Annotated in this window: 225 protein-coding genes, 1 tRNA gene, 1 other RNA gene, 4 pseudogenes and 3 riboswitches (2 of these 234 running past the window's edge); of the genes and pseudogenes, 188 read left to right on the top strand and 43 right to left on the bottom strand. The window is 35.1% G+C overall.

Annotated features, from left to right (window positions below):
* The 6 genes and pseudogenes from MKY37_RS02320 to MKY37_RS02295 all read left to right on the top strand — a co-directional run.
* A pseudogene (locus MKY37_RS02320) lies at positions 1 to 176 on the top strand (holin) (its annotated part extends 64 nt beyond the left edge of the window); the annotation flags it as partial.
* Positions 176 to 907, top strand: coding sequence for an N-acetylmuramoyl-L-alanine amidase (locus tag MKY37_RS02315; RefSeq protein WP_340773369.1), 732 nt, complete (start codon positions 176 to 178; stop codon positions 905 to 907). The pseudogene MKY37_RS02320 and the gene MKY37_RS02315, both read left to right, overlap by 1 nt.
* Before the next feature lie 243 nt (positions 908 to 1,150).
* Positions 1,151 to 1,357: a spore coat protein gene (locus tag MKY37_RS02310; RefSeq protein WP_090570990.1), complete on the top strand. Its 207-nt coding sequence runs from the start codon at positions 1,151 to 1,153 to the stop codon at positions 1,355 to 1,357.
* A 16-nt stretch (positions 1,358 to 1,373) separates the two neighbouring features.
* Complete coding sequence (locus MKY37_RS02305; protein WP_211894093.1) at positions 1,374 to 1,736, top strand: spore coat protein; 363 nt, start codon at positions 1,374 to 1,376, stop codon at positions 1,734 to 1,736.
* Between the two features lie 24 nt (positions 1,737 to 1,760).
* On the top strand, positions 1,761 to 2,897 hold the full coding sequence (locus tag MKY37_RS02300) for a zinc-dependent alcohol dehydrogenase (protein WP_340773368.1): 1,137 nt from the start codon (positions 1,761 to 1,763) through the stop codon (positions 2,895 to 2,897).
* 251 nt (positions 2,898 to 3,148) lie between these two features.
* A complete protein-coding gene (locus MKY37_RS02295; protein ID WP_340773367.1) occupies positions 3,149 to 4,246 on the top strand; it encodes an L-dopachrome tautomerase-related protein in 1,098 nt (365 codons plus the stop codon).
* Positions 4,247 to 5,065: 819 nt separating this feature from the next.
* Here MKY37_RS02295 and MKY37_RS02290 read toward each other — a convergent pair.
* Positions 5,066 to 5,637: pseudogene (locus MKY37_RS02290) on the bottom strand (EAL domain-containing protein).
* 614 nt (positions 5,638 to 6,251) lie between these two features.
* Here MKY37_RS02290 and MKY37_RS02285 point away from each other — a divergent pair.
* The 6 genes and pseudogenes from MKY37_RS02285 (at position 6,252) to MKY37_RS02260 (ending at position 16,502) form a co-directional block, all read left to right on the top strand.
* Entirely contained in the window at positions 6,252 to 7,967 is a 1,716-nt protein-coding gene (locus tag MKY37_RS02285; RefSeq protein WP_340773366.1) for a methyl-accepting chemotaxis protein, read from the top strand.
* Positions 7,968 to 8,168: 201 nt separating this feature from the next.
* A pseudogene (locus MKY37_RS02280) lies at positions 8,169 to 8,297 on the top strand (TerC family protein); the annotation flags it as partial.
* A gap of 790 nt (positions 8,298 to 9,087) precedes the next feature.
* The gene (locus MKY37_RS02275) at positions 9,088 to 10,536 is read left to right on the top strand and encodes an AAA family ATPase (RefSeq protein ID WP_340773365.1); all 1,449 of its coding nucleotides are present in this window, start codon (positions 9,088 to 9,090) and stop codon (positions 10,534 to 10,536) included.
* Positions 10,536 to 11,516 (top strand): HNH endonuclease, encoded by a 981-nt coding sequence (locus MKY37_RS02270; RefSeq protein ID WP_340773364.1) that lies wholly within the window; start codon positions 10,536 to 10,538, stop codon positions 11,514 to 11,516. Before MKY37_RS02275 ends, MKY37_RS02270 begins: the two co-directional genes overlap by 1 nt.
* 837 nt (positions 11,517 to 12,353) lie before the next feature.
* Positions 12,354 to 15,422 carry a sacsin N-terminal ATP-binding-like domain-containing protein gene (locus tag MKY37_RS02265; RefSeq protein ID WP_340773363.1) on the top strand — a complete coding sequence of 1,023 codons (3,069 nt, stop codon included), beginning with the start codon at positions 12,354 to 12,356 and terminating at the stop codon, positions 15,420 to 15,422.
* Positions 15,423 to 15,431: 9 nt separating this feature from the next.
* Complete coding sequence (locus MKY37_RS02260) at positions 15,432 to 16,502, top strand: AlbA family DNA-binding domain-containing protein (protein WP_340773362.1); 1,071 nt, start codon at positions 15,432 to 15,434, stop codon at positions 16,500 to 16,502.
* 24 nt (positions 16,503 to 16,526) lie between these two features.
* Here MKY37_RS02260 and MKY37_RS22365 read toward each other — a convergent pair whose 3' ends face one another.
* Positions 16,527 to 16,751 carry a tyrosine-type recombinase/integrase gene (locus MKY37_RS22365; RefSeq protein ID WP_445323012.1) on the bottom strand — a complete coding sequence of 75 codons (225 nt, stop codon included), beginning with the start codon at positions 16,749 to 16,751 and terminating at the stop codon, positions 16,527 to 16,529.
* Between the two features lie 480 nt (positions 16,752 to 17,231).
* Here MKY37_RS22365 and MKY37_RS02255 point away from each other — a divergent pair, with 480 nt between their 5' ends.
* On the top strand, positions 17,232 to 17,789 hold the full coding sequence (locus MKY37_RS02255; protein ID WP_340773361.1) for a cytochrome c biogenesis CcdA family protein: 558 nt from the start codon (positions 17,232 to 17,234) through the stop codon (positions 17,787 to 17,789).
* Positions 17,790 to 17,829: 40 nt separating this feature from the next.
* Positions 17,830 to 18,366, top strand: coding sequence for a thiol-disulfide oxidoreductase ResA (gene resA, locus MKY37_RS02250; protein WP_340773360.1), 537 nt, complete (start codon positions 17,830 to 17,832; stop codon positions 18,364 to 18,366).
* Positions 18,367 to 18,599: 233 nt separating this feature from the next.
* Here the strand turns inward: resA (MKY37_RS02250) and MKY37_RS02245 are convergent, their stop codons facing one another.
* Together MKY37_RS02245 and MKY37_RS02240 are read right to left on the bottom strand one after the other, a co-directional pair.
* On the bottom strand, positions 18,600 to 18,800 hold the full coding sequence (locus MKY37_RS02245) for a hypothetical protein (RefSeq protein ID WP_340773359.1): 201 nt from the start codon (positions 18,798 to 18,800) through the stop codon (positions 18,600 to 18,602).
* Positions 18,801 to 18,916: 116 nt separating this feature from the next.
* On the bottom strand, positions 18,917 to 19,390 hold the full coding sequence (locus MKY37_RS02240) for a hypothetical protein (protein ID WP_340773358.1): 474 nt from the start codon (positions 19,388 to 19,390) through the stop codon (positions 18,917 to 18,919).
* A gap of 1,170 nt (positions 19,391 to 20,560) precedes the next feature.
* Between MKY37_RS02240 and MKY37_RS02235 the strand changes: the two genes are divergently transcribed.
* From MKY37_RS02235 to MKY37_RS02225, 3 genes are all read left to right on the top strand, one after another.
* A complete protein-coding gene (locus MKY37_RS02235; RefSeq protein WP_340773356.1) occupies positions 20,561 to 21,868 on the top strand; it encodes a GIY-YIG nuclease family protein in 1,308 nt (435 codons plus the stop codon).
* Between the two features lie 447 nt (positions 21,869 to 22,315).
* Positions 22,316 to 23,365: a hypothetical protein gene (locus tag MKY37_RS02230; protein WP_340773355.1), complete on the top strand. Its 1,050-nt coding sequence runs from the start codon at positions 22,316 to 22,318 to the stop codon at positions 23,363 to 23,365.
* Positions 23,366 to 23,430: 65 nt separating this feature from the next.
* On the top strand, positions 23,431 to 23,652 hold the full coding sequence (locus MKY37_RS02225; protein WP_340773354.1) for a helix-turn-helix domain-containing protein: 222 nt from the start codon (positions 23,431 to 23,433) through the stop codon (positions 23,650 to 23,652).
* Positions 23,653 to 24,042: 390 nt separating this feature from the next.
* On the opposite strand, the gene MKY37_RS02220 is transcribed toward MKY37_RS02225, so the two are convergent.
* Complete coding sequence (locus MKY37_RS02220; protein ID WP_340773353.1) at positions 24,043 to 24,294, bottom strand: helix-turn-helix domain-containing protein; 252 nt, start codon at positions 24,292 to 24,294, stop codon at positions 24,043 to 24,045.
* A 15-nt stretch (positions 24,295 to 24,309) separates the two neighbouring features.
* Positions 24,310 to 26,379 (bottom strand): hypothetical protein, encoded by a 2,070-nt coding sequence (locus MKY37_RS02215; RefSeq protein ID WP_340773352.1) that lies wholly within the window; start codon positions 26,377 to 26,379, stop codon positions 24,310 to 24,312.
* A 476-nt stretch (positions 26,380 to 26,855) separates the two neighbouring features.
* On the opposite strand from MKY37_RS02215, the gene MKY37_RS02210 reads away from it, so the two are divergent.
* The 3 genes from MKY37_RS02210 to MKY37_RS02200 are packed head-to-tail and all read left to right on the top strand — an operon-like array spanning position 26,856 to position 28,905.
* Positions 26,856 to 27,212: a hypothetical protein gene (locus MKY37_RS02210; RefSeq protein WP_340773350.1), complete on the top strand. Its 357-nt coding sequence runs from the start codon at positions 26,856 to 26,858 to the stop codon at positions 27,210 to 27,212.
* 60 nt (positions 27,213 to 27,272) lie between these two features.
* Positions 27,273 to 28,160, top strand: a complete 888-nt coding sequence (locus tag MKY37_RS02205) for a hypothetical protein (protein WP_340773349.1) — start codon at positions 27,273 to 27,275, stop codon at positions 28,158 to 28,160.
* Positions 28,045 to 28,905: an ATP-binding protein gene (locus MKY37_RS02200; RefSeq protein ID WP_340773348.1), complete on the top strand. Its 861-nt coding sequence runs from the start codon at positions 28,045 to 28,047 to the stop codon at positions 28,903 to 28,905. Before MKY37_RS02205 ends, MKY37_RS02200 begins: the two co-directional genes overlap by 116 nt.
* 409 nt (positions 28,906 to 29,314) lie before the next feature.
* Here MKY37_RS02200 and MKY37_RS02195 read toward each other — a convergent pair whose 3' ends face one another.
* Genes MKY37_RS02195 through MKY37_RS02185 form a run of 3 tightly spaced genes read right to left on the bottom strand, consistent with a single transcriptional unit; the run spans position 29,315 to position 34,229 of the window.
* On the bottom strand, positions 29,315 to 31,150 hold the full coding sequence (locus MKY37_RS02195) for a nuclease domain-containing protein (protein WP_340773347.1): 1,836 nt from the start codon (positions 31,148 to 31,150) through the stop codon (positions 29,315 to 29,317).
* Positions 31,134 to 33,164, bottom strand: coding sequence for an McrB family protein (locus MKY37_RS02190; protein ID WP_340773346.1), 2,031 nt, complete (start codon positions 33,162 to 33,164; stop codon positions 31,134 to 31,136). The genes MKY37_RS02195 and MKY37_RS02190 overlap by 17 nt, the downstream gene beginning before the upstream one ends.
* A 24-nt stretch (positions 33,165 to 33,188) precedes the next feature.
* Positions 33,189 to 34,229 (bottom strand): hypothetical protein, encoded by a 1,041-nt coding sequence (locus MKY37_RS02185; protein ID WP_340773344.1) that lies wholly within the window; start codon positions 34,227 to 34,229, stop codon positions 33,189 to 33,191.
* Between the two features lie 556 nt (positions 34,230 to 34,785).
* Between MKY37_RS02185 and MKY37_RS02180 the strand changes: the two genes are divergently transcribed.
* The 6 genes from MKY37_RS02180 to MKY37_RS02155 all read left to right on the top strand — a co-directional run bounded on the left by MKY37_RS02180 (position 34,786) and on the right by MKY37_RS02155 (position 41,478).
* Positions 34,786 to 35,568, top strand: coding sequence for a DUF6414 family protein (locus MKY37_RS02180; RefSeq protein ID WP_340773343.1), 783 nt, complete (start codon positions 34,786 to 34,788; stop codon positions 35,566 to 35,568).
* Positions 35,558 to 36,649 (top strand): AAA family ATPase, encoded by a 1,092-nt coding sequence (locus tag MKY37_RS02175; RefSeq protein ID WP_340773342.1) that lies wholly within the window; start codon positions 35,558 to 35,560, stop codon positions 36,647 to 36,649. Before MKY37_RS02180 ends, MKY37_RS02175 begins: the two co-directional genes overlap by 11 nt.
* Before the next feature lie 36 nt (positions 36,650 to 36,685).
* Positions 36,686 to 37,297, top strand: coding sequence for a DUF1643 domain-containing protein (locus MKY37_RS02170; protein WP_340773341.1), 612 nt, complete (start codon positions 36,686 to 36,688; stop codon positions 37,295 to 37,297).
* A gap of 121 nt (positions 37,298 to 37,418) precedes the next feature.
* A complete protein-coding gene (locus MKY37_RS02165; RefSeq protein WP_340773340.1) occupies positions 37,419 to 39,452 on the top strand; it encodes an AAA family ATPase in 2,034 nt (677 codons plus the stop codon).
* Positions 39,453 to 39,833: 381 nt separating this feature from the next.
* Complete coding sequence (locus MKY37_RS02160; protein WP_340773339.1) at positions 39,834 to 40,475, top strand: hypothetical protein; 642 nt, start codon at positions 39,834 to 39,836, stop codon at positions 40,473 to 40,475.
* Positions 40,468 to 41,478: a hypothetical protein gene (locus MKY37_RS02155; protein WP_340773338.1), complete on the top strand. Its 1,011-nt coding sequence runs from the start codon at positions 40,468 to 40,470 to the stop codon at positions 41,476 to 41,478. The genes MKY37_RS02160 and MKY37_RS02155 overlap by 8 nt, the downstream gene beginning before the upstream one ends.
* Before the next feature lie 378 nt (positions 41,479 to 41,856).
* On the opposite strand, the gene MKY37_RS02150 is transcribed toward MKY37_RS02155, so the two are convergent.
* A complete protein-coding gene (locus MKY37_RS02150) occupies positions 41,857 to 42,186 on the bottom strand; it encodes a hypothetical protein (RefSeq protein WP_340773337.1) in 330 nt (109 codons plus the stop codon).
* 482 nt (positions 42,187 to 42,668) lie between these two features.
* Between MKY37_RS02150 and MKY37_RS02145 the strand changes: the two genes are divergently transcribed.
* Together MKY37_RS02145 and MKY37_RS02140 are read left to right on the top strand one after the other, a co-directional pair.
* On the top strand, positions 42,669 to 42,866 hold the full coding sequence (locus tag MKY37_RS02145; protein ID WP_340773336.1) for a helix-turn-helix domain-containing protein: 198 nt from the start codon (positions 42,669 to 42,671) through the stop codon (positions 42,864 to 42,866).
* Positions 42,867 to 42,951: 85 nt separating this feature from the next.
* Positions 42,952 to 44,082 carry a site-specific integrase gene (locus MKY37_RS02140; protein ID WP_340773334.1) on the top strand — a complete coding sequence of 377 codons (1,131 nt, stop codon included), beginning with the start codon at positions 42,952 to 42,954 and terminating at the stop codon, positions 44,080 to 44,082.
* A 107-nt stretch (positions 44,083 to 44,189) separates the two neighbouring features.
* Here the strand turns inward: MKY37_RS02140 and MKY37_RS02135 are convergent.
* Both MKY37_RS02135 and MKY37_RS02130 read right to left on the bottom strand, forming a co-directional pair.
* Positions 44,190 to 44,262: transfer RNA gene (locus tag MKY37_RS02135), tRNA-Val, on the bottom strand.
* Between the two features lie 275 nt (positions 44,263 to 44,537).
* Entirely contained in the window at positions 44,538 to 44,801 is a 264-nt protein-coding gene (locus MKY37_RS02130) for an excalibur calcium-binding domain-containing protein (protein ID WP_340773333.1), read from the bottom strand.
* A 352-nt stretch (positions 44,802 to 45,153) separates the two neighbouring features.
* Here MKY37_RS02130 and MKY37_RS02125 point away from each other — a divergent pair, with 352 nt between their 5' ends.
* Positions 45,154 to 46,209, top strand: coding sequence for a nitric oxide synthase oxygenase (locus tag MKY37_RS02125; RefSeq protein WP_340773332.1), 1,056 nt, complete (start codon positions 45,154 to 45,156; stop codon positions 46,207 to 46,209).
* Between the two features lie 48 nt (positions 46,210 to 46,257).
* On the opposite strand, the gene MKY37_RS02120 is transcribed toward MKY37_RS02125, so the two are convergent.
* On the bottom strand, positions 46,258 to 47,457 hold the full coding sequence (locus MKY37_RS02120; RefSeq protein WP_340773330.1) for a CynX/NimT family MFS transporter: 1,200 nt from the start codon (positions 47,455 to 47,457) through the stop codon (positions 46,258 to 46,260).
* Positions 47,458 to 47,649: 192 nt separating this feature from the next.
* On the opposite strand from MKY37_RS02120, the gene MKY37_RS02115 reads away from it, so the two are divergent.
* From MKY37_RS02115 to MKY37_RS02010, 24 genes are all read left to right on the top strand, one after another.
* Positions 47,650 to 48,444 (top strand): ABC transporter ATP-binding protein, encoded by a 795-nt coding sequence (locus MKY37_RS02115; RefSeq protein ID WP_340773328.1) that lies wholly within the window; start codon positions 47,650 to 47,652, stop codon positions 48,442 to 48,444.
* Positions 48,437 to 50,059: a hypothetical protein gene (locus MKY37_RS02110; protein ID WP_340773326.1), complete on the top strand. Its 1,623-nt coding sequence runs from the start codon at positions 48,437 to 48,439 to the stop codon at positions 50,057 to 50,059. The genes MKY37_RS02115 and MKY37_RS02110 overlap by 8 nt, the downstream gene beginning before the upstream one ends.
* Positions 50,060 to 50,074: 15 nt before the next feature.
* Complete coding sequence (locus MKY37_RS02105; RefSeq protein ID WP_340773323.1) at positions 50,075 to 50,650, top strand: nucleotidyltransferase family protein; 576 nt, start codon at positions 50,075 to 50,077, stop codon at positions 50,648 to 50,650.
* A 118-nt stretch (positions 50,651 to 50,768) separates the two neighbouring features.
* Complete coding sequence (gene cotE / locus MKY37_RS02100) at positions 50,769 to 51,332, top strand: outer spore coat protein CotE (RefSeq protein WP_340773320.1); 564 nt, start codon at positions 50,769 to 50,771, stop codon at positions 51,330 to 51,332.
* A 115-nt stretch (positions 51,333 to 51,447) separates the two neighbouring features.
* A complete protein-coding gene (locus MKY37_RS02095) occupies positions 51,448 to 51,585 on the top strand; it encodes a YfhE family protein (RefSeq protein WP_340773319.1) in 138 nt (45 codons plus the stop codon).
* 159 nt (positions 51,586 to 51,744) lie between these two features.
* The gene (mutS, locus tag MKY37_RS02090) at positions 51,745 to 54,312 is read left to right on the top strand and encodes a DNA mismatch repair protein MutS (protein ID WP_340773317.1); all 2,568 of its coding nucleotides are present in this window, start codon (positions 51,745 to 51,747) and stop codon (positions 54,310 to 54,312) included.
* A gap of 22 nt (positions 54,313 to 54,334) precedes the next feature.
* Positions 54,335 to 56,143, top strand: a complete 1,809-nt coding sequence (gene mutL / locus MKY37_RS02085; RefSeq protein WP_340779822.1) for a DNA mismatch repair endonuclease MutL — start codon at positions 54,335 to 54,337, stop codon at positions 56,141 to 56,143.
* A 12-nt stretch (positions 56,144 to 56,155) separates the two neighbouring features.
* Positions 56,156 to 57,667, top strand: coding sequence for a glycerol kinase GlpK (gene glpK / locus MKY37_RS02080; RefSeq protein ID WP_340773314.1), 1,512 nt, complete (start codon positions 56,156 to 56,158; stop codon positions 57,665 to 57,667).
* Positions 57,668 to 59,314, top strand: a complete 1,647-nt coding sequence (locus tag MKY37_RS02075) for a glycerol-3-phosphate dehydrogenase/oxidase (RefSeq protein WP_340773313.1) — start codon at positions 57,668 to 57,670, stop codon at positions 59,312 to 59,314.
* 25 nt (positions 59,315 to 59,339) lie between these two features.
* Positions 59,340 to 60,236, top strand: a complete 897-nt coding sequence (locus MKY37_RS02070) for an alpha/beta fold hydrolase (protein ID WP_340773312.1) — start codon at positions 59,340 to 59,342, stop codon at positions 60,234 to 60,236.
* A complete protein-coding gene (gene miaA / locus MKY37_RS02065; RefSeq protein WP_340773310.1) occupies positions 60,229 to 61,149 on the top strand; it encodes a tRNA (adenosine(37)-N6)-dimethylallyltransferase MiaA in 921 nt (306 codons plus the stop codon). Before MKY37_RS02070 ends, miaA begins: the two co-directional genes overlap by 8 nt.
* 63 nt (positions 61,150 to 61,212) lie before the next feature.
* Positions 61,213 to 61,434 (top strand): RNA chaperone Hfq, encoded by a 222-nt coding sequence (gene hfq / locus MKY37_RS02060; RefSeq protein WP_090561914.1) that lies wholly within the window; start codon positions 61,213 to 61,215, stop codon positions 61,432 to 61,434.
* A gap of 74 nt (positions 61,435 to 61,508) precedes the next feature.
* On the top strand, positions 61,509 to 61,808 hold the full coding sequence (locus MKY37_RS02055) for a rhodanese-like domain-containing protein (RefSeq protein WP_340773308.1): 300 nt from the start codon (positions 61,509 to 61,511) through the stop codon (positions 61,806 to 61,808).
* 261 nt (positions 61,809 to 62,069) lie between these two features.
* Positions 62,070 to 63,320, top strand: coding sequence for a methionine gamma-lyase family protein (locus MKY37_RS02050; RefSeq protein ID WP_340773307.1), 1,251 nt, complete (start codon positions 62,070 to 62,072; stop codon positions 63,318 to 63,320).
* Between the two features lie 137 nt (positions 63,321 to 63,457).
* Positions 63,458 to 63,841, top strand: a complete 384-nt coding sequence (locus MKY37_RS02045; protein WP_090561907.1) for a MerR family transcriptional regulator — start codon at positions 63,458 to 63,460, stop codon at positions 63,839 to 63,841.
* Positions 63,842 to 63,881: 40 nt separating this feature from the next.
* On the top strand, positions 63,882 to 65,216 hold the full coding sequence (gene glnA / locus MKY37_RS02040; RefSeq protein ID WP_340773303.1) for a type I glutamate--ammonia ligase: 1,335 nt from the start codon (positions 63,882 to 63,884) through the stop codon (positions 65,214 to 65,216).
* Positions 65,217 to 65,446: 230 nt separating this feature from the next.
* Positions 65,447 to 65,608, top strand: coding sequence for a hypothetical protein (locus MKY37_RS02035; RefSeq protein WP_340773301.1), 162 nt, complete (start codon positions 65,447 to 65,449; stop codon positions 65,606 to 65,608).
* Positions 65,595 to 65,750: an N-acetylmuramoyl-L-alanine amidase gene (locus MKY37_RS22360; protein WP_445323011.1), complete on the top strand. Its 156-nt coding sequence runs from the start codon at positions 65,595 to 65,597 to the stop codon at positions 65,748 to 65,750. Before MKY37_RS02035 ends, MKY37_RS22360 begins: the two co-directional genes overlap by 14 nt.
* 64 nt (positions 65,751 to 65,814) lie before the next feature.
* Entirely contained in the window at positions 65,815 to 65,970 is a 156-nt protein-coding gene (locus MKY37_RS02030) for a hypothetical protein (RefSeq protein WP_340773298.1), read from the top strand.
* Between the two features lie 105 nt (positions 65,971 to 66,075).
* Positions 66,076 to 66,402 (top strand): hypothetical protein, encoded by a 327-nt coding sequence (locus MKY37_RS02025; protein WP_340773295.1) that lies wholly within the window; start codon positions 66,076 to 66,078, stop codon positions 66,400 to 66,402.
* Positions 66,403 to 66,535: 133 nt separating this feature from the next.
* The gene (locus MKY37_RS02020) at positions 66,536 to 66,757 is read left to right on the top strand and encodes a transcriptional regulator (protein ID WP_340773294.1); all 222 of its coding nucleotides are present in this window, start codon (positions 66,536 to 66,538) and stop codon (positions 66,755 to 66,757) included.
* On the top strand, positions 66,754 to 66,879 hold the full coding sequence (locus MKY37_RS22355; RefSeq protein WP_445323010.1) for a hypothetical protein: 126 nt from the start codon (positions 66,754 to 66,756) through the stop codon (positions 66,877 to 66,879). The genes MKY37_RS02020 and MKY37_RS22355 overlap by 4 nt, the downstream gene beginning before the upstream one ends.
* Positions 66,880 to 67,466: 587 nt before the next feature.
* The gene (locus tag MKY37_RS02015; protein ID WP_340773292.1) at positions 67,467 to 67,796 is read left to right on the top strand and encodes a YolD-like family protein; all 330 of its coding nucleotides are present in this window, start codon (positions 67,467 to 67,469) and stop codon (positions 67,794 to 67,796) included.
* Positions 67,797 to 67,808: 12 nt separating this feature from the next.
* On the top strand, positions 67,809 to 67,973 hold the full coding sequence (locus tag MKY37_RS02010) for a hypothetical protein (protein WP_340773290.1): 165 nt from the start codon (positions 67,809 to 67,811) through the stop codon (positions 67,971 to 67,973).
* Between the two features lie 48 nt (positions 67,974 to 68,021).
* Here the strand turns inward: MKY37_RS02010 and MKY37_RS22350 are convergent, their stop codons facing one another.
* From MKY37_RS22350 to MKY37_RS01990, 4 genes are all read right to left on the bottom strand, one after another.
* Positions 68,022 to 68,084 carry a hypothetical protein gene (locus MKY37_RS22350; RefSeq protein ID WP_445323058.1) on the bottom strand — a complete coding sequence of 21 codons (63 nt, stop codon included), beginning with the start codon at positions 68,082 to 68,084 and terminating at the stop codon, positions 68,022 to 68,024.
* A gap of 79 nt (positions 68,085 to 68,163) precedes the next feature.
* On the bottom strand, positions 68,164 to 68,454 hold the full coding sequence (locus tag MKY37_RS02000) for a hypothetical protein (protein ID WP_340773289.1): 291 nt from the start codon (positions 68,452 to 68,454) through the stop codon (positions 68,164 to 68,166).
* 51 nt (positions 68,455 to 68,505) lie between these two features.
* Complete coding sequence (locus MKY37_RS01995) at positions 68,506 to 69,045, bottom strand: GNAT family N-acetyltransferase (protein ID WP_340773287.1); 540 nt, start codon at positions 69,043 to 69,045, stop codon at positions 68,506 to 68,508.
* A 977-nt stretch (positions 69,046 to 70,022) separates the two neighbouring features.
* Positions 70,023 to 71,993, bottom strand: a complete 1,971-nt coding sequence (locus tag MKY37_RS01990) for an LTA synthase family protein (protein WP_340773285.1) — start codon at positions 71,991 to 71,993, stop codon at positions 70,023 to 70,025.
* Between the two features lie 751 nt (positions 71,994 to 72,744).
* Positions 72,745 to 72,831, top strand: a riboswitch (cyclic di-GMP riboswitch).
* Between the two features lie 93 nt (positions 72,832 to 72,924).
* Here MKY37_RS01990 and MKY37_RS01985 point away from each other — a divergent pair.
* From MKY37_RS01985 to MKY37_RS01970, 4 genes are all read left to right on the top strand, one after another.
* Entirely contained in the window at positions 72,925 to 73,293 is a 369-nt protein-coding gene (locus MKY37_RS01985) for a hypothetical protein (protein ID WP_340773283.1), read from the top strand.
* Positions 73,294 to 73,350: 57 nt separating this feature from the next.
* On the top strand, positions 73,351 to 74,061 hold the full coding sequence (locus MKY37_RS01980) for a hypothetical protein (RefSeq protein ID WP_340773280.1): 711 nt from the start codon (positions 73,351 to 73,353) through the stop codon (positions 74,059 to 74,061).
* A gap of 57 nt (positions 74,062 to 74,118) precedes the next feature.
* A complete protein-coding gene (locus MKY37_RS01975; protein WP_340773278.1) occupies positions 74,119 to 75,282 on the top strand; it encodes a methyl-accepting chemotaxis protein in 1,164 nt (387 codons plus the stop codon).
* A gap of 160 nt (positions 75,283 to 75,442) precedes the next feature.
* Positions 75,443 to 77,095, top strand: a complete 1,653-nt coding sequence (locus MKY37_RS01970; RefSeq protein WP_340773276.1) for a pyridoxal phosphate-dependent decarboxylase family protein — start codon at positions 75,443 to 75,445, stop codon at positions 77,093 to 77,095.
* A gap of 410 nt (positions 77,096 to 77,505) precedes the next feature.
* On the opposite strand, the gene MKY37_RS01965 is transcribed toward MKY37_RS01970, so the two are convergent.
* The 3 genes from MKY37_RS01965 to MKY37_RS01955 all read right to left on the bottom strand — a co-directional run bounded on the left by MKY37_RS01965 (position 77,506) and on the right by MKY37_RS01955 (position 78,981).
* On the bottom strand, positions 77,506 to 77,676 hold the full coding sequence (locus tag MKY37_RS01965) for a hypothetical protein (protein ID WP_340773274.1): 171 nt from the start codon (positions 77,674 to 77,676) through the stop codon (positions 77,506 to 77,508).
* A gap of 346 nt (positions 77,677 to 78,022) precedes the next feature.
* Positions 78,023 to 78,562: a hypothetical protein gene (locus tag MKY37_RS01960; protein ID WP_340773271.1), complete on the bottom strand. Its 540-nt coding sequence runs from the start codon at positions 78,560 to 78,562 to the stop codon at positions 78,023 to 78,025.
* Between the two features lie 248 nt (positions 78,563 to 78,810).
* The gene (locus tag MKY37_RS01955; protein ID WP_340773269.1) at positions 78,811 to 78,981 is read right to left on the bottom strand and encodes a hypothetical protein; all 171 of its coding nucleotides are present in this window, start codon (positions 78,979 to 78,981) and stop codon (positions 78,811 to 78,813) included.
* Between the two features lie 224 nt (positions 78,982 to 79,205).
* Here MKY37_RS01955 and MKY37_RS01950 point away from each other — a divergent pair, with 224 nt between their 5' ends.
* Positions 79,206 to 79,781 (top strand): peptidoglycan DD-metalloendopeptidase family protein, encoded by a 576-nt coding sequence (locus MKY37_RS01950; RefSeq protein ID WP_340773266.1) that lies wholly within the window; start codon positions 79,206 to 79,208, stop codon positions 79,779 to 79,781.
* Between the two features lie 183 nt (positions 79,782 to 79,964).
* Here MKY37_RS01950 and lexA read toward each other — a convergent pair whose 3' ends face one another.
* Positions 79,965 to 80,585 carry a transcriptional repressor LexA gene (gene lexA, locus MKY37_RS01945; protein ID WP_340773264.1) on the bottom strand — a complete coding sequence of 207 codons (621 nt, stop codon included), beginning with the start codon at positions 80,583 to 80,585 and terminating at the stop codon, positions 79,965 to 79,967.
* 174 nt (positions 80,586 to 80,759) lie between these two features.
* Between lexA and yneA the strand changes: the two genes are divergently transcribed.
* The 5 genes from yneA to MKY37_RS01920 all read left to right on the top strand — a co-directional run bounded on the left by yneA (position 80,760) and on the right by MKY37_RS01920 (position 84,475).
* A complete protein-coding gene (gene yneA / locus MKY37_RS01940; protein ID WP_340773261.1) occupies positions 80,760 to 81,077 on the top strand; it encodes a cell division suppressor protein YneA in 318 nt (105 codons plus the stop codon).
* Entirely contained in the window at positions 81,074 to 81,724 is a 651-nt protein-coding gene (locus tag MKY37_RS01935; protein ID WP_340773260.1) for a YneB family resolvase-like protein, read from the top strand. The genes yneA and MKY37_RS01935 overlap by 4 nt, the downstream gene beginning before the upstream one ends.
* Positions 81,725 to 81,787: 63 nt before the next feature.
* Entirely contained in the window at positions 81,788 to 82,021 is a 234-nt protein-coding gene (locus MKY37_RS01930; protein ID WP_340773258.1) for a DUF896 domain-containing protein, read from the top strand.
* Positions 82,022 to 82,107: 86 nt separating this feature from the next.
* Positions 82,108 to 84,108, top strand: a complete 2,001-nt coding sequence (tkt, locus tag MKY37_RS01925; protein WP_340773256.1) for a transketolase — start codon at positions 82,108 to 82,110, stop codon at positions 84,106 to 84,108.
* Between the two features lie 148 nt (positions 84,109 to 84,256).
* Positions 84,257 to 84,475 carry a YneF family protein gene (locus tag MKY37_RS01920; protein WP_093063024.1) on the top strand — a complete coding sequence of 73 codons (219 nt, stop codon included), beginning with the start codon at positions 84,257 to 84,259 and terminating at the stop codon, positions 84,473 to 84,475.
* Between the two features lie 111 nt (positions 84,476 to 84,586).
* On the opposite strand, the gene MKY37_RS01915 is transcribed toward MKY37_RS01920, so the two are convergent.
* Both MKY37_RS01915 and MKY37_RS01910 read right to left on the bottom strand, forming a co-directional pair.
* Positions 84,587 to 85,519: an alpha/beta hydrolase gene (locus tag MKY37_RS01915; RefSeq protein WP_340773251.1), complete on the bottom strand. Its 933-nt coding sequence runs from the start codon at positions 85,517 to 85,519 to the stop codon at positions 84,587 to 84,589.
* An 11-nt stretch (positions 85,520 to 85,530) separates the two neighbouring features.
* Positions 85,531 to 86,427, bottom strand: coding sequence for a hydroxymethylglutaryl-CoA lyase (locus MKY37_RS01910; RefSeq protein WP_340773249.1), 897 nt, complete (start codon positions 86,425 to 86,427; stop codon positions 85,531 to 85,533).
* A gap of 106 nt (positions 86,428 to 86,533) precedes the next feature.
* Between MKY37_RS01910 and MKY37_RS01905 the strand changes: the two genes are divergently transcribed.
* From MKY37_RS01905 to MKY37_RS01895, 3 genes are all read left to right on the top strand, one after another.
* Positions 86,534 to 87,718, top strand: coding sequence for an acetyl-CoA C-acetyltransferase (locus MKY37_RS01905; RefSeq protein ID WP_340773247.1), 1,185 nt, complete (start codon positions 86,534 to 86,536; stop codon positions 87,716 to 87,718).
* Positions 87,719 to 87,733: 15 nt separating this feature from the next.
* Entirely contained in the window at positions 87,734 to 87,988 is a 255-nt protein-coding gene (locus tag MKY37_RS01900) for a DUF3886 domain-containing protein (protein ID WP_340773245.1), read from the top strand.
* Positions 87,989 to 88,409: 421 nt separating this feature from the next.
* Positions 88,410 to 90,533, top strand: coding sequence for an ATP-dependent Clp protease ATP-binding subunit (locus MKY37_RS01895; protein ID WP_340773243.1), 2,124 nt, complete (start codon positions 88,410 to 88,412; stop codon positions 90,531 to 90,533).
* Between the two features lie 432 nt (positions 90,534 to 90,965).
* Here MKY37_RS01895 and MKY37_RS01890 read toward each other — a convergent pair whose 3' ends face one another.
* Positions 90,966 to 91,868 carry an aldo/keto reductase gene (locus MKY37_RS01890; RefSeq protein WP_340773240.1) on the bottom strand — a complete coding sequence of 301 codons (903 nt, stop codon included), beginning with the start codon at positions 91,866 to 91,868 and terminating at the stop codon, positions 90,966 to 90,968.
* Positions 91,869 to 92,156: 288 nt separating this feature from the next.
* Here MKY37_RS01890 and MKY37_RS01885 point away from each other — a divergent pair, with 288 nt between their 5' ends.
* The 13 genes from MKY37_RS01885 (at position 92,157) to MKY37_RS01825 (ending at position 103,369) form a co-directional block, all read left to right on the top strand.
* Positions 92,157 to 92,705: an NUDIX hydrolase gene (locus tag MKY37_RS01885; RefSeq protein WP_340773237.1), complete on the top strand. Its 549-nt coding sequence runs from the start codon at positions 92,157 to 92,159 to the stop codon at positions 92,703 to 92,705.
* 50 nt (positions 92,706 to 92,755) lie between these two features.
* Positions 92,756 to 93,223, top strand: coding sequence for a hypothetical protein (locus MKY37_RS01880; RefSeq protein WP_211893895.1), 468 nt, complete (start codon positions 92,756 to 92,758; stop codon positions 93,221 to 93,223).
* Positions 93,224 to 93,309: 86 nt separating this feature from the next.
* A complete protein-coding gene (gene fur / locus MKY37_RS01875) occupies positions 93,310 to 93,753 on the top strand; it encodes a ferric iron uptake transcriptional regulator (RefSeq protein WP_090561869.1) in 444 nt (147 codons plus the stop codon).
* Between the two features lie 64 nt (positions 93,754 to 93,817).
* Complete coding sequence (xerD, locus tag MKY37_RS01870) at positions 93,818 to 94,717, top strand: site-specific tyrosine recombinase XerD (RefSeq protein WP_340773229.1); 900 nt, start codon at positions 93,818 to 93,820, stop codon at positions 94,715 to 94,717.
* 73 nt (positions 94,718 to 94,790) lie between these two features.
* Positions 94,791 to 95,969, top strand: coding sequence for a phosphopentomutase (deoB, locus tag MKY37_RS01865; RefSeq protein ID WP_340773226.1), 1,179 nt, complete (start codon positions 94,791 to 94,793; stop codon positions 95,967 to 95,969).
* A 117-nt stretch (positions 95,970 to 96,086) separates the two neighbouring features.
* Positions 96,087 to 97,376 (top strand): thymidine phosphorylase, encoded by a 1,290-nt coding sequence (locus tag MKY37_RS01860; RefSeq protein WP_340773224.1) that lies wholly within the window; start codon positions 96,087 to 96,089, stop codon positions 97,374 to 97,376.
* A 238-nt stretch (positions 97,377 to 97,614) separates the two neighbouring features.
* Positions 97,615 to 98,067 (top strand): hypothetical protein, encoded by a 453-nt coding sequence (locus tag MKY37_RS01855; protein ID WP_340773222.1) that lies wholly within the window; start codon positions 97,615 to 97,617, stop codon positions 98,065 to 98,067.
* 247 nt (positions 98,068 to 98,314) lie between these two features.
* Positions 98,315 to 98,671 carry an STAS domain-containing protein gene (locus MKY37_RS01850; RefSeq protein WP_093534831.1) on the top strand — a complete coding sequence of 119 codons (357 nt, stop codon included), beginning with the start codon at positions 98,315 to 98,317 and terminating at the stop codon, positions 98,669 to 98,671.
* Positions 98,661 to 99,107 carry an anti-sigma F factor gene (gene spoIIAB, locus MKY37_RS01845; RefSeq protein ID WP_093060805.1) on the top strand — a complete coding sequence of 149 codons (447 nt, stop codon included), beginning with the start codon at positions 98,661 to 98,663 and terminating at the stop codon, positions 99,105 to 99,107. Before MKY37_RS01850 ends, spoIIAB begins: the two co-directional genes overlap by 11 nt.
* On the top strand, positions 99,107 to 99,889 hold the full coding sequence (locus tag MKY37_RS01840) for a SigF/SigG family RNA polymerase sporulation sigma factor (protein WP_340773220.1): 783 nt from the start codon (positions 99,107 to 99,109) through the stop codon (positions 99,887 to 99,889). The genes spoIIAB and MKY37_RS01840 overlap by 1 nt, the downstream gene beginning before the upstream one ends.
* Positions 99,890 to 99,915: 26 nt before the next feature.
* Complete coding sequence (locus tag MKY37_RS01835) at positions 99,916 to 101,334, top strand: spore germination protein (protein ID WP_340773218.1); 1,419 nt, start codon at positions 99,916 to 99,918, stop codon at positions 101,332 to 101,334.
* Between the two features lie 68 nt (positions 101,335 to 101,402).
* Positions 101,403 to 102,719, top strand: a complete 1,317-nt coding sequence (gene lysA, locus MKY37_RS01830; RefSeq protein ID WP_340773216.1) for a diaminopimelate decarboxylase — start codon at positions 101,403 to 101,405, stop codon at positions 102,717 to 102,719.
* Positions 102,720 to 103,009: 290 nt separating this feature from the next.
* A complete protein-coding gene (locus tag MKY37_RS01825; RefSeq protein WP_340773214.1) occupies positions 103,010 to 103,369 on the top strand; it encodes a GNAT family N-acetyltransferase in 360 nt (119 codons plus the stop codon).
* Between the two features lie 8 nt (positions 103,370 to 103,377).
* Here the strand turns inward: MKY37_RS01825 and MKY37_RS01820 are convergent, their stop codons facing one another.
* Positions 103,378 to 103,854, bottom strand: a complete 477-nt coding sequence (locus tag MKY37_RS01820; protein WP_340773212.1) for a DUF309 domain-containing protein — start codon at positions 103,852 to 103,854, stop codon at positions 103,378 to 103,380.
* A gap of 81 nt (positions 103,855 to 103,935) precedes the next feature.
* Here MKY37_RS01820 and MKY37_RS01815 point away from each other — a divergent pair, with 81 nt between their 5' ends.
* The 12 genes from MKY37_RS01815 to MKY37_RS01760 all read left to right on the top strand — a co-directional run bounded on the left by MKY37_RS01815 (position 103,936) and on the right by MKY37_RS01760 (position 116,576).
* Positions 103,936 to 104,715, top strand: coding sequence for a segregation/condensation protein A (locus tag MKY37_RS01815; RefSeq protein ID WP_340773209.1), 780 nt, complete (start codon positions 103,936 to 103,938; stop codon positions 104,713 to 104,715).
* The gene (scpB, locus tag MKY37_RS01810; protein WP_340773207.1) at positions 104,708 to 105,274 is read left to right on the top strand and encodes an SMC-Scp complex subunit ScpB; all 567 of its coding nucleotides are present in this window, start codon (positions 104,708 to 104,710) and stop codon (positions 105,272 to 105,274) included. Before MKY37_RS01815 ends, scpB begins: the two co-directional genes overlap by 8 nt.
* A 44-nt stretch (positions 105,275 to 105,318) precedes the next feature.
* Positions 105,319 to 106,287, top strand: coding sequence for a D-alanyl-D-alanine carboxypeptidase family protein (locus MKY37_RS01805; protein WP_340773204.1), 969 nt, complete (start codon positions 105,319 to 105,321; stop codon positions 106,285 to 106,287).
* Between the two features lie 107 nt (positions 106,288 to 106,394).
* On the top strand, positions 106,395 to 107,129 hold the full coding sequence (locus tag MKY37_RS01800) for a pseudouridine synthase (protein ID WP_269920885.1): 735 nt from the start codon (positions 106,395 to 106,397) through the stop codon (positions 107,127 to 107,129).
* A gap of 99 nt (positions 107,130 to 107,228) precedes the next feature.
* On the top strand, positions 107,229 to 107,765 hold the full coding sequence (gene resA, locus MKY37_RS01795; RefSeq protein WP_340773197.1) for a thiol-disulfide oxidoreductase ResA: 537 nt from the start codon (positions 107,229 to 107,231) through the stop codon (positions 107,763 to 107,765).
* A gap of 13 nt (positions 107,766 to 107,778) precedes the next feature.
* Positions 107,779 to 109,437: a cytochrome c biogenesis protein ResB gene (gene resB, locus MKY37_RS01790; protein ID WP_340773194.1), complete on the top strand. Its 1,659-nt coding sequence runs from the start codon at positions 107,779 to 107,781 to the stop codon at positions 109,435 to 109,437.
* A gap of 4 nt (positions 109,438 to 109,441) precedes the next feature.
* Positions 109,442 to 110,626, top strand: a complete 1,185-nt coding sequence (gene ccsB, locus MKY37_RS01785; RefSeq protein ID WP_340773192.1) for a c-type cytochrome biogenesis protein CcsB — start codon at positions 109,442 to 109,444, stop codon at positions 110,624 to 110,626.
* Between the two features lie 325 nt (positions 110,627 to 110,951).
* A complete protein-coding gene (locus MKY37_RS01780; protein WP_340779821.1) occupies positions 110,952 to 111,668 on the top strand; it encodes a response regulator transcription factor in 717 nt (238 codons plus the stop codon).
* Positions 111,661 to 113,439, top strand: a complete 1,779-nt coding sequence (locus tag MKY37_RS01775; protein WP_340773189.1) for an ATP-binding protein — start codon at positions 111,661 to 111,663, stop codon at positions 113,437 to 113,439. Before MKY37_RS01780 ends, MKY37_RS01775 begins: the two co-directional genes overlap by 8 nt.
* 269 nt (positions 113,440 to 113,708) lie before the next feature.
* Positions 113,709 to 114,245: an RNA polymerase sigma factor SigX gene (gene sigX, locus MKY37_RS01770; RefSeq protein WP_340773187.1), complete on the top strand. Its 537-nt coding sequence runs from the start codon at positions 113,709 to 113,711 to the stop codon at positions 114,243 to 114,245.
* On the top strand, positions 114,238 to 115,485 hold the full coding sequence (locus tag MKY37_RS01765; protein ID WP_340773185.1) for a hypothetical protein: 1,248 nt from the start codon (positions 114,238 to 114,240) through the stop codon (positions 115,483 to 115,485). Before sigX ends, MKY37_RS01765 begins: the two co-directional genes overlap by 8 nt.
* Before the next feature lie 211 nt (positions 115,486 to 115,696).
* Positions 115,697 to 115,829, top strand: a riboswitch (FMN riboswitch).
* Positions 115,830 to 115,982: 153 nt separating this feature from the next.
* Positions 115,983 to 116,576 (top strand): ECF transporter S component, encoded by a 594-nt coding sequence (locus tag MKY37_RS01760; protein WP_340773182.1) that lies wholly within the window; start codon positions 115,983 to 115,985, stop codon positions 116,574 to 116,576.
* A 659-nt stretch (positions 116,577 to 117,235) separates the two neighbouring features.
* Here the strand turns inward: MKY37_RS01760 and MKY37_RS01755 are convergent.
* Positions 117,236 to 117,484 carry a ferredoxin gene (locus MKY37_RS01755; protein ID WP_211893911.1) on the bottom strand — a complete coding sequence of 83 codons (249 nt, stop codon included), beginning with the start codon at positions 117,482 to 117,484 and terminating at the stop codon, positions 117,236 to 117,238.
* Positions 117,485 to 117,594: 110 nt separating this feature from the next.
* Between MKY37_RS01755 and MKY37_RS01750 the strand changes: the two genes are divergently transcribed.
* The 7 genes from MKY37_RS01750 to MKY37_RS01720 all read left to right on the top strand — a co-directional run bounded on the left by MKY37_RS01750 (position 117,595) and on the right by MKY37_RS01720 (position 123,667).
* Positions 117,595 to 118,629, top strand: coding sequence for a helix-turn-helix domain-containing protein (locus MKY37_RS01750; RefSeq protein ID WP_340773180.1), 1,035 nt, complete (start codon positions 117,595 to 117,597; stop codon positions 118,627 to 118,629).
* Positions 118,622 to 120,037: a RecQ family ATP-dependent DNA helicase gene (locus MKY37_RS01745; RefSeq protein ID WP_340773177.1), complete on the top strand. Its 1,416-nt coding sequence runs from the start codon at positions 118,622 to 118,624 to the stop codon at positions 120,035 to 120,037. The genes MKY37_RS01750 and MKY37_RS01745 overlap by 8 nt, the downstream gene beginning before the upstream one ends.
* Positions 120,038 to 120,117: 80 nt before the next feature.
* Positions 120,118 to 120,690: a LysM peptidoglycan-binding domain-containing protein gene (locus tag MKY37_RS01740; RefSeq protein WP_340773174.1), complete on the top strand. Its 573-nt coding sequence runs from the start codon at positions 120,118 to 120,120 to the stop codon at positions 120,688 to 120,690.
* Between the two features lie 74 nt (positions 120,691 to 120,764).
* Entirely contained in the window at positions 120,765 to 121,397 is a 633-nt protein-coding gene (locus MKY37_RS01735; protein ID WP_340773172.1) for a CBS domain-containing protein, read from the top strand.
* 76 nt (positions 121,398 to 121,473) lie between these two features.
* Positions 121,474 to 122,241: a metallophosphoesterase gene (locus MKY37_RS01730; RefSeq protein ID WP_340773169.1), complete on the top strand. Its 768-nt coding sequence runs from the start codon at positions 121,474 to 121,476 to the stop codon at positions 122,239 to 122,241.
* 26 nt (positions 122,242 to 122,267) lie between these two features.
* Positions 122,268 to 123,245 carry a YpdA family putative bacillithiol disulfide reductase gene (locus MKY37_RS01725; protein ID WP_340773168.1) on the top strand — a complete coding sequence of 326 codons (978 nt, stop codon included), beginning with the start codon at positions 122,268 to 122,270 and terminating at the stop codon, positions 123,243 to 123,245.
* A 284-nt stretch (positions 123,246 to 123,529) separates the two neighbouring features.
* On the top strand, positions 123,530 to 123,667 hold the full coding sequence (locus tag MKY37_RS01720) for a hypothetical protein (RefSeq protein ID WP_211893918.1): 138 nt from the start codon (positions 123,530 to 123,532) through the stop codon (positions 123,665 to 123,667).
* Positions 123,668 to 124,171: 504 nt separating this feature from the next.
* On the opposite strand, the gene MKY37_RS01715 is transcribed toward MKY37_RS01720, so the two are convergent.
* Positions 124,172 to 125,137, bottom strand: a complete 966-nt coding sequence (locus tag MKY37_RS01715; RefSeq protein ID WP_340773163.1) for an asparaginase — start codon at positions 125,135 to 125,137, stop codon at positions 124,172 to 124,174.
* Positions 125,138 to 125,205: 68 nt separating this feature from the next.
* On the opposite strand from MKY37_RS01715, the gene prsW reads away from it, so the two are divergent.
* The 34 genes from prsW to MKY37_RS01545 all read left to right on the top strand — a co-directional run bounded on the left by prsW (position 125,206) and on the right by MKY37_RS01545 (position 155,296).
* Positions 125,206 to 125,898 (top strand): glutamic-type intramembrane protease PrsW, encoded by a 693-nt coding sequence (gene prsW, locus MKY37_RS01710; RefSeq protein WP_340773161.1) that lies wholly within the window; start codon positions 125,206 to 125,208, stop codon positions 125,896 to 125,898.
* Positions 125,899 to 125,942: 44 nt separating this feature from the next.
* A complete protein-coding gene (sleB, locus tag MKY37_RS01705; RefSeq protein ID WP_445323009.1) occupies positions 125,943 to 126,758 on the top strand; it encodes a spore cortex-lytic enzyme in 816 nt (271 codons plus the stop codon).
* Positions 126,759 to 126,767: 9 nt separating this feature from the next.
* Positions 126,768 to 128,051 (top strand): PepSY1/2 domain-containing protein, encoded by a 1,284-nt coding sequence (locus MKY37_RS01700; RefSeq protein WP_340773160.1) that lies wholly within the window; start codon positions 126,768 to 126,770, stop codon positions 128,049 to 128,051.
* 75 nt (positions 128,052 to 128,126) lie between these two features.
* Positions 128,127 to 128,774 (top strand): flagellar brake protein, encoded by a 648-nt coding sequence (locus tag MKY37_RS01695; RefSeq protein WP_340773158.1) that lies wholly within the window; start codon positions 128,127 to 128,129, stop codon positions 128,772 to 128,774.
* Between the two features lie 168 nt (positions 128,775 to 128,942).
* A complete protein-coding gene (gene cmk / locus MKY37_RS01690) occupies positions 128,943 to 129,617 on the top strand; it encodes a (d)CMP kinase (protein WP_340773156.1) in 675 nt (224 codons plus the stop codon).
* 1 nt (position 129,618) lies between these two features.
* Positions 129,619 to 130,206 (top strand): lysophospholipid acyltransferase family protein, encoded by a 588-nt coding sequence (locus tag MKY37_RS01685; RefSeq protein WP_340773154.1) that lies wholly within the window; start codon positions 129,619 to 129,621, stop codon positions 130,204 to 130,206.
* 93 nt (positions 130,207 to 130,299) lie between these two features.
* Positions 130,300 to 131,448, top strand: a complete 1,149-nt coding sequence (rpsA, locus tag MKY37_RS01680; RefSeq protein WP_340773151.1) for a 30S ribosomal protein S1 — start codon at positions 130,300 to 130,302, stop codon at positions 131,446 to 131,448.
* A gap of 100 nt (positions 131,449 to 131,548) precedes the next feature.
* Positions 131,549 to 132,859 carry a ribosome biogenesis GTPase Der gene (gene der, locus MKY37_RS01675; RefSeq protein WP_340773148.1) on the top strand — a complete coding sequence of 437 codons (1,311 nt, stop codon included), beginning with the start codon at positions 131,549 to 131,551 and terminating at the stop codon, positions 132,857 to 132,859.
* Between the two features lie 30 nt (positions 132,860 to 132,889).
* Complete coding sequence (locus MKY37_RS01670) at positions 132,890 to 133,909, top strand: NAD(P)H-dependent glycerol-3-phosphate dehydrogenase (RefSeq protein WP_340773145.1); 1,020 nt, start codon at positions 132,890 to 132,892, stop codon at positions 133,907 to 133,909.
* Positions 133,910 to 134,085: 176 nt separating this feature from the next.
* Complete coding sequence (locus MKY37_RS01665) at positions 134,086 to 134,274, top strand: DUF2768 domain-containing protein (protein WP_340779819.1); 189 nt, start codon at positions 134,086 to 134,088, stop codon at positions 134,272 to 134,274.
* A gap of 13 nt (positions 134,275 to 134,287) precedes the next feature.
* Complete coding sequence (locus MKY37_RS01660) at positions 134,288 to 134,995, top strand: hypothetical protein (protein WP_340773142.1); 708 nt, start codon at positions 134,288 to 134,290, stop codon at positions 134,993 to 134,995.
* A 75-nt stretch (positions 134,996 to 135,070) separates the two neighbouring features.
* Positions 135,071 to 136,549 carry a stage IV sporulation protein A gene (gene spoIVA, locus MKY37_RS01655; RefSeq protein ID WP_211893931.1) on the top strand — a complete coding sequence of 493 codons (1,479 nt, stop codon included), beginning with the start codon at positions 135,071 to 135,073 and terminating at the stop codon, positions 136,547 to 136,549.
* A 171-nt stretch (positions 136,550 to 136,720) separates the two neighbouring features.
* Positions 136,721 to 136,993: an HU family DNA-binding protein gene (locus tag MKY37_RS01650; RefSeq protein ID WP_090561787.1), complete on the top strand. Its 273-nt coding sequence runs from the start codon at positions 136,721 to 136,723 to the stop codon at positions 136,991 to 136,993.
* Between the two features lie 370 nt (positions 136,994 to 137,363).
* Positions 137,364 to 137,933: a GTP cyclohydrolase I FolE gene (gene folE / locus MKY37_RS01645; protein ID WP_340773132.1), complete on the top strand. Its 570-nt coding sequence runs from the start codon at positions 137,364 to 137,366 to the stop codon at positions 137,931 to 137,933.
* A gap of 67 nt (positions 137,934 to 138,000) precedes the next feature.
* On the top strand, positions 138,001 to 138,222 hold the full coding sequence (gene mtrB, locus MKY37_RS01640; protein WP_090561783.1) for a trp RNA-binding attenuation protein MtrB: 222 nt from the start codon (positions 138,001 to 138,003) through the stop codon (positions 138,220 to 138,222).
* Between the two features lie 57 nt (positions 138,223 to 138,279).
* Complete coding sequence (locus MKY37_RS01635) at positions 138,280 to 139,041, top strand: heptaprenyl diphosphate synthase component 1 (protein ID WP_340773123.1); 762 nt, start codon at positions 138,280 to 138,282, stop codon at positions 139,039 to 139,041.
* A 3-nt stretch (positions 139,042 to 139,044) separates the two neighbouring features.
* Positions 139,045 to 139,749, top strand: coding sequence for a demethylmenaquinone methyltransferase (locus MKY37_RS01630; RefSeq protein WP_340773121.1), 705 nt, complete (start codon positions 139,045 to 139,047; stop codon positions 139,747 to 139,749).
* An 18-nt stretch (positions 139,750 to 139,767) separates the two neighbouring features.
* A complete protein-coding gene (gene hepT, locus MKY37_RS01625) occupies positions 139,768 to 140,742 on the top strand; it encodes a heptaprenyl diphosphate synthase component II (RefSeq protein ID WP_340773118.1) in 975 nt (324 codons plus the stop codon).
* Between the two features lie 145 nt (positions 140,743 to 140,887).
* On the top strand, positions 140,888 to 141,334 hold the full coding sequence (ndk, locus tag MKY37_RS01620) for a nucleoside-diphosphate kinase (RefSeq protein WP_090561775.1): 447 nt from the start codon (positions 140,888 to 140,890) through the stop codon (positions 141,332 to 141,334).
* Between the two features lie 687 nt (positions 141,335 to 142,021).
* Positions 142,022 to 142,792, top strand: coding sequence for a CheR family methyltransferase (locus tag MKY37_RS01615; RefSeq protein WP_340773113.1), 771 nt, complete (start codon positions 142,022 to 142,024; stop codon positions 142,790 to 142,792).
* Positions 142,793 to 143,074: 282 nt separating this feature from the next.
* The gene (aroC, locus tag MKY37_RS01610) at positions 143,075 to 144,256 is read left to right on the top strand and encodes a chorismate synthase (protein WP_340773110.1); all 1,182 of its coding nucleotides are present in this window, start codon (positions 143,075 to 143,077) and stop codon (positions 144,254 to 144,256) included.
* 2 nt (positions 144,257 to 144,258) lie between these two features.
* The gene (aroB, locus tag MKY37_RS01605; protein ID WP_340773108.1) at positions 144,259 to 145,350 is read left to right on the top strand and encodes a 3-dehydroquinate synthase; all 1,092 of its coding nucleotides are present in this window, start codon (positions 144,259 to 144,261) and stop codon (positions 145,348 to 145,350) included.
* Positions 145,347 to 145,709 (top strand): chorismate mutase, encoded by a 363-nt coding sequence (gene aroH, locus MKY37_RS01600; RefSeq protein ID WP_340773106.1) that lies wholly within the window; start codon positions 145,347 to 145,349, stop codon positions 145,707 to 145,709. Before aroB ends, aroH begins: the two co-directional genes overlap by 4 nt.
* Positions 145,710 to 145,731: 22 nt before the next feature.
* Positions 145,732 to 146,832, top strand: a complete 1,101-nt coding sequence (gene hisC / locus MKY37_RS01595) for a histidinol-phosphate transaminase (RefSeq protein WP_340773104.1) — start codon at positions 145,732 to 145,734, stop codon at positions 146,830 to 146,832.
* On the top strand, positions 146,832 to 147,932 hold the full coding sequence (locus MKY37_RS01590) for a prephenate dehydrogenase (RefSeq protein ID WP_340773103.1): 1,101 nt from the start codon (positions 146,832 to 146,834) through the stop codon (positions 147,930 to 147,932). Before hisC ends, MKY37_RS01590 begins: the two co-directional genes overlap by 1 nt.
* An 18-nt stretch (positions 147,933 to 147,950) precedes the next feature.
* The gene (gene aroA, locus MKY37_RS01585; RefSeq protein ID WP_340779817.1) at positions 147,951 to 149,237 is read left to right on the top strand and encodes a 3-phosphoshikimate 1-carboxyvinyltransferase; all 1,287 of its coding nucleotides are present in this window, start codon (positions 147,951 to 147,953) and stop codon (positions 149,235 to 149,237) included.
* Between the two features lie 202 nt (positions 149,238 to 149,439).
* Entirely contained in the window at positions 149,440 to 150,684 is a 1,245-nt protein-coding gene (locus MKY37_RS01580) for a tetratricopeptide repeat protein (RefSeq protein ID WP_340773100.1), read from the top strand.
* A gap of 20 nt (positions 150,685 to 150,704) precedes the next feature.
* On the top strand, positions 150,705 to 151,256 hold the full coding sequence (locus MKY37_RS01575) for a ReoY family proteolytic degradation factor (RefSeq protein WP_211893945.1): 552 nt from the start codon (positions 150,705 to 150,707) through the stop codon (positions 151,254 to 151,256).
* Positions 151,257 to 151,268: 12 nt separating this feature from the next.
* On the top strand, positions 151,269 to 151,715 hold the full coding sequence (locus tag MKY37_RS01570; RefSeq protein ID WP_340773095.1) for a YpiF family protein: 447 nt from the start codon (positions 151,269 to 151,271) through the stop codon (positions 151,713 to 151,715).
* A 157-nt stretch (positions 151,716 to 151,872) separates the two neighbouring features.
* Positions 151,873 to 152,376, top strand: coding sequence for a QcrA and Rieske domain-containing protein (locus MKY37_RS01565; RefSeq protein WP_340773093.1), 504 nt, complete (start codon positions 151,873 to 151,875; stop codon positions 152,374 to 152,376).
* Positions 152,377 to 152,397: 21 nt separating this feature from the next.
* Positions 152,398 to 153,072 carry a menaquinol-cytochrome c reductase cytochrome b subunit gene (gene qcrB / locus MKY37_RS01560; protein ID WP_093060857.1) on the top strand — a complete coding sequence of 225 codons (675 nt, stop codon included), beginning with the start codon at positions 152,398 to 152,400 and terminating at the stop codon, positions 153,070 to 153,072.
* A 41-nt stretch (positions 153,073 to 153,113) separates the two neighbouring features.
* Entirely contained in the window at positions 153,114 to 153,893 is a 780-nt protein-coding gene (locus MKY37_RS01555) for a menaquinol-cytochrome c reductase cytochrome b/c subunit (RefSeq protein ID WP_340773086.1), read from the top strand.
* A gap of 67 nt (positions 153,894 to 153,960) precedes the next feature.
* Complete coding sequence (locus tag MKY37_RS01550; RefSeq protein WP_340773083.1) at positions 153,961 to 154,557, top strand: DUF1405 domain-containing protein; 597 nt, start codon at positions 153,961 to 153,963, stop codon at positions 154,555 to 154,557.
* Between the two features lie 58 nt (positions 154,558 to 154,615).
* Positions 154,616 to 155,296, top strand: coding sequence for a zinc metallopeptidase (locus tag MKY37_RS01545; RefSeq protein ID WP_340773081.1), 681 nt, complete (start codon positions 154,616 to 154,618; stop codon positions 155,294 to 155,296).
* Positions 155,297 to 156,023: 727 nt separating this feature from the next.
* Here MKY37_RS01545 and MKY37_RS01540 read toward each other — a convergent pair.
* Complete coding sequence (locus MKY37_RS01540; protein WP_340773079.1) at positions 156,024 to 156,893, bottom strand: YitT family protein; 870 nt, start codon at positions 156,891 to 156,893, stop codon at positions 156,024 to 156,026.
* Positions 156,894 to 157,002: 109 nt separating this feature from the next.
* On the opposite strand from MKY37_RS01540, the gene MKY37_RS01535 reads away from it, so the two are divergent.
* The 10 genes from MKY37_RS01535 to MKY37_RS01490 all read left to right on the top strand — a co-directional run bounded on the left by MKY37_RS01535 (position 157,003) and on the right by MKY37_RS01490 (position 164,825).
* Complete coding sequence (locus tag MKY37_RS01535) at positions 157,003 to 157,335, top strand: nucleotide pyrophosphohydrolase (RefSeq protein WP_340773077.1); 333 nt, start codon at positions 157,003 to 157,005, stop codon at positions 157,333 to 157,335.
* A 4-nt stretch (positions 157,336 to 157,339) separates the two neighbouring features.
* Positions 157,340 to 158,113 carry a 4-hydroxy-tetrahydrodipicolinate reductase gene (dapB, locus tag MKY37_RS01530; RefSeq protein ID WP_340773075.1) on the top strand — a complete coding sequence of 258 codons (774 nt, stop codon included), beginning with the start codon at positions 157,340 to 157,342 and terminating at the stop codon, positions 158,111 to 158,113.
* Positions 158,114 to 158,123: 10 nt separating this feature from the next.
* The gene (mgsA, locus tag MKY37_RS01525) at positions 158,124 to 158,531 is read left to right on the top strand and encodes a methylglyoxal synthase (protein WP_340773072.1); all 408 of its coding nucleotides are present in this window, start codon (positions 158,124 to 158,126) and stop codon (positions 158,529 to 158,531) included.
* 12 nt (positions 158,532 to 158,543) lie between these two features.
* The gene (gene bshA, locus MKY37_RS01520; protein ID WP_340773070.1) at positions 158,544 to 159,674 is read left to right on the top strand and encodes an N-acetyl-alpha-D-glucosaminyl L-malate synthase BshA; all 1,131 of its coding nucleotides are present in this window, start codon (positions 158,544 to 158,546) and stop codon (positions 159,672 to 159,674) included.
* On the top strand, positions 159,652 to 160,860 hold the full coding sequence (locus MKY37_RS01515; protein WP_340773067.1) for a CCA tRNA nucleotidyltransferase: 1,209 nt from the start codon (positions 159,652 to 159,654) through the stop codon (positions 160,858 to 160,860). The genes bshA and MKY37_RS01515 overlap by 23 nt, the downstream gene beginning before the upstream one ends.
* A complete protein-coding gene (locus MKY37_RS01510) occupies positions 160,844 to 161,833 on the top strand; it encodes a biotin--[acetyl-CoA-carboxylase] ligase (RefSeq protein WP_340773064.1) in 990 nt (329 codons plus the stop codon). The genes MKY37_RS01515 and MKY37_RS01510 overlap by 17 nt, the downstream gene beginning before the upstream one ends.
* Before the next feature lie 220 nt (positions 161,834 to 162,053).
* Entirely contained in the window at positions 162,054 to 162,911 is an 858-nt protein-coding gene (gene panB, locus MKY37_RS01505; RefSeq protein WP_340773061.1) for a 3-methyl-2-oxobutanoate hydroxymethyltransferase, read from the top strand.
* Positions 162,886 to 163,716: a pantoate--beta-alanine ligase gene (panC, locus tag MKY37_RS01500; protein WP_340773058.1), complete on the top strand. Its 831-nt coding sequence runs from the start codon at positions 162,886 to 162,888 to the stop codon at positions 163,714 to 163,716. Before panB ends, panC begins: the two co-directional genes overlap by 26 nt.
* A gap of 110 nt (positions 163,717 to 163,826) precedes the next feature.
* Entirely contained in the window at positions 163,827 to 164,210 is a 384-nt protein-coding gene (panD, locus tag MKY37_RS01495; protein ID WP_340773056.1) for an aspartate 1-decarboxylase, read from the top strand.
* A gap of 210 nt (positions 164,211 to 164,420) precedes the next feature.
* Positions 164,421 to 164,825 (top strand): DUF4830 domain-containing protein, encoded by a 405-nt coding sequence (locus MKY37_RS01490; RefSeq protein WP_340773054.1) that lies wholly within the window; start codon positions 164,421 to 164,423, stop codon positions 164,823 to 164,825.
* Between the two features lie 342 nt (positions 164,826 to 165,167).
* On the opposite strand, the gene MKY37_RS01485 is transcribed toward MKY37_RS01490, so the two are convergent.
* Together MKY37_RS01485 and MKY37_RS01480 are read right to left on the bottom strand one after the other, a co-directional pair.
* Positions 165,168 to 166,172, bottom strand: coding sequence for a nucleoid-associated protein (locus tag MKY37_RS01485; RefSeq protein ID WP_340773052.1), 1,005 nt, complete (start codon positions 166,170 to 166,172; stop codon positions 165,168 to 165,170).
* Positions 166,173 to 166,453: 281 nt separating this feature from the next.
* The gene (locus tag MKY37_RS01480) at positions 166,454 to 167,392 is read right to left on the bottom strand and encodes an urea transporter (RefSeq protein WP_340773050.1); all 939 of its coding nucleotides are present in this window, start codon (positions 167,390 to 167,392) and stop codon (positions 166,454 to 166,456) included.
* 177 nt (positions 167,393 to 167,569) lie between these two features.
* Here MKY37_RS01480 and MKY37_RS01475 point away from each other — a divergent pair, with 177 nt between their 5' ends.
* From MKY37_RS01475 to MKY37_RS01410, 14 genes are all read left to right on the top strand, one after another.
* Positions 167,570 to 168,010: a hypothetical protein gene (locus MKY37_RS01475; RefSeq protein WP_340773048.1), complete on the top strand. Its 441-nt coding sequence runs from the start codon at positions 167,570 to 167,572 to the stop codon at positions 168,008 to 168,010.
* A 505-nt stretch (positions 168,011 to 168,515) separates the two neighbouring features.
* Positions 168,516 to 168,818 (top strand): urease subunit gamma, encoded by a 303-nt coding sequence (locus MKY37_RS01470; protein ID WP_340773046.1) that lies wholly within the window; start codon positions 168,516 to 168,518, stop codon positions 168,816 to 168,818.
* 16 nt (positions 168,819 to 168,834) lie between these two features.
* On the top strand, positions 168,835 to 169,149 hold the full coding sequence (locus MKY37_RS01465) for an urease subunit beta (protein ID WP_340773044.1): 315 nt from the start codon (positions 168,835 to 168,837) through the stop codon (positions 169,147 to 169,149).
* Between the two features lie 4 nt (positions 169,150 to 169,153).
* The gene (gene ureC, locus MKY37_RS01460; RefSeq protein WP_340773042.1) at positions 169,154 to 170,866 is read left to right on the top strand and encodes an urease subunit alpha; all 1,713 of its coding nucleotides are present in this window, start codon (positions 169,154 to 169,156) and stop codon (positions 170,864 to 170,866) included.
* 9 nt (positions 170,867 to 170,875) lie between these two features.
* Positions 170,876 to 171,331: an urease accessory protein UreE gene (ureE, locus tag MKY37_RS01455; protein WP_340773039.1), complete on the top strand. Its 456-nt coding sequence runs from the start codon at positions 170,876 to 170,878 to the stop codon at positions 171,329 to 171,331.
* Positions 171,324 to 172,010 carry an urease accessory protein UreF gene (locus MKY37_RS01450; RefSeq protein ID WP_340773036.1) on the top strand — a complete coding sequence of 229 codons (687 nt, stop codon included), beginning with the start codon at positions 171,324 to 171,326 and terminating at the stop codon, positions 172,008 to 172,010. Before ureE ends, MKY37_RS01450 begins: the two co-directional genes overlap by 8 nt.
* A gap of 21 nt (positions 172,011 to 172,031) precedes the next feature.
* Positions 172,032 to 172,643 carry an urease accessory protein UreG gene (gene ureG / locus MKY37_RS01445; protein ID WP_340773035.1) on the top strand — a complete coding sequence of 204 codons (612 nt, stop codon included), beginning with the start codon at positions 172,032 to 172,034 and terminating at the stop codon, positions 172,641 to 172,643.
* Position 172,644: 1 nt separating this feature from the next.
* On the top strand, positions 172,645 to 173,469 hold the full coding sequence (locus MKY37_RS01440; protein ID WP_340773033.1) for an urease accessory protein UreD: 825 nt from the start codon (positions 172,645 to 172,647) through the stop codon (positions 173,467 to 173,469).
* Positions 173,470 to 173,881: 412 nt separating this feature from the next.
* Positions 173,882 to 174,919, top strand: coding sequence for a serine hydrolase domain-containing protein (locus MKY37_RS01435; protein WP_340773031.1), 1,038 nt, complete (start codon positions 173,882 to 173,884; stop codon positions 174,917 to 174,919).
* A gap of 195 nt (positions 174,920 to 175,114) precedes the next feature.
* Complete coding sequence (locus tag MKY37_RS01430) at positions 175,115 to 175,711, top strand: AAA family ATPase (protein WP_340773029.1); 597 nt, start codon at positions 175,115 to 175,117, stop codon at positions 175,709 to 175,711.
* A gap of 84 nt (positions 175,712 to 175,795) precedes the next feature.
* Positions 175,796 to 176,206, top strand: coding sequence for a DUF4275 family protein (locus MKY37_RS01425; protein ID WP_340773027.1), 411 nt, complete (start codon positions 175,796 to 175,798; stop codon positions 176,204 to 176,206).
* Between the two features lie 197 nt (positions 176,207 to 176,403).
* Positions 176,404 to 176,892 (top strand): GNAT family N-acetyltransferase, encoded by a 489-nt coding sequence (locus MKY37_RS01420; RefSeq protein ID WP_340773025.1) that lies wholly within the window; start codon positions 176,404 to 176,406, stop codon positions 176,890 to 176,892.
* 280 nt (positions 176,893 to 177,172) lie between these two features.
* Positions 177,173 to 178,198 carry an ROK family protein gene (locus MKY37_RS01415; protein ID WP_445323008.1) on the top strand — a complete coding sequence of 342 codons (1,026 nt, stop codon included), beginning with the start codon at positions 177,173 to 177,175 and terminating at the stop codon, positions 178,196 to 178,198.
* Positions 178,199 to 178,226: 28 nt separating this feature from the next.
* Positions 178,227 to 179,453: an MFS transporter gene (locus tag MKY37_RS01410; protein WP_340773021.1), complete on the top strand. Its 1,227-nt coding sequence runs from the start codon at positions 178,227 to 178,229 to the stop codon at positions 179,451 to 179,453.
* 259 nt (positions 179,454 to 179,712) lie between these two features.
* On the opposite strand, the gene MKY37_RS01405 is transcribed toward MKY37_RS01410, so the two are convergent.
* Both MKY37_RS01405 and MKY37_RS01400 read right to left on the bottom strand, forming a co-directional pair.
* Entirely contained in the window at positions 179,713 to 180,027 is a 315-nt protein-coding gene (locus MKY37_RS01405; RefSeq protein WP_340773018.1) for a DMT family transporter, read from the bottom strand.
* The gene (locus tag MKY37_RS01400; protein WP_340773015.1) at positions 180,027 to 180,368 is read right to left on the bottom strand and encodes a DMT family transporter; all 342 of its coding nucleotides are present in this window, start codon (positions 180,366 to 180,368) and stop codon (positions 180,027 to 180,029) included. The genes MKY37_RS01405 and MKY37_RS01400 overlap by 1 nt, the downstream gene beginning before the upstream one ends.
* Positions 180,369 to 180,438: 70 nt before the next feature.
* Positions 180,439 to 180,537: riboswitch (guanidine-I (ykkC/yxkD leader) on the bottom strand.
* 207 nt (positions 180,538 to 180,744) lie between these two features.
* Here MKY37_RS01400 and MKY37_RS01395 point away from each other — a divergent pair.
* The 10 genes and pseudogenes from MKY37_RS01395 to MKY37_RS01350 form a co-directional block, all read left to right on the top strand.
* Positions 180,745 to 180,975 (top strand): annotated as a pseudogene (locus tag MKY37_RS01395) (helix-turn-helix domain-containing protein); the annotation flags it as partial.
* Between the two features lie 119 nt (positions 180,976 to 181,094).
* A complete protein-coding gene (locus MKY37_RS01390; RefSeq protein WP_340773012.1) occupies positions 181,095 to 182,072 on the top strand; it encodes an alpha/beta hydrolase in 978 nt (325 codons plus the stop codon).
* A gap of 188 nt (positions 182,073 to 182,260) precedes the next feature.
* Positions 182,261 to 183,745: a serine hydrolase domain-containing protein gene (locus MKY37_RS01385; protein WP_340773010.1), complete on the top strand. Its 1,485-nt coding sequence runs from the start codon at positions 182,261 to 182,263 to the stop codon at positions 183,743 to 183,745.
* 349 nt (positions 183,746 to 184,094) lie between these two features.
* A complete protein-coding gene (dinG, locus tag MKY37_RS01380; protein ID WP_340773009.1) occupies positions 184,095 to 186,854 on the top strand; it encodes an ATP-dependent DNA helicase DinG in 2,760 nt (919 codons plus the stop codon).
* Between the two features lie 21 nt (positions 186,855 to 186,875).
* Entirely contained in the window at positions 186,876 to 187,046 is a 171-nt protein-coding gene (locus MKY37_RS01375) for a YpmA family protein (protein WP_211893966.1), read from the top strand.
* Positions 187,047 to 187,049: 3 nt separating this feature from the next.
* Positions 187,050 to 187,538, top strand: a complete 489-nt coding sequence (locus MKY37_RS01370) for a cell wall elongation regulator TseB-like domain-containing protein (protein WP_340773005.1) — start codon at positions 187,050 to 187,052, stop codon at positions 187,536 to 187,538.
* Positions 187,539 to 187,559: 21 nt separating this feature from the next.
* Complete coding sequence (gene asnS / locus MKY37_RS01365; RefSeq protein WP_340773002.1) at positions 187,560 to 188,855, top strand: asparagine--tRNA ligase; 1,296 nt, start codon at positions 187,560 to 187,562, stop codon at positions 188,853 to 188,855.
* Between the two features lie 40 nt (positions 188,856 to 188,895).
* The gene (locus MKY37_RS01360; RefSeq protein ID WP_340772998.1) at positions 188,896 to 189,606 is read left to right on the top strand and encodes a DnaD domain-containing protein; all 711 of its coding nucleotides are present in this window, start codon (positions 188,896 to 188,898) and stop codon (positions 189,604 to 189,606) included.
* Between the two features lie 9 nt (positions 189,607 to 189,615).
* The gene (gene nth / locus MKY37_RS01355) at positions 189,616 to 190,272 is read left to right on the top strand and encodes an endonuclease III (protein WP_340772996.1); all 657 of its coding nucleotides are present in this window, start codon (positions 189,616 to 189,618) and stop codon (positions 190,270 to 190,272) included.
* Positions 190,259 to 190,552, top strand: a complete 294-nt coding sequence (locus MKY37_RS01350; protein WP_340772994.1) for a YpoC family protein — start codon at positions 190,259 to 190,261, stop codon at positions 190,550 to 190,552. The genes nth and MKY37_RS01350 overlap by 14 nt, the downstream gene beginning before the upstream one ends.
* Before the next feature lie 479 nt (positions 190,553 to 191,031).
* Here MKY37_RS01350 and MKY37_RS01345 read toward each other — a convergent pair whose 3' ends face one another.
* Together MKY37_RS01345 and recU are read right to left on the bottom strand one after the other, a co-directional pair.
* Entirely contained in the window at positions 191,032 to 193,671 is a 2,640-nt protein-coding gene (locus tag MKY37_RS01345) for a PBP1A family penicillin-binding protein (RefSeq protein WP_340772992.1), read from the bottom strand.
* 21 nt (positions 193,672 to 193,692) lie between these two features.
* Complete coding sequence (recU, locus tag MKY37_RS01340) at positions 193,693 to 194,292, bottom strand: Holliday junction resolvase RecU (protein ID WP_340772989.1); 600 nt, start codon at positions 194,290 to 194,292, stop codon at positions 193,693 to 193,695.
* A 183-nt stretch (positions 194,293 to 194,475) separates the two neighbouring features.
* On the opposite strand from recU, the gene MKY37_RS01335 reads away from it, so the two are divergent.
* The 14 genes from MKY37_RS01335 to MKY37_RS01270 all read left to right on the top strand — a co-directional run bounded on the left by MKY37_RS01335 (position 194,476) and on the right by MKY37_RS01270 (position 211,126).
* Complete coding sequence (locus MKY37_RS01335; protein WP_211893974.1) at positions 194,476 to 194,631, top strand: hypothetical protein; 156 nt, start codon at positions 194,476 to 194,478, stop codon at positions 194,629 to 194,631.
* 75 nt (positions 194,632 to 194,706) lie between these two features.
* Positions 194,707 to 195,075 carry a YppE family protein gene (locus MKY37_RS01330; protein ID WP_340772985.1) on the top strand — a complete coding sequence of 123 codons (369 nt, stop codon included), beginning with the start codon at positions 194,707 to 194,709 and terminating at the stop codon, positions 195,073 to 195,075.
* The gene (locus tag MKY37_RS01325; RefSeq protein WP_340779816.1) at positions 195,068 to 197,347 is read left to right on the top strand and encodes a DEAD/DEAH box helicase; all 2,280 of its coding nucleotides are present in this window, start codon (positions 195,068 to 195,070) and stop codon (positions 197,345 to 197,347) included. The genes MKY37_RS01330 and MKY37_RS01325 overlap by 8 nt, the downstream gene beginning before the upstream one ends.
* Entirely contained in the window at positions 197,337 to 198,611 is a 1,275-nt protein-coding gene (locus MKY37_RS01320) for a ribonuclease H-like domain-containing protein (RefSeq protein ID WP_340772984.1), read from the top strand. Before MKY37_RS01325 ends, MKY37_RS01320 begins: the two co-directional genes overlap by 11 nt.
* Positions 198,612 to 198,690: 79 nt before the next feature.
* The gene (gene gpsB, locus MKY37_RS01315) at positions 198,691 to 198,987 is read left to right on the top strand and encodes a cell division regulator GpsB (protein WP_340772981.1); all 297 of its coding nucleotides are present in this window, start codon (positions 198,691 to 198,693) and stop codon (positions 198,985 to 198,987) included.
* 266 nt (positions 198,988 to 199,253) lie between these two features.
* Positions 199,254 to 199,636: RNase P RNA component class B (gene rnpB, locus MKY37_RS01310), an RNA gene on the top strand.
* Between the two features lie 106 nt (positions 199,637 to 199,742).
* Entirely contained in the window at positions 199,743 to 201,464 is a 1,722-nt protein-coding gene (locus MKY37_RS01305; protein WP_340772977.1) for a putative bifunctional diguanylate cyclase/phosphodiesterase, read from the top strand.
* Entirely contained in the window at positions 201,464 to 202,591 is a 1,128-nt protein-coding gene (locus MKY37_RS01300; protein ID WP_340772976.1) for a THUMP domain-containing class I SAM-dependent RNA methyltransferase, read from the top strand. The genes MKY37_RS01305 and MKY37_RS01300 overlap by 1 nt, the downstream gene beginning before the upstream one ends.
* Before the next feature lie 58 nt (positions 202,592 to 202,649).
* Positions 202,650 to 204,551 (top strand): ATP-dependent DNA helicase, encoded by a 1,902-nt coding sequence (locus tag MKY37_RS01295; RefSeq protein WP_340772974.1) that lies wholly within the window; start codon positions 202,650 to 202,652, stop codon positions 204,549 to 204,551.
* A 17-nt stretch (positions 204,552 to 204,568) separates the two neighbouring features.
* Complete coding sequence (locus MKY37_RS01290) at positions 204,569 to 206,068, top strand: carboxypeptidase M32 (protein WP_340772971.1); 1,500 nt, start codon at positions 204,569 to 204,571, stop codon at positions 206,066 to 206,068.
* A gap of 305 nt (positions 206,069 to 206,373) precedes the next feature.
* A complete protein-coding gene (locus MKY37_RS01285; protein ID WP_340772969.1) occupies positions 206,374 to 207,021 on the top strand; it encodes a GntR family transcriptional regulator in 648 nt (215 codons plus the stop codon).
* Between the two features lie 230 nt (positions 207,022 to 207,251).
* Positions 207,252 to 208,367, top strand: coding sequence for a M20 metallopeptidase family protein (locus tag MKY37_RS01280; RefSeq protein ID WP_340772966.1), 1,116 nt, complete (start codon positions 207,252 to 207,254; stop codon positions 208,365 to 208,367).
* A gap of 31 nt (positions 208,368 to 208,398) precedes the next feature.
* Positions 208,399 to 209,811 (top strand): YfcC family protein, encoded by a 1,413-nt coding sequence (locus MKY37_RS01275; RefSeq protein ID WP_340772965.1) that lies wholly within the window; start codon positions 208,399 to 208,401, stop codon positions 209,809 to 209,811.
* A 91-nt stretch (positions 209,812 to 209,902) separates the two neighbouring features.
* Complete coding sequence (locus MKY37_RS01270) at positions 209,903 to 211,126, top strand: M20 metallopeptidase family protein (protein WP_340772962.1); 1,224 nt, start codon at positions 209,903 to 209,905, stop codon at positions 211,124 to 211,126.
* A gap of 378 nt (positions 211,127 to 211,504) precedes the next feature.
* Here the strand turns inward: MKY37_RS01270 and MKY37_RS01265 are convergent, their stop codons facing one another.
* From MKY37_RS01265 to MKY37_RS01250, 4 genes are all read right to left on the bottom strand, one after another.
* On the bottom strand, positions 211,505 to 213,172 hold the full coding sequence (locus MKY37_RS01265; RefSeq protein WP_340772961.1) for a b(o/a)3-type cytochrome-c oxidase subunit 1: 1,668 nt from the start codon (positions 213,170 to 213,172) through the stop codon (positions 211,505 to 211,507).
* 1 nt (position 213,173) lies between these two features.
* Positions 213,174 to 213,650: a cytochrome B5 gene (locus MKY37_RS01260; RefSeq protein WP_211893982.1), complete on the bottom strand. Its 477-nt coding sequence runs from the start codon at positions 213,648 to 213,650 to the stop codon at positions 213,174 to 213,176.
* Between the two features lie 22 nt (positions 213,651 to 213,672).
* Positions 213,673 to 213,795: a cytochrome c oxidase subunit 2A gene (locus MKY37_RS01255; protein WP_340772955.1), complete on the bottom strand. Its 123-nt coding sequence runs from the start codon at positions 213,793 to 213,795 to the stop codon at positions 213,673 to 213,675.
* 196 nt (positions 213,796 to 213,991) lie between these two features.
* A complete protein-coding gene (locus MKY37_RS01250; protein WP_340772952.1) occupies positions 213,992 to 214,444 on the bottom strand; it encodes a chemotaxis protein CheX in 453 nt (150 codons plus the stop codon).
* A gap of 1,030 nt (positions 214,445 to 215,474) precedes the next feature.
* Between MKY37_RS01250 and MKY37_RS01245 the strand changes: the two genes are divergently transcribed.
* The 3 genes from MKY37_RS01245 to rlmN all read left to right on the top strand — a co-directional run bounded on the left by MKY37_RS01245 (position 215,475) and on the right by rlmN (position 221,265).
* Complete coding sequence (locus tag MKY37_RS01245) at positions 215,475 to 219,065, top strand: dynamin family protein (RefSeq protein ID WP_340772950.1); 3,591 nt, start codon at positions 215,475 to 215,477, stop codon at positions 219,063 to 219,065.
* Positions 219,066 to 219,078: 13 nt separating this feature from the next.
* Positions 219,079 to 219,888 (top strand): sulfurtransferase, encoded by an 810-nt coding sequence (locus MKY37_RS01240; protein WP_340772948.1) that lies wholly within the window; start codon positions 219,079 to 219,081, stop codon positions 219,886 to 219,888.
* 303 nt (positions 219,889 to 220,191) lie between these two features.
* Positions 220,192 to 221,265 carry a 23S rRNA (adenine(2503)-C(2))-methyltransferase RlmN gene (rlmN, locus tag MKY37_RS01235; RefSeq protein ID WP_340772946.1) on the top strand — a complete coding sequence of 358 codons (1,074 nt, stop codon included), beginning with the start codon at positions 220,192 to 220,194 and terminating at the stop codon, positions 221,263 to 221,265.
* A 23-nt stretch (positions 221,266 to 221,288) separates the two neighbouring features.
* Here the strand turns inward: rlmN and ytzI are convergent, their stop codons facing one another.
* The gene (gene ytzI, locus MKY37_RS01230) at positions 221,289 to 221,438 is read right to left on the bottom strand and encodes a YtzI protein (protein ID WP_340772944.1); all 150 of its coding nucleotides are present in this window, start codon (positions 221,436 to 221,438) and stop codon (positions 221,289 to 221,291) included.
* Between the two features lie 106 nt (positions 221,439 to 221,544).
* Positions 221,545 to 223,293, bottom strand: a complete 1,749-nt coding sequence (locus tag MKY37_RS01225) for a GGDEF domain-containing protein (protein WP_340772941.1) — start codon at positions 223,291 to 223,293, stop codon at positions 221,545 to 221,547.
* 235 nt (positions 223,294 to 223,528) lie between these two features.
* Here MKY37_RS01225 and MKY37_RS01220 point away from each other — a divergent pair, with 235 nt between their 5' ends.
* The 5 genes from MKY37_RS01220 to MKY37_RS01200 all read left to right on the top strand — a co-directional run bounded on the left by MKY37_RS01220 (position 223,529) and on the right by MKY37_RS01200 (position 228,411).
* Positions 223,529 to 224,521, top strand: a complete 993-nt coding sequence (locus MKY37_RS01220) for an ABC transporter substrate-binding protein (protein WP_340772939.1) — start codon at positions 223,529 to 223,531, stop codon at positions 224,519 to 224,521.
* Positions 224,522 to 224,539: 18 nt separating this feature from the next.
* A complete protein-coding gene (locus tag MKY37_RS01215; protein WP_340772937.1) occupies positions 224,540 to 225,571 on the top strand; it encodes an ABC transporter permease in 1,032 nt (343 codons plus the stop codon).
* Positions 225,564 to 226,361 carry an ABC transporter ATP-binding protein gene (locus MKY37_RS01210; protein WP_340772934.1) on the top strand — a complete coding sequence of 266 codons (798 nt, stop codon included), beginning with the start codon at positions 225,564 to 225,566 and terminating at the stop codon, positions 226,359 to 226,361. The genes MKY37_RS01215 and MKY37_RS01210 overlap by 8 nt, the downstream gene beginning before the upstream one ends.
* Positions 226,362 to 226,709: 348 nt before the next feature.
* The gene (locus MKY37_RS01205; RefSeq protein ID WP_340772931.1) at positions 226,710 to 227,573 is read left to right on the top strand and encodes an N-acetylmuramoyl-L-alanine amidase family protein; all 864 of its coding nucleotides are present in this window, start codon (positions 226,710 to 226,712) and stop codon (positions 227,571 to 227,573) included.
* Positions 227,574 to 227,787: 214 nt separating this feature from the next.
* On the top strand, positions 227,788 to 228,411 hold the full coding sequence (locus MKY37_RS01200) for a hypothetical protein (RefSeq protein WP_340772929.1): 624 nt from the start codon (positions 227,788 to 227,790) through the stop codon (positions 228,409 to 228,411).
* A 94-nt stretch (positions 228,412 to 228,505) separates the two neighbouring features.
* On the opposite strand, the gene MKY37_RS01195 is transcribed toward MKY37_RS01200, so the two are convergent.
* From MKY37_RS01195 to ilvA, 3 genes are all read right to left on the bottom strand, one after another.
* On the bottom strand, positions 228,506 to 228,631 hold the full coding sequence (locus MKY37_RS01195; protein WP_340772928.1) for a hypothetical protein: 126 nt from the start codon (positions 228,629 to 228,631) through the stop codon (positions 228,506 to 228,508).
* A gap of 75 nt (positions 228,632 to 228,706) precedes the next feature.
* On the bottom strand, positions 228,707 to 230,185 hold the full coding sequence (locus tag MKY37_RS01190) for a catalase (RefSeq protein WP_340772926.1): 1,479 nt from the start codon (positions 230,183 to 230,185) through the stop codon (positions 228,707 to 228,709).
* Between the two features lie 163 nt (positions 230,186 to 230,348).
* Positions 230,349 to 230,686, bottom strand: partial view of a threonine ammonia-lyase IlvA gene (ilvA, locus tag MKY37_RS01185; RefSeq protein ID WP_340772924.1) — the 3' portion only. 925 nt of this gene lie beyond the right edge of the window; 338 of the gene's 1,263 nt are visible here — the last part of the coding sequence; its start codon lies beyond the right edge, outside the window — the gene reads right to left on this strand; its stop codon occupies positions 230,349 to 230,351.

The following is a 230,686-nucleotide window of genomic DNA, read 5'->3' as shown; positions in this document are numbered from 1 at the left end:
TCAATAAGAACTTCATCCCACTCATCGCATTAGCGGTGGGTATTTTTATTGGCTTTGGAGGACATCCTTTTACCGATTTAGACTTAACTCTAAGATTATGGTCTGGATTTTTAGCCGGACTTTCTTCCACAGGTCTATACGAACTCGGCAATAATAGAAGTGAAGGTGCTAAGTAATGGTTATAATCCAAGATATACGAAATAAAGTAGCTCCTTCTAAAACGAAACGAAAAATCTCGCAAATAACAAAAATAGCCCGTCACCATTCAGCAACAACGAGTGGTGACTATTTTACTTTCTGGAACCATTGGAAAAGCAAAGGATGGACAAAGGGAGGATATGCTGAAATCATTTTACTGGATGGTACAGTTCAACTTTGTTATGATCCTATTTATCCTACTAACGGCATCGGTAACCATAACACAAACACAGATCATATTTGCGTAGTTGGAAATGGGGCATTTACTGCAGCACAAGAAAGAGCATTTGAAGAACGATGCCTATTAGCAATGACGAACTTTGGTTTAGGTGTGGAGGATGTACTTGGACACAATGAATTTAAAGGGACTGCAACAACTTGTCCTGGTATTAATATGGATAGTGTCCGTAAACGTTTAAGTACATTGTTAGAGCCTAAAAAGGAGGTAAAACCAGTGACTGTAACGAAAGGTCTTTTCCGTATTAAAACAGGCACATTTCCGAATGCTCGAGCTTTTGCAGATGCCATTGAAAAGGTTAAACAGGATTTTGGTATGTTAATATATGAGGCAGCAGATACTACATCGTATAATCCTAACTATCGGATTTACACAGGCACATTCACCACAAAAGAAGATGCAGAGGAAGCTGAAGCGAAATTAAAGTATAAGTATGGATGGACCACATATCTAATCGATGAAACAAAGTAGTATTATCTAGCCCTGCTCATATTGAGTGGGGCTTTTTTTTATTTTCATATACAATGTTAATTATTTTTGTTCATGATAGACTTTTATACAAATTGGAAAAAAATTAGTCATGATTAAAAAGTCAAATGGGAGATTTATCATGAAGATTAAACCATATACCCGTTAAATGACCTCAATTATTCTGAATATAATCTTCATTTTTGGGGTAATCTTCAATGGATGAAAAGATTCGGAGGTGCAGCAATGTTTGAAAAAAAATTAGCACTTCATGAAACTTTGGAATTTCATGAAGTAATAAATTTTAAGACAGTATGTTTACTTAAATCTAAAATGATGCAAGGTATCGTTTTTGACCAAGATCTAAAAGCACTAATGGAGAAGGATGTAAAACAATCTATACCAGCTTTAACTGCAATGATAAAACTTTATTCAAATGCTGAGTTAAAATAATCGGAGGTCGGTTCGTATGAATGATTATTTAGATCCTATAAATTCTGTTGGAATGCCTGAACTTACTGATTCAGGTATTGCCCTTGAATTTTTGTTATCAACAAAAACTGGGGTTAGAAATCTTTCAATTGCATTGACAGAAACAGCAACACCTACAATTAGAAAGTTATTACAGGAACAACTTGATGTAACCATTGCCTTATATTTCGAAATAGCAGATCTCATGATGAAAAAACAATGGTTAAACCCATATGATTTGGAACTACAAAAACAATTGGATATTAAATCCGCTCAAAATGCAGTCGATATAGCTAATTTAAATCTCTTTCCGGGCGTTACAAATCGGAAAGGAATGTTTCCAAGCCCACCGAAGAAATAATGAATATAAAAGGAGATTTAATTAATGAAAGCTGTGACTTTTCAAGGTGTTAAGAATGTTCAAGTAAAAAACGTAAAAGACCCAAGCATTCAAAAAGCGGATGATATCATAGTTAAACTGACTACTACTGCTATTTGCGGATCAGACTTACACTTAATTCATGGGATGATCCCAAACCTTGGAGAGGATTATGTTATTGGACATGAACCTATGGGAATTGTAGAAGAAGTTGGTAAGGAAGTAACGAAAGTTAAAAAAGGGGACCGCGTTATCATCCCATTTAATATAGCATGTGGACAATGTTGGTACTGTAATCATGAATTAGAAAGTCAATGCGACAATGCGAATGAAAATGGAGAAATGGGCGCATATTTTGGCTACTCAGACACGACGGGAGGGTTCCCAGGTGGTCAGGCGGAATTTATGCGAGTTCCATATGCTAATTTTACACCTTTTAAGATTCCAGAAAACAGTGAAGTTGCGGATGAAAGTTTAGTGTTACTTGCAGATGCTGCATCTACAGCATTTTGGAGTGTAGACAATGCGGGAGTGAAAGCAGGGGATACGGTCGTAGTTTTAGGATGCGGTCCAGTTGGTCTGTTAGCACAAAAATTCGCATGGTTAAAAGGGGCAAAAAGAGTTATTGCAGTTGATTACGTTGGTTATCGTTTAAAACATGCAAAACGTACGAATAACGTGGAGATAGTTAACTTTGAAGATCATGAAAATTGTGGTGAATATTTAAAAGAAATAACAAAGGGTGGAGCAGATGTAGTCATTGACTGCGTAGGAATGAGTGGAAAAATGACTCCACTGGAATTTCTTGCATCTGGCCTGAAATTACAAGGAGGAGCAATGGGAGCTCTAGTAATTGCAAGTCAAGCTGTTCGCAAAGGTGGAACAATTCAAATTACAGGAGTTTACGGGGCACGTTATAATGCATTCCCATTAGGTGACATCTTTCAACGAAATGTGAATATTAGGACAGGTCAAGCTCCAGTTATTCACTACATGCCGCATATATATAATTTAATTGCCCAAGGTAAAGTTGATCCAAGTGATATTGTCACTCATGTTCTTCCTTTAGATCAGGCTAAGCATGGCTATGAAATATTTGACACTAAAATGGAAGACTGTATAAAAGTTGTACTAAAACCTTAAATACCGGGTTAGTTTTCGAGCATCTCTTATGAGGTGCTTTTTTAGATTTTGGAGAGACTAATAATTGTATTCCTTTATATAGAAAAATGCACATGATGAAATATTATTTAATCAGTGCAAGTGATTCATATGTTAATTATACATGGATTGTCCCATCCAATCACGATAAAAAAATTATCAAGAACCAGGCATTAAAAAATTTTTTCAACATATATAGGTGATATTCGTTCGAATTTGATGAGGAGGATATCATGCAACCTATATTACCTATGGAAAAATATTTCGGGCAGTTTGAACTAGTGCATGCTTTTTATGGGGCTATGCCTACAGGTGTCAGCGTTTCAGAAACTAGTCGAATTTTTGTTTGCTTTCCGAAATGGGGAGACAACGTTCAATTTACTGTGGCGGAAATTGTTGAGGGTGAATTACAGCCTTATCCCAGTTTAGAAGCTAATTTGGTTAATTCTGGAAATATTACGATGTCTTTCGTCAGTGTCCAAAGTATCGTTGCCGATGGAAGAGGAACACTTTGGGTACTAGACACAGGGGCACCAAATTTTTCTGAACCTATTCAAGGGGGAGCAAAATTAGTTGCTGTTGATTTAAGCACGAATACAATAAGGAGAGTATATACCTTTACAGAAGATGTTGTCTTGCCAACAACTTATTTGAATGATGTCCGTTTGGATTTTCGGGTTGGAAGAGCAGGCTATGCATATATAACGGATTCTTCTTCCAGAGGGCCAGGGGGCATTATCGTCGTAGATTTAGAAAATGGGAACGCGTTTAGACGGTTAAATGGGGCAATATCAACTTCACCTGATCCCTATTTTTTACCGAAAGTAGAAGGTGAAATTTTGATGAATCGAAACCCGGACGGCTCGACTTCCCCATTTAGATTGGCTTCCGATAGTTTAGCAATTTCTCCTGATGGAAACGTTTTATTTTATGCTCCGCTAACCAGCCGTCAGCTGTTCTCGATCTCAACAGAAGCCCTAAGAGACAGAAGGATACAGGACATTAATTTATCCCAATATGTGCAGTATTGGGGGGAAAAAGGCGCGTCTGATGGAATGATCACCGGCGCAAAAGGAACCATTTATGCGGGAGACTATGAAAACAACAGTATCCGGAAGATATTGCCGAATGGCGTAATGGAAACCATCGCACATGACCCGAGAATTTTATGGCCGGATACTTTTTCGATTGGCCCCGATCAATACTTATATGTCATAGTGAATCAATTACATCGGCAGTCGAGATTTCATTATGGAAGAGACCTGCGGGAAAAACCATACAGTTTACTTCGTATGAGAATTGATGAATTCCCTGCTCCTACCTTTTCATAATAATCTTAAACGAAGGTAGCTATCCCTCATGAGGGAGCTGCCTTTTTTGTCAGTTAAAATAAGAAACAGGTATCTTTGCAAGAGACGATACAGATAGTAAACTACAATAAAAGATCTACCATATTCCAAAAAAACCTCAGATGAAAAAGTAGCTAAATGGGGAAGTGGGTACGATTATAATCAACTGCTGAATTAAGTTTTACTGATGGAAATCTGATGTGGTTTGAATATTTTGAACGTAATTAATCCTAAATAAACGCATTAATCATAGGATTAATGTTCTTTAGTTATGGGATGGTGGTAATTTTGAGTTTCATAAAAAAAATTACTTGTTTTTTAGTTGTTTTTGTAAATTTTATTGGTCGTGAAACAATGGCTTCAGATGGTGAAATTTCGCTAAAAGAGGCGATTAACATTGGATTCTAGCGAGCAAAAGAATGGAATGAGAACGCAACACTTACAAGTGTAAACAGAAGTGGAAGTATAACCTGGATTGATCTAAAAAGAAGAACAATTTGAGACTAAATAGTATTTAATACATTTGGGTGAATGTGGATGTTTTTGTATGAAAATAGAGTCGAGGTGTTAAACATGGGATAATAAACAAAAAGAAGAAGTAAAACAATTGATAGAGGCAATGATGAAGAAAATACCTCGAGAAAAAGTATGGATAAATTAAGTCAACTACTACATATACCAAATGAATATTTGATGAGCTGGCAGAAAGTTGTCGTATGCTAGATGAAAGAGAAACCACCAACCGTTAATTTGGTAGGTGGCTGTTTTGAGATGTTTTTTTGTTGGCCATAAAAGTTTTTCTTATTTGACTGATTGGATTAGATAAGTTTCTTCAATTTCATCAGCAGTTAAAGGTGGGTTGAACAGATACCCTTGGCCGCTAGGACATCCAAACTTCTTAAGGAGATTTACATGCTTGTCCGTTTCAATTCCTTCAGCAACGACGTTTAGGTTTAAATTTATTCCTATATAAATTATCGATTTAACAAGAGCCAAATCCTTGGAGTCTTGCATTCCGCCACGAATAAACGACTGATCGATTTTCAACGTGTCTACGGGTAGTTTCGTTAATAGACTTAGAGAAGAGTAACCCGTCCCAAAGTCGTCTATCGAAATGCCAATACCCATTTTTTTAATTGTGAGAGGATAGGATGTACTATTTCAAAATCCTCAAAAACGCTTTCTGTCACTTCAACCTCAAAATATTTAGGTTCCACCTTTGTGGCCTTCATGCACATTTCTATATACTCAGTCAATTTGGTATATCGAAACTGATGAGGAGAAACGTTCACTGACACTTTAACGAGTGAATAGCCTTTTGCCTCCCATCTGGAGATCTGATTTAAAGCCTCTTTTATAACCCAATTCCCGATTTCATCTATTAAGCCTGTTTCTTCAGCAATTGGAATAAATTGTGATGGTGATTTATTGGACCGTCTAGGTTTAATTCCTAATCAAGTGGTTGGAAAAGCACTACACGAGTTTCTTCCTACTGAAAGTGCAATGGAAAAAACGAAATACTATTAGAGAGTTTAGGAGGGAGAAGAACTTGTTACGTACGAGAGCATGATTAATGGAATATTTTATCTTGCTGCTTTATGTCCAATTAAACAAAGGGGAGAAGTGGTAGGGTATGGTAACTTATTCAATTGAGTGTTACACAACACTAGATATCAACAAAAATATTAATCCAAATAACACAACATTAAAGTCAAAATTAGCATTGCTTTTAGCAGTGCTTTTTTATATTTCGCAAAACACTCTAATAATTAAAGGAAATTAATCATTAATGTTAGATAGTAATTCTGATAGGATAAATATTCATAAAACAGACACAATTTAGCTTGCTAATTCGTTAAAAAATATTAGTACTTATGATATAATTTTTTAAAGTGTTTATGATATTAAAGTACTTCAATTTATTTTATGTAATAGTGTCCTAAGTAACGAATAACAGGAAGTAAAAAAGAGGATAGAGGTAATCATCGTGAAACTATTGTCAAATTTAAAAACATCGGTAAAGTTAATCGCTGCATTTGTATTAATGAGTATTGTTTTAGGTTTTGTAGGATTTTACGGATTGACTAATTTGAATAAATCAAATGAACAACTTCAATTTATAGTTGAAGAACGGATGATACCGATAAGCGAATTAGGGAATGTAGAGACTTTATACCAGCAAATTCGTGTAAATATTCGAGATTTGGTATTTTTGGGAGAAACATCTTCAAAAAAGAAAGAGTTTGAAGATACTATTAACGCAATAAAAGTTGAAATTGATACCAAGGTAAAGAATTATGAATCCGGTACTATTATGCTTGCATCAGAACAAGAAATTATTGATGAATTGTATCCTGCCTTAGAAGAATATTATTCTATATTGGAACAGGCTAAAATATTTGCGTATTCAGATGATCAAGAGGGGTATTTACGTCTTGCCCCAGCATTCAATGAATCAGGAGATAAAGTAGAAATTATAATAAATGAACTTATTAAGCATAATCTTGAGCTTGCGCAAAAATCAAATGAAGTGTCAAATGCACAGTTTAAACAAGCACAAACTAACACAATAATAGTCATTTTAGTCGCAATGGTATTAAGTATCGCTGCCGGTTACCTCATTGCAAAATTGATATCAAGACCATTGAATAAGGTCGTTACTTTATTAGGGCAGGTTGCGAATGGTGATTTAAGCCAAACTACGAATATTGATAGAAAGGACGAAGTAGGAGAACTTGCAAAATCAACGAATGTGATGGTTGTAAGTTTACGCAAACTGATGCAAGACGTTATGAATACATCTCAACAGGTAGCAGCATCATCAGAAGAGCTAACTGCAAGTGCAGAACAAACCAGCCAAGCAACAGAAGAAATTACGAATGCCATTCAAGGCATAGCCGAGGGGGCAGAGACTTCTACAGCAAGCCTAGAAGAAAGTTCAACAGGTTTAGAAGAAGTAACGTTAGGTATACAAAACATTGCAGATAGTTCGAATACCATCGCTGAAGCTGGCTTACATGCAAGTGCTCAAGCGAAAATGGGAGGGGAATTTGTTGGAAAGACTGTTCAACAAATTCAAGCGATCAATCAATCGGTAAACGAGAGTAGCGAAGCAATTAAATCTTTAGATAAACGTTCACAGGAAATCGGGGAAATCACAAAAGTAATTACAGAAATCGCAAATCAAACCAACTTATTAGCATTAAATGCAGCAATCGAAGCTGCAAGAGCTGGAGAACATGGAAAAGGATTTGCTGTAGTTGCCGACGAAGTTCGAAAGTTAGCCGAGCAATCCCAACAATCTTCTATGCAAATTTCAGAGTTAATCAACGAAATCCAAGTGGATATGACTCGTTCGAACGATTCTATAAATCAAGTAAAATCAGATGTTAAAGAAGGACTTACTATTGTTGGGGAAACGGAAGAAAGCTTTAAGGTGATATTGGGTTCCCTGGATAAAGTGAGCATGCAAATTGATGATATGGCCGCGACAGCTGAACAAATGTCTGCTAGTGCACAAGAGGTTTCCGCCAATGTAACGAGTAGCGCTTCTATGTCAAGAGAGTCATCCATGAATTCTCAATCAGTAGCAGCGTCTACAGAAGAGCAATTAGCATCCATGGAAGAAATCTCTTCCGCATCTAACAACCTATCGGAAATGGCGATGAATCTACAAGAACTAGTAAGTAAGTTTAAACTATAAAATTAGAACCTCCTGAGTAATCGAAAAACGATTAATGTCGGGAGGTTTTATTCAAATTAGCAGGTAAATAGAGAGTTCATTCAACTGTAGATTCACAAAGACACAGAGCTTCAGTTAAAAATTGTATATCGCCTAAGTATTTATTCTTTTATTAGCAGATTTTCGCATTTTCAGGAGGAATGTAATTGGATATCTCAATAAATAGTATTAGATTATGGTTGGGTACTATTGTTGTTAATTGGCCTGGAAGGGTTGCTTGCAGCGGACAATGCCCTCGTGTTAGCAATTATGGTTAAGCATTTACAAGAAAAGGAAAGAAGGAGGGCTCTATTACAAATTGCGGACAAACCTTAAAATTTGCAGTATATGCTTAGAAAACTCAGAAAAAGAAAAAGCCTGTAAACATTGATGTATCAGCATTTACAGACTTATTCAAATGATGGTCCCGACTGGTCTCGAACCAGCGACCCCCACCTTGTCGAAATCATTTGGTCAAATTAAGCTAGTTCAGCTCAGTAAATTAAGTATGAGAAACGTTGATTTATCAAGGTTTTCATCAATCACAAAATCAACTGAGTTAAATAAAAATAACTGAAAAAAATAATTCTGTGAGCATTTTGGTGAGCAAGTGATCTGTGAATTCCACTAACGAGGGTATTGATCCAAGAAGGATTAATGTCCTTTTTTGTTGAAGTTATTTAACTTGCAAAGTAGCACGACAAGTTTTGTCATAAGCACTATGTGTGAAACCACGTATTTTAAAACTATCCCTTTAATACTACTGACTGCGTAATAATAGACAGATTATGGGGTGTGAAGCTTAGGTGAAGTTGGCATAGCAAATTTGAAGCCACTCCCTACTGGAGTAATACAAAGTGCGGGATTACCTGGAACTATGGTAGTTAAGTGAGGTATGTCTATGCACCAATATTAAATACACCTTTTTATGGAAAAAAGTAAGTTGTATATATAATTGAGTATATATTCTACATTGAATTTGTACTAAGATAATATTGATAAGGATCTATGGGGATAAATTGTATTAATTAAATACTGCAATATTCATTATATACAAAAGCCTTTTAACTTAAATTAAAAAATATTGAGGATGTGCATGGGGATGAAGAGTGGATTTAGAATTATAGAGTTTTCTATTGATGAATTTATGGGGAGCAATGATTTAAAAGTAAGTATTTTTGGAGAAAATAAAAAAATTGATAGTAATATTTTTAGTTGTGGCTTAATAATAGGAGAAAATGGTAGTGGTAAAACGGAGTTAGTTATCAAATTAATTAAGATATTTGCCGAATTAGATGAATTTCAAGAAAAAAAGAAAATTAGAAACTCTAAAGATAGTGAAAGATATAATTTAAAGTATTATTTAAATGGACATATCTATGAAATCGATAATAAATCAGATTATCTCTTTATTAAGGATAATAAAGTAGTATCCCTAGAAGAAATTGAATTACCAAGAAAATTAATAGCGCAATCATTTAGTTTTGCTGATAAATTTAATTTTAATTCAGCAGGAAGATACTCTTATCTAGGTACTAGAACTGCATCCAATGCTAGTTATATATCACACTTTGAAAATAGCATAGCTGAAATTTTGAGTACTAGTTTAACAAATCCAGGATTTATAGATTTTCTAAAAGAGTTATTTGGATTCTTATACTTCGATGAGCAATTTGATATTATTTTTGAAATAAAGTCTCAAAAAAAATTAGCTTTGCTAATTTCAAGTAATGAGGAATTTAAACAACTATATGAAAATATAACTTCTAACAGAAGAATTAAATCTCAATTACATTTTGATTTAGAGAACTTAGAGGGTATTCATTATAAGATACCAGATTACATCAATAAATATATTATCAATGATAAGTATTTAACTTATAAAATTGATCTAAATGATACATTCAATCACGAAGGAATTTCTGAATTTTATGTAATTATGAGGCTTTTAAGTTATATGAAAGTATTAACAAACCCCAATGTTAAATTTTATAAGTATAAAAATGGTTTGAGAATGGATGTTGCTAGTTCTGGTGAAAAGCAATTGTTATATTCGTTTTTAAGTATTTATTCGAAAATTGAACAAAATTCTCTGATTATTATTGATGAGCCTGAAATTAGCTTACATCCTAATTGGCAAATGAAATACTTAAAATTATTAGAAAAGTTATTTTCGAATTTTACAAGCAGTCAATTTCTTATAGCTACGCATTCGCATTTTATGGTATCAGATTTAAAAAAAGAAAATTCATCAATTATAGTTATGAATAGAGAAACAGAGAAATTCCGTGCATATACTTATGAATCTAATACATTTAGTTGGTCAGCAGAAGATATACTTTATAATGTTTTCGGTGTAGCAAGCAGTAGAAATTATTATATTGCTTCAGATGTTGAAGAAGTTATTAAAGCAATTTCTCTAAATAATATTAATGATGTAACTCTAAATAAAATTAAGAATCTAAAAAAAATCTATCCAGATTTAAATAACTCAGACCCTTTAAAGACAATAATTGATAATATATTGAAAGTTGTTGGAGGTAAGCGCTAATGGATATTATATTTAGAAATGCTGAGTTTGAAGATAATGAGATTGAACTTTTAATAAATGCAAACTATTCGTGGAATCAAAAGGATCCCCAATTAGAAAAATTTAAAAAAGAATTATATAGGAAACTCAGACAAAATATTTATTGTCCTTATTGCATGCGAAGACTAAATAGAAAAAAAAAGGATGAAATTGACCATATAATACATAAATCTGACTATGAACATTTTACGTTCCAACCTAAGAATTTAGTAATTGCTTGTAATAGATGTAATAACAATAAATTAGCTAAAAATGTGTTAGAAGATTTATATATTGAAGAATTTAAAAATAAAAGTTGGAAAGAGTATCCTGATAGTGGGGGGATTTTTAAAATAGTACACCCTTACTATGATATTTATAAACATCATATTAATCTAAATGAAATATTTTATTCCGTACATAATGATAGTGATAAAGGGAAAAATACAATAGAGATGATGAATTTATATGGATTTGACTTACTAGAGGAAAAAGTTAAGCATAGTGATTCATTTCAAAAAATAATTAGTTCAAGTATAGGCAACCCAGATAATGATCGGGAGTTGATAACTTGGGCTAAATTTCTATTAGAACCCCCAGTGATACAAGAAACTATATTTGACATTATAATTAACTTTCAAAAAAGTGGATCAAAGGGGGAAATTTTGAAAGAAGAGCAGTATCACAAGCTTAAAAAAAAGATACGAGAAAATGATGATACAAATACTGTTGAGGAATTTGAAATCGAGTTTCGGGCGTCTGCAAAATATATAAAAACCATTAATGAGATAAATGATGAAGAAATAATTGAAAAGACAATTATTCAATTAGAAAATTTATATGAATTAAGGGATTTACACAAAGATTTAAACTATGCATTATTAATAGCCCTCATTCTGATTGTGAGAAAGAAAGAAGGGAAATATACTAAGAGAAATCTAAGTAAATACCTCGCTTCTTAATATCAACATTTTATAATTGACTTTTAGCAGGGAATTTATTTTTGTGGTGAATCTACTACACCCTTGTATTTTGCACCAACATCAGCACTCACCCCATTGAGAAGCTGTTGCTTAGTTGGAGTTAGTTTAATAAATAATAAAGAACGAATCCTTAAAGAAGGGATTCGTTCTTTATTATTGAAATATCCCTATAGGATAGGATAATAAAAATAGAGGGGAATTAAGTATAAAGAAAAAATAGGCTAAAAAATTGACATATTTATTAGATTAGTCAGGAAAAGTTTTTTGGCGTATTTCTTTAACAGGATTTCCCTTAAATTGTAAAAATCCTGTATGATAACACTCAAATAAGGAAATTTCTTTATTTTAGTATTTCTGAAGGATCAAGCAGTATTTTATAATTCTCTTGATTAATTGTGTACATTAATAAAACTTTGTATAGTGTTTATATTAAGCAGGGTGCTGGTAAGGTTACTCTTTTCCACTGTACTTAAATCAAGGGTTAAGCACCTGTGATTTCTTTTGTTTCTTTAGAATCTACCAAAGAGATTATGTTCGACATATTATTACTCTTAGTGGTTCGACCCCGATTACCGATAACATCAAGTACATATACGTTACGTTTGAACGTAAACAAAATGCCCTTAGAGCCTTATAACATAGCTTTAGGGCATTTTGTTGCTTTAGAGAAGAGATAGTACACGGTACGATTTGATAGGGTTTTCCACATTTTTTTTCCATAATTCTAATGGAATTAAAAATATAATTCACAATTATTGTATTTTTTAGTGTTTAATTAAATAGAAACTTATACGAGTTTATTAGGAGGTATGTGTCTTGGTTAAAGAACAAGTTGCAGCTGCTAGAGAAAAGTCTCAAAAGAAACAGTTTGCTACAAAAATTATTGATGCCATTGAAAAGCTGAAGAATGATTCAACCCAATTGTCTTCTAAAAGATGGATTTGGGAGTTACTACAAAATACACATGATGTTGCTTATTCTGGTGAAAAATTAGATGTATATATAAAATTAAATACATTTGATTCTAGTCAAGCCACATTAGAATATATGCATAATGGTAAAGTTTTTAACATAGAAAATTTAGTGTTTTTAATGGAGCAGGTGTCATCTAAGGATCGAAATGAAAATAGAGAGAATATATCAGGAAAGTTTGGCACGGGATTTTTAACTACATATTTATTATCTTTAAGGATTAATATTGAAGGTGTAATAGATTTAAAGGATGATATATATAAATCTTTTAGCGTAGATTTAGATAGATCATCCTCTAATATTGACACTCTAATAGCTTCAATTAATGCTTCTACTGAACAATTAAACAGCATAGAGCATATTCCTTCTATTGATGACTTTGACAAAAAAAAATTTAATACTAAGTTCAGCTATTATTTAGATGAAAAAGGAATAAATTTAGCAAAAAGAGGTTTGGAGGATTTAATAAATTTTGTTCCTTATACCATGGTATTCTTAGATAAATTTAATTCAATTATCATAGAAGAGAAGGGTACAAAGATATTTGAAATTAAACTAAAAGAGTCAACAGAATATAATAACAATTATACTAAGCATTTTTTAGATATATATTATGAAGGCGTTAAAAAAGAGATTGTATTTTTGAAAGCAGTAAATGAATATGGAGAAATAATTTGTGAAATTGATAAAGGTTCATTATTTAAATTTAAAGAAATACCAAAAGATATTCCACGTTTATATGCAAGATTTCCTTTGATTGGTACTGAAGACTTACCTTTTAAGGTAATTTATAATTCTTGGAGATTTTATGTTACAGAACCTAGAGATGGCGTTTTATTGTTTGAGGAAAGTAATGAAAATGTTAAAGAAAATCGAAAGATAATTGAAGAATTAACAAATTTATATTTAGATCTTGTAGAAAGAGTATCAAAAAAAGATAGATGTTTATCAATTTATAATATTTTACCTTTAAATAAAAAAGTAAATAAATATTGGTTGTCTGAAGATTGGTTCCAAAAAGCAATTCTCAAATTAATTAGAAAAGGTATATCAAACCTACCTTTAATATATAACCAAGATAATAATAAAATTAATATGTATGATGTAAACAATGCTAATATATTTTTACCTAAAGCTGCAGATGAAGATACTTTAAGAGAGCTTTGGTGTCTATTAAGCGGTATAAAATCTTTTAACTTATTTCAATTCGAAGAAATAACTTATTGGTCTAAAATTATTTGGGACGATGAACTTAAAGTAAATTTAGATAAATTAGTTGACACATTAGATAAAAAGGAAACTTTAGATAGCTTAAATGAAGCACTAAAACCTAATATATCGCCTTTAGATTGGCTAAACAGTTTATACAAACTTAAACCGTTTAAATCTGGAGCAAATAATAATAAAGCAATTCTTTTAAATCAAGAAAATGTATTTGTTAAATATAACGAAATAAATATTGATTCTGAGTTGCCTCCGGAGCTAAAAAATGTCCTTAAATACTTTGGATCAAATCCATATAAAGAATTATTACATTTAGATATTAATTCAGAGTTGTTTAATGAAATGCCAAGTATATTAACTGAAACCTTAATTGAAAAAATAAAGACTAAAATTTCGCTGAACAAGTATACAGACTTTCCAAAGGCTTTCAACTACTTAGTCTCCTTAATTCCAAATGACGATTCTATTAAACAGAATAGACTTAATTTTTATGAGACAACTACTAGTATGTTATTAGATAATGAATTCGAAAAAACATTAGTGTCGTATGATATGGAAGCAATATGGGAACTTATTAATCCTAAGATTGCTGAATACGTATGTAGTTGTATTAACGAATGTGAGAATATTCAAATGCTTAAAGATAAATTAAACTATGAATCAGTAGAGGACACAATTCACTGGCTTAATGATTTTATAGCATTATTAATAAAGAATAATCTATCAAATTTATACAACTCTGATCAAAATAGATTATTTCCAAATCAAAATGGCATAATGGTTTCAAAAAATGATATCTATTTAGATGATGGTGATATTCCAGAAGAGCTAAAGGATATTTTAGAATTGCTGGGTAAAGGTATTAGGGATGAATTACTCGATATAGGTGTATTTTTAATGAAGGAAAATAGAGTAATGAATTCGGAAATGATTGTAGACCAGATAAAAAAACTAATTCCTCCTTTAATCGCCGAATATCCCAGAACAAATGAGACTATGCAAATTTTATCTCAATTATATTCTTGGTTTGTTGAAAATAAGGAACTTGGTAAGAAATTATTTGGAAAATTATATGATGATCGACATCGTTTATGTGATGATGAAATAATAGCCGAAAATATAAAAAAAGCAGAACAACTAGATAGATTATTCGATGAGTACAACATTAAAGGTATTGATAATTTAAGGGCAATTCTTATTGATACAAATACTGTAAAACCAGAGGAAACACACAAACAAGAAATTTCTATTGATAGCTTAGTCAGTCTAGGTATTACTACTCCAGAAGAATTAGAAGCAGCATTCAAAAATCAGGCTTTGCAAAACGAGTTTATTCATAGCTCTATTTCTACAGTTAAAATGTTTGAAAAAGCACAAGAAAAAATAGAACGAGCTAAGAGAAATGTAATTGAGTATCTAAAAAAGGATGATCAATATAATCTTGATGATGTTGAAAAAATAGCACCTACTATTTTTGGTGGCATAAGAAAGAATGATAGGGATATTCAGATTGTTGTTAGACCTTCAGATAATGACATGGTAATAATATATTCTCAATCTGAAAAAGATGTACTAGATTATGCTGATTCAGAACTTTGGGTTGAAAATGGATTTTCTTCTCCACTAAATTTAACATTGGGTAAAGTCTTTAAAAGCGCAAGAATTAATAAAATCCCATTAAAATACTAGAGGTGAAATATGGCGAACCAAATATCAGATATGCTAAGTACATTTCAAGGTGAACATGAGTTTCAAGCTGTTTTACCACCCTCTAAAGTAATTGCTAAAATTATTGCTTCAATAGCTAATACTGGTGGTGGGGCTTTATTTATAGGTATCAATAAAAAAACTGTATCTCAATATGAAGTAGTTGGTATTAGTGGGGATTTTCATATAAATAGTATAGTTAACAAGGCTGTTTCATTTCTAGAGCCTCAACCTGATGTGAGACATACATACACAAATATAAATGGAAAACAAATTTATATACTTGAAGTTTATAATTCAGATGAAGTTATTTCGCTAGATTCCAATGTGTATATCAGGCAGGATTCGAGAATTATTTTAAAAGATGAAGGAATAATATCAAATTTAGATATCGTAAAGAATGAATTATTAAATGAAATGTACATGGAACTAAATCAAAATAAAGAGAACGGAACCTATGCAAAAAAAGTCTTAATAGAACATTATATAGGGATATTGAAAATATTTAATGATATCTATTCGCTACTATCTCCTAAAGGAATTGATGTACCAACTGATATCAACGAAGGGAAGATATTATCAAAAATCCTGTTTAGCTCAGCAGTAGATAATTTTGAATTGTACCTTTCACAGCTTTTATATGAGATATATCTAGCTAAACCACAAACTTTAAAATCTAAACAAGAAGTAACTGTTGAAGAAGTGTTGAGATGTTTGGACATGGATGAATTTATTCAATATATTGCAAATGAAAAAATTAGTAAATTACAAAAGGGAAGCGTTAAAGGATTTATTAGTGACAACAAACAAATAAGTTCTTTCAATATTATCTCAAATGATGAAGTAAAAGAGATTGAAAGAATATTACAAATAAGACATTTGTACACTCATAAAAATGGAATCATAGATGAAAAGTTTCTTACCATGTATAGTGGGGAGTTCAACTTAAAGGAAGAACATTTATTGTCCATTAAGGAGTATTTAGATAAAATTAGATACTTATTTGAAGTTATTAAAAAGTTAGATTTAAAAGCAATACAGACGTATAATCTTTCAAATTAATAGTAATTGTAATAAAAGGACCAATCAAATCTGATTGGTCCTTTTATTACATATCTTCAAAAATCTCAATATTCTTAGCCTATCCTTTTTATGCATTTCAGTTGTAAGATGGGCATAGTGTTTATAAGTTGTAGCGATGTTATGGTGTCCTAACCGTTTACTTACATAAATAATTCGTACGCCCATTGAAAGCAGTACACTTGCGTGAGTATTTCGCATACCGTGTGCTTCTAAATGGAAGAAAAACAAAGGAAATGAAAGTGAAAATGGTCGTTATTGTATAAAATATTGTTCGTTACCTTTCAATTTTTTAACTACTCCGTCATTATACTCCAACCACTTTTCCTTTTCTCGCTCCACTGCTCGATTTTGCCATTCAAACCAAACGTATAAACATTCACTACAATGACTCTCTACACCACTATTATTGTGTAGATCTCTACGTATAAATAAAGTCCTTTTGCGACAGCAATAGCAATAAATTATTTTATCATCACTTTTTTTTATTATTATCATGATAAATACTACCTCCAATATACAATAATTATTGTCTATTATTTGGTTATTTATTCTATAACCATTAATTTTATGTAATAAATTAATGTTGGTTACCAGGTCCTAAGAATTCAGACAAATCTATTTCTGATAAGTGGAATACTAGAATGAGAAAGAACTTGAGAAGGAATTGAAGGGAAGTTCATATACTTCCTAGTAGATAGATTATGTTCGGTGGCATTAGTACATACCCTACTATTTTTACTTGGATTTTCAGCCATCTTTATGGCTTTAGGTTTCTCTACTTCTTTTATCGGAACAATTTTTATTCAATATCAGGATCTACTACGACAAATAGGTGCAATCATTATCGTGTTTTTTGGTTTAGTAGTTCTAGGGATATTTAAATTTGATTTGTTAATGTCTGAGAAAAGAGTCCAGTTTAAAAAGAGACCTAAAGGTCATATAGGATCCGTGTTGATCGGAATGGGATTTGCAGCAGGGTGGACACCATGTACAGGGCCGATACTTGCGGGAGTTATTGCTTTAGGAGTGTCAGACCCAGGAAGAGGAATGCTGTATATGCTATTCTATGTCCTCGGTTTCTCTATTCCGTTTCTAATTATGTCCATGTTTATTGGAAAAATGAAGTTTCTTCAAAATAGAAGCGGATTGTTTATGAAAATAGGCGGATCCCTAATGATTGTAATGGGAATACTGCTGTATTTCGATATGATGACAAAGATTATAGCATTTTTAACACCTTTTTTTGGCGGATTTACAGGATTTTAAAGCATTTTAACTTATAAGAAAGAAAGGAAAGTTGATAAATATGGATAGTAAGAAGAAAAAAAGGTTTTACATGCGCCTGGTACTTTTGATATTAATGGTTGGAGTAATAACCTTCACCATTTATTCTAACTTATCGAAAGAAAAAAACAGCGTACTACAAGTGGGAGATGAAGCCCCTGACTTTGTATTAACTGATATGAATGGAGAAAGGCATCAATTATCGGATTATAGAGGTCAAGGAGTCTTTTTAAACTTTTGGGGAACTTGGTGTAAACCATGTGAAAGAGAGTTTCCTCTAATGGATCAACAATATCAAAAGGTTCAAGACGAAGGTCTTCAAATATTAGCTGTAAATATAGGTGAGTCTGATTTTGCAGTTCAAAAATTTATAGATAGACTAAACTTATCTTTCCCTGTTTTAATTGATCATAATAAGAGTGTAATGGAAACATACAATATTAACCCATTGCCAACCACTTTTCTTGTTAATCCAGAGGGTAAAATAGAGAAAATAATCACTGGTGAGATGAGTGAAGAAGCGATTAAGGAATATATGGAGCAAATTATGCCAGAATGATTTTTTCAAAATAGAACAAAGAGTAACAGATACGTCAAGCCTGGAGTCGGGATTCAGAAGTAATTCAAAAGACGTTCCGCAAATTTTCAAAACTAAATAGAAAAAGAGTCATTCATATAGGAAATATATGAATGGCTCTTTTGCGTTATTGGAGGTGAAACATGAATTAACTAAAAACGTTTGAAATAGTTGCACATGGAAGATGGAAAAAATCAGAAAACATTATAGTCATACTACTCCCGCTCCCATTCCTTCCCACAGTCAGGACATTGCCATCTGATTACACGATCTTTCTCCATACTAGAAATCCCGATTTTTCTGGAAAAGTGGGTTGCATTGCCATAATGGTGTTTCATTTCTAGAGGAATAGGATCACCTTGTAAATCAGCACCGCAATAAGGGCAGTACTCTTTACTATCGTTTAGTTTTCTCATATTTTTCTCCTTATAATTCGTTGTCTAACTTCTTTGGAAAATTTATTTAATTATTATTGTCTGATTTTCACTCAATCTTGCTTCTGTCTGTCACCTATTTCAGAATTTGAAGAATACTATCCCACTATGTCCGTCATAATACATCCACTAAGCGGGTTCGAGAGGTCAACATGCCTAAACAGCCAATTCATTAAATTCGGTTCGATGCTAAATTCCTCAACTGCAACCTTTCCTTCAATAAATAGTATCGCAAATTCGGCGGATAAGGTAATGTGGGGACTATGCTCCTTAACTGTCATTCCTGTAATCCAATGTTGATATTTCTCTACATCTGTTCCGGAATCTTCAAAGTAAATGGAAATCAGCTCGTTATTGGTTATAGTAACAAGCTTGTTATAGAAGTCTTTTATGTTTTTTTCAAATACTTCTTTCTTCAATTTTCCTTCTATTGCATTATCCCTGAAATTTATTGTGTATTGCTCCATATCAAGCCTTTCATTCAAGTGTTCCTTCCAATTAGCTTCATTAAGTGTTTGGTTCGATTCTGCTGAGAATTTTTTCACGACACCAAGTGCGTAGAAAGTACCCATTAATATCCCTCGCTTTATGATTGAATGATAAAAAACAAATTATAATTTAGTATGATATAGTAGCGAACTAGTAATAATGATGTGCAAGTTAGTTAGTAAAAGATTCTCAATTCTTCTATACGTATAAAAGACTACATCTGTTGTTGTATTATTTTTCTTGCTGCATTATGAGCGCTTTTAGCAAAAAGGTTATAAGTTTTTAAGTCATTGGATAGGTATTCTATAGATAAAGGGAGAAAATTTTGATTATATCATCAACATCTGAATAAATGACTATCTCTATAGTGAATGAATTCATATATTTATCAAAGTTAGAAAGACTTGATACAACTGCCTGTAATTCTCCATATGTATTTTTTCCATTACAATCATTTGACGGATAAATCATGTTACTTATGACGATTATGGTCCCATTTTGTATATAAGAACAGGCAATCTACATTATATTGTTTTCTAATTGCATGGAGCAGTCACAATAAACATACATGGTGTCTTGACTATAGTACTGATTATAGATCATTTCCTTTAAGTTTTGAGGTATGGTTTTCTCATATTTACCCCAAAAGTTCGGCTTATTCCATTTTTTATAGTTCCTTTCACTTTCATCTTGTCACATCACTTCTACTATATTTCTTAAATACCATTATAAGTAGAAATATATAAAATCTATACCTGAAGTCCTTGAAAAGTCAGTTTGTGGTCATGAATGAGTTGTTTAAAGACATGATTCGGAGGGGATTTATATTTTTTCAAGGAGAAATTAAATGAAAAGGGGTAAAGCCTAAGATACATATACCAGTTATTATATATAGAAACTACTTTGAACAAGTGCGTTCAGTTGTTGCTTATTTAGCAGGAGATATCGAAGCGTAAAAGCGGTAAAAACTATCGCTATCCAAAACAGGTGTGTTTAATAGTGGTGTAGGTTGTTACTGTTAAAACTTTGTGAAGTGAGGACACTTTATCTACCGGGGAGCTGTAGGGTTAAAATCATGCTGCTTTTTCATGTTAAGATGAAATGAGTTCAAGTGCCTTGTCATATGTTGTGTGCTTTCAAATGGGAACGTTAGTATTTTAGTAATAATTGTTTTTCAAAGCAGGATAGTTGTTGCTATTATAAATCTTTAAATCGCGTTAAAATTTTACATATTTTAAGGAGGAAGTGGTGCTATGGGAATCTTTAGTAAACTATTTAATAGTAAAAAGATTGAAGTAGAGCTTGGGGAGCAGAAAAAGTTTGAAAATGTGAATACTATCCAAAAGCCAGTTTCAGAAAATACAAACTCAAACAAATTACCGTACACAGGTGGTCTAGGGTTTTCGATAGGACCTAACAATGATGGGGATAAGATAAATGTAACTTCATTACCCGTTGGTGTATCAACAGGTAATACGGCAAAAGATTTTTATGTGTATGAATGGTTTATTAAAGAAACAGGAGAAGTGTTCTACGTTGGCAAAGGACGTGGCAATCGTTATAAGGAGTTACATCAGCGAGCATATGAAGCTGAAAAAATCCGAAAAATGTATGAAACAGATAGTCGATTTATTGCTACGGGGTTAACTGAAGATGAAGCGATTGAATTAGAGAGCAAAGAGATAGCACGTATTTTAAATGAAACCAATCATAGATTAACGAATCGTCATATCCCCTTGTTTACAAAACGTGATAATGGATATGATCGCAGTCCGAGTACACCAAAAATACAGAGTGAAACGGCGCCAGTTTTATATGCATGTGAAATAGAAGAACATTATTTTGGTATACAGCACCGAGATTTTGATAAAGTTCAGTACCAAAACCTTAAATCTGTAGCCTTTATTACACGTAATATGCGAGATGAAATTAGTATTATATATGGTGGTAATTTAGAAAAGTATAAAGATGAAGTTACAAACATGTTGATAGCTAATGGGAATAAGGTGTTGAAAAGTAAATTTGCAAAATCCATAACGGCATGGATTTACATTGGTGATGATTATGTCACGAATTACAATAAAGATCAAGAGAAAGCCTTAGCTGAATTAGGAGTTCAAATACCAACGTATCATTTGATTGATGTATGGAAGCATTTAAAGAATAATTTCGGAGAAGTAGCGTCTGTTTTGAAAGAGGAACCATTAATTGATCCTATTAATAATCGTGTACTGCTAAAAAATATTAAAAATGTACATGATTGGGAGAAAGGTTTTGATAAGGGTTATCCTTATTACGAAGAAGGTGATAAGGAACGCAAAGCCGGCAACATTTTGAGAGCCATAGAGTTATTCGATAAGGCACGTTATAACGGATATAATGCACCTGCCCTTTATAGCTCTTATGCGATGGCATATCGTAAATTAAAAGATTATGATAATGAAATTGCTATTCTTGATGAAGCAATTGAACGTTCGAAAGCTGAAAAAGGTAATAATGAAACGCGTATTATGGAGTTTAATGAACGACGTGCAAAAGTATTAGCATTAAAGTGTAAGTAGTTAAAATACTAAACACCTGCTCAGATTAACATAGGACAGGAGTTTAGTATTTTATAAGCGTCTTCTTTATAGAAAAGAATGAGGTAGAAGAGTATATCACTAGGTGTATATTTTTTAAAATAACTCTCTAGTTTGAAAATGAAAAATTGTGCTAATTAGTGATGTTTCAATACATATAAAATTATTTAATCGTAATTGGTGGAATGGTAAATAAAATCCTTCCACTAACGGGAAATGTCACTTACTTGAATATACCTAATTTATACTTAACGAATAAGACTTGATTTTGGTCGAAAATAGAATAGTTAAATACAACACGTTTATCATTTACCAGGATGAACGTGTTCTGTTTTAAGGTGAAAAAAATTAGTAAATGAATAGATGTATATTTTCCAACCTTACTGTCAACAATTCTAGTATCACATTAAAAGAAAGGTTGGTTAGTAGATGGAAAGAGAATTCTTTAATAAAGAAGTTGTTGTACACTTTAATGAGTTGCACCAAGAACAAGGTTTAAGTTTAAGGGAGATTGCTAGGTTATACGATACTTCACATGGAGTTATAAGAAGATACTTAGTCAAAGCTGGTTATTCATACAGACTAAGAAGTTATTCTTTAAATGAGGATTACTTTAAAAAGTTAGATTCATTGGAAAAACTTTATTTTCTAGGTTGGATATATAGCGATGGTCATGTATTTTCATATGATGTCAAGAAACATGCTGGCTTTAATATAAAGATTCAAAAAAGAGATGAGTACATTTTAGAGTATCTCAAGAAACTGATAGAATCAGAAGCTCCAGTTCTCGCTGATTATACAAAGGGGAGGGAATATTCAAAGATTACATTTGGCAGTAAAATAATTTATCAAGATCTGTTAAAGTATGGTCTAGAGCATAATAAGACCTTTAAAATTAAATATCCAGTTGAACATATCTGGGATCATAGACCTTTTATTCTAGGCGCGTTTGATGGTGATGGATCAATCAGTATTAAGAAGTCTAATGGAATGCCACAATTATCCTTTAATGGAACCGAAGCGATAGTAGTACAAATAAAAAATATTCTAGAATCTGAATTAGGAGTTAATCCAGTTAAAGTACAGATAAATAGAAATACTTACCAAATATCGTATGGTGGTCCCACCTCTGTTCATGCAATTGCTAAATGGATGTATTCTTGGAATCCACCAATATATTTAAAGAGAAAGCGTGAATTAATCAATAAATGCCTAAGTCGTGATTTGTATGGAAAAATTGTAGTTTTATACAAATGTCCGGAATGTGGAAAAAGAGAGTCCTTTGACCGAAGAAATATGTACCAATTAAAAAAATACTTCTTTAAAAGTAAATTTTGTTCACTTAGTTGTTCCGGAAAGTTTTATAGGAAATTTCAGATGAATGGATATAAGTTGTCGAAGTCAATGAATGATGCTATAAAAAGCAATATTATTGGAACAAAAAAAGTATATATAAAAAGCAAGTGGGATGAAGTTTAAACAAGTTGGAGCCATACATGGTCCTATGTCCTAACCTATCGACATCTAAACAAGGAGTAGAGTATATGTCAAATAATATTCATGATATTTTTAATTTACCAGATGAAGAGATTTTACATCCGGAAGACATTGCATTGATGATTAATATGCATGTCGAAAGTGTGCGAAGATGGTGTAGACAAGGTAAACTTCCATCATATAATTTCGGTAACAAATATGTAATTGTAGGTGAAGACTTTAAGACATTTATGAAGCGATCTAAAGTTAAAGCTAGATGGGAAAGATAAATGGGGAGCGTTAACGTAATATTGTCTTTCTTTAAGGAAAACAAAGTCGATTACTCATTGAATATTGTTCAACAAATAGTTAAGTTTCCCTGTCTATATTGTGGTTCAACTGTTGAAATGTGTACGTTAACAACATATTGGAATTGTGATTTTTGCAATGAAAACGGGAATTTACTGATACTAATCAAATACTTTAAAGAGGGTAATAAGTTAATCGCAAAAGTATACAACCCTAAAAAGGAACAACAAATAATAGGTAATAAATTTAAGTGTCTGACGAAAAAATTTCCCGCTCTCAAAAATGATTTAGTGGATATCGAAAATAGGGTAATGCAACTTATTATACATTATAAAAAAGAGCCTAAGTAATTTTGTTACTTAGGCATTTTTCTATTTTATTAAGTACCATCGATATAGAAAATTTTTAAGGTCTTTACCTTGAATTTTGTACTGACCACCTGGTGCATAAATACGGAGTTTACCTGTACGACACCAGCGCCTAACTGTTTCTGGATGAAGAGCTAATAATTCACTTATATCATTAGTGGTAAATAATAATTCATCGTCAATAATTTCAAAAATTCGAGGTAAGTCAACTTTATTAGTGTCATTTGTTGTGGTATGTGTATTGTAATTTTGCATTTGATACTTACGCCCTTAACTTATATTTAGTAGTTTATTTTTCTCTTTGTTTAACTTGGATACTTTAATGGTCCATTCTTTTACATCCATTGTTTTAGGTCTTTTCCTTAAATTAGCTAATTGATTGTCTATATCCTTAATTCTTTCAGCGATTTCCTCAGAGTAATCTACTTGATAACTATTTTCCTCATCTACAAATTCATTAATATTAGCCTTAATATATCCTTGTTTAATTTCCCATAACTGCAATTTATCTTTATCCCAGGGGAAATTTATTGTCAGGTCAAGAACTTTGTAGAAATCATCCTCAGAAATCAGAGCAGAATAGTATTTATCACCTGTCGATTCGAATGGTTTATGTCTCATCTGATATTGCGCGGATGTTTTTTGAATTCTACCATTTAAATATGGAACAGATAAAAAGGAATTAGAAATTAAATTGTTCATTGAATGTCTTGAAGATTTAAGTACAAATCGTTCTTGTTGCTCCTTAGATAAAAAAGTAAGAAGGGTTCTAATTCGAACAATAAAATCCTTTACAATAACATCGTATTCTCGGTTTGGGCTTGGATCATGTGGTCTAAATAAATAACCAAATCCTGTTTTATTTAATGGCCCCTGTTTTTTATATAGCAATTTAAGATAATTGTTTAGTTGATTAACAGTTTCTATCGGAATAAGAGTGCCGTAAATGTTGGAAGGTGAGCTTTCGTGTTTGGAAGCACTAGCTGGAAGTCTTAATAAGCCCCATCCTCTAGAATTTAATTTTAAGAATCCATTATTATCTAGAAGAAAATGTTCAATTCTTACATTTTGCATTTCTTCAGGTCTAACTCCAGTTGTGCAACCAAGTTGCCACATAGTTGCATATTTAATAGGATTCACTGAAATTGGATCACTTAAAATAAAATTTTTAATCTCTATCATCTGTATTGGAGTTAAAAAAGATTTATTAATCTTTGCATTTTGTGTTTCATACCAATTAGAGTTTCTATACGGGAACTGATCTAAAAACTGTTCTATACGTATCTTTAAGCCTTGAAATTCAAGGAACTTTTGTTGGCTAACAGTTGATTCAATTTCTAATTTTTGTAAGTGATAGTAATAAAATGGTCTAAGCTGTTTAAAAAAACTTGATAGTGTACTTTCTTTTCTTTTATTATAAAGGTAAAAATAATCCGAGTTACTTATATTAAGAATATTAAAAACATCTGGATTAAATAAATCTATTATATTGCTATTCAACTTTCTTCTAACAAATATATCTTCAGTGATATTACATCTTCCCGCGATAATTAACACAAAAGCTGAAGAAATTAATTCTTTCATCACAATTAAAGTTTTCTCTTTATTTACTATTTTGTTTTTTGAGCGATAGCCATTAAAGTTTATCGTTCCATTATTTCTTCGGTAATTTAAGTATTCTGTTATAACGTGTTGTTGTTGTTCATTTAGCAACATAAAAGACTGGATTTTTGAAGACTTTATAATGCCTGTTTTTTTCTGAAATTGTTCATCACGGATATAAGGTAATTTTCTAATGATTTCATTTTCATCGTATAAATTAGTGCCTTTTAAATGTTCTGGTTGTGGTAATAGGCCATTCTTTGCATAACTCAATAAAGTGTCTCTTGGCACAATTTTTGTTTCAATGATAATTGCTGAAAGAGTTTTATAGTTTCCTATTGTTAATTTGCGATTAAAAAAATAATTAAAATGGTTATTTTCTTTTCGTGTTGGAAATGTAACTCTAGGAATTTTTACATATTTACCATCCCAGAGACCTGATTCTGCTTGTTGAATTAAATTTTCATAAGTAATCGCTAAAAAGCCAGCCAGATGTCTTGCTGAAAGATACTTAGGATCACTTTGGAATTTATGATACTGATTTCTATTAGTTTGGTAAAAATTATTAATCCCTTCTAATAAGTCAATTGGTATAAAGGTTCTTCTTGAAGTTTTTCCTATTTTAGCAGCGAATTCATCTCTAGATATAATATAAGATACAATATGTTTACTTATGTTGAGTGTTTTTGCTGCCTCACTTTTACTTAATGTTTTATTATCCTGAATATCTTCTTTCATATTAGAATCATCCTCCTTATGATAACTAGTCTTTCCATATTAATATTTTAATAAACACATATAAAACACAGGACACAACAATTTAGACAAGAATGTCTCATGACATTTAAGCCTAATTTGTTTGTGCTTGTGTGTCATGTGTGTAAATATATTAGCAGTTGAATTTTAATATTTTAAGTCTCACAAGTTAATTCAAGGCCAGATATTTTATATTCTAAAAAATGCATTCCAAAAAACCTTCCAAATAATTTATTTGGAAGGTTTTATGTAATTTATTTGGGAATTTAGTTTACTTGCATTAATCCATTGAAGGAGCCACACTGCCTGTATTTTTTTCTTCAATAAGTAACTTACGCCAAACAATTTCCCCAATTTCCATAAAAAAGTTTTGCTAACCCTCTACGAATACAAAAAATACATAAGTATACTGTTTAAGCTTTTTAGTAAACCAAAGTCATCAAATATTAGGAGGTCATATGAAAGTAAACGAATTAACTCACAATGTAACAAAAAAATACGAACTTAATAATGGATCAGGATATGAAGAACCGGTAGATGAAGTGATTAATTATCCTTCTTTCGAATATAGTTCAGCTTTGAGGAAAGAGTTGCGTGAAAATGTAAAAGTTAATGATTTATTTGCTGCATTATTACAATTGCCAACTGAATCTAAAAAAGTTACAACGTCATTTAAAACTGATCAGGCAATCGTAAATAGAATGAAATTATTTACACAACAAACGCCAATACCAATCGGCAAATTATACTCTTTAGCTTTACATGAGTTTTTAGAGAAGTATGAACAAGGAATTTATGATTTAAAAAGTAAATAAAAGATGTAGTGGTTTACTAAAAGTAATCGAAATATCTATATATAGAGGAAAGGAAATAAAGTGAAAGAGAAAAAATTAAAACGTGCAGTAATTAGAGAAGAATTAATAGCAGTAACAAAAAATTTGTTTGGAGCAGTTATATTAAATCAGTTGCTCTATTGGACTAAAAGAGTTAAAGATTATGAACAATTCGCAACGGAAGAGATAAATCGTATTCAAAACCCTGATGAAAATATGAATCAGAACTTGTTATATGGATGGATTTACAAAAAAGCGGATGAATTACGAGAAGAGACGATGCTTTGTTGTAACGAAAATACCATCCGTAATCATTTGAAGATGTTAGTTACCAAAGGTTATTTAGACCAAAGAAATAACAGTAAACACAAATGGGATAGAACGTATCAATATCGAGTGAATCTAAAGAAATTAATGGAAGATTTGAATACTTTACAGTTTCACCTTGAAGGATTTGAAACGTTTTACCGTAACTCAAATTTTGAGGTTCGAAGTATTGAAGATTTTGGAACAATACCAGAGATTACTTCAGAAACTACTCCAAAGAATACTACAAATCTAATCAAAAGAACGAAGAATGATATTGATAATGAAAAGGTAGCCCAACTTTTCTTAAAATTAAGCAAGCGAAATGAACTAACAAATAACGATTTAAAAGCTATCAAGCGTATTTTAAAAATGGGCTATGGAGTTGAAAAGATTTTAATATGGACGAAAGAATGCTTTGAGAATTACCAACCAGTAAAAGGAATTGAAGGAATATGGGCCTTCAACTATATAGCAAAATTTATTGAACAACAAGGAGAAGATACTAATGAAAACAATGGAAGAAATATTACAAGAAGTACCACAGAAACACATTTTGAGCAATCACAACAAGAAAGTAATGACAACGGAAGATGGCTGGGAGATACTGAATGCGACTTCTAAATGTCCCTATTCATTGTGCGATGGAAATGGATCTATGCATATTGTAAAAGAGAAAGCGGAGTTACTAAGAGAATGTAAATGTAACTTTGAACGCAGACAAAAAAATAAAATTAAGTCTGCTAAAGTACCTCAAGAATATTTTGATGTGACAGTTGGTTCATATAATATTGAGTTATATACTCAACAAAGTAATACAGATAAAGCAATGATAGCAAAACGTGTAGCAGTCAAATACGTGGAAAACTTTGAGAATATGCTACAAAGGGGAAAGGGATTATTTTTATATAGTGAAACGAAGGGAAGTGGAAAAACACGTTTAGCCATTAGTATCTTAAATGCTTTAATTCGAAAATATCAAGTAAATGCTTTATATATATCTTCTGTAAATCTATTAAACGAAATTAAGCAAACTTTTCAAAGTGTTGAATCTATTGATACAAGTCGTATAATTCAAACTTTTAAGGAGGTGCCGCTCCTAGTAATCGATGATTTGGGTGTTGAAAAGGTATCAGATTGGTCTGAAGAAATGTTTACACAAATATTAGATGAGCGTATGAGTAATTATCGACCAACAATTATCACATCGAATTTTAGCATTTCACAGCTATCTAAAAAATATAAGATGGGCCGTGTTAATAATCGAATAGAGAAAATGGCATTTCCAATTGCAATGCCAGAAGAAAGTGTCCGATCAAAACTCGCTAAAAAGGAAAATGATGAAATTGCAAAACTATTTTTTGAGTAGTGAAATTATGGATTACAAATTGCAAATATTTATTAATATATTTTCTTTGTAAGATAAATGTTATATCTATTTGGAAAAATAATAGTCAATAAAGTACACGGTGTAAAAAATGTAATGACATTATAGCTTTAAATTTATAGATAAAGTATTACAAAGGCTGACAAAGTTATCGTAAATTGAGATAATTGATGAATTTAAAAATGTGTCTGAGGTATGGCAACTAAAAAATGGTGTAGCAAACTAAAAGCTACATTAGTAGGAGGAATCTCAAAAAAAGGATCTGTTCTATGTTATTAGAACAGATCCTTACATATATATGCACATCAACATCTCGTATGTTACCATTTCCACTTTGTAAATGTTGGTAAGATTAAATTGAAAAACTTATATTACTAACTTCTTTTCTTTTCTATATAAACAATTCATATTTTAATGCTTCAAAGATGAGATTTTCAATCTTTTCTGAGTCATCTCCTGGACTATATGGTACTTTGGTCAGCCAGTCTTTCTTTATTATTTCTTTATTACTTTTGTTATTATTAATTGAATTTGGAAAGATGACCCAAACTCCGGCGATAGGTGTCTTATTGCGTGAGATTTTATCAGGAACGATATAATCTTTTGATTTACTCACAAATTCACTATCGAATTTAGAGTAATGAAGTAATTGTTTATATGCTTTCCATTCGTTATTATAATCACTAACTCCCAAATTTCCTATAGCTGTCGCTGGTCTATATTTAAAGTCTATGATAAAACTTGCTTCATAGATATCATTTTCATAGAAATCAATTCGTGTATCAGGTCTGTTATTTGGAAAGCGTGAGTATAATGGGTCATCGAATGTTGTTGTTTTTCTATCATAGGAAATAGGCTTATCGTAAACTAAGTTTATGGTTTTGTTTCCGGCACCTTGGAGTGATATTATTGTACCCTCTTCGAGTAAAGGAACTTGCCAAGTGGTGAATATTTCTTTGTCGTCATAAATCCAACCTTTTACGGGCTTGAAATTTAAAGTTGGAGATTGAAGAGCTTTTAATAATTTTATGAATCCCCACATTTCATACAATTTATCCGTTCTTTTCCACCGATATGAAAAGTCGGCGTTTAACTGAATTGTTTGTTTCGTGTTTTTTAATTCCCGTGAAATTTGATGTAAAAATCTATATCGACCGTCTAAATGAAGACCAACTGCATTACTGGATGTCCCATTTACTTCTTTGACCCAATCAGATTGGAGTAGAAAGTTAAAAGCATTATATAATTTTTTCATTTTTAATCTATTTTCTCTTAGAGATTCAATTTGTTTAAGGTAAATTGTTCGTTCATTTTCAGGTCTTGGGTATTTACCACCGCTAAGTCTGTTTGTATCGTATTCAATGTGCGGAATCATTTGTTCTGTATATTGAATAGCAGTGCGAGTCACTTTTTTTAAATATCTAACAATTTCTACTAGAATCTGATTCTCTGGAAGATTTCTAGTAATCAATCGCTTAGGTACTAATAATCTTTTCTTTACATCCATTTGCTTCAAGCGATGTTTTACAGTTTCTTGATCAATAATTCTAGCTTTAGAACTGTCTTCTAATTGATAATGATTGATAACCTTAGATCTAGGTGTAAGCTTAATTTCATTTACAATTGGAATTATTTTGTTACAGTTTTGCGCCAATATTAGTAATTGACTAGAAATAGATTCTTTTTTTTCTAGTTCTTTATCCATTTTAGTAGAAGATTCATTACTCACTAGCATATGAGCTAAATTCTCAATCATTTCTTCTATTTCTTCTCTCATTATACCTAACTCAACATCTGTAATTTGTTTTGGATTAACCTTGATATAGGCATAGTATTTTTCAGAACCACATGTAACATATATCTGGTAAGTACCAGGAACAAACGGATAATAGTCTGTATTTGAACTATTAGTAGAAGAGTTTTTATAAAGAATAATAGGTTCAAAAGATTCTTCAATATAAATATTTCCATTATCATCTTCTTTACATATAGAATTTTGGTAATAGTCTAAGGTATCCATATATATACGTGCATTATTTTCGGAAGAATTAAATTCCATTATAATATCTCTGTTTTCGGTAATAGGAATCATTAAATCTTCTGAAACAGTATTCATCATTTTAGTTGTAAAAAAATATTCGCTGTAGTCTACCATTTCATCTTGAAATTCATTTACAAAGCTGCTTTTAATTTTTTCTTGAATTTTAAATTTAAATGGTATGTCCATAAACTTGTAACTCCTTGGCTAAATTAAGTATTCTTAATCTTGAATCATCAAAATTTGAAATCTCACTATATTGATCAAACAAACGAATTAGAGAGCTGTCTATAACTTGGTTAGAACTTCCATCATATACACCTACAATAAATGAGAGTTGATCCTCACCTCCACGTATTTTTGTAAGTATACGTTGAAGAATTTGGAGATCGATTGCTTTTTCACGCGTAAGTTCATTGTTACTAGGTAAACATTGTAAATAATGATCTATTTGTCTAACTATTCTAAAACCAATTCCTAACTGGTTATTTGCACTTTGTAAAAGTTCATGAACGTCCCATAGGAAATCTAATTCACTGTCCTGTAAGAGAAATTTATTTTCCTCTATAGAAGACGGGCGTGTACCAAAAAATTGTGTTTTCGTAAAAGCTGCTGAGCCAATACTATCAGCAACATTTGATTTTTCAGCTGATTGTGCAACTTCTTTAAACTTTCGAAGTTTGAGATGAATTACATTAGCCCTATCTAATACTTTGTCTGAAAAATGATATGTTGATTCATCTAAATTTACAGTTCCTACAAATAGGACATTATCAGCTATTTTAACAGTGTCAGAGTATTCTCTAGAATTGTATAAGCGATTTTGATAATCTTTGTTGTATAAGGTAATTCTTCGCTGATCTTCGCTAACTTCTTCTAATACTGAAAGAAATTGAGAAAAATAATGCTCTACACGAGCCAAATTCATCTCGTCAAAACAAACAATATGGAGTTGATCTTTGTTTTCGTCTTTATTAGCTTTGATGAGAAAATCAATTAAACCAGAATCGCCAGGTCGGTAAATATTATTTAAAACATCTAAATAACCTAATAAATCACTATCATCTTGCCAAAATGGTCTAACTGGAATCTTTTTATAATTTCCTCTATCTGCTAATCCTAGAGCTTCTGCATAACAGTTTACAATTTTAGATTTTCCAGTTCCACTCATTCCAGCTAAAATCACTAAATTTCCAGTTTTCATAGAGGTGTGAAAATTGTAAAGATCTTCATCCGTATAAAATAAACCATGACTCTCTGCAATCATTTTAAAATTAAATAAAATCTTTTGCTCAACTTGTTCAGCTTCTCCCTGAACTTTTTCTAAGTGATTATTAGTTTTTTCTTGAATATTATTATTTAAAAGTATTTCATCCTTTTTCTTTTCGTCAGATAGTTTTTTTTCATTTTTTCTTAATGTCTCCCTAATAGGATTTGATGCATGTTTTTCTATAAAGAAACAAGTCAACTTTTCCAAATTTTCTTCATTGCTTTCTACATTGCTGTAATTACTATACAAAAAGTCGTCATCTTCAATAATAATTTTGTTTGCCTCGTCCGAAAAAGAAAAGGAAAAGGAAACGGGACTATCGTCATTATTAATATCATTTAGAGGGCCATATGCAAAAACCTTTTCTTCACTTTCTTGTAAAATAACGTAGGGAGGAATAAATGAGTCTTCGAACATTAATGCATCAAACCTTGTGTTATCAATATACTCACGTAACTCAGTAATCTTAGCACCACTTTTTAATAAATCAATAAACTGATTTACATCGGAAACTTTAAAGTAAGGAATTGTATCGAACTCTTGTTCAGGTGAAAAATCCTTATCTTTTGTAGTAAAGACCGGATTAATAACATTATAGTATCCATCATTATACTCAAGCTTAAAAATTACTATAGACTTACTAAAATCTTGATATAACTGTTTTCTTTTCTCTTGTTTTGACGAATTTCTATATTCAGAATGTGCATATTTATATCCACTACGCAACCGAGTATCAAGTGCTTTTACTACGTTTCCTAATCGATTCAATTCGGTCTCTATGCGGTCCGGAACCTTTGATAAGATTTTAATATTTACCTTAAATCCACTCGCCCCATCGTATAATGGATCTTGACCACTTTTCATTTCTCCAGGACTTGCTAATCTTCCTAAATAATAATTACCGAAAATTTTGTTTTCTGTCTGAATATACACTTTGTATCAATTCTCCTTATTAAATTAATGGACTAATTTACTGTAATTTTTTTTATCAATATTTACTTTATTGCTATTGGGGTTTCTTTGTAATTGTCTTTTTTCTTTAGCTGATAGTTTATCTTCGACACACCAATATTCTTCGTAATCTTCATTAAACATATATGTAGAAATATCTTTATTGAAATATTCAAATTCGTGAGTATCAGTTTTCTGTGCGTTCAAAGGTAAATCTCCAAAAACCAAAACTCTAACTTTCTTTCTTTTATTTTCTATTACACTTGACAAGACATTTTTTTCAAGTATATTATTTATTTCTGTTTTTTCATTCTTATCTTTTTGCAATTCTACTAATTGATTTTGAAGAATGGTATTTTTTTCATTTAGTAAAAGTAATTTTGCTTTAAATTCTATCCTCTCTAAATCTAAAACATCTGAAGATTCCTCCATATCTTTAATATAACTATCTTCCATTTTTTTAATTTCATTTGTATATTGAATAGTCATATGATTGTATTTTGTTTCTAGAGTATCAAACTTTTTTTGCAGGCCTTTGTGGGCTTTTGTTATAATACTAATTTCTTTTTTTAGATCCCTAATTTCTTCTAATGCTTTGGCAAGTTCGACTTGATTGGTGTCGATGACTATTTCTTTAATAACTTCTTCTGGTTGCAAATTTATTATTTCATTAGCTCTAGAATTATTTTTAGAGACTAAATACAAAAGAATATATAAGAAACCATGTTCTTTAATTTTTTCCTCGTATTTTCCTTTTTCGATATTATCTAAAGCATCTAAATGCGATGCTTTATTATTCATATCTTTATTTAGATCAGGAATGAGGGTCTCAACATAATAAGCAACTATAGCTTTTTGAATATTAGTCTTATTCAGGCTGTTATTCAGCAGGTTTAAGACAATTTTCCATTGACTTTCTTTGTTAATTAATTGGCTTTGGATATTTCCTATTCTTACATTTTTTCTTGTGAGTATTTCTTTTTTTTGCTTTTCGTCTAGTCGATTAATCAGGAATTTCCATATATTAATATCAATGCCCTTACTCATGTCGTCCTCCTTTGTAAAAATAATTACCTAACTTTAAATGTGGAAAATCCAAAAGGAAAATAATACTATAATAAGTACATTACTTATGTTACTATTTTCCTTTTCCGAAATATATAGATTTCTCTCTTTAATTTAAATATTCGTAAATTAGTTTTAAGTTGCTCAGTTCTAATGGAGGATATTGTATTCGAGGGGGAAAATTTCGGAGAAGTTACGCTAGAATCTGATCACTAGGGAAGCTGTAAAGGGGGGGGGAACCTAAACGTTTGTTATAAGCGGTATAGCGATGGTTAAATAAATTAAATGCTCTTCCATCGAGCCTTAGTATCCTATTCATGAAGGCAATGTTTTAATATAATCAAGCATTATTCGTAATATTATCTTTATTTACTGGAATAGTGTTTTTAAATTCATTTAGTTAAGTAGTAGTAGTAGTAGTAGTAGTAGTGGTTAATACCTGAAAAATAATATTGTGATCGATCCATGATGTATACTTCTAGAAAGTAGTTAGCTATTATTTTCACCACAATTAAATATAGAAAGGGAGTTTTAATAAATGCGTAAAATAATATATTTTGATGAAGGTTCAGCAACAGATATTCTGCTAATTGAATATGGAGGACAAATTTCCTCAATTGACGAGAGCAATGGGACAGTTAGTCTGAAGGGTGAAGCAGGTGGAGATCTTTCAGCTGGAGCAAGTACTGGATTTTTAAATATCGTTAAAGCAGCATTCAATACAAAAGTAAGTGCTAATGTTTCTCATAGCAAAGATACACTGGCCACTAAAACAGTCACAAATACAATTTTAACTGATTTTGTTACTTTGAAAGAAAAATTAGTGGGGAACAAAACAATTGAGATACTTGAAGGATATAAAGTTACAGCTCTAAAAGATTCTTTTGCATTTATGAAGATGTATGCACCTTATATGAAAATTTTTAGAGAAGGTTCAGAAGCAATAGACGAACTTAGAGATCTTGACCTACAAAATATTGATGAAATTCTTACAGCAGCTAAAGGATACTATGAAATGGTTGCTTATAAAAATCAAACGGAAATAGTTCTTCGTTTTAACATTAATGCTTTTAAAAATGCATACATGTTAACCGACTTACCCAAAATGAACTTAACCTTTATTGCAATAGAGGTTGGTGATTGTAATAAAGAAGAACTTATTATGCAGAATGAACTTTCAGGTGATTCTCCTTCCATTGAATCATTGAATATACACGCTATTATGGGGAATAATTCTTCCATCCAATCTGGTGCAAATACAAAGTTAAAACTATATGATGTTATTTTAGCTGGGATAGGTGAAATTCAATATGAAAATTAATATTATCTACGGACCAATGAAAGAATTTAACTCGAAAATTCCAACTGAAGATACTATAAGTCTTTCAGAGATGGTCAGATGGAGTGATGCTAGGCGCTCTAATCCAATTGAAGATGAATTAATTGGTACTTATAATTCTCTAACGGTTACTACTGAAGAATATGGTGGAGTAACAGATGCATTTATCGAAAGATTTATCATCAGTATTTTGATTTACCAAAATTATTTAGGGTATACAGAAATTTACCTTCATAATCCACCTACCCGTATCTATGATCAAATCCATATTTATAATGATCATTTTGAACTTTCGATTCAGTTTTCATCCTACCCAAAGACAACTAAAGATGCTCTTAAAGAGATCAAAGGAAATTTTGATAAAAAAATACTAGGTCAATCTCAAGTGAAAATAGAGATTCTTACAGCACTTTATGATTTAACAAATAATCATGACTCTAAACCAAAAATAATTATGCTGTACGGTCCTCCCGGAGTAGGTAAAACCGAAACTGCACAATTCATAAATCAAGCTATTAACCAAGATAATAAGCTTTTAAGAAAACAATTTTCTATGTTTCATAACGATAGTTTTTACAGCTATATATTCGGAGATAGAACTAATTCATTTGCGAAAGATTTAATAGATAGAGAATCAAATATTATTTTATTAGATGAATTTGATAAGTGTAACAAGGTTTTCTTTAGTGCCTTTTATCAGTTATTTGATGAGGGAATCTATGAAGATAAATATTATAATGTCAACTTAAAAAATGCAGTAATTCTATGTACTTCAAATTATGTATCAGAGCCTGATATCAGAAAAAATCTAGGAGAAGCAATATTCTCTCGATTTGATGCTTTTATAAGTTTTCAACAATTTTCAAATGAGGTAAAAGAACAATTGATTGATAAAATTTATAACGAAGAAATCGCTAAATATTCAATAGAAGAAATTGAAATTATTTCAACAATTAAAATTCCAGATTTATTAAAACAACACTTATCTGCTATAAATAATGCACGTGATATAAGAAGATATCTTAAACAAATGATTGCTACACCCTTGATTGACTATATTTAGTTACAAAAGAAATTATTACAAAGAAGGAGGGATTATATGGCTAAAGAATACCCATCGTATGTGAAAGTTTCTGAAATGATTCCAATAAAGAAAACATACTATAGAAATCTTTTAAAGTTTGATAATAACCTTCAATCAAATAATCAAAACACGGTAGTAATAATGATGAATCCTAGTGCAGCGGATGCTAATTATTCAGATGATACTGTCAACAAAGTAATTCATGCTTTGAGTACAATCTCTCAAACAATTTATATATTAAACTTATTTCCATTCTATGAACCCGACTCTAAAAAATTAGGTGATTTGGTTCAAAAAAAGAATAACTTGCAGATAATTAATCAAAATGAAGCAGCAATCTCTAAAGCAATAAAAAGTGCAGATAAAATAATTTTTGCATGGGGAGATGTTCCGAAAGGGCTACCTGCTAAATTACATAACGAACGTGTGAAAGCTGTAATTAAGATTATAGAAAAGCGAAATAAGGAAAATTCACTTTATGTGTTCAACTATGGCAGAAAAAAATTTCTTAAATTTATTTCTAATAAAAAACGACCACTTCATCCTAGTAGAAAAAATATTCATAGCTTAAAAAGTATTAAATCGTATTATTTTAGCCGAAGTTTATTGCGCTTGGAATTTTATTAATAACACAATGGATTTATAAAATTCAACTTATGAAGGATGGAGAACCACATTCTTAAATTCATTTGAATATTTGCCCTAAAAAATATCGACATAAAAATATGAATAAGGATCTGGTGATGTAATGATTTTGGGTGTATTTATTAACGGTTTTAAATCTTACGGACAAACTGCATATATACATTTATGTAAAAATGATAAATATAAATTCACAACAATTGTAGGTAAAAACGGAACTGGAAAAAGTGCGATTTTAGAAGCCTTAAATTGCTATTTTAAACAAGGAGTATGGAATTCTAATAGAAATAGTAAAAATAAAGAAGACATGTTTATCTCTCCTGTATTCCTTATAGAAAAAAACTCAATAGAACAATGGTTGAAAAGCTCTCCTGAGTTTAAATCAAAATCTCAAGATATAATAACTGGATTAGAAAAGGTTAGTAAGTATCTTTGGGAAGAGGCAAATGAGACATTCAAAGGCGCTACAAGAAGACCATATATAAAGGAATTCTTTAAAGAAATTGACGAACTTAAACGGAGATATTCTAATACACATTATTTATTAGTGATAGGAAGAAACGTTGATTCTAAGGGTACTAGTAAACCTTTCTCATCTATAGTAAAAGAATTTGGAGAAATAACATTAGATCAAGTTAATAATGTCATTGAAAATTACTATAACTATATTTATATTCCTGTAGAACAGCAGGCACGGTTAACGCTTAGAATTGAGAATATACAAATGCAAAAAGTAATGAATCAAAACGTTATATCAAAGATTGAAGAACTCTTAAAGGAGAAATTGAGAGTAGATGATAAGAATCAATCTTTTATAGACCATGTAAATGGTCAATTAAATGTATTTATTGAGGATATAAATAACATTATTAAATTAGTGAACCCAGATTACGAATTTAAAGCAATAAGAAATAGAAAGCAAAATTTAACAGCCTCAGATATAGTAGATAATATTTTGGAAGGATATTTTTCTAAGAGAACTTTAAAAAGTTCCCAAAAAGAGATTGAAGAATTGAGTTCTGGTGAACAACGCAGAGCAATGATTGATATAATATATGCATTTCTCAAAAATAGAGGAAAAGAAGCAGAAGCTAATGGTAGAAATGTAATATTAGCAATTGATGAACCAGAAGTTTCACAAGATCTTACAAATTGTTTTGATCAATTCGAAAGATTGGAAAGGCTTGCCAATGATTTTGGAAATCAGGTTATGGTAACAACACATTGGTACGGTATTCTACCAGTAATAGAAAATGGAACTCTTTTACATTTATCTGAAACTGAAGATTCGAGTTATAAGAATAAATTTTCAACTTTTGACTTCTATAATTATCTTGATAATCAAGAGTACTTCCCAGATGAGATTACACTTAAAAGTATTTATGATTTGGCAATAAGTCTCTCAACATACATTAGGAAGGAATCCTCCAAACATTTAATTTTATGCGAAGGAGGAACCGATAAAAGGTACTTAGAGACCTTATTAGATACTAATAAGGTTAGAATTCTGCCAGTTGGAGGAATTAATAATGTAAGAAATATCTATAATCTATTAGTAATGCCACTGAAAATTGATAAGAGAGCCAACAGTGTAAAAAAAGTTCTTTGTCTAACAGACACAGATTCGAATTTAATTAATAACTCAGATTTAGGGAAAGATCCGTCTGGAAATATTCAATTGAAACGACTTCAAATAAATACTAGTAGTAATAGGTTAGATTTGATGAGTTTTGATAATTTTAACCCAAGTGCAGCATATACGGTTACTAGGATTGAAGATGTTTTAGATCCCAAAATATATAAAAAGGTAATAGAATCTGTTATAGAAGAATATAAAAAGGATTATGGGGATATTGCATTTGATGAATATGAATTAAATGAAGATTCAATGTTTACTAATCTTAAAGGAGATTCACATTTTATATTTTGTAAAACTAATCAAGCAAATAAAAATAAAAATGAATTTATTTCATTTATCGAATCTAAAAAAACACTTTTATCCTTCAAATATGTAGAAGAAGTTAATAGTGCCTTAATATCAGAGGGAAGTTCTCAAATACCTCCAGTATTTATTAGTATAAAAGACTTTTTTAAAGAGGATGTATTAAATATTCCATCATCGTTATCTATATTACAGTAATAAATTATAATATATTAGTACCAATGCCTCTACCAACAAAATTGTTTAGAACTAGTATGTAGACAAGAACTTTTAAGATTTGCTTTATTCTAGGTAGGGTTATCCAGCGATTTCAGTGGAGAAGCACTTAATATATGATGTGTTTTTATAATCTAAAAGCAGTTTTAGTTTGTGTGATGAATCAAAAAGAAACCAGTATTATTTTTGGAGAGTGCGAAAATACCCCATTATCGCACTCTTATGTATTAAGAGGACTTATAAATAATCAATGAGAGTTTTGGTGAAATGGATAGACTAATTTATTTGTATGATAAAGACAACATTTCTTTAATTAGTACCTTAATTTGAAAAAAATGCATCTCTATGGGAAGGTAATGACCTTTGGATAATCAACTAAAAAAAAGATTGAAAAAATATTTAACTCACAATAGTGAAACAAGGTTTCAAAAACTATTCAATAGTCTTTTGGTATATAATAGGCCAAAAGAAGTAATAGAAGAAATATTTAATTCTAACAAACTTAAAAATTTGTATCATAAATCAGAATTCTATCATCTAATAGATCGATTGCTGGAGGCTGATTACTTTTTGAAAAAACACCTAAAAAGTAATCAAAACGATATGAAGGCATGGGTGAATTTGCAATATATTGCCTCTAAAAGAGGTGATTTTTATACATCAAAATATGCACTTGAACAATTAACTCAATTAAAAGTAGATGAGGTTGTACATTTACGTGCTTTAATTATCCATTTTATTGCTTTTGGTAGAAAAAATAATATATTAACTATAGTTCGGCAGTTAAATAAACATAATAATTTAGATTCCTTTACCTTAAATATTATTTATGAAGCACTTATTGAAACAAAGGATATAAAAATTTTAAATATATTAATCAAGCATAATTTTGGACGGGAACTTTTGTTAAACGCTTCACCACGTGATTCAAATCGTATCCGTTCTATTATTTTGCTAGAGCTTTGTACAACATTAAGTTTGATTGGGGAAAAACAAAATGAGTGATTATTTAATTTGTCGTTTACTTAGCGACAAGGGTTTAGTAGTACCAAGTTCAATTGGATATGGGGATACTGAAGTGAGAAGCTTTGCTTTACTATTTCCTAATGAAGTAGCACTAATAAAAGAATCAATCGATAGTTTCGGTGAGGAAATTAATTTAAATATAGCTCCTATAATCACCACCATTGTAAACGCAAGAAATGTGCATGAAGCTGATTATTTAGCTGAGATAAAATTTCAACAAGTATTAGATTGTCAAAATGCGGAAGTTACTTTGGGTGAGGTGCTTTTATTTAAATCAGGATTTATAAAGAATATAGATACTGGAAAAACTAGCACAAGGTTAAAGGGAAATTCAATTGGACGGTATCCTATGTTCCAAGTAATGGATAGGTTTATACCGAAAATAAATCGTACTCAGTACTTATTTGCAGTAAATGAATCAGAATTGAAATTAGCAATTCAGAGGTCATATCATTGGCTAAGGAGAAGTAGAAATGAGGTAGATCCTCATCTTAAATGTTTATTTTTATGGTTTTCAATAGAATGTTTAGCTAAGGTTGGAGAAGAAGATATAACAGGGAAAATAATGCAGGCATTTGGTTTTCCGTTAGGAAGAATTGGATTATACATATCTACTGAAAAAATCAAATCTTTAAAAAATCATTTTGAATATGACTCAATTAGAAAAAAAACAGAAAATCAATTAACACAAATTAGGGAGTTAAGGAATAAAACGGTTCATGAGGGGTTTCGTTCTTGGGATATACCAATAGATACTTTGAAAGGATATATAAACATACTTTCCATAGCGGCTCCAAGAGTACAAAATTTCGCAATGGTAGGTTTGGAAAATAATATTGAAACGTTGATGGACATGTGGGATTATGTTCCGGTTATATTTGAAGTCATAGTTAATGTAAATGATTTTCATGGGAATGTGTTATATATGCTACAAAATCACCTTCCACTTCAGGAGAATTATATTATATTTAAACAAATATAAGGTTCCGGTATTTAATTAAGGCTGTATAAAAATACTAACTAAGTATTTATAATTAAGTGGATGGCGTTATATCACAAAGGGAATCACACTGGATAACATTAAAAAAATAAGACACCTTTTGAAACAAAGGTGTCTTATTTTTGACATTCAGATTACACTAACCCTGTTTAAGTTACCCAATATAGGTTAAATAGATAAATACTTTTACTCAGGAATCTTTATAAGCTCTTTCTCCCGCATTCTTTATATTTCATTGCCAAACCAACGGACTAAAGAGGAATATGCTTTTTTAGCATCATGATCCTTACCTGTGTTCGATCAATGTAATTTAGGATAAGCTCTTCATAGTTGTCACTGTTCTTGGATTTAGTGAGGCCATCATCGAAGCAATACCTTGAGTATGAAATTGATTCGCTGCTGTTCCTTGAGTGGGTTTATTAGATCATATATATCATTAGAATTGCGGATCTCCCGAAGGAGTCGTTCATATTCCTCCGCTTCACCTTCTTTTAAGTATATATATGTTTTCTTTTCAGCAACAATTTTCTCATATCTCTCAGGAGTGGTGCCAGTAATTTCAAGAATTCCATCTTTTGAAAGACCATGCTCAATTAGTTTCCTAACAGTCGTCTCTAAATTCAATACGTAGGTATCCTTTTCATATATTACTTCATTAATTTCCTCAAGAAGTTTTTCTTGTTTCTTCATTAGATAACGAATGTCCTCAAATTGTCTCTTTAATTTATTATTTATATATTGAATTGAAGCCACAATCTAAAGCTTTCATGCTTTTAAGTCTAATTGTTATAGTTCTAAATTTGCTAACGCAATCCAGTGAAAAACGGTAAATTAGCGTTAAAGATGGTACACCTTATATTCAGTAAAACCTTGATATACCGCACTCTCTGCACCCATCGTTAAAGATATTACACTCTTTCACCTTACGGGCGACATGATGTAACTAGTCCTGAAATTAAAGCATATCTAGGGCAATCAACTCTTAGTTAAAAATTTCTTTTAAAAAAATTAAAAAAGAACTTAGAATATCAAAAATAATAAGATATAATCTTTAAAGTTTAATATTTAATTCCATTAACAAGCGAAAACCGCAGGGAATATAACCACTTAATTTATTTTGGTGGTTATGTTCTACTGCGGTTTTTCTTTTCCGAGGGGAGTGACATGTAAATATGCACAAAAATGTTGAAGATTATCCAATGATTTTGAACGCCGAACATATAGCTGAAATTTTGATGATTTCCAAACCAACTGCTTATGAACTAATGGAACAGACTTCATTTCCATTAATCCGTATTGGTCGAAGTAAACGAGTTTTGAAGGATAAATTTTTTAACTGGCTTTCACAGCAACAGGTATGCGGCTTATAAAATAGGAAGTAAGTGGTCAAAATGAAATTAGATCACTTGCTTACCTTTATTGATACACAATATTAAATGGAGGTTAGGAAGAATAATGAGAGGCAGCGTAAAAAAGAGAGGGACATGGGGTTACGTAGTGGATATAGGAAGAGATCCTTTTACTGGTAAACGTAAACAAAAAACACAAGATGGTTTTAAACGCCAAAAAGATGCACAAGCAGCTCTTAACAAAGTGCTTAATGAAATTGATGTACAAGGATATATAGAACCAAGTAAAGAAATTTTTTCCTCTTTTATTGAAAGTTGGTTTACATCTCACTATGAAAAACGAATTAAAGAAACCACGGCAGCTAATATCCAATCACTAATTAATAAACACTTAATAAGAGAAAATCCATTTGCTGATAAACCTTTATCAAAAATTACGACAGAAGATATTGATGCTTTTTATAACCTTAAAATTGATGAAGAGTATAGTTCTAGTTATATTCGTAAAATGCATCAAATACTAAATCAAGCATTCAATCAAGCAGTTAAATGGAAAAGAATCAAATACAATCCAGTGATTGATGCTGATCCACCTGCTGTGACAAAAGAAGAGATGAAAATTTGGTCTTATGATGAAATCAATACGTTTCTTGAACACTGTAAAGGGGAAAGACATCATTTAACTTTCTTACTTGCGATTTATACAGGATTGAGACGAGGCGAGATTTTAGGGTTAAAATGGAGCGATATTGATTTGGTAAATAAAATGATTCGTGTTCAACGTTCGTTAGCATATATTCCAAAAAAAGGTTATATTTTAACGTCAACTAAGACTCGGAAATCCAATCGAATCGTTCCAATTTCGGATATGGTTGTGAATGAGTTAGTTAAATACCGAAAACAACAAGAAATTTGGAAAGAGCAACTTAGTGAACAATATCTGGATGAAGACCTTGTGATATGTACGGAAACAGGATCAAAACAAGATCCTCGAAATGTGTTACGAGCGTTGAAAAGGCTGATTACCACTTCAAACGTAACCCATATTCGATTCCACGATTTCCGTCACACACACGCATCCATTTTAATTTCTAAGGGTGTTGATGTTGTGAAGGTGTCAAAACGTTTGGGACACGCTAATGCTAAAATAACCTTAGAAACATATGCTCACCTCGTTCCAGATGAAGGTAATGATTTAGCAGATGTTTTTGAAAAAGCACTGGAAAAAATCTCGTGAGCAATCCGTGAGCATTTGCAAAAATCCGAGGTTTAGTAAAGGAATTGTTCCGAAAGAAAAAACCCGTAAACGTTGTTATATCAACGTTTACAGGATTATGCAAATGATGGTCCCGACTGGTCTCGAACCAGCGACCCCCACCTTGTCGAGGTGGTGCTCTCCCAACTGAGCTACAAGACCGAATTAAGGAAAACATAAACAATTGTTGCTCTAATGTTCATAATTATAAATATACTATATAGAAGGGTATTAGTATATACCTAAAATTTTTGGTTTAGCAGATAACTCATAAACGAGGCAATCAGCATCTTAAAAAGGGAAAAGAATAATAACCTTGATTGGCTAAATGCCTTTCAAGGTTATTTTATTGGTATATAAAAAAGTAGAAAATGGAACCTGGCCAAGAATATTTATTAAAATTATTAATAATCTATTCTTAAGTTCCTGTCTTATAATTATCTCTCACATGCAATGCCATCTTTATCACGGTCGCTTTTAATGTTAGCTTCATAAATTTCCTTTGATACAAATGGAGTATATTTTGTTTTTCCGCCTTTATTTTTTATATTTGCGGCTTTAGAGACTCCACCTTTATATGTTTTATTTAACTCCTTGCAGTTTGCGAATGTTTTTGATGCTGCGTCTGTCGTGGTTGGTGAAATCGTAGAAACACCCAATAGCAATGTTGCAGAAAGTAAAATTACTGAAATCCTTTTCATGGTAAATCCCCCTTAAAATTTTGCTTAGTAATTAGTGAAGTTAACTGTATCTATAGACATGCGTAAAAACTACTATATAAGATTTATAAAAAAGAGACATAGACAACTATATCTCGTTCTTCCAATCTTAAAGGTTCCTTTAACTTCGAGCAAATTTTCAAAAGTCGAAGTAGATGAACCAGAATATTCAATGTTACCTAAATTTTAACATAACTCAGATGGTTACGTATAAAGCTATTGTTCTGATACAAATTTTTTCTGTCATAAATTCCTCACAACTAACCTAGTTCTGGCACTTGTCTGTGTCTGCTCCATTCTACTAAGATGGAGTGATAGGGGAGGTGCTGCGATTATGTTAGAGGAGGCACAAGATTTTATTCGCCTTTTTTATAATGAAACTGGCAAAGCGGAACAAGAGATGTTCACGCGGTTAATAGAAATAGAAAATCAGATTAATACAGTAGGTAGCTACGAACATACCACAGAAGAGTTAGAATTCGGAGCCAAGGTGGCATGGCGTAATAGCAATAAATGCATCGGACGCTTGTTTTGGCAAAGCCTTACTGTTTTCGATAAACGAGATATACATACTGAGGACGCTATATTTGAAGCGCTCCTTGCGCATATGCAGTTTGCGACAAATGAAGGTCGGATTAGGCCGACCATTACAATATTTTCACAAAAGGATATACGCATTTGGAATCATCAGCTAATCAGATATGCGGGCTATGAAACGGAAGATTGGATTATTGGGGATTCCGATTCTATAGATTTTACGAAAAAATGTGAGGAGCTTGGTTGGAAAGGGAAGAGAACCAATTTTGATGTACTGCCACTAGTCATTCAAGTAAAGAATCATCCGCCGAAACTATTTGATATTCCTGAGCAATATATTTTGGAGGTGCCGATTCGTCATCCGGAATATGACTGGTTTGAGGACTTACAATTGAAATGGTATGCAGTTCCGATGATTTCAAGTATGAAGTTAGAAATTGGAGGTATTACTTACGCTACTGCTCCGTTTAATGGATGGTATATGGGTACGGAAATTGGTGCACGCAATCTGGCAGATGAATATCGCTACAATATGTTACCTGCAGTTGCAAGATGTATGGGATTAAATACAAAATCTAATGCTTCTCTTTGGAAAGACCGAGCTCTATTGGAACTAAATGCAGCTGTGTTATATTCCTATAAAAAAGACGGTGTTAGTATTGTAGATCATCATACTGCAGCGCAGCAATTTAAGAAGTTTGAAGAAATTGAAAAGGATGCAGGTCGTAACGTCACAGGTAATTGGACATGGCTTATTCCACCAATGTCACCTGCTACCACGCATATTTTTCATAAGCCATATAATAATGAAAAAGTAACGCCGAATTATTCCTATCAACCATCACCGTATTAAAAAAGAAGCATGATTTCATGCTTCTTTTTTACATGTCTTCAATTCTTGTTAAACTTCCTCCGAAACATATCTATCTCTTCCTGCATGCATGCCAGCAAAAAATAGGAGAGCGACCGTGACCATAAATAATATCATTGGTGTATGCCAGCTGCCCGTTTCATCGTGGATAAATCCGAAGAATACTGGACCAACTGCTGCGAGTAAATATCCGATTGACTGAGCAACCCCTGATAAATCAGCTGCTTCCATAGGAGTGCGAGATCGCAGTGAGAAGAACATCATCACAAGACCGAAAGATGCACCTCCACCTAAACCAAGTGCAATCATCCAAAGTAGTGTAAGAGAAATATCTCCAAATAATAATCCGGTGAAACCAATTAGATAGAAAATCGTAAAGAACAAAACAAGTATTCGCTGATCCTTCAGTCGCCCTGCAAGAATTGGGATAAGGAAAGTCATTGGAAGCTGAGCAAATTGCATAATGGAAAGCATCCAACCAGACTTTTCTGCATCCATTCCTTGTGTTTGGAGAATTTCAGGAATCCATGCGGCAGTTGTATAAAAAATGAGCGATTGTAGCCCCATACATAAAGTGATAGTCCAAGTTAAAGGTGATCTTAAAATAGATTTAGCTTTTTCCGCATTAGTTGTAGGACTTGCGACAACTATTTGTTTTTTCTTGATCTGAGGTAACCAAATGATACATGCGATTATCGCAAGAATTGCCCAAAAACCGAGTGCACCTTGCCAACCATATGCAGTCCCATCTGCTATTGGAAAGCTGATACCTGCGCCAATACCGGCAGACAAGTTCATGGAAACGGTAAATACTCCCGTCATTAGACCAATCTGTAAAGGAAATTTCAGCTTTATGAAGCTTGGAAGTAATACATTACCAAAAGCTATCGCAACTCCTATTAAAGCAGTGCCTAATAGCAGGAAGGATGATGTTCCAATTGAGCGAATAACAATCCCGACTGCCAATAATAGTATTGCCAGAAAGAGTGTCATTTCCATCCCGTAACGTCGTGCAATCTTTGGGACAAAAGGAGAGACGATTGCAAATGCTAAAAGTGGAATCGTAGTGATAAATCCTGCTAAAACATTCGAAATGTCTAATCCATCTCGAATGTACGAAATAATTGGTCCTACAGCGGTAAGCGGTGCACGTAGTGTAGTGGATATGAAAATAATTCCAATTATTAATAGAACAATTGTTTTTTTATTCGTTTCATTATTAGTTAACAAGTAAATTCTCTCCTTACGAGATTATGTAGTCTAGCTTTAGAAAATGCTACACCCTTTGTCCTCGAAGTTCAATAGATAGATGTAGAAAGATATTTCTATAATAAAATAATGGAATATTAAGAGTATTGATATGATAAAATAGATATGTAAATATTTACAATTCGAGAATGATTTATACATAGGGGGATTAAAATGACTGTAAAGAAAGTATTATCTTTAGTGGGTGTATCTAAAAGCTTTGGAAATAAACAAGTGCTGAATGGTGTTAATCTAGATGTATATGAAGGTCAAATTATTGGATATATTGGGCCAAATGGAGCTGGCAAAAGTACAACTGTAAAGTTGATGCTTGGACTTATAGATGGCTATACGGGACTTATAGAAATCTTTGGTGAAAATATTCTCAAAGGAGATTTTTCCTATAAAAAGCGGATTGGCTATGTGCCAGAGACAGCCGAGCTTTATGAAAATCTTACCGCATTCGAATATCTTTCCTTCACAGGGGAGCTTTACGGATTAAGTAGTGAGGAAGCGGAGAAAAAGGCTTTCGGATTGATGAAGGAATTTGGTTTAGATGCTGTATTTCATCAACGAATTTCCTCTTTTTCAAAAGGGATGAAGCAGAAGGTATTAATCATTTCGAGTTTGTTACACGATCCGGATTTATTGTTTTTCGATGAACCGCTTAGTGGTTTAGATGCGAACAGTGTGATGGTTATAAAAGAGATACTTGCTAAGCTTGCGCAGCAAGGGAAGACCATTTTTTATTCTTCTCATATTATGGATGTTGTAGAGAAAATCAGCAACCGAATTGTATTATTAGTAGGTGGTCAGGTAGTGGCAGATGGAACTTTTGAAGAACTGAAAATGCAAAACCAGGAAGGATCCTTAGAAGATATCTTCAATCAGTTGACTGGTTTTAATGAGCATGCGGAAATTGCAGAGAGATTTGTGAATTTAGTTCGTGGAGGCAACGACTATGAATGATTTTGCATCACTTAGAGTTTTAGATCGTTTTAGGCCAATTTTTCAAAAGTTGGATATAGACTATGATGTGATGCGTTTGATTTTACAGCTGAAGCTGACGATGGATAGCAGAAGGATGCCAGCAATCTTTAGTGGTTCCAATGTAAAAAAAGAAGGGAACCAGTTTCTTAAATCCTTATGGATGTATGGGTTATTTGGCATTCTCTTTTTAGTTCCTTTTCTATTTTTAGGTAATGAGTTTCTTTTCTCTCTTACTATCATGTTTAGCTCGTTGTTTATCATTTTAATGACTTCGATGGTTTCTGACTTTTCCGCTGTTTTACTTGATATAAGGGATAAAAATATCCTTCATCCAAAACCTATTAGTGGAAAGACTCTAAATGCAGCGAAGATTACTCATATTATGATTTATATGGTTCTTTTAACTGGTTCGTTTGTAATCATTCCTCTAATTGTAAGCATATTTAAATTTGGAATTATATTTGCACTATTGTTTTTCATAGAAATAGTATTTATTAGTAGTTTGGCTGTAGTATTGACGGCCTTTGTTTATTTGTTTATCCTTCGCTTCTTTAGTGGTGAAATGCTAAAGGATATTATTAACTATGTGCAAATTTTTTTAGCGATTGGAATGGCGGTAAGTTATCAATTAGTTGGGCGAGTGTTTCAAATAGTTAATATTGAAATTACGTATACCTTTGCTTGGTGGCATACGTTACTGCCACCTTTTTGGTTTGCAGCTCCTTTTGAATTGATCTTAAATAGAGATAATTCCTTGCATATTATTATTCTATCTTTGCTCGCTATTTTAGCGCCAATTATTGCGATTGCGATATATATTCGCCTTATGCCGTCTTTTGAGCGAAATCTATCTAAATTACAAAGTGATACAAATAGAACGAAGAAGAAAAATCATTTGCTACAGGGTGTTTGGGCAAGAATTTTATGTAGAACTAAAGAGGAGCGTACCTTTTACAAATTTGCTTCTCTTATGTTAAAAGAAGAAAGGGAATTAAAACTTAAAATATTTCCGATATTAGGTTTTTCGATTATTTTTCCTTTTATCTTTTTATTCAACACGTTAAGCACTGGTTCTTTTGAGGACATGAGAAGTGGAAATTCTTTTATGGTCATATATTTTGCGTTAATTATGATTCCATCCGTTGTTCAAATGCTGGAGTACTCTGGTAACTATAAAGGGCAATGGATATTCTACGCAGCTCCTATTAAAAATAAATCGATTGTATATAGTGCAGCTCTAAAGGCAAGCATTGTGAATTATTTCGTACCAATTTTAACAATGCTAGGTGTAATATTTTTCTGGATATTTTCTTTTCGAATTCTTTTGGACCTAGTAGTCGTCCTTCTAGCTGCCATTTTGTTAACATTAGTATCTTATGGGATTTTTAATAAGGGGAAGTTCCCTTTTATTAGCTCACATGAGCATACACAAACTAATGCGTTTGTTAAAGTTTTTGGTAGTATGTTAATAGTAGGATTAATGGCAGCAATACACGCTGTCGTTTTAATCATTCCGAATGGTTTGCCAGTATATGCAGTTTTATTGCTAATAAGTAATTTTCTAGGTTGGAAATTAATGTTTGCGAGAGGATGAAGAGGAGAGAATTAAGTGGTCATTCAAACAAAAGAAGATATACAAACCTTAATACAAGAAGATAAATGGATGATGGAGATACTAAAAACGGCCCGGCAGTTAGAACTTCCAGATTGGTGGATCTGTGCTGGGTTTCTCCGCTCTAAGATTTGGGATACATTACATGAATATATAGAAAGAACCCCATTAGCGGATATCGATGTGATTTATTTTGATCCCAACAATAAGGAGGAGTCTGAGGAGAAAAAGTGGGAGGATCAGCTACGGTGTTTGCTGCCTAATATCCCATGGTCTGTAAAAAACCAGGCTAGAATGCATAAGCTAAACAACCTGCCTCCTTATAAATCTTCCGTGGATGGAATAGCTAATTTTCCGGAAACGGTGACTGCTATAGGGGTTAAATTGGATGAGCAGAATAAAATTGTTCTCGTAGCTCCACATGGAATAGATGATATCCTGCAGATGAGTGTGAATCCAGTCCCTCGTTTTGCTAAAAATAATGATCTACTAAAAATTTACGAACACCGAGTACAAAACAAAAACTGGCTAACTATCTGGCCAAATGTAAGAATAGTAAGTCACCTCATGTGACAAAAAGTGCATTAGTTATTATTTTTTCCACTTAAGTCTACACAACATTTGTAACTTGATGAACCGATTGGGCGTTGGGCGCATATGATGTTATGACTTGATTACAAGGAGGAAAAAAATGAAACACATGCGCCATATTGTGACGAAAGCTGTTGTTGCTAAAGGTAAAAAGAGAACGGAATCCTGTGAAGTGCTTCGTCCACCAAATACACCGTCTAGTATTTTAGGATGCTGGGTTATTAATCACACATGTTCGTCTAAAAAACACGGAAGATATGTTGAAGTAACTGGGAAATTTGATATTAACGTTTGGTATGCACATCATGATCATTCCAAAACGTCCGTATTTACAGAAACGATCAATTATAAAGATCGTATTAAACTACATTACCGAGATAAAGACACTACTGGGGAAGAAGTACATGTTCGTGTGCTACAGCAACCGAATTGTACTGAGGCAATTATTATTTCGGGAGGTACACAGTTCCAGGTAACAGTAGAAAGAGAGATACTTGTCGAGGTTGTTGGTGAAACAACTATATGTATTCAAGTACATGAAGCAGAATTTGAAGAAGAATGGGCATATGGGGAAGAAAGCTCTTCTAGCTCGTCATCAAACTCATCAAACTCTTCAGGATCCACAGGTTCCTCCAAAGAAGCTGATGATTCTTCGTCACTTTAACAAGCCGGCTATTACTTCCGGCTTTTTTTTGTTTTGAATATAATAAATAACAAACTGAATATCTCTCGTTACAAAGGAAAAACTAATAAAGATAAAAACGAGAGGAGTGTTCACTATGAAGGAACGTAAGCAACCACATGAGAAGTTCAATATAAAAGATAATGGATTGTCTTCGATGCAAGAAGTTATATATCCAAAAGATTTCAAACGTGCTGACAAAGAAGCATTTAATAAAAATCAAATTAAAAAGTAAGCGTAAAATGAACCCTGAATTAGGCGACTTATTCAGGGTTCAATTTTTTAACACGAAACTAATAGGTTCTTCCGCTTTTCTTATTAAGGTCATCTGCCTCTTTTTTCATAGTTTTTTTGGTATAATCATTATATTAGTAAAGAAGAGAGAAGGATTTAAATGACTACACAAACACCAATGATGCAACAATACTTAAAAATTAAAGAAGACTACATAGATGCGTTTTTATTTTTTCGTTTAGGTGATTTTTATGAATTATTTCATGAGGATGCTATTAAAGCTGCTGCTATTTTAGAAATTACGCTAACTAGTAGAAAGGACGGTATTCCGATGTGTGGCGTTCCTCATCATTCTGCCCAAGGATACGTCGAAACACTTATTAGTAAGGGTTATAAAGTAGCTATTTGCGAACAAGTGGAAGATCCAAAGCATGCGAAGGGTGTCGTAAAAAGAGAGGTTGTTCGTCTTGTGACACCGGGCACTATAATAGAAGGAAAAGCCATGCAAACGAAGTCAAACTACTTTATTGCTTCCGCTGATTTGCTTGCCGCAAATGAAGTAGCTTTTGCTTATTTAGATGTATCGACGGGTGTTGGATTTACGACCATTCTTTCTGGTGATGAAAAAGAGGTTGTACAGGAGTTACTTGCAATCCAGGCAAAAGAATTGATCGTCAGTGAACAAATGTATGTATTGATCAATGATTTATCTGGTATTCATGATTTCACGGTTTCGATTGAAAAAGAAGAATTATCAGATGAAGAAACTTATAAATACGTTCCGAACCATCCCGATCAAACGCATCAGACGGTGAAACGATTATTACAATACATTCAAAAAACGCAAAAACAATCTCTTTTACATATTCAGCCCTTTACTTTTCAGCAGAGAGAATCCTTTTTAGCAATGGACTATCATTCCAAACGAAATTTAGAGCTTATTTCATCTATTCGAAGTGGCGACCAAAAAGGTACATTATTATGGTTGTTAGATGAAACAGTGACAGCGATGGGTGGACGAAAGTTAAAGCAATGGATTCATCAGCCGCTTGCGAACAAACAATCGATCGAAATACGTCAAGAAATTGTAACGAGTTTTCTGAATGACTTTATGCTTCGTGAAGAAATTAAAGAAGCTTTTAAGGAAGTATATGACCTGGAACGACTTGTAGGTAGAATTGGATTTGGTAGTGCTGGAGGGAGAGACCTTGCCCAGTTAAGACAATCCCTTTCTAAGGTTCCTATTATTAAACAGCTACTCGTTGAATCGGAAGATCCAGTATTGCAAAAACTTGGGACTGCATTAGAGGATTGTGAAGATATTTGGAGAAAGTTACAAGAAGCAATTAGTGAAAACCCTCCGATTTCCGTTAAAGATGGTGGAGTGATTAACAACGGGTTCCACGACCGTCTGGACCAACTTCGTGATGCCTCCGTTAACGGTAAAAAGTGGATTGCAGAGCTTGAGCAAAAGGAAAGAGAAATTACAGGTGCTAAAAACCTAAAAATAGGATATAACCGAATCTTTGGCTACTATATCGAGCTAACAAAATCTAATATTCATCTCGCAGATGAGTCTAGATATGTGCGTAAACAAACGCTTGCGAACGCAGAACGATATATTACAGACGAACTTAAAGAAAAAGAATCGCTTATTTTATCAGCAGAAGATGAAAGCCTAGTTTTGGAATATGAATTATTTACACAAGTTAGAGAAGATATTAAAGCATATATTCCGCTCGTTCAAAAATTAGCGAAACAAATTAGTGAGCTAGATGTTTTTATCTCATTTGCTCAAGTAGCAGAGAACCACCGTTTAACGAAACCTGTTTTCCATGAATCTAACGCAATGATTATTAAAGAAGGAAGACATCCCGTTGTTGAAAAAATGATGAACAACCAGCTATATGTACCTAATGACTGTGTACTTACGGAAGATATTAATATGCTCTTGATCACCGGGCCTAATATGTCAGGTAAAAGTACTTTTATGCGCCAAATAGCAATTACGACTGTGATGGCTCAAATTGGCTGCTATGTACCTGCTGAATCCGCGAAGCTACCAATTGTCGATAAAATATTTACACGCATAGGAGCAGCAGATGATTTGGCAGGTGGGCAAAGTACTTTCATGATTGAAATGATGGAATCACAAAATGCGATTATGAATGCAACAAGTAAAAGCTTGCTTTTGTTTGATGAAATTGGGCGTGGTACTTCTACATATGATGGCATGAGCTTAGCTCAGGCGATGATGGAATATATCCATGAAAATATAGGTGCAAATACGCTATTTTCTACTCATTATCATGAGCTGACAGATTTAGAGGACTCGCTACCAAAGCTTCGAAATGTACATGTGTCAGCAACTGAAAAAGACGGAAAGGTTGTCTTTTTACACAAGCTCAAAGACGGTCCAGCGGATAAAAGTTACGGTATCCATGTAGCAGAGTTGGCTCAACTACCTGAGCAAATTATTACGAGAGCACGTGAAATTTTAGAGACCTTCGAACATCAGGAGGAAATGGATGAAAGTGCTGCTAAAGTTAGTGAAACACAATTATCGTTCTTTGATGAACAACCAAAAGTACGTAAAGAAACAATTGTTGTCCAAGAAAACAAATCGTCCGATAAGATAATGAAAAAATTGAAGAAAATCAATATATCAGGTACAACTCCTTTAGAAGCATTACAACTATTGTACGAACTACAAAACGAGTTAGAATAACACGGGAAGTAGGTGAATGAAAATGGGACAAATCATTGTTATGAACGAACTCCTTTCCAACAAAATAGCAGCTGGTGAAGTAGTGGAACGACCAGCTTCAGTTGTGAAAGAATTGGTGGAAAATGCAATAGATGCAGAAAGTACCTCTATTGAAATCACCCTGGAAGAAGCAGGACTGTCTAAAATCCAAGTGACCGACAATGGGAAGGGAATGGACGAGGAGGATGCAGTAAAATCCTTCTCCCGACATGCGACCTCTAAAATAACTACAGAGCATGACCTTTTCAGAATTCGTTCATTAGGTTTTCGAGGAGAGGCACTAGCTAGTATTGCCTCTGTATCCAAAATTAGCTTATGGACATCAAATGGTGAAGATATGGGGACAAAAGTAGAGCTAGAAGGTGGGAAAGTATTATCGAATACCCCAGCTCCTATTCGTAGAGGAACCGATATTATCATAAGTCAGTTATTTTACAATACACCAGCTCGCTTAAAATATTTGAAAACAATCCAAACGGAGCTAGGACACTCCATTGATTTGATCAACCGCTTAGCGATTAGTTATCCAGGTATTGCGTTTAAGCTTACACATAATCAGCAAACCATTGTGCAGACAAGTGGAAGAGGAGACTTGAAACAGGTTCTAGCTTCTATTTATGGAATCTCTAACGTGAAAAAAATGGTTGCATTCGACAAGGAATCGTCTGATTTTCATATTTCTGGTTTTGGAACATTACCAGAAATAACGCGAGCATCTAAAAACTATATAACGGTTTTAGTGAACGGCCGCTGGGTTAAACACTATGGCATAAATAACGCGATAGTAGATAGCTACCATACATTGTTACCGATAGGTAGATATCCAATTGTCGTCTTAAACATTGAAATGGATCCGATACTGACGGACGTCAACGTTCATCCTGCTAAGCATCAAATTCGACTCAGTAAGGAAAAAGAGCTAATGGAATTAGTTCGGCTCACAATACGTTCGATTATGCATCGTGTGCAAAAACCACCAGAGATTATGGAAAAGCCGGTAGTTAAAAAGCAGCCAAGTGTGCAATTTGACTTCTTTAAACAAACATATGAGCCAACACAAAAGGATCCAATTACATCAGTTAATGATAATGTTGCATCCGAACAAACTCATAATCCCCCTAAGGAACAGCCTAGTATCGTATATGAAGAGGTAGAGTCTTTGGCAGATTTCGATATTCAACCAATCGAATATGTGGAGGATAAAAAGCCATTTCCTGATTTACATGTAGTAGGACAAATTCATGGTACTTACATTGTTGCTCAAAGTGATGATGGGTTTTATTTGATCGACCAGCATGCTGCACAGGAGCGTGTAAAATATGAGTTTTACAAGGAAAAGATAGGGGAAGTAAATGCAAATGAGAGACAATCACTTTTACTGCCACTAACTTTTCACTATTCTTTAGACGAGGCATACCGTATTAAAGAATCATTGAATGAATTAAATGATGTGGGAATATTTTTAGAAGAGTTTGGTTCTTCTAGCTTTGTTGTTAGAGATTATCCTACATGGTTCCCTAAGGGACAGGAGACCAAGATTATTGAAGGACTAATAGAACAGGTGTTGAATAACCGTAAAACAGATATTAAAAAACTCAGAGAAGATGCAGCTATTATGATGAGCTGTAAGCTATCCATCAAAGCGAATCATTATTTAACGATGAGGGATATGGAGCAACTGTTGGAAAGCTTAAAAAATGCACAGCATCCATTAACCTGTCCACATGGTAGACCAGTAATCGTGCATTTTTCGACGTATGAGATTGAGAAAATGTTTAAACGAGTTATGTAGGAGGAAGCTGCAATGGGAAAATATATATTATCCATCGACCAAGGAACGACAAGCTCTAGAGCAATACTTTTTGATAAGCTCGGCAATATTGTTCACTCTGCTCAACGAGAATTTAAACAATATTTTCCTAAATCAGGATGGGTTGAGCATGATGCGAAAGAAATTTGGGGGTCTGTATTATCTGTTCTAGCAGCTGTTCTGACGGAAAGTGGTAACCAACCAGAGGATGTCCATGCAGTTGGGATTACAAATCAAAGAGAGACAACAGTTGTGTGGAACAAACATACAGGAAAACCTGTTTATAATGCGATTGTTTGGCAATCTAGACAAACTCAATCCATCATTGAAGAACTCAAAAAAGCCAATCTGGAATCATTTTTCCAAGAGAAGACAGGGTTGAAATTAGACCCATATTTTTCTGCAACAAAAGTAAAGTGGATATTAGATAACGTTGATGGTGCAAGAGAGCAGGCAGAAGCGGGCGACTTATTATTTGGAACGATAGATACATGGCTAATTTGGAAGCTTTCAAATGGGAAAGCCCATGTGACCGATTATTCCAATGCTTCTAGGACGATGCTTTACAATATATACGATCAAAAGTGGGATGCAGAGATTTGTGAGAAACTTTCTATTCCAATGAAAATGCTCCCTAAAGTAGCTTCATCATCTGAAGTGTATGCAAAGACCGATTCATCTGTTTTCTTTGGGAAAGAAATAGATATCGCAGGAGCTGCTGGGGACCAACAGGCTGCGTTATTCGGGCAATGCTGTTTTGAAAAGGGCATGGCTAAAAATACGTATGGTACTGGGTGTTTTATGCTTTTAAATACTGGTGAAGAAGCAGTTACTTCGCCATCGGGTTTATTAACAACGATAGCTTGGGGACTAAATGGAAAAGTTATCTATGCTTTAGAAGGCAGTATTTTCGTTGCTGGTTCGGCGATTCAATGGCTACGAGATGGACTACGCATGATAAAAAGTGCTCCTGAATCAGAGGGATATGCTAAGAAAGTAGATTCTACTGAAGGTGTCTATTTTGTTCCTGCTTTTGTTGGACTTGGAACGCCTTATTGGGATTCCGATGCAAGGGGTTCTATTTTTGGACTAACAAGGGGGACATCTAAAGAGCATTTCATCCGTGCGACGATAGAATCGCTTGCTTATCAAACAAAAGACGTGCTTGATACGATGGAAAAAGATTCTGGAGTAGATGTAGAAATATTAAGAGTAGATGGTGGAGCCGTAAGTAATGAATTTCTTATGCAGTTCCAAAGTGATCTGTTAAATTTACCCGTAGAACTTGCCAAGCTTAACGAAACAACGGCATTGGGAGCTGCTTTCTTAGCAGGTTTAGCTACCGGCTTCTGGAAGGATGAACAAGAGCTATCCAATTTGCGTGAAAGTCAAAAGCAGTATGAGCCAAAAATGGAAATTGCTAAAAGAGATCAACTATATAAAGGCTGGACAAAAGCAGTCGAGGCGACACGTATTTTCAAACTTTCAGATGAAGAGGTGGAGTAATTGAAGTCTTCTGTAGAACGAGAGCAAATAGTAAATACATTAAATTATTATGAATTCGACGTGCTAGTAATAGGTGGAGGAATAACTGGTGCGGGGATTGCACTTGATGCGGTTACTCGCGGTATGTCTGTTGCTTTAGTAGAAATGCAGGATTTTGCAGCTGGAACTTCTAGTCGGTCCACAAAACTTGTGCACGGTGGTTTGCGATATTTGAAGCAAATGGAAGTGAAAATGGTTGCTGATGTTGGGAAAGAAAGAGAGATTGTGTATGAAAATGCAGTTCATGTGACCGAACCTATAGGCATGTTACTGCCTTTTTATAAAAAAGGCACGTTTGGACCTCTTACTACATCAGCTGGTTTAAAGGTGTATGACTATTTAGCTGGTGTGAAGAAAGATGAAAGAAGAATAATGCTTACTGACCAAGAGACGCTTGAAAAAGAACCTCTCCTGAAAAGCAAAGGTTTACGAGGTGGCGGATACTACGTTGAATATCGTACAGACGATGCCCGATTAACGATTGAAGTCCTAAAAAAAGCAATGGAAAAAGGTGCGGTATGCTTAAACTACGCAAAAGCACGTTCCTTCATTTATGACGATGATAATCAAGTAATCGGAGCAGAGATTGTTGATACAATAAATAATAAACGAATTTCAATTCATGCGAAAAAAATAGTAAATGCCACTGGTCCATGGGTTGATGGAGTCCGTGCTTTAGATGCCATTGAGAACAATAAAAAATTAAAGCTTACAAAGGGTGTACATGTCGTTATTGACCAATCCGTTTTCCCGCTTAAACAGGCTGTCTATTTTGATACACCTGACAAGCGAATGGTTTTTGCTATCCCACGTGATGGTAAAACCTATGTCGGAACAACGGATACATTTTTTGAAGGTGATATTCGGAATCCTGTAGCTACACCGGAAGATGTCGAATATCTTATCCAAGCAATCCATTCTATGTTTCCTTTAGTTCATGTTACCTCAAATCAAGTAGAGTCTACTTGGGCAGGAGTCCGTCCATTAATATATGAGGACGGGAAAGATCCATCAGAAATCTCTCGAAAGGATGAGATTTGGCAGTCGGAGGCTGGTTTATTTACAATTGCTGGAGGTAAACTAACAGGGTATAGAAAAATGGCTGAGACAATTGTAGATAAAATTTCGAAGCAACTTGGGGATGAAAAATATGGACCGTGTGTTACGAAGCATTTAACCTTATCCGGTGGTGATATTGGTGGCTCCAAACAATGGGAGGCATTTCTTACTCAAAAGGAACAAATGGCTCAAGCTTATGGACTTTCCGGTTTAGAAGGAAGAAAACTGGCTAAAATGTATGGGACGAATGTCGATAAAGTGTTTCAATATGCACAAATCCTTTCTACAAATCCTTCTAGCTTACCTTTAGTGATACTCGCCCAAATTTATTATGCAGTGCATGAAGAGATGGCTTATTCTCCTGTGGACTTTTTAGTAAGAAGAACAGGTATGCTCTATTTTGATATAAAGCATTTCAACGAGTATAAAGGAGAAATAGTGAATATAATGAAACAATTGCTGTATTACTCAGATGAGGAAGCAAATGCATTTAGACAACAACTAGAAACACTTTTGCTTGAAGCTACATTAAAAGAAAGTAGGGATTAAGCTGAAAACTATCTTAGAAGGCAAAATGTCAGATGATCATCTTATTCATATTGTTAAGTTTTCTCCTGATACAACCCCAATTGCTCATATCCATCTTCTACATGGAATGGAAGAGCATATAGGTCGTTATGATGATTTTGCAACATTTTTAATGACTAAAGGATTTGTCGTTACGGGCCATGATCATCGTGGCCATGGCCTAACAGCTGAAAAAAATGGGCAGTATGGATATTTTGCAGATAAGGTAGGGTTTGAGCGAGTTACGGAGGACGTACGTGAAGTATTAATACATGTTCGGGAGGATTTGGGGGATATTCCACTTATTTTATTCGGGCATAGTATGGGTTCGTTTATTACACGTAGATATATGCAAAAGTATAGTGATTCTTTAACCAAAGTCGTCCTTTCTGGAACTACTTTTAATCCTGGGCTATTGGGTGATGCGGGTAGACTAATCGGCAAATTTACCTCTGTTATTAAGAGTCCAACGACTAAAGCAACATTATTGAACAGCATGGCATTTGGAGGGTTCAATAAACAAATTACGAATCCAAAGACACCATTTGACTGGCTTTCAACAGATGAAAAAGAGGTGCAAAAATATATAGAGGATCCGATGTGTGGGAATATTCCGTCAAACGGATTCTTTATAGACCTATTCAATGGATTAAAAATAATCCACAAAGATATAGAGAATAATCATATAAAAAAAGATTTACCCGTTTTAGTTATTAGTGGTGCCAAGGATCCTGTTGGAAAAGATGGTAAGGATATATTCAAAGTCGCAAATGGATTAAAAAGTGTTGGAATGACAAACGTAACTGTCCATCTGGTAGAGGATGCGAGGCATGAAATACTAAACGAGGTTAATAAGCTTCAGACATATGAAATAATTTCAAATTGGATGATAGATAATGCATAAAACAGCAAACGTAATTGCTATAGTCGGACCTACTGCTGTTGGTAAAACAGCTTTAAGTATTCAATTGGCTAAAGCATTTAATGGAGAAATTATAAATGGAGACTCGATGCAGGTGTATCGAGAGCTCCATATTGGAACTGCAAAGATTACCACAGAAGAAATGGAAGGTATCCCTCACCATCTACTAGATATTAAGGAACCATATGAGAGCTTTTCTGTTGCGGAGTATCAAAAGCTCGTTCGAGGTAAAATTGAAGAGATTACGTTAAAGGGTAAACTCCCAATTATCGTCGGAGGAACAGGTCTTTATATTCAATCTGTACTGTATGACTTTCGATTTACGGAACAACCGAATCGTGATGAAAATAGACTTGCGGAGTTAGAAAAAATGTCTCCTGATAATTTATTTGAACTTTTGCATTCGCTGGATCCAGAGGCGGCAAAGGAAATACACCCGAATAATGTCCAGCGTGTGATCCGCGCAATCGAGCGAGTAGAGCTAACAGGGAAACAAAAGAATGAAATAGAACAAAACCAAGGACATGAAGAAGTATATCATCATTACATTATTGGTCTGTCCATTGATCGTGAGCAGTTATATAATCGCATCAATCAACGAGTAGACATAATGCTAGAAAAAGGTCTTTTAGAAGAAGTGAAAACACTAAATAGTAAAGGCATTAGAGATGTTCAATCGATCCAAGCAATAGGCTATAAAGAAATATATGCCTATTTGGATGGTCATGTTTCTTTCGAAGATGCAATTGAACAACTAAAGCAAAACTCCAGAAGGTATGCCAAAAGGCAATTAACGTATTTTAGAAACAAAATGGACATCCATTGGTATAATCCGTTTACTGATACTAAAAAGATAATAAAAGAAATTAATGAATTTAGGCAGGAAAATGAATAATTAAAGCGAATATTAAAAAGGTAGTATGTTTTAACATGCAAATTGTATAATGGGGGTATTGGGATGAAACCTATGAATATTCAAGATTTATATTTAAATCAGCTTAGAAAAAACGATATTTTTGTAACGGTATTTTTATTGAATGGCTTCCAGCTTAAGGGGTTAGTAAAGTCTTACGATAACTTTACCGTCCTGTTTGAATCGGATGGAAAGCAGCAGTTAATCTATAAGCATGCAATTTCCACATTTGCTCCTTCTAAACCAGTTAAGCTAACAGAAGAATAATATGGATAGTTTGACAGATGGACATGCTCCTATTATGATTTTATAGAATAAACACAGAAGCGGGAGAGTTTAACATGAATATTATTACAACAGAACAACTTTTACAAAAAATCGATGCTGGAGAAGAAATCAGTGTCATCGATGTGCGTGAAAGTGAAGAAGTAGCAACTGGGATTATACCTGGAGCTAAACATATCGCGCTAGGTCAAATCGAGAGCAACATGGATCAACTCGACAAATCAATTCCTCACTACATAGTATGTAAAGTAGGTGGTCGTAGTGCGATGGCCTGTGAAATTCTAGAGGAAAATGGATATGACGTAACAAATATTGCTGGAGGTATGATGGACTGGAATGGTGAGCTACAGTTTTAACTTTATTCAGTAAAAATTCTTTTCTGGATAAAGGGGAACTCTGGCTAAGTTCGCCGCATCCTGCGGCAACGCCTGAGTGACCAACGTCCTGTTGGCCCAAACCTCGGGCGGATGCCACAGATTTTAGAGGAATTTATCGAGCGAGCTCGATGAAATCTGGGCGTAAATACGCCGAGGCGTATTTGATAATAGACAAGGGGCTAATTTCATTTATTGAGATTAGTCTTTTCTATTTGTAATTTGAAATTAGGAGAATATAACATGACATTTACAACAACATTATCGAAAGAAGTATTGAATCTTGCAGAGCAGGTTGAAACCAAAATAACTCAACATCACAAACGTGTTGAAAAAATTGCTTTTTTAAATCAACAAAAAGTAATTCAAGCCTTTAAGAATCACGGAGTTAGTGACCATCATTTTCATCCGTCATTTGGATATGGCTATGATGATGAAGGTAGAGATACATTGGAAAAAGTATATGCGACGACATTTGGTTCAGAGACAGCACTTGTGCGTCCTCAAATTATTTCAGGAACACATGCGATTTCTATTAGTCTGTTCGGTGTATTAAGACCAAATGACGAATTACTATATATAACGGGCAAACCTTATGACACTTTGCAATCGATTGTAAGTGGAGGAGAAGAAGATACAGGGTCTCTTGCTGACTTCGGTATTACGTATAATCATGTAGATCTATTGGAAACTGGTGCTATCAACTGGGATGCTGTCAGAAGCTCTGTGAAAAGTAATACGAAAGTAATTGCTATTCAACGTTCGAAGGGTTATGCAGTACGTCCTTCCTTTACAATAGAACAGATAAAGCAAATGGTTATCGAAATTAGAAGTATAAAAGAGGATGCTATTATTTTTGTGGACAATTGTTATGGAGAATTTGTGGAAGAATTGGAGCCAACGGATGTTGGGGCAGATTTAATGGCAGGCTCTCTGATTAAAAATCCTGGTGGTGGTCTTGCTAAAATAGGTGGCTATATTGCGGGAAAAGAAGAATTTGTTACTAAATGTGCTTACCGAATGACTTCTCCGGGTATAGGAGCAGAGGCAGGTGCCTCATTGCATGCATTAATGGATATGTATCAGGGGTTCTTCCTTGCGCCGCACGTCGTATCTCAGGCAGTGAAGGGAGCTATCTTCACTTCGGCTTTACTGGAAGAGGTAGGTATGAATACTGAACCACACTATGCCGAGCCTCGTACAGATTTAATACAATCCGTATCTTTCCAAACAGCCGATCAAATGATTCAGTTTTGCAAGGCGATACAAATGCACTCCCCTGTAAATGCCCAGTTTATGCCAGAGCCAGCTTATATGCCTGGCTATTCCGACGACGTCATAATGGCTGCAGGTACATTTGTGCAAGGATCTAGTATGGAGTTAACAGCTGATGGACCAATCCGTCCTCCTTATACAGCTTTTATCCAAGGTGGATTAACTTATGAGCATGTAAAATATGCTATTTTAGGAGCTGTACAAACATTCAACAAATAAGAAGTGTAGAACCATTTCTGAGTTATAAGGAATGGTTTTAATTTTCCGAAAAATAGCTGTTAGTTTTCCTAACATGATGTTGACATGTTAACTAACATAACATATACTATTTATATAACCTACTAGGAGGTGCAGTGATGGAAAAGGAATGGAGACGTTCAATGCCATTACTTTCTATGAATATTGTCATGCAGCTTACTGGTTTGACTGCAAGGCAAATTCGTTACTATGAAGAGCAAGAACTGGTTCACCCTGCACGTACTGAAGGTAAACAGCGCATGTTTTCATTAGATGATATTGATATATTATTAGAGATTAAAGATTTATTGAAAACAGGTGTTAATATTGCGGGAATCAAGCAGATTTTTGAAATGAAAAACAGTCCAATTACTTCAAAAGAAGTTCGACAAGTAATTTCGGACAGAGAACTACGTGCAATAGTAAAAGAAGAAATGCATTTAGCTCAAAGACAACAACGAGCTTCTCTGCGACAAGGGGACCTATCTCGATTCTTTAGATAATCGAGGTTCATATACATTAATTAACTAGGAGAGTGAAACAATGAGCAAGTATACAAAAGAGGATATTAAAAAGTTCGTTCAAGAGCATGAGGTGAATTTTATACGTCTTCAGTTTACAGACATACTAGGTACGATTAAAAATGTAGAAATTCCAGTGAGTCAGCTCGATAAAGCTCTCGATAACAAAATGATGTTCGACGGATCTTCTATCGAAGGTTTTGTACGAATTGAAGAATCAGATATGTACTTAGTACCTGATTTAAATACATGGGTAGTGTTCCCTTGGATTACGGGTAAAGGGAAAGTGGCTCGTCTAATCTGTGACGTAAATAAAGCAGATGGAACTCCTTTTGCAGGAGATCCCCGTAATAATTTAAAACGTATCCTAAAAGAAATGGAAGAGTTAGGATTTACTAGCTTTAACTTAGGACCTGAACCTGAATTTTTCTTATTTAAATTAGATGCTCAAGGGGAGCCAACACTTGAACTGAATGACCATGGTGGCTACTTTGACTTAGCACCAATGGATTTAGGGGAAAACTGCCGTCGCGATATCGTTCTCGAGCTAGAAGAAATGGGCTTTGAAATTGAAGCATCTCACCATGAGGTTGCTCCAGGTCAACATGAAATTGACTTTAAATATGCAGATGCAGTAACAGCGTGTGATAATATTCAAACGTTCAAACTTGTAGTAAAAACAATTGCTCGTAAACATGGTTTACATGCGACATTCATGCCGAAACCACTATTTGGCGTAAACGGTTCAGGAATGCACTTTAATGTATCTTTATTTAAAGGGAAAGAAAATGCATTTTATGATGAATCAGCAGAAATCGGCTTAAGTGAAACAGCAATGCAATTTATGGCTGGCGTATTGAAGCATGTACAAAGCTTTACTGCAATTACAAATCCATTAGTTAACTCATATAAACGCCTAGTACCTGGATACGAAGCTCCTTGTTATGTGGCATGGTCAGGACAAAACAGAAGTCCATTAATTCGTATTCCTTCTTCAAGAGGTGTAAGTACACGTGTTGAAGTTCGCTCAGTAGATCCGGCAGCCAATCCATATCTTGCGATGGCAGTAATTCTACAAGCTGGTTTAGATGGTATTAAAAATAAACTAACTCCACCACCAGCAGTGGACCGTAATATTTACGTAATGACTGAAGAAGAGCGCATCGAAAACGGCATTCATAACCTACCGCCAACTTTACATGCTGCCGTACAAGAATTAGGTAAAAGTGAAATTATTCGTGGGGCACTTGGTGAGCATATCTATGCAAACTTCGTAGAAGCGAAAGAAATTGAATGGGATATGTTCCGTACGACTGTACACCCATGGGAACGTGAACAATATCTAAAAATGTATTAATAGTAAAAGCGTTGGGGCTCTTAGCTTCCAACGCTTTTTTATTTGTTGTAAAAAGAGGTTCGTGGTAAGGATTTAAAATGCTACCACATTTCTACCTCGAAATTATTCAATTTCTTTCATGTAATCATCAAACTTATCAATTGAACATGCAGCAATCTACTTGGAAACATGGACATATACGCCTGATGTAATTTGCGTAGATCCGTGGAACCACGAGATGAAGTGAAATAATGGCAAATGCAGAAGATTTACTTATTTCGAAACGTAATCTTGTAGTTCCTGAATTAGAACGAGTATTCAAAGAAAATGAGTTTAATAGAGCAGTAGTAAAGTTCATGTATGAACATCTTAAATATATCGGTTTTAATACTTTGCTAGTTGCCCCCTACTGATACAGACACTTCTTTGGTTGCTAGAACAAACCTAGCAAACTCTAACTCTATAGATGCAGATGCATATATTTCCATTCACTTTGATGCAATGGGTAATGCGAGGGGAACAGCTGAAGGACACAAAAGGTATTTTCCGAATTAAAACAGGAACATTTCCGGTCGCCAGAGCTTGCTGATGCCCTGGATAAGATAAGGAAAGATTTTGGATGGACAATCTATTAGGCAGCGATTCAACTAAATTAGATCCTTCATATCAAATATACACAGGAATGTTTGAAACAAAAGAGGCTGCACAAGATGCTCAATCTAAGATTAAAGTTAAGTATGGATGGTTGACATATTTGATTGACGAGACCAAATAATTTTATCATTGCCCTGCTCATGTGAGTGGGGCTTTTTTTATTTTGCATTTAATGTACAATGTTAATAAATGTAAGTGCTTTGAAACTATAATGAGGGGGAAAATTATGGATGCAGTAGAAGCGTGGAGTATGATAGTAAGTAAATTAAAAGAAAATCAAATGGAGTTTCCCACAGTACCAAAAACAAAAAAGATACCTGTTTGGTTTTTGGCGTCTACAACAGGCGATATTATCTATATAGATAAAGCAATACATCATCAGCCCTCAAGTCAAATCTCTACACCAAGAAAATTAAATTACAAGGTGTTTAAAAATATATACCCTTTGTATTTAAGGAGAGAGAATGGTGACTCAATTAGTAAGGAAGCAAGTGCAATTACTGTTAATCAAGTTTACTATTTTTCACTCATTAAACATTTATGTAATATTTAATAATACACGGAAATAATGCTTAAAGTCTTTATATCAGCACCTAAATTAAGGTGCTTTTTTATTTGCCCAAAAATTACTAGTTGTAAAATAGAACTATTGTTCGTATACTAATCGAAAGGAGGGGGGAACGAATGTGCTTATAAGTATTTTGAAGTCCATGCAAAATAATCAAATAGTCGAAATGATTTACATGAAGAATAACGGTGAAATCAGTAAACGAAAGGTTAAAGTATTAAGTGTGGAGGGCAATACATTTAAAGCATATTGTTTTTTACGAAATACCAAAAGGACTTTTAAAGTTGAAAATGTACTCGCATTTGTTCCTATCATCCTTAAGGAGCGTGAGGTTATATGAACAATCGTCAATTGCAAATTTATGAATACATTAAATATTTTATTTCTAGGAAAAATTACTCGCTATCAATAAGAAAAATTGCAATGGCGGTCGGCTATAGTTCAGGTTGGTGTGTTCATTGACATCTAGATGTTATGAGTGATTATGGATTTATTGATTTCATTAACTCATCACTCATCGCCAGGAACTTTACGAATAGTACGATGATCAATTACAGCTCCCTGCATAACCGATCAATTGCCTGTATCGATGATGAGTTTTTATGCGTCCTTGTATTGCTGTTTTGCATTATTTAGATGTAAGGACTGTTCCAATTGCTATAGTAGGTAATTTTGATCAAAAATGAAGTGTTGTTCTTGCAGCTAGCCCGGCAATGAAAAACGTTTTGGAGTTAGGACGGCATCCACAAGATTGCACGAGATACCAATTCATCCTGATATCCGTTTATTTGAGCCAAAAATGAGTTATTTTCTTGAAATAAATATTGCAGTCGCAGAAATACTTCACAAATATGTTCCTCCTGAAGGAGTCCATGTATACAGTGATTTCAACGAGCTAGAACTCCACGAAAATTATCTGCTGCTATGGACAATATCCGGAATCGATACGGATCCGCTACACTTTTAAGAGCCGTATCCTATACACCAGCGGGCACTACTGTAAAGCGATCTAAAATAGTTGGAGGAGAAAAAGAATAGGAGGGTTTAGGTTGATTAGAGATCGAGGCATGATGAAATGGCAAGGTATGATGTTAACAGAGCATATGACAATGTTGAAAGTATATAACCAGGAAATTAAAAAAGAACCTAAACCAGAATTAAACGAATGGGATTATGATGCCATTCATCATACTTTAAATGCATCCATTAAAAGTAAAGCTGATACTAAAATTAAGAGATGGAAAGATGGAGAATTTCTTTACAATAGAGGAACTGTAGAAAATGCGGATATGCACAAAAGAGTAATTGAACTAGAAGATCCATTTTCTTTAATACAAATAAAATTAGATGAAATAGTTGATGTAACAATTATGGACTAGGGAAGTGTGAGAATGGGTAGAACCGAAGAACTACTTAATAAGTTATTGGATGAACATCCTCCAGAATTAATTCTTGGTGCTTTAGAAGAAATGGCACAAATTAATAAAGAGGATAGCATTATAAAATTAAGTGAGATCACAAATAAAACAGAAGCTAAAAACCACCAACCAAATTAATGGAAGGTGGTTACAAACTATATATTATCAATCGCTTATTGAGCTTCTTCAGGTATGAATTTTTCCAGCGTATTCAGAAATCAATTGATCGTAAATAGCATCATCTGACATATTCATAGTTTTTGCATATGTTTTCATTAACCCAAAAATACAGCTACCGCCAATTTATACCGATAACTGTATTTTTAAGTTAATCTATAAGTTGCTTTGTCATAAATACTTGTGAAATATCGGTACTTTTAAATCCATTATTTTTTAAAAGCGGAAGGACATTTTTCATTTTGTCTTCCAAATTATAAGTAGTTCTCTTAATAGAAAGATTAAAATGAAGTCCTTCCTGTAGTGCAGCTTGAAGAGCGCGTATTCCATTTTTATGTTCATTGTTAGTAAAAGCTTGAAATAATGTGACGCCTTCAGATTCATTTCCAAATTGTTGCTTTACTTTTACTAAACAAGCGGCAAGTACTTCATTATCCTTCATTGCAATGATTGCCTCTCCACCAGCTCTTGGTGTAATGGAAGGATCTACTTGTCATGGTACTAAAGTTGGGAAAATACTTGAATTTACTGCTTGCAGTGCAGGTATTCTTTTCAATTCAAATTCACTAGCAATTTTTTCATCATACCTTAATACACCTTCTGCCTCAAAAAAATGCAGCGTATCAATTACTTTATACCCAACCTTCTCATATAGTTTTATAGCTGGTTGATTAATGGAAAGAGCTTCTAATGTAGCAATGTTTACTTTTTGCTGATTTAACAGGTCAAGAGCATTTTCAATTAGGGTTGTTCCTAGTTTTTTTCCTCTGTATTCTGGAATGATTCCAGTACCACCATTCCAAGCGATTTTCTCACCATTTACTTCCCGAATGCCTTGTAGTACAAATCCTATTGGTCTATCTTCATCAAACATAACAACAGACATTGCCGCTGATAGATTATCATTTCCAAAACGAGCTATAAAAGCATCCAATGGCATCTTCATCGGAATAAAATATCCTTCAAACCCACTTGTAAAAAGTTCGTGTGCTTCCTTAAAAGTTAAATGCTCCATTGTCTTAAACTTAATCATTTCATAACACCCCTTGTTAAAAAAAGTAGAATACATTTCTTTAGATGACTTCCCTATTTCAGAATAAGGAAATACTGGCTGCAAAACTGAATCATGAAGAATTCCTTCAATCATATCACAAAAAAATTTACAGCATGGGAAGTATTTAATTCATTTGAGATCTCTCCACTTTCTTGTAAAATGACTTATTAAGATCCCGTGAAAATTAGTTCTTCAAGAAATGAATAATGGCAATACTTAAGAAGGCCGCTACTTAATCGTTACAAAAAGAGGAGAGCGATTAAGGTCAGTATCAGTATTGACACTTCCTAACCATTTTCTGTGGTGTAGCATGGATTGCTAACAGGTGTTTAGTTTAAATATTCACTTTCCGAAATAACCAAAATAAAATTACTGCATAATTTAAAGTTAAAACCATAACATTGAGATACTAAATAAAATGTAAAAATCTTAAAGTACGATTGAATCTGTTACCAACTATAGTGTTATTGGACACAGACTAAAAAGAAATTGTAATTCTGTTGCCACGGACTTGTGTGAATTCTTACCACGGATCTACCAGGAAACAGTTATACTTAGTTATTTTTGAATTTAGGACTACCTCTGAAAAGTCATATAAATAGCGTTTGTTTCATGTTATTTCACCTATCACTATCATTTAAAGGAACTTTAGATGGGGGGGATTTAGAGAAATGATTCTGCAAAATCATGTGTACCCCATATTCCCACAATAATTTAATGAAAAAGTATTATTTAATTATTCTTAAAAAACATCGTTCAGTCGTGAGTTGACTTAATCGGTATGTATTTTAAAAAAGCTCAAAATCAGTTCAATAAATTAAACAAGACTAACTTTAGAACAACAAGAAAAAAAGGACTAATTCCTATTCGGAAATTAGTCCTTTAATCGTTATGCTAACTCCAACTCTTACTGCTTTCCAGTATGTGGAGTGTATTTGGCAACGCACTTCTTCAAATTAATTATTTTTTTCGTTATCAGTTTTTTCTGTTATATCCTTATTATAATTATACTGAGAAGGATCAACTTTAGTAAATCCAGACGGTGTATAGAATCTCAGCAGGTCACCATTTACCACTTTATCAGATAATTGTAATTTGTTATCTACTTCTTTCTTATACTCTTTAGCTTTTTCTAATTTATTTTCATCATCTAGTGGCAAACCAGTTGTTGCATCATAGAATTTCTCATTAATTGAGTAGATAGTAGGACTAACATAATCACCATTTCTAAAGGTTACTACATCATTATGCTCTACTGAGAGTAAGTCAGTACCAAATTGAACATAATTTTGTGAATCAATTCCTAGTAAATGTAATAAGGTTGGAAGAAGGTCTATTTGCCCTCCATAAGTATGATTGACTCCACCTTGCATTCCAGGAACGTGAATAATTAACGGTACACTTTGTAAATTTGTACTTTCGAAAGGTGTAATTTCTTTTCCAATGATTTGTTCCATAGCTTTATTATGATTTTCTGAAATACCGTAATGGTCACCATAAAAAACAAGCATACTGTTATCATATAAGCCTGACTTTTGTAATTCATCAATGAACTGTTCAATTGCTTCATCTGCATAACGAGCAGTTTGGAAATAATCATCTACACTTGCATCACCAGTATCAGCTTTACCAATTGTTGTTAAGTCTTGATTCATTTTATATGGATAATGGTTCCCAACCGTAATAAATTTCGAATAGAAAGGTTGAGGTAAAGTTTTTAAAAGATCTAATGATTGTTCAAAGAACGGTTTATCCAACAAGCCATATTCAGCCATATCTTCCTCAGATGTAGTGTCATAATAATTGGCATCAAAGAAATGGTCATAGCCGAATGATTTATAGATCTCGTTACGATTCCAAAAAGTTCCGTTATTACCATGGAATACAGCTGATGTATAACCATCCTCTTTTAAGATGGCGGGAGCTGCTTGATACGCATTCTGACCTTTTGTAATATATGCAGATCCTTGCGGTAAACCAAATAAAGAATTTTCAAGCATAAACTCAGCATCCGAAGTTTTACCTTGAGCTGTTTGATGGAAGAAGTTATCAAAGTATAGTGTGTTTGGATCTTTAGTTAATGAATTTAAAAATGGTGTTACTTCTTCACCGTTTAATTCATAGTTAATCAAAAAGTTTTGAAATGACTCCAAATGAATATAGATGACGTTCATTTCTTTTGCTGCACCAAAATATTCTGGGTTAGATTCTGCATAGTTAGATTTTGTATAGTTAATAACTTCTGTCATATCATCGCTATCAGCTAAAACCCTTTGGGAAGACGCCTTAATAGTTTCTTTAGCGTCATAAATAGTATAGTTATACATACCTAAATATTTAACAATATAGTTTCTATCAAAACCACGAGTTAATAACTGCGGACGATCAATGTTAGCTAGTCCTAAATTTAAAGCAGAGATTGCTATTACAAAAACAATTCCTACAATTGCTTGTCTGTATCCAATTCTACTATTATCTTTTTGGGTTTTTTTAGATAAACATAAGTAAATTAATAAAAATACATCAACAAAGAACAAAATATCGTAGGGTTTTAACAAAGAAATAACACTACCGCCTAAGTCTCCAAAGTTCTGTGTTTGAGTAATCGTTGGTAATGTAATAAAGTCACTAAAAAATCTATAATAAACTACATTTGCATATAAAAGAATGGACATAAGAGTGTAGATTACCACAAGTAAAGTATATTTTCCCCGTCCTTTGAAAATGAAAGGAGCTCCAAGAAATAACAAAGCAGAGCCAAGTGGATTTAACAATAAAAGGAATTGTTGAAGGAATCCTTCTACTCCTAAGTTAAATTGAGTTACTTGTGTGATATATGTTTTAATCCATAACATGAAAGCGGCTAATAAATATAGACTAGAAAACTTGCTTAAAAAAGCAGCTTTTTTATTATTTAAACTTTGCATTTTATCACCTTCCTATATAAATCTATTATTTAAGCTTAAGAATATTCTGGAAAAAATAATTTTAATATAATTTCATGAAGCTAATATACACTACATCTTTTGAAGTCATCTGTCAAGTGAAAATCTTCATACACCCCTCTATACCACAGCTATAGTTTAATATTTATCCTTGTTGTAATAGGTTCTATTGGTATATTTCAGTAAAAATTAAAGGGACGTTTTTTTGTGCCCCTACATATTGACTTCTTATGGGTTGATGAATTACTTTGAGGCAAAGGATACGGAAAGCAATTTTTATATAGTATAGAGGAATTTGCATGAGAGAATAGATGCAACTTCATTCTACTAAGTACACTTAGCTTTCAAACCCCCAATTTCTATCAAAAATATGGTTATATAGTAGTTGGTGTACAAAAAATCCTTTCAAAGGAAGACTTCCCATAAGTTAACCAAACTTATGGGAAGCTTTTTTTATTTCTTTCGTATTTGGGAAATATACATTCTTGATAGTTATCTAATCATCTAAATGCCAGAGTCTGTTTATCATTCCCGCAAGCGTAATTTTTTATAAAGAAATTATAAGTGATAGTTCAGACGGAATATTGGGAATTTTCAACGCATAAGGACGTTAGACTTGTTTTATGTTTGTGATATTTATAAATAAAAAATACTAGTGTCGACAAAAAATGATAAGTTCTTTATACTGTTATAGTGATGTGCGATTGTGAGTATAGTACTATTAAATGTTTAAAATTGAAAAAGGCAAACTTATCGAAAGATAAGGACGCAAAGCTACGAGTCTAAAATCCTCATGGATAATGATAGTCGGGTTGCCAAGAGTAATAAGCAACCATTCTTTGGCTACCCGTTATTAACTGGGGTAGCTTTTATTTATTAGACTCCCGAAAAAATAGGAAAAAGGAGATTAGAGATGATAGTAGTAGATAAAAGGAAATATAAAATGGCAATAAATGAGGTCACAAAGGAAGTTCAGGTACAGATTCATGGATTAATGAGAGCGGAAGATGCAGATGGTTACTTGATAGATTTACAGGATACGATCAATAAAGTATCAAGACAAGAGTATACGTTTGTTATCGATGGGACTCACCAAACACCCGTCCCATCAAAAGTTGTACCGCAGTTAGAACAAACGATGCAATTTTATTCTAGTTTAGGTTTTAAGGATATCCTTGTAGTAAAACCTTCATCTAAAATTGCTCAAGTGCAAATTAGGAATGCACTTGAAAGAATTGAGTTCACAGGTACATTTATCGATAAAGTACCTCATTCTATGTAATGTTAGGTTCATTAGAAAGGAAATTTTTATTTTATAATTTGAAGGGAAGATCAATAAGTGCAAACAACACAAGAATTGTATACATATGAAATTATAACGAAGGGACAAACTGCTTTAATTCAGAAAGCAGCTGAGTGTTTAGCTCGTTCATTTATTGGAGTGGATATTTCAGGAAAATGGGTTCAGGAACCGATGGTAGGTCAATTAAATTTAGGTTATGAAGATTTCTATAAATTTACCAAGGATTATTTAGACTCTACAATAGAGCTGGGGTATTGTGTAGTCGCTGAGGATATTCATAATAATGTTGTTGGTGTGCTTGCTGGCGATACAAATGCACCAGAGATTATCGGGGAAGATATATTTGAAGGTTCTTTTTATGATATGAATGTAATTCTGCGTGTTTTGGAAGATGTGGATAAACGTTTCATGGAAGATTATAAGAAGCGAAACGGAAAAGAAATCGAAGATGGAGAGTTATTACACCTATTCATGTTAGGAGTGATAGCTGAACATGACCGTCATGAAATTATTCAGCAATTAGGAAATAGATTGATGACAAAGGCATCGACACAAGGGGTGAAGGCTGTTCTAGGTGAAGCGACAAACCCTAAGTCGATACGTGTTATGGAAAAATATCACAACATGAAAAAATATAAAGATTCAGAAGGAAATTATATTGTTCATAAATATCAGGATAATAGTAAGTTGAACGGTATTCCTGTAAATGTAGCGGATGGAACATATATTCTTTTAAAGGAGCTTTAAAATATTCATCATTAAGTCTAAATTAACAATAAATAGGAGTTAGGGGATTTATTTATCATGGAAGCTATTATGCTAGGTATAATTGTTATCTTATTGGGGGTCTCGGTATATTTTGCTTACCGGTATTTTTCGCTAAAACATCACCCTCATATTAATAAAGAAATAATAATTGGAATGAAAGAAATTTCAGCAGGTAATATCACAAGCGCAGTTGATGAAAGAAGTTCTGATCATGCTGTTTTTAATCAACTAATTGAGTTTTTCAGCCGTGTAAGGGAAAAGTTTATTTCATTTTCAAAAAATGTACATGAAAAAGGAGAAAATCTCGCTGAAATCGGTGAGTATGCTTCTGAGAAAGCAGATATTGTTAGAGCGGCAATTGATGAAGTAGGTAGAGGATTACAGAAACAATTAGTAGCTACAGAAGAAAGCGCCGAATCTATGGAAGAAATGGCACAGGCTATTGAAGATCTATCAGTAAGATCAAATCAAATTTCAGAACAATCGATCACTACCTTAGAATTGACGAAAGAAGGAAACGAGAAGCTAAAGGATTCCTTAGAAAAAATGGAGCAGTTTAATCAAACGGTAAATACAACATTTGATGCTATAAATAAACTTGGAGAAAAATCTCATGAAATCGGCACTATTGTAAAAGTGATTACAGGGATTTCAGAACAAATTAATTTATTGGCGTTGAATGCGGCAATAGAAGCTGCCCGTGCGGGGGAACATGGTAAGGGATTTGCGGTTGTTGCTGATGAGGTTCGAAAATTGGCCGAACAATCACGCCAGTCTTCCTCTGAAGTATCAAATATTGTAAAGAATATACAAGAAGAAACTGAAATAGTTGTCAAGTCGATGCAACGGGGAACAGAAGAATTTAAAGATACAAACACGACCATTGTAGAGGTTGGAACCATGTTCGAAAATATTTTAACTACGACAAAGATCATTACTGAAAATAATGAAAATTCTTCTGCTAGTACAGAAGAATTATCTTCTGCTTCTCACCAGATAATGACAACAATTGTTGAGATAGCTTCTATCTCTCGAGAGTCTGTTGAAATGTTTGAGGAACTAATAGAAATTAGTGATGATGAAATGCAGTCAATGCAAAAGCTTGTTCAGGAAGCAAAGAATCTTGTAGAGTTAAAAAATGATGTAAATAAATTACTATTTGGATGGAATGATGGTGTAGAAACTGCGGAAGCTGAATAGGTTAAGCTGCTCCAAAATAAGACCAGTGTAGCAGTATAAAGATATTCAGCATACTAAAGCTGATAAATATATGAGTGCTTCTTATAGGTTGATCCAACTTGTGGGAAGCATCTTTTTATGCATAAAAATACTTCTAGAAAAACATCAAGGAGGTTAAACAATGAAGAAAATACAAAAATTGTTTCCTAGTATGGACGGGAATGACTTTCAAAGAGAAGAAATATTGTCCTACTTTAGGATGATTTTAACGAAAATAGATGAATTAAAGGATCCTAACAAACTAACGTTGGGAGAAATGCCCGATTACACAGAGGATTATTATAATCGTGTCATTCAAGAGGCGAATGTTCCAAAAACAGGTGTGTCAATAGAGGAAGTGATTCAGGAGCTTCTAAAAATGGTAGAAGGACACCGATACGTTAATCGAAATTATGTAGCTAATGCAGCGCCCCTTCCTAATATTTCCAGTATTATCGGAAATTTAGTAATGGTCCTAGTCAATGGGAACAATATTTGGGATGTAGAAGGTCCAGCAGCGGCTACAGCAGAAATCGAAGTAACTAGTATGCTATCCAAACTTATCGGTTACGATGAAATCATCAGTGCAGGATATACAACTTGGGGAGGGCAAGGGGCTGTTTTTAACTCTTTACGTCTTGCTATTGCCCGTTACGCGCCGTCCTCTAATCAAAATGGTGTGCCGCAAAATCTCTATTGCTTCTGTTCAGAGCTATCACATTATAGTCTATATAAATCTGTAGAAGCAACTGGGATTGGCGTAGAAAACATGATTCGTGTGAAAGCTAATGCTGATCATTCTATGAATCTAGAAGATTTAAAAGAAAAAATGGAGCTTGTTATTGCAAAAGGCGGTGTTCCTCTTTATGTCCTTGCCACAATGGGAACTACTGATACATTTGGGGTTGATGACATTGAGGGAATTAAGAGGATAACAGAAGACTTGGAACGCACATATGGCATATACTCAGTCTATATTCATGCAGACTCTGCCATGGGGGGGATGTATACCTTCTTTAATGATTACGACTTTGACAGCAATCCGCTGCGATTTGAAGAAAACGTTAATGAGGTATTGAAATCCTATCAACAGAAGTTTAAACATATCAAGCTTGCAGATAGTTTGGTCTTTGATTTCCACAAGCTTGGGCAAACGCCATACATTACGAGTTTATTTTTAATCAAAAACAGAGAGTATCTTAAGTATGTGGATCTAGATGCAGCGGAAACCCCCTATGTTGGGAATCGCAGCTATGGTAGCTATCATACAGGCTATACGCTTGAATGCTCGCGAATGGGGAGTGCTTTGACAATTTATGCGTCATTATTATCATTTGGAATCGAAGGCTATCAAGAGCTTTTAGCCAACTATATCCGTGTCAATATTGCATTTAGAGAGGCGTTAACAAAAGAAGTTTCGAATGTGGTGATCACGAATGAGGTTTCTCCGATTACAACATTCCGTTTTTATCCTGAAAAGAAAAAATGGAATGATGAATTGAACGGACTTTTAACTGTAGAAGAAATGACGGAAATCAATCAATTTAATGACGAGTTTGCAGAGGTTATTGGTGCAGATCGAGATACCGTCTTCTTTGGAAATACAAAAAAACAGCGTCTTGTAGAAGCAACAAACTCAAACAAGCGGATATCCGTATATGCGCATAAATTTTTTTCGATTTCGCCATATACAACAATAGAAGAGGTCGACCGTTATGTTGGATTTTTAAAGGAACATCTAGCATTTTTCCAGAAAACGAGAAGTAGTGAAAATATAATAATAACAACACGTTAAAGATATTATACACTCTCATCTTACGGGCGGCATGATGTAATTAGCCGTCTCACCCCCTTGATAAATAAGGGGGTGTATGTAAGGTGAAAGTGAAATGCTTACATTTTGGTTATGTATTCGTACGATACTGCCTATCGCAACCCCTGTCAGTGTTCTCGTCAGTGTCTTATATAATGTTTTAAATAGATTAGTCCCGTCAATATTCATTAATAAGTGATTAAAGAAAACAGGCTCCACCAGTGTACTGTATAAATGGAGATAAAAACTTCATGAATTCTGGGAAATGATTTGAGAACTATTACTTGCCATGAGGTAGTGTGGTGTTTGTGTTATTTTCATCTTATGGCTTTTCATGCTATTATTCACTCCAAACCTAACAGAAAGTTCCCCGTTGATGAGGGAAATGATTCTTAAACATATTCAAGTGAAGTTTCTAATTGAAGATCGACATCGAATACTAATAATGCATCTGTTAAAAGATTAATATCTATTAGAATTTGCTCTTTTATATGAGTGAAGGGACATTTGTAATAATCATCTACAAGGCGATTTAGTTCTTTATAAATTAATGAAATAGGCAAAAATACTCCCCCTCATGATCAATATTTACTATAGTCTATTATGTAATAAAATGAGTATAAAGGGAAGGGGGTTGACCAATTATTTTTTGGTTGGTTATTTCGCTCTGATCTTTTTAGTAAATAGATAGCAACAAAATAATTTAAAAAGAGTGGAGGGTCACGAGCATAGACATGATCGACCCTCCAAAATAAAAAAATTTTCATAAACAAAGGGGGCTTTGTTCATAGGAAAGTGTACTTTTCTCATTAAGATATAGATGAGTAGTTTTTTCTCTTGAGCGATATCTATTACTTCAGAGAATTATTGGTGCCAAAAATATTATTTAATTTTATTTAGCGATCAATTCTACACTGCTAAAATGCTATGCACTGTAAGTTGTCCGAGATATCTACCGGGATTTGGTGAATATCCAGTAGCTATTGGAGAAGTTACAGTTGCAGTAACTACAACACGACCGGTATTTCCTAAAAGCCCTACTGCAAGTAATGTATCTCCAGATGTAATTGCAACATCCTGAGAGCTACCTGAGTTTGCTCCTACAAAAAGCGGAATAGTAGCAATTACGAGACCTGCAAGATTTACAACTTCTAAAGATGCAGTAACTGTAGCGGTTTCGTTTGCCGCAAAAGCATAATAAGCAGAAAGTGGTAATGCAAGTGTGAGAATTGGCAAAGCTCCAATGTCAAAGGTGCTTTGAAATGTCACCGTTTGGTTGGACTCTGTGTTTGGAGACCAAATATACGCACTACTTCCATCTACTAATGGTGAAACCATTGCTGGGGGAGTAGGGACTGCGGGAGTAGGAAGTGTAGCAGGTGGTGCAGCTGTATCTGCAATGACATCAGTATTTGCTGGGGTAGTAAACTCTTGAAGTACAAGAACCATATTAATCACCTCCTTTTAATAGATTTGCCGAAATAACGGCATACAACAATATATGTCGCACAAATTAATAGGACTAGTTAGATTGATTATCTCGTATGGAATTAGACTATAAATAAAATTATATAATAGACTGAATTGATATTTTTGAAGGATCTTGAAGTAGCGTCAGTAAAAGGATGGAGCAATTTTAGAGGTTTGTATAAAAAATATTTTGGATTACTAAAAATTATATAAAAAAGCTCACTTGGTTAAAAACCAAGTGAGCTTTTTGTGATTATTTCTAATTTACTTTTTTCTAAAATTCTTATTGCATCCTTTAACAGGTTAATATCGATCAAAATCTGTTGTTTCAGTTGATAGTTATTGCATCTATAGTAATCATTTATGAGTTTTTTTAGTTCCTCCATAATTAGTTTCATAAGTTATTGCCCCTTTATAGTTATTTAAGCTGACATGAAATTTATATAATTATTTTAACCTATATCTTATTATAAATATTAATACCCATATTTTCGCAGTTTGAACCTTCTGCTCTAATTTATTTGATAAGTATTATGTCAAAAGGCTAATTGTTCATAGTCATGCGAGCATTAACTAATACGAGGGATTAAATCTCTACTTAAAAGAGAAGGGAGGTAAAACTATGTTTATCAGACCAAGCGAAGGAAAAATTACATCGCGTTTTGGGGAAACTCGAAAGAATAATGCGATTAAAGTGCATAAAGGTGTAGATATAGGAAGTGATGGGAGTCCGGCTATAAAAGCAGCCGCAAGTGGTGTCGTGACGAGAGCAAAAGTTATAGGAGGGTATGGAAATACTATAACGATTGCCCACACATTGAATGGTAAAAAGTATGAAACCTTATATGCACATTTAAAATCTATTTCCGTTAAAGTTGGACAAAGTGTTAAACAAGGAGAACAAATTGGTATTAAAGGTACTACAGGCAATAGTACAGGAATACACTTACATTTTGAAATTCACAAACCATCGTATGAGGCTGGTCAGCCGAATGCAGTGAATCCATTATATTATATAAGTGAAATAAGTGTATCAGAAGTACAGAAGCTTTTAAATACAGTAGGTTATAAACTGGTGATTGATGGGATAGAGGGACCATTAACTATTGCAGCAATTAAAGATTTTCAAAAAAACAATAGCTTAATAGTTGATGGAATAGTAGGACCAAAAACTTTAGCAGCTTTAAAGAAGAAATAAAAACTTCTAAGAGATAAAATAAATATGTTAATAACTACAATTTTTAAAAAAATAAAACCCCTCAACCATAAAGGTAAAGGGGTTTTTCGATGATTTCAACGAAAATGTCCACTTTTCGTTGAAATATGATATCGGCTCTTCGTAATCTTACGTATAAATATCTATTTTGTCAAGTCTGCATATCTATTGAATATTGCGATAAACGCCAACGACTTTTCCGAGAATGCTAACAGAATTTACGATGATAGGTTCCATGGATGAATTCTCAGGTTGTAAACGGAAGTAAGACTTTTCCTTAAAGAATCGTTTAACGGTTGCTTCATCCTCTTCTGTCATTGCAACGACAATATCGCCATTATTTGCCGATTGCTGTTGTTTTACAACGACATAGTCGCCATTCAATATACCTGCCTCAATCATACTATTACCCATAATTTCCAACATAAATAAATTATCATCAGCAGTTCCGAAAGTTTCTGGAAGTGGGAAAAACTCTTCAATATTTTCAATTGCTGTAATTGGAATACCCGCAGTAACTTTACCTACAAGTGGTACATGTACCACATTTTGTTTTTCGGCAATACTTCCTAATCCATCAAGAATCTCAATGGCACGTGGTTTGGTTGGGTCTCTTCTTATTAGTCCTTTACTTTCCAGTCGGGCTAAATGTCCATGAACAGTTGAGCTGGATGCCAAGCCCACAGCTTCGCCTATTTCTCGAACAGACGGCGGATATCCTTTTTTTCGAACTTCTTCTTTTATAAAAGCTAGGATGTCTTCCTGTCTTTTAGATGCTTTTTTCATATGCTCACCTCTTTTAGAGTAATTAATCTCTATCCTTTTCTATCTTATAAATAGTATAACAGGCGACCAAAAATAATGCAAACATAGGTTCTAATTATTGTTGACAAAAACAAATGTTCGCATTATTATTAAGTTACGAATTACGAACGCACATTCTATTAGGGGGTATTTTTTATGACCTGGATAAAAGAAAACTATTTTCTATCATTATTTGTAGCGTGCAATATCGCTTTTATAATGTTTATAATAATTTCGAATTCTTTTTCGACAGATGAAAGTCTTCACATTAATATAGAACAAGGCGATTCTTTATGGGAGTTAGCACATGAGTATGGTGTGGATGAAGATAAAAATGTCTGGATCAATAAAGTAATGGCTATGAATAATTTACAAGATGGACAGATTAAAGCTGGGGAAGTGCTTAAAATTCCAGCAGCTGAAAAAAGTTACCATTTCAATCATGAAACGGAGATAGCGGGCGATACAAAATGAAATCAGTTATATATTGTCGAGTGAGTACTGAAAAAGAATCCCAAGAAACATCATTACAAAGACAGGAAGAAGAGCTGTTAGAATTTGCAACACTACATAATTATGAAGTAGAGAAAGTATTTATAGATCAGCATAGTGGGTATGATATAGAACGGGAAGGCTTATTAGATTTACTTGACTACATAAAAGAAAATGAAATTAAAGCTGTATTTGTTCAAGATGAAACGAGAATTGGGAGAGGGAATGGTAGAATGGCAGTTCTACATCTTCTTCAAAAAACTAACACCTCTATATATACTTTACAAGATAAAGGTGTCATCAATTTAAATGAAATGGACTCCATGTTACTGGAAATATTAGCACTTGTAGAAGAATATCAACGGAAGTTACATAATGCTAAAATTAGGAGAGGTATGAAGAAAGCAGTTTCTCAGGGATATCGACCGGAGAAAAACTTAAAGACAAAAGGTAATCCAGAGGGAAGAGAACGAATAGATGTGCCATTAGAAGAAGTAGTAAGACTTCGAAAAGCAGGTCTCACTTATGAAGAGATTTCTATGACTCTAAAAGGTTTAGGATTTAATATTAGTAAAGCCACCGTACATCGACGATATATTGAGTATATAGAAGCACACGGAGTGAAATGACTTGCACTCTGTGTGTTTTTTCCTTACCTTTATATAAAGATAAAGTGAAAGGATGAAATGAAATTGTTAAGCAAAGAAAAATTAGCAAGAATTAGTGAGTTATCTAGAAAATCAAAAACATCAGGACTTTCTATTGAAGAGGCAAAAGAACAAAGCTCTTTACGCAAAGAATATTTGGAAACTTTCCGCTCCACTATGAGAGATACTATCGAAAGTGTGAAAATAATCGACCCTGAAGGAAACGATGTAACACCTGTAAAAGTTCAAGAAGCGAAGAAGGGAAAGTTTCTGAATTAATTAATCATTTCAGAAACCATTGATAATACAGACATTCTTGTCTAAACTAGAAATATAGAAAAAATTTGTTTGAGAGGATGTCATTCATGTCATTACAATCCGATTTATTAGCAATTAATACGATTCGAACTTTATCTATTGATGCAATCGATAAAGCAAATTCTGGTCACCCTGGTTTACCAATGGGGGCAGCACCAATGGCTTACACATTATGGACAAAACATTTACGCCATAATCCAAGTAACCCAACATGGTTCAACCGTGATCGCTTTGTGTTATCGGCAGGTCATGGTTCTATGTTACTGTATAGTCTACTTCATCTTGGTGGCTATGATTTACCAATGGAGGAGATTAAGAACTTTAGACAATGGGATTCTAAAACACCCGGACATCCAGAGTTTGGTCATACTGCAGGTGTAGAAGCAACAACAGGACCACTTGGTCAAGGTATTGGAATGGCAGTAGGAATGGCGATGGCTGAGGCACATTTAGCGGCTACGTACAATAAAGAAAACCACTCCATTATTGACCATTATACGTTTGCATTATGTGGTGATGGCGATTTAATGGAAGGTGTAGCTGCAGAAGCAATTTCACTAGCTGGACATCTTCAATTGGATAAATTGATTGTATTATATGATAGTAATGATATTTCTTTAGATGGTGATTTAGCTAAATCATTCTCAGAAAATGTAGAAAAACGTTTTGATTCATATGGTTGGAACTATATTCATGTTAAAGACGGAAATGATATTGAAGAAATTTCAAATGCTATTGAAAAAGCGAAATCTCAAAATGACAAACCAACAATTATTGAAGTGAAAACTGTAATTGGATTTGGCTCTCCTAACCGTTCTGGTAAGTCAGATGCTCATGGTATGCCATTAGGAAAAGATGAAACACTTTTAGCTAAAGCAGAATATAAATGGTTATTTGAAGAGGACTTCTATGTGCCGGAAGAAGTATACGATACGTTCAAACAAGCATCAGAACGTTTAGGTGTTCAAGAAGAGTCCATTTGGAATGAGAAACTTAATGCATATGAGTCTGAATTTCCAGAGTTAGCTTCTACGCTTAAAACTGCAATTTCTGGTGAATTACCTGAAAACTTTGCAGATGCGCTTAAATCTTACGAAACTGGTACTTCTCATGCTACTCGCTCTGCTTCTGGAGAAGCGATCAATGCAATTGCACAAAACTTACCTTCGTTCTTTGGTGGAAGTGCCGATTTAGCTGGTTCAAATAAAACTACTATGAAAAATGTTGGAGACTTCTCATCAGATAACTATGCTGGAAAAAATATTTGGTTCGGTGTACGCGAATTTGCAATGGGAACTGCTTTAAATGGAATGGCTTTACACGGTGGACTAAATGTATTTGGTGGAACATTCTTCGTATTTAGTGATTATGTTAGACCAGCAATTCGATTATCTGCATTAATGGGACTTCCTGTAACGTATGTATTTACGCATGATAGCATCGCTGTCGGAGAAGATGGCCCAACTCATGAGCCGGTTGAACATTTAGCTTCTTTACGAGCAATGCCTGGTTTATCTGTAATCCGTCCAGCGGATGCAAATGAAACAGCAGAAGCTTGGAAACTAGCTGTATCATCTAAACATAAACCTACAGTTTTAGTTCTTTCTAGACAAAACTTGCCGACTTTAGAAAATTCAGTTGAACTGGCTAAAGAAGGAGTTTCAAAAGGAGCTTATGTTGCAGCGCCTAATGAGAAAGCGGAAGCAATCTTACTTGCAACTGGTTCAGAAGTAAGTCTTGCTGTGGAAGCGCAACAAGCACTTTCTAAAGAAGGAATTGAGGTTTCTGTTGTATCTATGCCTTCATGGGATTTGTTTGAGAAACAAGATGCTGCTTATAAAAACAGTGTATTACCATCTCATTTAACGAAACGTCTTGCGATTGAAATGGGTGCATCATTAGGATGGCACCGTTATGTTGGATTTGAAGGAGACGTCATTGCTATAGACAAATTTGGTGCAAGTGCTCCAGGTGAAATTGTTATGAAAGAATATGGCTTCTCGGTAGAAAACATAGTTGCGAAAATGAAAGCATTACTTCAAAAGTAAAAAGATGTACGAGCAATTCGAATACTTTGGATATAAAGTATTCGAATTGCTTTTTAATTTTAATTTATATAGTATGCCAAAAGAATATATAGTATAATTTTCAGTGGTGTCTTGTACACGTAGATAAGAACATAAAGGAGGAGAAAATATGCAAACATGGATTTGGATTGTTATTATAATCGTTGCGTTAATCGCTGGTGCGGCAATCGGTTTCTTTGCGGCACGTCAATATATGATGAAATACTTAAAAGAAAACCCACCTATTAATGAACAAATGCTTCGTATGATGATGGCGCAAATGGGTCGCAAGCCTTCAGAAAAACAAGTTAAACAAATGATGAATCAAATGAATAAAATGCAAAAATAAAAAAAGCACTCGGCTGAGTGCTTTTTTTGAATAGAAAATAATTAGACTTTATGCATTCTAAATAATTCGCCCAATGAAAGTGAGGATCTTTCAAATCAAATCAGTTCTCGATTACTTCTTGTTTAGCAAGCCATTTTCTTGTAGGAAATCTGCAACAACTTGCTCATATTCCTTGCTGTTTTCATTGAAGGATTTAGCATGTTCACCTATATCAAACAATTTTAATGTTTTTGGACCTTGTTTTTTTTCATATAAATCTTCCGTCATCTTAGGTAAGATAAAATCATCCTGCAAGCTGTGGATAAACAATACAGGTTTTTCGATTTTGTCAATAACATCAATAGGTGAAACGAGATTTAACGTATATCCATCACGAAGCTTTAAAAATAAATTAGCAAATCGAATGGCAAGACTAGTTCGAAGAGGAGTTGTTTGTGTCATTATATGATAAACTTGCTGTTCAAAATCCGAAAATGCACAATCTGAAATATAAAAGTCAGCGTCATCTATTATGGATCCACCATATAATAGTGTCGTGGCTGCTCCCATAGATTCTCCGTGGATACCTAATACTGCATTCTTTCCAGCTCTTTCTCTGACTGCTTCAACAATAGATTGTAAATCTATTTTTTCATAAAAGCCAAAACTCGTTGTCTTGCCACCGGAATCACCATGTCTGCGATGATCGTAGACGACACTATTAAAGCCGAGTCGTTCGAACATACGAACAAAACGTAATGAGTTTATTTTATTTTCTGTAACTCCATGGCAAATCACGACATAATTATTTGTTTCTAATGGTTCGACAAAAATAGCCTTTAATGAATAGCCATTTTTAGATTCAATCCATTGTTCCGTTTTATTTACAGCGTTAAACCAGGCTTCATCTAATCGTTTAGATGTAATTTCACGGTTTAATATAAAATCATTTTCTTTTTTCTTCATATACATAAGCCTATTAGTTACAAAGAAACCAAAGAACGTAGCCATAGCTGTCAATACACTAGTAAAAATACTCGTCCAAATAATTACACGTTTCTTCATCTGATCAACCCCTACTTACTTTTAAATAGTTTATACATTCCCGTGTCTATCGGTCTTGACACATAAGGTTCAACTACTTCTACAGCTTTAAGCAATAAGTCCAGATTTATATTCGTCCCAATACCCATTTGATGTAGCATATTCACAACATCCTCGGTTGCTACATTTCCTGTAGCACCCGGTGCAAAAGGGCATCCACCTAGGCCGCCAGCAGAGGTATCAAATCGATTAATCCCGGCTTGTAAGCTAGCAAAAATATTGGCTATACCCATTTTTCTAGTATCGTGAAAATGAGCGGTAATAAGAGTGGCTGGGAATTCTTTCTTTAACGAGTCGAATAATTCATAGCTTTCCTGTGGATTCGCCATTCCGATTGTGTCAGCTACGCTAAGTTCGTTTACACCCCATGAAACGAATTCCTTGCACAATGCTAACGTGTCCGATGAATCTATTTTACCCTCATATGGACAATAAAAAGCTGTGGAAACACAAGCACGCACAAAATGACCTTCTTGTAATAGTTTTCCCACAATAGGTCTAAGTTCATCCATACTTTCTTTCGTAGATTTGTTAATATTTTTTTTATTAAAACTGTTAGAAACGCCAACAAATACAGCAAAACACTGTGCGCCGGATTGTTTGGCTAATTCAACACCTTTATTATTAGGTGTTAGTACGAGTTGTCTTCCTACCCTGTTTACTCGGTTAACTATTTCGTTTGCATCTTTCATTTGTGGCACCCATTTTGGCGATACGAAAGAAGTTAATTCCATTTCCTCTATTCCTGCAAGTTGCAGTCTTTCGATAAAAGCTAATTTTACTTCGGTTGGCACTTCATTTTTCTCATTTTGCAAACCGTCTCTTGGACCTACCTCGATAATTGTCACTTTATTTGGTAAACTAAACATAATCATCCCTCCCTCTTTATTGTAAAGAAAGGATGGTTAAACAAGCAAATTTAAATTTTGCTTTGTAGAAGTTTGTTTAATACAGGGGAAACAAGGAGGAAATCATGTGACAAATGAAGTTGTAATCGTAAGTGCAGTTAGAACTGCAATTGGTTCATTTCAAGGAGCTTTAAAAGATGTGCCAGCTACTAAACTAGGTGCTATTGTTATTGAAAAGGCGTTAGAAAAAGCAGGGGTTTCAAAGGATGCAGTGGACGAAGTAATAATGGGGAACGTCCTTCAAGCGGGGTTAGGTCAAAATCCTGCAAGACAGGCATCAATTCAAGCTGGATTACCACATTCAGTTTCTGCATTAACTATTAATAAAGTATGTGGTTCTGGCTTAAAAGCAATACATCTTGCTACTCAAGCTATTATTGCAGGGGACGCAGATATTATTGTTGCAGGTGGTATGGAAAACATGAGCCAATCTCCGTATTTATTGAAAAATGCTAGAGATGGCTTCCGTATGGGCGATCAAAAGATAGTAGATAGCATGATTTCAGATGGTCTATGGTGTGCATTTAATGATTATCATATGGGTGTGACGGCTGAAAATCTATGTGATCAATATAATATTACTAGAGAAGAACAAGATAAATTTTCCGCACGTTCACAGGCAAGAGCTGCGCAAGCGATAGAAGAAGGTAAGTTTGCTGATGAAATCGTGTCCGTAGAAATTCCTCAGAGAAAAGGAGATCCAATTGTCTTTTCAAAAGATGAGTATCCGAAGAAAGGTTCTACTGAAGAAAAATTAGCGGGGCTGCGTCCTGCCTTTAAAAAAGACGGCTCTGTAACTGCTGGTAATGCTTCAGGTATTAATGATGGAGCGGCAGCCGTTGTGGTCATGTCAAAAGCTAAAGCGGATGAACTTGGACTTAAACCAGTAGCGACAATTGTAGCAAATGCATCTGCAGGAGTGGATCCAAGCATCATGGGAATTGGTCCCGTGGAGGCAGTGAAAAAAGTATTAAACAAATCTCAAATCACATTAGCGGATATAGATTTAATCGAAGCGAATGAAGCTTTTGCAGCACAATCGATCGCTGTTGATAGAGAACTATCCTTTAACCATGATATACTAAACGTAAATGGTGGAGCGATTGCATTAGGTCATCCGATTGGGGCTAGTGGTGCACGTATATTCGTTTCTTTACTTCATGAAATGGAGAAGAGAGATGTGAAAACAGGTCTTGCTACACTTTGTATCGGTGGCGGACAAGGGGTCGCAACTATAGTTAAACGCTCATAAAAGAAGGTGAACAAAATGGCGAAGAAAAAACAAAGACAACAACAGGTAAAGCCAGCTAAGCAAATAGAAGAAGGTAATTCATTGTCCGATCAGCTTTCCTCTGACGTTCTTGCGAAATTAAAAGAAACGAAGAAACAGTTAGTAACCGCTGAACAAGAAAAAGAAGAAGAACGACAAGCACAGCTAGCTTTCGAAAAGAAAGAAAAAGAAAAAAACAAATCGTTTGAAGAACTACTAGATGAATATGGCTTTGGTGGTTCAAAGTTTTAAGTGAATTACAAACAGTTTAGAAATCCAATAATCGGATTTTCTAGACTGTTTTTTTGTTTGATATTAAATATAAAATATTAAATCACATAATGTAATTAATAATAGTCTGTTAAACCAATATATTCTTAAACGTGGAAGTTTTTGAGCTACAGGTATCGAAAGGAAGCATACTGAAATTGCTCTATTTTGGCTAACTGTAAAAAGCTGTTCAAAAGTCATTCCTGACTAATGGATAGCTCTTTTTTCATGTATCTTAGCGACACAACTCTGTCTGAAAATAGTCATTTAGCTTACTTATCAAAAAGCAAAATCCGTTCCAAAGCTAAGCATCTTATTTGAAAGTCAAAATAGGTCAGTGTATACTAACCTCAAAGGTTAAATATAGTCAAAGTCAAATAGTTATATATAGGAGGAAACGAATATGAAATGTCAGCAGTGTAGTAAGAACGACGCAACGATGAGTCTGAGAGTACAGGTTAATCATCAAGGAATGCAAATGCATTTGTGTCAAGTATGTTTTCAAGATATTCAAGGACAATTGACTGCAGGAAAAATGCCGTCATTTGGCAAAGAGGCAGAGCATTTTTTCCAAGCGGATGGTAGTCATCAGACACGTACACAAACGAGACAACCTGAGGAACATCAAGGCAATAGTTTGTTAGATCAACTTGCTAAAAATCTATCGAACGATGCCCAAGAAGGTCGGATTGATACGGTCATTGGACGTGATCAAGAAATAAAGCGCGTCATTGAAACGTTAAATAGAAGAAATAAAAATAATCCAGTTTTAATTGGTGAACCGGGTGTTGGTAAAACAGCCATTGCAGAGGGACTTGCAGTGAAAATCCTCGAAGGTGATGTTCCTGGGAAATTGATGAACAAACAAGTGTACTTGTTAGATGTTGCCTCACTCGTAACGAACACTGGCATTCGCGGACAATTCGAAGAGCGAATGAAACAATTAATCGAAGAACTTCAAACGCGAAAAGACGTGATTTTATTTGTTGATGAAATTCACTTACTCGTTGGGGCAGGCACGGCAGAAGGTTCAAAAATGGATGCCGGTAATATTTTGAAACCCGCTTTAGCGCGTGGGGGACTGCAACTTATTGGTGCAACCACGTTGAAAGAATATCGTCAAATCGAAAAAGACGCTGCACTTGAGCGTCGTTTCCAACCAATTATTGTGAAGGAACCATCTACAGAAGATACGATTCACATTTTAAATGGTATTAAGGATCGGTATGAAAACTTCCATGAAGTGCGCTATCCAGATGAAGCGATTCAAGCATTTGTTACTTTATCGCAGCGGTATATTCAAGATCGATTTTTACCAGATAAAGCAATCGACTTGATGGATGAAGTGGGGGCACGGTTAAATCTGACACTTACGTCAGATGATTCAGAGTCAATCGGAACACATCTTAACGAAGTTATTCAGCAAAAAGAACAAGCCGCAGAAAAAGAAGACTACGAGAAAGCGGCAAATTTACGCTTTGAGGAAATCCAGTTACGTAAACAATTGGAGCAAGCGAAACAAAATGAGGACACGCCTCAAGTAGAAGTGACGGTAGCAGATATTGAATTGATAGTAGAAGAAAAAACTGGAATACCTGTGACAAAACTACAAGCAGCAGAACAGGCAAAAATGAAAGGAATCGCAGAAAATCTCGGTAAAAAAGTGATTGGTCAAGAAGAAGCGGTCGATAAAATTGCCAAAGCGATCCGTCGTAGTCGTGCAGGGCTCAAATCTAAAAATCGTCCTATTGGTTCTTTCTTATTTGTCGGTCCAACAGGAGTCGGTAAAACAGAGATTACAAAAGTGTTGGCAGAGGAATTATTTGGTTCGCGTGATACGTTGATTCGTCTTGATATGAGTGAATATATGGAGAAACATTCGGTGTCTAAAATTATTGGTTCTCCTCCAGGTTATGTAGGGCATGAGGAAGCGGGTCAACTGACAGAACATGTTCGCCGTAATCCTTATTCCATCTTACTGTTGGATGAAATTGAAAAGGCACATCCTGACGTACAAAATATGTTCCTGCAAATAATGGAAGATGGTCGTTTAACAGATTCACATGGCCGAACAGTTAGTTTCAAAGATACGGTCATTATAATGACGAGTAATGCAGGAACAGGCGACAAAAAAGTAAGTGTAGGATTCAATCAGCCAGCACATGAATCTATCAATATGCTTGAAATGCTAGGGGCTTATTTCAAACCGGAATTTCTCAATCGTTTCGATGCTATTGTCGCATTCAATGAACTGACAGAAGGAAATTTACTTGAAATCGTAAACTTGATGCTTGGAGATTTGCAAATAACTATTGCAGAAAATGATATTGATATGACGATTTCGTCGGAAGCAAAACTAGCCTTAGTCAAACTAGGTTACGATAAACGGTTTGGTGCTCGACCGCTTAGAAGAGTGATTCAAGACAAGATTGAAGATCCATTAACAGATCTTATTTTAGAAGAAGAAACGATTAAAAAAGTCCATGTAGATGTTATGGATGAAGAAATTGTTGTTCGCAAAGTATAATGATGTCTAACACCCCCTTGAAATTTTTTCAGGGGGTGTTTTTTACGAGAAACTATTAAAGTATGATGTGTATGTTCTAAGTCTTTACTAAATTATCATCATAAAGTTTGTAGCATTGAATACATTTTCACCTTTTAGTAGCGAATCCAAATGCCACCACCGATCGTCCTTCACCTCTTTAGACATTGAAAAGTCATAGGTTTTACTTGTGTGTTCGAAAATTTGTTCAACTGATTTAATAATCTCAAATAGTAGACGGCTAACATTTTTTTACTTCTTTTGTAAGGCCAATGTCACTAGCCTAATGTAGTCTTTGAAGGAATTAACGCAATATAGGGAGCGGGAATCGCAACAAGGTGACTTCAAACCGCAACATAGTCCCACGAACCGCGATATTCCTGTTTCAGCACTTCCCTAATAATGAAGTTTCCTTTAAACTCTATGCTCCATATACACATCTTGCTTCGTTATTTCTGCAGCTTTTTGTAGGAAGTTTTCTGGCACTTGATGTTTATACGCTTCGATAGATTCAAGTAATTGTAAGGAGCTACTAGCTCCGATAATCATGGATCCTGTTACTTTTCTTTGCAACACGTATTGAAGTGCAAGGGATGCAATCGGTGCCTCCAATGCTTGTAATCTTACGATAGTATCGACTAATTCTTTTTGTGTGTAGCTGAGATATTCTTTTGTTTTATTTGCACGATTAAGACCATTGGATGTAAGTAAACCTTTTGCAACTGTTCCACGGCTAAACAGGGAAGCTTGGTGGTCTTCTAGCAGGGAAAACCATTCTTCAGGTCTTCTGTCTAGTAAACTATATTGCATCATGACGGAGACGGCATTACTTTTGCGTAAAAATCGTTCTATCACATTTGGCCGAATAGAGGATATTCCATATTCACGAATAAGCCCTTCTTTTTGGAGAGATTCCATTATGTCTATAACTTCGTCCACATCGTCTTCCATCGTGCCTCCGTGTAGTTGATACACATCTATATAATCAGTTTGGAGTCGCTTCAATGAGGCATGTATGGCATCTCTTATCCATTCCTTAGAAGGATCCCATGACCATCCTTCCCCAGTTTTGTTTAATCGATTTCCAACTTTTGTAGCCAAAATTATATTTTGTCGATTGCTCTTTAGGGCATTTCCTACAATCTTTTCATTTTCGCCTTTATTGTATAAATCTGCTGTATCAAAATAATTAATGCCATTATCTAGTGCGACTTGAATAATATTATCCGCCTCTGCTTGTTCTGTTGGAAGTGACATGCACCCTAAGCCGATTTCAGATACGTATATATCACTTTTACCTAATTGTCTTTTCTTCAAGTTTCATCACGTCCTTTTCTACATGGTACAATGTCAAATAGATAGATTCAACTAAAGTGAAACGTTATAAAGTGAAACTTCCATCAGTGGGAGGCTATTCTTCACTGAAGAAAAAAGGAACTCAGGCAAATAACGCCGCATCGTTTGGCAATGCCTGAGTGACCAACATCCTGTTGGTCCGAACCAATCGGGGAGTTACAGGGTGTTTATCCCCACCTATTTTTCTTTATTTTCACAAAGTTGTTATTACAGCCTGTTAAATCGGGATAAACGAGAGGAAGATATATAATGAAAAAATTTGAGGAAAAAACAATTCAATCTGAGCTTAAATTCAAAGGTAGAATCATCACGCTACAAGTAGATGAAGTAGAACTACCAAATGGCAAAACTAGTAATAGAGAGATTGTCAAGCATCCTGGTGCGGTTGCAGTTATTGCAGTAACAAAAGACAAAAAAATAATTTTAGTAGAACAATTTAGAAAAGCATTAGAACGATCAATCATTGAAATTCCTGCCGGAAAAATAGAGATTGGAGAGGCTCCAGAAATAACTGCCCTGCGAGAATTAGAAGAAGAGACAGGCTATACGACGGAAAATCTACAATACATACAATCATTTGCTACATCTCCCGGATTTGCTGATGAGATTATCCATCTATATTTTGCAGATAATATTGAAAAGATGGAACAACCAGTAGGGTTAGATGATGATGAGTTTGTAGAATTATTACATGTAACTATCCCCGAAATGGAAGAAATGGTAAAGAAACAACAAATCTATGATGCTAAAACAGCCTTTGCATATATTTGGTTGAAAGATTATTTTAAAGAAGCATGATTTAAGTTAGTACAAGCATATGATGAAAGTAGATAGGGAGGTGTTCCAATTTGAACCAGACTTATACTATTTTCATCTCATTATGTGTACTCGTAGTTAGCTTTATCGGAGGCTTGATATTATTTGAAAAAAGTACGGTAGAACAGCAGCAATGGATTATTAATCTCTTGGATGCACGCGTTCTATTAGTAGAACAACCTACTTTTTTAGAAACGATATTTCCTCATCTCATGTTTGCCATTGTGTTTTTTTTATTTTATCAACATCCTTATTTACGAAAACTAATTTTAGTTATTTGTGCATTTAAAATCACATTTTATGGGTATTGTTCGAGTTATTTACTCCAAACGCAGGAATCTACTTTTCCTTATGTGTTTTGGTGGTTTCCATTTCAGCTAGTTTACTGTATCTTGTTATTAGCCTTAGCAAATCGGATTAATATTTTTTCGCTTTCCTTTTATATAATTGTTATAATTATAGAATCCATCTTAATACCATTTATATTATTTAATAATTAGTTTTTATTAATAATAATTATTATGTGAATCTCTTGTAATGAGAATTCAATTATTGGTATAATGGATTTAAGGTAAGGAGGCGTCATATGGAAAGCCGTATTGATCGTATAAAAAAACAATTATCTGGTGCGAGCTATAAACTGACGCCGCAGCGAGAAGCGACAGTCCGAGTTTTGCTTGAAAATGAAGAAGATCATTTAAGTGCAGAAGATGTATTTTTACTAGTTAGAGAGATATCACCTGATATAGGACTTGCAACAGTTTATAGAACGCTTGAGTTATTAAACGAATTGAATGTGGTAGATAAAATTCAATTCGGTGACGGCGTATCTCGCTATGATTTGAGACAAGAGGGCGCAGCGCATTTTCACCATCATTTAGTATGTATTGAATGTGGAGCTGTAGATGAAATTCAAGAAGATTTGTTAGAAGATGTAGAAGCTATTGTCGAAAAAAAATGGAACTTTAGAATAAAAGACCATCGTCTAACATTTCACGGTATTTGCTACCGTTGCCAAGAGGATAAATAAACAAAAGGATAGCTTACTAGCTATCCTTTTTTTAAATGATTGTTTTACAAAAGGAGTGAAGTACTTGAATAATGGAATACTACATTTAGAGGATTATATGCACTTCCTGCAGATTGAACGGCAGTTAGCGAATAATACATTGACCTCCTATAAAAAAGATCTAATCGATTATTTACATCATATATTTGAAGTACAGCAACTACATAGTCTAAATGAGATAGAGCGAACGCATATTGTTCTTTATCTGCGAAGTTTAAAAGAAAATGGAAAATCTGCTCGGACGATTTCTAGACATATTTCCTCTATACGTTCCTTTCATCAGTTTTTATTAAGAGAGAAAGTGGCGAACACAGATCCATCTGTCCATTTGGATTTACCACAGCTAGAGCAAAAGTTACCAACTTATTTGTCAGTGGAGGAATTGAATAATCTATTAAATAGTATTGATATATCCAAACCACAGGGACAAAGAGATTTAGCTATGTTTGAACTTATGTATGCTAGTGGGATGCGGATAAGTGAGTGTTTGAACTTAAATTTAGAGGATATACATTTATCCATGGGGTTTGTTCGTGTTTTCGGAAAAGGTGGTAAGGAACGAATTGTCCCATTAGGTGGTGCTTCCATTAGAGCTTGCGCAGATTATATAGAAAATGCTAGACCAGCTTTGTTGAAATCTGAAAAAACGGAAGCTATTTTTATTAACAGGCGCGGTAAGCGGCTAACTAGACAGGGGATATGGAAGTTATTAAATAAGCATGCTATTACGGCAGGGATTTCGAAGGAAATCACTCCTCACGTGCTACGCCATTCTTTTGCAACGCATTTAATAGAAAATGGAGCAGATTTACGTGCTGTTCAAGAGATGCTAGGTCATGCCGATATTTCAACGACTCAAATTTATACGCATGTTAGTAAGAGTCGTTTAAAGGATGTCTATAAACAATTTCACCCTAGAGCATAAATTGTCAGAGGTCTGACCTGTACATTTATGTTTTTTTTGGTAAACTAGAAGAAAACAGTAGGAGGTAAATTAAATGAATAAATTTAAGCGCATACATGTGATAGTAATGGACTCTGTTGGTATAGGGGAAGCGCCTGATGCGGACGTCTTTGGTGATGTAGGATCCCATACTATTGGTCATATTGCAGAAAAAATGAACGGACTTCATATGCCTCAGATGGAACAACTTGGACTTGGTAATATTGAGGATATTCAAGGTATCAATAGCCAAGCTGCTCCTACAGCTTATTTTGGCAAAATGCAAGAAGCCTCTGTTGGTAAGGATACAATGACTGGTCATTGGGAAATCATGGGTCTTAATATTGATAAACCGTTTAAAGTATATCCAGACGGATTCCCTCAGGAGTTAATCTCCCAATTAGAGGAGAAAACTGGTCGTAAAGTAATTGGAAACAAACCAGCAAGTGGAACAGAAATTTTAGATGAGCTTGGCGAAGAGCATATGAAAACTGGTGCGATTATTGTATATACATCCGCTGACCCTGTGCTACAAATTGCGGCTCATGAGGAAATAATTCCATTAGAAGAGTTGTATCGTATTTGTGAAATTGCACGTGAGTTAACACTTTCAGAGGAATTCTTAGTGGGTCGTATAATTGCTCGTCCATTTATCGGAGAGCCGGGTAAATTTATTCGTACATCTAATCGCCATGACTATGCATTAAAACCTTTTGGTCGCACAGCGATGAACGAACTAAGTGATGCGGGACTAGATGTAATCGCAATTGGTAAAATAAATGATATTTATAATGGGGAAGGTATTACTTCTACAGAAAGAACAACAGATAATATGGATGGAATGGATAAATTCATCGCTACTTTGGACAAAGATTTCAAAGGCATCAGTTTCTTAAATCTAGTAGATTTTGATGCGTTATTTGGTCACCGTCGCGATCCTTTAGGCTATGGTAAAGCTCTAGAAGAATTCGATGTACGCTTAAAAGAGGTACTTCCAAAGTTATCAGAGGAAGATTTATTGATTATTACGGCGGACCATGGAAATGATCCAACTATGCCAGGAACGGATCATACGCGAGAATATGTTCCGTTAATCGTATACTCACCAAAATTTAAGGAAATAAACGAGTTACCACTACGCAATACATTTGCTGACATTGGAGCAACAATTAGTGAAAACTTTGGTGTAGCAACAACTGAATTCGGAGAAAGTTTCTTATCTTTATTGAAATAATCCATACTTATTTTCAACACTGAATTAATTTCATATGGATAGTAAAATTCCACTACGGGTGTATGCCTAATATTAAGGTTGTAAAAATAAAAGTTATGAGTAAGGAGATTAATTAATATGAATATGCTTAATTTAATCGATAAGAAAAAAAGAGACAATTCATTAACCGAAGAAGAAATACAATATATGATTAATAAATATACAAATGATGAAATTCCAGACTATCAAATGAGTTCAATGTTGATGGCAATCTTAATAAATGGAATGAATAAAGATGAAACATCATGGTTAACAAAATCTATAGTTGAATCAGGTGATGTTATTGACTTATCTTCTATTGAAGGATTCAAAGTTGATAAGCACTCAACTGGAGGAATAGGTGACAAAATTAGTCTTCTTGTTGCACCGATTTTAGCATCATTAAACATTCCAATTGCAAAAATGAGTGGAAGAGGATTAGGTATCACAGGTGGTACTGTAGACAAATTAGAATCTATACAAGGTTTTAATGTTGAATTAACTTCTGATCAATTCATAAAGCAAGTAAATGAACATAAAATTGCCATTGTTGGTCAATCTGGTAATTTAACTCCAGCTGATAAAAAATTATATGCATTAAGAGATGTAACAGGTACTGTGGATTCGATCCCGTTGATTGCTTCATCAATTATGAGTAAGAAAATTGCTAGTGGGGCAGACGGCATTGTACTAGACGTCAAATGTGGTAAAGGTGCTTTCATGAAGGATTTAAATCATGCTACAGAATTGGCTTCTACTATGATTAGCATTGGTGAAAGTTTAGGTAGAAAAGTATCAGTTGTTATCACTGATATGAACCAACCTTTAGGGCATAACATTGGTAATAAATTAGAAGTTGCAGAAGCACATGATTTCCTTAAAAACTATAAAGATAGTGAGCAAGGCTTATTAGAAGTTACAATAGCTATATCTTCAAAAATGTATCAATTAGCTACTGGAGTAAGTGAAGATGAAGCGCAAAAACAAGTAATAGAAACACTTACAAATGGTGCTGCATTGGAAAAATTCAAAGAATTCATAACTGCTCAAGGCGGAGATGCTTCTGATATTAAACCGAAAGATACTAAGCATACGATTGAAGTAAAAGCTGTAAAAGATGGTTATATCAATTTAATTGATGCTGAATTGATTGGGATGGCTTCTCTATTAGTAGGTGCAGGTCGTTTAACAAAAGCGGATACCCTTGATTTTGATGCAGGAGTTAAACTGGTATCATTAACAGGTCAAGAAGTTCAAAAAGGTGATACATTAGCTATTCTATATTCAAACAAAGATGATGTAGCCGAATCAATTAAATTGATTGAAGAAGCTTATAAAATTATTGAAGATGAACCAGTCAAAAACAATTCTATTTTGAAAATAATGTAAAAATCATTATATACAATATAAAGAAAAAGTTGGTCAGCTAATTGGATTTAGCTTACCAACTTTTTTATTTTGTAGAAATGTAGAAATAATTAAAAATACAAAGAAAAGAAGACTTTATTACATTTTAAAATTTGATATATTGAATTCCATTTCGAGCTAATATTAACTAACTATTGTTTCAAATAGACTCAAATTTTTCTCTACTCAATACAAATTTGAAGGATCCAAGTTGTTTTTCGTGGGCATCTCAAAACTGGAAATAGTGGAAGCTATTGATACATTAAATGGAAACGATCCTGATAATCTGACGGAAGATATGTTTAACACTTGGAAATCAAATGGTAGTAGTTGGCGAATAGGCAGACCTAATGGAAGAAGCAATAGAAATGCTACTTGCAGTTATAAAAGATGGATCTGCATTCTAGGTTTTACTTGCTCTTGCATGCTATTTACTTGCGTTCCGTTTTCAATACTTGCTCTGCATGTTTGTTTACTTGCTGGTGCGCTAGCTTTACTTGCTCATGAGGGACAATTACTTGCGAAGCGGATTATTTTTCCAAATACTCAACAAAGTGGAGATATACAATTATTTCGTTTACTTGCTCTCGTATGCTATATACTTGCGTATTGTTTTGAATACTTGCTCTTCGTATGGTTTACTTGCTGCTGTGCTAACTTTACTTGCTCATGAGGGACAATTACTTGCGAAAAGGATTATTTTCCCAATTTTGAACATTCGAAATAGGCATCTCGTAAAGGTTTTTAAAAACTTTTGCGAGATGCCTATTTTTTGATTAAAAAAAAGAATATGTTCCCATACTTTAAATGACCACCCTCTGTCGAAAATCGACTAATAAGCGATGATTTCTTCTACTTTTGTCAAGCGCAAGGAATTTTCAAGGAACATGTGGAATAGCGCTATCTAAGGAGGCGATTTTATGATTCATGAAGTAGAAAAAGTAGGAGACGAAATTATTATTATTCGATTAAAAGGTGAATTAGATCATCACAGTACAAATGATATTAGAAATGAGATAGTTCCAATGATTAAAAATGGGTCTATTAAAGTACTAGTTTGGAATTTGAAAGATTTGCATTTTATGGATAGCTCGGGGATAGGACTAATTCTAGGCAGAATGAGAGAGCTTGCTCCAATAGATGGACAAACAATTATTGTAAATCCATCCCCAACAATGCGCAAGATTTTTCAGTTTGCAGGTTTAAGCCCTTATATTTATAGCGAATCCGAAATTGAAATAATGTCTAAGTTAGGGGGAATAGTTTATGGACAATGAGATCACATTATCTTTTATCGCTAAAAGTGAGAATGAGGCACTAGCTAGAATGGTTATGTCTAGTTTTATCGCAACGATTGACCCGACTATTGAAGAATTATCTGAATTTAAAACCGTCATATCTGAAGCTGTAACTAATGCTATCGTGCATGGTTATGAAGAAGACGGCGTCGGGAAAATTGAACTGCATGCACAACGAGTAGATAGAGAAATTGTCGTTTCTATTGTAGATTATGGCCGTGGAATACGTGATGTAAATCAAGCACGTGAGCCACTATTTACGACTAAGCCTGAACAGGAACGTTCAGGAATGGGCTTTACAATTATGGAAAGCTTTAGTGATGGTGTTGAGATTTACTCCATTCCTGATAGGGGGACGACTGTAACCATAACGAAGCAATTTGTACCAATTCAAGAATCTTGCAGGATCGTCTAATGATAAATAAAAAACCGTCTACTTTACTAACTCAAGAAAAAATGAGAGAGCTCATAGCGCTATCACAAACTGGTGATAAACTAGCAAGGCAGCAAATGATTGAGGGTAATACTAGGCTTGTATGGTCAATTGTTCAACGGTTTGCTTCTAGGGGAGCAGATCTGGAGGATTTGTTTCAAATCGGCTGTATTGGCTTGATGAAATCAGTGGATAAATTTGATTTGTCTTATGAAGTGAAGTTTTCAACGTATGCGGTTCCTATGATTATAGGTGAGATTCAGCGGTTTTTAAGAGATGACGGAATGGTGAAAATCAGTCGTTCAATCCGGGAATTAAATTTTAAAATTCGCCATGCTACCGATGACTTTTTAAAAACGTTCGAGCGCCAACCTACTATTTTGGAGCTTGCGCATATTTTAGAAGTGACTCGAGAAGAAATAGTGATGGCTACAGATGCCCTGCGCGATCCAGCATCATTGCAGGAGCAGCTTTATGAAAATGATAGCGGAGATGCTCTAACGCTAATGGATCAAATGAAGGATGAGCGTTCCGAGAAGCCTTTTGAGCATATTCCGTTACGTGAGCTAGTGGAAAAGCTAGAAAAACGGGAGCAAATGATTATTTATTTAAGATATTATCTTGATTGTACACAGAGTGATATTGCAGAACGATTAGGAATATCTCAAGTACAGGTGTCGAGATTAGAGAAGAAAATTTTAACCCAATTAAAATTATGGCTAGTACCAGTGGGTCAGTCGAATTCAAATGCAAAAGATAGGTGATTGAAACGAAACCTTTGTTTAATAGTATGGATGAAGCTGAATTGTATTTAAAAGAAAAGTTCGGAGTAAATGAGTCTTACGATGTGGGAATTTTACATACTCATTTATATGAATTTCCAGTATTACTCGTCTATATTAATGGATTAATTGATGGCCTAGTAATTACTCAATTATTGACGAACACCCAATTGAAAATAGCAGATAAAACAATAAGTGAAAACGAAATTATAGAGCATTATTTCCCATATTACTCTATTACGCAATATGATTCGAAGGAAAAATGGTTAGCCGCACTTCTGAGTGGGCAAGTAACATTTATACTATCGAATGGTTCCGTCTACACAATAGATGTTCGTTCATATCCTGGAAGGACACCAGAGGAACCAGATAATGAGAAGGTTGTCAGAGGTTCTAGAGATGGTTTTACGGAAAATATTGTGCAAAACACAGCACTGATTAGAAGAAGGATTCGGGATACCGATTTGCGCTTTGAGTTACATCAAATTACCGAGTTAGGGCAAACTGATATTGCAATATCTTATATTAAAAATATTGCCAATGAAGATAATCTTAAGCAAATTCGTGATCGAATAAAGCAAATAAAGCATGATGCAATTACGATGACAGACAAAGCATTGGAAGAATGGCTTTTTAAACAAGGATTCCATCCATTGCCTTTTGTACGATTTACGGAGAGACCAGATATCGCTGCAGCCCATTTGCTAGAAGGACATATAATAATAGTGGTTGATACATCACCATCTGTAGTTATAGTTCCTACTACCCTTTTTCACCACTTACAACATGCAGAGGAATATAGACAGGCACCAGCAATTGGTACAGTTGTACGGTGGATTCGATTTTTAGGTGTTCTTCTAAGTCTATTCCTATTACCTTTTTGGTATCTACTCTCGGTTCACCCCGAGTTTGTACCAAAGGCACTTGATTTTATTGGTCCTAAAGAGTCGACAGAAATACCGCTATTGTTACAGATTTTGTTTGCAGATATTGGGATAGAATTTCTAAGATTAGCTGCTATCCATACACCAACTCCGTTATCAACAGCAATGGGAATTATTGCTGCACTAGTTATTGGGCAAATGGCTGTAGATGTTGGGATTTTTGTTCCAGAGGTTATTTTATATACCGCTATAACAGCGATATTCACTTTTTCGATCCCTTCATATGAACTAAGTATTACGACTAAAATATTCAGGACTGTAATCCTACTGAGTACTGCGTTATTTGGACCAAGTGGATTTTTTGTAGCATCTTTAGCTCTGCTTTGGTATGTAGGTTCTGTAAAACCATTAAATGTACCTTATTTATGGCCACTTCAACCTTTCTTTCCAAAAGCGTTTTTGCGTTTGATCATACGGTATCCAATGCCCGTTGATGCTAAAAGGCCATTTATAACAAGATCGCCTAATCGCAAACGTTCCTAATGTGCATTGCCAATTCCTTATCTATTGTGATAAAGTTCTTATAGATATAGGGAAAAGAGGCGAACTAAATGGTGCTAGTTTCAAGGCATGCTGTAAACGAAAAAGGTCATCTAATGATTGGTGGAATAGATAGCTTAGAGCTTGCAAAAACATATGGAACACCATTGTTTGTGTACGATTTATCTTTAATTAGAGAACGAGCACATGCATTCATCCAGACATTCCAAGATCAACAGATATCGGCTCAAGTTGCTTATGCAAGTAAAGCCTTTTCTAGTGTTGCAATGTACCAAGTGATGAAACAAGAAAACTTATCATTAGATGTTGTATCTGCTGGAGAATTACATACTGCGATTCAAGCGGGATATCCAGTAGAACGAATTCATTTTCATGGTAATAATAAAAGTAAAGAAGAATTATTATTAGCTCTTGAGCATAATATTGGTTGTATAGTTGTCGATAATTTTTATGAAATAGAATTATTAAAGATGCTTACTGCCAAAAACAAGCAAAAAGTTAATATCTTGTTAAGAGTGACACCTGGTGTTGAAGCTCATACACACGATTATATTACGACTGGCCAGCAAGATTCTAAATTTGGATTTGATCTGTTGAATGGACAAGCAGACCAAGCATTTCTGGATGTATATCAGGATGAATATATTCAGTTGCTTGGCTTGCATTGTCATATTGGCTCTCAAATATTTGAAACGATTGGTTTTAAAGTGGCAGCTGAGAAGCTTATTACTAAAATGATAGAGTGGCATACAGACTATAACTTCTCATGCAGTGTTTTAAATCTAGGTGGCGGCTTCGGTATAAAATATACAGATGAGGATGCTCCTCTTGAACCAGCTGTATATGTGAAAGAAATGATCCAAATAGTAAAAGAGCTCGTGCATAATTCTTCTTTTAAAATGCCAGAAATTTGGATAGAACCGGGAAGGTCATTAGTTGGGGATGCAGGAACTACGTTATATACGATCGGATCTGAAAAAGCTGTACCAGATGTCCGAAATTATTTAGCGGTTGATGGTGGTATGTCCGACAATATTAGACCTGCATTATACGGTGCAGAATATGACGCAGTTATTGCTAACAAAATGGATGCACAGTTAACGACTAATTATACAATTGCTGGTAAATGTTGTGAGTCTGGCGATAAATTAATCGAAAATATTCAATTACCAGCAGCAAGACCTGGAGATATTCTAGCTATGTTTTGTACAGGTGCATATGGTTACTCCATGGCTAGTAATTATAATCGTTTAACAAAACCGGCCGTTGTGTTTGTCGAAAATGGAAAGCATCAATTGGCTGTAAGACGAGAAACGTTGGAAGACATCATACATCTTGACCTTCCTTTAACAATGGAGAAGGAGTGATCCAAGATGAAAAAGACAAACGTCATACTATTTCTAATGATTTTTATCGTAGGAATTGTATGGGGGCTCATTTACTGGTTGTTTATAGCGCCAAATGCCAATTTGTAAAATCGATAAAATTAAGGTACGATAATACAGATATTTTAAGAAATTGGACTTTGTTAGAGTGTTGAAATGATGCGATTATACAATTCTGTGAATCGAATTGAATTTAGACAGTTAAATTTGTGTTGTATTCGTATGTATTTGATTGAATAAACAGGCCAAGAAATTAAAAGAGGGTTTTAATTATGTTACTTCGCTATAAAAAAACGTTTGAAAAAATTTCAATGGGGCTACTATCTTTCATGCCTCATGAAAAAGATGTGAAAAAGTTACTAGAAACAATTCATGAGTATGAGACAAATCCAGATTGGCATTTGTTTCTTTGGAAAAAAGAGGACGACCTAGTTGGATTAATAGGAGTACGAATGGAAGGTACTGAAGCAGTAATTCAACATCTATCTGTCAATCCGTCACACCGTGGTGAAGGACTTGGAGAAGAGATGTTGCAAAAACTTCCCACTGTATTGCAAACAAATTCTATAAAGCCATCTGAGGATGTTGAGTCATTTTATACTAAGTGCCAAATAAAAAAAGAAGAGGAATGACTTGATTTTTATAAGTCATCTCTCTTTTTTTTCTCTCTTTCTCGTTCCTCCAGTATTTCTGAGCGATCTCGAAGCATATGTTTATGAATAAGAAAATGTAAGTCCTCATTCGTTTCTATCTGGAGCTGACTGACTTGCGATTGTAAAGATGGATTAGTTATTTCAATTGTAAAACCTTGAAACTTTTGACCACTGGTCATCAATTGGAATGCATATTTCATATTTTCTGTTAACTTTTGGTAATTTAAGTTTTCGAAGAAAGGAGAATCTTTGGTTACTTCCATTCTTTTCATACTTGTTCTCATCGTTTTAATAGCTCCAGTAAAATTTCCGCGGCGCCAGTGATACATAGAAGTTGCTAACAAGATTAAAGCAGTTAATGCATGGTTTTTATGTCTTGGGGAAACTTCCTTCCAATAGTCTTCCAATAACTCGTGACACTCAAAATAATCGAAGGTCTCATTGAAATGTTTTAGAAATGCCACAAAACTAGTATGAAATGTAGGGTGCAATACAATCACCTTTCCTCTATAATAATGTTAAAAACCGATAATAGGTGGAGTTTTATGTCTTATGAAGTGAAAACAGAAGCATTTGAAGGACCTCTAGATTTATTATTACATTTAATAAATCGTTTGGAAATAGATATATACGATATTAAGATGGCGGAAATCACAGAGCAGTATATGGAGCATGTTCACGCAATGCGTGTTTTAGAGCTCAATGAAGCAAGTGAATACTTAGTAATGGCTGCAACCTTACTGTCCATTAAAAGTAAAATGCTATTGCCAATTCATCAAGACGATGATATCGACGATGATTTCGAAATGGATTTACAGGATCCTAGGGATGAACTTGTACTAAGATTAATAGAATATAAGAAGTATAAGGAAGCAGCAGAAAGTTTGCAAGAGATGGAGGAGACACGTTCACTCTATTATTCTAGGCCGCCAACAGATTTAAGTGAATACCAAACTAGTAAACAATTAGATTTACTTGAATTAGATGCGAATGTATATGATATGCTTGGTGCTTTTCAAAAAATGCTACGAAGAAAACAAATAAACGCACCACTTAATACGCGAATAAGTAAGCAAGAAATATCGATTAAAGCTCAGATGAAAAATGTCATTGAGGTATTAAAAAAAGGAGGAGGGAAATTATCGTTTTACGATTTATTCCCTACTAGAGATAAGAATACGATTGTTACTACTTTTTTATCTTTACTTGAATTGATGAAGCGACAAATTATACAAGTAGAGCAAAAAAGTAATTTTGAAGATTTGTTTGTGCAGTTGCGAAAGGAAGATATAGAAAGTGAATTCGAAGATGAAATTGATGAGTAATATAGAAAGTCTATTATTTGTAAGTGGAGAGGATGGCCTAACTAAAAAACAATTAGCTTTTCTAACTAGTTCGGGGGATTTGGAAATAGAAGCGATCCTCGAGGAAATGTTGCAGGAATATAAAGAGAATCACACAAGGGGAATTGAGATAAAGCAATTAGCAGGAACCTATCAATTAGTAACGAAACAAGAAAATATTGATAGCATTCAGAAATTAGTAGAAAATCCAACAGCTCAATCTTTGTCTCAAGCATCACTTGAAGTTCTAGCGATTGTTGCCTATAAGCAACCAATTACAAGAGTTGAAATAGAAGAAATTCGAGGTGTCAAGTCAGAGCGACCAATTCATACTCTTTCAGCTAAAGGTCTGGTACAAGAAGTAGGCCGTGCAGAAGGGACGGGTCGGGCTATTTTATATGGAACGACAAACGAATTTCTTCAATACTTTGGTTTAAAAGATATTAAAGCACTTCCACCACTCCCAGAAGATTTGTCTGTTGATGAAATGGAAGATACAGATTTATTTATGACGAAGTTCCAAGAGACCTTTGAAGGGTAGAAATAATTGAATGAGGAGTATGGTTCATTTTAAAAAAAACGGTATTGTTTCTGTTGCTTTTTCTTTTATGGAATGTAAGTGAGGCTGATGCTTCATCCTCTTATGCTGTTATTGATGCAAAAACAGGGAGATTATTAGAAGGTAGTAATGCAGATGCAGAATTACCTATTGCGAGTCTAACTAAAGTCTGGACTGCTTTAACTGTCTTGGATAATGTTCCGCTCGATGATGAAATAACAATCTCAAATGCTGCGGCAACGCAGGAGGGATCATCACTATATTTACAGGCTGGTGAGGTTTGGACTGTGGAATCCTTATTGTATGGATTGCTGTTACAGTCGGGCAATGACGCAGCTTATGCACTTGCTGAGCATACAGGTGGCTCCATAGAGGGCTTTACTAAATTGATGAATGAAAAAATACAGTTTGCTGGATTAGAAGATTCGCATTTTACTAATCCATCGGGACTTCATCACGAAGAGCACTACGCTTCTGCTTTAGATATGGCTAATATGTTCCGCTTGGCATTGCAGAACGAGGACTTTATACAAATCGCATCTGCCAAATCTTATTCTCCAAAAGAAAGATCCATCACTTGGAGAAATAAGCATAAATTATTGCACTTTAATGAGTTTGCCGTAGCTGGAAAAACTGGATATACAAAAGTAGCGGGAAGAACACTAGTCACTTATTTCGAAGAAAAGGGAAAAGAAGTTATTGTGGTAACCTTAAACCATTCCAATGATTGGAATACTCACTCTTCTATAGCAGCTAACGTTTTTCAGACATACGATAATGTGAAGGTTGTGGAAAAAGGAAAATATCGCCTGTTAGGTAAACAGGTTATAGAAGTAAAAAAAGATTATTTCCTTTTGCTCAATAAAGAAGAACAAGAGGCAACTAGAAACGTATTGTTGATTCCTCGTAAATCATCGGAGAAAAAACCTTACCTTTGGAATGTTATGATTAATAATGAGGTAGCGTTGAAATTTAATGTAAAGAAAATTAAATAGAATTGTAAGGAAGACAGTTATTATAAAAGACTGTCTTCTTTTAATTTGTCCCAAAGTATGACATAATTCACTCATGTGAATTGGATAGAATGGACGAGGTGAATGTGTTGGAAAGATTACAAAAAGTGCTTGCTCATGCAGGTGTAGCATCAAGAAGAAAAGCAGAAGAAATGATTACACAAGGAAAAGTTAAAGTGAATGGAAAAGTAGTCACTGAACAAGGATTAAAAGTGTCCGACAATGATGTGGTAGAAGTTGAAGGAGTAAAATTAGAAAAAGAGCAAAAGGTATATTATTTACTTTATAAACCACGTGGAGTGATTTCAGCGGTATCAGATGATAAAGGCAGAAAAACAGTAACGGATCTTTTACCTCATGTGAAAGAGCGCTTATATCCTGTTGGGAGACTGGATTATGAAACTTCAGGTGTGTTACTTCTTACGAATGATGGCGATTTTTCATATGCGCTTACACATCCAAAATATAAAGTAGACAAAACATATGTAGCACGAGTAAAAGGAGTCCCTTTAAAGGAGCAGTTGCGTCCACTGGAGCGAGGGATCGTTTTAGAAGATGGTAAAACAGCTCCTGCGAGAGTTAAATTATTATCCTCGGAGCGTAAAGCAGACAAATCAATTATAGAGATTACCATACATGAGGGAAAAAACCGCCAAGTACGTAGAATGTTCGATGCAATAGGTTTTCCAGTTCAAAAGCTCAAAAGAGAACAATTCGGTTTCTTAACGCTTCATGGCTTAAATGCTGGTGAATGGAGAGAATTGACCACTCATGAAGTAAAACAAATGAGAGTATTAGCAGAGACGGGGAAAATAGGAAAATAAAGCCTATGTGTTCACAAAGCCTTCATAAGTAAGGCTCTTTTAATTTGTAAATTTTGTTATAATAATTCATGATTATGCTTGGAAATGGAGGTTAACAAATTGGCACATTCTAAAAAACGACGATTTTATATGAGAACCGTTATATTAGCAGTACTCGTCGTTGCTATTGTTTTTACAGTTTACTCCAATCTAAATAAAGAGAAAAATGCTGTATTACAAGTAGGCGATAAAGCTCCGGACTTTGTATTAGTTGATATGGATGGTAACGAAAGACGTTTGTCTGATTATAAAGGGCAAGGCGTATTTCTAAACTTCTGGGGTACATGGTGTAAGCCTTGTGCAAAAGAAATGCCGGCAATGGACAATCAGTACGGAGAGTTTACAGATCGCGGCGTCCAAACATTGGCCATAAATATTGGAGAATCAGATCTAAAGGTTAATAGCTTTTCAAATCGATATGGTTTGACTTTTCCTATAGCAATTGATCGTAATAAAAGTGTAATGGAATCATATAATATTGATCCGCTGCCAACAACCTTTTTGATCAATCCAGAAGGAAAGATTGAGAAAATTATTAAAGGCGAAATGACAGAAGAAGATATTGCGAATTTTATGGATCAAATTAAACCTTCATGAAGGAGTTTTAAAGATGGACAAGATAGTTTGTACATGTGGAAACGTTAATCCAGCTGGTACAGAATTATGTGAAAGCTGTGGGCGTCCATTAACTGAAGAGACAAAAGAAAAGAAAATTGTGGATATGCGTTATGAAGGATCTGCAAGAAGGTCTCAAACGTATAATAAGACGATAATTGATAAAGTATGGAATTTCTTTTCCAGTGTAAAAGTAGGTATGTGGATAATTGTTGCGATTTTAGTTGCAGCAGCAATAGGAACTATACTTCCTCAAGTATTTTATGTGCCTGCAACAAATGAAACGGATATTGCAGCATATTATGAGAGAATCTATGGTTGGTTTGGAACAATATATTATGAGCTTGGATTGTCGGACTTATATAGCTCTTGGTGGTTTCAGGTACTAGTTGGCATGTTAGGTATTTCTCTCGTTATCGCAAGTTTAGATAGAGTCATACCTCTATATAAATCACTGAAAAAACAAAAGACGAAAAGACATTTTAGTTTCTTAAAACGTCAACGAATTTTTGGAATTGGTAAAGCTGATGTTACAGAAGAATCTTTACTAAAAGCAGAAGAAAAGCTTAAAGGACTTAAGTACAATGTAAAACGTGAAGGCAATGCTATCTTAGCAGAACGAGGACGTTTTTCACGCTGGGGTCCTTACGTGAACCATTTAGGTCTCATTATATTCCTTTTTGGTGTAATGCTTCGTGCTCTTCCAGGTTTTTATGTTGATGAAACGATGTGGTTACGAGAAGGAGAAACGCTTTATGTGCCCGAAACTGATGGTTATTTCTTAGAAAGTAAGGAATTCATCTATGAGACATACTCAAAAGAGGAGTCTAAAGAAGTTTATGGTGAGGCAATTGATCGAGTAGGTACGATTGCGAAGAACTATCAGACAGATGTTGCCTTGTATAAAGGTCCAGAAGATTCTGTAGCCGGACATACAGAGGACTTAACATTCGAAAAAGAAGCTTCCATCCAAGTAAATAAGCCGATTAAATTTGATAACTTCTCAGTGTTCCAAATGGACTTCCGATTGGATGAATTGGCAACAATGACATTCCAGTTACAAGATAAAGAAACACAACAATCATTTGGCGAATTTACAATTGATTTAGCAGATCCTCAGCCACTATATGAATTGGGTGACGGGTATAAAGTAGAGATTATGGATTATTACGCAGACTTTACTGGATTTGAAGAAGGAGTACCACAATCTCAATCACCTCTTCCGAACAACCCGGCATTTTTAGTTAAAATGTATAGTCCAGAATTCCCTAAAGGAGAAACTAGTTTTGTAATGATTAAAGAAACAGTTGAACCACTTGGGGAAAACCAACATAAAATTGCTTTCCAAAGTGTGGAGACAAGAGATGTATCTGGATTAACAGTTCGTAAGGATTTGACACTACCACTTCTAGCCCTAGGAGGACTAATCTTCATGATTGGTGTAGCACAGGGCTCGTACTGGAATCATCGTCGAATTTGGATTCAATTATTAGAAGATGGACAGACTGTTGTTGCTGCACACACTAACAAAAACTGGTTGAGTGTGAAGAGAGATTTGGACAAAGTTGCTGAAGCAGCTCATCTTCCTGAATATCTAGATCAACAGGATTTAGATTCTTTCGTAGAAAAAGTGGATAAAGGGGAAGGGGTTTAATAACATGGATATGGCATCTTTAAGCAGTACTTTATTATTTATAGCTTTTGTAGCGTACCTAGTTGCTACGTTTTTATTTGGAGGAGCAGTTAGATCTTCGAGTGCTCAGTCCACCAAGTCCTTTGATAGATGGGGAAAATTAGCAATCATCGTTACCATTTTAGGATTTATAGCTAATCTTGGTTATTTTATCACTAGATGGATTGCTGCAGGACACGCTCCTGTAAGTAACCTATTTGAGTTTACTGCTGCATTTGGAATGATGATTGTAGGAGCATTTATTCTTATTTACTTTATATATAAGGCACCTGCTCTTGGATTGTTTGCTTTACCTATTGCAGTACTAATCATTGCATACGCAAGCATGTTCCCGACAGAAATTACCCCATTAATACCAGCATTAAAAAGTTATTGGCTGACTATTCACGTAATTACTGCAGCAATGGGTGAGGCAATTTTAGCGATTAGTGCTGTAGCAGGATTTATTTATTTATTGAAAAATATTGATCTGACTAAAAAATCCAAGGAACGTTTTTGGATTGAAGCAGTTATGTTCGTTTTAGTGCTCGTTGTAGGATTTGTTGTTTCTACGCTATCGTTTACAATTGCGGATTACAATGCCGAATATTCGTATATAAGTAAAGATGAAACGCAGCATACAATTGAATACACAATGCCAGCTCTATTTGGTATGAACGAATCTGAAGCAATTACAGAAGGTGCATTTGAACCACTAGTGGAAATGCCTCCGTTAGTAAATGCTAAAAAACTGACTACAGTTGTTTGGTCTATTCTCTTTGGTGCAGTAATTTATGTGTTACTTCGTTTAATATTACGGAAACGTATTTCTGTTGTATTACAACCACTTACGAATAAGTCTAATTCTCAATTGATGGATGAAATCGGATATCGATCCGTATTAATCGGTTTCCCTGTGTTTACACTTGGAGCATTAATATTTGCTATGATATGGGCTCATGAGGCTTGGTCACGTTTTTGGGGCTGGGATCCAAAAGAAGTATGGGCGCTTATCACGTTCTTATTCTACGCAGTATTCTTACATCTTCGTTTATCAAAAGGCTGGGAAGGTAAGAAGTCAGCTTGGATTGCTTTAATTGGCTTTATCATAATCATGTTTAACTTAATCGCTGTAAATCTAATTTTAGCGGGATTACATTCTTATGCATAATTAAGAGCGCAAGCGCCTATGTCAGTCCTGACACGGTTCTTCTACGACGAGCTTTGCGCAGGAGCAAAACGATTTTCTGCGACGAGCTTTGCGCAGGAGCAAGCGCTGGAAAGAATTGCAATAATGGCGTTCTTTGCCTTTGTTAGCAAGTTTGAAGCGACTCGAGGGGCTATGCGCTGGAGCTGGACATAACCAAAAATAGAACTAGTGCACACTTAGAAAGCTCTTTACTCTTAAGTTAACAGGAGGAAGAGCTTTTCTTTCATTTTGAGTACAGTAATTGTACAATATAAAGTAGATGTTGATAGAAAGGTTTGATAAAACTATGTCTGACACAATTAAACTTTTAGTAGTTGAGGATGAAGAACGTATTCGTCGTCTATTGAAAATGTATTTAGAACGAGAGGGCTATGAAGTAGAAGAAGCTGAAAATGGAGAAGTTGCATTACAGCTCGCACTAGAATTTGAGTATAATTGCATCCTATTAGATATAATGATGCCTGAAAAAGATGGCATAGAAGTGATGACAGAGCTACGCATGCATAAAGAAACACCTATTATATTATTGACAGCTAAAGGCGAAGAAGCTAACCGTGTGGAAGGTTTTGAACTGGGAGCAGATGATTATATTGTAAAACCGTTCAGCCCAAGAGAGGTCGTGTTACGAGTAAAAGCTCTTTTGAAGCGCTCTACTGCTTTTGCACCTTCACAAGGAACGTCTATTTCTAAAGAAATAGTAGTGTTTCCGCATCTAACGATAGATCATGATGCGCATAGAGTTACTGCAGATGGTGTTGAAGTAGGTTTAACTCCTAAGGAATATGAATTACTTTATTTCTTAGCGAAAGCACCAGACAAAGTATTTGATCGCGAACAGTTATTAAAAGAAGTATGGCATTATGATTTCTTCGGGGATTTAAGAACAGTTGACACTCACGTAAAACGGTTGCGGGAAAAGTTAAACAGAGTTTCCGAGAAGTCTGCTAAAATGATTGTTACTGTATGGGGCGTCGGATATAAATTTGAGGTTGTAAATGAATAGGCTTTGGAATAGTGTTGTCGGGAAGCTATGGGGAACCATACTGCTTCTCGTCTTATTTGTGTTATTTATTGTAACCGTTTTACTACTTGAATTTCTAGGAGATTTCCACACAGAGCAGGCAGAGGAATCACTTCGTAAAGAGGCAGTAACTATTGGTAAAATTGTTGAGCAGCATGATAATGTAGAAGACTCGTTTGAAATAATACAAGATATTTTAGGCACAGAAACTAACACTTTAATCGTGCGCAATTCAGAATCTATTTTTTTATCTGTCCATGAAGGATTGAACAAAGAGGTAGTTCAAAAAAAGATATTGGATGACAAGCAATTGTCTAAAATATACACATCTGATGAGCCAATCGTAAAGAAAATGCTGATGCCTGCTATGAATAGCGAAGATCGTATGGAGGATTATATTATTCTAGCTACGCCTTTAGAAGCAGGTAAAAATATCCACGGGGCTGTATTTATTTATCAAAGCTTGGAAGTTGTTAGTAAGACAACGAATAGTACGACGAAAATTGTATTCTTATCAGGGTTTATCGCATTACTTTTAACTACAATGTTTACTTTTTTCTTAACATCTCGTATTACTTTACCGCTAAGATCTATGAGGGAAGCGGCGATTCAATTAGCTAAAGGTAATTTTGAAACAAAAGTTCCTTATCTTCAGAAGGATGAAATTGGGGAACTAGGAATTGCTTTTAACCAAATGGGAAAACAATTGAAGCACCATGTAGAAGTGATCAACCAGGAGAAGGAGCAATTAGCAAGCATACTAACTTCTATGACGGATGCAGTTATTACATTTGATACTAAATTTGAAGTTCAAGTTAGTAACCCACAGGCAGATCTATTATTCGATAAATGGTATGCAAACGCAGAAACATTAGAAGATTCGAAGCTGCCAGCTGAACTGCATCATCTTTTGGAATATGTTTTTGATGTAGAAGAAGAGTTTGATGAAGAGCTAGAAATTAAAGGATCCTATTTTGCTGCATCTATTAGTCTTCTATTCACAAATGGTAATGGTGTGCGTGGTGCGGTAATTGTACTTCGTGATATGACCGAACAGCATCGTTTGGATAAAATGAGATCGGATTTTATCGCAAACGTTTCTCATGAGCTTAGAACCCCTATTTCAATGCTTCAAGGCTATTCAGAAGCAATAATAGATAATGTTGTCACAACCGAAGACGATAAAAATGAAATGATCCGTATTATTTATGATGAGTCTAAGCGAATGGGAAGACTAGTAACCGAATTGTTAGATTTGGCACGACTAGAATCAGGTTATTTGAGTATATATAAAGAGAACGTTTCTGTTGTACCGACAATTGAACGAATAACACAAAAATTTGATCAGGTTGCCAAAGAAAAAAATATTGGATTGTCCTTTAAGCATAACTTAACCGAAGATTTATCGATGGAACTTGATGAGGACCGTATGGAACAAGTGCTTACGAATCTAATAGACAATGCTCTTAGGCATACGACAGAGAATGGCTCTGTTACCGTCCAATTAAGTAGAACAGATGCTCAATTTGTTATAAAGGTAATCGACACAGGATATGGAATTCCAAAAGAAGATCTTCCGTATGTATTCGAACGTTTTTATAAAGCTGATAAGGCTAGAACAAGAGGGAAAAGTGGCACTGGCTTAGGATTGGCTATCGCAAAGAATATTGTGGAAAGACATGATGGTGTCTTAACTGCAGAAAGCGAGATAGGGGTAGGTACATCCTTTATTATTAATTTACCAATAAAGTGAACCATCTATCAGTGGTGGGGTTTTCATCCCCCATTGATTGTAAATAGGACTTAGGCAAAAACGCAGCATTAAGCTGCAGTGCCATCTTATTGTCCCGTGGCACGCAATTGTCACCCACTAAAAATTTGCTTCCTAGACCTAGCCTTGATGCAGGAGTCCTACGACATAAAGAACGTGGCGACTTTAATCGGCTTTCGCGTTAATGCGGGAAAAAAGCCGTGTAACAAATTTGGACTTGAAACGACTAATTGAAAGAACGGGGGGAGCCTATGAATGACTCCGTTTTCCACCGCTTGTATGATACATATCATCAAGACGTTTTTCAGTTTCTCATATATTTGGTGAAAAATAGACAAACTGCGGAAGACTTGGTCCAAGAAGTATATGTACGAGTACTTAGAGCTTATAGTAGTTTTGAGGGGAAAAGTTCAGAAAAAACATGGTTATTTTCAATAGCAAAAAATATAGCAATTGACCATTTTAGAAAACAGGCGGTCAGAAAAAAGAGGTTATTTGACTCATTTGACTGGGAAACGATGCAACTTGCATCTTCAGATATGCTACCAGAAGATTTAGTACAGCTTAATGATGAGATGAGAACATTATTAGTTGCATTGGATGATTGTACTGGGGATCAGAAAATGGTCATTATCATGCGGTATTTCCAGGAGCTTTCGATTGCGGAAACTTCAGAAATATTAAATTGGTCAGAAGGGAAAGTGAAGACAACGCAACATCGTGCAATAAAAGCACTTCGTGAGCGATTATCTGATAAGCAAAAGGAGGCAGATGTTCATCATGACTGAAAAAAAGACAGAAGATCGTGTATTAGATGAGCTATTAACTAATATGCCTCAGTTTACAGATAAACGCTCGAAGGATGATATATACCAACGGATTAAGTCGGAGTTAGAATCTCAGGAGAAAACTGAAAATAGGAAGCGTATAGGAGTTTCATTGAACAAATGGGTGCCTTTTATCATTTCTGTAGCATCCGTATTAATATTAACAGTTCTCGTCTCTTCCTATGTAAATAATAATGAGAGTTCCACAGCTGATAAGGCCGCAGAGCCATCAACGGCAAACGATAATATGAGAACAATGGAAATAACTGAAGAAGCCTCTATGGACGCAGTAGAAGAGGAAAAGTCTAACGATATGACGTTTATGTCTGGAAAAGTAGCAGAGACATTTGAATTAGTTCCTTTTGATAGTCAAAATACTTCAGTTTACGAGAATGATTTAAATGGAGGAACAGTATTTCATTTTTCTCTGTTAGAAAATGCTCTTTCCGTACCAATCACGATTGTAATTCCTAAGGAACAAATAGAAAATGATTTTCCAAGCAATACACCAAATAGCCTGGAGCTATATGGTAGATATGCGTTTGGGATTGATGAAACTTCCCTTGGATTCCAAGAATATCATCCTTATAAAGGCTACTTTTTGGCAGAGGGTAAAATGTTAAAGCATTATTTGCCGACAGATCATGGTTACGATACTGCCCCTGGAACAGCGAGACCATATTTCTCTTCTATCAATGAAATTTTTACTGATTTTAATTCATTATTACGAGTAAATGAAGATGGCTCACCTATTGAATGGGATCAGGTTGGAACTTTAGATGAACCTGTTGCGCTAAAAGGGACAGAGCAAAAGGTAAATTATTTTGCATATAACGCTTTTAACAAAGAGACATATTTAACTCCAAATTTTAATAAAACATTCGCTACACTAAAAGAAGCTTTGATAGGTATGAAAAATCCTGAAAACGACATTTATACCTCTGTAATACCGAATGATGTTACGTATACAGTACAAGAGGATAAAGGATTTGTTGTGCGTTTCGATGAACCTTTAAACTTGGAATCACTAGATGCGAGTGAGGCATCTCGATTTATAGAAGCTTTTTCCTTAACAGCTGCAAGCTTTAATCAATCCATTCAATTAGAGAATGTTGTACAAGAAAATTGGAATGGAATCGATTTGACGAGCCCACTTCCAGTTCCAATCGGGCCGAATGGTTTTACTATGCAAACCAATTAAATAACGAAAAATGCCAATGCTTATTAAATTAAATTGAGCTTGGCATTTTTTGTTTTGAAATACTTATCAACCTAATAGAAAATGATTGATTGTTTTGAAATAAAACATATTAGGTTATTTCCTAATTACAAACAGGTCTGTTGCATATATTGACTTTATTTGATAAAATGTTATTAATTCAAGATAATTCTTGAAGGACAACAAAATATTGATTCATCTTCGGGGCAGGGTGCAATTCCCGACCGGCGGTATTAGAAATTTATTTCTTCAGCCCGCGAACCTTAACAGGTTGATTTGGTTAAATTCCAAAGCCGACAGTATAGTCTGGATGGGAGAAGGTGAAGGTACAGTCGTTTTTCGTATGCTTATACGGATATGCTTATTTAAGTGTACCTTGTTTCTCCCTTGAACTCTAATAGTTCAAGGGATTCTTTAAGTATGCAAACGTGCTGAACCTTTCTTCTTGTGGAGTGAATCGCAAAAGGAGAGAGGATTTTATGTTAAAAGGCAAAACGCGGATGCTTATTGCAGTCGCAATGCTTAGTAGTATTTCTTTTGTTTTAATGCTACTTGCATTTCCATTACCGGTTTTACCGGCTTATTTAAAGGTGGACTTTAGTGATATTCCAGCATTAATTGCTGCAATCACGATGGGACCAGTAGCAGGAATTCTAGTCGCATTTCTAAAAAATGTGTTAGATTGGCTATTTGCAGGAAGTCCAACTGGAGTGCCTGTTGGTCATATGGCTAACTTTGTAACTAGCATCTTATTTTTAACACCTGTATATCTGATTTACCGTAAAGTTACTACGTCAAAAGGTATTATGGTCGGATTGGGAGCAGGAACAGTATCTATGGCGATTGGTATGAGTGTATTAAACTATTATGTGTTTTTACCAATGTACACTTATTTCTTAAATTTCCCAATGGAAACAGGTTCCGCCTTGTTTAATACTATCATTTTCGGTGTACTACCTTTTAATTTGATTAAAGGTATAATAGTAACAATTGTGATGATTGTATTATTCAAACGAATGAAGCCATTGCTTGATAAGGTAACTAATTCATATATGAAACCTAATACAAATTAACAAAAAGTTGTTTCTCCAATAGGAGGAACAACTTTTTTTAGAGGAAAATATAGAACTTTTTACCTTGAACTCAGATATCCAGTCATTTTAAAGAACAAGATCTATATATTGATACTGCTGATTTCCGTTACATGTGGACGCTTTCCGCTGGCGAGGCCGAGCCTCCTCGTTCGCTATGCTACCAGCGGGGTCTCGACTTTCTCGCTTATCTCGCTGGAGTCGCCACATTCCACTACAAATGTAATGAGTATTACTCCACTAGGTGATTGGGCATAGCATATCGCTTAGATGATAGGGCTTTCCTTATTACTAGCGTTAATTTCATCCTGACGTATTATATATAATCCTCGATTATTTAGTTGATACTGTTTCCAATATCAGTTTTTGTAAAGTGAACATTGTTGATTGGAGCGCAGAGCAGCGACTCCAGTGGGAACAGCGCGAGCTGAAGACCCTGGACTGAGCGTAGCGAAACGAGCTTGCGCAGGAGCAAAGGAAGCGGCTGAAGCCGTGCCCACGAAAAGCGTCCGCTCTTCGCTACAATCAACTGCATATCTAGATTTTGTTCAAAGAGGACCGGGCATCCTTTTGCCCGTTTTTTCTTACATAATAAAAAAGAATGGTAATCATGACAACGTCACAATCACCATTCCAAAAATCTATTCGTATTTCAGTGCGTCGCCTTCGAAAGACTCATCTGCTACTTTAATAGAATCAGTAGGACAACCCTCAAATGCATCTTCCATATCCTCCATTAGTTCTTCTGGAACTTCTGTTGTACCCATGTTATCATCTAAAATAACGAAAGCGATACCTTCATCATCATAATCATAAATATCTGGGGCAGCTGCTCCACAAGCTCCGCATGCAATACATGTATCTTTATCTACAATTGTATATTTTGCCATTATTATATTCTCTCCTTTATAACTACTAAAACGAATATGCTATCGTATTCATTCTAAAGATGTTTTCCATACATTTCAACCAAAATACTTCAGAAAAGAGAGGTATTCCTATGCATTTTCATCAAATATTACTATTTATTATACATAAAATAACCGGTCAACGTTCTGAGAATGCCGCATATTATTTATTAAAAGGCAAAAAATCAGGACAAACTATTCAAGATGTGACATATTTTCAACTTCATGCTTTTTTCTCGATTCTTCCACAATTATCGAAGGAAGATTATGATGCAGCGATCGGTGATTTGTTTAAAGGAGAGTTTATTCAGTTAAAGGAATCACTTGTCTATATAACTAACAAAGGAGTTAATGCATTACCACAAGACAAAAAGCTTCACTTAAACGGTTGGCAATATAGAGGGAAGGAACAAATCTTTTGGAAAAGAATCGATTTGGTTGTCCAAACGTTGTCGCAGTTCCAGGCAAATGAGAAAAGATTTGTACCAAATCAGAAGGATATTGCTACTCAGCATTTTGTTAGAGACTTTTTAATCCAGAATAATTTTCAACATTCCAACTTAAAGAACGATATTAAGCAAGAAATATTTCATTTACTTGAAAATCCTACTTTAAATGATTTACACAGAACATTATTTGTTTACCGCCTTAGTGGCTTTAACAAAACTGGTTTGACATGGGAACAATTGGCTCGCTACTATCATTTGACTGATTTGAATATCAAAATTACTTTTTTAGAGTGCTTACATAGTCTATTAGATAATATTTCGATGGAGACAAGCCCTCTGTTATTTGATTTAGCTAAAGATATTCATATCGATACTCCGCTAACTGACTCTGCTTTTAAAACAAACAGCCTATTTGAAAAAGGTCATTCTATTGAACAAATTGCTAAAATAAGAAAGTTGAAGATTAATACAATAGAGGATCATGTTATTGAAATCGTATCAAACAATAAAAAGTTCTCCGTTTCTGCTTTTATTTCGAATGAGCAAATAGAAGAAATTCTTCATCTATCAAACGAGTTACATACAAAAAAACTTTCTATCATAAAAGATAGATTACCGGAAGCTAGTTTTTTTCAAGTACGTTTAGCATTGACAAAGGGAGAACAAATTCATGAATAAATTAAATGAGATTCTTCAGAAAAAGTTCGGCCATGCAAACTTTCGAGATGGCCAAAAAGAGGTAATAGAACAAATTATTGATGGAAAAGATGTTGTTGCTATACTTCCAACAGGTATGGGGAAATCTCTTCTCTATCAGTTACCAGCTTATCTAATGGAGGGGTCTGTCATTATAGTCTCGCCTCTCTTATCTCTTATGCAAGATCAAGTGGAACAATTGAAAATACTAGGGGAAAAAAGAGTTATTGCCATAAATTCATTTTTACCATTCCAAGAAAGAGAAATGGCTTTTCGTCACTTAGCTGATTTTAAATTTATATTTACTTCACCAGAGATGCTCCAAAATGAACAATTTAACCGTGCGCTTAGAGAACTTTCCATCGCATATGTTGTAGCAGATGAGGCGCACTGTATTTCACAGTGGGGATTTGATTTTCGACCTGATTATTTAAGAATATCCAATTGGTTACATTCACTAAGTACTGTGAACGTTCTTGCGTTAACAGCTACTGCGACAAAAGAAGTTGTGGTGGATATTAAAAAGACTTTACGGATGACACAACCATTTGAATATATTCATTCACTTGATCGTCCTGCTATTGCATATGAAATGGTTGAGGTAGAAAACCAACAAGAAAAAATGAAATGGATACTAGGTAGAGTCACCTCTACAGAAGGTCCAGGGATAATTTATACACAATCACGTAAAAAGACGCAAGTTTATGCAACGATGCTACTAGAACAAGGAATTTCTGTTGCCTATTACCATGCCAAAATGGAGCAAAGTGACCGGATATTAATCCAGCAACAGTTTCAGCAAGGACAATTAGATTGGATTTGTGCGACTAACGCCTTTGGAATGGGTATTCACAAAGATAATATCAGACAAGTTATTCATGATCATATTCCTACATCTGTAGCAGGATATATGCAGGAGGTTGGTAGAGCTGCTAGAGATGGCAATCAAGCAATCGCCTCGCTTTTATATACTTCTACGGATGTCGACCAAACTTTTTACGTAGCGATGCAAGACTTTCCAGAGGAAACAGATATTCAAATTGCTTATCAGCCTGAGTATTCTGAAGTCGAACAGTCGGAGACTACAACACGTATTCTAACTTATTGGAAAGAGCAATTAAATGAGCAAGAAACAATTGAATTATTTAAGCAAATTAAACAAAAAAAGTGGCTGGATATACAAAGTTTTTACTCAATGATACAAAATGATACTTGTTTACGTCAGCAGCTACTACATTATTTTGACCAAACATTATTAGAAAAACCTCACTATTGTTGCTCTAAATGTAAGTTAGACGTTTCAAGCATCTTACGAAAAAGATCAGATGAAAAGAATGACCAGGATGAAATGAATTGGAAAAACAGACTAAATTTTCTCCTCCCATCTTAATACTTTAGTTAAGTTTACTTTTTCTACAATATTCGTCATAATAGAAGTAGAAATGAAGGTAGAAATGGAGTTTGAATAAAATGAACCAAGATGATTATCAAAAAAAAATCGACGAACATCGACAATCCATTGGACAAGATGACGATTCCAATGAAATGAGAAGAAGTAGAAGTTCAAATAAGAAACCTAAGAAAAAATCTAGAAACTTATTAATTCCTACTGTCTTTTGTATTTTTATATTAATACCAGTTAGTATCTTTATTTATGTGCAGTTTTTCTATGAAGCTGATCCAGATAAAGCAGAAGTAGTAAAAAATGATACGATACATGTTGAAACACAGACGATTAACAATGGAACAGAAAAAGAGGAAACTACTAAAGAAGAAGTAGAAACAAAGCAGCCAGCTGAAGAACCAAAAGAGGAACCAAAAGAGGAAGTTACTGAAGAGCCGAAGAAAGAACCAGTTGTTGTAGAGAAAACAGAGCCTACCGAAGTGGCTAGTTCTAAAACGCATATAGTAAAGGAAAATGAAACACTATATCGTATAGCTGTAAATTATTATAATGATCCATCAGCAGTCGAAAAAATAAAGTCTGCAAATGGTCTTACATCAAATGAAATTGCAGTTGGACAAAAGCTAGTACTGCCTTAAACGTAAAGAAAGAAGGATATTTTTCACAAATGTTGAATATATAAAGTATATCCTAAGTTGGAAGAGGTGCTATTATGTTTGTAAAAAGTGTGATGATCCCAAAAGAAAAGTGTATAACTGTTCAGGTGACTGCGACGGTATCGTCGGCCCTCCGTGAATTAGAAGAAAAAGAAATGGATGCTTTACCGATTTTAGACAATGGAAAATACGTAGGTATGTTCAATAAATACCTTTTGTATAAAGCTTATTTCTATAGCAATCTGGATAAAGAAGCTTTCATGGAGCAAACAAAAGTAACAGATATTATGACGAACGAAGATATATTTGTTCGCTACGAGGATGTTTTCGAAAATGCAATGATTAAGCTTCATGATTTTCCAGTCCTAGCTGTGGTGGAGGACGGAAAATTTCTTGGATTAGTTACCCGTTATGACGCAGTTGAACAATTTAAAAGTGCATTTGGTATGAATAGTAAAGGAACACGTATTACCTTCACTTCTGTGGAATCAGAGGGACGGATTCAAAAAATGACGGATGTGCTTCATAAATATCATGCCTCAGTCATTTCAATCGTAACTTTCGATGAAACAGATAAACTATTCAGACGTATTGTATTAAAGATTGAAAACGATTCAAAGATTGATCGTATTTTAGCTGATCTAGAAAAGTCAGGGTTTCGTGTTCTACATATTGACAAAGAAGAGTAAAATTAGCAGCTAGTAGACACGAATGTAGGGCAGGGGAATTTCCCTGTCCTTTTCCATGTTGTTTGGGGGTATATGCTTGATTGGATGGATAATTGGTATTGTATTGGTTATATTTTTTAGTATTTTTTTATATATGTTATTTTTAGCTTTTCAAACAAATGTTCATACCCATTCTCTGTTGATTGACGAATGGACGAAGGACAATCAATTTCATGTTTTTTTCATATCTGACATCCATCGGAGAAAATTAAGTGAAAAACTTATTCAAAGACTAATCGGAAAAGTAGATCTCGTAATAATTGGAGGAGATTTAACAGAGAGAGGCGTCCCTTTAAAACGGACAAATGAAAATATTAGGAAGCTTGCTAAGTTAGGAATTACCTGTTACGTGTTCGGTAACAATGATCGAGAAGTTGGAGAAGAAAACTTACGAAATATCTTAGATGACCATGATGTTCTTATTTTGGAAAATAGCTCAGTTAAGTTTGAGAAAAACGATTTTTCTATTCGAATAGTTGGGATTAATGATGGATTCGCGGGAAATGTAAAAATATACGAGGCGTTCAAAGACGTTGAAGAATCGGATATCATCATTTTTACAACCCATGCTCCTGCGTACTTTAATAATGCGAAAAAGATAAGTAAGCCACATCTGCTTCTAGCTGGTCATCTTCACGGTGGACAAATACGCTTTGGTCCATTTGGGATATATGAGAAGGGAAGCTATCGTGAAAAAGAAAATAGTGCAGAGCTCATTAGTAATGGATATGGAACAACCGGAGTTCCACTTAGACTAGGTGCCAAATCGGAATGTCATTTAGTAACAATTAGTGGAAGACATTGAGTGAATAAAAGAAAGGAAGTTTTTTTGTGTATCAGCAGGTAGATGTATTAATAGTTGGGGGAGGGCCTTGTGGCTTAGCAACGGCTATTTCTACGCAAAATATTGGACTAAAAACCATCGTAATCGAGAAAGGAAATGTAGTGGAGGCTATTTATAATTACCCCACACATCAGACTTTTTTTAGCACGAGTGAGAAATTATCAATTGGCGAAGTTCCATTTATAGTAGAGGAGAGAAAGCCAAAACGAAATCAAGCTCTAGTCTACTATCGAGAAGTGGTAAAACTAAATAATATTGATGTCCATAAATATGAACAAGTGCAAAAAGTAGAGAAACATGAAAATAATTTTAAGGTATACACTTCTAAGGGAATTTATGTGGCAACATATGTAGTCATTGCAACTGGTTATTATGACCACCCGAACTATATGAACATTCCTGGTGAAGAATTAGAAAAGGTTCATCATTATTTCAAAGAGGGGCATCCTTACTTCGGTTTAGATGTATTAGTAATAGGCGGAAAAAACTCGGCTATCGATGCAGCTCTAGAACTAAACAAAGCTGGAGCTAATGTGACGGTAGCTTACCGTGGGGGCGAGTATTCGCCAAGTATAAAACCATGGGTTCTACCTGAATTTGATGGCCTTGTTAGAAATAATGAAGTACAAATGCATTTTAATACTGAAGTATCAAAAATTGGCGCATCTAATGTAAGTTTAAAAAATAGTCAAACAGGAGAATTCCAAATAACAAATGATTATGTATTTGCTATGACAGGTTATCATCCAGATCATGCATTTTTAAAACAAATGGGTATTCAAATCGATGAAGCTACAGGAAGACCAGCTTATGATGCGGATACGATGGAAACGAATGTAGAAGGAATTTTCATTGCTGGTGTTATAGCTGCTGGTAATAACGCAAATGAAATTTTTATTGAAAATGGACGATTCCATGGAGAGCAAATTGCAAAAGAAATAAAAAGAAAACAAGATGACAAGTAAATACTTATTTAATCGTACCAGATTTAAATAAGCATTCCATAGTCCAAATCTATAGAAAATCATCCCTAAATTTTTGAATTAGGGGTGATTTTTTTGTTTATTATAAACTTGGACGAATGCAGAAATCAGGATACTATGCGACGAAAATGATGAATGCCCCATTGAAATTATCATTAGCGTCAAAAGAGAACATATGGCTAAAACAAATAAGTTTTCAGCGTAATGAATACTTTTAAAGAAGTGGGAGACATTAACGGGAGTAGATTAGAAATGGAGGGATTAAGATGAAGAAAAAACATACTTTTGCGCTTGTGTCTGTTATATTATCAACAGGTTTTTTATTCGGCTGTAACGGTGTCGATGAAGATGAGCCAGATCCAACCGAAGAACCTACAGAGCAGACAGAGGATAATAGTCAATAAAATATTTTTTATTAAAACAGGATTCATATAAGAGAGACTGGGACAGAACTCCAAAACAGCATTTTTCTCTGTGAGAAAAATGCTGTTTTTTTGCTGTGCACAAAATTGATTTCCATTCCAGGGACGCTTTCCACGGGCGTGGCCTGAACCTGTAGTCTCAGGTGTCACGCTATTACCGTAGGAGTCGCCCCTCCATTCCAATCAATTTTATTAAATATCCATTATTTAGTAAAGGTTTCTCCTTATCCAATAAAATTTCTACTTCTGTTCAGCCTCTTTAGTTTTATTAAACTTGATTTCAATCCCTTGTCGGCGGCTACGGTTCGTCAGATGGACGCAAGTAAATGGTCATTTGTAAAATCGATATCATTAAAATGGGGAATTGTATAATCATTTCTACAATCAACTTCACTTTATTACTACAATAGAAAAAGAGTAGCTAGCAGTAAACTCACTGAGTTACGAAAGCTACTCTTTAATATTCTAAACAACTAAAACTTACCTCTAAAAAATACACTCGATCGCTTTTTGTGGATTAGGATGGTTCAATGCTATTAGTAAGGCTAGTCGTGCTTTTTGCCCATTTAAACCTTGGGCAAAAACTACACCTGCGTCTTTAAGTCCTTTCCCTCCACCTCTATAACCATACACGTCTTGCGCAATTCCATTAAAACATCTGGATACTAACACTATGGGAATTCCTTTATTTAATGTTTCTTCAATGACAGAAACCAGGCTTGGGGGTACATTTCCTTGACCTAAACCCTCCAATACTATTCCATCATACCCCAAATCTATCGATGCTTTTAGCAAGTCTGGCTCCATTCCTGCATATACTTTAAACAATGTGACTTTTTTCTCGATATGCTCAATCGGAAAAACGATACGATGATTAGGAGAATGATGAAAATGTACGATTGACTTAGATATAAAACCAATAGGTCCATATTGTGGACTCTGAAAAGTACTTACATTACTTGTGTGGGTCTTAGTCACATTTTCCGCAGTGTGTATTTCATCATTTAATACAACTAATACACCTTTCCCTTTTGCATCATCGGAAGAAGCCACCTGGATAGCAGACATCAAATTATATAATCCATCTGCTCCGATTTCATTGGAAGAACGCATCGCACCAGTAAGGACTATTGGGATTTTAGTATCAACAGTGAGATCCAAAAAGTATGCAGTTTCTTCCAACGTATCTGTTCCATGCGTAATGACAACACCATCTATATCGTCAGTTAAAATATATTGGTCAATAAGCTGTTTCAACTTCAACATCTCGAAAGGAGTAATATGTGGTGAAGGGAGATTAAAAGCTTCTATTTCCACTATATTGGCTAATGATCTAAGTTTTTCTGCCTCAATTAATAGTGGATTCTGATCTGCTGGTACAACAGCACCGGTTTCTGCATGCACCTGCATGGATATCGTTCCACCTGTGTGGATTAGTAAAATAGTTTTCATTGTAAGTACCTCCCATATTCTGCGTATTTAAGGTATAATAGTAATAATGAAATGGAAGGAGTAAGTTTATGTTCATACTACTTTCCGTTGCAATAGCCCCTGCTTTAGCACTGTTAAGTTATTTTTACTTGCGTAAAGAAATTTCTGCAGAACCCTCCAGATTATTGTTACATACATTTATATATGGCGCTATATTAACATTTCCAATCTTGTTTATTCAACATGTTTTTCAAGAGGAACAGATTTTTTCTTCTTCGTTTATACATCAAGCTATTGTAACGAGTGCACTTGAAGAGTTCTTTAAATGGCTAGTTCTTATTGTAGCTATCTATAAGCATGTGGAGTTCGATGATCCCTACGATGGCATTTTATATGGTGCGAGCGTAGCGCTAGGTTTTGCGACTGTTGAAAATATATTGTATTTATTGAATTTTGGTATGGAAGAAGCATTTATACGTGCAATTCTTCCAGTTTCTAGTCATGCACTATTCGGTGTATTGATGGGATATTATATCGGTAGAGCAAAATTTACGACCATAACGAAATCTCGTTATGAAATAGTTTATGCATTGATAGCACCACTTACTTTGCACACTATTTACAATAGTATTCTAGGCATTACAGGCTTGGAGCTTTTATTGATGGTACCATTTATGTTGTTTTTGTGGTTATTTAGTTTATCCAAAGTGAAGAAAGCCCATGTTTTATCTCGTAAAAAAAGATTTAAGAATCATGAATACTATGTAGAAGAAAAAGTCTAGCTAACCGCTAGACTTTTTTTGTATATTTTGACACTTTTTACTCCATGCTAAGTAAAAAGGAGAGATGTCGTTTGAAACAAATAAAATACATCCTGATTAGTTTGCTTTTTTGTACGATTAGTTTTTCTTTAATCCATGAGCAACCAACTACCCAGGCTTTCTCTGCTCAAGTATTAGAACGAGGTGCTTATGGGGACGACGTTATCGAACTCCAAGCGAGACTACAGTATATCGGATTTTATAAGAGTGAGATAGATGGTAAATTTGGTTATAGTACCTACTGGGCATTGAGGAGTTTCCAGGAAAAGTATGGACTCCCGATCGACGGCCTACTAGGAGAAGCCACCAAGAAAAAATTAGTTGGTGTTTCTGATTATAATAAAGAATTTGTTCACGAGCAGATTAATAAAGGGAATAGTTTTACGCATTATGGTGGGGTGGATTTAGATAAGCAAGTAAAAAACCAAAAAGCAGAGAGTACAAATATGCAACTACCCCCGCAATATTCGGAAAAAGATTTAAAACTGATCGCTAATGCTGTATATGGTGAAGCACGTGGTGAGCCTTACGAAGGGCAGGTTGCTGTAGCGGCAGTAATTTTAAACCGAGTCGAACATGCGGACTTTCCAAATACGGTTTCGGAAGTAATTTTTCAGCCATTAGCTTTTACAGCTGTCGCGGATGGGCAAATATGGCTAGAACCAAATGAACGTGCAAAGGAAGCCGTGCTAGATGCACTTAATGGCTGGGATCCAACTGAAAATGCCATTTATTATTTCAATCCTGAAACTGCGACAAGTGAATGGATTTGGAGTCGACCGCAAATTAAAAAAATTGGACAGCATATTTTCTGTGCATAAGGAGATAAAATGAAAAAAACTATATGGGTAATCGTGTCTTCCGTTGCAGTAATCTTTCTTATGTATCATTTCTCTGTTCAGTCTCAAAATAAACGACTAGAAAATGCATTAGCAGTACAATACTCCAATCAGTTGACCTCGGCATCTGAAAAATTGACTAAGCTAACAGAGTCCGTTGATCAGACAATGCTATTTACGGATAAGGAAGCTTTAGATCAGCCTTTAGAAGATGTATGGAGAATTTCCTCGGATATAAGAAATTCTATAAGTGCATTGCCAATTAGTAACGAAACATCTACAGTATGGATGAATTATTTAAACAGACTAGGCAACGGTGCTGCGCAGGTAAAAAATGGCAAGGTGCCAATTGAGGAATGGCAAAAGAACATGGTCAGTGCAAGAGAAAACTTGCAAGCACTTTCAGATCAGTGGGCATTTACGAACAAAGATGGTGGGAACAAAGATTATATCGTAACAGCGTTTGTTCAAAATAAATTAGATAAAAGCGGCGAGAAGAATTGGAAGTCACTAGGTAATTCTGTAAAGGCGTATACAGAAAGCGACTTCCCAATGACTGCAAGTGAAACAGATCAACAAAAGAAAAGGGATTTACAGCATATTCAGGACACCGAAATTACTTCAGATGAGGCTCAGGAACGGTTTATTAAATTGTTTCCAGAGTTTAAGGATGCAAAAATACACATAACGGAAAGTTCTGAAGATGCTCCTTATCCTTTTTACCATATTAAATTCCATGAAGGTATTCGAATAGGTTATGCAGATTTAACTAAAAAGGGTGGACATATACTGTCATTTTTACTGGAAAGACCTTTTGACAAAACGACTATAACAGTACAGCAGATGAAAGATAAGTCTGCCGAATATATGAAAACATTAGGTTTTTCGGACACAGAGATGGTAGAATATCGTGAAAATTCAGTGGCTTGGCATTTATCATTTGCGAGAAGAGACGAGAGTAATGATGCATTAATATATGCGGATGGTCTACAATTAAAAATTGCGAAGGATAATGGTGAATTACTCGGTTTAAATGCAATGGAATATATTCAAAAAGAAAAAATTGATAAGCAAGAAATAATACCATTAGATAAAGCGGAACTCTTTTCAAATAACTTTTTTGTAGAAGAAGAGCGCTTAGCATATGTGGAAAACAAACAACTTCAACAACGATTGGCCTATCAGATATTAGCTAGGAATGATTCTATTGGCACATACAAAATTTATATAGATACCGAAAACCATGAAGTTTTACATGCGGATAAACTACCATAGAACTTTTTTCTATAGAAAAATACTCACTGCAATGTCATAATAGAAAGTATATTATGACACTAAAGAGGGTTGCTTATGAAAATCAAACTTGGTACGCAATTAACGTTAGAGCCAACCTTTACTGATAAAACAGAAAAATATCGATGTAAAGTGGTCGATTTAGACAATCAATTTATTTATATCGATTATCCGATGGATACAATTTCCAATAGAACAGTTTTTTTAATGGACGGGATGCAGCTAAGAGCAACTTTTGTGGAAGATACAAAGGCGGTTTATGCATTTCAAACAGAGGTATTGGGAAAAAAATCAAAACAAATACCAATGGTCAAGCTTGCGCTTCCAGCGGTATCTGAATTTTTACGTATACAACGTAGAGATTTTGTTCGCGTTAGTACTTCTATAGATATTTCTGTACAATTCGATGAGGAAAGATATCAATTTGTTACAGATGATATAAGTGCTGGCGGAACGGCTGTTATCTTAAACAAACCAGTAAACTTTAAAGCTGGAGATGAAGTATCATTACTAATTCCCCTGTTGTTTAATAATGGAGATATTAAATATGTTACAACTCTAGCGCAAGTAATTAGGATTTGGGAAAAAGGTTCACTTACTATTGCATCTTTGCATTTTACAGATACGGATGACCTAGATAAACAGCAAATTGTACGATTTTGTTTTGAACGTCAACTATTGATTCGAAAGAAAACAATGAGTTAAATCAAAAAAGAGGTTACACAAAGTATAACTTTTGTGTAGCCTCTTAAAATTTACGGCAGGACTATCTTCGTAACTATTAAAAATAAGTTATCATTTAGGATGCTTGCTTTTTTCTCATTAATACAGTTCTATGATAAAATGTAAAGGAATAGAGTGGAGGCAAACAGATTGAAAAAACAAATACAAATAGCCATAGATGGCCCGGCAGCAGCAGGCAAAAGTACGATTGCTAAAAAAACCGCAGAGTTACTAGGATATACATATGTAGACACAGGTGCTATGTACCGTGCAATCACGTATAAAGCACTACAAGAGAACATAGATTTGCAAGACGAAGTTAAATTAACAAACTTATTAAAGGAAACTTTAATAGAATTAAAACCTTCTCCAGCTGGCCAATTGATATTTCTTGATAATGTGGCTGTCACCGAAGAAATTCGTTCAAAAGAGGTTACAGCATCTGTTTCAGCAGTTGCTGCACATGCAACATTACGCGAAGAAATGGTTAAAAGACAGATGGAAATGGGTGAAAGTGGAAGTATCGTAATGGATGGTAGAGATATCGGTACCCATGTATTAAAGGACGCTGAGTTGAAAATTTTTATGAGTGCCAGTGTGGAAGAAAGAGCAAAAAGAAGATATTTAGATAACCAAAATAGAGGAATAGAAACAAACCTTGAAGAACTTAAACAAGAGATCACTCTGAGAGATAAGTTAGATAGTGAGCGGCAAGCTTCACCATTAGTACAGGCAGATGATGCAATTTTTATTGATACCACTTTATTAACGGTTGATGAAGTATCGGAAAAAATTATGCATCTTGCAAAAGAAAGGATGTCTTAAATTGAATCTTTACTCCTTTGCAAAGACGGTTGTTTTTTCAGCGTTAAAACCAATTTATAGATTTGACGTTATTGGAACGGAAAATTTTCCAAAAGATGGTGGGATTTTGTTATGCTCTAATCACATCAATGCTTTAGATCCACCAGTGGTTGGGATACTTGCTCCGAGACCAGTACATTTTATGGCAAAAGCTGAATTATTTAATATCCCACTATTGAAAGGGATTTTACCTGGAGTGAATGCATTCCCAGTGAAAAGAGGACTGAGCGACCGGGATGCTCTTCGAACAGCTATTAAGCTTTTAAAAGAGGGAGAAGTGGTTGGGTTATTCCCTGAAGGGACTAGAAGTAAGGATGGCACGCTTGGAAAAGGATTTAGTGGGGCGGGATTCTTTGCGTTACGTGGAGAAGCAAATGTTGTCCCATGCGCTATAATAGGACCTTATAAACCTTTTAAAAAGTTAAAAGTAGTATACGGCGAGCCAATTGATATTAAACCTTACCGTGAAAGAAAGGCTTCAGCAGATGAAGTTACAGATATGATAATGGAGAATATTGCCAAATTACTTAAAGAGCATAAATCGAAATAATTAGAATATTATTATTTGAAAAGTGCTTCCTTTTGTAATTCTGTGCCAATTCGCATAAAATAGAATAGAGACGCTGTGAAGGAGGAATATCATATGTCAGAAGAAATGAACTTAAACGACACGAATGAGTTTAAAGAGGGTGAACTAGTAAAAGCAACGGTTGCACAAGTAGATGAAAAATCTATTATCGTAACAATTGAAGGAGCACCTTTTGATGGAATAGTTCCTATAAGTGAACTATCTAGCTTGCATATTGAAAAAGCATCCGACTCCGTTTCCATCGGTGACGAATTGGAATTAATGATTACTAAAGTGGAAGAAGCTAACTTTGTCCTTTCTAAAAGAAGAGTGGATGCGGAAAAAGCTTGGGAGAAGTTAGAAAAACAATTCCAATCTGGAGAAATAATCGAAACTGAAGTAAAAGAAGTAGTTAAAGGCGGACTAGTAGTAGATTTAGGTGTCCGTGGTTTCATCCCTGCGTCATTGATAGAGGATCATTTTGTAGAATCCTTTGAAGACTATAAAGGGAAGGTAATAACCTTTAAAATAGTAGAGCTCGAAAAAGATAAAAATAGACTGATTCTTTCTCACAAAGCAGTAGTAGAAGATGAAAAATCTGTTAGTAAGCAACAAACATTTGAATCCATTAAAAGTGGTGACGTGTTGACCGGTACAGTACAACGATTAGCTTCGTTCGGTGCATTTGTCGATATTGGCGGAGTTGATGGACTTGTTCATATTTCACAAATTTCGTACGAGCATTTAGAAAATGTTGCGGACGTTTTAACGGAAGGCCAAGAAGTCAAAGTAAAAGTTTTATCAATCGATCGTGATGCAGAAAGAATTTCTTTATCTATTAAGGATACACTTCCTGGACCATGGGCAGAGGTTGAAGAAAAAGCATCAAAAGGAGCAATACTAACTGGGAAAGTAAAACGCCTTGTTTCTTACGGTGCGTTTGTAGAAGTATTCCCTGGAGTAGAGGGACTTGTGCATATTTCTCAAATTGCGCATAAGCATATTAGTAATCCACAAGAGGTCTTAAGAGAGGGCGAAGAAGTACAAGTTAAAGTAATAGAAGTTAACAGTGCTGAAAAGCGTCTATCTTTAAGCATCAAAGAATTAGTTGAAAATGAAGATCGTTATAATATAGAAGATTATCAAATGCCTGAAGAGTCAAGAGGATTTTCTATAAGTGATGTACTCGGTGACAAGCTGAAAGGCTTCTCAAATAATAACTAAAACTATACTCTACAAAAACAGGTGACTTCAATAAAGTCGCCTGTTTTTGTCTTTTTGTTGTATAATACAACTTAGACGAAGTTGGAAGGATGAAAAAGTAATGACAAAACCAGTAGTAGCAATCGTTGGTAGGCCAAATGTCGGCAAATCGACTATATTTAATCGAATCGTAGGAGAACGCGTATCCATCGTGGAAGATATTCCAGGGATTACACGTGATCGTATATATAGTTCTGCCGATTGGTTGACACATGAATTCAATATTATCGATACAGGAGGTATTGAACTAAGCGACGAGCCGTTTTTAGAACAGATTAAGCAACAAGCTGAAATAGCAATGGATGAAGCAGATGTTATCATTTTCTTAACGAATGGTCGAGAAGGAATTACAGCAGCAGACGAATATGTTGCCAAAATTTTATATAAAACAAAAAAACCAATCGTACTAGCCGTTAATAAAATCGATAATCCTGATATGCGTGACTTACTCTATGACTTTTATGCTTTAGGATTAGGTGAACCTTTCCCAATCTCAGGCTCTCATGGACTTGGATTAGGAGATTTGCTAGATGAGGTAGCGAAGAATTTCCCAGACATAGAGGATATAGAATATGGAGAAGAAGTTATTAAGTTTTCTCTAATCGGACGTCCAAATGTAGGGAAATCTTCTTTGATCAACGCATTTTTAGGTCATGATCGTGTAATCGTAAGTGATATCGCTGGAACAACAAGAGATGCGATTGATACGGAATACTCTTTTGATGGTCAGGAGTACGTAATGATTGATACAGCAGGTATGCGTAAAAAAGGGAAAGTGTATGAAACGACAGAGAAATACAGTGTATTACGTGCTTTAAAGGCGATCGAACGTTCTGACGTTGTTTTAGTTGTTCTGAATGCAGAAGAAGGTATTCAAGAGCAAGATAAAAAAATTGCAGGCTACGCGCATGAGGCAGGTAAAGCAGTTATTATCGTCATGAACAAATGGGATGCAATTGAAAAAGATGATAAAACAATGAATGTGATGACGAAGAAAATTAGAGATCATTTCCAGTTTCTGGATTATGCACCGATTGTTTTCGTATCCGCTAAAACAAAGCAACGTGTTCATGCGCTTCTACCAGTTATTAATAAAGTAAGTGAAAACCATGCAATGCGAGTTCAGTCTTCTGTATTGAATGAGGTAATTGAAGATTCTGTTGCAAGAAATCCAGCTCCAACTGATAAGGGGAAAAGACTGCGTATTTACTATGCAACTCAAGTGGCTATCAAACCGCCAACTTTCGTTGTGTTTGTTAATGAGCCAGAGATGATGCATTTTTCTTATGAAAGATTTTTAGAAAATCGTATTAGAGAGTCCTTTGACTTTGAAGGAACTCCAATCCGGATTATCACACGAGCAAGAACTTAATCCTATTAGTTTTAAAGGAGCGAAATAGCGATGGAAAAAGTAACTGTACTGGGTGCAGGAAGCTGGGGAACAGCCTTAGCCATGGTTCTTGCAAACAATGATCATGACTGTCTACTATGGTCACACAGAGATGAACAAGCAACGGAAATAAATACAAAGCATACAAACAAAAAGTATTTGCCAGATACAATATTACCAGCTAATTTAAGAGCTACTAGTGACTTTCAAAAAGCAATCCAATATGCGAATGTAATTGTGATTGCAGTCCCAACTAAAGCAATTAGAGAAGTTTGCCAAAATATGTTACCTTTTTTGGATGAAAAGAAGTTATTTGTGCATGTTTCTAAAGGAATTGAACCTGATTCCTTAAATAGAATATCAGAAATGATTGAGGATGAATTATCAAGGGATGTTATGGAAGCAATAGTTGTGTTATCTGGTCCTAGTCATGCAGAAGAGGTTGTATTAAAGCATCCAACAACTATTACAGTTGCAAGTGAAAATATGATTGCTGCCGAAAAGATCCAAGATTTGTTTATGAACAAGTATTTCCGGGTTTATACAAACGATGATGTCATCGGTGTAGAAATTGGAGCAGCGCTTAAAAATGTAATAGCTTTAGCGGCTGGAATTGTTGATGGACTAGGTTACGGAGATAATGCAAAAGCAGCACTGATCACTAGAGGACTTGCAGAAATCTCTCGTCTTGGCATTAGTCTAGGTGCAAAAGGCTACACGTTCTCTGGTTTAACAGGTATGGGTGACTTGATCGTAACATGTACAAGTGTGCATTCTAGAAATTGGCGTGCTGGGAATATGTTAGGTAAGGGAGCAACGCTGGAAACAGTATTAGAAGAGATGGGCATGGTCGTAGAAGGTGTTCGAACGACAAAAGCTGCTTATCAGCTCGCTACTAAACAGCAAGTGGATATGCCGATTACGGAAGCATTGTACTCTGTCTTATTTGAACAGGTCAATCCAAAAGAGGCTGTAGACATACTCATGCACCGAACTAAAAAACACGAATTAGAAGATTATAAAACGTTCTAAATTTGTCACAAATGGAAAGAGTTGTTGAAAAAAACAGCTCTTTTTGACTGTTAATCTGAAATACTATTTTTAATAGAAAACTTCTTTTGATTGTTTGCCAGGAACTTTTTGTTCTGTGATATACTTTTTTATTGGAGAAAGGTGTGGAAGTTGTTGTGGTGTTATTAGTATCATCAATGGATAAAATGTGGATATCGTTTGGATCTATGGGTTGTATGTTTTTAGCTATGGCATTTATGTTTTTTGTAAAGAATAAACTGAATAATAAATTCTTGAAATTTATATTAGGTTTGATCGCATACATATTATTGTTTATAGGTTTCATTACGATGATCTATATAATATCTAACCCAACTAAGGCTTAGTAAGGAGATTCCTATGAAAAAGTTTAAACTTAATGCTTTAATTATGCTAATGATCTTCTTAGCAGGATGTGGTTATAAAAGCGGTTATGAGCCTGAAAATTTATTGCCATATGAGGATCAACTAGAGGCTGTTCAAAAAGCTGTTGATAGTTTTCAAGAAGATTCCAGTGGACTATTACCGATTAAAACACGCGATATGGAAACTGATCAATACATTAAATACCCAATTGACTTTAGCAAAATTATTCCATCCAAGCTAGGAGAGGCCCCTGCCAATTCATTTGAAGCAGGCGGTATTTATCAATATGTACTAATGGATGTTGAAGAGAATCCTAAGGTTAAATTAGTGGACTTACGTATTGCGGATACACTACGTGACATTAACTATCGAAAAGGTATAAATGGATTCGGACCTATAGCTGAAACGATTGCAGAAGGCGTCTATAAGCTTGACTATAAAAAAATGGGGTATAATGGTGAATTATCCGTTCAAAGCCCATATTCTGATACTCAATTACCAATTGTAGCTACTGGTGATGGGGAAGTATATGTAGATTACTCTATAGAATTAAATAGATTGCTCCAAGAAACAGAAGAGAAAATAGAGCCAGGAGATGACATTCGTTTTCTGTTGACAGATAATTTTGCAATTGTCCCAGCCTATTCTCTACCTTACACTGTAAACGAACAGAATGAGCCTGTATTTATGTTGGAAAAATAAAAAGGACGTTTCATGCGATATGCATGAAACGTTTTTTTGGTGCATATATTAAATTGCTAAGAAAGGAGAGTATCCATGTCGAGTAAACTGTATGAACAGATAGCAGAAAGAACGAATGGTGATGTGTATATTGGTGTAGTCGGCCCTGTCCGAGTAGGTAAGTCTACTTTTGTAAAACGAGTAATGGAGTTAGTAGTAATCCCGAATATCCAGGAAGAGGCCGAGCGTCTACGTGCACAAGACGAATTGCCTCAAAGTTCACCTGGTAATGTAATAATGACAGCCGAGCCTAAATTTGTGCCTGCACACGGGACAAATATTCATCTAGGAGAAGATCAGCTACGCTTACAAATCAGACTTGTAGATTGTGTGGGGTATATGATTGACGGTATTAAAACACATTCTGGTGAAGAGGGTCAGAAGTTGGTGCATACCCCATGGCATAGCGAAGCAATACCTTTTGAGGAAGCTGCTAGAATTGGCACAGACAAAGTAATTAGAGATCATTCAACTATTGGTATTGTTGTCACTACGGATGGAACAGTAAATAATATCCCACGTATAGCAGCTGAAAGTGCAGAACAACAAATTATCACACAATTAAAAGAAATTGGTAAACCATTTGTAATCGTTTTAAACAGTAAAAATCCAGGTCATTTAGAGACGATTCAATTGAGTGAAGAATTACAGAGACAACATGAGGTTCCGGTAATTGCAACTGCCGTTGATCGTATGACTGCTGAGGAAATTCAATACATACTCCAACAAGCACTCTATGAATTTCCGATCACGGATATCGAATTAGTCAAACCAGATTGGACAGATGTACTTGAACCGGACCATTTTGTCAATAATGCCATCACTTCATCCTTGCAAGAGTGGCTGCAGATAGTATCTAAAATGAAAGACGTGAAAGAATTAGCTTCTAGATTTAAACAGGTTCCCTTTATCCAATCTGCAGAAGTGGTAGAGGCAAATCCCGGCAGAGGATCTGCATGTATACAAATTGGTTTAAAACCCGAAGTGTTTCAAGAAGTTTGTGATGAATGGTTAGAGGAACCTATTGAGTCTAAAAAGGATTGGCTACTATTTGTTAAAGAGGCTTCAACAGCTAAAAAGGCTTATAATAAATTTTCAGAGGCATTAGAAGCAGCAAAAAAACATGGTTACGGTGTATCTTTACCAACTATTCAAGATTTTCAGCCAACTGCACCTGAAATTATAAAACAAAATAATTTCTATGGTGTAAGTTTAAAAGCAAAAGCCGCTTCTCTTCACATTATTCGAGTGGATATGGAAGCCGAATTTGCACCATTAATCGGATCTGAATTTCACAGTCAGCAATTATTAAAAGATCTAAAACATGGTTTTTTACATGACCGAGATGCTTTATGGCAAACACAGGTTTTTGGAACTTCTTTAGTAGAAGTTTTAAAAGAAAGTTTACGTTATAAAACAGAAAGTGTATCTGATGTTGCGAAGAAAAGAATGCGCGAAACGATCGAACGAATGGTGAATGAAGGTGACCGAGGGATGGTCACATTTATATTGTGAAGCCAATACAGGACTTTTTGCGACTATGCAAAAAGTCCTGTTATTGTGTGAAAATGCCCTTTTTTTGAGGAAACTTAGCTAAACTCGTGCAAATTGTGTTGCGAAGGTTTTTTGGTTGTGATACTCTTTTTACAGGTTGAAGCTATCTTCCTTTGAGAGGAGGTGAATGGTATGAATAAAACAGAACTAGTTAACTCTGTTGCAGAAGCTACAGAACTTTCTAAAAAAGATGCTTCTAAAGCTGTTGAAGCTGTATTTGAATCAATTCAAACTGCTCTTGCAGATGGTGAAAAAGTACAATTAATCGGTTTTGGAAACTTTGAAGTTCGTGAACGTGCTGCACGTAAAGGGCGTAACCCACAAACAGGTAAAGAAATCGACATCGCTGCTAGCAAAGTACCTGCGTTTAAACCAGGTAAAGCACTTAAAGACGCAGTTAAATAACTGATGTTGTAGTACATAGAACGGTTATTGTGGAGCTTGCTTCACGGTAGCCGTTCTTTTCAATTATGCTCTGTTATCAGATTGTTCGACTGTTAAGCTAACCCATAAAAAGAAAATCAGAAATCTAGAAGGATTAAATATGCAAGTATGGGCTTATGATAAAGTGAATTTAGGCAAATAACGCCACTTCGTGCGGCAATACCTGAGTACCAATATTCTGTTGGGCTGAACCGATTGAGCATCCCATTTTCACTTACAAAATTTGAGTTAGAGGTATTACAGCCGTTAAACCGGGAAAAATTTATTTATTATAAGTATTTCATATGCTAAGATGCAATTGATATAATACATAGTTTTAGGGGGTCTACAGATGACAAAAGTCGATCTGAACAAGATAGAAGAAGCTGTTAAAATGATTTTAGAGGCAGTCGGTGAAGATCCGAGTAGAGAGGGATTATTAGACACTCCTAAAAGAGTATCTAAAATGTACGCAGAAATGTTCGAAGGCTTACATCAGGATCCAAAGGAATATTTTAAAACCGTTTTTAACGAAGAGCATGAAGAGTTAGTTTTAGTGAAAGATATACCATTTTACTCCATGTGTGAACATCATTTAGTTCCTTTTTACGGAAAAGCACATGTCGCATATATTCCTCGTAACGGGGTGGTCACTGGTTTAAGTAAGCTGGCAAGAGCTGTAGAGACGACTGCTAGACGTCCTCAACTTCAAGAAAGAATCACCTCAAGCGTGGCGGATGATATAATGCAAATGCTAAATCCGCACGGTGTATATGTAGTAGTAGAAGCGGAGCATATGTGTATGACGATGCGAGGTATTAAAAAACCTGGTGCAAAAACACTTACTGCTGTTGCACGTGGTATTTTAGAAACGGACGATGTGAAGCGCTCCGAAATACTTTCATTTATACAGATGAAGTAACACCTTTGGATGTCGGCTTTAGATTATGGTATGATGGAAAAAGACTGTGAACAAAGGAGACTATAATATGTCTAGTTCAGATTATATTTTGATAAAAGCAGAGGAAGATGGAGTTCATGTAATTGGTCTTACAAGAGGAACAGATACAAAATTTCATCATTCTGAAAAACTGGATAATGGCGAAGTTATGATTGCCCAGTTTACCGAACATACGTCGGCCATGAAGATCAGAGGGAAAGCATCAATCCATTCTGCAAATGGTATTATACAATCCGATTCTAAAAAATAGTTTTTTAAAATAGCCAATTAGACAGATAAAGCGCAGTTGGGAAATGGAGTAAAGTGTATGAACGAAGCATTGATCAAACAACATATAAAGCAGTATAAAGATGGTATTCTCAAACAAGTTCAGCAAAGTACTTTGTTAAAATATACCGGGGCTCCTGTCATTGATGAAGAGCGTTTGTTTTTTACACTTTTACCACTACTTAATGGGGAAGAATGGGAAGAGTCTCAAAGCAAATCTGCCATTGCAGTTACGCTTATCTTTTCTGCCTTAGCTGCACATGATTTAGTAAAAGAATTGAATGCAACGACCAAGGAACAGCAACTACAAGTATTAGCTGGGGATTATTATAGCGGGAAGTATTACCAGTTACTAGCTAGCGACAAACAATTAGACTTAATCCAACAATTGTCGGATGGTGTCGCGACCATATCCGAACAGAAAACTAGATTTTATGATCGACAATCATATAGCTTTGAAGAACTCATACATTCTATCCAACTGATTGAATCTAAATCTATCGAACAACTTTATGATTATTATTCATTTCATGAGTATGTATTTGTTATGAAAGAGTCTTTGCTACTCATTGCTTTAAAAAAAGAACTAGAAGCATATGAACAAGGCAACCAACCGTTTTACATTAGTAAATCTAGTCAATTACAAGCTAATATTAATTTGCTGCAGTTGGAGATAAAAAAAATTGAGTCTATACTCAAAGAAGAAATCACTAACTCAGAGCTATTACAAGACCAACTAAAAAATATAATGATAAACAAATTAATGAAAAGCACCTTAGAAAAGCAGTTGAGAGAAGGTTAAATCGTGGGGAAATCAAAAGAACAATATGTGCATGAAGTTTTCGAAAAGATATCCGATAATTATGATTCGATGAATTCGGTTATTAGTTTTCAACAACATAAAGCATGGCGAAAAGATACGATAAAGGCTATGCAAGTAAAATCTGGAAACAAAGCATTGGACGTATGTTGTGGAACAGCAGATTGGACAATCGCATTGGCTGAGGCAACTGGACCAACTGGTGAAGTTAGAGGTTTAGATTTTAGTCAAAATATGTTAAATGTTGGACTAGAAAAAGTAAAGCATATTTCTCAAGTTGAGTTAATACAAGGAAATGCAATGGAATTACCATTCGAGGATAATTCTTTCGATTATGTAACGATTGGATTCGGTTTACGCAATGTTCCGGACTATACGCAAGTATTAAGTGAGATGAATCGTGTTGCTAAACCAGGTGGAATGGTTGTTTGTTTAGAAACGTCACAACCAGATTCGAAATTATTCAATGGACTATTCCGATTCTATTTCCGTTATATCATGCCGATCTTCGGTAAACTTTTTGCGAAAAGCTATAAAGAATACTCATGGTTACAGGAGTCTGCAAAAGACTTTCCAAATAGAGCTGAGTTAACTAAGCTATTTGAAAAAGTGGGCTTAGTCAATGTTACAAGCAAACCATATAGTGGTGGGGCCGCAGCTAGACATATTGGGTATAAAAAAGATATTTAAGTGAGTGAGGTTGTAACCGTGGATAAGATGAAGTTAAAGTTACTCTATTCCGATTTAAAATCGGATCTTGATATCATCGAAAATGAATTAGCAATAGCGGTGAATTCATCCTCTCACTTATTGAATGAGGCGTCTCTTCATTTATTACGTGCTGGTGGTAAGCGAATTAGACCAGTTTTCGTCTTGCTTGCAGCGAAATTTGGAAACTATTCAATAGACTCTATAAAAAATGTAGCTGTTACTGTTGAACTCATTCATATGGCTTCTCTCGTCCATGATGATGTAATTGACGATGCGGAAACTAGACGGGGAAGAGAAACGGTGAAGGCACAATGGAATAATCGGGTCGCGATGTATACAGGGGATTTTCTTTTTGCAAATGCAATTGAATACATAACAGATTTACAAAATACATATGCACATGAAGTGTTATCACAAACAATGGTGGAACTTTGTATTGGGGAAATTATCCAAATTGAGGATAAGCACTTTCTTGAACAAACAGTTAGAGATTATTTACGTCGGATCAAACGAAAAACGGCTATATTAATCTCTGCGAGCTGTGAATTAGGTGCAATTGCTTCTGAGGCAGATGAGAAAACAGTAAAGCATTTGAAACGTTTTGGATATTATGTCGGAATGTCTTTTCAAATAATCGATGATATTTTAGACCTTACATCTACAGATGAGCAATTAGGCAAACCTGCTGGATCCGATCTCGCACAAGGAAATATTACTTTACCTGTTCTATACGTTAAAAACGATCCGATTATCGAACCATTACTAAGAGAAATATTAGAAGGGACGATTAGTGACACAAATCGACAGCTACTGTTAGCGAAAATTCGCGAATCAGAAGGTATTAATCGTGCCAAACAAATAAGTAATATATACTTGCAAAAAGCGCTAAATGAAGTTAAACAACTACCGGCAAATTCTGCAAAGAAATCGCTACAAAACATCGCTTTGTTTATGAGTAAAAGGAAATTCTAAACTGCACTAATTTGAAGTAATGTAACCTCAAGTGCATAAAGCAATTAACCAGATGTTAATTTAATTTGAAAATAATGAATTATAATGATAATATTTGTAACGGTGGAGAATAAAGTCCATTATATATATTCGAGGAGTGTTAACTATGGAAAAAACATTTTTAATGGTAAAACCTGATGGCGTACAACGTAACTTAATCGGTGAAATCGTAGGTCGTTTTGAAGCAAAAGGATTCCAACTAGTTGGAGCAAAATTAATGCAAATTCCTACTGAACTTGCTGAACAACATTACGGTGAGCATAAAGAACGCCCATTCTTCGGTGAATTAGTAGAATTCATCACTTCTGGACCAGTTTTCGCAATGGTTTGGGAAGGTGAAAACGTTATCTCAACTGCTCGTTTAATGATGGGTGCTACAAACCCTAAAGAATCTGCACCTGGAACTATTCGTGGAGATTTTGCAGTAACTGTAGGGAAAAATATTATCCATGGTTCTGATGCTCCAGAAAGCGCAGAACGCGAAATCGGATTATTCTTCAAACAAGAAGAACTAGTATCTTACAAAAAAGATGCTAACAACTGGATTAACTAATAATGAAAATGGTTGTTTATGACTTCGGTCATAAACAACCATTTTTTGCTTTGAAAAATATTCTATACGAGCGGGATTCGAGCTGTACGAGAGAGATCGACTGCTAAACGAGAGTCCCAGGGTATACGAGAGGTATCTACGCCTATACGAGAAGGATTCGAGCTTGAACGAGAGAGCCCGGCAGCTATACGAGAGTCCCAAGGTTATACGAGAGGTATCTACGCCTATACGAGAAGGATTCGAGCTTGAACGAGAGAGCCCGGCAGCTATACGAGAGCCCCAGGGTATACGAGAGGTATCTACGCCTATGCGAGCGGGATTCGAGCTTGAACGAGAGAGCTTGATAGCTAAACGAGAGCCCCCAGGGTATACGAGAGGTATCTACGCCTATACGAGAAGGATTCGAGCTTGAACGAGAGAGCCCGGCAGCTATACGAGAGCCCCAAGGTTATACGAGAGATAACTACACCTATGCGAGCGAGATGCGAGCTCATACGAGAGAGACTCACTGCTATACGAGAGAGACTCACTGCTATACGAGAGAGACTCACTGCTATACGAGAGAGACTCTAACTCAACAGATAAAAAGACAGACAAATGTTCATATTTGTCTGTCTTTTTAGTATGTTCGAAATGCTGTGTTTGAGATATACTAAATATAGGTTTTCAGAAAGGGGCGAAATCATTTTGCCGGATTATATTAAATTTGTGGATTCCATAAAGAAGAAAACAGGCATTGATCTTGCAGCGTATAAAGAGGCGCAGATGAGACGTAGACTTACTTCTCTGTATGAGAAAAAGGGATATAAAAATTTTGTTGAATTTTATCAAGCACTCGACACTAATAGAGATTTAATGAATGAATTTCTAGATAGAATGACGATCAATGTTTCAGAGTTTTATAGGAATGCAAAACGCTGGGATATACTACAAACTAAAATATTTCCGAAGTTATTAGAAACAAATAAACGCCTAAAAATTTGGAGCGCAGCATGCTCTACAGGTGAAGAACCCTATACAATAGCAATGGTTCTGTCCAATCATGTTCCTTTATCACAAGTTGCTATACACGCAACAGATTTAGATGAAAATGCAATACAACGTGCAAAAGTTGGTATTTATCCTGAACGTTCCCTAGCAGAAGTTCCTACGGATATGAAGAATAAGTACTTTGAGAACCAAACTCCTTTTTATAAGATGAGTGATTCGGTTAAAAAGACCGTAACATTTAAAAAACATAATCTATTGAAAGATACATATGATAAAAATTTTGATTTGATTGTTTGTCGAAATGTCATGATTTACTTTACGGAAGAAGCAAAAGATCAAATTTATCAAAACTTTAGTGAATCGCTAAGGTCTGGAGGAATTCTATTTGTCGGCAGTACGGAACAGATTTTCAATCCAGGAAAGTATGGTTTTGAAACGGAAGACACCTTTTTTTATCGGAAAAAATAAGTGGAACTGTCTGAGGAATTTCGGACAGTTTTTCTAGTATTGTTTAGCTTCAGCGTCTAGCCGAACCTGAGTCGCTTCAGAATGTCGGATAAAGTGCCATTATCTCATTCTTCCAGGAACTTTCGGAGGCCAACGGTATTTGGTCTAACAGTCTAAGTTCGCAACACGAAACTTAGACTGACTTCCTAAAATTAGACGCTGCAGCTTTTCTTCTATACATTGTACTGAAATTTTGTTATAGTGATAAACAAATACTTTAGCGAGTTGAAGGGGGAAAGTGCTGTGAGATATTTAACTGCAGGTGAGTCACATGGACCACAACTAACAGCGATTATTGAGGGGTTACCAGCCCAATTAGAAATAACGAGTGAAATGATAAATAAAGAATTAAAACGTCGTCAGGGTGGACATGGTCGCGGAAGACGTATGCAAATTGAAAAAGATACAGTAGCTATCACCTCAGGTGTACGCCACGGGAAAACATTAGGATCTCCAGTTTGCCTAGTTGTAAACAATGATGATTGGAAGCATTGGACGAATATAATGGGGATTGAGCCTCTTGGAGATGAAATAGATCCTGAGGATATTAAAAGACAAATTACAAGGCCACGTCCTGGACATGCTGATTTAGTAGGTGGCATGAAGTATGGTCATCGTGATTTACGTAATGTTTTAGAAAGATCATCGGCACGTGAAACTACAGTAAGAGTTGCGGTAGGAGCAGTTGCAAAAGAATTGCTAAGTAAACTAGGTATATCCATTGTAGCTCATGTTACGAAAATTGGTGGAATTGAAGCGGATTTAAATCTAGCTAATGGTAAATCAATCGAAGAAATTCGTGAGATTGTAGAAGCTGACCCAGTTTATTGTTTAGATCCGGTAGCTTCAGCGAAAATGGTAGAAGCCATCGACAATGCAAAAAAAGCTGGAGATACGATTGGTGGAGTAGTAGAGGTAATTGTTTCTGGTATGCCAGCAGGAGTTGGTAGTTATGTGCATTATGATCGTAAGTTAGACGGTAAACTGGCGATGGCGATGATGAGCATCAATGCGTTTAAAGGCGTAGAGGTAGGGTTAGGATTTGAAATGGCTAATCTTTTTGGAAGCCAAGTTCATGATCAGATATCTTGGAGTGAAGAAGAAGGTTATACACGCGATACAAACCGTCTAGGTGGTCTAGAAGGTGGTATGTCTACGGGAATGCCAATAGTAGTGCGTGGAGTGATGAAACCAATTCCTACGCTTTACAAGCCACTTCAAAGTGTAGACATCGATACGAAAGAGCCGTTTAAGGCAAGTATTGAAAGATCGGATAGCTGTGCAGTACCAGCAGCTTCTGTGGTTGCCGAAGCCGTAATTGCTTGGGAGATTGCACAAGCAGTATTAGATACCTTCCATGGAGATAAAATAGATACATTACTTGCAGATATAGAGAGTCATAGAGCATATACAAAGGGGTTTTAATGATGACTATCCAAGTAAAAACGAAAGACTCCGTATACAACGTTCATTTAGGAGAGAATATTTTACAATCCTTTTGTGAAAGACAAGCAGATGCATTAACGAAATACGATCAATTAGTGTTAATTACAGATGAACATGTGTGGAGTCTACATGAGGAATATGTTCGTGCGAATTTTACGCTACCTTTTAAAATTTATATTGTTCCTAATGGTGAAGCATGCAAAACGTTTGAATCCTATTATCAAGTCCAGTCATTTTTATTAGAAGAAAATTGTTCTAGAAATTCTGCTCTTCTTGCATTAGGAGGAGGGGCAGTTGGGGACTTGACTGGATTTGTTGCTGCAACATTTATGCGGGGAATCCCTTTTTACCAAATTCCAACGACTATATTAGCGCATGATAGTGCAGTTGGAGGTAAAACTGCGATCAATCACCCAAATGGAAAGAATATGATTGGGGCATTCTATCAACCTACGGAAGTATTATATGATTTTCACTTTTTGAAAACATTGCCTGAATCAGAAGTTCGCTCTGGCCTAGCTGAAGTGATCAAGCATGCGATTATTAGTGATGCTAACTGGACAAATGAATTTCTTACTCTCCCTAACTTAAAGGCTATCGATGATAAAGAATTATTAATATGGCTAGAAAAAGGAATTCGTGTAAAAGCACATATAGTCGAATTAGACGAAAAAGAACAGTCCTATCGCAAATTTTTAAACTTTGGTCATACGTACGGCCATGCGGTTGAGGCAACTGTTGGTTACGGGAAAATCACGCATGGTGAGGCAGTGATGATCGGTATGATTCCAGCTTTAATGCTCAGTGAGCTTTATGGGAATGTCGCAGCAGGATATGCTAAACGCGTGTATGAATTAGCGAAAAGGCTTGGTTATAATTTTGAACATGTGCTTCAAAGTTCATTTGAAAGTTTAGCAAACTATATGCTAAAGGATAAAAAAACGATGAATGGGGAACTTCATTTTTCATTGCTTCAAGAAATTGGCGAACCATTTGTCCATATAATATCGTTAGATGAAATTAAACAATGTGATGAACAACTGCGACTATGGGTGAAGGAGGATAACTTATGATTAGAGGCGTAAGAGGAGCAACTACAGTAACAGCGGATTCAAACGAATTAGTACTTCAGGAAACTAGTCGTCTTGTAGAAGAAATGGCAAAAGCGAATGATATCTTACCGGAAGACATTGCTTCGGTCGTTATTTCAACTACGACGGATATTACTTCTGCATTTCCTGCAAGAGCTGTTCGAGGCTTAGAAGGGTGGTCTTATGTTCCGGTGATGTGCACCCACGAAATGAGCGTACCTGGGGCGTTAGAAAAGTGTATTCGATTACTAATGCATGTAAATACGGAGAAAACACAGCAAGAAGTCCAGCATATCTACTTAAATAACGCTGTCCAATTAAGACCAGATTTACTAAAATAATTGATAGAATTGAGGGTTTAAAATGAAATTCAAACAACAGATCAGTGGGTTGCATGCATATCAGCCTGGTAAAACTTCAGATGAAGTGAAGAAAATGTTTAACTTGGAAAAAGTGACCAAACTTGCATCCAATGAAAATCCTTATGGTGCTTCACCAAAAGTAAAAGAATACTTCTCAAATGCAAATCTAGATTTTGCAATTTATCCTGATGGATATGCGTCAAATCTAAGGACAGCTGTAGCGAATCATTTAAACGTCTCTGAAAAGCAATTATTATTTGGTAATGGATCTGACGAGAATATACTAATTGTATCAAGAGCTATTTTACGACCTGGATTGAATACAATTATGGCAGATTTAACATTTGGTCAATATAAGCATAATGCAATTGTTGAAGGGGCAGAGGTACGTGAAATTGCCCTGACAGTAAATGGAGAGCATAATTTAAACAATATGTTAGCAGCGATTGATGAAAACACTGCAATCATTTGGGTGTGTAATCCAAACAATCCAACTGGAACATTAACACCAAGCGATAAATTGAAGGATTTTATCGAAAAAGTGCCTAAGGATGTTTTAATCGTTTTAGATGAAGCATACACAGAATACATAACAGACAATAACTACAAAGATTCTATTGAATTATTAGAAAACTATCCAAACGTTTTAATAATGCGTACTTTCTCTAAAGCATATGGACTTGCAAGCTTCCGTGTTGGGTATGCAGTCGGATCAGAAGAAGTGATAGCAATGCTAGAGCCAACTCGCGAGCCATTTAATAATACTATATTAAGTCAGCAAGTAGCGCTAATTGGATTAGAAGATCAAGCATTTATAGAACAATGTAAAGAGAAAAATAACGCTGGGAAAGCCAGGTTCGTGGAATATTGCGAAGAACGAGATCTAAATTATTACCCTTCGCAAACTAATTTCATCTTAATGGAAGTGAAGGCCGATAGTGATTTAGTATTCCAAGGTTTGATGAAGCGAGGATTTATCGTTCGAAGTGGAAATGCATTAGGAAAACCTGGATACCTACGTATAACAATTGGAACCGAGCAGCAAAATAGTGAATTATTAGAAAAGCTAGATGAGGTTTTAAAAGAGGAAGGCGTCTTATAATGCAGCAAACCGTATTCATAATAGGTCTCGGACTAATAGGGGGTTCCCTAGCTCTTGGTTTAAAACGCAATAAAGAAGTGAAAATAATTGGTTATGATGCCAATGCGCATACGCTACAAACAGCGAAAAGAATTAGTGTCATTGATGAAATTGCCAAGAATATAGAAGATGGAACTGAGTTTGCTGACATAATTGTTTTTGCTACTCCAGTAAGTGAAACAATCCGATTAATGAATGAATTGCCGAAATGGCAACTAAAGAATGAAGTAATTATTACGGATACGGGAAGTACGAAAAAAGAAATAATGAAAGCTGCCATTTCATTAAGAGATAAGGGCATAACATTTATAGGTGGTCACCCCATGGCAGGTTCCCACAAAAGTGGTGTGGAGGCTGCCAGACCGATCCTCTTTGAAAATGCGTATTATTTACTCACACCTTTTGAGGAAGAATCCCATGAACGTATTCAAGTTCTGATAGACTTATTGCAGGTAACGAAAGCGAAGTTAGTACTGGTCGGGGCAGAGGAACATGATCATATGACCGCTGTAGTTAGTCATTTTCCTCATTTAGTCGCAGCTTCGCTTGTGCATCAATTATCTTTTGAAAACGAACAATATCCCTTTACGAAACAGCTTGCGGCCGGTGGGTTTCGGGACCTTACAAGAATTGCTTCTGCCAATCCAATTGTATGGAGAGATATAACGCTTCAAAATCGTAAGGAACTTAGTACTCAATTACAGATATGGACGAATGAAATGATTAAATTGCAAGACTTACTTTCATACGCTGATTCCAGTGATATAGAAGATTATTTTACTACCGCTAAAAGAATAAGAGATGATCTTCCTATAAATACACAAGGGGCGATGTTTAGCGTATTCGACCTGTATGTTGACGTACCTGATTATCCTGGGGTCATCTCAGAGATTACAGGGTATTTAGCAAAAGATGATATTAGTATTACAAACTTACGAATTGTAGAAACTCGTGAGGATGTTTTCGGAATACTAGTCATAAGCTTTCAATCGACAGATGATCGTGCAAAAGCTGTAGAGTGTATTGCCAATAACACAGCATTTGAAACGTATATTTCTTAGGAGGGATTATCTTTGATAATTAGCAGAAAATTAGATTATGCGCAGCCTTCGTTAGAAGGTACCATTAGTATACCTGGTGATAAATCTGTCTCGCATCGTTCCATTATGTTCGGTGCTATTGCAGAAGGGACTACAACAGTCGAAGGTTTTTTACAGAGCGATGATTGTTTGAGTACGATTGATTGCTTTCAAAAGCTTGGTGTAGAAATATCTATAGAAGGTGACAAAGTAAAGATCGACAGCAACGGAATTATGAACTGGATAGAACCCGATGAAATACTATATACGGGGAATTCAGGGACCACTACTCGTTTAATGCTAGGAATTTTAGCGGGTTCATCCGTTTCATCGGTTTTAATAGGTGACGAATCTATCCAAAAACGTCCAATGAGAAGAGTTACAGATCCGTTAAAACAAATGAGTGCTAAACTAATCGGGCGAGAAAACGGTCAGTTTACTCCAATTGCAGTGGAAGGAACTAAATTACAAGCTATTCAGTATAAAATGCCTGTAGCTAGTGCACAGGTAAAGTCTGCCATTTTATTGGCAGCTTTAAACGCAGACGGAGAAACAGTAGTTGAAGAAATGGAAACTTCTAGAGATCATACAGAGAAAATGCTAGATCACTTCGGCGCAAACATTGACGTAGATGATAAAACGATACGATTACAGGGTGGACAAAAGCTTAAAGGAACGCATGTAGTCGTACCCGGTGATATTTCCTCTGCAGCATTCTTACTAGTTGCTGGAGCGATTGTTCCTAATAGTAAGCTAATCTTAACGAATGTAGGCTTAAATCCAACAAGAACAGGTATTATGGATGTTCTGCAAGCAATGGGTGCTTCTTATACAGTTAATAACTCATCCAACAGCAGTCACGAAGAAATGGGTACTATTGAAATCGAGTCCTCTGCATTAGTTGGCACGGAAATCGGAGGAGAACTCATCCCCAGGCTTATTGATGAAATACCTATCATTGCCTTACTAGCTACACAGGCTAACGGGAAAACTATTATTAAAAATGCAGAAGAGCTAAAAGTGAAAGAAACAAATCGTATTGATGCAGTCGTAAATGAATTAAAGAAATTGGGAGCAAATATTACCGCCACAGATGATGGCATGATAATTGAAGGACCAACGATTCTACATGGCGGAGATTTACTCACTTACGGAGATCATCGTATTGGTATGATGGCCGCAGTGGCTTCTCTTATAACAACAGAGCCTGTCACAATTGACAATGCAGGTTGTATCGCTGTTTCGTATCCGACATTTTTTGAAGATATTTCTAGTGTTATAAAGTGAAACTTTAATCAGGGGGATGCTTTATTCCTTATTGATCTTTAGTTGAACACCCCCATATACTTGGAGCTTTGGCCAAGTGAATGGGGGATTTACTGTGTTAATGCGAGATAAAATAAGTGCCCTCTTTTTAAAGAGGGTTTTTTTCTTGTTCAAAAACAAATGTTCTTGTAGGATATAGGTATAATGAAAGAATGGTGATAACATGGACAACTTGACACCTTTTATCCAGGCGATGGAAGAAGGAAACATTGAGAAACTCGGAACAATGATTGATAATTTTTTATTGAATGGCGATCCCGATGAGCAGTATCAGCTTGCAGATTTAGTAACACAATTTGGATTTTTACAGGAAGCTATTACTATCTTAGAACATCTTCAGTTTTTATTTCCTGAGGAAAATCAGCTGAAGATTGATCAAGCCCAGCTTTATCTGGAAATGGATAAGGAGGATGAAGCTCTAGAAATGCTTACGACTATTGAAAAAACTAGCGATACATATCCGCAAGCCCTGCTCACATTAGCTGACTATTATCAAATGATTGGATTATATGAGGTGGCTGAACAAAAAATAAATGAAGCCATCACGTTATTACCAAAAGAACCATTACTTATGTATGCTAAAGGAGAATTATTGTTTGAAACCGGCAGATACTTAGAAGCAGCACGCGTAATGAAGGATTTACTTCCCTTTCAAGAGTCCATACAAGCAGTAGATTTATCGCTTAAATTAGCGGAAATCTATAGTGCAGGAGCAGCCTATGAAGAGGCAATTCCATACTATACAGAAGCACTGAAAAAAGAAGTCGCACCAGACGTACTATTTCATGCAGCTTATGCGTCCTTCCAAGTACAACATTTTGAAACTGCTGCAAAACAGTTAGAGGATCTACTTCAAATTGATCCTGACTACTTCTCTGGCTACATGCTACTTGCTGAGACATATGCTAGCTTAGAAAAAAATGAGGATGCTCTAAAAGCAATTACAGATGGTATTGCTCGTGATGAATATGAAAAAGAATATTATTTATTTGCAGGTAAAATTTCTTTGAAATTGGGTAAAGTGAAAGAAGCAGAAAATTTTTTAAGAGAAGCGATTGCTCTTGACCCAGAATATATGGACGCTATTTTTATTTTGTCTTCCTTATTTTCAACAGAAGAGAAGGATGAGCAGTTAGTAGAACTCTATGAAACGTTGAAGCAAGAGCATTTTGAATGGGCTGCAATGTTCCCATTTTTAGCAGCTGCTTATGAAAGATTAGAATCCTATGAAAAAGCATACGAATTTTATCAGCTTGCATATACTGAACATAAAGAGGATGTTCCTTTTTTAGAGAAGTATGTTTATTTCCTTCTAGAGGAAGGGAAAAGGGCAGAGGCGAAAGAGATTGTGCTGATTTTGCAAAAACTTCAACCGGAAAATAGTGAGTGGTTTGAAATGTTTGAATAAATGAGGGAAGGAGAGGTTACGTGACTGCTTCTGTTTCAGTTGGTGAGAAAAAAGAATTTGTTCGGTGGTTTTTAAAAAAGTATCAGATGAAAAGAAGAGAGTGCGTGTGGATCTTGAATTACTTGATAAGCCATGAAACCTTATTGAATAACGTACACTTTGTGGAGGAGGCGCATTATTGTCCTCGAGCGATGATTATGTCGGTTACGACGTCTTCAGGTATCCCGTTTCGTTTTTACAAGGGAAGTATTATGACTGCTGATGCTGAAAAGTCCTTCCATGATTTGCGATTACATCCAGAAGAGGATATGTATATTCAATTGAACTTTCAAATGATGCCACCTAGTCCTGAGTATTTGGCAGTATTAGAAGAGAATCCGTATATGCCAAAATATTTGCAGATTAGTGAAAAGGATAAATTGATAGCTGAGGATATAGTTAGTGAAAGCTTGTATTCATTTCAAGTGGAGCAATTAAAAAAGCAGATTGATCAAGCAATTGATGAAAATAACAAAGAAAAGTTTATGGAGCTTTCTTCGTTATGGAAGCAAATACAACATAAAGAGGTTTAGGAGAGGTTACAAATGCATTGGAACGGAAAAGATAGTAAAGTATATCAAGCAGAAAAAGAATTCATAGACACAGCAGTAATCCCACTTATACAGATTGATGGTTCTGATGAAGGTTTCCAATTTGCTGCCTCTGCAGCTGACTTCACGTTGTCATTAGCTAACGTAATTGAAAATCAGTTCAAAGGAAGGATTGTTTTATTTCCTTCCTTCTCTTATACAAGAAGTCAGGACAAGCAATCGGTATTTGAATCTTGGCAGGAAGAACTAAACAAAGCCTCATTCAAGCACATCTTTTACGTTACTTCTGATAGAGATTGGAGTACAATGGGAGAAGACCAAAATATTATTTGGATTCCGTCTGTTCCACTAGATTCCATGGACCAAAAAATGAAAAACTCAGTATTAGAAGATCAATTACGACAACTTATTCCTATTTTTGCGAAAAAATGGGCGAATTAGTGACAATTTGTTTCAGCATTTGTCTATAAAGTTCATGATTCGAGGAAATCGATTATTGACCTTCCTTTTTTATTGATATATCATGTATATGTCCTAGTATTATTATTCAAGCAAGTATGTCCATTGGACTGACCTTTAAGTAAGAGGGGGGAAAAGGATGAGTAACAATAAAGTATCAAGACGTCAATTTTTAAGTTATACCTTAACAGGAGTTGGCGGATTTATGGCAGCAGGTATGCTAATGCCAATGGTACGTTTTGCAGTTGATCCTGTATTGCAGAAAAAAGAAGGCGGAGATTTCGTAATAACTGAGATGAAAACTGCAGATATTACGGAGGTTCCTCAACGTGTAGATTTCACTTTTGAACAAGTGGATGCATGGTACAAGTCTGATGTAACAAATTCAGCATGGGTTTACAAAGAAGGAGATCAGATTATTGCATTGTCTCCAGTATGTAAACATTTAGGCTGTACGGTAAACTGGGAAGCTGACCCGGCGCACAAAAATCAATTCTTCTGTCCATGTCATGCTGGCCGTTATGAGAAAAACGGAAAAAATGTTCCAAAAACACCGCCTCTAGGTCCGTTGGATCAATTTGAAGTGCGTGAAAATGACGGTTTCTTAGAAATTGGAAAAGCTATACCTAACACATTAGTTTAAAAGTAAGGGGGTACGACATCAGTGCTTAATAAAATCTATGATTGGGTGGATGAACGTCTAGATATTACACCTATATGGCGTGATATCGCAGACCACGAAGTACCAGAACACGTAAACCCTGCACATCATTTTTCAGCATTTGTATACTGTTTCGGAGGATTAACATTTTTCATCACAGTAATTCAAATCTTATCGGGTATGTTCTTAACTATGTATTACGTACCAGACATTGAAAATGCTTGGGAATCTGTTTACTATCTTCAAAATGAAGTAGCATTCGGTGAAATCGTGCGTGGGATGCATCACTGGGGAGCATCGCTAGTAATTGTTATGATGTTCTTACATACATTACGTGTATTCTTTACTGGTTCTTATAAAAAACCTCGTGAACTAAACTGGATGGTCGGAGTATTAATCTTCGCTGTTATGTTAGGTTTAGGATTTACAGGTTACTTACTTCCTTGGGACATGAAAGCATTGTTCGCAACAAAAGTAGGTATTGAAATTGCAGCATCAGTTCCATTTATAGGTGGAATGATAAAAACACTTTTAGCTGGTGATGAAACTATCATCGGTGCGCAAACATTAACAAGATTCTTTGCGATTCATGTGTTCTTCTTGCCAGCTGCTTTATTTGGATTACTTGCAGCTCACTTTATCATGATTCGTCGTCAAGGTATTTCTGGACCACTTTAATGGGTAAATGGAACAGATTATTGTTATAAGGAGGGGACACTATGCATCGCGGAAAAGGCATGAAATTCGTTGGAGACTCACGTGTACCAGATCTTTCTAACCGTAAGAAAAACACTCCAAAAGACTATTCTGAGTATCCAGGCAAAACAGAAGCTTTCTGGCCTGACTTTTTACTAAAAGAATGGTTAGTCGGTGCGGTTTTCTTAGTTGGTTATTTGGTATTAACTGTTGCACATCCATCACCACTTGAACGCCCAGCTGATCCAGCTGACACAGGTTATATTCCAGTACCAGACTGGTATTTCTTATTTTTATACCAATTATTAAAATATGAATTTGCTTCAGGACCATACAATGTTATTGGAGCAATTGTTATGCCAGGATTGGCTTTCGGAGCGCTATTATTAGTACCGTTTTTAGATACAAGTAAAGAAAGAAGTCCATGGAAACGTCCATTACCGACAGGATTTATGATGTTAGCACTTGCTTCAATCATTTTCTTAACTTGGGAATCTGTTGTAAACCATGATTGGGAAGCTGCAAAAGCTTATGGTGAAATTAAAGAAGAAGTTTCAGTTGAATTTGATGAAACTTCAGAAGGCTATCAGCTTTACCAAGCTTCATCCTGTATTGGGTGTCACGGTAACTCCTTCGAGGGTGGTATAGGTCTACCATTAGTAGGCGTAGACATGACTGCTGAGGAGATCGTTGAAATTGCTCATGAAGGTAGAGGCGGTATGCCTGGTGGAACTTACACAGGTACTGAAGAAGAGCTACAAAAACTTGCTGAGTTTATCACAACACTTCAACCAGCAGAATAATATTAACAAGTGAAGAGAGTCAGGAAACTGGCTCTCTTTTTTTCATATCAAAAAGGAGTCCAAATAAATGAAAACATTGCTACTGTATATAAAAATGGTTCTCTTTAACAAAACATTTATGTGGCTATTATTCATAGTAAACCTAATCGGTACCATATATGGTTACTATTGGTATAAAGGGCAGTTATCCCAAACAGAGTCTAAGTTTCTTCTATTCGTACCCGACAGTCCTACAGCAAGTTTGTTTTTCACAATTGCTTTGTTGGCATGGCTGTTAAAGAAAAATTGGAAGTTAATCGAAGCTCTAGCATTAATCACACTTGTAAAATATGGATTATGGGCAGTAGTGATGAATGTTTGGACATACGTAGAAAATGATTATCTCGGTTGGATGGGGTGGATGCTTGTAGCATCGCATTTTGCAATGGCGATCCAAGCTATCTTATACATTCCTTATTATCGCTTTACATGGATACATATTTTTATTGCTGCTGTTTGGACATTACATAATGATGTGATAGATTATGTATTTGATCAAATGCCAACATATAGAAGCTTGTATAAATACGCCGATCAGATCGGTTATTTTACATTTTGGCTATCGATTGCATGTATTATCTTAGCTACGTTCATTTATCAAAAAAGGTCAAAGCTTATTAGTTGAATGTCTATATTATTCCTATTAAAATAAGGAGTATAGAATAGAGAGGGGGAAAAGAAACTTGGTTTCTTATCTCGTGTATTTTGCGATAATTCTATTATTGCCTTTGTATGCACAAATGAAGGTTAAAAGAACATATAAAAAGTATTCAAAAGTTCGTTCTACTTCTGGAATGACAGGTGCTCAAGTAGCAAGAACAATTTTAGATGCAAATGGTTTAACGGATGTCCAAGTTGTTGAAAGCAGAGGGTTTTTAAGTGATCACTACAATCCAATGACAAAAATAGTGGCATTGTCCTCTCATAATTTTCATGAAGCTTCTGTTGCAGGATCTGCGATTGCAGCACATGAGGTTGGTCATGCTATTCAACACAAAGAATCATATTCGTTCTTAAATTTACGTCACAAACTTGTTCCAGTTGCTAATATTTCTTCTAATGCTTCTTGGATATTCATCATGATAGGAATGCTTGCTAGCTTCTCTAATCTACTTTTAATAGGGATTGTGCTGCTAGCTGCTGGAGTTGTATTCCAAATTGTTACGCTACCTGTGGAATTTAACGCTTCTAGTCGAGCGATGGACCAAATGGTGTCTCACGGCATTATTCGCAATGAAGAAGAACCTCATGCGAAAAAGGTATTAAGTGCAGCCGCGTTAACCTATGTTGCTGCTGCAGCGGTGGCAGTTCTAGAGTTATTACGCTTAGTATTAATCTATACTGGAATGACTCGGAACGATTAAGCAAAGTTAAATGAATGGAGGGTGATGACAATAGTCGTTGCCCTCCATTTTTATATGAATTAGGAAATTATTAATTCTATGACATGTGGATAACTACCTAATAATGATTCTCCAAGTAGTTTGATGAATAGGTCTATCCAATAATACTACTGATATCCGTTTCACGTGGAGCATTCCGCGTGGAGAGAGATAAGTCATCACCGTCGCTCACGCCTCGATGTGATGGCTCATTTATCTCACTCAACCCGACGGAGTTGCCATAAGATTACCTAAAAAAGTGATATTGGTTGTGACGGACGTCACAACCAATATCACTAAAAAATTCACTAGGTAATCATATAGCAAAACTTCTGTCTAAAGAACTTCGAAAAGAATTGATACAGGGTTTGAACTTAAAGGAGCGGACGTTTTTGCCTGGTTTTTCTTATTTGTTATTCTATTTATCGTAGTGAAACTTATGATAACTTTAATGGAAAAATTACCCTTTTCACAAGTAACTCAATCAGTAGAGCAAGTAAATGGAGTAAAACCGAAAGTAACTCAAATGAGAAAGCAAATAAGTACTTAATGACCGCAAGTAAAAGAATTACAACACAAGTTAAAGGTAGGAAGTAAGATCTCAACTCATAGTATTATTAAATAACTACCTACCTACCTTTTAATTGTAGTAGTATACACAATATAAAAAGGACTGACCAAGTAAAGTACTTGAACAATCCCCTCAAACTTATTCAATCGGTTTCTTCTCATCATCTAATGTAAAGCCTTCACCCATGACATCGTGAACTTCTGTTATTGAAACAAAAGCATGTGGATCGATAGAAGTTATAACATTTTTTAAGGAAGTAATTTGATTTTTAGCTACTACACAATAAAGAACATCTCTATCATTTTTTGTGAAGTGACCACGGCCATTAAAAATTGTGACGCCACGAGATAATTTATCTGTAATTAGATCTGCAATTTCACTTTGCTTTTCAGATATGATGAATGCACCTCTAGCAGAATAAGCACCTTCTTGTACAAAATCGATAACCCTAGCTCCAACATATACCGCAACTAGGGTATACATCATAGAACGCTCATTTAAGAATGTTGCCCATGACAATAATATGACAAATGCATCGAAGATAAACATAGTTTTACCCATGCTCCAACCCTTGTATTTAAATACAAGACGGGCAATAATATCAACCCCTCCAGTTGTTCCTCCGTATTTGAAAATAATTCCTAAACCTAAACCTACGAAAACACCAGCAAAAAGGGAAACTAGAAATAGGTCATCCTCTAACCCTAGTTGAAATTCATAAATATCAAATACTTTTAAAAATACAGATACTGAAATGGTACCGATTAATGTATAGGCAAACATTTTCCTACCCAACAGCTTCCACCCTAAGATAAACATTGGTATATTTAATAAAAGGTTCATCAAGGCGACATCCCAATTGAAAGCAAAATATAAAACTAGGGTAATACCAGAAAATCCGCCTTCTCCAAGCTCATTTTGCATATTAAAATGAACAAAGCCAAAACTATAAATGGCTGCTCCAAAAATAATCATCATAATATTTTTAAATTTAAGTCCAAGTCCCATTGTTCCACCTCGCTTATTAGTTCATACTTAAGTTATTATCGATTATTTTGATGCTTTTGACAACTAGCTTATATTTTTATTAGGATATACACAAAGGGAGGGATAAATAATGAAAGATAAAAAAACTTTGTCAGATTTACAAATAGAAGTGGATACGTACATAAATCAATTTAAAGAAGGTTATTTCCCACCAATGGAACTATTAGCGAGACTTACTGAAGAATTAGGAGAGCTATCTAGAGAGGTACAGCATAAATATGGGACAAAGAAAAAGAAGCATACAGAAGTCGAAAAAGAAATTGCAGATGAAATGGGAGATTTCTTTTTCGTACTGCTATGCATGGCAAATGCGGAAGGTGTAGATCTGCAACAGTCTCTAGAGCAAGTCTTAAATAAATACAATACAAGAGACAAAGATAGATGGACGATCAAGGAGGACTAAAAAAATGATTAAAGTAGCGGTAGCTGGCCCAAGAGGTAAAATGGGAAAAGAAGCAGTAGCGACAGTAATTAAAAACAAGAATTTTTTATTAGTAGCGGTTTTGGATTCTAAGCAAGATATGGAGTGCGCAGTAGATAATATTCCCATCTTCACTTCTTTAAATTTATTAATTGAACAAACACAACCGGATGTATTAGTTGACTTGACTGTACCTTCAGCAGTTTTTGAGCATGCGATGACTGCCCTAGAGTATGGAGTAAGGCCAGTTATTGGTACAACAGGCTTCACTGATTTACAATTAGATACATTACGTAACAAAGTAGAAGAAAGACAGGTAGGATGCATAATAGCTCCTAATTTTTCAATTGGTGCAGTCCTTATGATGAAGTTTGCACAAACAGCTGCAAAATATTTACCAAATGTGGAGATTATCGAGATGCATCATGATCAAAAAGTAGATGCACCTTCGGGAACGGCTATTAAGACGGCTCAAATGATTCAGCAAACACGTACCTCGATGGAACAAGGTCATCCGAATGAGGAAGAAACAATTCAAGGAGCAAGAGGAGCAAATTTGGATGGCATGCATATACATAGTGTCCGATTACCTGGTTTAGTTGCACATCAGCAGGTATTACTGGGGGGAGAAGGACAATTGCTTACGCTACGTCATGATTCTTTTGACCGAGCATCCTTTATGTCTGGAATCGTATTGTCGATCGAAGAAGTCATGAAACGTAATATACTGATATACGGTTTAGAAGATATTATTTTATAGGAGGTAAAAAATGAGAATTGCATTAGTAGCGCATGACCAAAAAAAAGAAGATTTAATACAGTTTGTAACTGCTTTTAAAACAATTTTAGAAGAGCATGACTTATATGCTACCGGAACAACGGGAACTAGAATTATTGATGAAGTTGGCTTAAGTGTATTTAGATATAAATCAGGACCACTAGGTGGTGATCAACAAATAGGATCGGCAATTGCCAATAACGAAATGGATATGGTCATATTTTTCCGAGATCCACTAACAGCTCAGCCTCATGAACCAGATGTAACTGCGCTCATTCGACTTTGTGATGTATATCAGATTCCGCTAGCAACAAATATGGGAACCGCGGAAATTTTGTTAAAGGGTATCGAACAAGGGTTTTTAGATTGGCGTTTATTGGAAGAGAGACGTTCACGTTAAGGAAGTGATTAAATGCGTAAATTGAAAATAGGAATTACTTGCTATCCAACAGTTGGAGGATCAGGGGTAATTGCGACAGAATTAGGGAAGATGCTTGCAGCAAAAGGGCATGAAATACATTTCATCACATCAGGAATCCCTTTCCGATTAAATAAAATATATCCAACCATAACATTTCACCAAGTAGAAGTGAATAGTTACTCGGTTTTTCAATATGCACCATACGACATTGCATTAGCCAATAAAATGGCGGAAGTAATTGTAGACCAGGAATTAGATGTGTTACATGTCCATTATGCTATTCCTCATGCAGTTTGTGCTATTCTCGCTAAAGATATGGCTGGTTCAGATGTTGGCATTGTTACAACATTACATGGAACAGATATAACAGTATTAGGCTATGATTCTTCGCTAAAAGGTGCAATAAAATATGGAATAGAAAAATCGGATGTAGTTACTGCGGTATCTAATTCACTTGCCCAAGAAACAATGGACTTAATAGCCCCGAATAAAGATATTGAGACGATATATAATTTTATTGATGAACGAGAATACACTAAAAAAGATCCAGGTAACTTAAAAGAATTATTAGGCATAAAACCGCATGAAAAAGTAGTTATTCATGTTTCTAACTTTAGAAAAGTGAAGCATGTACCAGATATAGTGGAAAGCTTTAAACTTATTCATAAGGACGTTCCTTCTAAACTGCTATTGGTAGGGGATGGTCCTGAAAAACATCCAATTATGAAGTCAATTAAAGGTACCTCGATCGAAAATGATGTATTGTTTTTAGGGAAACAGGAAAGTCTATCAGAGCTTTATGCAATTGCAGATCTTATGTTATTGCTTTCTGAAAAAGAGTCATTTGGTTTAGTGCTATTAGAAGCTATGGCCTGTGGAGTACCTTGTATTGGGACGAATGTTGGTGGGATTCCTGAGGTTATTATAAATGGAGAAAATGGATATATCGTTGAATTAGGAGATTGTGAAAAGGTAGCAGAATATGGTATGAAAATTTTGCAAAACCCGACTTTACATAAACAAATAGTAGATCGATCCCAAGAGATTATTCAAGATCGCTTTAGTTCAAAAAGTATTGTGGAGCAATACGAAGCAATGTATGAAAGAGTGGCGAAAAAATAGCGTTATGAAAAATCGGTGGCCAGCAGCTTATAATATAATTGATGAACTGGAACAAGCAGGTTTCGAAGCATTTGTAGTTGGAGGGGCTGTCCGAGACTTTATACGTAACGCTCCTGTTAATGATGTGGATATTACCACGAATGCAACCCCAGAAGAGGTCAAAAAGATATTTACCCATACGATTGATGTTGGTATTGAGCATGGAACTGTATTAGTTGTATTGGACGAGCCTATCGAAGTAACTACGTATCGGTCGGAATCGACATACTCAGATTTTAGAAGACCAGATGGGGTTTCGTTTGTCCGTACTTTAAAAGAGGATCTGCAAAGAAGAGACTTTACGATAAATGCGATGGCTTTAACAAAAGAGGATAAGCTGGTCGATTACTTTGGAGGAAGACAAGCTATAGAAGATGGAATTATTCAAGCTGTTGGAAATCCCCAGTTAAGATTTTCAGAGGATGCATTGCGGATGTTAAGAGCCGTTCGATTCTCTGCACAGTTAAATTTTTCCCTTGAGATACATACCTTGGAAGCAATTCAGGCGTTGCATGCACTTATTAGACATATTTCCATTGAACGAGTGAAAGTTGAGTTAGAGAAAATATGGCTAAGTGATTTTCCATTTAAAGGAATGCAACTTTTTGTAGATAGTGGTTTATCAAGCATTTTCCCTGGAGACTGGGAAAGGAGTCTAGAAAGTTGGGAAAACTTCTCTAGTTTTAATATTAAAGCAAATGGATGGGCATTCTTTGTTCTCCTGCAAAGTGAAGAGGATACTAACCAACTATTAAGTCATTATAAATGCTCTAATGATGAAAAAAGACATGTAAAAAATGTGTATCAAGCAGTTCATAGTTTAGTAAAAGGTACTTGGACAACCAATGAATTGTTCCATTTTAGTGAGGAAGTTTTAACGGTAGCCTACCATTATGGAAAATCCATTCTCACTAATGAAATAACGCATCCGCTTGAGGAATTTTTACTACGAAAACGTACTATTCCAATTGCCTCCAAAAAAGAGATTGTTGTGAATGGAAATGACATTATGCAATGGGCAAACGAAAAAAGAGGTCCGTGGATAAAAGAAGTATTAGATATATTAACTGGCATGATTGTGAATAGCCAAATAAAGAATGACAGACAAGAAATAAAGGAATGGTTTTCTCATGAATATCTCCATTAAAGAAAAAATTCTAACTCAGCTCATAAATGCCAAAGGGGAACCTGTCTCTGGTCAAAAGCTCGCGGATGAATTGCATATTTCGCGCACGATGATCTGGAAGCATTTGAAAAGTATCGAGGAGGATGGCTATGTAATTGAAGCCATCAAAAAGAAAGGCTATGTGTTACAGTCTATTCCTGATTTAGTTACTCCAGAGCAAATCATTCCTAAGCTGACTACGAAACAATTAGGCAGAAATATGGATTATTATACAACTTGCGAATCCACACAAATTATTGCGGCTGATAAAGCTCGCGCTGACGCCCCTCATGGGACAGTTATAATTTCTGAGGAACAAACTGCGGGAAGAGGAAGACTAGAACGAAGCTGGAACTCTACCGCAAACAAAGGAATATGGATGAGTGTCATTATTCGACCAGCAATTAGTCCGCAAAATGCTGCTCAATTCACACTTGTTTCTGCTGTAGCTATTACGCAGGCGATTCAAGAGGTGACAAATCTTGCTCCTGAGATAAAATGGCCGAATGATATTCTTATAAACGGAAAAAAAGTGACGGGTATTCTAACCGAGCTACAGGCTGATATGGATATAATCCATTCAATCATTATAGGAATTGGAGTCAATGTAAATCAGGAACTGAGTGCATTTGACGAATCCATTCAGACGATTGCCACATCATTGAAAATGGAAAACGGTGAAGAGGTAGATCGTTCATTATTAGTAGCTAAAATACTTTTCTATCTTGAAAAGTATGGAGATTTATATGTAGAAAAAGGCTTCCAACCGATTAAAATTCTTTGGGAAAGTAATAATTGTACAATTGGGAAACGCATACGTGCCACAACGTTGCGTGAAACCCTTGAAGGTGTTGCTTTAGGTATTACGAATGATGGTGTTTTAGAACTTAAACTAGATAGTGGTGAAATTCGTGGTATCTATTCTGCAGATATTCATTTGCTAGGAAGAAAATAATTTGGACGGATTTCAATTTTTTTGTTATTCTGTATGTGTTGGGCAGTATCCCATTCGAACTGCACCTTTTGAAAATTTTCTTTAACTAAATAGTCTGCCTTGATCTACATGACAGGGACGGAGAAAACCTATGAACATAATTTTTCTGCCCTTCTGTCCAAATTGGAATAGAAGGGTTTTTATATGGTTTTCTCTTCACAACAAATGGAGGGATAATAGTATGAAAACGACGAGTAACTTTATTAGTATGAAAAAAAACAATGAGAAAATTACGATGATGACAGCCTATGATTTTCCAACTGCCAAATTTGCAGAAGAGGCAGAGATGGATATGATACTTGTTGGGGATTCACTAGGAATGGTAGTGCTAGGCTATGATTCTACTGTTTTCGTTACGATAGATGATATGATCCATCATGGAAAAGCCGTTAGACGTGGTGCAAAGGATACTTTCCTAGTAGTGGATATGCCTTTTGGAACGTTTCACGGTTCATTAGATCAAACACTTATAAATGCGATTCAACTTATGCAGCAAACAGGTGCGCAAGCAGTGAAATTAGAAGGCGCTGATGATGTACTACCAGTCATAGAAAAATTGACGTTTGCAGGAATTCCAGTTGTTGCTCATCTAGGTTTGTTACCCCAGTCAGCGGGCGTATTAGGTGGATACAAAGTACAGGGTAAAACTGCAGCAGCAGCAGAAAAGCTAATAGAGGATGCAAAATTATGTGAGAATGCTGGGGCTTGTGCGGTCGTTTTAGAATGTATTCCACACCAGCTGACAGAAACCATTTCTAAGACTCTGACAATCCCAACTATTGGTATTGGAGCAGGTGCTACAGCTGACGGGCAAGTGTTAGTTTTCCATGATATGGTCAAATATGGTGCGCATCATATTCCTAAATTTGTGAAGGAATTTGCGAATGTTGGAGAACCAATTTTAAAAGGTATCAAGCAATATGTAGAGGAAGTAAAGGATGGTACTTTTCCTACATTAGAGCATTCCTTTACGATGAAGGAAGAACAACTTTCCGCACTATATGGAGGCAATCATGAAAACAGTACAAACGGTAAATGAGCTAAAGCAAATTATAGCGATAAATAATACTAAAACGATTGGTTTCGTCCCAACGATGGGTTATTTACACGAAGGACACCAGGCACTATTAAATAAGGCAAGAGCCGATAATGACATAGTCGTGGCAAGTATTTTCGTAAATCCTGCTCAATTTGGACCAAATGAAGACCTAGATCGATATCCAAGAGATATTGAAAGAGATACACAGTTAGCTACGGATGCAGGAGTGGACGTATTATTCATACCATCCGCTGAAGAAATGTATCCATTTGAAAGTGGTATTACGATTCAAGTAGGAGAGCTTTCCACAAAGCTGTGTGGAGAAAGCAGACCAGGTCATTTTGACGGAGTACTTAAGGTTATTACTAAATTATTTCATCTCATTCAACCAACGAATGCGTATTTTGGACAAAAGGATGCGCAGCAACTAGCGATTATTGAGACGTTTGTGAATGCATATAACTTTCCAGTACAAATAGTCCGGGTTCCGACAGTAAGAGAAACAGACGGACTTGCTAAAAGCTCCCGTAATGTATTTCTAAGTGAACAAGAGCGTGTAGAGGCAGTTCATTTGTACAAAGCATTGCAGTTAGCCAAAATAACATGGGAACAAACAAATGATTTATCAGAGGCAATTACTAAAGGGAAAGAGCATATTGAAAGTAATACGTCTGGTAAAATTGATTATTTAGAGGCGCTATCCTATCCATCGTTGCAGCCTGTAACTAATGAAACAAAGGCAGTTTTATTTGCGACAGCAGTATTTTTCGAGAAAGCTCGTTTAATAGATAATATTTTAACTTGATTGGAGCGAAAAGCCTCCGCCTATATTAGAAATAAACGATGATTGGATTTTACTAACAAATATGTTTATATAAATTAATTCGATTATTTGAGAAGAAGGATGTGTAACAGATGTTACGAATGATGTTAAATGGAAAAATTCACCGTGCAGTAGTGACGGAAGCAGATTTGAATTATGTAGGAAGTATTACAATCGATCAAAATATACTAGATGCTGTTGGTATGTTACCAAACGAAAAAGTGCATATCGTGAACAATAATAACGGTGCACGTTTTGAAACATATATCATCTCCGGAAAACGTGGAAGTGGAGTCATTTGTGTAAATGGTGCGGCAGCACGCCTGGTTCAACGTGGAGATGTAGTAATCATTCTGTCGTATGCATATATAATGAATGAAGAAGCACAATCACATAAACCAACAGTTGCGATTATGAACCAAGATAATTCCATCGATCAAATCATGCATTACGAACCTGAAGCTACAGTTATGTAATAGGAAACAAAATATGCCTGCTTATGACGTGAGTGAAAACTGACTTCATGGGTAGGCTTTTATTTGTTTTTTATTGTTTCTTACATAAGCCAAATCTTAACTTAGGGAGTGTATTTTTCAGTAACTAGATGAGTTTAGAAGAGGGGTTAATGTCTTTTTTGTAGAATACATAGTACTAACAAATAAATTTTATCAGAAGGGGGGGATGTTATGAAGATGAAGGTATATGCAATGTTAGTAGGGCTAATGTTGAATTCTGGTTGTAGTCAGGAAAGCCTCGATGAACAGCACGAACTATATCTATCTAACAAAGGGTGGGAAATAAAAGAGCTTTTAGAAGTTGAAACATATCAATTGGAGATTCCGGATGAAATGCTAAGTAATTATGAAGCGAGTGGTATTACCTTTTTAGAAGAATATATTGGTGGAGAAGTGACAGAATACTTTTATGAGCTGAGGGAGAAAGATGTGGAAGGCAAACCCCTAGAAGCAATACTATTCGAAGAGCATGGAGATATTATTGGTGGTTATGGCATTCTTCCCAGTTGGGAGCCAGGGAGATTTAACTTGGACGATAAAGAGCGTTTGAGAAAAGAACATATGATTAAAAAGTAATCCATGAAGAAGCGAAATAGCGAGGCGAAATTGCATCTTCGAGGCCCGCACATAGACTGTTATCAGCTATAGGAATAGTTAGTAGCTTTTCTCTAGTTATCCAAAAACGCCTGCTTCTATGCGTTGTAGGAGGGCGACGGACAGGCAAAACAAAAGCCATAAATAAAATTACCGAAAAAAATAGTGGCTGGTCGTGACATCAGTCACGACCAGCCACTCAAAAAAGCAAAACGCCTGTCCAAAGCACTTCGAAAACGATCGAAAAAGGTTTTGACCTTAACGCCGGGCATGTCTTTTGTCTGGTTTTTCTTATGTTCATTAGATTTGGGTGAGTTTTAATGATTATACTTCTTCTTGGAAATAGATTTTATAAAATTTTCGATTTGTAGCTTCATCAAAGCCAACTTCAATCAGCTTATCGACTTGTTCAATATCACGTACATTCACCTGAATCTCAATATTGGAATCTAGTTTAATTTTACGTTTATATGTTTTTTCTGCCTTTGCTATAGCACTCTCAGATATGATGGTTTCATATGGCTTTACTGAATTGACAATAATATCTTTTTGGACCGAATCAGTTTTTTCAAAGACTGTATCAATATAGTTATCTACTTGAAATTCTTCTTCATTTCTAAAGTAATCGAGTGTTTTGTTTAAATAACCCAATTTCTCCGTATTCGAGTAGTTCTCTTCTTTAATAATATATTTCTTACACTCTGTTAATGCTAAATTTGTTTTATGATAATGTTCATCTGCTACTTTAAGCTTTAAAAAACGCTCTTGCCAATAAACAACATCTTCTTTCTTTTTCGTTTTCATGAAGACAGCAGGAGCTACGTCTGGTCCCATGTCCATGATTACAGCCATATTATTGATCTTTTTTACATTAATACCGTCGATACCATGGACAATCATTTTGTTTTGCTCGTTTTTCACATCTAAAAACATCTCTTTTTCATCGATTTTTACAATGGCTATTACCTTTTTTACTTCAGTATTCCATACGCAGTTATCGAATAATCCTATAAATAATTCTCCATTTTTAATATTTGGATGCTGGGATACACTTTTTAAATGAGTGGCAATATGTTTGGATTGTTCAAGAAAGGTGCTTTCCTGATCAAAAATTGCATTTACATATGTATATACTTCGTTTAATCCAATATCTGTTTCGTGAAAAAACTCGTATTGCTGCTCCAAATCTATTTTGTTAAAAGCTAATTGGGTAAAAGCTGCTTCCAGCATTGTCTCAGGCTGGGAGAATACCCCATCACCCAATACAAGCGAATCACTTACATGATGTACGACATACTGTGTTAATTTACTTTCACTTACTTCTAGCATGGTGTTCACCTTCTAATCTTTAGTTATAGATAATTTACCATATCATACTCAGAACATTATTTACATGTATTTTCATATGGAGATTATTACAACTAATATCTTTTTGTATAAAGGACATACCTCGCTTATACAATTTCTCCACTCTTTTCAATACTAAAAGAACGGAATAGTATACGAAGTCCATGTATTAACAATACTATTCTACTTACTATCGGGGAGGGTGTAACGTTCTTTTTGTCGAAGAGCGCTAAATCCCACTTTTCCAATAGTTTTTCATCGTGCTATTTTAAAAAAGTATCTCGTACACTTAATAATATCCATGTCGTTAAGATGAAGGGCAAGGTAAGCGAGGAAAGTCCAAGGGGGGAGAATAACATATTCACCATAACAGTGATAACGACCGAAGTCATCGCCGCTACAATACCAAAGAAAGGAAATTTTCTTTCCTCACTATCAAAAGTAAGTCCAACTGAAATAATAGCAAGGATAGCATTAAAGTTGAAAAGACCCAATTCTATCAACTCTGTATTTATTCCTAGAAGATATGCAGTTAGCAATGAGACAAATGTACCTATAACCGCATATACTCCATACCTCCAACCTGCCCCAAAAAGTGCCATTAAGATTAGAAAACCAGTCCAAAGTGAATCAATGAGAAAAACTTCACTAATCCCCTTTATTAATACTAATACAAAGTTAGGCAAATCTTGCTGGTGAAAAGAGTAAATCGTACGTGACTCCGCAATAAATTCTGGATTTAAATGGAGAATATTTAAATAGTTTCCTGCAAGCTGTATAAGCCAAATAACTAGGATAAAGGGCATAGTTAACACAGGCAATCTTTTCTTTTTTATATACCAATTTAGCGCAAAGAAGACAATTGAAGAAACTAAAGCTGCAATTAATGCTATAAGCCAAGTATAGGGACCTTCTAAAAGAAACATTGTTGCAGTTCCGGTTAAAGTTGGGTTGAAACCATGTAAGCCATTGTGTAAATCTTCCTTTTTGCTAACTAAATAGTAAGCAGTCAAAGTACCAATTAGGGATGAAAAAAAGGCTATCAAACCTAAAATAGGTGAATAAATAGTAATTCCCAAAATAATAAGGAATCCAGAAATCGCATTATCAATAAGAAGAACTTGAGAAACTCCTTTAAATGCGAATTTAATGAACGAAAAATATTTATGGGAGGACCAAAAACTTCTTTCGGCTTTTTTCATCGGAAGTCTCTCCTTTGTCTTGCCTCATAAGTTATTTAATACTTTAACACAAATTGTATAGAAGATATTTGTGAAATTTTTACATTTTATGCTTCAGTAAATGGAGTTTTATTTTGTAGAAACTGGGTATTACTAAGGAAGAGGTTTGTCTAATTCTGTCTATGAGGAGGGTTAATAATGATAGAGAATTTTCAATATGAAAAAGAAATTTTTGAAGGTTTGCCACATAATATAGTTCAATTTAGTTTCTCTCTTGAGGACAACACATTCAAAGGTCATTATAAAGATGGAGAAATTAATTGGTTTCATCCAAAACCAGGGCATCTTGCAGAGGATGTGCTTCCTCATGAGATTGAGGAGGCAGTATTGAAAAAAATAGAACTAGAGCTAGGAATATTTTTAATGATGGAGAATTTTAAAATTGAAAAGATTTTCGAAGGCTTACCGCATGAAGTAATTCAATTTAGTTTCTTTATGGGGGAGAGCACCTTTAAAGGTCACTATAAAGATGGCGAAATTAGCTGGTTTCATCCAAAGCCCTGGCAACTTACAGAGGATGTCCTTCCGGATGATATGGAATTAGCAGTGTTAAAAAAACTGGGACCATATATTTCATAAGGCAGCCGACGTGCTGTCTTTCTTTCTATCAACGAATTATTAAATAGACATATTTACAACTTGTAACTATAATAATAGTTGTGATTGAAAATGCTTTTCAGCTAAAAACGTACTTACTGATCATTTGCAAAGATGAAAAGTTGTTTTATACCCCCTTATAAGCTTATTTTATTAATGAGCTTCTTTATCAAATTCCTTTCCTTCAACGAAAAGGCACTCTAACCTATAGAGGTCTTTTTTACTGTTTAATTTATTGTTAATTAACCTACACTTACATTAACTGATACGTTGTACAAATTTAATATACTTTTCGTGTAAAATTGCAGCTACTTTCTCTCGAAAGTAGTAGATTTTCATATGATTAAAAAGTAAATACTTTTATGTCTGAAAATTTCATTTTCAATTAGCATTCATTAAAAAATGTTAGATGATTTCAATGAGGTAAAACGATTTATTTCTTTACCGATATAGAAATTTACTTCATTTTACGATTGGAGGAAAAACCGTGCATTTGTTACCGCGCGAACAAGAAAAATTATTGATTGTAGTTGCGGCAGATTTAGCAAGACGCCGCAAAGAAAGAGGTTTAAAGCTTAATCATCCAGAGGCAGTATCTCTTATCACCTATGAAATATTAGAAGGTGCACGTGATGGAAAGACAGTTGCTGAACTGATGGCATTCGGTGCAACTATTTTAACTTCGGAAGATGTTATGGACGGAATTCCAGAGATGATTGATGATGTTCAAGTTGAAGCCACATTTCCTGATGGTGTAAAGCTTGTGACTGTTCATTCACCTATTCGCTAAAAAGGAGGGTTTCGACATGATACCTGGAGAGTATGTTTTAAAAGAGGAAGACATTGTTTGTAACGAAGGTAAAGAGACAAAGATAATATCTGTCATTAACAATGGAGACCGACCTATACAAGTAGGATCACACTTTCATTTCTTTGAAATTAACACATGGATTGAATTTGATAGAGAAGAAGCTTTTGGTTTTCGTTTAAATATTCCAGCGGGTTCTGCTGTTCGCTTCGAACCAGGAGATCCGAAAGAAATAGAACTTGTTGCTTTTGGTGGAGAAAGACGTGTTTATGGACTGAACAATAAAACTGAAGGACCATTAGATCGGGGGTAATACGATGAGCTTTAAAATGACGAGACAACAGTATGCTTCTATGTATGGCCCAACATCTGGAGATGCTGTACGTCTAGCGGATACTGAGTTATTTATTGAGATTGAAAAAGATTACACAACTTATGGTGAAGAAGTTGTATTTGGTGGTGGAAAAGTAATTCGTGATGGGATGGGGAGTCATCCTCTTGCAACACGTGATGAAAATATTCCGGATTTAGTAATTACGAATGTTATTGTTTTGGACTATACAGGAATTTACAAAGCAGACGTTGCAATTCGTGACAGTAAAATAGTTGCGATAGGAAAAGCGGGAAATCCATTACTAATGGATAATGTAAATATTGTCATCGGTGCATCTACAGAAATTATTGCTGGGGAACACAAAATCCTAACAGCAGGTGGTATTGATACACATGTGCATTTCATCAATCCAGCCCAAATAGAGACTGCGTTAACAGCAGGCTTGACGACATTAATCGGGGGGGGAACTGGTCCTGCTGAAGGTTCTAAAGCGACGACTGTAACTCCAGGTGAATGGCATATGCATCGTATGCTAGAAGCAGCAGAGGATATGCCGATCAACGTTGGCTTTTTAGGAAAAGGACATGCTGCTACTGAGGAACCGCTTGCCGAACAAGTTCGGGCGGGTGCAATCGGATTGAAAGTACATGAAGACTGGGGTGCAACTTACTCATCCATTGACATGTCTTTAAGGGTTGCGGATGAATATGACATTCAGGTTGCGATTCACACGGATACTTTGAACGAGGGTGGATTTGTAGAAAATACTGTTTCAGCGTTCAAAGATAGAGTTATCCACACGTTCCATACAGAAGGAGCCGGTGGTGGACATGCTCCAGATATTATTAAAGTAGCTAGTCAGATGAATGTATTACCTGCGTCTACTAATCCTACGCTACCATTTACGGTAAATACAATTGACGAGCATTTAGATATGTTAATGGTTTGTCATCATTTAAGTCCTGACATCCCGGAAGATGTAGCATTTGCCGATTCTCGTATTCGAGCAGAAACAATTGCTGCCGAAGATATTCTGCAAGACATGGGAGTTTTCAGTATTACTAGCTCGGATTCTCAAGCTATGGGTCGTATTGGGGAAGTTCTTATTCGTACATGGCAAACTGCTGACAAAATGAAAAAACAGCGCGGAAAGCTTGAAGGAGACGAAGGTGTTGGCGATAACAATCGTGTCAAACGATATGTTGCAAAATACACGATTAATCCTGCAATTGCACATGGAATTTCCGAATATGTAGGATCCATTGAAGTCGGGAAATTTGCAGATTTAGTTCTTTGGGAGCCTAGATTCTTTGGTGTAAAACCAAGCATGATTCTTAAAGGTGGAATTGCTGTACAAAGCTTGATGGGAGATGCAAATGCTTCTATTCCAACTCCACAACCTATTCTTTACCGTCCGATGTATGGAACTATGGGCAAAGCTAAGTATAAAGCATCGATTACATTTATTTCGACAGCGGCATACGAAGCAGGAGTACATGAGAAACTTGGTTTAGAAAAAACAGTGCTTCCTGTTCGTGGGATTCGTAATTTAACGAAAAAAGATATGAAACTAAATGGGGAAACGCCAGAAATTGACGTAGATCCAGAAACGTATGAGGTACGGGTAAATGGAGAACTTCTAACTTGTGATCCTGTAGACACAGTACCAATGGGGCAACGATATTTCTTATTCTGAGGTGATTAAATGATAATTGAAAAAATAGTAGCGCATATCGATCAAATAGATCCACAAGTTTTAAAGAGCACACATAAAGAAAAAGTATTTTTAGAAAGTAGTGACTTAGTTAAGCGTATTCAGAGAGTCACAACTGATCATGGTAAAGAAATCGGAATCCGTTTAACAGAAGCAAAGGATTTACAAGCTGGAGACGTACTTTATATGGATGAGAAGAATATGATTATTATTGAGGTTTACCCAGATGATTTGCTAATCATTCAACCAAGAAGTATGCATGAAATGGGCACAATTGCTCATCAATTGGGAAATAGACATTTACCTGCACAATTTGAGGAAAACCAAATGCTCGTTCAATATGATTATTTGGTAGAGGAGTTATTAGGACAACTTGAAATTCCTTTTGCACGAGAGAAGCGAAAAGTGAGACAAGCCTTCCGCCATATCGGGCATAGTCATGACTAATTACTTGCTGCCATTGTTTCAGTTATGCGATTCCAATTTGCCAACCGGGGGATTCAGTCATTCGTTTGGATTAGAAACGTATATTCAAGAAAACAAAGTGCATGATAAAAACTCTTTTTCTAAATGGCTTAAAATGTATTTAGACGAGCAGCTGGTCTATTCAGATGGACTTGCTTGTAGAATTGTTTACGAGGCGTTATCTAATAATGATCATGAGAAATTATGGGATCTTGATCGACGTATTACGGTTCAAAACTTACCTCGAGAAACGAGGGAAGGCACAAACAAAATGGGAGAGAGAATGCTCACTTTGGGTATAGATTTATATACTAGTCCTCTCCTAGAAACTTACAAACAGCGCGTGACAGAAGGTGTTTCATTTGCACACCCCGCGATTGTATTCTCCATCATTGCTTTTCAGTTGGAAGTCCCTCAAAAAATGGGTATTTCAGCGTTTCTTTATTCCTCTATTTCAGGCCTAGTTCAAAATGCGGTTCGTGGAATACCACTAGGTCAAACGGCTGGACAACAATTATTGCGAGAATTTCAAACGTACATTCAAGAAGCGGTGGAAAAGATTGAGCTACTTGAAGAAGATGACTTTGGTGCAGTAGCGCCAGGTTTAGAAATATCACAGATGAAGCATGAACGGGTTAATATCCGAATATTCATGTCTTAATTGAAAGAAGGTAGTTTTTATATGGAACCAATAAAAATTGGAATAGGTGGCCCAGTAGGTGCCGGTAAAACAATGTTAGTGGAAAAACTTACTCGTCATATGGCAGATGAGATTAGTATGGCTGCTATTACGAACGATATTTATACAAAAGAAGATGCTAAATTTTTAATGACTAATGGGATTCTCCCAGAAGATCGTATTATTGGAGTAGAAACAGGAGGGTGTCCCCATACTGCAATCCGTGAAGACACTTCTATGAACTCCGCAGCAATCGAAGATTTGAAAAAACGTCATCCCGACCTGGATTTAATCTTTGTGGAAAGTGGTGGAGATAACTTAGCAGCAACATTTAGTCCCGAACTTGTTGATTTCTCTATCTATATTATTGATGTTGCACAAGGAGAAAAGATTCCTCGAAAAGGTGGACAAGGAATGATCAAATCAGATTTGTTCATCATCAATAAAATCGACCTAGCGCCTTATGTAGGTGCAAATCTAGATATAATGGCTTCTGATACGAAAGTATTCCGTGGAAACAAGCCCTTCATCTTCACAAATCTTCAGGACAATACTGGATTGGAAGAAGTCATGGATTGGATTCGTAAAAACGCGTTATTGTCAGGTTTGAAATAAGATGAATAATTGGACGGGTATCCTACAGCTAGTGATGGAGAAGAAGAAAGAAAAGACCGTCACAAAAACTGTATACTTCCATGGTGCACTAAAAGTACTGCGCCCAAATTATCTAGATAATACCGGACAAGCATGTTTTTTTATAGTGAATCCTGGTGGTGGTTATGTCGGTGGTGACCGCTATCGAATAGAGGTGACCCTTGAAGAACAGGCGGAGTTAATATTAACAACACAATCTGCCACAAAAGTATACAGAACACCAACAACACCTGTGCTACAGGAAACAGAGTTTATTTTGAAAAAGGGAAGTGTTCTTGAGTACATTCCAGATCCCTTGATCGCTTATCGTGATGCAAAATATAACCAATATACAGTCATTAAAATGGAAAAGGGATCGACCCTTCTTTATACAGATATATTAACACCAGGTTGGTCTCCAGATGGTGAATGGTTTAAGTATGATCATCTGAGGCTTAAGAACGAAATATATATGGAAGACCGGTTGATCGCTTTTGATCATTTGAAATTACAACCTAGCGACTCACAAGTAGATGATATAGGATTTATGGAAAATTATACGCATTTAGGATCGATGATTGTTGTCGATGAGCGATGTACAACTAGTTTTCTAAACCAGTTGTATGAGGAGTTAGAAAGTCACATACATGACTGTAAAATAGGTATGTCGATGCTTCATGAGTCAGGATTTACGATACGAATTCTTGCTTCTTCCACACAACAAATTGAAAGAATATTAGCGATATGTACATCTTTTATTCGACAAGAATGGTTTTCAAAAAAACCGTTAGCGTTAAGAAAGTATTAAATTAATAATGAATGAGACTAATAAAATGGGAGTAACGACTCCTTTTTATTAGTCTTTTTTGGAAAGGTGCCATAAAATCACTGATAAAAGAAGATGCTAGTTGTGGCAGAAGTCACAACTAGCATCCTTAAAAATTCAATCGGTAATAATATAGCAACAAGTCTGTTCAAAGCTCTTTAGAAAACGATAGAAACAGGTTTTGATCTTCAAGGACCGGGCGTTTTTTTGCCTGGTTTTACTTATACAATTTCGTAGGCTTTTATTGAATTGCTTAATAACATTTATTTTAAGCACTCTTTTTCCTCATTGGTTTAGAGGGTTATTAAAATTAAATTTTCACTTACCAAATATATACAAAGAACGTATATTCGTGTTAATGTACTCTTAAGTAAACTTAAATAGGGGGATTAATATGGAATTGAAGAATATAAACATTAAAGAGCGTATGAAATATTATAATGTTTCAGGTTTAAGCGTTACATTAATAGAAAATGGTCAAATTCAAAATACAGTAAACTACGGTTTATTAGAGTCAGGAACCACTAAATATATAACTAATAATTCTGTTTTTAATGCTTGTTCGATCAGTAAATATCTAACAGGTATGCTAGTTATGAAATTAACTGAACAAGGTCTTCTTGATTTAGATGAGGATGTAAACAATAGGCTTATATCGTGGAAAATACCTGAAAATGATTTAACTAAAAATAAAAGTGTTACATTACGTAACCTACTTAGTCATCAATCTGGAATTATTGATCCAGAAGGTAGTTTTGCTGAGCTAAATTTGAAGTTAGGTATGCCCTCAATGGTTGAATTATTAAATGGGAAAACACCTTATTGTAAATATCCAATTGAAGTGAAGTATGAACCTGTCAGTGAATTTCACTATTCAGATGCAGGTTTTTGCATCGTTCAGTTACTAATAGAAGATATCACTGGAAAACCGTATAGCCAAGTTATGAAAGAACAAATATTTGAACCCCTTCAAATGGAAAACAGCATATTAGAAACGTCAATTTCAGAAATGAAAAGAGAAGAGCTTTCTAGTGGTCATAACAAAAACGGTGAATTAGTAGAAGGGAAATATCCTATTTATCCTTACCCAGCTGCTTCTGGACTATGGACAACTTCTTTAGATTTAGCCCAAGTAGTCCTTGAATTATTGAATGCACTAAGAGGGGAAAGTAAGATTGGGATTTCTGTGAGTAAAGCAAAAGAAATAATAACTCCCCAAGGAGGAAAATCTTGGACTGGGCTTGGCGTATTCTTAGAGGATTCGGAAAAAGGACTTGAAATTTCATTATTAGGTTGGGGAGTAGGATTCCAATGTATGATGGTAGGGAGTCCAAATTCAGCGAAAGGTGCAGTCATAATGACGAATACAGAATTGGGTGTTCACCAATTGGATGGGATTATAGGAGAAATTTATCATTCTATTATGGAATAGGAAACGTTAGTTTTGTAAATTTAATAAAGTCTATTTGGCATTAATATACAAGAACATGTTTGTCCCGCTTTAACTATGGTAGCTTTGATCAAAGAAGGATAAATGCATTTTTTGTCGAACTTATTCTACTTAGGTACAGTGTTGAGTAACGAAATAATAATTTATATAGAGAACTCATAGAAACGAGTGATTTTAATGATTATTTGGATAAATGGTGCGTTTGGTTCAGGAAAAACTCAGACTTCATATGAATTACATAGAAGGATTCCTAATTCCGTTGTCTATGATCCAGAAAAAATAGGCTTTTTTATTAACAAGAATATACCTAAGGAAATTAGTAAAGGAGATTTCCAAGATTATAGTATTTGGCGAGAGTTAAACTTCACCACTTTAAAATACATAGATAGTGAATATAAAGGCATTATTATTGTACCAATGACTCTAGTAAATCCACAATATTTTGAAGAGATTGTAGCAAGGTTAAGAAGTGAGAGAGTGATAGTTAATCATTTTGTACTGTGGGCATCTAAGGAAACATTACAGAAAAGGCTACGAAGCAGGGGTGAGAGAGAAAACTCATGGAGTGTAAAACAAATTGATAGATGTATTAATGGGTTATCAAATGATTTATTTAAACATCGAATTGAAACGGATAAAATGTCAGTTGAAAATGTTGTTGAAAAAATTGCATCCATATTGGAAATTCAATTACTGGATGATAACAGAAACAAATTCAGGAAAAAATTGGACAGAATAAAGACACAAATAAAACAGATACGAATATTAAATTAATTAAGTTATTTTTTAGTGGATTTATAACTTGAATCAAATTTTTCACTAAAGGGCGGTTACATTGAAAAGGAGAGATAAATTTAATTGGAAAATAGGAACATTAAATTTCATGAAATTCCTAAATGGGGGAGCTATTTAAGAGGGAAATGGGAAGTTTTTTTTGCGAGTCATCTATCAAAAGCTGAAAAAGAAGCTATTTACTTAAAGAGTTTTTTATGGCACTTATGTAGCTGGGGTAAAGTAGACTGTTATGAAAAATTTGAGGCAATAAAGATGTTTGAAGAACAAAATAAGTTGAAGTGTTTGATATTTTATGAAAATACAGATGAAGCTTATCTCATTGAAGATGCTAAACAGTTATTGATTGAAGCTTTGCCATATGAACAAATACATATGGATTATGGAGATATTTATGTAATGGATTGGTATGGTAAGTGGACATTTATGATGACGCATGAAAGTGAATGTGGACCATACTTTATTAAGAACTACTAACGATAAAATGACGATTGTGCAGTCCCTTCTTGTGCTAACAGGCAAGCAGTCAAAGATCAAAAGTCCTCAACTAGAAAAGGAAAAGTGAGTGCCGTTGGTTGGAGTGGAAATCTCACTACTAAAAACTCTATTGTTAAATTAATGCAATAATTAATACTAGGAAAAATCATAAAAATTGTATAAGGGGATATTACAAAATGTCTATTATTCTAAAAGAAGTTTTAGAATCAGAAAAATCTATTTTAAACAATCTTTATTCTCTGTACCTACATGACCTTTCTAAATTTACTTCTATGATAGATATAGAAGAAGATGGTTGCTTTCAATATGAAGGTTTGGAAAGTTTCTGGGAAATAGATGGCATTTCCCCATTTTTCTTAAAACTAGATAATAATATCATAGGTTTTCTTTTACTATTAGAACGTCCATTTTTGACAAAAGATAATGACTTCGGAGTTAATGATATATTTATACTAAACAAATACAAAGGTAAAGGAATGGGTAGACAAGCAATTGAAAAATTATTTCAAGAAAAGCCGGGAAAATATTTTGTTATTGAGCTTGTTGAAAATGGGCCTGCTATATCGTTTTGGAAAAAAGTATATAGTACTTTAAATATTCAATTCGAAGAGAAACAAGACTTAGTTGATGACGAGCAGTGTTTAATTCAAACATTTACAATTTAATCAAAATATAAGAGATATTAGTTTTATTCTGGATTAAGCGTGTTTCAAAATAGACATTTAGCAGGCGCTTTATAGAGATAAGCAATTGTTTTGTTTGGAGTCCTTTTTTTAAGATTGCATCTAATTATTTATAATATTCACTCATATATATGAATAGCAATTGTTTTCGATAAATTAATATGATATGTTATTTCCATCACTTATTAAAGGCTTTTAATAAGTTTTTGGTCGATACTTATTAAAGTTCTTTAATAAGTATAGTGAATAGGAGGTGACGTTTGTGAGTGCTACTCAAAAATCATTGAGGAAGGGAATCCTTTCTGAAATTCGGAAATCCCTTCTAGAATTGGGGAGTGCAACAAAAGTTGAGCTTAGTGAAAAATTAGAAATTAGTTTCCCAACCATAAGTAAGTTCCTAGCGGAGATGGAGAAGGAGGGAGAAATTATTTCAGGCGGCTTAGATGAATCTAGTGGTGGGAGAAGAGCAAAAAGGTATTCGTACAATCCCGAGTATATGCTGGGTCTTGCAATTTTCATAGAGAGAACAGAGACGAATTATGCAATTTTTAATTGTGTAGGGGAAATAAAAGATCAAGGAAAAGTTCCAATTATATTAGTTGAGGATGGGTTACATTTATTAACAACATGCATTGAAAATTTAATGGCTGCCTTTCCAAAAATTAGTTCTATTGCAATCGGGGTTCCTGGCTCTGTTGATAATGGAAGGATTTTTCATATACCTGGTTATGAGCAGTTTCAAAATTTTGATGTAAAGGGATTCTATGAGAATTATTTTTCTATACCTGTGGTTGTTGAAAACGATATGAACGCTGCTGTTATCGGTTATCACCATCATAGAGGTATTAAGGACAATCCATCTCTTGTATATTTGTATTCTGGACAAAATGGTCCTGGTGCAGGATTTATGATTAATGGTGATGTGGTGCGAGGTAGTACATATTTCGCGGGAGAGGTATCATTTATCCCACAGTATAATGAGCGGAATTTCCGGGAAGCTTTAGAAAATGGAACAGAACCAAAAGAAGCTCCGTTTTTCCAAGATTATCAGATTGATCCAATTAGCAGATTAATTGTCACATTTACAGCTATCATAAACCCTCATACCATCATTTTTTGCAATGATGAAGTGGAGGAAGCACTAGTAGAGAAAATTGCCATAGCAAGCTCTACATATATTCCGTCCGAACATCTTCCAGAGCTTACAGTAAGTGATTGGAAACAAGATTATTTATATGGATTACAAAGTTTAGGGCTTGATCTTATGTTGAATGAAACAACAAAGTAAACTAATCAGAAAGTAGGTGAGGTGAAATATGGCAACATTCCTTTTAATGATCATTTATTTAGCTTTTATCAGCTTAGGTTTACCTGATTCAGTGTTGGGTGCTACATGGCCCGTGATGCAACCAGACTTTGGGGCTCCACTTGAGACTGCAGGATTCCTTTTTATGACGATTGCAAGTGGTACAATAATCTCCAGTTTAGCTAGCGGCAAAGTACTTAAACGGTACGGGACTGGAAAAGTTACATTTGTCAGTGTATTAATGACTGCTGTTGCTTTGCTTGGATTTCATTTTGCTCCATCAATTGTTTGGTTAATTGTATGCGCTATCCCACTTGGATTAGGAGCAGGGGCTGTTGATTCAGGATTAAATGATTATGTTGCTACAAATTATAAGGCACATCATATGAGTTGGTTACATTGTTTTTGGGGAGTCGGAGCTACTTTAGGTCCTATCATTATGGCTCAGTTTATTTCAGAGGACAATTCTTGGAGAAATGGATATTTTGTTATTTCTGGTATTCAATTTGCATTAGTTATTTTCCTCCTATTTACCTTGCCTCTATGGAAAAAAGTGAAAACAAAGAGCGATATTACTTTACATGAAAAGACCGAAGTTTTAAAAGATGTGATTAATGAACAAGATACTAATATAAAACCTATACAAACTAAAGGTGTTAAAATGGCTTTGGCCTCTTTCTTTTTTTATTGTGGAGTTGAAGCAACAGTGGGTCTTTGGGGAAGTAGTTTCTTGGTAAATGTCAAAGGATTAAGTGTTGTAACTGCTGCCGGTTGGATTTCCTTTTATTACGCAGGAATAACTATAGGGAGGTTAATAACAGGCTTTATAACCTTTAAAATGACTAACCGTATGCTAATAAGATGGGGGCAAATAATAGCATTGACTGGTGGCATTATTCTAGTTTTACCTATGCCCTCCGTTTTCTCTCTTGTCGGTTTTATAATAGTTGGATTAGGATTAGCACCGATATTTCCATGTATGTTGCATGAAACACCCACACGTTTTGGAAAAAAACATTCTCAGACGATTATGGGATATCAAATGGCGTTTGCTTACACCGGCACAACATTTATGCCGCCTCTCCTTGGTTTCATCGCATCCCAGTCAACTATAGGAATCTTCCCAATTACTATAGTTATTTTTGTTGCAGCAATGCTATTAAGTTCAGAAAAGTTAAATATGTTACTAGCGAAGAAGGATGGATTCAAGAAGAATGATACAAGCTTATTAAACTAACGATTACTTAAACTAAAATACAAAAATAAAGAAGGCTGGGACAGAAGCCGAAAACAGCATTTTTCTCTGTGAGAAAAATGCTGTTTTTTTGCTGTGCACAAAATTGATTTCCATTCCAGGGATGCTTTCCACGGGCGTGGTCGCCCCACCAGTTCAATCAATTTTATTAAATAGCCATTATTTAGTAAAGGTTTCTCCATATCCAATAAAATTTCTACCTCTGCCCCAACCTCCTTTAAATTACAATCTAATATTTCTTTTATGAGACCAGTTTTAGACCTACTGCGGCACTTAAAACCATGCCAATAAATACAAGTCTTTTCCAGTCTTTTGATTCACCATATAATACCATTCCTAAAATGGCTCCACCAGATGCACCAATTCCTGTCCAAATAGCATAAGCAGTACCCATAGGAAGTGTTTTCATTGAATAAGCAAGCAGAATAAAACTTGCTCCAAACCCGAGAATCAAAAGTACTAATGCTTGCCAATTACGGTCTTTATGTAACTTATTTATCATGACAACACCAAACATTTCAAATAAACCTGCTAATATTAAAGAAATCCATGCCATTAGGATTCATCCCCTTCCTGAACTTTGTCCGTTGTAACTAATTTCAAGCCAATTACTCCTGCTAACAAAAGTAAAATCAATAGTACTTTTTCTACTTTAAATGGTTCCCCAAAGAATAAAATTTCAGAAAAGACAGTTCCTGCTGTACCTATACCAACAAAAATTGCATATACAGTTCCTACGGGAAGTTTTCTTCCAGCCATAATCATTAAATAGAAGCTAATAAATATAGCAATAGCAGTTCCAGTCCAAGTCCAAAAGTCATTTGCATGTTTTAAACCAATAACCCAAAAAACTTCAAAGAATGCAGCAACAAATACTTTAATCCAGTCTTTATTCATCAAAAGACACCTCCGATATTATTATTACCCCCAATAAACAAAAAAAGCCTAAGAGTAACTGTTAAACAGTTTCTCCCAGGCTTTTATCCTTCCGTGACATAGCAAGGCTATGAGTTTTCTCTCGGACCAGACTAACATAAACTGTTACGGAACCCTAGAAAACATTCGAGGTATATAATTACTTCATATTATACACATTTTTATATCTAAGTCAATATAAAAAGAAGGGTATGAGTACATGAAAAAAGAAAGTCATATAGTTTAATTTATTCTAAAATCTTTCTTTTTGAATAGCTTTGTTAGTCTTTTTATAAAATGTTAACAAACAAGTCATTCCTATTATGCAAACAGACCCAATCCCTATTGCAAAAGCAGGGCAATCCAAAAGAGCTTACTTTTACTGCAACAAGCAGATATGAGTATTACTGAAGTTGCCTATTAGGTAGGTTTTAATAGCACAAGCTATTTACTTGAGAAATTCCGAGCATCTATGAAGAAAACTCCTTTGGCATACAAAAAATGGGTGTTAATTAACATTATTTTTCTTGTGTTTGTTTTTCGCTTATATTTTCTGAGCATGTGTTGCTCTTGGGAAACTGTTTTATAGCTTGAAAATTTGTTAGTAACATGCAAAAAGATTGCTATAGACTCACACGAATTCCCTCTGTTACTATATTTTAGAAGAGATAGAAAGTGCCTTTACAATACTATTTGGGGGACAAGTGAGTGAATTATAAAACTAATAATTTTACATACAATGAAACCGAAGTTTATTGGAAGCAATATCAGAGATTTTTTCCAGAAGAACTGCGAATAAATGAAAACAATCTACCAAAGGAAGAATGGTGGTATTGGAATAATTATCATATTCATCTGGATCGAATGCCCGTCCAAGATTCGAAAATTAAAATTATTTTAATTCATGGTGCAGGTGGAAACGGTAGACTATTGGCGCCATATGCAAGGATGCTACAAGTACATGGATATGATGTTGTTGCCCCAGACCTACCTCCTTATGGTCTTAGTTATACCGAATCATTAATATCCATGGATTACAGCGATTGGATAAAAGTAATAACGGAGTTCATCGAACAGGAATTCAATCGAGATGGAAAACCAATTGTATTATTAGGAGCCAGTATTGGTGGCATGCTGGCTTATCATGTAGCTAGTTTATGCAAACAAGTTAAAGGCTTGATTGTAACAACTTTCGTGGATACAAGTAATCCGAAAGTACGTGATCAAATTGCTCCGAATAAAGTAATTAGCCGCTTAGGTAAATTCACGTTGGATAATTTCCCGTTTGTATTAGATTCGTTCCGGATTTCTGTAACTAAAGTATCAAGAATGAAGTTGATCACAAATAACTTTGATCTGGCCAAATTAATTAAGAATGATCCTCGAGCAGCAGGGACGAAAATTCCTTTGCGATTTCTGAGAACTTTCTTAAATATGAAATCATTAATCGAACCTGAATATTTTGATGTTTGTCCTATATTACTGATCCATCCTGAAGTAGATCCAATGACGCCATATAGTTTAAGTGAATCTTTTTATAAACGATTACAATGTAAGAAAAGCTGTGTAATTTTAGAAGGAGCTGGTCATTTTCCGATCGAACAACCAGGGCTGGAGCAGATGAAAGTGGCTGTATTAAATTTTTTAACGGAGATTGAAAATAAACTTGAGCTCTATGAAGACTAGATTAATCATATGTGTTAACAAATTCTTAATAATTTTCTGTTTTATTAAATTGTATAATTAATTGTTGTATTCATGCTCTTTAAAAAGGTATTAGGAGGGAAATTCATGTATAAATTTATTAATTTTCTTTAAGAAAGACAGACTAAAAGGTCTTAACAAAAACTACATATAAAAGGGAATTTTAAACTATGCCAAAAAAACAATTTGTATTTGTAAAAATGTTAGTAATAACCATATTAATGCTAATGACAAGCATTAGCGAAGTTGTATTTGCAAACGAAGATGAGTCAACAAATGGTAATCTAGATATTTCTAAAATCGATGAATATATGGCAAATGAAATCGAGAGACTGAATCTTCCTGGTGCTTCATTGGCTATCGTAAAGGAAGATCAAGTTGAATATATACAAGGGTATGGTATTGCAAAATCAAATGGAACTAATATGACACCACAAACGCCAATCGTTATTGGATCAGTTACAAAATCCTTTACAGCACTTGCCATTATGCAATTAGTAGAACAAGGAAAAATTAAACTAGAAGATCCAGTACAATCGTATTTACCATGGTTTCAAATTGCAAATAAAGAGGAATCAAAAAAAATCACCATTCAACACTTATTGCATCAAACGAGTGGTCTTTCTACATATGATGGTCAAGTTTCTATATCACAAGGCGATCAAACTTTAAAAGAACATATACAAAGCTTGGTAAATACAGAATTGACATACCCTGTTGGTGAGCAATATCAATATTCGAATTTGAATTATAGTATTTTAGGTTTAATCGTTGAGGAAGTGACGAATAAATCGTATAAAGAGTACATAAATGAATATATATTCAAACCACTTGAAATGAGCAATAGCTTCACCGATCCTAAAGATGATCTAAACAATACAATTGCTGAAGGCTATCAAACGATGTTCGGGTTCAAAGTACCGACAGAGCAGTTAAACCATGAGGGCACTGTTCCCTCTGGATACATTATTTCCAGTGCGGAAGATATGGCTAATTATATGATTGCACTAGTGAATCAAGGAAACTTCAAAGGAAAAAGTATTTTATCTGAGAATGCGATGAGTGCGTTGCATCTTCCATCATCTTTCATCAGCAATGATACCTATTATGCGATGGGGTGGGAAGTTAATAATGAAGGAATCTTCCATAATGGATGGACAGAAAACACATACTCAAAAGTTCTGTTAGATGGGGAGTATGGCATTAGCCTACAAATCAACTCAATGGATTATTTTAATCTTAATGCATATGACGACATCGTAAGTGGCATAAACAAGCTAGTTCATAAGGAAGAACCGTCTGTATCAGATAGCAATCCATTTATGAAATATATAATTATTGATTTGATATTATTGGCAATCGTTGCTTTGATCGTTTGGTCAGCTTACAGAATTTTTAAACCGAAAAATCGTAAAGTTACAAACTTCCGTAGAATTCTTAATGGTATGACTATATTAGTATGTTACTGGCTTCTGCCATTGATTATTTTAATTGGATTCCCTAAATTATTTGGTCCTTTATCTACAGTGACCTTATTTGCTCCTGGAATAGGGCATTTGTTCTTTTTAATACCATTGCTCCTTTTAATTGTCGGAGTTATTAAACTAGTTAGAGCGACACTAACTAGGGTAGGTTACTTTAAAAAACTTACATAAGAGCATTTTACGTAAAAGAGGTGAATTCTTTGGATTTACATTATCAAGAGTATGGGGATAAGCACGCTTCCTTAATGGTATTTATACACGGAGGTGGAGTCTTCAGTCACTATCATTGCATTACAAAGTGCTTTGCCGCCAGATGCAATAACAATAAAGTAAAATAAGTTTGTTTGCCTGAAATTTAATAGAATACATGCTTAAAGTATAAATGTAAAAAAATCTTTACATTTATACTTTTTTGTTTATTTGCTTCTGGTGGAGAAACAATAATAAGTAAAAGTTTCGTCACTGGAAAGTGAATGTGGTACAATTTTTTTAGAACAACAGGACTGTGAGTTGAGGAATGATGGAAAATCATAAATATGCAGTTGTCGATATTGAAACAACAGGCCACTCATCGACGAATGGTGACCGTATTATTCAGCTTGCAATTGTATTTATTGAAAATAACAAAATAGTAAACACATATACGACTTTCATTAACCCAGAAAAGCCTATTCCTTTATTTATCCAGGATTTGACTAAAATAGCGAATAGTGATGTCAGAAATGCACCATTATTTGAGGACATTGGGGCAGAAGTATTGGAAATGCTGCAAGATCATATCTTTGTTGCCCACAACATTCACTTTGACCTACCTTTTCTGCAAAAAGAGTTGAAACGAGTCGGGTTGCCTAAATTAGTATGTAAAACAATGGATACGGTAGAATTTACAAAAATAATGTTTCCAAACCTATATAGCTATAAGCTTCAGGATATTGCAGGTGAGTTAGAAATCGATTTAGAGTCTGCACATAGAGCGGATGATGATGCGTTAGCAACTGCTTATTTATTGTTAAAATGTATCGATCAATTAATGAAGCTACCACTTAAAACAATTGAGTTATTACATAAGAGATCCTTTCAATTGAAATCTAATTTATCCATATTATTTTTTGACGTACTCGTGAGTAAAAGAAAAGAACTGTCGCCTGATAATTTTCTAATTTACCGAGGGATTCCGGTAAAAGAGGTATTAAAGGAGATACAGGAAGAAACCGAATTACTTTCATTTCCAAAAACAAAAGAAACGAAAATAGATTTATTTAGTAAGAGTTTCCCTAGCTTCGAAGAACGTGAAGGACAATTTGAATTGATGGATCAAATTCAAACAGCACTTACAAATGAATTAGAAATAGTATGCGAAGCCGAAACGGGGATAGGTAAAACATTAGGCTACTTATTACCAGCTGTTATCTATGCATTTAAAATGAAGAGACCAGTTATTATTAGTACATATACAACTCACCTCATAGACCAATTGGTGACAGAAGAAATACCAAAGATAAACGCAATTTTAGAAACGAATATAAAGGTTGCGACGTTAAAAGGGATGCATCATTATATAGATCTTTATAGCTTTTGGCAGCATGTGCAACTAGAGGATGAGTCATACGATGAAACGTTTACGATTATGCAAATATTAGTATGGCTTACTTTAACGGAAGATGGAGATCTAACCGAGTTAAATGCCTCTGGTGGAGGGCAACTGTTTGTCGATAAAATCAGGCGAGGAAGTTTGTCAAACATTAAAGAAGTTGGAGAAAATGATTTTTATGAAAGAGCACTCCGCAAAAGTGAAAATTGTCATATATTAGTAACCAATCATGCGATGGTAATGACCGATCAAGAAAGAGAGCAACCATTGCTTACTTCTGGTTGTGCAATGATTGTCGATGAAGCCCATCAAATGATTCATTCTAGTATGTCTCGTGGTGAGCGTATTTTTTCTTATACTAACTGGAAATACGTGCTGGGTCAGTTTGGCACACTTGATACCGAGCAGTTACTGCATAAATTGAAACTTCTTCATGTTCCTTTGTCTGTACAAATTCGATTAGAAAAGCAATATGTAGAAACGATAGAAAAATTTGATAAAGCTGTAACGTATGTCATTGATGCATTTCTTCAAATAAGCAAAAGAAACGGGAAGAGCACTAAAAAGATGATAGCTTTAGAAGACCTTGATTTAGATCAATCTATTTTCCGTTCAGTTGCTAATTCTATTCAGGTTTTTATCTTCTCGACTAAATCTATGATCACTTCTTACAGTAAGCATGTGGAAGAAGAAAAAATACAATCATTCGTCAATGAATGGCAGTATTGGATAAGAGAATTAGATATTAAAGTAAGTGAATGGGATGAGATTTTCTTACAGAATAGAGGATCAGAGGCGAGATGGCTAGAAATTGATACTAGAAGTATTCCCGGTAGCTTAACTGTTATTAAGCGCCCACTAAATTATAAAGAGGATATTAAAAATGCATTAATGCCCCACCGAGAAGTTGGAGCGGTTATTTGGACATCTGGTACATTAACTGTACCTTCCAATAGGCATTTTATCACTTCTCAGCTTGGGTTAAGTTCAGAAATACCAATCTATCAGTATAAAGCAGCTAGTGATTATTACAATGGAGCAGAGTTGCTAATCGTGGAAAATATGCCTGATATTAAACAGGTGTCACAGAGTGATTATATTGAAGCAGTTGCAGAAGCAGTAGTACAAACGGTTCTTGTTTCGGAAGGAAGATGCTTTGTTTTATTTACCTCCCAAGATATGCTTCGAAAAACGGTGGAATTAATACAAGATACTCATCTACTGGATGACTATATGCTCTTTGCACAAGGCATGACTTCTGGAAGTAGAATGAGATTATTAAAATCATTCCAACGTTTCTCCAAATCAGTACTATTTGGAACGAATAGTTTTTGGGAGGGGGTAGATGTACCTGGTGATGCCTTATCGGTAATTATTATGGTTCGTTTACCATTCTCTTCTCCAGATGACCCTCTATTCAAAAAAAGAGCAGATTTAATAACTAAAAATGGTCAGAATCCTTTTTCTTCCTATTCATTACCAGAAGCAGTGTTGCGCTTTAGGCAGGGATTCGGGCGTTTAATCCGATCATCGTCAGATAAGGGTGTTTTCATCGTTTTAGATAGAAGAATAGAGACAAAGTCATATGGGAGAGACTTTTTACAGGCAATTCCTAATATTCCTGTTAAGAAAGTATCGTTAGAAAATATGGTCTTAGAGCTAGAAAATTGGTATACTAATGAAGGATGATTTTAGAAAGCAGGTAGGAATATGGAAAACAAAATTGAAACGCTATCGACTGTTGTAGTCGACTACCAATCAGACTTATATAAAATAGTTGATGTATTAAATCGAACGCTAAAAGAGAAAGATTTAATGTTCGGGCTATCTTTAGATAAGCAGGATGAAAATAAAGCTATTTTCACCATTTATAGGACGTAATAGATGTCACTTAAAAAATGGTTATTATTTATTGTAATTTTTGCATTCAGTTTAACTTTAATTATAAGCTTATTAATTTACTTTCAAGCAAAAAGTCCATTTTCTGATGCAACGGATGCAGCAGAATCGTATGCGTTAGAAAATAACTTGTTGGCTCAGGTAGATGAAACCTATGTATATAACAATACATCCACTTTTTATACAGTGATTGGTACGACAGCTAAAGGGGAAGAAAAAGCGTATTTTTTACCAGACAATCAATCTGACGAAAAGATTATGGAAGTGAGTTTAGACGAAGGGATATCGGAGCAGCAAGCTGTGGACATAGCGATGAAGGATGTAAAAGATGCTAAGTTATTACATGCTAAACTCGGTGTAGAAAAAATAGGACCAGTGTGGGAAATTACTTATGTGAATGCGGATGACAAACTCAATTATGTTTATTTGTTATTTGATAATGGAGAATGGTGGAAGCGAATTTCGAACTTATAGTCAAAACTTTTGGAGGGTATTATGAAAAAAATCATGATTAAAGATATGGCCAACCATGTTGGAGAAACAGTAAAAATGGGTGCTTGGCTTGCCAATAAACGTTCAAGTGGTAAGATTGCATTTTTACAATTACGTGATGGGTCAGGCTTTGTGCAAGGTGTAGTAGTAAAAGAAGAGGTTGGAGAAGAAATTTTTCAAACTGCAAAAGGGTTAACACAAGAAACTTCTATGTATGTAAGTGGTGAAGTGATTAAAGATGAACGTTCTTCTTTTGGATATGAACTTCAGGTAAAAGAAATAGAAGTAATTCATGCAGCGGTCGATTTCCCTATTACTCCTAAGGAGCATGGTACGGAATTCCTTATGGACAACCGTCATTTATGGTTACGTTCTAGAAAGCAACACGCTATTATGAAGATTCGTAATGAAATTATTCGTGCTACATATGAATTCTTTAATGAAAATGGTTTTGTGAAAATGGATCCACCTATTTTAACGGGTTCATCCCCTGAAGGAACTTCTGAACTGTTCCATACTAAATACTTTGACGAGGATGCATATCTTTCTCAATCAGGTCAATTATATATGGAAGCAGCAGCTATGGCATTAGGAAAGGTATTTTCTTTCGGACCAACATTCCGTGCAGAGAAATCTAAAACACGCCGTCACTTAATCGAATTCTGGATGATTGAACCAGAGATGGCATTTGTAGAATTCGAGGAAAATTTGGAAGTGCAAGAACAATATGTTTCATTTATAGCCCAGTCTGTATTGAAAAACTGTGCATTGGAGTTAGAGCGTCTTGGTCGTGATACGTCGAAATTAGAAAATATTCAAGCACCATTCCCTCGTATTTCATATGATGATGCTATTAAGTTTTTACATGAAAAAGGCTTCGATGATATAGAGTGGGGAGACGACTTTGGTTCACCACATGAGACAGCTATCGCAGAAAGCTATGATAAACCAGTGTTTATTACGCACTATCCAGTAGGCATTAAGCCATTTTACATGCAACCACATCCAGAGCGTGATGATGTAGTTTTATGTGCTGATTTAATCGCTCCAGAAGGTTATGGAGAAGTAATTGGCGGTTCTGAACGTATTCATGATTATGATCTTTTGAAACAACGCTTAGCAGAGCATAAACTTGATGAATCGGCATATGCTTGGTATTTAGAGCTACGTAAACAAGGTTCTGTACCTCATTCTGGTTTTGGACTGGGACTAGAGCGTACGGTCGCATGGTTTAGTGGAGCAGAGCATGTTCGTGAGTCTATTCCGTTCCCACGTTTATTAAACCGTTTATATCCATAATAAGTAAATAGAAATTGTATAGAGAGAAAGGAGTACGAGTATGCAAAAGCGAGATCGACTCCGTATCTGGACTGAGCAGGGGAATGTAACTATTTCCCAGCTTTTTTTTAGTCATTATAAAGCGATTAATATAAGAGATGAAGAAGCTATTCTATTATTACATTTAATCGCTTATGGAGAAGCAGGAATTCATTTTCCTACCCCACAAAACTTAGTGGAACGTACTTATTTTAGTGAACATAAAGTAGTAACTATTTTGCAGCGTCTTATGCAAAAAGGGTTAATACAAATAGAGCAGCATTTAGATCAAAATGGTATACATTATGAATATTATGCATTCCATCAATTATGGGAGCTATTAGTAGATTTTATGGAGAAGCAACAAAATGATGTAAAGGATCTTCATAGCAAAGAAGAGGAAGGGGATATATATAAATTATTCGAGCAGGAATTTGGTCGATTATTATCCCCAATGGAATATGAAACTATAGGTATGTGGTTTGACCAAGACAAGCATTCTGCGTCACTCATCCGCTTAGCTTTAAAGGAAGCAGTACTTTCACAAAAGCTTAGTCTCCGATATATAGATCGGATTTTATTTGATTGGAAGAAGAAAAACATCAAAACTGTTGAAGCTGCTGAAAATCAATCAGCGCAATTTAGGCAGCATGTTCCTGTGCCCAAAACAACGGAACAACCATCTTCTGGTTCGAAGGTCCCGTTTTACAACTGGTTAGAAGAAAGAGAGTAGGTGTAAATTTTGCTTACAAAAGCACAGTGGCTATACTGTTTGGATGAGATGGAGCGAATGTTCCCCGATGCACATTGTGAGTTGGTTCACGATAATCCTTTCGAATTGTTAGTCGCTACTTTGTTATCCGCACAATGTACAGATGTGTTAGTGAATAAAGTAACAAAAAACTTATTTCAAAAATATAAAAAACCAGAGGATTATTTAGCAGTATCCATTGAGGAATTACAGACAGATATTCGTTCAATTGGTTTGTATCGTAATAAGTCTAAAAATATTCAAGCTCTTAGTAAACAGCTAATAGAGTTATATGGTGGGGAAGTACCACCTGATCGTGATTTGCTTACTACTTTTCCTGGAGTAGGACGTAAAACGGCTAATGTAGTCGTTTCAGTCGCATTTGATATTCCAGCGATAGCAGTAGACACACATGTGGAAAGGGTATCCAAACGCTTAGGACTCTGCAGATGGAAAGATTCAGTTCTACAGGTTGAAGAAACATTAATGAAAAAGACACCGATAGAATTATGGTCTAAAACGCATCATCAGTTAATCTTTTTTGGTCGCTATCATTGTAAAGCGCAAAATCCAAATTGCCCTGAATGCCCACTCCTCTCAGTTTGTAGAGAAGGGAAGAAGAGGATGAATAAAATTGTCTCTCAGTAATCAGCGGTATTTAGATGAATGGGAAATAATTCGTGAAGAACTATTAGGGTTAATTAGAACAAAGAACACGAAAAAGTTTGGGCTGATGCGAAAGGGCATTGATCTACTAGTATCAATCCATGATGAAATTCCAGAAGCAGCCCCATTAAACTATACAGACCGCTTAAAATTTATCGAGTCTAATATAGAAAGACATGTAGCATTTGTTCAACTCGATGAACTCTTTAAGGAATCAAAGAAAAAAATAGCGCGCATACGTGCACAAAACAAAAGCGGCTGAATCCTAGAATTCAGCCGCTTTGACGTTTTAGATAAACAATTAGTCCATACAATTCCTATAAATTGTTGCAGAATGTCCCGAAGCACTCGTATAGTTGGGAAACACTCTCGTATAGGGTGTATTTTCTCTCGAATAGGCAGAGCTCTCTCGTATAGCCTAGGATCGCTCTCGTATAGCCGGAAAACACTCTCGGATAAGGTGTATTCTCTCTCGAATAAAGCTCTCTCGTACAGCTGAAGATCGCTCTCGTATAGCCGAGAAACACTCTCGGATAGGGTGTATTCAATCTCGTATAGGCAAAGCTCTCTCGTATAGCCCGGAATCGCTCTCGTACAGGGCGAATTCACTCTCGATTAAGCAGAGTTTTCTTGTATCGATGAAATTCACCCTCGTATAGTTAGAAATTACTCTTATTTTATACAACAAAAAAAGTAGCGGGTCATGACTTCAGTCAAGACCTGCTACTTTACTAATTCTAATTAAGGATTCGTTCCAGATTCCCCATTTTCACCGGTTTCTCCAGTGCCATCATTTGGGTTTTCTGTTGAACCATCATCAGGGTTTTCATTACCATCACCTGAATCTGATCCATCTCCATTTCCGTTACCCTCGTTGTTTCCGTTTCCGTTTCCGTTTCCGTTGCCATTGCCATTGTTATTGCCGTTGCCATTATTATTTCCTTCTCCGTTACCATTCCCATTATTTGATCCATCTGGATTTTCTGGAATTTCTTCTATTGGATCCAAATCATCTAATTCCTCTTCAACTATTGCATCTAATGTTAAGGTTGCGGAAGCACTATCACTTCGAATATCCTCTGCTACTGCTGTGACACTGAAGGTATACGTACTTCCTGGAATAAGGTTTTGTACGATCAACCCTTTTTGGTTAGTTGTTTGAATTACTTCAGATGGACCGTTATCTATCGTTACAGCAACTTCAAATTGAACTTCAGATTCAATATCTTCCTGATCGAAATCCCATGCTAATGTTGCAGTTGATGTAAGCTCATCATATTCCACAGAAAGATTGGATGGAGTATTCAATTCAAGTTGTTTATATTCCTCTGAAACTGCAGTAGGCTCTGTGCCTCTCACGAATAGTTCCGTCAATTTTAGTTCATCTGGTGTATATTCGCTTGCCAGTTTAAGTGGACTTGAACCTTTTTCAATTGTGACTTCTACAACAGAATTTGGCTTCTTAAATTTTTCATTTGCTGCATCTTTAGAAATGTTAGTCATGACTTCTTTGAAAATATTCTGAGGTAGGTATCGCTCCTCATTAGTAGTCATTGGTACTTTCCTATCTGAGTAACCTGACCATATGGCAACCGAGTAGTCAGTCGTATATCCAGCAAACCAAACGTCAGGAAAGGCACTGCTTGGAAGATCCCATTTTTTCATATCATCTGAACTATAGTTTGTTGTACCTGTTTTACCAGCAATATCTAAACCACTAATTGCTGCACGCTTACCAGTCCCTTTTGTCAACACATCACGTAATACGTCGGTAATCATATAAGCAGTGGAATCTTTCATAACTTCTTTAGATTTTGGTTTATAATTTTTTTCTGTTTTTCCATCGCGATAAACAATTTTATTTATCGAATAAGGCTCTGTATGGACCCCGCTGTTTCCAAAAGCTGCATAAGCTCCGGCTAGTTGAATAGGCGACATGGCACCACCAAGTGCACTACTTTCATATACATTACCAAGATCAATCCCAAATCGATTAATAAATTCTTCAGCATTATCTGGTCCTACTTCTTGTAATGTTTTAACTGCTGGCACATTTCGAGAATTATATAGCGCTTCTCTAAATGTCATAGCTCCTTTATATTTACGATCGAAGTTACGTACAACTTGATCTGTGCCTGTATAGGTAATTTCTTCATCCAAGAGTGTTTTCCCAGTTGACCAGTCTAGAAATTCGATTGCCGGGGCATAGTCGATTAAAGGTTTAATCGATGAACCAATTGAGCGTGTGGTCATGTCTTGAGCAAAGTTCCAGCCACGATCTGCTCCATAATTTCTTCCACCACCAACAGCTGCGATTGCCCCTGTTTTCGTATCTATTACTGCTACTGCCGACTGAATATCATCAGTAGGGAACATATCAGAATTTAATGTTTTCTCTACTTGTTGTTGTGCATTTGGTTGTAATGTAGTGTGAATAGTAATCCCCTCAGAGATTGCGTTTCCATCACCATTTGCTTCTAATTCATTTAATACGATATCTATGAAAGCATCATATTTGGAATCTTGATTGGCAACTCGCTGATCCTCAGGTAGTAAAGAATCCTCTATTGGAACTGCTTGAGCTGTTTTCATTTCTTCCTCTGTAATCTTGTCATGTAAGTTCATCAAATGTAATACGACATTTCTTCTTTTCTCCGTAAGCTCCGGATTTTTAAACGGATTAAACGCATTTGGACGTTGCGACATACCTGCAAGTACTGCGTATTGATCTAATGTAAGGTCTTTTAAATCTTTACCATAAAAATACTTAGCTGCTGTCCCATAACCGTAAATTCTTCCAGACATTAGAACTTTGTTAAAGTACATTTCAAATATTTCTTCTTTATCATATTTTCTTTCCAGTTGTATGGAAAGGTATGCTTCTTGTGCTTTACGTTTTAATGTTTTTTCATTTGTAAGGAATGAATTTTTTACGACCTGTTGTGTAATTGTACTCGCTCCTTGATCACCGAAACCATTTGTGACGTTAGCAAGTACTGCTTTTCCTAAACGTAATACATCTACACCAAAATGATCGTAAAAACGAGCATCCTCTGTAGCGATGATTGCATCTTCCATTTGTTTTGGAATGTCATCATAAACTACATATTCCCTACTTTCGGCGCCAACTGTAGCGAATAGGTCCCCATTAGCGTCTAACAGTTTTGGACTAATAGGATCTTTTAAAGCTGTTTCATCTAGTTCTGGGGCACTGCTTGCATAGAAGGCGAATAGTGATCCCCCAGCTATAAGTCCAACCACGCCAATAATTACGATTGTCAATAATATTCTTTTAATCCATAGTTTAGCTGGTGTTTTAGGTTGTTTCTTTTTTTCTTGTTGTTTTCTTCGTTGTTCACGAGTCATTTTTTGCTCACTCATAAACGTCTCCTCACTTTCACTTTATACGTTCAAGTCATTAACTATTTTAATATAATCAATTCTTGGTGCATATCTTGGAATGATTTCTATTGCATGTGTTTCCATTTCGGATAATGCAATAGATTTTCTTCCTCCTGTTAGCATTCTATCCCAAAATAACGATAATTGTTCAAAAGGCAAATAAAAATAACGTTCTAATGCAGAAAAACGGACGAGCAGAAAGGTAATTCCTAATTGTTTTGAAACTCTTCTCATATGTTCAACCTGATGAAGATGAACATTTTTTAAAGGAAATGCTGTTCTATTTTCCGTTTCTTTTGCTTCAAAGTCAATATATTTCCCTTTATATACTCCATTAAAGTCAGTTGTAGAAGGTGTCCGATAATATGCTTCTTTAATTACCGCGCTACTTCTAGAAGGATAATCTACTTTTACAACTTGGATTGGTATTGGTTTTTTATGAATAACAGCAATATCCTGCGCGATATAAAATTCATTTGCATCGTTTATCTCGTCTTCTAAGGTCTTACCCCTATTACTGAAAGAGTAATCTTTTTTCTTTTCTTTTTTTACTTTGGTAGACGGGATATACGCTTTTCCATTTGGATAATGAATAGCCAAAATAATCACCTCTTTATGCTATTAGTTTATCACAAGTACATTAGACGAACAGCTAATATAGAAGGTTTCATTTCCCGGAATGTCGAGTAAACACTTGTTTTGTCTTTTAAGAAGATGCTTTGTCAAACTGGAAGGAGAGCATATAAAACTAGCGAATATACTCCTTAAAAGGAGGAGTTATTGATGAATAAAATTGAAAGACTTATAGATCAGTTAGAGCTTTTAGAGTTTTTATTGGAAAATAGGTTAAATGACGAGCAGGATAAATTTGAAGAGGATTTTAGTAAAAATTCATTTCGATTACTTGGAAAGCTGGAAAAAATAGAAAATAAATTATAAGGAATGTACGTTCGCTTAGAACTAGTAATATAAGTGAGAATTTGCTAAACTATAACTAGAATGCGAGGGATCACTTTGTCATTATTAAAGCTTAGCAACCAATTAATGAAAGAATGCGATGAATGTATTACGCGTTTTCATCTATATAGAGAATTAGACAAGGAACCAGATTTTTTTACAGAAGTGAAGCCACATGCATATAAAATTGATGAGATCTGTCTTGAATGGGAACAATTGGTACGAAAATGGATTCAAGTAAAACGTCCAAAATATGTCCACCCAAGCCAGATTGACTCCTTACTTGAATCTATGAAACAGTTTATCGTGCAATCTTACTACAAGGGAACGAGCAAAAAAAGGTTTCTTTCATCTGTTCATTCATCCAAATATACGCTAGAAACTATTGTCCAAGCTATAAAGGAAGTAGGGGATGAGTATGTTTGAAAAAAAGAGCATTCACCAATTATTAGATGCGTGGAAAGTGGATGGAAATCGCTTTCCGCAAATTGAACATATTCATACAACCGAAGAAAAAGAAGCAATTTACGCTCCATTCCCTAGCACAATGCATCAGTCTATTCAAAAGGCGCTTAAAAGTCGTGGTGTACATCAGTTATACATACATCAACGACTCGCTTTCGATGCTGCTTCATCCGGTAAGTCTTATACAACGATAACCCCAACAGCCTCAGGTAAATCACTTTGCTATCATCTCCCTGTACTTCAAACTATTATGGAAGATCCAACTTCACGGGCTATTTATTTATTTCCAACAAAAGCATTAGCACAGGATCAAAAAAGTGATTTAAATAATTTAATTGAAGCTACTGGGGAAGAAATATTAAGTTATACATATGATGGAGATACAGCCCCGGGAATTAGGCAAAAAATTCGAAAGTCAGGTCATATAGTGTTAACCAATCCTGATATGCTGCATTCGGGCATTTTACCACATCATACAAAATGGGTAACTCTTTTTGAAAACTTAAAATATATTGTAATAGATGAAATCCATACATATAAGGGAGTATTTGGAAGTCATGTTGCGCATGTTATTAGACGCCTGAAACGGATCTGTGCATACTATGGTAGCAATCCGCAGTTTATCTGTACTTCTGCTACTATAAAAAATCCCAAGGTGTTAGCAGAAAATTTAACAAATACAGCTCATGAATTAATCAACCAGAACGGTGCACCAGCAGGAAAGAAACATTTTGTATTTTATAATCCCCCAATAGTCCATCCTGTATTTAATGTAAGAAGAAGTGCGATTTTAGAAGTGAGAGATTTGGCACAAGAATTATATGTAAATGGTATACAAACAATTGTTTTTGCGAAGAGTCGTGTTCGTGTAGAAATGCTTGTGACGTATCTACAGTCTTTAGTAAGTAAAAAGATTAATGATCAAACTATACGGGGATATCGAGGCGGTTATTTGCCTTCGGAAAGAAGGACAATTGAAAAAGGTTTACGGGATGGAATTATTAGAACTGTTGTAAGTACTAATGCGCTAGAGTTAGGTGTCGACATTGGCCAGCTTCAGGCATGTATAATGACAGGTTATCCTGGGAACATCGCAAGTGCTTGGCAGCAGGCTGGACGAGCGGGCAGAAGACAGGATGAAGCACTAATTATTTATGTGGCCGGGTCGACTGCTCTTGACCAATATGTTGTGAAACACCCTGAATATTTTCTAGGACAATCTCCAGAGGAAGTTAGAATTCATCCAGATAATATGATTATTTTAATGGACCATTTAAAATGTGCTTCATTTGAACTTCCATTCTCTTTGACCGAAATGTATGCGGAATTTTCAATTCAGGAATTACTAGCATTTCTTGAAAGTGAAGGGGTCCTTTTAAAAACATCCGAAAAATGGCATTGGATGACCGATAGTTTTCCTGCTAGCAATATCAGCCTACGTTCAGCATCCCAAGAGAATGTCATTATTATTGATCAGTCAATCCCAACTAAAACTAGGGTTATTGGTGAAATGGATCAATATAGTGCGATGACTTTGCTTCATGAAGAAGCAATTTACTTGCACCAAGGTACTCAATTCCAAGTAGAAATATTAGATTGGGAAGAAAAGAAAGCATTTGTACGAGAAGTCGATGTCGATTATTTTACAGATGCAAATATAGCAGTAGAGCTAAAAGTGTTAAGTGAAGATAAAGTAAGAGAAGCTGAAATTGGTATGCTCAGGTTTGGAGACATTATCGTTTTAGCACAACCAACTATATTTAAAAAAATTAAATTCGATACACATGATAATATCGGTTCTGGTCAAATCCATTTACCACCATTAGAATTGCACACTTCTTCTACATGGTTTAGTTTTGATAAACCAGATGGCTGGAAAGACACTTTATTATCAGATGCAATGACTGGTGTTTCCTACGCATTACATGCATTTATCCCTCTGTTTATTCATTGTGATGCGAAGGATATTCATGTTGTGCCTCAGGTAAAATCGATTCATGGAGAAAAACCTACTTTTTATATGTATGACAGTTATCCGGGTGGTATTGGTCTTTCTGAAAGAATGTTTGACCTTTGGAATGAGTTGATACCGAAAGTGACGGAGCAGGTAGAGGATTGTTCTTGTATGAATGGATGCCCGGCATGCATCGGTGCACAGGATGCAGAGCTAAATTTAAAAGGAGAAGTGATTAAGTTACTTCATTTATTGCAGGTGGACCGCCATGTCGTATGAAAAAAAGCTAATGCAAATGAAGGGGTTAGTAAAAAAGAAGCCAATAGAAGAGAAAGTAAAAAAGGAAGAGTCAGAAATGGCGCTTCCCTTTTATGCTGAGAAATGGCAAAATGCAGGACTAAAATTGATAAAAGATGATAAAGGGTATTACTTTATAAAGGAAACTTTTTATCATTCGGAGCATATACATGGAAATATTGGGCTTAATAAACTACAACAGGCAAAAAAGTTTATGCAGGAAGTCTATCCTACTCATCCCCTAACTATCGCAAAAGACAGTCCATTTTGTTTTTATGATACCGAAACAACAGGATTAAAAGGTGCTGGAGTACTAATCTTTTTGAACGGAGTGTTAAAGGAAGTGAAGGGTGGGTTTTTGCTAACGCAATATGTGCTAGCGGATCCAGGGCATGAGGTAAGTTTTTTAAAAGCAATCGATTTTTGGGAAAACCCACAGACTATCATTACGTATAACGGAAAGAGTTTTGACCTACCTCAATTAGTTACGAGATGGACGATGAATAGAAATGATTTACCAAGATTAAAGCAACATCATCAAATTGACTTAATGCATTCCTCTAAAAGAATTTGGAAGGGTGAATTAGAGCGCTTTAAGCTAAAACAAATTGAGGAAATGAAGCTTGGTTTTAGAAGAGAAAATGATATACCTGGTCACCTTGCACCAATAATCTATTTTGATGCGGTGAAAAGTGGTAATCCCATCAACCTGATGAAGGTGTTAAAGCATAATGAATGGGATATTTTATCGCTTGTTACACTGTATATTCTCTCCGTGGAATTACTCCAAGATACGGAAATAGTTGAAACAGCAACAACCTATACGAATATAGGTAAATGGTTTCGTGATTTAAAAACGATGGATGCAAGCATGGATTGGTTTACTTTTGTAGTAAATAATTTCTCAGATGAGGACGCAAGTATTGCTTATTATTTCGTTGGTCTCCATTTAAAAAGAGCGGGTTTATACGAGGACAGTCTGCAAGCCTTTATACAAGCTTTAAATGAGATTTCTGGGAAATATCGAGTGGAGGTGTATATAGAGTTGGCCAAGCTATACGAACATCAACTAAAAGATTTCCCAAATGCTCTAGAAATGACGCAGCAATGTATAGAATATGAAGCAAAACAGAATATAGGTGTGCATTCTCGCTTGAAAAAAGAACTTTTGAAGAGAGAAAATAGAATAATCCGGAAATTAAATATTTCCCGGGAAAGCGCAGAACATAACAAAAAGCGCATTTAAATGGCTGAAAAAACTCCATTATTCGACAACGATATGCTATAATACGAGTAGCGAATTGTAGATGGAAGGAAGATACCATATGGAATTTAAACTAAAGGCTTCTGATATATTAGAAAAAGAATTTAAAACGGGTTTAAGAGGTTATAACCAAGAAGAAGTAGATGTTTTTTTAGACGATATTATTCAAGATTACGAGGCTTATGAGAAGAGACTAGCAGGGCTTCAGTTAGAAAATAAAAAACTGAAAGAACAGCTAGAGGAATTACCGAAGAGAACTCAAGTAGCTGCACCGCAAACAGGGGCTACTAATTTTGATATTTTAAAGCGACTTTCACATCTTGAAAAACATGTCTTCGGAAGTAAATTGTACGAATAATTCTTTAAGTTAATTCAGTAGGGAGTAAACCCCTACTGAATTAACTTAAAGCCATCGGCGGATGCACAGATTTTTTAGTAGAATTTATCGAGCTGACCCAATAAAAATCTAGGCACACTGTTTTTCTGTGACGAGCTTCCGTAGGAGCACTGTTTTTCCTGCGGAGCTGAACAAGGTGAAGCGAAAGCAAATACGGCAAGGTGAATTTGATATAATCTTATGTTGAAACTCTTTGATATTTCGTTTATACTAGTAATACCACTTATATATTCGGGCAATCGCTGCAATGCATGACATTGTAGAGGAAAGTCCATGCTCACACAATTCTGCGATGAATGTAGTGTTCGTGCTTAGTGAAAAAATAAACTAAGGCAGCTATTATAGCTGACGGCGGGATGAAGGCCTAAGTCTTAGGATATGGCTGACAATCTCTGAAAGTGCCACAGTGACGGAGCTGTATAGGAAACTATACAGGTGGAACGAGGTAAACCCCACGAGTGAGAAACCCAAATTATGGTAGGGGCATTTTCTTGAAGGAATTGAACGGATAGAAGAACAGATTTAATCTGTAGATAGATGATTGCCGTCCACATAAGTACGAGGTAATGCACCGTTTGAGTACCGTGGAAACAAAACATGGCTTATTGAGTGTATGAGTGGCTATATTTAATAACTAAGAAGCTCTCCATTTCCGGAGAGCTTTTCTATTATATAAATGATTTTTACTTAATAGGTCATTAGGGAGGTAAAGGATTGTGGAAAAACAACAACCACCCGCACGATTACAGACATATTCTAATGAATTAATGGAACAAATTTTTCATACAACCGTAGAAGGTATTATGATTACAAATGAAAAAATGCAGATAACATTGGTAAATCATGCTTTTGAAGCTCTTACTGGATATAAGTCATCCGAAGTACTTGGGAAATTTCCGAGCATTTTACAGTCGGGAAAACAGGATGCTGACTTTTATAAAGTAATGTGGTCAGATATTCAATCAAAAGGATTTTGGAAGGGTGAGATCTGGAATAGACGAAAAAATGGTGAAATATATCCAGAAATCCTTGCAATTCATAGTGTTTATGATGATGCGGGTAGGCTAACAAATTATTATGGTATATTTTCAGATATCTCCTTGGAAAAGGAGACGGAAAAGGAACTTGAAGAACTAACGCAGAATGATTTTTTAACAAATATTTCGAATCGAAACGCTTTTAATGAATTATTATTTGACAAAGTAAATAGCTCAAAAGACAGCCATGCAATTTTATTTATTGACTTAGATCGTTTTAAGCAGATAAACGATACCTTGGGAAATGAAGTAGGTGACCTTATTTTAAAAGAGGTTGCTAACCGTATTAACACAATTGTCGGTCCATCGGATATTTTTGCGCGATATGGTGCAGATGAGTTTGTATATTCCAGATCGAATATTGAATATCAAAAAGAAGCTGCACTTCTAGCTAAGGATATTATTAAGCTTTTCCATAGACCATTTCATGTATGTGGGACAGAGGTTTATGTTACTGCAAGTATAGGAATCAGTATTTTTCCACAAGATGGTAAACATATAGAAAAATTAATATATAAAGCGGATAAGGCGATGTATTTTGCCAAACAAAATGGTAGAAACCAATATGCCTTTTATTTTGATGACTTAAAAAAAGATTCTAAAGGATTAATCGTTCTGGAAGCTGAGCTAAGAAAAGCTATTCAAAACAAAGATTTTTTCATCCATTATCAGCCAAAAATAGGGCTAGCGAAACAAGATATAATTGGTGTAGAAGCCTTAGTTAGATGGAAAAATGATAAGCTAGGATTTGTGTCACCCTCTGAATTTATACCTCTTGCAGAGGATACTGGTCTTATTATCCCTTTAAGTGAGGTTATTTTAGAAAAGGTATGCATAGATATACTAGAGGCAAGATCCCAAGGAAATATACATATAATACCGGTATCCGTTAATATTGCCTCTCTCCATTTTCAACAGGATGACTTTATCGAGCGTATAAATTCAATCGTTATGCAGTATAATTGTAGTCCGCATCTTTTGGAATTAGAGCTAACAGAACGTACAGTTATGAAGGATTCAGACGATATAATCGGTAAACTGATAAAACTAAAGGGGATGGGGTTCAAAATATCGATAGATGATTTTGGAACTGGATACTCTTCCCTTAGTTATTTAAATAGATTTCCACTTAATTATTTGAAAATTGATAGAAGCTTTATCCAACAAATTACTATCTTACAAGACAAGCAAGCCATAGTAGAAGCGATTATTCTAATGGCTCATCGTCTGCGTATAAAAGTAATTGCAGAGGGTGTGGAAACGAAAGATCAAGCCAGGCTTTTAAAAGAAATGGGCTGTGATATCATTCAAGGGTATTATTATAGTAAACCACTTGCGGCCAAAGAGCTTTTGGATTTCATCGAGCTATGGGAAATTTATAGACAAGAAAGGAATATATAATGACAACATTTAAATTAGTAGCAACTTCAGCTATGGGACTAGAATCCATCGTTGCAGATGAAGTAAAAGCACTAGGATACGAAACAACAACAGAAAACGGTAAGATTTATTTTGAAGGGGACGAGCGTGCAATAGCAAGAGCAAATATTTGGTTACGTGTTGCGGACCGTGTGAAGATTGTAGCTGCACAGTTCCCGGTGAAAACATTTGATGAACTTTTTGAACGCACAAAAGCCGTACAATGGGAAAACTACTTGCCCGTAGATGCAGCTTTTCCAGTTCAAGGAAAATCAGTCAAATCAACATTATTCAGTGTTCCAGACTGTCAGGCTATTGTAAAAAAAGCAGTAGTTGAGCGCTTAAAATTAGCTCATAAAAGAATAGGTTTTTTAGACGAATCTGGAGCAACATTCAAACTTGAAATAAGTATATTAAAAGATATAGCGACCATCACGATAGATACAAGTGGTGCAGGTCTTCATAAACGTGGTTACCGTCATGGACAAGGGGAAGCCCCATTGAAGGAAACACTTGCAGCAGCTTTAGTGAAAATTTCTAAATGGAATCCCAATCGCCCGTTTGTTGACCCGTTTTGCGGATCAGGTACTATTCCAATTGAAGCAGCAATGATAGGACAAAATATTGCACCAGGCTTTAATCGTGATTTTCATAGTGAAGCATGGCCATGGATGCCAAAAACCATTTGGGAAGAAGTGCGCAATGAGGCAGAATCATTAGCAAATTATGATCAAGAACTTCAAATTATCGGATCTGATATTGATCATAAAATGGTCCAAATTGCTGAGCAAAACGCATTTGAATCTGGATTCGCCGACATAATCACATTCAAGCAAATGCATGCGAAGGATTTTACTACTACTTTAACAGACGGTGTAATGGTTAGTAACCCACCATATGGAGAACGTATTGGTGAAGTGGAAGTAATTGAACAGGTAATCAGTGAATTAGGCCATTTGATGGATAAATATCCTTCATGGTCCGTATATATGTTATCGTCTATGGAAAACTTTGAGAACGTATACGGTAGAAGAGCTACTAAAAAACGTAAATTGTTTAATGGATTTATTCGAACGGATTACTATCAGTTCTGGGGTAAACGTTCATAACAGTAAGGGGGACTAGTTTCTCCCTTGCTGTTATATTATTATTTAAGGGAGTTTTTAGATGAAACAAGCTTTACCATTCCAACTTTCAAAAGACCGTTCTTTCTTCGAATCATTAGGGGATTGGATGGGTGATGTGTTATATGATGAATTACCCGAAAAAGGGTTTGAGTGCCGTGATGAACAAATCTTTATGGCCTATCAGATTGAAAAGACGTTAAAAGAAAAAAGTGTACTATTTGCAGAAGCAGGAGTAGGTACTGGTAAAACTATAGCTTATTTACTTCCTGCTATTTCTTATGCTCGTTACACTGGAAAACCAGCATTGATAGCATGCGCAGATGAAACATTAATTGAACAGCTTGTAAAAGAAGCTGGAGATATTTTTAAGCTTCAAAACTATTTGGATATTAAAATTGATGTACGGTTAGCAAAATCACGCGATCAATATTTATGTTTAAAGCGTCTGGAAGAGGCACAAAAAGATGATGAGAACGAATACTTTTTAGAAGAAATTGAAGATCAAGTTCCGGATTTTGTATATGCACATTCATCTATGCAAAAGATTTATCCATATGGGGAACGAAGTCAATTTGCTGGTGTGAGCGATGAGGATTGGCAAAAAGTGAACTATCATCCAACTCAACAATGTATGGTATGTGATCTACGGAATCGTTGTGGTCAAACAATTCATCGTCAGCATTATCGTGAGTCCACGGACCTGATCATATGCTCGCATGAATTTTTAATGGAGCATATTTGGACAAAGGAATCTCGTGTCCGTGAAGGTCAAATGCCTTTATTGCCCGAAGTTTCAATGGCTGTTCTAGATGAAGGACATTTACTTGAATTTGCTGCCCAAAAAGCTTTGACATATGAAATTCAAAGTGAAACGCTTATTCGATTATTGGAAAAAGTAATGGTCGATGGTGTTAGAGAAAAAACATTAAATTTAATGGAAGTACTACAAGAATTGCATGATAAAATATTTGGATTATTACGCATTGGCAGTGATATGGAAGATACAGATCGGATGAAGGTTGATAAATCTCCAGAGTTAATGCAAATATGTAAACAGGCAATTCGAGTAGCGGATAGCTTGCTAGAGGAATTTGTATTCGAGTCTGAGTTATATACTATTCCTGAATACGAGCTACGTATGGTAGAAGAATTTTTAGAGCAATATACATTCTCTCTTCGTTTATTTACGGAAAAAGGGGATGGGATTGAATGGCTAGAAATCATTGATGGATATGAAACATTAATCATTATGCCAAGATTAGTTACGGATATTTTACATGAGAAATTATTTACATCTAAAATTCCAATTGTCTTTTCTTCTGCTACATTATCCATAGAAAAAGACTTCACGTATATAGCGGATTCATTGGGAATTGAAAAATTCCAATCGTTCTCGGTTGCATCACCTTTTGATTATGATGAAGTGATGAAGATATATACAGAGGAAATGGAACAGCAGGAGAAAGCTAGTCATGTTGAAAAACTGTTAAATAATTCGATGCAAACACTTATTTTGTTTAAATCCAAAGCTGCAATGGCTTCCTTTAGAGCAACTTTAGGGGATCGATCCGGTATCGTCTTTGAAGGAGACCGTGAGCTTTCTACTATTGTTAAAGAGTTCCAAAATGGTGAGTACTCGACCTTATGTTCGTATCATCTTTGGGAAGGTTTGGATTTACCACTAGAAGCTTTAACTAGAGTAATTATTTATGATCTACCATTTCCACCAGTAGATCCGCTTTTTGATGCAAAACGTTCTTTCTCTCACAATCCATTTGAGGAAGTAGAATTGCCATTTATGCTTTTGAGATTACAACAGGGTATTGGTCGTTTAATACGTACCTCTAGTGATTACGGGGAAATTCATTTATTATTAAATGAGGAAGAAGCACAGCTTGAAAACAGATTTACAGGAGTATTACCTACAGCTATTTCGAAATGATACTAGGGGGAAGAGAAATGTCAGTAGAACAAAATTTTTTAAATTATGTTAAAAAGATTGGTGCGTACCAAGAAGCATTAGGGGTGCTTTATTGGGATATGCGCACTGGCGCACCAAAAAAAGGTATCGACCAGCGATCTGAGGTTGTTGGAGTACTTGCAACGGATGTATTTAATCTGTCGACCTCAGACGAACTAAAAGAGTTACTTGACCAGATGGAATTGGAGCTGGATTCAGTAAACGAAGTAAGTCAACGTGTTTTTGAAGAGGTAAAAAAGGAATACAATCTAAGTAAGAAAATTCCTGCAGATGAATATAAGAAATTTGTCGTGCTTCAATCTAAATCAGAATCTGTTTGGGAAGAAGCGAAGGATAAAAATGATTGGAATATGTTCCAACCGTACTTAACAGAAATGGTAGATACTTTAAAGAAATTTGTGGAGTACTGGGGAGTAACGGATAATAATCCTTACAATGTATTGTTAGATCAATATGAGCCTGGTATGACGACTGAAATTTTAGATCAAGTATTTAGTGAGTTAAGAGAGAGAATCGTTTCATTATTAAAACGTATTTCAGAATCACCAAATCATCCGGATACAAATTTCTTGTTCAAATCTTTTGATAAACAAAAACAAGAGTCGTTTAGTTTAGATATACTAAAACAACTTGGCTATGATTTTGATGCTGGAAGATTGGATGAAACAGTACATCCATTTGCAACAGGCTTAAATAGAGGGGACGTTCGAATAACTACTAAATATGATGAATTTGATTTCCGTTCTGCAGTATTTGGTACAATTCATGAATGTGGTCATGCAATATACGAACAAAATGTTGCAGAGGAGTTAACTGGAACACCTTTAGCGGGTGGAGCTTCCATGGGAATTCATGAATCTCAATCATTATTTTATGAAAATTTTGTTGGACGTAATCCAAAGTTCTGGGAGCAAAACTACGAAAAGCTACAAAGCTATTCTCCTGAACAATTTGGGGAAGTTCCGATGGAAGATTTTCTACGAGCGATCAATGAAGTAAAACCTTCCTTAATCCGCATCGAGGCTGATGAGTTAACGTATGCACTTCATATTATGATTCGTTATGAAATAGAAAAAGGCTTGTTTAATGGAGATTTAAAAGTAGAGGATCTACCAGATATTTGGAATTCTAAGTATGAGGAATATTTGGGTGTAAGACCATCTACAAATGCAGAAGGTATACTACAGGATGTCCACTGGGCAGGTGCAAGTTTCGGTTACTTCCCATCCTATGCACTTGGCTATATATATGCATCTCAGTTTAAAGCTGCGATGCTAAAAGATATTCCACAGTTTGATAGTTTGTTGGAGCAAGGCGATTTGGCTCCTATCAAGGAATGGCTTACACAAAATGTGCATCAGTATGGTGCTCTTAAAAAGCCATTAGATATTTTAAAAGCAGCGACAGGCGAAGGGCTTAATGGAAACTATCTAGCAGATTATTTAGAAGAGAAGTATACAAAAATATATAAGCTTTAAACAAATGTGACCCAAGCAACGAATATTGCTTGGGTTTTTTTTGAAGAATAAGAGTAGAAAATATGTGTACCTTAAACTAGTGTACCTTATATGAAAAGCTGCATGCGCTTTCTATTTTTTACGAAGTATTCTATCAACAGAAGAAGACTTATCAATAATATGATAAGGTTTATTTACTGAAATTGTTTAATTTGCCAATCATAAATAATGCTTATCTGTTCATAGTTCAACTTTTAACTCGAAAAGAGGAGTTATTTATAATATAATATATTGTATTAAAATAAATAATGCATAGGGGTTAATTTATGAAAGAATACTTATCGTTAAAAGACCATGTTTATAATTATATCGTTGAGCAGATTAACAATAGGACCTTGATTGCTAATAGTAAGGTTAACGAAAACGTAATAAGTGAAGCTTTGAAAGTTAGTAGGACCCCGGTTAGAGAGGCATTAATACAACTTTCTTCAGAAGGTCTACTAGAAAATGTTCCTAGAAAAGGATTCGTTATAAAAGATCTTACAAAGGAAGAGGCAAGAGAAACCTATTTTATTATTGGTGCATTGGATGGCTTGGCTGCTTCATTGGCAGTACCATTATTAAGCGAGAAACATTTGAAAGAAATGGAATTCTATATTCAGAGTATTGATCTAGCAATTAATACAGAAAATTTCCAAATGTATCATAAGATGCAGGAAGCTTTTCATGGTGTCTATCAGTCAATATGCCCTAACAAAAGTCTAGTAAACCTGCTGTTAAAATCTCAAAAGAAATTTCTGAAAACCTTTGATTATTCAGACCAAAAGGAAGCAATGAAGAAAAAACTCTTAGAAACAAATAATGAACATAGAGAGATGCTGGAATTATTTAGAAAAGGCGATTCAGCAGGATTAGAAAGTTTCATGAAAGATGTCCATTGGGATATAGATAAAGTAGATATGGTACCGCTGTAAATATCAATATATTTTGGACTATAAAAAGATTCTGTTTCAAAAGAGACAGAATTTTTTTTATTGCAAAAATATAAAACATAAAATATAATATAAAATATACAAAATGAAATTGTAATTCTGTCTTTTGATAGTATTTAGAAATTATGCAATGGAGATGATGAGAAAATTATAAAAAATATGATAGGTTGACAAGAAGTTTAGAAAGGTAATAGTCAAAGGAGAAGAGAAACTTGGAAAATGTAAATTTTGAATTAGCGAAAAAATTACGACATGAATTGCATCAACATCCTGAACTTTCTAACGAAGAAGTTTGGACAAAAAAACATTTGATAGAATTTTTGAAAACGCATACAAACCTAAAAATTGTAGATAAAGGAAATTGGTTCTATGCAATTTATCAAGCGGGGATAGATAAGCCAAATATAGCATTCCGCGCCGATTTTGATGCGCTTCCAATGGATGAAGTGATCGATCTTCCATGGGCTTCTCAATTTCCTGGAAAAGCACATAAATGTGGTCATGATGGCCACGCTGCAACATTAGCTGGTTTTGCTCTTGAAATAAATCAAAATGGAGCAGACAAAAATATTTTTTTCCTCTTCCAACCTGCTGAAGAAACAGGTGATGGCGCAATTCAATGTGTTGATCTTATTAAGGAACATAATATTGATGAAATTTTCGCCTACCATAATATGAGTGGCTTTCCTTATAAGTCTGTAGGAATTATCGATGGTACAAGTTTTTGTGCATCTAAAGGGATGACTATACATTTGGAAGGTTCTCCTGCCCATGCAAGTCAACCAGAAACAGGGACTAATCCATCGTTAGCCATTGCTAATATTATTAAAATGATTTCCGAATTCACTTCTCCAGAAATAAATAAAGGTCTTATTCTGTGCACAGTTGTACAAATCGATGTTGGTGAAAGAGCTTTTGGTATTGCTGCATCAAAAGGAGATCTTCGTATGACCATTCGTGCCCTTTACGAAGATGAGTTGGATCGACTTCAAGAAAACCTTGAAAATTTTGCTAAAGCTCAAGGAGAGGAACACGGGTTAAAAGTAAGTTTCTATTATAATGATGAATTCCCAGAAACTATAAACCACAAAGAAAGCGCTGAAAAGATTCGGTTAATTGCAAAATCAAAAGGCATTGAATTAGTTGAACAAAAAGAGGCTTTTCGAGGTTCTGAAGACTTTGGCCATTATACAAAGTTAACAAAAGGGGCATATTGTTTAATTGGAAACGGAGAAGATTATCCACATGTTCATACAAATGAATATGACTTCCGAGATGAACTCATTGAAACAGGGGTTGAACTTTTCAAGGGACTAGCTGAATTGTAATATTACATAGGGGAAAATGGGAGGATTTATCATGTCAACAAAGGAAAAAAGAAAAGGGTTTAATTTTCCACATGTATATATAATGTTCATCCTTGTAATGCTTTTAGTTGTGGCATTATCATGGATTGTACCAAGTGGACAGTACGAAAGAGTTCAAAATCCAGAAACAGGTATAACAGAACTGAACACAGAAAAGTTTGAGTATGTGGATCAGGCGAACCCAATAGGATTTATGGACTTCTTTACAGCTTTACATAACGGGGTTGTCCAATCTGCAGATATTATTGTCATGCTTCTATTTGCAAGCGGAGCTCTATATATACTTGAAAAATCAGGGGCAATTGCAGCAGGTATTCATAAGTTATTGAGGGTTGCTGAAGGGAAAGAAAAGGTTGTAATTATAGCATTAATAACGCTGTTTTCCATAATGGGGACAATTGGTTTCGGTGAAGGAGGAATCCCTTTTATCCCACTAGCGATGGCTGTTGTAATGGGTATGGGGTATGACCGAATCACAGGTTTTGCAACATCTACTATTGGTTTAGCGATTGGTTTTGCTGCAGGTGCAGTAAATTTTTATACTACAGGTGTTAGTCAAACGATTGTAGGATTGCCAATTTATTCTGGTGTTGTTTTCCGACTAGTAGCGTTAGCTATCTTCCTAGTAATCTCTGTTGTATATATTCTTCGTTATGCTAAGAAGACAAAAGCAGATCCAAGTAAGAGTATTATGGCTCCAGAATACCTGGAACAATTAAAAGATAAGAATAAAGCGGAGTATGAGGAAGAAGAGTTTACGCTATCTCGTAAAGTTGCATTATTAGGTTTAGTTGTTGTTTTAGTAGGAAGTGCATTTGGTGCAATCAAACTCGGTTGGGGAATGCCAGAATTATCTGCTGTCTATGCAATCTACGCAGTATTCTTAGTAATTATACTAAGAATTAAGCCAAGTGATGCAGCTGTTGATTTTGGGAACGGTGCTGCAAGACTTCTAGCAACAGGACTAGCTATCGGTTTTGCTAGATCGGTCATGATTTTGATGGATCAAGCTCAAATTATCGATACAGCTGTTCATGCTTTATCTGGACTATTGAATAACACTGGTTCAGTTATCACTTTACTGGTTCTCTTCCTAGTTGTTATCTTCTTTAATTTCTTTGTCGTTTCGGGAAGTGGAAAAGCTATGATCTTAATGCCTATTATGGGACCGTTAGGGAAAATATTAGGAATTAATCAACAGGTAATGGTCGTACTTTATCAATTTGGTGATGGTTTTACGAACTATTTATGGCCGACTTCAGGCGGTTTAATGGCTGCACTTGGAATGTCGAATGTAAATTATGCTGATTGGGTTAAATTTTCATTGAAATTATTTATGTTACTACATTTCGCCGCATTTATTTTAATCTTAGTCGCTCATTATATCGGATTAGGACCGTTCTAAAAGTTATTATAGAAACCTACGAGGAGTTTATTAGAATCCCCGTAGGTTAAATAATATATGTACCCAAGAAACTATTAAAGGAGATGTTTATATGACTAATATTGTAGAAGCTTCAAAAAAGTATGAAGAACAGCTTATTAAAGACCGTCGATATTTACACCAAAATCCAGAGATTGGTTTCGAACTTCCAAATACGCAAAAATATATTCAACAACGCCTTGATGAAATAGGGATTGAACATAGAACGTGTGGGGTTATACCAACAGAAATTAAAGAAAAGTATGCAAAAGCAGGATTTGGCCAACAAGATAATTTTACAGGAGTTGTAGCTACCATTGGACATGGGGAGCCCTGTATTCTACTTCGTGCTGATATGGATGCATTACCGATTCAAGAGGAGGTTGAATCAGAATATAAATCGAAAAATCCTGGATTAATGCATGCTTGTGGTCATGATTCACATGTTGCCATGCTTTTGGGTGCTGCTCAAATATTGAAGGATAATGAGGCCGAACTAAAAGGAACTGTCAAGTTAATGTTCCAGCCTGGGGAAGAATGGGGCTACGGTTCAAAATTAATGATTGATGATGGGTTACTAGAAAACCCTAAAGTGGATGCTGCTTTTGGTATTCATATTATGCCCGACCAACAAGCTGGAACTTTATCAGTCCATAAAGGTATTTTAACACAAGCAATGGATACGTATATTGTTGATATTCAAGGAAGTGGTGGTCATAGCTCACAACCTCATAAAACAATTGATGCCAACATGATTCTAAATCAGCTTTACACAAGTTTGAATCTATTATTTACCCGTGAAGCTCCACCAAATTCAAGTGTAACATTTTCTGTAGGTGCAATGAGCGGGGGTACTGTTACCAATGTAATTCCTGATAAAGCAGTTCTGTCAGGAAATATGCGTAGCTATGACCAAGAGGCACGAGACCATTTATGTAAACGGATTCCTGAAATGATTGACCATGTCGTAAAAGCATGGCGTGGAGAGTACAAAATAATTGAATTTCACACACCAACGACATTTAACGATCCTGGATTCGTTGAAGAAATTATGCTATCTCTAGAAGAAGTCATTGGAATAGATAATATTGTAGATGATGGAGTAATGAGTGGTTCAGAAGATTTTTCTTATATCTCTCAAGCAGTACCGTCTGCATTTGTTGTTTTAGGTACAGGAAAAGTGGGAGAGGCACCAGTTCACAATCCTCGTATGCAACAAAAGGAGGAAATCTTTAAGTATGGCGCTGCCTTACATGCTAACGTTGCAATGGATTGGTTGAAACAACAGCGGAGATAAAAGACGTACTTAATATTTTTCTCTAATGTGACAGGATGTAAGTTTGTGTATGCACAAAATAGGTACTGTGTAATAATTCGTGATAAGTAATTCATTATTGAACTAATAACCTCGAGTGGAAGTGTACTACTCGGGGTTTTTATCTTGACAACAAAGAAAATGTGAACGTCTCAATTAGCATTTACATAAGTTCAATTTATATATCAGTAGGTGATGAAGATAGATTCGGATTTATTAGTCAGGAATTTGATGAAGTAATTGAACTGCCGGAGTTAATATTGTTCAGATAATGAGTAAAAATCATATACTAATGTCTTAAAAAAAAGATTGATTATGACAAAGTCACAACCAACCTTTCAGTAAATTAACTAAACAAATTTACCAGAATTTATATCCTTTTGATCCTGGAGGAGCATTTTGAATCATATCTATAACTGGAACAGTATAAGCAAACAAGATCAATGCAATACAAATTGTTAGCCAAATCTTCCAATTTTCCAACCACATTGGAGTTTTTTCTGCATTCTCCGAAACTTCTCCAACAGGAAACTCTGTTTCACCTTTAGGAGCAAAAAATAACAGATTTACTACAATATAAAGTATTAAAATAATACCGACAAAGAGAATTGTTCCACCGACTGCCTGTGCTATTTGGTAAGGAATCCATTCCGTTGCTTGTTCTGCACCACCATAGGTAGAAAAATCCGAGCGACGAGGTGCTCCCATTAATCCAACAATATGCATTGCACCTGACATAATCGACATACCAACCGTCCAAACTATCGCTTGAATAATAGCTAACTTATTCATTTGTTTAGTTAAAACTCTACCAGTTAGGTGAGGTAATAACCAGTAAGAAGCACCAAAGAATGTTAAAACCACAGTTGTTGCTACTGTTAAATGGAAATGCCCAGTAACCCAAATCGTATTGTGAATTAACTGATTCATCTGATGAGATGCGTTAATAATACCGCCAGCACCAGCAGGTATAAATGCGGCCATTCCGATAAATGGAACTGTAAATCTAGCATCCTGCCAAGGTAGTTTTTTCACCCATCCAAACAACCCTTTACCACCAAGCTGTCTACCACGTAATTCAAATGTAGCAAACATAGAGAATGCGGTTAACAAAGAAGGAATAACAACCATCATTGTTAATATTACTTGTAAGAACTTCCAAAATGATTCAATCCCCGGTTCTGTTAACTGGTGATGAAATCCGACTGGGATAGAGAACAGTAAAAATAACATGAATGAAAGTCTTGCTAAGGCATCAGAGAAAATTTTCCCTCCAATAATTTTTGGAATCACAACATACCAGACCATATACGCAGGTAACAACCAGAAGTAAACTAATGGATGACCAAAATACCAGAACAAAGTACGAGAAAGTAAAACGTCCACTTTATCAACCCAGCCTAATGACCATGGAATTAGTTGGAATACAACTTCCACAGCTACCCCTAAAGAACAAATAATCCACATTGCCATATTCACAATTACCATAAAGGATAGGAGGGGACTAGATTCACCCGGATGTTCTTTACGCCATTCGTTATACTTCATAATTTGTGCAATACCAACAATCCATGATCCTACAACTACCAGAGCCATTCCCACATAAAAAATCCAATGTGCTTGAAGAGGAGCATAAAATGTATATAAAACAGAAGCTTCATTTAGTAAAACCATCGTTGCTGCTGCAACTGTACCAGTAGTCATTACCCAGAAACCGATCCAACCGAATAAACGTTGTTTGTCTGTAAAAGTTCCAGAAGTTCTGCTCATAGCAGCAATTTGGAAACCTAGTATAAAATAAGTTGTTAAAATAAGACCTAATAACACACCATGAACAGTTAAAATTTGATAATATCCGATTCCCCAAGGGAGTGTAAATTTACCAGAGCGGACTAGAACTTGTAATAATCCACAAAGACCTCCGATGAATAAAGCGATAAATGCTACATATATATGAGCAAGGGCTAGTTTTCCATCACGACGGTCGACTTTTGTGAAATCTTTTGCTTTTTCTTTAATCGTTGTCATTTTACTCCACCACCTTTAACTTGGACGTCATAGAAGAATGTCCGATGCCACAATATTCATTACATAAGATTAAAAACTCACCAGATTTGTCTACTGTTGTTACATATTCCGAAACATAACCCGGTTCTAGTATCATATTAATATTTGTTCCTGCGACTTGAAATCCATGAACAACATCTTTAGTTGTTGATATGAACTTTACGGTGGAACCTAATGGTACTTCAATTTCAGGGGGATTATAGTAGAATGCAGAGGCTACTAGTACTACTTCATAGTCCCATTCTTTACCTTCTACTTTATGAACCCCTGGATTATTAAAAGGTGCTATCTCATCAACTCGCTCAGGATCGATGTAAACTTTTCCAGTTGGGGGGTGTGAACCATAATGAAATGCACTAAAACCAACGATAACTAAAAATAATACCAATGAGCTAATCCCAAAAGTTAGCCACCACTTTTCATACTTATGAATATGCATAAGTCTATAACCTCCAATTAAATTAAAATCTGTCTATGAATAAGTAAAATGCCATGAACCAAGAAACTAAAATAAATAAGCCAACAAAACCAACAGAATAAAGAGTGCCTTTTAAATCTGTATCTTTTTCTTTCTTTTTCGACATTTACTTACACCTCCTATTCAACTTGTATAATTCCATAATAAATATTACTGCTGTTAGATGATGTGATAAAAATCACACTTAAGTATGTAAACTGTGAACTATATGTGAAATGTGATGGGGTACGAGGGTATTCACCTAATGAGACAGGTTTTTTTGCATAAAAAAAGAACCTTCCTACAAAAGGAGGCTCTGTTCTTTATTCATCTATAGTTAAGATAATTGTCATTTCACCAATATTTTCAATGACTACAGGAAGTTTAAAAGCATGTTGAAATCCATATAACCTAGTAGTGCCGACAATAACAGTAGGCGGAGTAATATCAATTTCAACACCATTAGCAGCCACGGAAGTACATATATTCCCTGCGATCATATTCCCAAGCTCGCCTGTAAATGATTCGAGCATCTCACCTTCTAATGGCATACCGAACATGGTTGCTCCAATTGCAGAAAAGGATTCAGCTGTGGAGTCAATAATAATTCGTCCTTTAATATCACCGATTATTCCAATTAGTACACCCATTTCTTTTTGTTCGAATGGCTGAACCATCAAGGAAGGGGATTTTATATCCATTGCTATTGGTATGACTGATTTTAAAGATTGGATTGTTCCGTTTAAAATTGTTTGAATATGTTTTGAAGCGCTCATTTCTTCCCCTCCATCTAGTATAGATGTATCAATTTTATCACGTAAAATAGGAAAAAAGAATAGGTATTGTAGAATTTTTAAATATACTATGGTATTATGTCAATGAGAATGAATATCAAATTCAGTTGAGAGGGCGTTTTATATGTTAGCTGTTATAATTGGATTATCTATTTTAGTGTATAGTGGGGTAACGGCATATATTTTAAAGTCTACAGCGCCAAAAGCAAAAATAATATGAATAACCAAGATGACTTCATTTGTGACTACAAATAGAGTCATTTTTTTCTGTTTATCGTTTTGGTAGGAAGATAAATAATATACGATTATGACGAAAAAATCTTGTCAATTGAGTGCTTTCTCCACGGATGTGCGCTTGTTACTACGCATAAGCTACTATTGCTCCTCATCCTTTATGGAGTCTCATTCTCCGTGCTCCCGCTGCTTGAAAGAGCACATCGTATTGCTCGCTATTTACTAAAATAGTGGATATTTATGAATTGTATTTGCCAGTTTTAATCATAAATTAAATTGTTGTAGATAATACATTAATAAATAGTATAAGTATTTCAGGATTAGACTGATTTCTATATATATGTTTATCATAATTATCATTTTTATAATAAACATTCTGCTTTATTTTAATGTTAAAATTTACTCATATTTGATAGGAGTGGAAGGTGGAGACTCTGGCTGGAAAAGCAGTAAAGCTGAGACCCTGAAGCCTTGCACTAGCAATGCGAGAAGGCTTGGCTACTGCCCGCGGAAAGCGCCATCTGAAACGTAAATCACTGTATTACTTATCCTAAACATTAGAAAGAGCAAATCTATAAGAAGTATTCTTCTAACATTAAGGGTGGTTACTATAGATGAAGATATTGCACAATGTAAAATGAGAGCGTTTGCATCTCGAAACTGCGATTAATTAAAGGTTTTCATTTATATAAAAGAGTCAAAGAATATTGTTACAGGCTTTAAATTTTTGCTATGATAGATGTACATTGTCGAATTATGAAGGAGATAAACTTTTAATATGCAGAATTCAAAGGAATTACAATCGATAAAAGAACAAAATGCATTACTAGCAACTATTTTTAAGGAAAATAATGACGACGAACGCTATCGAAAATCTAAACTGTTTGCTGGGAAATTGGAAAAAGGCATATTCACTATTGCATTTGCAGGTCATTTTTCCGCTGGGAAATCTAGTATGATCAATGCTTTGGTTGATGAGCAATTGCTTCCGACTAGCCCGATTCCTACATCAGCAAATATCGTAACAGTTCAAAACACAGCAGAGAACTATGCTCTTGTTCACTTTGTGGATCAGCCACCAGTTAGATTTTCTGGGGAGTATGATATTCAACTAGTAAAAAAATATTCAAAAGACGGAAGTAAAGTTTCTCAAATTGAAATAGGGCATGCTGGTTCAAGTCTCCCAGAAGGAATTACAATAATGGATACCCCTGGAGTAGACTCGACAGATGATGCACATCGTATTTCCACTGAATCAGCCCTGCATTTGGCGGATATTGTTTTTTACGTAATGGATTACAATCATGTTCAGTCAGAGTTAAACTTTCAATTTACGAAGCAATTACTTCATTATAATGAAAATGTATATTTGATCGTAAACCAAGTGGATAAGCATAGAGAAGAAGAATTGCCTTTTGCAGCCTATAAACAGTCGGTTGCGGATGCCTTTAATTCTTGGTCTGTCGATCCAAAAGGTATATTTTATACAAGCTTAAAAAATAATGATTTCATACATAATGATTTTTCACATGTGCAACAAATAGTGACTAGCTCTATTGAAAACAAAGAGGATTATTATCTGACACTCGCTCAAGCTACATTAGAAAAGTTAAAAGATGAACATTTACATTTCTTGGAGGATGAAAAAGCGACATGTTTTGAAACCTTTGAGAGTCAGTTGAGTGAAGAGGATTGGAATAACAAGGAAGATATTATAGAGCAATTGGAACTTGCTCAGAAACAAGTAAAACTTCAAGATGTTACCCTCTGGAAAAAGACCTTTGAAGACCTTCGGAAAAATATTTTAGAAAATGCTTCTATTATGACGTTCGAAATGCGTGAAGCTTTGAAGTCTTATGCAGAAAGTAAGCAATCCAATTTTAAAGTTGGGTTTTTAGGGAGTAAAAAGAAAACAGAGGAAGAAAGACAAAGAAGACTTAACGAAATTATTAACTCGTTAGAAAAAATTATTGCCACTAATATAACTTCTCATATGAAATTACTGATGAAACGCATGTTAAAAGACGTTTCTTTATTAACCGATGAAAAGACTAATCAAATCGATGCAATTCAATTTAGTATTTCTACTGAACTTATCGACAATTCTTTACACGAAGGAGCAAGTACAAGCGGTAATGCAATCCTAAACTTTGCCAATCGTGTGACAGAAGCAGTCAATAGGTATTACATAAATCAAACGGATTTATGGAAAGAAGAAAATATACATTATATAGAAGAAAACCCAATTGAAAATGAAGACCAAATAGAATCTAAAACAAAAGATCTTAACGAAAAAAAATTGGCGATACACGCCTTGGAAGAGATAGACACACGAATCCAAACATTTGAAAAAACAGTCACTACTCCATCTTTGCCGATAAGGAAGACCCGTGATGAGTTACTAAAAAACTGGGAACAAGAACGCCTTCAATTTGAAAACTCAATTACAGATTATGAAGAACAAGATTATACTACGGAGCAACTAATTGGAACGATAGAACAGGTAGAAGACGTGAAAGATGAAGAAGTTCTACTTTCCGCAGAGGCTGTAGTAAGTCGTGCGAAAAGAATTGGAGAAGTATTAGCAGAATTACCAGCTTTTGAAGCGGCAGCTGAAACGATTAAAAGAAAAGCTTTACGAGTAGAGAACCAACAATTTACAATTGCATTGTTTGGCGCATTTAGTGCTGGGAAATCTAGCTTTTCGAATGCTTTAATGGGAGCTAATGTGTTGCCGGTTTCACCTAATCCAACAACTGCTGCTATTAATAAGATCCATCCGGTAACCGAAGACCATCTACATAATACGGCTGATGTTGTTCTGAAATCAGAGGGACAAATTTTAGAAGATGTGGCATATGCGTATGAACAGCTTGGAATAACTATCCATACATTAGAGGAAGCCTTTGAGAAAGCTAGTTCTGTTATGAAACAGAAGGTAGTAGAAGAGGTTCATAAATCGTTTGTTACAGCCTTTTATAAAGGGTATCCAACATTTAAGGAGCAACTAGGAAAGGTTCTAAACGTTTCAGGAGATGAATTTGGACAATTTGTCGCAGATGAATCCAAAAGCTGTTTTGTAGATTTCATTGATTTTTATTATGATTGTGAGCTAACGAGACTAGGTGTGACACTAGTAGACACTCCTGGAGCAGATTCGATTAATGCTAGGCATACGGGTGTAGCATTTGACTATATTCGTAATGCTGATGCTGTATTGTTTGTTACTTATTTTAATCATGCGTTTTCAAAAGCAGACCGTGAGTTCTTAATACAGCTAGGACGAGTAAAAGATGCCTTCGAGCTAGATAAAATGTTCTTCGTAGTAAATGCAATTGATTTGGCAGACTCAGATGAGGAAGCCAATTTAGTAAAACAATATGTCCAGGATGAACTTCAACGATTTGGTATCCGTTTTCCTAGAGTGTACGGAGTATCAAGCTTACAAGGATTAAAAGAAAAACTTGCCGGATTATCACTTCATGAAGGAATGCAAAAATTTGAAGAATCATTTCATCATTTTCTAGAAAAAGATCTAAAGCAAATCTCCATTTCTGCTCTTGAAGAGGAAGCGACTCGTCAACAATCGAAATTACTTAGCTTGATAGAACAGACAGAGGCAAATCTTGCAAGAAAGGACCAACGAATAATCGAGCTTCGAACTCAGGAGCAAAATATTCGTAAACGGTACACAAATTCTAAGTCCACACAAATTGCCAAAGAAGCAAAACAGGAGTTAGATACACTGCTATATTACGTGCTACAACGTGTATATTATCGTTTTAATGAGTTCTTTAAAGAAGCTTATAATCCATCATTATTTGCAAATAACTCTGCTTCTGTAGCATTGGATTTTGCCTTAAAGGATATTTTCAAAATGATTCGTTTCGATATAGAACAAGAAATGCGCGTCTCAAATTTCCGGGTTCTTCAGTATATTCAGCAGCAAATTCTTCAGTTAGAAAAAGAGGAAATGCGCGTACTTAAAGATTTGAATACAAGCTTTACGTTTAGTCCACATGAAGTTATAGAGAGGGAACTACTGGATTTTGTAGGACCTTTTGAAACTATTGCTAAATATGAGCACGTAAAATCATACTTTAAAAATACTAAAAGTTTTTTTGAAAACAATGAAAAAGAAAAACTACGTGATGCGTTATCCGATGAATCTAAAGTGGAGGCAGATGAATATTTAACCAAAGAAAAAGAACGTTTAGGAAATTGGATTGAGCAATACTCGGATATTGAAACAGAGTCCTTACGATTGAAGTTGCTACAAGAATCAATTACTCAAATTGATGCAGAACGAAAATTATTAGAGCAGGAAGAAACCCTTCACATGTGGAAATCAGTATACGCACGACTATAAAAGGAGTGATTGTATGACTAAGGTATTTATTGAATTAGCAGAGATTTTAGAGGGAAATCCCCGTTTAATCGACGCTCGCTTTGATTTAAGTGATAAAAACGCAGGATCTCAAATGTATAATATGGAACATGTAGAAGGAGCAATTTATTGGGATTTAGAAAAAGATTTATCTGATATGTCCAGTGATAATGGCCGCCATCCGATGATTTCGAAGGAAAAAATGACAAGTCTTGTTCAAGAGGCTGGTTTAAACCTAGAAGATTTTATCGTAATTTACGACCAAGGAGCTGCACCTTTTGCATTACGTGCATATTTTTTATTGGAGTGGGCAGGCTTTAAAAATATATTTGTATCCCGTTCTGGATTTGAAGAATTGAAGAGTAAGCTACCAGTTTCGAAAATCGAACCTGTCTTAACACACACAACAACGATACCCCAATGGAAAAACAGTAAGTTACTTACAATGGATGAAGTAAGACAAGTTGTTGCAGAAGAAATAGAGGGTCAATTAATAGATGCAAGATCTAATATTCGCTTTAAAGGTGAAAGTGAGCCTATCGATCCGATTGCTGGTCATATTCCAACTGCTATAAACTTTGACTGGGAGCTGCTTAAAAGAGATGGTAAATTTCTAGAGCAGAAAGAGTTAAAGGAAATATTGAGTAACTTAGCTCCAACTGACAAACCAGTTATTGCTTATTGTGGAAGTGGTGTAACAGCTGCGCCTTTGTATGGATGTTTAAAAGAGGCTGGATACGAAAATGTTCAACTTTATGTAGGTAGCTACAGTGATTGGATTAGAGAGAATGAAGTTGAAAAATAATAATCATATATGCCTCGGCGTATTTACGTCCAGATTTTTTATCGAGCTCGCTCGATAAATTCCTTATCTGTGGCATCCGTCGGAGGCTTTTAATATGTTCAGCAGGCATTTGTGGAACCCATGTGATTTGTATGCGTACTTTGCTTTCATCTCACCACTTATAGAAGTGGGGGACTTTTGCTGAATGAAGTTAATCGAGCATAAATATTTCTTTTGAACCTTATTTCCAGTATAATAAGTTGTCTTGGGTAAATAACTATAGTATAATAGGCAAATTGTATACGCATGAAATGAGGGCTAATAATGAAAAAATCTATATATGGTCTAACTAGAGATCAATTGATCGAATGGCTAATGGAACATGGCCAAAAGAAATTCCGCGCTGAACAGGTTTGGGACTGGTTGTATATCAAACGCGTACAAAGCTTTGCGGAAATGACTAATGTAAACAAAGATTGTCTTCAAATTTTAGAAGAAAACTTTGTCATACAGACGTTAAAAGAAAGTGTTAAGCAAGAATCAGCAGATGGGACAATTAAATTCCTTTTTGAAATGCAAGATGGTAATTTAATCGAAACAGTACTGATGCGCTTTAAGTATGGTCTTTCTGTATGTGTTACAACACAGGTAGGGTGTAATATCGGGTGTAGCTTCTGTGCAAGTGGATTACTGAAGAAGAGCCGTGACCTTGACGCTGGAGAAATAGTAGAACAAATTATGAAGGTACAATTCCATTTAGACCAAATTCAAAAAGAAGAACGCGTGAGCCATATCGTGGTTATGGGTATTGGGGAGCCGTTTGATAACTATAAAAACTTGATGAATTTCTTACGTACTGTAAATGATCAAAAAGGACTTGCTATTGGTGCTCGTCATATTACTGTTTCAACAAGTGGTCTTGCGAAAAAAATCATAGATTTTGCAGAAGAGGATATCCAAGTGAATCTTGCAGTTTCCTTGCATGCGCCAAATGATGAGCTTCGTTCGAAAATAATGGTTATCAATAAAGCATTCCCAATAGAAAAAGTAATGGCAGCAGTGGATTATTATTTAGAGAAGAAAAATCGTCGTATAACATTCGAATATATTCTACTTAAAGATGTAAATGATCATGTAGAAGAAGCACAACAATTAGCAAAACTGCTTGAGAATAAGCGTCATCTTTCGTATGTGAACTTAATCCCATACAATCCAGTAGATGAGCACGGTCAATATCAACGTAGTTCTGAAAAATCTATAAGTGCTTTCTTCCAAACACTGAAAAACAAGGGTATCAATTGTGGTGTTCGTATGGAACAAGGTACCGATATTGATGCTGCATGTGGTCAATTGAGAAGTAAACAAATTAAAAAAGATAAAGTAAAAACAACTAATTAATAATAGTGAATGAAAAAAACGCATTAGCCATTCTGGCTATGCGTTTTTTTATCATCTTTTACAGGTATTTCGTCAATCGTGTGTTTGAAGGCGTAGCCTTTATTAATAGTGAAAATAGTGAGCCCTAACACAATTAGGAATATAAATATACCAATGATAATTACGGTAGTCATACAAGTTCCTCCTAATAATGAATTATTAGCTATATCATAGCATAAGCAAAGACCTTATTAGGACTGAATTATAATTGTTCAAATTAATGTTTGATTTGGGAAGTACTTAGTACAGAATTAAATAATTGCTCCCCGTCAGCTGCTTGCATTGTTTTTTTACTTTTGTTGCATTTTCAGATAGTTCATATATAGTTTGACACTCTCGGTTTGTTAATCCAGCTATTGAGATAGTTAAAAGAGGAAATTGTTCCTCTACTCCATGTCTATTTTTTGAGACAATGTATCCTTTTATATAATCATATGCATAGTAATAATGCTCAATGGACTTATTGAATTGTTCAATAATCTTTTCACAAATGTCTTTACTCTTAGTTAAATCCGTAATTAGGATAAAATCATCTCCGCCAATATGACCGATGAATCCATCGTAAGGGCATACTTCCTCTAATATTTTTGCAAGGTCCATTATTACCTTATCTCCCTTTTCGAATCCATATACATCATTGTAAGGCTTAAAATTATCAATATCTAAGTAAAGAACGATCAGCTCGTTTGTTGCTTCAATACATTTTTGTAGCTGCTGTTCAATCATAATATTACCGGGTAATTCCGAAAGTGGATTTAAATGCTTTGCATAGTCTATTTCTAACTGCATACTTTTCTCCAATAAGTCCTTGACTGTAACAATGCCAAAATAGTGATCCTCTTTCGTAATAGTGATGAAATCATATAAGTGTAATGGATCCCGTTTCATCGCAATTTTAGCAACGACATCAATAGGGGTTCCAGCGTCGACTTTCATAAATTGTCTACTCATAATTGCAGAAATTGGTTTTTTATTATATAAACTATATCCATAGGGTCCACTGAATTTCAAATGCAGTTTATTTCTTGTAATTACTCCAATTAGCTTATTGTTTTCTTTGATACTAAAGCCAGGGAGGGAATCATTGGATTCCATTAATTTACTAACGTTGGAAATCGGCATATCACTCGAAATCATATGTAGGGGAGTAGCAATATTTTCTATAGATGTGTCAGTTATTCGATTAGAAAAAATACTATTTTTTCGGTTGTTTTCTTTTATTATAATGCTTTTCAGCTCGCTACGGACTGGAAATAACTTTGAATTCGGTTTTTGGATATAATACCCTTGTCCAAAATGCACTCCTATTTCAATCAGTGTATGTAATTCCTCCATTGTTTCTATGCCTTCTGCAATAATATGTATTTGTGAGTAATTGGCAAATTCACATAAACTTCTAACGAGCAATTGTTTGGTTCTATCTTTGTTAATATTACGGGTTAGTTTCATGTCTAATTTTATAAAATGAGGACGTACATCCGTAATAATATTTAGTCCAGAGTATCCGGATCCTACATCATCAATAGCGATTTGATAATATTGTCTTTTATAGTGATCAATCGTATTTATAAAATCCTTTAAGTTATTAATAGCCTCCCGTTCTGTGATTTCAAATACTATTGAATCTGAATCCATCTGAAATAGTGACAAAAATTCTTTCGTAAATCCTTGTTTAAACTTGGGATCATTCATAATATTAGGATTTACGTTTAAGAAAAGTTTGCCTTCAGCTCGTAATTCATGTGCACACTTCAATGCATTTGCTCTGCAGAGATTTTCAAGCTCCCAAAGCTTTCCAGTCTTCAATGCATAATCAAACAAATTCTCTGGATTATGTAATACAGTATTAATAGGTCCTCTTGTTAATGCTTCATAACCGTATATTTGCCCCGTTTGTAAAGAAATAATAGGTTGAAATACTGTCTCTATAGCCTTTTCTTCTAAAATATAACTAAAAAGATCATGGTAATCATTTTCTAAAATTGCCATCTTAAATTCCCCCTAAAATAAAGCAAAATATCCTAATTTATAGTTTAAAGAAGAATTGTCTCCTACATATGACTTCTATGTTAAGAAATTGTAATGGTCACATAATGCTATGAAATTATTAAATAATTCACAATGTTATTGACTATTAAGCGTTTCCAGTGTAATATTGCTTTAACTTGATGCTTTAGCGAGTTGAATCGCTGATGCATTAAATGTAAAATGGGGGTTATTAAAGATGAAAAAAACAAAGAAAAAAATGGGTATGGTTTTATCAGCTGCTGTTTTAATATTAGCTGCATGTGGTGGAGATGAATCTGCTTCAACAAATACTACAGAGTCAGAGGATACAAAAACTTTTAAGATAGGTGTAACGCAAATTGTGGAACATCCATCATTGAATGCAGCTTATGAAGGATTCCAAAAAGCAATTGAGGATGCAGGACTTGAGGTCGAATATGAAGTTAAAAATGCTCAAAATGATAATAGTCAGAATACTACCATCGCAAATGATCTAGTAAGCTCAGGGGTAGATTTAATATTTGCCAATTCGACTCCTAGTGCACAGGCTGTAGCGGCACTAACGGAAGATATTCCGATTGTCTTTACTTCTGTAACAAATGCCGTTGATGCTGAAATTGTAGATTCTATGGAAAGCCCAGGTGGAAATGTAACTGGGACAGTTGACACTCATCCTGATGCAATTCCTAGTACCCTTGCATTTTTGAAAAATGAGTTAGGAGCAAAAAATGTTGGGATTGTATTTAATGCAGGAGAGCAAAATTCACGTTCACAAGTAGACGCAGTAAAAGAACAAATGGCTGAAGTTGGACTAAATGTAGTAGAAGCTTCTGTTTCTACATCTGCCGAAGTTAAGCAAGCAACTGAATCATTAATCGGAAAAGTAGATTCATTATATATCATAACGGATAACACGGTAGTTTCAGCACTGGAATCTGTGGTAGATGTTGCGAACGAACAAAAGCTTCCAATGATGGTAGCAGAGTTTGATTCAGTAAAACGTGGTGGCTTAGGGGCTTACGGCTTTGAATTTTATGATATCGGCTACGAAGCAGGGGAAATGGCTGTTAAAATCTTAAAAGGTGAAAGTACACCTGCAGAATTACCAGTTCAATATCCACAAAACTTAAAATTTGTTTTGAACAAAGATACTGTGGATGCACTTGGGATTGAAGTGAAAGATGAGTGGGAGTCTGAATTTGCGGAATAGATAGGAGTTTGATGTATTATGTTTTCAGCAATCTTTGGTTCGGTCGAACAAGGATTTATATATGCAATTATGGCACTTGGCGTGTATTTGACATTCCGGGTGTTAGATTTTCCTGATCTAACGGTAGATGGTAGCTTTGTAACTGGAGCGGGTACTGCAGCAATGATGATCGTGTTGGGCTATCACCCTGCGCTTGCGACTCTTGTTGCTATACTCGCAGGATTTCTTGCAGGTTGTATGACCGGTCTGTTACACACAAAAGGGAAGATTAATCCCTTGCTTTCTGGTATTTTAATGATGATTGCTTTGTATTCCATTAACTTACGGATAATGGGATTTACTGTTGAGAACTCGGTAGGACGACCGAATATCCCTTTGATGAATGAAGAAACCCTATTTAGCCAATTCTTCGGATGGTGGGGAAGTTTAGGTATTGATGAAACGATAAATGGGTTATTAACTTCCATGGGTATTCAACACGTTCCTAAGACTTGGGGAACAGTAATAATTGTTGCTATTTTAATCGTTATTATTAAGTTTATTTTTGATAGGTTCTTGAAAACGGAAGTTGGTTTAGCGATTCGTGCTACTGGCGATAACAAAAAAATGATTCGAAGCTTTTCTGTAAATACAGATACGCTTATCATATTAGGGCTAGGTCTTTCTAATGCTTTAGTTGCGTTTTCCGGAGCGTTGATAGCACAATATGCAAAGTTTTCGGATATCGGAATGGGCATAGGGATGATTGTAATCGGACTTGCATCTGTTATTATTGGAGAAGCGATTTTCGGTACGAAAACAATTGTAAGAACGACTCTTGCTGTAATTATAGGTGCCATTATTTATCGTATCGTACTAGCTTTAGCACTTCGAGTAGAATTTTTGGATCCAGGAGATATGAAGCTAATTACTGCAATTATTGTAATTGTAGCGCTAATTTTACCTCAATATTTCGAAAAACGTCGTGAAAAAAGTAGAAAAGCTAAACGTCATGCGCTACGCGAGTCCGATACTATACTAAAAAGTAAGGAGAGTGAAAACCTTGCTTAAATTAAATAATATCAACAAAATTTTCAATGAAAGTACTGCAGATGAGAAAATTGCATTAGATCGTATTAATTTAAATTTAAATATTGGGGACTTTGTCACCGTTATCGGGAGTAATGGCGCTGGTAAATCTACGATGTTAAATATGGTATCCGGAGCATTATCACCAGACTTTGGACAAATTATAATTGATGGAAATGATGTAACAAAGCTCCCAGAATTTAGACGATCTCAGTTTATTGGAAGAGTGTTTCAAGATCCAATGTCAGGTACTGCGCCTACTATGACAATCGAAGAAAACCTGGCAATTGCTTACTCAAGAAACAAAAAAAGAGGTCTGAAAATTGGTGTAGATAAACAAAGAAAAGAATTTTTCCTTCACTCACTGGAAAGACTACATCTAAATCTGGAAAATCGATTAAACGCTAAAGTTGGATTACTTTCGGGAGGAGAAAGACAGGCATTATCATTGTTAATGGCTACTTTTACACAGCCTTCCATATTATTACTAGATGAGCATACTGCTGCACTTGATCCATCCCGAGCGGAATTAATAACAAATTTGACTGAAAAGCTTGTCAAAAAAGATAATCTTACCACTCTAATGGTAACTCATAATATGCAACAGGCATTAGACTTAGGTAATCGTTTGATCATGATGGATAAAGGTCAAATAATTTTGGAAGTTGGGGAAGAAGAGAAGCAGTCCTTAACAATTGAAAAGCTAATGGAAGAATTCCAACGAATTAGAGGACAAAAGTTTACTAGTGACAGAACATTATTATCTTCCTAAGTAGGTAAAAGAGTAGCAATTATGCTGCTCTTTTATTTTTGTATTAATATTTTTTCTTATAATCTCCATCTAGCGCAATTAAGGGGGAGAAGAGCAAAGTTACATTTCATGTAAGCAAGTAATTGATTATAGGAAAGAGGTGAAAGTACGTTTACATACATATCCAATTTTTTCGAGTTAATAGTTAATAACTCAGGTCTAGTAGATTTGCCTGAATATAATAACTAAGTAGATGCATGTTTGTTAGTTTTGCTTGTTGGTGGAGTTGTACAGTTTCTACAACTAAAGGATTATCTGATAGTGAACAAGCATTAAATTATGAATCCAAAATAGAAATGAGGTGAGATTATGGCAATAGCATCGAATCTTTTAATAGCATTAGATGATGGACACGGAATGGAAACCGCAGGGAAAAGAACTCCTCTTGTTACAGAATTGGGACGAGCAATCAAGGAAAATGAGTTCAATAGGGCAGTAGTAAAATACATGGATGAACATCTTAAACATATTGGTTTTAAGACTTTGCTAGTTGCACCGACAGATGCAGACACTTCTTTGCTTGCTAGAACTAACCTAGCAAACTCTAAAGCTGCAGATGCATATGTTTCGATACACTTCGATGCCATGGGAAATGTATGGGGCTCTGTAGAAGGACATTCAATTTTTGTTTATCACGGATCAACAAAAAGTAAAAAACTTGCTGAATGTGTGGCTGAATTTTTAAAACAAGGTACCACTCAAAAATGGAGAGGAATCAAAGAGCAGAACTTACATGTATTAAGAGAAACAAAAATGCCTGCAATCCTTTCTGAAAATGGGTTTATGGACAATCCTCGTGAAGCAAGACTTATGTTAGATACCGACTTTCAAAAGGAAGTTGCTAGAGAGCATGTTCAAGGTATTTGCGAATACTTTGGGGTTTCATTTAAAGAAATAAAGGAGGAAATAGAAGAAGTGGTAGGTAATACAAAAGGTATATTCCGTATTAAAACAGGCACATTTCCAAACGCTCGAGCTTTTGCAAATGCTATTGATAAGATTAAAGCCGATTTTGGATGGGTAATATACGAGGCGGCTGATTCTACTTCATTTGATCCAAATTACCGTATGTACACTGGTATATTTACGACAAAGGAAGCTGCACAAGAAGCAGAAGCAAAAATTAAGTCAAAATACGGTTGGACAACATATCTAATAGACGAATCTAAATAAAATTATAGTGACCTTCTCGTAATTGAGTTGGTCGCTTTTTTTTTCTACTTGTCCATCCTTTGGAAAGTTGTAATATTTTCATGATAATTAACTATGAATTATAAAATTGAAAACTTATTAAAGGATAAAAAACGAAAGAATATTCAATTTATTAAATGTTACATTTACTGTAAAATAATAACTATAAATAATTTAGTAGATGGGTGATAATTTTGTGAAAAATATTATTGGTATTACCTTAGGTTTAACTATTGTACTGGGAATTGTTATTATCGTAGTAGTTAGTGGAAGTGAAAGCAAACAAGTTGCAAAAGATTCAGTAGTAGAAAATTATGAAACTGTTGAAAGAGTAATATACACTCGATTAGAAACTTTTAGTTTTGAAGAATCTGTAAACAAGGCAGATTTAGTAGCAGAAGTAGTAATTGGCAAAAATATAGATGACATTAGTGAACCTTCACCGAAGACATTATTTGAAGCGAATATTATCAATACCTTTTCGGGTGATCCACACCAAACAAATATTCAGATTTTACAGCAAGGGAATAAAGAATATAGTTTTAATTCAAATAAATTGTTTAATGAAGATGAAAAATATATTTTAGTACTTAAAAAAGCAGTTGAGGATCGATATGAGGGGACCAATACTTACTGGATACTAGGCGAGGAAACTAATATCTATACTATAATTGGTGATAATAAGATTAAGAAGATGTCTATTGAGGATGAATTTTTAAAAGAGGTAGAAATTAAAGATGAGGATCTTGAGAGTCAGTTACTAGATAAAAATTTATTTGAAGAAAAAATTAAAAAAGTTATGAGTGAGCAAAATAAGTGAGAAAAATTTCAAGATTACTTTTGATAGAAGTTTTTAATAAAGTTAAACTCATGAATAAGGACAACTCATCTAACTGCTACTAACCAAAAGCCTGCTAATATCGCTGGAGAATAGAAAGCTTTTTACCATTAAATAAAATAGAAAAGGATATTAATAGTATTCCTATTAAAGGTAAATATATTTTAGCGATAATCTTAAATTCATCACTATATTTAGCCATAAATAAACACCCCAAAAGTTAGATACTTAACTCTAACTTTTGGGGTGCACCACATGGAAGGTGGTTTAATAATTTTTAAGCCATTGCAGCTTCGACATTACCCCATGGAATTTCCATTGCATCCGCAAGGCCTTTTCCATAAGCAGGATCTGCTTTATAGCAATGAACGATGTGACGAATTTTAATAAATTCTTCTACACCATACATGTTACGTGCTGTGTTATCAATTAGAACTTCTTGTTGTTCTGAGCTCATCAATCTGAATAGTTTACCAGGTTGCTCATAATAATTATCGTCATCTTCGCGGAAATCCCAAATACCAGCATCTCCTTGAAGTGCTAAGCGTGGTTCTTTGTATTCAGGTTGTGTTTTCCATTGACCGTAGCTGTTTGGCTCATAGTGAAGTGTACTTCCTTTGTTACCGTCAACACGCATCGCTCCATCTCTATGGAAAGAGTGAACAGGGCATTTTGGTGTGTTAACTGGAATTTGGTGATGGTTTACACCTAAACGATAACGTTGAGCATCTCCATATGAGAATAAACGACCTTGAAGCATTTTATCTGGAGAGAAGCTGATACCAGGTACAACGTTAGCTGGTGTGAAAGCAGCTTGCTCTACTTCTGCAAAATAATTTTCAGGATTACGGTTTAGTTCCCATTCTCCAACTTCAATTAGAGGGAAGTCCTTTTTATACCAAACTTTCGTTAAGTCAAATGGATTGTAAGGCATGTTATTAGCTTGCTCTTCTGTCATCACTTGAATGTACATTTTCCATTTAGGGAAGTTACCTTCTTCGATGTTATCGTAAAGATCACGTTGATGACTTTCGCGGTCAACACCAACTACTTCAACTGCTTCTTGGTCAGTTAAGTTGTCAATACCTTGTTGAGAGCGCATATGGAATTTAACCCAAACGCGTTCGTTATTTGCATTGATCATACTGAATGTATGACTACCGAACCCGTGCATTGTACGGTAAGATTTTGGAAGACCTCTGTCACTCATTACGATAGTAACTTGGTGAAGAGCCTCTGGCAATGAAGTCCAGAAATCCCAGTTATTATTAGCACTACGCATATTAGTACGTGGGTCACGTTTAACCGCATGGTTTAAATCTGGGAAATTAAGTGGATCACGGAAGAAAAATACAGGAGTGTTGTTACCAACTAAATCCCAGTTACCTTGCTCAGTGTAGAAACGCATAGAAAATCCGCGGATATCACGTTCTGCATCTGCAGCTCCACGCTCCCCAGCTACAGTTGAGAAACGAACGAACATTTCTGTTTCTTTACCGATTTCAGAGAATAGAGCTGCTGAAGTATATTGTGTAATATCATGAGTTACAGTAAATTTACCATAAGCACCTGATCCTTTTGCATGCATACGACGCTCTGGAATTACTTCTCTATCAAAATGAGCTAGTTTTTCTAATAACCACACATCTTGTAATAATAGCGGTCCTCGTGATCCAGCTGATTGCGAGTTTTGATTATCTACTACTGGCGCGCCCGCTGCAGTTGTCAATTTGTTGTTGTTTTGATTTTCTGACATTCAATTTCCCCCTAGATTAGAATATTTATAATACAAGAATCATTATATCAAACAGATGAAAATATTGCTAGATTTGAGGTTTGGAGATTTATAAAACTTTAGTTTAAGACAATAAAAAATGTAACATCAAACGTTATAAACGCTGATGTTACATAGGTTTTCGTTAAATGAGTAAATCAAACAGAGTGCTATCCTTATTTACTTCCTTAAAGGAAAATCCATTCTCATTCATACGAGAAAGAATGCCAGAATAGTCATTTCTGTTTTTCAATTCAATGCCAACAAGCGCTGGACCACTTTCTTTATTGTTTTTCTTTGTATATTCAAATGTGGTAATATCATCATCTGGTCCAAGAACTTTATCAAGAAATTGTCGTAATGCCCCAGCTCTTTGAGGGAACTTTACGATGAAATAATATAGTAAACCTTCATATATTAAAGACTTTTCTTTGATCTCCTGCATACGACCAATGTCATTGTTACCTCCGCTAATAACACAAA

Origin of the sequence: Psychrobacillus sp. FSL K6-2836, assembly GCF_038003085.1 — a bacterium.
In the GTDB taxonomy this organism is placed as follows: Bacteria; Bacillota; Bacilli; order Bacillales_A; family Planococcaceae; genus Psychrobacillus.
The sequence above is the reverse complement of the archived record's forward strand: the minus strand, read 5'-3'. Positions and strand labels throughout refer to the sequence as shown.

Coding starts and splice junctions, on each gene's coding strand:
- MKY37_RS02050 (WP_340773307.1), top strand. CDS start 62,070: ATGACATTTACAACAACATTATCGAAAGAAGTATTGAATCTTGCAGAG.
- MKY37_RS01565 (WP_340773093.1), top strand. CDS start 151,873: ATGAGTAACAATAAAGTATCAAGACGTCAATTTTTAAGTTATACCTTA.
- MKY37_RS01385 (WP_340773010.1), top strand. CDS start 182,261: ATGCCAAAAAAACAATTTGTATTTGTAAAAATGTTAGTAATAACCATA.
- MKY37_RS01755 (WP_211893911.1), bottom strand. CDS start 117,484: ATGGCAAAATATACAATTGTAGATAAAGATACATGTATTGCATGCGGA.
- MKY37_RS01920 (WP_093063024.1), top strand. CDS start 84,257: ATGCAAACATGGATTTGGATTGTTATTATAATCGTTGCGTTAATCGCT.
- glpK (WP_340773314.1), top strand. CDS start 56,156: ATGGGAAAATATATATTATCCATCGACCAAGGAACGACAAGCTCTAGA.
- MKY37_RS02025 (WP_340773295.1), top strand. CDS start 66,076: ATGGATGCAGTAGAAGCGTGGAGTATGATAGTAAGTAAATTAAAAGAA.
- rlmN (WP_340772946.1), top strand. CDS start 220,192: ATGAAAAAATCTATATATGGTCTAACTAGAGATCAATTGATCGAATGG.
- hisC (WP_340773104.1), top strand. CDS start 145,732: ATGAAATTCAAACAACAGATCAGTGGGTTGCATGCATATCAGCCTGGT.
- mgsA (WP_340773072.1), top strand. CDS start 158,124: ATGAGAATTGCATTAGTAGCGCATGACCAAAAAAAAGAAGATTTAATA.
- cotE (WP_340773320.1), top strand. CDS start 50,769: ATGAAACACATGCGCCATATTGTGACGAAAGCTGTTGTTGCTAAAGGT.
- mutS (WP_340773317.1), top strand. CDS start 51,745: ATGACTACACAAACACCAATGATGCAACAATACTTAAAAATTAAAGAA.
- MKY37_RS02235 (WP_340773356.1), top strand. CDS start 20,561: ATGGGAATCTTTAGTAAACTATTTAATAGTAAAAAGATTGAAGTAGAG.
- aroB (WP_340773108.1), top strand. CDS start 144,259: ATGACTATCCAAGTAAAAACGAAAGACTCCGTATACAACGTTCATTTA.
- MKY37_RS02315 (WP_340773369.1), top strand. CDS start 176: ATGGTTATAATCCAAGATATACGAAATAAAGTAGCTCCTTCTAAAACG.
- MKY37_RS01375 (WP_211893966.1), top strand. CDS start 186,876: ATGGAAAACAAAATTGAAACGCTATCGACTGTTGTAGTCGACTACCAA.
- MKY37_RS02200 (WP_340773348.1), top strand. CDS start 28,045: ATGAAAACAATGGAAGAAATATTACAAGAAGTACCACAGAAACACATT.
- MKY37_RS01215 (WP_340772937.1), top strand. CDS start 224,540: ATGTTTTCAGCAATCTTTGGTTCGGTCGAACAAGGATTTATATATGCA.
- ndk (WP_090561775.1), top strand. CDS start 140,888: ATGGAAAAAACATTTTTAATGGTAAAACCTGATGGCGTACAACGTAAC.
- MKY37_RS01815 (WP_340773209.1), top strand. CDS start 103,936: ATGTCTTATGAAGTGAAAACAGAAGCATTTGAAGGACCTCTAGATTTA.
- MKY37_RS01465 (WP_340773044.1), top strand. CDS start 168,835: ATGATACCTGGAGAGTATGTTTTAAAAGAGGAAGACATTGTTTGTAAC.
- panC (WP_340773058.1), top strand. CDS start 162,886: ATGAAAACAGTACAAACGGTAAATGAGCTAAAGCAAATTATAGCGATA.
- MKY37_RS02270 (WP_340773364.1), top strand. CDS start 10,536: ATGGATATTATATTTAGAAATGCTGAGTTTGAAGATAATGAGATTGAA.
- MKY37_RS01490 (WP_340773054.1), top strand. CDS start 164,421: ATGAAGATGAAGGTATATGCAATGTTAGTAGGGCTAATGTTGAATTCT.
- MKY37_RS02195 (WP_340773347.1), bottom strand. CDS start 31,150: ATGGACATACCATTTAAATTTAAAATTCAAGAAAAAATTAAAAGCAGC.
- MKY37_RS02225 (WP_340773354.1), top strand. CDS start 23,431: ATGTCAAATAATATTCATGATATTTTTAATTTACCAGATGAAGAGATT.
- MKY37_RS02170 (WP_340773341.1), top strand. CDS start 36,686: ATGGCTAAAGAATACCCATCGTATGTGAAAGTTTCTGAAATGATTCCA.
- MKY37_RS01400 (WP_340773015.1), bottom strand. CDS start 180,368: ATGAATAAAGACTGGATTAAAGTATTTGTTGCTGCATTCTTTGAAGTT.
- lysA (WP_340773216.1), top strand. CDS start 101,403: ATGGTGCTAGTTTCAAGGCATGCTGTAAACGAAAAAGGTCATCTAATG.
- MKY37_RS01860 (WP_340773224.1), top strand. CDS start 96,087: ATGAATATGCTTAATTTAATCGATAAGAAAAAAAGAGACAATTCATTA.
- MKY37_RS01900 (WP_340773245.1), top strand. CDS start 87,734: ATGGCGAAGAAAAAACAAAGACAACAACAGGTAAAGCCAGCTAAGCAA.
- MKY37_RS02030 (WP_340773298.1), top strand. CDS start 65,815: ATGGACAATCTATTAGGCAGCGATTCAACTAAATTAGATCCTTCATAT.
- MKY37_RS01535 (WP_340773077.1), top strand. CDS start 157,003: ATGAAAGATAAAAAAACTTTGTCAGATTTACAAATAGAAGTGGATACG.
- MKY37_RS01765 (WP_340773185.1), top strand. CDS start 114,238: ATGACTGAAAAAAAGACAGAAGATCGTGTATTAGATGAGCTATTAACT.
- der (WP_340773148.1), top strand. CDS start 131,549: ATGACAAAACCAGTAGTAGCAATCGTTGGTAGGCCAAATGTCGGCAAA.
- ureC (WP_340773042.1), top strand. CDS start 169,154: ATGAGCTTTAAAATGACGAGACAACAGTATGCTTCTATGTATGGCCCA.
- MKY37_RS01665 (WP_340779819.1), top strand. CDS start 134,086: ATGGATAAAATGTGGATATCGTTTGGATCTATGGGTTGTATGTTTTTA.
- hfq (WP_090561914.1), top strand. CDS start 61,213: ATGAAACCTATGAATATTCAAGATTTATATTTAAATCAGCTTAGAAAA.
- gpsB (WP_340772981.1), top strand. CDS start 198,691: ATGGAATTTAAACTAAAGGCTTCTGATATATTAGAAAAAGAATTTAAA.
- MKY37_RS01750 (WP_340773180.1), top strand. CDS start 117,595: ATGCATTTTCATCAAATATTACTATTTATTATACATAAAATAACCGGT.
- MKY37_RS01735 (WP_340773172.1), top strand. CDS start 120,765: ATGTTTGTAAAAAGTGTGATGATCCCAAAAGAAAAGTGTATAACTGTT.
- MKY37_RS02245 (WP_340773359.1), bottom strand. CDS start 18,800: ATGAGAAAACTAAACGATAGTAAAGAGTACTGCCCTTATTGCGGTGCT.
- MKY37_RS01295 (WP_340772974.1), top strand. CDS start 202,650: ATGAAACAAGCTTTACCATTCCAACTTTCAAAAGACCGTTCTTTCTTC.
- MKY37_RS01440 (WP_340773033.1), top strand. CDS start 172,645: ATGAATAATTGGACGGGTATCCTACAGCTAGTGATGGAGAAGAAGAAA.
- miaA (WP_340773310.1), top strand. CDS start 60,229: ATGCATAAAACAGCAAACGTAATTGCTATAGTCGGACCTACTGCTGTT.
- MKY37_RS02220 (WP_340773353.1), bottom strand. CDS start 24,294: ATGCAAAATTACAATACACATACCACAACAAATGACACTAATAAAGTT.
- MKY37_RS01370 (WP_340773005.1), top strand. CDS start 187,050: ATGTCACTTAAAAAATGGTTATTATTTATTGTAATTTTTGCATTCAGT.
- MKY37_RS01950 (WP_340773266.1), top strand. CDS start 79,206: ATGTTTATCAGACCAAGCGAAGGAAAAATTACATCGCGTTTTGGGGAA.
- MKY37_RS01410 (WP_340773021.1), top strand. CDS start 178,227: ATGGCAACATTCCTTTTAATGATCATTTATTTAGCTTTTATCAGCTTA.
- MKY37_RS01290 (WP_340772971.1), top strand. CDS start 204,569: ATGTCAGTAGAACAAAATTTTTTAAATTATGTTAAAAAGATTGGTGCG.
- rpsA (WP_340773151.1), top strand. CDS start 130,300: ATGTCAGAAGAAATGAACTTAAACGACACGAATGAGTTTAAAGAGGGT.
- MKY37_RS01220 (WP_340772939.1), top strand. CDS start 223,529: ATGAAAAAAACAAAGAAAAAAATGGGTATGGTTTTATCAGCTGCTGTT.
- folE (WP_340773132.1), top strand. CDS start 137,364: ATGACAAAAGTCGATCTGAACAAGATAGAAGAAGCTGTTAAAATGATT.
- MKY37_RS02115 (WP_340773328.1), top strand. CDS start 47,650: ATGACTGTAAAGAAAGTATTATCTTTAGTGGGTGTATCTAAAAGCTTT.
- aroH (WP_340773106.1), top strand. CDS start 145,347: ATGATTAGAGGCGTAAGAGGAGCAACTACAGTAACAGCGGATTCAAAC.
- MKY37_RS01910 (WP_340773249.1), bottom strand. CDS start 86,427: ATGTTTAGTTTACCAAATAAAGTGACAATTATCGAGGTAGGTCCAAGA.
- MKY37_RS01480 (WP_340773050.1), bottom strand. CDS start 167,392: ATGAAAAAAGCCGAAAGAAGTTTTTGGTCCTCCCATAAATATTTTTCG.
- MKY37_RS01475 (WP_340773048.1), top strand. CDS start 167,570: ATGATAGAGAATTTTCAATATGAAAAAGAAATTTTTGAAGGTTTGCCA.
- dapB (WP_340773075.1), top strand. CDS start 157,340: ATGATTAAAGTAGCGGTAGCTGGCCCAAGAGGTAAAATGGGAAAAGAA.
- MKY37_RS01960 (WP_340773271.1), bottom strand. CDS start 78,562: ATGGTTCTTGTACTTCAAGAGTTTACTACCCCAGCAAATACTGATGTC.
- MKY37_RS01955 (WP_340773269.1), bottom strand. CDS start 78,981: ATGAAACTAATTATGGAGGAACTAAAAAAACTCATAAATGATTACTAT.
- MKY37_RS01660 (WP_340773142.1), top strand. CDS start 134,288: ATGAAAAAGTTTAAACTTAATGCTTTAATTATGCTAATGATCTTCTTA.
- panD (WP_340773056.1), top strand. CDS start 163,827: ATGTTACGAATGATGTTAAATGGAAAAATTCACCGTGCAGTAGTGACG.
- MKY37_RS01245 (WP_340772950.1), top strand. CDS start 215,475: ATGCAGAATTCAAAGGAATTACAATCGATAAAAGAACAAAATGCATTA.
- MKY37_RS01335 (WP_211893974.1), top strand. CDS start 194,476: ATGAATAAAATTGAAAGACTTATAGATCAGTTAGAGCTTTTAGAGTTT.
- spoIVA (WP_211893931.1), top strand. CDS start 135,071: ATGTCGAGTAAACTGTATGAACAGATAGCAGAAAGAACGAATGGTGAT.
- MKY37_RS01740 (WP_340773174.1), top strand. CDS start 120,118: ATGAACCAAGATGATTATCAAAAAAAAATCGACGAACATCGACAATCC.
- MKY37_RS01635 (WP_340773123.1), top strand. CDS start 138,280: ATGAACGAAGCATTGATCAAACAACATATAAAGCAGTATAAAGATGGT.
- MKY37_RS01990 (WP_340773285.1), bottom strand. CDS start 71,993: ATGCAAAGTTTAAATAATAAAAAAGCTGCTTTTTTAAGCAAGTTTTCT.
- MKY37_RS01760 (WP_340773182.1), top strand. CDS start 115,983: ATGTTAAAAGGCAAAACGCGGATGCTTATTGCAGTCGCAATGCTTAGT.
- sleB (WP_445323009.1), top strand. CDS start 125,943: ATGCTAAGTAAAAAGGAGAGATGTCGTTTGAAACAAATAAAATACATC.
- dinG (WP_340773009.1), top strand. CDS start 184,095: ATGGAAAATCATAAATATGCAGTTGTCGATATTGAAACAACAGGCCAC.
- MKY37_RS01195 (WP_340772928.1), bottom strand. CDS start 228,631: ATGGCTAAATATAGTGATGAATTTAAGATTATCGCTAAAATATATTTA.
- MKY37_RS01550 (WP_340773083.1), top strand. CDS start 153,961: ATGAAAACATTGCTACTGTATATAAAAATGGTTCTCTTTAACAAAACA.
- MKY37_RS01935 (WP_340773260.1), top strand. CDS start 81,074: ATGAAATCAGTTATATATTGTCGAGTGAGTACTGAAAAAGAATCCCAA.
- bshA (WP_340773070.1), top strand. CDS start 158,544: ATGCGTAAATTGAAAATAGGAATTACTTGCTATCCAACAGTTGGAGGA.
- ytzI (WP_340772944.1), bottom strand. CDS start 221,438: ATGACTACCGTAATTATCATTGGTATATTTATATTCCTAATTGTGTTA.
- MKY37_RS02045 (WP_090561907.1), top strand. CDS start 63,458: ATGGAAAAGGAATGGAGACGTTCAATGCCATTACTTTCTATGAATATT.
- MKY37_RS01225 (WP_340772941.1), bottom strand. CDS start 223,293: ATGGCAATTTTAGAAAATGATTACCATGATCTTTTTAGTTATATTTTA.
- MKY37_RS01240 (WP_340772948.1), top strand. CDS start 219,079: ATGACTAAGGTATTTATTGAATTAGCAGAGATTTTAGAGGGAAATCCC.
- MKY37_RS01700 (WP_340773160.1), top strand. CDS start 126,768: ATGAAAAAAACTATATGGGTAATCGTGTCTTCCGTTGCAGTAATCTTT.
- MKY37_RS02295 (WP_340773367.1), top strand. CDS start 3,149: ATGCAACCTATATTACCTATGGAAAAATATTTCGGGCAGTTTGAACTA.
- MKY37_RS01485 (WP_340773052.1), bottom strand. CDS start 166,172: ATGCTAGAAGTAAGTGAAAGTAAATTAACACAGTATGTCGTACATCAT.
- MKY37_RS01285 (WP_340772969.1), top strand. CDS start 206,374: ATGAAAGAATACTTATCGTTAAAAGACCATGTTTATAATTATATCGTT.
- MKY37_RS01450 (WP_340773036.1), top strand. CDS start 171,324: ATGACTAATTACTTGCTGCCATTGTTTCAGTTATGCGATTCCAATTTG.
- MKY37_RS01670 (WP_340773145.1), top strand. CDS start 132,890: ATGGAAAAAGTAACTGTACTGGGTGCAGGAAGCTGGGGAACAGCCTTA.
- MKY37_RS01650 (WP_090561787.1), top strand. CDS start 136,721: ATGAATAAAACAGAACTAGTTAACTCTGTTGCAGAAGCTACAGAACTT.
- MKY37_RS01540 (WP_340773079.1), bottom strand. CDS start 156,893: ATGGGACTTGGACTTAAATTTAAAAATATTATGATGATTATTTTTGGA.
- MKY37_RS01250 (WP_340772952.1), bottom strand. CDS start 214,444: ATGAGCGCTTCAAAACATATTCAAACAATTTTAAACGGAACAATCCAA.
- MKY37_RS02305 (WP_211894093.1), top strand. CDS start 1,374: ATGAATGATTATTTAGATCCTATAAATTCTGTTGGAATGCCTGAACTT.
- MKY37_RS01320 (WP_340772984.1), top strand. CDS start 197,337: ATGTCGTATGAAAAAAAGCTAATGCAAATGAAGGGGTTAGTAAAAAAG.
- MKY37_RS01345 (WP_340772992.1), bottom strand. CDS start 193,671: ATGAGTGAGCAAAAAATGACTCGTGAACAACGAAGAAAACAACAAGAA.
- MKY37_RS01825 (WP_340773214.1), top strand. CDS start 103,010: ATGTTACTTCGCTATAAAAAAACGTTTGAAAAAATTTCAATGGGGCTA.
- lexA (WP_340773264.1), bottom strand. CDS start 80,585: ATGAAAAAAGCATCTAAAAGACAGGAAGACATCCTAGCTTTTATAAAA.
- MKY37_RS01715 (WP_340773163.1), bottom strand. CDS start 125,137: ATGAAAACTATTTTACTAATCCACACAGGTGGAACGATATCCATGCAG.
- MKY37_RS01590 (WP_340773103.1), top strand. CDS start 146,832: ATGCAGCAAACCGTATTCATAATAGGTCTCGGACTAATAGGGGGTTCC.
- MKY37_RS01885 (WP_340773237.1), top strand. CDS start 92,157: ATGAAAAAATTTGAGGAAAAAACAATTCAATCTGAGCTTAAATTCAAA.
- glnA (WP_340773303.1), top strand. CDS start 63,882: ATGAGCAAGTATACAAAAGAGGATATTAAAAAGTTCGTTCAAGAGCAT.
- scpB (WP_340773207.1), top strand. CDS start 104,708: ATGAGTAATATAGAAAGTCTATTATTTGTAAGTGGAGAGGATGGCCTA.
- MKY37_RS01270 (WP_340772962.1), top strand. CDS start 209,903: ATGACTAATATTGTAGAAGCTTCAAAAAAGTATGAAGAACAGCTTATT.
- MKY37_RS22355 (WP_445323010.1), top strand. CDS start 66,754: ATGAACAATCGTCAATTGCAAATTTATGAATACATTAAATATTTTATT.
- MKY37_RS02165 (WP_340773340.1), top strand. CDS start 37,419: ATGATTTTGGGTGTATTTATTAACGGTTTTAAATCTTACGGACAAACT.
- MKY37_RS02010 (WP_340773290.1), top strand. CDS start 67,809: ATGGGTAGAACCGAAGAACTACTTAATAAGTTATTGGATGAACATCCT.
- resA (WP_340773360.1), top strand. CDS start 17,830: ATGGATAGTAAGAAGAAAAAAAGGTTTTACATGCGCCTGGTACTTTTG.
- MKY37_RS01190 (WP_340772926.1), bottom strand. CDS start 230,185: ATGTCAGAAAATCAAAACAACAACAAATTGACAACTGCAGCGGGCGCG.
- MKY37_RS01255 (WP_340772955.1), bottom strand. CDS start 213,795: ATGTCGAAAAAGAAAGAAAAAGATACAGATTTAAAAGGCACTCTTTAT.
- MKY37_RS02275 (WP_340773365.1), top strand. CDS start 9,088: ATGAAGAGTGGATTTAGAATTATAGAGTTTTCTATTGATGAATTTATG.
- MKY37_RS01995 (WP_340773287.1), bottom strand. CDS start 69,045: ATGATTAAGTTTAAGACAATGGAGCATTTAACTTTTAAGGAAGCACAC.
- MKY37_RS01745 (WP_340773177.1), top strand. CDS start 118,622: ATGAATAAATTAAATGAGATTCTTCAGAAAAAGTTCGGCCATGCAAAC.
- MKY37_RS01835 (WP_340773218.1), top strand. CDS start 99,916: ATGGATGAAGCTGAATTGTATTTAAAAGAAAAGTTCGGAGTAAATGAG.
- prsW (WP_340773161.1), top strand. CDS start 125,206: ATGTTCATACTACTTTCCGTTGCAATAGCCCCTGCTTTAGCACTGTTA.
- tkt (WP_340773256.1), top strand. CDS start 82,108: ATGTCATTACAATCCGATTTATTAGCAATTAATACGATTCGAACTTTA.
- MKY37_RS02125 (WP_340773332.1), top strand. CDS start 45,154: ATGTTAGAGGAGGCACAAGATTTTATTCGCCTTTTTTATAATGAAACT.
- MKY37_RS01975 (WP_340773278.1), top strand. CDS start 74,119: ATGGAAGCTATTATGCTAGGTATAATTGTTATCTTATTGGGGGTCTCG.
- MKY37_RS02070 (WP_340773312.1), top strand. CDS start 59,340: ATGTCAGATGATCATCTTATTCATATTGTTAAGTTTTCTCCTGATACA.
- MKY37_RS02240 (WP_340773358.1), bottom strand. CDS start 19,390: ATGGGTACTTTCTACGCACTTGGTGTCGTGAAAAAATTCTCAGCAGAA.
- MKY37_RS01515 (WP_340773067.1), top strand. CDS start 159,652: ATGAAAGAGTGGCGAAAAAATAGCGTTATGAAAAATCGGTGGCCAGCA.
- MKY37_RS01570 (WP_340773095.1), top strand. CDS start 151,269: ATGCATTGGAACGGAAAAGATAGTAAAGTATATCAAGCAGAAAAAGAA.
- fur (WP_090561869.1), top strand. CDS start 93,310: ATGGAAAGCCGTATTGATCGTATAAAAAAACAATTATCTGGTGCGAGC.
- MKY37_RS02210 (WP_340773350.1), top strand. CDS start 26,856: ATGAAAGTAAACGAATTAACTCACAATGTAACAAAAAAATACGAACTT.
- MKY37_RS02130 (WP_340773333.1), bottom strand. CDS start 44,801: ATGAAAAGGATTTCAGTAATTTTACTTTCTGCAACATTGCTATTGGGT.
- MKY37_RS01775 (WP_340773189.1), top strand. CDS start 111,661: ATGAATAGGCTTTGGAATAGTGTTGTCGGGAAGCTATGGGGAACCATA.
- MKY37_RS02300 (WP_340773368.1), top strand. CDS start 1,761: ATGAAAGCTGTGACTTTTCAAGGTGTTAAGAATGTTCAAGTAAAAAAC.
- MKY37_RS02230 (WP_340773355.1), top strand. CDS start 22,316: ATGGAAAGAGAATTCTTTAATAAAGAAGTTGTTGTACACTTTAATGAG.
- MKY37_RS02035 (WP_340773301.1), top strand. CDS start 65,447: ATGGCAAATGCAGAAGATTTACTTATTTCGAAACGTAATCTTGTAGTT.
- MKY37_RS01850 (WP_093534831.1), top strand. CDS start 98,315: ATGATTCATGAAGTAGAAAAAGTAGGAGACGAAATTATTATTATTCGA.
- mtrB (WP_090561783.1), top strand. CDS start 138,001: ATGTCTAGTTCAGATTATATTTTGATAAAAGCAGAGGAAGATGGAGTT.
- resB (WP_340773194.1), top strand. CDS start 107,779: ATGGACAAGATAGTTTGTACATGTGGAAACGTTAATCCAGCTGGTACA.
- yneA (WP_340773261.1), top strand. CDS start 80,760: ATGACCTGGATAAAAGAAAACTATTTTCTATCATTATTTGTAGCGTGC.
- ureE (WP_340773039.1), top strand. CDS start 170,876: ATGATAATTGAAAAAATAGTAGCGCATATCGATCAAATAGATCCACAA.
- MKY37_RS01300 (WP_340772976.1), top strand. CDS start 201,464: ATGACAACATTTAAATTAGTAGCAACTTCAGCTATGGGACTAGAATCC.
- MKY37_RS01720 (WP_211893918.1), top strand. CDS start 123,530: ATGAAGAAAAAACATACTTTTGCGCTTGTGTCTGTTATATTATCAACA.
- asnS (WP_340773002.1), top strand. CDS start 187,560: ATGAAAAAAATCATGATTAAAGATATGGCCAACCATGTTGGAGAAACA.
- MKY37_RS02000 (WP_340773289.1), bottom strand. CDS start 68,454: ATGAAGGATAATGAAGTACTTGCCGCTTGTTTAGTAAAAGTAAAGCAA.
- MKY37_RS01695 (WP_340773158.1), top strand. CDS start 128,127: ATGAAAATCAAACTTGGTACGCAATTAACGTTAGAGCCAACCTTTACT.
- MKY37_RS02140 (WP_340773334.1), top strand. CDS start 42,952: ATGAGAGGCAGCGTAAAAAAGAGAGGGACATGGGGTTACGTAGTGGAT.
- MKY37_RS01275 (WP_340772965.1), top strand. CDS start 208,399: ATGTCAACAAAGGAAAAAAGAAAAGGGTTTAATTTTCCACATGTATAT.
- ccsB (WP_340773192.1), top strand. CDS start 109,442: ATGGATATGGCATCTTTAAGCAGTACTTTATTATTTATAGCTTTTGTA.
- MKY37_RS02260 (WP_340773362.1), top strand. CDS start 15,432: ATGGCGAACCAAATATCAGATATGCTAAGTACATTTCAAGGTGAACAT.
- MKY37_RS01555 (WP_340773086.1), top strand. CDS start 153,114: ATGCATCGCGGAAAAGGCATGAAATTCGTTGGAGACTCACGTGTACCA.
- MKY37_RS02150 (WP_340773337.1), bottom strand. CDS start 42,186: ATGAAGAAACAAGAAAAACTTCTTGAGGAAATTAATGAAGTAATATAT.
- ureG (WP_340773035.1), top strand. CDS start 172,032: ATGGAACCAATAAAAATTGGAATAGGTGGCCCAGTAGGTGCCGGTAAA.
- MKY37_RS02175 (WP_340773342.1), top strand. CDS start 35,558: ATGAAAATTAATATTATCTACGGACCAATGAAAGAATTTAACTCGAAA.
- MKY37_RS02310 (WP_090570990.1), top strand. CDS start 1,151: ATGTTTGAAAAAAAATTAGCACTTCATGAAACTTTGGAATTTCATGAA.
- panB (WP_340773061.1), top strand. CDS start 162,054: ATGAAAACGACGAGTAACTTTATTAGTATGAAAAAAAACAATGAGAAA.
- MKY37_RS01580 (WP_340773100.1), top strand. CDS start 149,440: ATGGACAACTTGACACCTTTTATCCAGGCGATGGAAGAAGGAAACATT.
- MKY37_RS02145 (WP_340773336.1), top strand. CDS start 42,669: ATGCACAAAAATGTTGAAGATTATCCAATGATTTTGAACGCCGAACAT.
- MKY37_RS01895 (WP_340773243.1), top strand. CDS start 88,410: ATGAAATGTCAGCAGTGTAGTAAGAACGACGCAACGATGAGTCTGAGA.
- MKY37_RS02110 (WP_340773326.1), top strand. CDS start 48,437: ATGAATGATTTTGCATCACTTAGAGTTTTAGATCGTTTTAGGCCAATT.
- MKY37_RS01405 (WP_340773018.1), bottom strand. CDS start 180,027: ATGGCATGGATTTCTTTAATATTAGCAGGTTTATTTGAAATGTTTGGT.
- MKY37_RS02055 (WP_340773308.1), top strand. CDS start 61,509: ATGAATATTATTACAACAGAACAACTTTTACAAAAAATCGATGCTGGA.
- MKY37_RS01780 (WP_340779821.1), top strand. CDS start 110,952: ATGTCTGACACAATTAAACTTTTAGTAGTTGAGGATGAAGAACGTATT.
- MKY37_RS01360 (WP_340772998.1), top strand. CDS start 188,896: ATGCAAAAGCGAGATCGACTCCGTATCTGGACTGAGCAGGGGAATGTA.
- mutL (WP_340779822.1), top strand. CDS start 54,335: ATGGGACAAATCATTGTTATGAACGAACTCCTTTCCAACAAAATAGCA.
- MKY37_RS01205 (WP_340772931.1), top strand. CDS start 226,710: ATGGCAATAGCATCGAATCTTTTAATAGCATTAGATGATGGACACGGA.
- MKY37_RS01915 (WP_340773251.1), bottom strand. CDS start 85,519: ATGAAGAAACGTGTAATTATTTGGACGAGTATTTTTACTAGTGTATTG.
- MKY37_RS02180 (WP_340773343.1), top strand. CDS start 34,786: ATGCGTAAAATAATATATTTTGATGAAGGTTCAGCAACAGATATTCTG.
- MKY37_RS01435 (WP_340773031.1), top strand. CDS start 173,882: ATGGAATTGAAGAATATAAACATTAAAGAGCGTATGAAATATTATAAT.
- MKY37_RS01985 (WP_340773283.1), top strand. CDS start 72,925: ATGATAGTAGTAGATAAAAGGAAATATAAAATGGCAATAAATGAGGTC.
- MKY37_RS01260 (WP_211893982.1), bottom strand. CDS start 213,650: ATGCATATTCATAAGTATGAAAAGTGGTGGCTAACTTTTGGGATTAGC.
- MKY37_RS02185 (WP_340773344.1), bottom strand. CDS start 34,229: ATGAGTAAGGGCATTGATATTAATATATGGAAATTCCTGATTAATCGA.
- MKY37_RS02155 (WP_340773338.1), top strand. CDS start 40,468: ATGAGTGATTATTTAATTTGTCGTTTACTTAGCGACAAGGGTTTAGTA.
- MKY37_RS01325 (WP_340779816.1), top strand. CDS start 195,068: ATGTTTGAAAAAAAGAGCATTCACCAATTATTAGATGCGTGGAAAGTG.
- MKY37_RS01420 (WP_340773025.1), top strand. CDS start 176,404: ATGTCTATTATTCTAAAAGAAGTTTTAGAATCAGAAAAATCTATTTTA.
- MKY37_RS02095 (WP_340773319.1), top strand. CDS start 51,448: ATGAAGGAACGTAAGCAACCACATGAGAAGTTCAATATAAAAGATAAT.
- MKY37_RS02215 (WP_340773352.1), bottom strand. CDS start 26,379: ATGAAAGAAGATATTCAGGATAATAAAACATTAAGTAAAAGTGAGGCA.
- spoIIAB (WP_093060805.1), top strand. CDS start 98,661: ATGGACAATGAGATCACATTATCTTTTATCGCTAAAAGTGAGAATGAG.
- MKY37_RS01265 (WP_340772961.1), bottom strand. CDS start 213,172: ATGACAACGATTAAAGAAAAAGCAAAAGATTTCACAAAAGTCGACCGT.
- deoB (WP_340773226.1), top strand. CDS start 94,791: ATGAATAAATTTAAGCGCATACATGTGATAGTAATGGACTCTGTTGGT.
- sigX (WP_340773187.1), top strand. CDS start 113,709: ATGAATGACTCCGTTTTCCACCGCTTGTATGATACATATCATCAAGAC.
- MKY37_RS01430 (WP_340773029.1), top strand. CDS start 175,115: ATGATTATTTGGATAAATGGTGCGTTTGGTTCAGGAAAAACTCAGACT.
- MKY37_RS01510 (WP_340773064.1), top strand. CDS start 160,844: ATGAATATCTCCATTAAAGAAAAAATTCTAACTCAGCTCATAAATGCC.
- MKY37_RS01840 (WP_340773220.1), top strand. CDS start 99,107: ATGATAAATAAAAAACCGTCTACTTTACTAACTCAAGAAAAAATGAGA.
- MKY37_RS01970 (WP_340773276.1), top strand. CDS start 75,443: ATGAAGAAAATACAAAAATTGTTTCCTAGTATGGACGGGAATGACTTT.